We start from the raw sequence: 226,685 nt of genomic DNA on the forward strand, positions 1-226,685 counted from the left end.
GCTCGGCCGCAGGCCCTCGACGCCGCCACCGCCGCAGCCGGTCCCGGCGCACCCTTAGCACTCGCCGGGGCCCGCCGACCGGAAGGCCCGGTCGCAGCCGTCGCAGTTCTGGAGCGGGAGCCTCCGGTACCGGCGCCTGGGCGGGGCCGGAGCCGGTACGCGTACGGGCTCCGGCTACTGCTACGGCCTCGGGCCCCAGCGCTGGTGCGCCTACGGGCGCGGGCACGCGCACAGGTCCGGCCGCCCTCGTCGCCCGCCGGGCCGCCTCCGGGTGGTTGTACGACTCCGTGCGCGCAGTCACCCGTCCGCCCCGCGCCTCCCCTGACGTCTGTCCAGGAAGAGGCGACGCTACGACGGCGCACCGGAGGCAGAATGGTCCTACGTCGCCAGCTCGAACACCTTCTTGAGCTGAGCCAGTTGCGAACTGCTGGGAGAGACATGAGCACCCCCGAGCTGACGTGGTTCAAGAGCAGCTACAGCACCCACGACGGCCCCGAATGCGTCGAGGTCGCCACCGCCACCGCCCCCACCACCATCCGCGTACGCGACTCCAAGCGACTCCCGACCGACGGCCCGCACCTCGGCTTCGCCCCCGCCGCCTGGGCCGGCTTCATCACGTACGCGTCGGAGGTCTGACCGTGCCCATACCGCCGATGGTCCAGGTCAAGGGCTTCGACCACCTCGTCCTCAACGTCGGGGACGTCGAGCGAGCCCTTGAGTTCTACTGCGGGCCGCTGGGCCTGGAGCCGGTCCGGGTGGAGGAGTGGCGGGCGGGGAAGGTCCCGTTCCCCTCGGTCCGGGTCAGCCCGACGACGATCATCGACCTGCTGGACCGCCCGCGCGGCGAGTCGAACGTGGACCACATCTGCCTCGTCGTCGAACCGCTCGATTGGCAGGAGGTCATCGACTCCGGAGTGTTCACGGTGAAGGAGGGGCCCGTCCCCCGCTTCGGGGCCCGGGGGTCGGCGACCTCGGTCTACGTACTCGACCCGGACGGCAACACCGTCGAACTGCGCTGGTACCCGCAGGACGCATGAGAGCGCGGCCGGGCCCGCAGCGGCTCGGCCCGCGCCCGCCTCACCCTCGCCGCCGCCCGCGGCGACGCGCCTCCGGCGGCCCTCACCCGAGCGCCCCCGGGCCCGTTGAAGGCCCACCCTGGGAGCTACCGGCCCCGGGCGAGCGCAGTCTCGACGGCGGCCTGGAGGCCGTCACTCCGGGCATCCGAGCTTCCCGGGCCGAGATTCACCATGACGGTGGCCTGTCTGCCGTCGACCCTCGCGTCGGCGGTCGTCTCGTAGCCGAAGAAGTCACCGGTGTGCCCCCAGTAGCGACCGCCGCGAGGCAGTGGCGTGCTCTCCAGGCCGAGGCCGTACCGCCGGCCGTCCGCACTGCCGGTCGGGACGGTTTTCATCATCTCCTTGAGCTGGCTCGGGTGCAGAAGCTCGCCACCCGCCAGCGCACCCAGGAACCGGTCGACGTCACTGCCGCTGGATATGATCCCGCCGGCCGCGCCTCCGACCGAGGGGTTGACCGCGGTGATGTCCAGGAGGGGCGCCCCATCGGTGAGCACGGTGTTGCCGCGCCGGTCATGCACCTCGAAGAGCGCACCGGGTCCGCTGCCGACGCCCGTGAGCCGGTGCAGGAGCTTCCGCGGCCGGGCGTCGGACGAACCAGCGACTTCCGAGGGTGCGACCACATGGGTGGCGGCACGGACGGTGACGGCTGCGGGTGCGCGCTCTGCGGCGGTCACCGGTAACGCGACTGCCGCGACACCGGCAGCTACAGCCATGGCGAGCGCACCGCGGAACGTCCTCTTGCGTGTGATCATGCTGCCCCCCTTGGTCGGCTGTCTCCTGCCCTGGATCAGGATGCCCGCCGGGCGCGTACAGGAGCGATGGGGCGACCACCCGAACCCGTGCTGGGGCTACCCCCCGCCCTGCCCCCCGGCGGCCCCGGGCGGAGGAGCCCCCGCCACCCACGTGACCGACCCCACCCTCCGCTCCGTTGAAACTCCCGTAACAATGGAGGGTGATCACATCGCCCGCATGGAGCCCCCACCGTCGCACCGAGCACGCGCCGACCCCGTACGTCGACCTGTCGCGCGACGAGTGGAGCGCGCTGCGGGACAAGACGCCGCTGCCGCTGACCGCCGAGGAGGTGGAGCGGCTGCGGGGGCTCGGGGACGTCATCGACCTGGACGAGGTGCGGGACGTCTATCTGCCGCTCTCCCGGCTGCTCAACCTCTACGTCCAGGCCACCTCCGAGCTGCGCGGCGCGCTGAACACCTTCCTCGGGGACGCGGGGAACGGGCACGGGGCGCAGCGCGGCACCCCGTTCGTCATAGGGGTCGCGGGCAGCGTCGCCGTGGGCAAGTCCACCAGCGCCCGCATCCTCCAGGCGCTGCTGGCCCGCTGGCCGGAGCACCCGCGCGTGGAGCTGGTGACCACGGACGGGTTCCTGCTGCCGATGAAGGAGCTCCAGGCGCGCGGGCTGACCTCGCGCAAAGGGTTCCCGGAGTCCTACGACCGGCGCGCCCTGACCCGTTTCGTCGCGGACATCAAGGCGGGCAAGGACGAGGTGACCGCGCCCGTCTACTCGCACCTGATCTACGACATCGTCCCCGGGGAACGGCTCTCCGTGCGCCGCCCCGACATCCTCATCGTCGAGGGCCTCAACGTCCTGCAGCCCGCCCTCCCCGGCAGCGACGGCCGCACCCGGGTCGGACTCGCCGACTACTTCGACTTCAGCGTGTACGTGGACGCGCGCGCCGAGGACATCGAGTCCTGGTACCTGAACCGCTTCCGCAAGCTGCGCGCCACGGCGTTCCAGGACCCGTCCTCGTACTTCCGCAAGTACACCCAGGTCTCCGAGGAGGAGGCGCTGGACTACGCGCGCACCATGTGGCGGACCATCAACAAGCCGAATCTGCTGGAGAACGTGGCGCCGACGCGCGGGCGTGCCACTCTGGTGCTCCGCAAGGGGGCGGACCACAAGGTCCAGAAGCTGTCCCTGCGCAAGCTCTGACCGAGCCGACCCCGGGAGGGCCGACCGCGTGCTGCATCTGCGTCTGATCGTGCCGGCCGACACCACCGACGAGGTCGTCGCCCTGCTGTCCTCCACCGTCGGCACCGCCCATCTCGTGGTCCTGCCCGGCGCCGCCCGCTCCCCCGCCGGAGACGTGGTGATGTGCGACGTGGCGCGCGAGGCGGGCGACGAGCTGATCGGTGCGCTGCGGCGGCTCGGCATCGACCGGTCCGGGTCGATCACCATGGAGAACATGGAGCTGACGCTCTCCGACCACGCCGACAGGGCCGAGCACGAGGCCCCCGGCGACGGCGCCGACGCGGTGCTGTGGGAGGAGCTGACGGAGGCGACGCACGAGGAGTCGACGTTCTCCATCACCTACGTCTCCTTCCTCGCCCTCGCCACCATGCTCGCCGCCTGCGGGGTGATGCTCGACAACGCGGTCCTGATCGTGGGCGCGATGGCGGTGGGCCCCGAGTTCGGCCCGCTGGCCGGGATCTCCACCGCTGTGGTGCAGCGCGCCCCCCGGCTGGTGGCGCGCTCGCTGTGGGCGCTGGTCGGCGGGTTCGCCTTGGCCATGCTCGTGACGGCCGGTTTCGCCTGGCTGATGGACGCCTTCGGCCTGTTCGACCGTTCGATGATCGGCAAGGACCGGCCGAACACCGGGTTCATCTGGCACCCGGACTGGATGTCGTTCGTGGTGGCGTTCCTGGCGGGCATCGCCGGGACGCTCTCGCTCACCTCGGCCAAGTCCGGGGCGCTGATCGGGGTGGCGATCTCGGTGACGACGGTCCCGGCCGCCGCCAACGCGTCCGTCGCGTTCAGCTACGCGGACTACCAGCAGACCGTCGGCTCCGGCCAGCAGCTCCTCGCCAACCTCGGCGGCATCATCCTGGCGGGCACGTTGACCCTGCTGCTCCAGAAGGCCCTGTGGAGGGTCCGGCGCACACGGAAGCCCCCGGCGAGCACGCCGGGGGCTTCGGTGGGCGGCTGAGGCGCGGACGGGTCGCCACGACCCGGCAGGCCCGCACGGCCCGGAGCGGGCCCGCACACGACGCGAGCGGCCCGCACACGGCGCGAGCGGGACGCGACCGGCGCACGGCCCGGAGCGGGCCGGGCGGGCCCGGAGCGGGCCCGCCCGTGCGTCCGGAGGGGCTCAGCCCAGGGCGGACTTCACGACGTCGGCCAGCCGGCCCGCGACGGCCCGCGCCTGCTCGATGTCGGCGGCCTCCACCATGACCCGCACCAGCGGCTCCGTACCCGACTGGCGCAGCAGGACGCGCCCGGTCTCGCCCAGCTCCCGCTCCGCCTCCGTGACGGCCGCGGCCAGCTCGGCGGAGGTGTTCACCCGGGTCTTGTCGACGTCGGGCACGTTGATGAGGACCTGCGGCAGGCGCTGCATGACCCCGGCCAGCTCGGAGAGGCTGCGGCCGGTGGCGGCGACACGGGCCGCCAGCATCAGGCCGGTCAGCGTGCCGTCGCCGGTCGTGGCGTGGTCCAGGACGATGACGTGCCCGGACTGCTCGCCGCCGAGCGCGTAGCCCTCGGCCTTCATCGACTCCAGGACGTACCGGTCGCCGACCGCCGTCTGGACCAGCTGGATGCCCTCGCGCTCCATGGCCAGCTTGAAGCCGAGGTTCGACATCACCGTGCCGACGACGGTCTGCTTGCGCAGCCGGCCGGCGTCCCGCATCGCGAGGGCCAGGACGGCGAGGATCTGGTCGCCGTCGACCTCCTCGCCCGCCGCGTCCACCGCGAGGCAGCGGTCGGCGTCCCCGTCGTGGGCGATGCCGAGGTCGGCCCCGTGCTCGACGACGGCGGCGCGGAGCAGGTCCAGGTGGGTGGAGCCGCAGCCGTCGTTGATGTTCAGGCCGTCCGGGTCCGCCCCGATGGTGACGACCTCGGCCCCGGCCCGCGTGAACGCCTCGGGCGAGACCCGGGCGGCGGCGCCGTGCGCCTCGTCCAGGACGACCTTGAGGCCGTCGAGCCGGTTGGGCAGGACGCCGATGAGGTGGGCGACGTACCGGTCGAAGCCTTCCGTGTAGTCGGTGACCCGGCCGACGCCCGCGCCGGTCGGGCGGTCCCACGGCTCGCCGGTGCGGTGCTGCTCGTAGACCGTCTCGATGCGGTCCTCCAGCTCGTCGGCGAGCTTGTGGCCGCCGCGCGCGAAGAACTTGACGCCGTTGTCGGGCATCGCGTTGTGGCTGGCGGAGAGCATCACGCCGATGTCCGCGCCGAGCGCTCCGGTGAGGTACGCGACGGCGGGCGTCGGCAGCACGCCCACGCGCAGCACGTCCACGCCGGCGCTGGCCAGACCCGCCACGACGGCGGCCTCCAGGAACTCTCCGGATGCGCGCGGATCACGTCCGACCACGGCCGTCGGGCGATGGCCCGCGAAGGTGCCCGCCTCGGCGAGTACGTGCGCCGCCGCGACCGAGAGGCCGAGCGCGAGCTCGGCCGTCAGATCGGCGTTGGCGACACCGCGTACCCCGTCCGTACCGAAGAGTCGTCCCACTGGTGTCCTCCGAAGTGCTCCGAAACCACAAACCACTACTGCACAGCACGCGCGCTGAGCAACCAAACAACGAAATCCGATGAAAACCTGCAAAAAGCCACATCGGGCGGCAGGGCAGGGTCGTCCCCGAGATGCACGACGGCGGCGCCCGCCGGGCCGCGGCCCGTCCGACCCTGCCGGGGTCCGCACGAACCCGTCCGGTCCGATGAACGCCTTATGCCGTTATACGCCCGCGAGCCTCGATAAACGAACGCCCCGGCAGCACGGTGTGTGCCGCCGGGGCGAACGTGACAGTCGAGCAGGCGATATTTAGCGCTTGCTGTACTGCGGGGCCTTACGGGCCTTCTTGAGACCGGCCTTCTTGCGCTCGACCGCACGGTCGTCGCGGGAGAGGAAGCCGGCCTTCTTCAGCGTGGCGCGGTTGTTGTCCACGTCCGCCTCGTTCAGCGCGCGGGCCACGCCGAGGCGCAGGGCGCCGGCCTGACCGGAGACGCCGCCACCCGAGATGCGGGCGATGACGTCGTAGCGGCCGTCGAGCTCGAGCACCTTGAAGGGCTCGTTGACTTCCTGCTGGTGCACCTTGTTGGGGAAGTAGTCCTCAAGGGTGCGACCGTTGATCTTCCACTTGCCGGTGCCCGGGACGATCCGGACGCGGGCGATGGCGTTCTTGCGGCGGCCCAGGCCGGCGGCGGGCTGCGGGTCGCCGAAGCGGCCGGCGAGCGACTCGGAGGTGTACTCACCCTCGACGGGGACCTCCGACTCGAAGGTGGTCACCTCGGCGAAGGTCTCCTCGCCATCGGTGCCGACCGTGTCGTCGGCGGTCGTCTCAACAGTGGTCTCGGCCACGATTCTCCTCAGATCTTTCTGTATGTCTTAGGGGGTGGCCGGAACTACTGCGCGACCTGGGTGATCTCGAACGGCACCGGCTGCTGAGCAGCGTGCGGGTGCTGGTCGCCCGCGTAGACCTTGAGCTTCGAGAGCATCTGACGGCCCAGGGTGTTCTTGGGGATCATGCCCTTGATGGCCTTCTCGACGGCCTTCTCGGGGTTCTTCGCGAGCAGCTCGTCGTAGCGCACCGAACGGAGACCGCCCGGGAAGCCCGAGTGGCGGTACGCCATCTTCTGGGTCTTCTTGTTGCCGGACAGGTGAACCTTGTCGGCGTTGATGATGATGACGAAGTCGCCCATGTCCATGTGGGGGGCGTAGATCGCCTTGTGCTTGCCGCGGAGGAGGTTCGCCGCCGTGGTGGCCAGACGGCCCAGGACGATGTCCTGCGCGTCGATGATGTGCCACTGGCGAGTGACATCGCCGGGCTTGGGGCTGTACGTACGCACTTCGTAGCCTTCGCTTCTTCAGTGGATGAGGTCCAGACACATGGCACCCCTGAAGCGATCATGCAGCTGGGGCTCACAATGCCGGGACACGACGCCCGTATGCGAGCCACTGGTAACTGCTCCAGAGAACCTACGTATGGGCCCTTCGCGCCATGACAGCGCAGCCGATACGCATAACAAACCAGAAGACTACCGGTCGGCCCCCACGGCGGTCAAAACGCCCCCGAGCGCACCGTCGGCCGCCGGCGCCCGCCGAGGTCACCGCGCCCGGTCCACCCGCCGCTCGTCCCACACCGGCTCCGCCGTCTCCCGGACCACCCCGTCCGAGCCGAAGACCAGGTACCGGTCGAAAGACTTCGCGAACCACCGGTCGTGCGTGACCGCCATCACCGTGCCGTCGTACACCTCCAGACCGTCCTGCAGCGCCTCCGCCGACTCCAGGTCCAGGTTGTCCGTCGGCTCGTCCAGCAGCAGCGCCGTCGTACCGGCCAGCTCCAGCAGCAGGATCTGGAACCGGGCCTGCTGCCCGCCGGACAGCTTCTCGAACGGCTGGTCGCCCTGCCGCTCCAGCTCGTACCGGCGCAGCACCGACATCGCCCCGCCCCGGTCCTTGGCGTGCTCGGTCCAGAGGATGTCCACCAGCGTCCTGCCCAGCAGCTCCGGGTGGGCGTGGGTCTGCGCGAAGTGCCCCGGCACGACCCGCGCACCGAGCTTCCACTCCCCCGTGTGCGCCACCGGCTCCCCCGCCAGCAGCCGCAGGAAGTGCGACTTGCCCGACCCGTTGGAGCCGAGGACCGCGACCCGCTCCCCGTAGTAGATCTCCAGGTCGAACGGCTTCATCAGCCCGGTCAGCTCCAGGCCCTCGCAGGTCACCGCCCGCACCCCGGTCCGCCCGCCGCGCAGCCGCATCCTGATGTCCTGCTCGCGCGGCGGCTCCGGCGGCGGGCCCGCCTCCTCGAACTTCTTGAAGCGGGTCTGCATCGCGTGGTAGCGGTTGGCCATGTCGGGGCTGTTCGCCGCCTGCTGCCGCATCCGCAGGACGAGCGCCTTCAGCCGGGCGTGCTCCTCCTGCCAGCGCCGCAGCAGCTCCTCGAACCGCGCGAACCGCTCCTTGCGCGCCTCGTGGTACGTGGCGAAGCCGCCGCCGTGCACCCAGACGTCGCTGCCCGCCGGGCTCGGCTCGACGCTGACGATCTTCTCGGCGGCCCGGGACAGCAGCTCCCGGTCGTGGGAGACGAAGAGGACCGTCTTACGGGTCTCCTTCAGCTTCTCCTCCAGCCACCGCTTGCCCGGCACGTCCAGATAGTTGTCCGGCTCGTCCAGCAGCAGGACCTCGTCGGGCCCGCGCAGCAGCGCCTCCAGCACCAGCCGCTTCTGCTCGCCGCCGCTGAGGGTGCGCACCTCGCGCCACTGCGCCTTCTCGTACGGGACGCCCAGCGCGGCCGTGGTGCACATGTCCCACACGGTCTCGGCCTCGTACCCGCGCGCCTCCGCCCAGTCGCTCAGCGCCTGCGCGTACGCCATCTGCGCGGCCTCGTCGTCGACGGTGAGGATCCTCTCCTCCGCCGCGTCGACCGCCTTCGCCGCCTCCCGGATGCGCGGCTGCGCCACCGACACCAGCAGGTCCCGAACGGTCCGCTCGTCGCGCACCGAGCCCACGAACTGCGGCATCACCCCGAGGCCGCCGCTCACCGACACCGTGCCGCCGTGCGGCTGGAGCTCACCGGCGAGCAGCCGGAGCAGGGTCGTCTTGCCCGCCCCGTTCGCCCCGACGAGCGCGACGACGGCGCCGTCGGCCACCCGGAAGGAGGCGTCGCCGAGCAGCACCCGCCCGTCCGGAAGGTAGTACTCCAGATGGCCTGCTTCAAGATGTCCCATACCGAGCATTGTCACGGTCCGCGAACGCTTGGCCCAACCGGTTTACGCGCCCCTCTAAACTGCGCGCATGAGCTTTGGGCATGGGGGGGCCTCCTGGGGGCCCGGGGGCGGCGGGACTCCGGACTGGGCGGCGCTGGCGGAGCAGTCCGCGGCGCGGGCCCGGCGGAGGAAACTCCTGATGATCGGCGGCGGCGCGCTGGCCACGGTGGCGGTCGGCGCGATCGTGACCGCCGCCGTGGTCACGTCGAACGGCGGCGGCGCGGGCAAGGCCGACAGCGGCGCGAGCCGGCTGCCCTCACCGGCCGAACTCCCGGCGGAGTCCGCCGTGCCCGCGCCGTCCTTCTCCTCGGTCGCCCCGCCGCCCCCGCCGGACCCCAAGGAGTACATATCCAGCGCCGAGAAGGACAAGGCGCCGGTCACCGTCGAGGGGTTCTTCCCCGGCAAGAGGCTCACCATGGGCGACCGCGTCCACCTCAAGGGCGCGACGAGCAGTTCCGCGACGTGCTCGACCGGCACCCAGGGCGCCCTCGGCGCCGTCCTCACGGACAACGGCTGCACCCGGCTCCTCCGCGCCACCTACCGCAAGGACGGGGTGGCCATGACGGTCGGCGTCGCCGTCTTCGCCACGGAGGCCCGCGCCAAGAAGGCCGTCGAGCAGGCTTCGGGCGGACTGGCCTCCCTCAGCGGCGGCGGTATCGGCACCTTCTGCCGCGGCGGTACGGTCTGCCTGCGCACGTCCAACTCCTACGGCCGCTACGCCTACTTCACCATCGGCGGCTTCACCAGCGGCAAACGGGTCACCACCGCCGACAAGGACGTCTACGCCGTCAACAAGGACCTGACGAACTTCACGTTCCGTCAGATCCACCAGCGGGGCCGGCTCCAGGCGTCCCAGGCCGCGGCCGACCCCGGCTGACGGCCCCGGCGGCTCCACGCCCCCGCCGGACTCCCGAGCGGGCACCCGGGAGTCCGGGACCGCCGGTGAGCGGGCGGCCCGCTCAGCAGCAGCCGGCCCCCGGCAGCGTCCGTACGTTCCGGGCCTCTTCGGCCCGCGCCGCCAGCAAGTCGTCCGCCGGGTACGCCACTTCCTCCAGCGTCAGCCCGTGCGGGCGCACCACGTGCACCCCGGGGTCGCGCACCTTCGCCGCCAGCACCTCGGCGGGCCAGGAGGCCGGCCGCCGCCCGTCGCCGACGAACAGCGCCGCCCCGATCAACGCCCGCACCATGTTGTGGCAGAACGCGTCCGCCTGCACGGTCGCGGTGAGCACCCCGGAATCCGGGTCCCGCGCCCAGCTCAGCTTCTGGAGCGTCCGGATGGTCGTCGCGCCCTCACGCTTCTTGCAGTACGCGGCGAAGTCGTGCTCCCCCGCCATCGGCGCCGCCGCCTCGTTCATCGCGTCCACGTCCAACGGCCGGTCGTGCCACAGGACATGGCCGCGCGTCAGCGGATCGACCCCGCCCGGCCGGTCGCCCACCCGGTAGGCGTAGCGCCGCCACAGCGCGGAGAAGCGGGCGTTGAACCCCGCCGGGGCGGGGGCCGCCCGCCAGATCCGTACGTCCTGCGGCAGCCGGCCCGCCAGCCGCCGCAGCAGCTTCTCCTCGTGCTCCGCCCAGAGCGCTTCGGGCAGGTCCACATGGGCGACCTGGCCGCGCGCGTGCACCCCGGCGTCCGTGCGGCCCGCCACCGTCAGGCCGTACGTCACCGCCGAGCGGGTCACGGTCCGCAGCGCGTCCTCGATCTCCCCCTGCACCGTGCGCCGGCCGGTCTGCTTCGCCCAGCCGGAGAAGTCCTTGCCGTCGTACGACAGGTCCAGCCGCACCCGTACGAAACCGGGCTCCGCCTCGTCACTCACCGCGTCTCCCTCTCCTCACCCTGATCAAGCGAAACGGGCCCGCACCGCCCCGAAGGGTGATGCGGGCCCGTCCCGTGGTCCGGCTCAGAACGCTCAGGCGTCCTTGCCCTTTTCGTCAGCCGCTTCCGCGGCGGGCGCGTCGTCGGCCGGCTTGGCGTCCTCGGCGGACTCGGCCGCGGGGGCCTCGTCCTTCTTGAGGGCGTCTTCCTTGACCGCGCGCTTCGTGGCGGCCTCGGCCTCACCGGTGGCCTGCTGGGCCACGGTCAGCGCCTCGACCAGCTCGATCACGGCCATCGGGGCGTTGTCGCCACGACGGTTGCCGATCTTGGTGATACGGGTGTAACCACCGGGGCGGTTCTCGTACCGGGGAGCGATCTCGGTGAAGAGCGTGTGGACGACGCTCTTGTCCGTGATCGTCTGGAGCACCAGGCGACGGTTGTGGATGTCGCCCTTCTTCGCCTTGGTGACGAGGCGCTCGGCGACGGGGCGCAGGCGGCGGGCCTTGGCCTCGGTCGTCGTGATGCGGCCGTGCTCGAACAGCGACTTCGCCAGGTTGGCGAGGAGCAGCTTCTCGTGCGCGGCGCTGCCGCCCAGACGGGCACCCTTGGCGGGACGCGGCATGGTGATTCTCCTTGTGTGCTGCACCGGCCGTATCAGGTACCGGTGTCAGTTCCCGTGCGGCGGACGCCTCACGGAAGTCGTGCGGGTGGTGCTCAGTACTGCTCGGTCTCCACGAAACCGGCGTCCGCGTCGTCGTCCGCGCCGAAGGCGTCGGCGGCGGCGGTCGGGTCGAAGCCGGGAGGCGAGTCCTTGAGCGCGAGGCCCATACCGGCCAGCTTCGCCTTGACCTCGTCGATCGACTTGGCGCCGAAGTTGCGGATGTCGAGCAGGTCCGCCTCGGAGCGGGCCACGAGCTCACCCACGGAGTGGATGCCCTCGCGCTTGAGGCAGTTGTACGAACGGACCGTGAGCTCCAGCTCCTCGATCGGCAGCGCCAGATCGGCGGCGAGCGCGGCGTCCGTCGGGGACGGGCCCATGTCGATGCCCTCGGCGTCGATGTTGAGCTCGCGCGCCAGACCGAACAGCTCGACCAGGGTCTTGCCGGCCGACGCCATGGCGTCACGGGGGCGCATGGCCTGCTTGGTCTCGACGTCGACGATCAGCTTGTCGAAGTCGGTGCGCTGCTCGACACGGGTCGCCTCGACCTTGTACGTGACCTTGAGCACCGGCGAGTAGATGGAGTCGACCGGGATGCGGCCGATCTCCTGGCCGACCTGCTTGTTCTGGACGGCGGAGACGTAGCCGCGACCGCGCTCGACGGTCAGCTCCATCTCCAGCTTGCCCTTGCCGTTGAGCGTGGCGAGAACGAGGTCGGGGTTGTGCACCTCGACACCGGCCGGGGGCGCGATGTCGGCGGCGGTGACCAGACCCGGGCCCTGCTTGCGCAGGTACATCACGACCGGCTCGTCGTGCTCCGAGGAGACGACCAGCTGCTTGATGTTGAGGATGAGGTCGGTGACGTCCTCCTTGACGCCCGGCACGGTGGTGAACTCGTGCAGAACGCCGTCGATCCGGATGCTGGTGACAGCGGCGCCCGGGATCGAGGAGAGGAGGGTGCGGCGGAGGGAGTTGCCGAGGGTGTAGCCGAAGCCCGGCTCCAGCGGCTCGATCACGAACCGGGAGCGGAACTCGTCGACGACCTCTTCGGTCAGCGACGGACGCTGAGCGATAAGCATGCGGTGATCCTTCGATCGTGGGCACCCACTATTTGATGCCCGACAGAGGTAACAAGGGTACGGGCGGTACGCCCCGAATGGGGTGTACCGCCCGGACCCGGCGCTACTGACGCACGGCCGTCACCGGCCGTCGCGGGTCAGACGCGGCGACGCTTCGGCGGACGGCAGCCGTTGTGCGGCGTCGGGGTGACGTCCTGGATCGAGCCGACCTCGAGGCCGGTGGCCTGGAGGGAGCGGATCGCGGTCTCACGGCCGGAGCCGGGTCCCTTGACGAAGACGTCGACCTTGCGCATGCCGTGCTCCTGCGCGCGGCGGGCGGCCGACTCGGCGGCCATCTGCGCGGCGAAGGGGGTGGACTTGCGCGAGCCCTTGAAGCCGACGTGGCCGGCGGAGGCCCAGGAGATCACGTTGCCCGAGGGGTCCGTGATCGAGACGATGGTGTTGTTGAACGTGCTCTTGATGTGCGCGTGGCCGTGAGCGACGTTCTTCTTTTCCTTGCGACGCACCTTCTTGGCTGCGCCCTGACGACCCTTGGGGGGCATGTCTTGACTCCAGATGGAGAGGGGAGGTGATCGGTCCTACAGCGAAGACCGCTGGTTGCTGCGGGGCCCGGAGAACCGGAGGTCCGCAGTGCGTCCGCTGAGGACTACTTCTTGCCCGGCTTCTTCTTACCGGCGATGGCGCGACGCGGGCCCTTGCGGGTACGCGCGTTCGTGCTGGTGCGCTGACCGTGGACCGGCAGACCGCGGCGGTGACGAATGCCCTGGTAGCAGCCGATCTCGATCTTGCGGCGGATGTCGCCCTGGACCTCGCGGCGGAGGTCGCCCTCGGTGCGGAGGTTGGCGTCCACGTACTCGCGGATCTTGACGAGGTCTTCCTCGGCAAGGTCGCGGACGCGGGCGTCCGGGTTCACGCCGGTGCTGGCGAGGATCTCCTTGGACCGGGTGCGCCCGATGCCGAAGACGTAGGTGAGGGCAACCTCCACGCGCTTTTCGCGCGGGATGTCAACACCTGAAACGCGTGCCATTCAATGGCTCCAGTTGTCATATCGGGGGTCTTCCGCAGCACCGCTCCCGACCGCCGACCGCTCACGAGAAGCGGTGGTACGCCCGGGTCCCCGGCCCCCGCCGGAGGTGTCGTCAGCCGTGGCTTGGACGGGTACTGCGTATGTACGTATTACGTGCGTCGCGCGAAGAACTGCGAGATGCAGGCGGTCGTGCGTCAGCCCTGGCGCTGCTTGTGGCGCAGGTTGTCGCAGATGACCATGACCCGACCGTGGCGGCGGATCACCTTGCACTTGTCGCAGATCTTCTTGACGCTCGGCTTGACCTTCATGGGATGTCAGGTTCTCCGGGTCAGTGCCATCATCCGCCGAAACGGGATGGGGGCAAGATCTACTTGTAGCGGTAGACGATCCGGCCGCGCGTGAGGTCGTACGGAGAAAGCTCCACCACAACACGGTCATCGGGGAGGATACGGATGTAGTGCATCCGCATCTTGCCGCTGATGTGCGCCAGGACCTTGTGACCGTTCTGGAGCTCCACCTTGAACATTGCGTTCGGGAGGGACTCGATCACGGTGCCCTCAATCTCGATGGCACCTTGCTTCTTGGCCACGCTTCGCCTTTCGAATCGGCTACCTTGATCGGCTCTCGCGTATCGCGTGTGCAACATGCGGGCACACGGATGCACCAGAGCCGACGAGTCAGTCTACGTCAGCGGACTCCAAAAGACGAATCCGTCAAGTTTGCCCACTGCCGGTGATCCTTAGACCTGTCGGAGGGGTGGTATCGGGGCGCCGGCCGTCCGGCGGTCGGCCGGGCGGGAGCCGGGGTCAGCCCAGCGGGTCCGGCGCCGCCTCGATGCCGTACTCCGCCAGCTTCGCCTTCCCGCAGTCCGGGGCGGTCAGGACCAGGGGCCCCTGCTCGGTCAGCGCGATGGAGTGCTCCCAGTGCGAGGACCAGGTCCCGTCCGTCGTGATGACCGTCCAGTCGTCGGCCAGCGTCTCCGTACGGGCCGTTCCGAGCGAGACCATCGGCTCGATCGCCAGGCAGACGCCCGGGACCAGCTTGATGCCCTTGCCGCGCTTGCGGGAGACGTAGTTCAGCAGGTGCGGGTCCATGTGCATCTCGGTACCGATGCCGTGGCCGCCGAAGTCCTCGATGATCCCGTACTTCCCCGTCGCCGGACGGGGCTGGCGCCGGATGTAGGTCTCGATCGCCCGGGAGACGTCCACGAGGCGGTTGTTCACCTTCATCGCGGCGATCCCGGCCCACATCGACTCCTCGGTCACCCGCGAGAGCTCGACCAGCTCCGGTGCGTGACCGGTGCCCACGAAGGCCGTGTACGCGGCGTCGCCGTGCCAGCCGTCGACGATCGCACCGGCGTCGATGGAGATGATGTCGCCGTCCTTGAGGACCGTCTTCTCGTCCGGGATGCCGTGGACGACGACCTCGTTGACCGAGGTGCAGATGGTCGCGGGGAACCCGCCGTACCCGAGGAAGTTCGACTTCGCGCCGTGGTCGGCGATGACCTTCCGGGCGACCTGGTCCAAGTCGTGCGTGGTGGCCCCGGGCACGGCCGCCTCGCGGGTGGCGGCGTGAATGGCGGCGACCACCAGGCCCGCCTCACGCATCTTCGCGATCTGCTCGGGGGTCTTGATCTGCACCATTGCTCGGCGCCTCTCTGCATCGACGGTGGCGGGTACGGCTCGGCGTGTTCAACGATACGGGCGCAAGCAGTCGGCCGCGGCGCCCAGAGGCGCCGCGGCCGGCTTGCACAGCGGGGTGGTGCGGGGAGGCTCAGCCCTCGTTCGAGGACTTCAGCGCCTCCATGGCGCGGGCGGTCACGTCCGCGACCTCGCCCAGCGCGGAGATGGTCACCACCAGGCCCTGGGCCCGGTAGTAGTCGATGATCGGCTCGGTCTGCGTGTGGTAGACCTCCAGCCGGGTGCGGACCGTCTCCTCGCTGTCGTCGTGGCGCTGGTACAGCTCGCCGCCGCAGGCGTCGCAGACGCCCTCGGTCTTCGGCGGGCTGTACGACAGGTGGAAGACGTGCGAGCTGTCCTTGCGGCAGACGCGACGGCCCGCGATCCGCTTCACGACCTCTTCCTCGGGGACCTCCAGATCGAGGACCGCGTCCAGCTTCACGCCCTCGTCCTTGAGCATCGCGTCAAGGGCTTCGGCCTGGCCCACATTCCGCGGGAAGCCGTCCAGCAGGAAGCCGTTCACGGCGTCCGACTGGGACATGCGGTCCTTGGCCATCCCGATGGTGACCTCGTCCGGCACCAGCTGTCCCGCGTCGATGTAGGCGCGGGCCTGCTTGCCAAGGTCCGTGCCCTGGCTCATGTTGGCGCGGAACAGGTCACCCGTGGAGATGTGCGGAATCGACAGGTTCTTGGCAAGGTACGCAGCCTGCGTTCCCTTGCCGGCACCCGGAGGCCCGACGAGGACGATTCGCATCAGCGGAGGAACCCTTCGTAATTGCGCTGCTGGAGCTGACTCTCGATCTGCTTCACGGTTTCCAGACCCACACCCACGATGATGAGGATGCTCGTCCCGCCGAACGGGAAGTTCTGGTTAGCTCCGCCGAAGCCTGCCAACGCCATCGTCGGCACCAGAGCGATCAGGCCCAGATACAGCGAGCCCGGCCAAGTGATCCTGTTGAGCACGTAGCTCAGGTACTCGGCAGTAGGTCGGCCTGCCCGGATACCCGGGATGAAGCCACCATACTTCTTCATGTTGTCGGCGACTTCGTCGGGGTTGAACGAAATGGCCACGTAGAAGAAGGCGAAGAACACGATCAGCACGAAGTACGTCGCGATGTAGTACGGGTGCGTACCGGTCACGAAGTTGTCCTGGATCCACGTCGCCCAGCCGGCGGTGGACTGGGAGAACTGGACGATCAGCGCCGGGATGTAGAGCAGCGACGAGGCGAAGATGACCGGGATCACGCCCGCCTGGTTCACCTTGAGCGGGATGTACGTCGACGTACCGCCGTAGGAGCGGCGCCCGATCATGCGCTTCGCGTACTGCACCGGGATACGGCGCTGGGCCTGCTCGACGAAGACGACGAGGCCCACCATCACGAAGCCGACCAGAATGACCGTGCCGAACTCGATCCAGCCGTCGGCCAGCTTGCCGCTCTCCTTGATGGCCCACAGGGCGCCCGGGAACGTGGCGGCGATCGAGATGAACATCAGGATCGACATGCCGTTGCCGATGCCGCGGTCGGTGATCAGCTCACCGAGCCACATGACGGCGGCCGTACCGGCGGTCATCGTGATGACCATGATGATCGTGGTGAAGATCGACTTGTCCGGGACGACCTGGTTGGCCACGGAGCAGTTCTGGAAGAGCGCACCGCTGCGGGCGGTGGCGACGAGGCCGGTGCCCTGGAGGACGGCCAGTGCGACCGTCAGATAACGCGTGTACTGCGTGATCTTCGCCGTGCCGGACTGCCCCTCCTTCTTCAGGGCTTCCAGCCGCGGGATCACGACGGTCAGCAGCTGGAGAATGATGCTGGCCGTGATGTACGGCATGATGCCGAGCGCGAAGATGGTGATCTGCAGCAGGGCGCCACCGCTGAACATCTGCATCAGACCGAGCAGGCCACCCGATTCGGCCGGGTCGATGCACTGCTGCACCTTCGAGTAGTCCACACCCGGGGCCGGGATGTGCGCCCCGAGCCGGTACAGCACGATGATGCCGAGCGTGAAGAGCAGCTTCTTGCGCAGGTCGGGCGTCTTGAACGCTCGGGCGAACGCGGTGAACACGGTGCCTCCTGCGACCCCCGCGCTATGCGTCAGAGGCGACGGGTCTGGATGGGTCTGGATGGGTTCGGATACAAGGCAGCCCTACATCGTAAGGAGGCCACAAAAGATGAACGGCGCTACCCTACCCGGCCCGGCACTGGGCGGGAAACACGCACCGCACGCCGGTGCACCGCCCACCTGCCGGACCGCGCCGTGGAAGACCGGTCGCGCCACACGATTTGGGACGGGTATGTCCCCTCCGCTCCTCCACCGCCGTCGCGGTGGACACCCCTTCAACCTTTCCCGAGCCTTTACGGTTCCCGTACAGCGCCCCGAACACGAAAAAACCCGGCCGGCCACCTCCGAAGAGGCGGCCGACCGGGCTCAGTCCTGTCCCGCGGCTCAGACGAGCTCGGTGACCGTACCGCCGGCGGCGGTGATCTTCTCCTTGGCGGAGCCGGAGACGGCGTCAACCGAAACCTGCAGCGCCACGGAGATCTCGCCCTGTCCGAGGACCTTGACGAGGTGGTTGTTGCGCACGGCGCCCTTGGCGACCAGGTCGGCCACCGTGACCTCTCCACCCTCGGGGTAGAGCGTCGCGAGCCTGTCCAGGTTCACGACCTGGTACTCCGTGCGGAACGGGTTCTTGAAGCCCTTGAGCTTCGGGAGACGCATGTGGAGGGGCATCTGGCCACCCTCGAAGCGCTCCGGAACCTGGTAACGAGCCTTCGTACCCTTGGTACCACGGCCTGCGGTCTTACCCTTGGACGCCTCACCACGACCCACACGGGTCTTGGCGGTCTTGGCGCCCGGGGCAGGCCGGAGGTTGTGGGCCTTCAGCGGGCTGTTCTCCGCCATGTCAGTCAACCTCCTCAACCGTCACGAGGTGGCGGACGGTGTGCACCATTCCGCGGAACTCGGGGCGGTCCTCCTTGACAACCGAGTCGTTCAGGCGCTTGAGCCCGAGCGAACGCAGGGTGTCGCGGTGGTTCTGCTTGCTGCCGATGTACGACTTGGTCTGCGTGATCTTGAGACGGGCCATTACGCACCCGCTCCCGCACGCGCACGGAGCAGAGCCGCGGGGGCGACGTCCTCGAGCGGCAGACCGCGGCGGGCCGCGATCTCCTCGGGACGCTGCAGGCCCTTGAGGGCCTCCACGGTCGCGTGCACGATGTTGATCGCGTTGGACGAGCCAAGCGACTTCGACAGGATGTCGTGAACGCCGGCGCACTCGAGCACGGCGCGCACCGGGCCACCGGCGATAACACCGGTACCGGGGGAAGCCGGCTTGAGCAGGACGACGCCCGCAGCCTTCTCGCCCGTGATCGGGTGAGGGATGGTGCCCTGGATGCGCGGGACCTTGAAGAAGTTCTTCTTGGCCTCTTCGACACCCTTGGCGATGGCCGCGGGAACTTCCTTGGCCTTGCCGTATCCGACACCGACGGTGCCGTCACCATCGCCCACCACGACGAGCGCGGTGAAGCTGAAGCGACGACCACCCTTCACAACCTTGGCGACGCGGTTGATCGCGACGACGCGCTCGACGTACGCGGTCTTCTCGGCGGCTGCGCCACCGTCGCGGCCCTTCCGGTCCCGCCGCTCGCCGCCACCGGCACCGCTTCCGCGGCGCTGGGGTCCAGCCATGGGAATTACCTCTCTCTGTTACGTCCGCTGTGCGTAGGAACCGGGGCTTAGAACTTCAGCCCGGCTTCACGGGCGGCGTCAGCCAGAGCGGCAATCCGCCCGGCGTACTGGTTGCCACCGCGGTCAAACACGACGGCCTCGACGCCTGCAGCCTTGGCACGCTCGGCGACCAGGGCGCCGACCTGCTTGGCCTGGGCGCTCTTGTCACCCTCGCCACCACGGATCGAGGTGTCCAGGGTCGACGCCGACGCGAGCGTGTGGCCCGCGATGTCGTCGATGACCTGGGCCACGATGTGGCGGTTGGAACGCGTCACGACCAGACGGGGACGCTCCGGCGAACCCGACAGGTGCTTGCGGACGCGGATGTGGCGGCGCTTGCGGGCAGCGCGCTTGTACGCGTCGCCCTTGGCGATCTTCACACCGTATGCCATGGCTACTTACCAGCCTTTCCGACCTTGCGGCGGATGACCTCGCCCGCGTACTTGACGCCCTTGGCCTTGTACGGGTCGGGCTTCCGCAGCTTGCGGATGTTGGCGGCCACTTCGCCGACCTTCTGCTTGTCGATGCCCTCGACGCTGAGCTTCGTGGGCGACTCGACCTTGAAGGTGATGCCTTCCGGCGCCTCGATGACGATCGGGTGGCTGTAGCCCAGGGCGAACTCCAGGTTGGAGCCCTTCGCCTGGACTCGGTAACCGACACCACTGATCTCGAGCGCCTTGGAGTAACCCGCGGTCACGCCGGTGATCATGTTCGCCACCAGCGTGCGGGACAGGCCGTGGAGGGCCTTGTTCTGACGCTCGTCGTTCGGGCGGGTGACGTTGAGAACGCCGTCCTCGCCCTTGGAGACCTCGATCGGCGCGGCGACGGTGTGCGTGAGGGAACCCTTGGGGCCCTTCACCGCGACCGTACGGCCATCGATGGTGACGTCCACACCGGCGGGAACCTGGATGGGGAGCTTGCCGATTCGCGACATGAGCTTTCCTTCCTTTCCCGACTACCAGACGTAGGCGAGGACTTCCCCACCTACGCCCTTCTTGCCTGCCTGCTGGCCGGTCAGGAGACCGTGGGACGTGGAGATGATCGCCACGCCCAGGCCGCCGAGGACCTTCGGCAGGTTGGTGGACTTTGCGTACACACGCAGACCCGGCTTCGAGATGCGCTTGATGCCGGCGATCGAACGCTCGCGGTTCGGACCGAACTTCAGCTCCAGGACGAGGTTCTTGCCGACCTCGGCGTCCTCGACCTTCCAGCCGGTGATGAAGCCCTCCTGCTGGAGGATCTCCGCGATGTGCGACTTGATCTTGCTGTGCGGCATCACGACGGAGTCGTGGTATGCCGAGTTCGCGTTACGCAGACGCGTGAGCATGTCTGCGATGGGATCAGTCATGGTCATGAATTGGCCTTCGGCCTCTCTCGCCGGGGTTTCCTGTATGCGCCATCCCTCTCCCCACTCACTGGCGGGACGGGTGCGGTGCGGGGACCTACGGCGTAGTAAGTCGGTCTAGGGCGGCAGGCGCCCAACCCTTCAAGCCTACGGCATGAAAGGCGGGGCCCCTGCCGACCAGATGCTTACCGAGAGTCTCCGGGAACTTCCAACGCCCAGGGGGCGAAGGAGAGTTACCAGGAGCTCTTGGTCACGCCCGGCAGCTCGCCACGGTGAGCCATCTCACGGAGGCACACGCGGCACAGGCCGAACTTGCGGTAGACGGAGTGGGGCCGGCCGCAGCGCTGGCAGCGGGTGTACCCGCGGACGCCGAACTTCGGCTTACGGGCGGCCTTAGCGATCAGAGCCTTCTTCGCCACGGTCAGTTCTCCTTGAACGGGAAGCCGAGGTGACGAAGCAGGGCACGACCCTCGTCGTCGTTGGTCGCCGTGGTGACCACGGTGATGTCCATGCCCCGGACCCGGTCGATCTTGTCCTGGTCGATCTCGTGGAACATGACCTGCTCCGTGAGACCGAAGGTGTAGTTGCCACGGCCGTCGAACTGCTTCGGCGACAGGCCACGGAAGTCACGGATACGCGGCAGCGCGAGCGACAGCGTACGGTCCAGGAACTCCCACATCCGGTCACCGCGGAGGGTGACGTGGCAGCCGATCGGCTGGCCCTCGCGCAGCTTGAACTGCGCGATGGACTTGCGGGCCTTCGTGACGGCCGGCTTCTGGCCGGTGATCGTGGTGAGGTCGCGGACGGCCCCGTCGATCAGCTTGGAGTCGCGGGCGGCGTCGCCCACACCCATGTTGACCACGATCTTGACCAGACCGGGAACCTGCATGACGTTCTCGTACGAGAACTCCTCACGCAGCTTGCCGGCGATTTCCTCGCGGTAGCGCGTCTTGAGACGCGGCGCAGTGGTGGCAGTCATCAGATGTCCTCACCGGTCCGCTTGGCAACGCGGATCTTGTTGCCCTCGTCGTCAAAGCGGTAGCCGACGCGGGTGACAACCTTGTTGCCGTCCTTCTCCACGACCAGCTGAACATTGCTGACGTGGATCGGAGCCTCGGTGGTCACGATGCCACCCGTCTGCGAACCGCGAGCCGTCTGACCGGCCTTGGTGTGCTTCTTGACCCGGTTGACACCCTCGACGAGGACGCGGTCCTGAGCGGGGTAGGCCACGATGACCTTGCCCTGCTTGCCCTTGTCCTTACCGGTGATGACCTGGACCAGGTCGCCCTTCTTGATCTTCATGCTTACAGCACCTCCGGCGCGAGCGAGATGATCTTCATGAACTTCTTCTCGCGCAGCTCCCGGCCCACCGGGCCGAAGATGCGGGTGCCGCGGGGGTCGCCGTCGTTCTTCAGAATGACGGCGGCGTTCTCGTCGAAGCGGATGTACGAGCCATCCTGACGACGACGCTCCTTGACGGTGCGAACGATGACGGCCTTGACGACGTCACCCTTCTTCACGTTGCCACCGGGGATCGCGTCCTTGACGGTGGCGACGATGACGTCACCGATACCCGCGTAGCGGCGACCCGAGCCACCGAGAACACGAATGGTGAGAATTTCCTTCGCACCCGTGTTGTCGGCGACGCGCAGTCGCGACTCCTGCTGGATCACGTCTATCTCCTGATCGTCTGCCGGTTCCCGGCGGGGAGCCGCGTAAGTGACTTACGCGGCTCCCTCACCGAGCCTGGCGGAACTGACCTGAGGGAAACCCCTCAGGAATTACTTGGCCTTCTCGAGGATCTCGACGATGCGCCAGCGCTTCGAGGCGGACAGCGGACGCGTCTCCATGATGAGGACGCGGTCGCCGACGCCGGCGGAGTTCTGCTCGTCGTGGGCCTTGAGCTTGTTCGTACGGCGGATGACCTTGCCGTACAGGGCGTGCTTCACGCGGTCCTCGACGGCGACGACGACGGTCTTGTCCATCTTGTCGCTGACGACCAGACCCTCACGGGTCTTGCGGAAACCGCGGTCGGTGTTCGTCTCAGTCACAGTCTTCTCGCTCATCAGGCGCTCTCCACCGTCTCGATGCCCAGCTCGCGCTCACGCATCAGGGTGTAGATCCGGGCGATGTCCTTACGGACGGACTTGAGCCGGCCGTGGTTCTCGAGCTGACCCGTCGCCGCCTGGAAGCGGAGGTTGAACAGCTCTTCCTTGGCTTCGCGGAGCTTGTTGAGGAGCTCCTCGTCGCCCAGCTCGCGCAGCTCGGACGCCTTGGTACCGGCCGACATCACGACTCACCTGCCTCGCGCCGCACGATCCGGCACTTCATCGGAAGCTTGTGAGCAGCGCGGGTAAGCGCCTCACGAGCAATCTTCTCGTTCGGGTAGGACAGCTCGAACATCACCCGACCGGGCTTGACGTTCGCGATCCACCACTCGGGAGAACCCTTACCGGAACCCATGCGGGTCTCGGCCGGCTTCTTCGTCAGGGGACGGTCCGGGTAGATGTTGATCCAGACCTTGCCGCCACGCTTGATGTGACGGGTCATCGCGATACGAGCGGACTCGATCTGACGGTTCGTCACGTACGCCGGGGTCAGCGCCTGGATGCCGTACTCGCCGAACGCAACCTGCGTGCCACCCTTGGACATACCGCTGCGCTTCGGGTGGTGCTGCTTGCGGTGCTTGACCCTACGGGGGATCAGCATTTCGGTCAGGCCTCCGTTCCGGTGCTCTCAGCAGCCGGAGCAGCGGCGGCGTCGGCCTTGGGGGCCTCGGCTGCCGGCGACTGCTGCGGCTTACGGCCGCGACCGCCACGCTCGCCACCACGGCCACCGCGGCCGGCCGGGCGGTCAGCGCCGCCACGAGCCGGACGGTTGCCGGCGCGGGCCGCGGCGTTCTCGGCGCGAACCTCGGCGATGTTCTTGACGTCGCCCTTGTAGATCCAGACCTTCACGCCGATGCGGCCGAAGGTCGTCTTGGCCTCGAAGAAGCCGTAGTCGACGTTCGCGCGGAGCGTGTGCAGGGGCACGCGGCCCTCGCGGTAGAACTCCGAGCGGGACATCTCGGCGCCGCCGAGGCGGCCACCGCACTGGATCTTGATGCCCTTGGCGCCGGCCTTCATCGAGGACTGCATGCTCTTGCGCATGGCCCGACGGAAGGAGACGCGGGAGGAGAGCTGCTCGGCGACGGCCTGGGCCACCAGCTGAGCGTCCACCTCGGGGTTCTTGACCTCGAGGATGTTCAGCTGGACCTGCTTGCCGGTCAGCTTCTCCAGCTCGCCGCGGATGCGATCGGCCTCGGCGCCGCGGCGACCGATGACGATGCCCGGACGGGCGGTGTGGATGTCAACGCGGACGCGGTCGCGGGTGCGCTCGATCTCGACCTTCGAGATGCCGGCCCGCTCCATGCCCTTCGTCATCATGCGACGAATGGCGACGTCTTCCTTGACGTAGTCCTTGTACAGCTTGTCGGCGTACCAGCGGGACTTGAAGTCCGTGGTGATGCCGAGCCGGAACCCGTGCGGGTTTACCTTCTGGCCCATTACCGGGTTCCTTCCTTGCTGCTGACGACCACGGTGATGTGGCTGGTCCGCTTACGGATCCGGTAGGCGCGGCCCTGGGCACGCGGACGGAACCGCTTCAGGGTCGGACCCTCGTCCACGTACGCCTCGCTGATGACCAGCGAAGAGGCGTCGGTGTGGTCGTAGTTGTGTGCGGCGTTGGCGATGGCGCTGTCCAGCACCTTGCCAACCGGCACGCTCGCGGCCTGCGGGGCGAAACGCAGGACCGCCTGAGCCTCCGTGGCGTCCATGCCACGGATGAGGTCCACCACGCGGCGGGCCTTCATGGGCGTGACGCGGATGTACCGCGCCTGGGCCCTGGCTTCCATGGTTGTCCCTTCGGTGTAAGTCATAGTCGTTTCCACCCCGCGCTTAGCGGCGCTTCGACTTCCGGTCGTCCTTGACGTGGCCGCGGAAGGTGCGAGTCGGCGAGAACTCGCCGAGCTTGTGGCCGACCATCGACTCGGTGACGAACACCGGGACGTGGATCTTGCCGTTGTGCACCGCGATGGTGTGACCCAGCATGGCCGGGACGATCATCGAGCGACGGGACCAGGTCTTGATGACGTTCTTGGTGCCTGCCTCGTTCTGTACGTCCACCTTCTTGATGAGGTGTCCGTCGACGAAGGGCCCCTTCTTGAGACTGCGCGGCATCTAAACCCGCTCCTAGCGCTTCTTGTTCGTCTTGCGGCGGCGGACGATGTACTTGTTGCTCGCCTTCTTGGGAGAACGCGTACGACCCTCCTTCTGACCCCACGGCGAGACCGGGTGGCGACCACCGGAGGTCTTGCCTTCACCACCACCGTGCGGGTGGTCAACCGGGTTCATCGCGACACCGCGGACGGTCGGGCGCACGCCCTTCCAGCGCATGCGGCCGGCCTTGCCCCAGTTGATGTTCGACTGCTCGGCGTTGCCGACCTCGCCGATCGTCGCGCGGCAGCGCGCGTCGACCAGGCGGATCTCACCCGACGGCATACGAAGGTGGGCCATGGTGCCCTCCTTCGCCAGCAGCTGCACGGAGGCACCCGCGGAACGGGCGAACTTCGCGCCGCCGCCGGGCCGCAGCTCGATGGCGTGGATGGTCGTACCGACCGGGATGTTGCGCAGCGCCAGGTTGTTGCCGGGCTTGATGTCGGCGGTCGGACCGTTCTCGACACGGTCGCCCTGCGACAGGCCACGGGGAGCGACGATGTAACGCTTCTCGCCGTCCGCGTAGTGCAGCAGCGCGATGCGCGCGGTGCGGTTCGGGTCGTACTCGATGTGCGCGACCTTGGCCGGCACGCCGTCCTTGTCGTGACGACGGAAGTCGATCACGCGGTAGGCGCGCTTGTGGCCACCACCCTGGTGGCGAACGGTCACACGACCGGCGTTGTTACGGCCGCCCTTGTTGTGCAGGGGGCGGACCAGCGACTTCTCCGGCGTGGACCGCGTGATCTCGACAAAGTCGGCGACGCTGGAGCCACGACGGCCCGGGGTCGTCGGCTTGTACTTGCGGATACCCATTTCTCAGTCCTCGTCCGATTCCGGACGACTCGACCTCACTAGGAGGTCGGGCCGCCGAAGATGTCGATACGGTCGCCCTCGGCGAGGGTCACGATGGCGCGCTTCGTGTCGGCGCGCTTGCCGAAACCGGTGCGGGTGCGCTTGCGCTTGCCCTGCCGGTTGATCGTGTTGACCCCGGTGACCTTGACCGAGAAGACCGCCTCGACGGCCTGCTTGATCTGGGTCTTGTTGGAGCCGGGCGCGACGATGAACGTGTACTTGTTCTCGTCGAGCAGCGCGTAGCTCTTCTCGGAGACCACGGGCTTGACGAGAACGTCACGCGGGTCCGAGTACGTCTTGCTGGTAACGGTCGCCTCACTCATCAGGCGGCGCTCCCTTCGGTCTCAGCGGTCTGGGGGCCAGACACGAAGGACTCGAGGGCGGCCTGGGTGAAGACCACGTCGTCAGAGACGATCACGTCGTACGTGTTGAGCTGGCCCGGCTCCAGGATGTGCACCTGGGGCAGGTTGCGCGCGGACAGCCACGCGGCCTCGTCAGAGCGCTCGACGACCAGGAGCACGTTGGGGCGCTCCGAGATCTTGCCGAGCAGCGTCTTGGCGGCCTTGGTGGAGATCTCGCTCTCGACCACGCCGGTGACGACGTGGATGCGGGAGTGACGGGCCCGGTCGGAGAGGGCACCGCGCAGGGCGGCGGCCTTCATCTTCTTCGGGGTCCGCTGCGAGTAGTCACGCGGCTGCGGGCCGTGGACGACGCCACCGCCGGCGAACTGCGGGGCGCGGGTCGAGCCCTGACGGGCGCGGCCGGTGCCCTTCTGGCGGTACGGCTTCTTGCCACCGCCGCGGACTTCGCCGCGGGTCTTGGTCTTGTGCGTGCCCTGACGGGCAGCCGCCAGCTGGGCGACGACGACCTGGTGGATCAGCGGAACGCTGGTCTTCGCGTCGAAGATCTCCGCGGGGAGCTCGACGGTACCGGCCTTGTCGCCTGCCGGCGAAAGGATGTCAATGGTGCTCATTACCTCAAGCCCCCTTGGCCGCGGTACGGACCAGGACGAGGCCGCCGTTCGGACCGGGGACCGCGCCCTTGATGAGGAGCAGACCCTTCTCCGCGTCAACCGCGTGGATGGTCAGGTTCTGGGTGGTGACGCGCTCGTTGCCCATGCGACCCGCCATGCGCATGCCCTTGAAGACACGGCCGGGGGTGGCACAGCCACCGATGGAGCCCGGCATGCGGTGCACACGGTGGGCACCGTGGGACGCCTTGCCGCCCTTGAAGTTGTGACGCTTCATGACACCGGCGAAGCCCTTGCCCTTGCTCTTGCCCGTGACGTCGACCTTGACGCCGGACTCGAACACAGCGGCGGTGACCTCCTGGCCCAGCGTGTACTCGCTGGCGTCAGGGGTGCGGAGCTCGACCAGGTGGCGGCGCGGGGTGACGTCGGCCTTGGCGAAGTGACCCTTGAGGGGCTTGTTCACCTTGCGCGGGTCGATCTCGCCGAAGGCGATCTGGACCGCTTCGTAGCCGTCGCTGTCGTTGGTGCGCACCTGCGTCACGACGCACGGACCGGCCTTGACGACGGTCACCGGGACGACCCGGTTGTTCTCGTCCCAGACCTGGGTCATGCCGAGCTTCTCGCCCAGGACGCCCTTGATGTTCTTGCTCATCTCGGCCCGTCCCCTCAGAGCTTGATCTCGATGTCGACGCCGGCCGGGAGGTCGAGGCGCATCAGCGAGTCAACCGTCTTCGGCGTGGGGTCGAGGATGTCGATGAGGCGCTTGTGCGTGCGCATCTCGAAGTGCTCGCGAGAGTCCTTGTACTTGTGCGGCGACTTGATGACGCAGTACACGTTCTTCTCAGTGGGCAGCGGCACCGGGCCCGCGACCGACGCACCAGTGCGGGTCACCGTCTCGACGATCTTCTTCGCCGAGGAGTCGATGACCTCGTGGTCGTAGGCCTTGAGCCGGATGCGGATCTTCTGTCCCGCCATGGCTACTAGTAGTCCTGTCTCTCTGTTTAACGCTCTGGAACCCGGGGGTTCTCTGGACTCCCCCTCCGACCCACGCGGTCGGGCGTGTCGCATCCCCTCTACGAAAATCTCCCGCCAGGGAGATCCCAACCAAGGGGGTGCGGGCCGAGGACCGCGGAACCGGGGGTGGAACACCCGCCGGGCGCCTGGTCAGCACCCTGCTGTGCTTCCCGGAAGATTCCCGTACGTCCGGCCCTGGGGGCCGACGAGTACTGTGGGACTCGCTTCCGGTCCTCCCGGCGGGAGGCGCGCAGCATTGACACTCAACCGAGCAACCTGGTCAGTGTGCCATACGGGGCGCGGGCCTGGCCAATCGAGCCCGGAATACTACCCCGAGCGAGCGCCGACTCAAACGCAAGCACGCATCCGGCGGCCTCCGAACCCCGCGTCCGGCAGGCTCCGAACCCCTCGTCCGGCAGGCTCCGCACCCCTCGGAACAGCCTGGGGCGCCCGACGGAGTTCGGCCATGGCGGCGATCACACCGTACGCCCGGACGTCCCGTCCACCGCCTCCGCGCACTGCACGCGATCACCGCCGGGGCGGGAGGGCCCCGCCGGCGCGTTCCCGGTGCGCGATCCCATCGCCCGCCCGGGCAACCCGGCCGCTCCGATCTCCGTCTACTCCCCCGCAGGCACGGCCCGACCCGCCGCCGGCCCGCACGGAGAGAGCAGCGGGACGCAGGACGGGCGCTCGTTCGCCCGCTGCGGGGGAAGCGGGAGCGGACGGAGTGCGCGGCGTGGTGGATCGATCTGTCCCGGCCCGGATACGGGTGTCGCGGCGCGCCCTGCTCCTGGCGGCCACCGCGACCGCCGCCACCGCCGGGTGCGCCGTGCCGGTCCCCCGGCGCCGCGGACCGGTGGCCGATCCGGCGCCCGGCCTGGCCATAGCGAGCACCCGGCGGGCGCTGGTCATGCAGCTGCTGGCCCACCCGGACGACGATCTGTACTTCATGAACCCGGACACCCGCGAGGCCCTCGACGCGGGGGTCCCGGTGGTCTGCGTCTACCTCACCGCGGGCGAGGCCGACGGGGTCAACAAGATCCCCGGGGCCCCGCGCCCGGCCGCCGACCGGGCCGGGTACTCCTCCGCGCGCCACCAGGGCCTGCGCCAGGCGTACGCCGAGCTGCTCGGGCTGGACCGCTTCACGCCCTGGCAGAAGTCGGTGATCGCCCTGGACGGCGGCCACCGGGCCGAGCTGAACGTCCTGGCCGACGGGGCGCGGCGGGTCGAGCTGGTCTTCCTCAACACCGCGATGCACACCGGGCGCGGCCGGCTCGGGCTGCCCAGCCTCTGGCGCGACCGGCGGCTGGTGCTGCGTACCGTCGTCGCGGCCGGCTCCCCGCTGGAGAAGGCCGGTTCGTACACGTACGACTCCCTGATCGACGTGCTCGCGGGGTTGCTGGAGCAGTACCGGCCGACCGTCGTGCACACCCTCGACCCGGACCCGGACCTCCAGTTCAGCAGCGAGTACGAGCGCCGCCGGGACAGCGAGCAGCGCGGGTACTCCGACCACGCCGACCACACCGCGGCCGGCGGCTTCGCCTGGGCCGCGCTGGTCCGCTGGGTGGCGCGGACCACGGCGGCCGGGAACCCCGTGCCCGGATTCGCGGTCGCCTCCTTCCGCGGTTACTACAACCGGCACTGGCCCGAGAACCTGCCGCCCGAGGTGCTGGAGCGCAAGGCCGCCCACCTCGTCCCGTACGGCGGCGCGCCCGACTGGGAGTGCGGCAACCCGGCCGGCTGCGGGGACTACAACGTGGGCGGCGACCGGCCGCTGACCAACCGGAAGGGCTGGGTGCGGTCCACCCACCACCGCTACCCGGGGCCCCGCGCGCGGGTCGCCGCCGGCGCGGACGGCCGGCTCACCCTCTACGGGGTCCTGGGGCTGCGCGCCGTCCGGTGGCGCGAGAGCGCGCCCGGCAGCGGGGCCTTCGAGGCCGCGGACGACCTCGGCGGCGGTCCGCTCGCCCCGGTGCTGGGCTCGGCGGCGACGGCGGACGGGCGGCACCTGCTGTTCGGACTGCGGTTCGCCGCGCTCGGCGGGCACGGTTCGGCCGACGAGCGCGAGGTAGTGCTGCTGGAGCAGGGCGCGCCGGACGGCCCCTTCCGCGCCTGGCGGGGACTGGGCAACCCCGCCGTCGGCGCGGACCACGGGCGGCGGATCGGCGTGCCCGTCGCCGTGGCGGCCCCGGACGGCCGCGTCCACCTCTTCGTGCGGAACGCGGAGAAGGGGCTGAGCACCCGGGTGCGCGACGCGGGGACCGGGCGCTGGAGCGGGTGGCGTGACCTGGGCGGGGGCGAGGTGCAGGACGGTCTGACCGCGGTGGTGGACACGGCGGGGCGCGTCCACGTGTACGCGGCCGGGCACCACGCGGTGCACCACTGGACCCAGGACGCCCCGGACGCCGACGTCACCGCCCGCGCCCAGCTCACGGACGCCCCCGTACCGGCGCACGCGCCCGGCGCGCTCCCCGCGCCGGACGGGTCCGTGGAGCTGTACTACCGGCCGGCCGCGCGGCCGGAGCTGGCCGTCGTCCGGTCCGGCGCGGGGCCCGCGCCCCGCTTCGGGGGGTACGGGCCGGTGACCGCCGCCGCTTCGCCGGGCGGCCCCGTCCTGGTGGGCCGGACCCCGGAGGGCCGGATCCGGCTGCGTACCGCCGAGGGTTCCGCCGTACGGTCGCGGGGGCCCATCGCCCTGGACGGCGTCGCGCTCCACGTGGGCGGGGACGGGCGGCCGGTCGTCGTCGGGTTCGGGACGGACGCGGCGCCCTGGGCGTGGCGGCCCCGGGGCAGAGCGCCCGTCTCAACTTCCGCCCCATAAACGCGTGTTATGCCCAAACGTTAGTACCACCGGCTCCTCGCGCTCCGGCACCCTGTTGCCCACCATCCCCCACGGACACGCACACCCCGGCGTGTCGCGCGAAACGAGGAACCATGCGTATATCCAGGTTCGTACCCGCTGCCGCCGCCGCGGCGGCCTGTGTCCTCGCCCTCTTCGCACCGTCCGCGTCGGCCGCCCCGGCGCCCCCGCTCCAGGATGCCCCGCCGCCCACCACCCAGATCATCGGCGGCGGCTACGCGCAGAACGCCCCCTGGGCCGCGCGCCTCTTCTCGAACGGGAGGGAGACCTGTTCGGCGACGATCATCGCGCCGACCTGGATCCTCACCGCCAAGCACTGCGTCACCGGCGGCGGCCTGTCGTTCCGCATCGGCAGCCTCGACCAGCACAGCGGCGGCGTGGTCGCCAACGGCGCCCAGACCTACACCCACAGCTCGGACCTGGCGCTGGTGCGCCTGGACCGCTCCGTGCAGGCGACCTACTCCCGGCTCGGCTCGCCCGGCTCCGTGAGCGTCGGGCAGAGCGTCCAGGTGTGGGGCTGGGGCGCCACCTCGCAGTGCGGCTCCGAGGCCAACTGCCAGTCGCGCTACCTCAAGGTGGCCAACGTGACGGTCACCGGCGGCTGCAGTGACGCGTACGGCGGCTCGGCGATCTGCGCCCGGCGCGGCAACGGGATCACCGCGGGCGGCGACTCCGGCGGTCCGATGACCGCGAACGGCGTCCAGGTCGGCGTCGCCTCCACCAGCGACCGGCAGACCACGACCGCGTACACGAACGTCACGGCGTACCGGTCCTGGATCCAGTCGGTCGCCGGCGTCTGAGCGGCGCCCCCGACCGGGACGGCGGGCACCTGACCGGCCCGCCGTCCCCATGAAACGTAGGGCCCCCGTACCTCACCGCCCTGAGGTACCGGGGCCCTACACCCATGTCCGGCCCCGCACAGCGCCGCGGGCGGCCCCGCAGGGCCTCCGAGGGGGCCTGCCGGGTCGGACGGAGGCCGGCGCCTTCTCTTCCCTGTGCCCGGGCACGGGCGAAGGGCCCGGACACGGCGAAGGGCCCCGCGCCTCTTTCGAGGCGCGGGGCCCTTCTTGCAGCTCAGCGAGCTACCAGGCCGAAGGCCAAGCAGAAACTACTTGACGATCTTGGTGACCTGGCCGGCGCCCACGGTCCGGCCACCCTCACGGATGGCGAACTTCAGGCCCTCCTCCATGGCGACCGGCTGGATCAGCTGGACGCTCATGACGGTGTTGTCGCCCGGCATGACCATCTCGGTGCCCTCGGGGAGGGTCACGACGCCGGTCACGTCCGTGGTACGGAAGTAGAACTGCGGGCGGTAGTTGTTGAAGAAGGGGGTGTGACGGCCACCCTCGTCCTTCGACAGGATGTAGGACTGCGCCTCGAACTCGGTGTGCGGCGTGACCGAACCCGGCTTGATGATGACCTGGCCGCGCTCGACGTCCTCGCGCTTGATGCCACGGAGGAGCAGACCGACGTTCTCACCGGCCTGGCCCTCGTCGAGCAGCTTGCGGAACATCTCGATGCCGGTGACCGTGGTGGTGGTCTTCTCCTGCTTGATACCGACGATGTCGACGGTCTCGTTGACCTTCAGGACACCACGCTCGATACGACCGGTGACGACGGTGCCACGACCGGTGATCGTGAAGACGTCCTCGATCGGCATCAGGAACGGCTTGTCGACGTCACGCTCGGGCTGCGGGATGGCCTCGTCGACGGCCTTCATCAGGTTGAGGACGGACTCGCCCCACTCCTTGTCGCCCTCGAGCGCCTTGAGCGCCGAGACCTTGACGACCGGAACGTCGTCGCCCGGGAACTCGTACTCGGAGAGCAGCTCGCGGACCTCGAGCTCGACGAGCTCCAGGATCTCCTCGTCGTCCACCATGTCGGCCTTGTTCAGGGCGACGACGATGTACGGAACGCCGACCTGGCGGGCCAGGAGCACGTGCTCCTTGGTCTGCGGCATCGGGCCGTCGGTGGCGGCGACCACGAGGATGGCGCCGTCCATCTGCGCGGCACCGGTGATCATGTTCTTGATGTAGTCCGCGTGACCCGGGCAGTCGACGTGCGCGTAGTGACGCGACTCCGTCTGGTACTCGACGTGCGCGATGGAGATGGTGATACCGCGCTGGCGCTCTTCGGGAGCCTTGTCGATCTGGTCGAAGGCCGAGGCCTCGTTCAGGTCCGGGTACGCGTCGTGCAGCACCTTGGTAATGGCGGCCGTGAGGGTCGTCTTACCGTGGTCGATGTGACCGATGGTGCCGATGTTGACGTGGGGCTTAGTCCGCTCGAACTTTGCCTTCGCCACTGGGGTCCTCCTGAGTGGTTCTGTACGCCTTGCTTCATCGGCGCCAGGTGATCTTTGCTGGGGTGCCGGCGCCGGGGGCATACGGCACAGTGCTCGCGCGCTGTGCCGCATGCCCACCAGGCTCCGGTGACAAGCCTAAAGCGTGAGCTCGGGAGAGTTACTCGCCCTTGGCCTTCGCGATGATCTCCTCGGCGACGTTCCGCGGAACCTCGGCGTAGGAGTCGAACTGCATCGAGTAGCTTGCGCGACCCGAGGTCTTGCTGCGGAGGTCTCCGACGTAGCCGAACATCTCCGAGAGGGGCACGAGGCCCTTCACGACGCGAGCGCCGCTGCGCTCCTCCATGGCCTGGATCTGGCCACGGCGGGAGTTGAGGTCGCCGATCACATCGCCCATGTAGTCCTCGGGCGTGGTGACCTCGACGGCCATCATCGGCTCCAGGAGCACGGGAGAGGCCTTGCGGGCACCCTCCTTGAACGCCTGGGAACCGGCGATCTTGAAGGCGAGCTCCGAGGAGTCGACCTCGTGGTAACCACCGTCGAGAAGGGTGACGCGGACGCCGACCATCTCGTAACCGGCCAGGATGCCGAACTGCATGGCTTCCTGGGCGCCCGCGTCCACCGAGGGGATGTACTCACGGGGGATGCGGCCACCGGTGACCTTGTTGACGAACTCGTAAGAGGCGTCGCCACCCTCGATGGGCTCGAGGGCGATCTGCACCTTCGCGAACTGGCCGGTACCACCAGTCTGCTTCTTGTGCGTGTAGTCGATGCGCTCGACGGCCTTGCGGATCGTCTCGCGGTACGCGACCTGGGGCTTGCCGACGTTCGCCTCGACGCGGAACTCGCGCTTCATGCGGTCGACGAGCACCTCGAGGTGAAGCTCGCCCATACCACCGATGATGGTCTGGCCGGTCTCCTCGTCGGAGTGCACCTGGAAGGAGGGGTCCTCCTCCGAGAGGCGCTGGATGGCGACACCCAGCTTCTCCTGGTCACCCTTGGACTTGGGCTCGATGGCGACCTGGATGACCGGCGCCGGGAAGTCCATGGACTCCAGGATGACCGGGTTCTTCTCGTCGCACAGCGTCTCACCGGTGGTGGTCTGCTTGAGGCCCATGACGGCGATGATGTCGCCGGCGCCCACCGACGCGATCTCCTCACGCTTGTTCGCGTGCATGCGGTAGATCTTGCCGATGCGCTCCTTCTTGCCCTTGACGGAGTTCAGCACCGCGGTGCCGGCCTCCAGGCGACCGGAGTAGATCCGGACGAAGGTGAGCTTGCCGAGGTGCGGGTCGCTCGCGATCTTGAACGCCAGGCCGGAGAACGGCTCGTCGTCCGAGGGCTTGCGGGCGATGACCTTCTCCGGGTCCTTGACGTCGTGACCCTCGATGGCCTCGACGTCCAGGGGGGAGGGCAGGTAGCGCACGACCGCGTCGAGCAGGGGCTGGACGCCCTTGTTCTTGAACGCGGTGCCGCAGAACACCGGCGTGACGGTGACGGAGTCGGCACTGCCCTTCGACGCCAGGGTGATGCGACGGATCGCCTCGTGCAGCTGCTCCTGGGTGGGCTCGTTGCCCTCCAGGTACAGCTCCATCATGGCGTCGTCGTTCTCGGCCACGGCCTCAAGGAGTTTCGCGCGCCATTCGTCGGCGGACTCCTTCAGGTTGTCCGGGATGTCGACGATGTTGTACATCTCGCCCTTGGCGGCCTCTTCGGGGTACACGAAGGCCTTCATCGACACGAGGTCGACGACGCCGGTGAAGTCCGCTTCGGCGCCGATGGGGAGCTGCATGACGATCGGGGTGGCGCCGAGGCGGTCCACGATCATGTTGACGCAACGGAAGAAGTCCGCACCGGTGCGGTCGAGCTTGTTGACGAAGCAGATACGCGGCACGCCGTAGCGGTCCGCCTGACGCCAGACGGTCTCGGACTGCGGCTCGACACCCGCGACACCGTCGAACACGGTGACCGCGCCGTCGAGGACGCGGAGCGAACGCTCCACCTCGACGGTGAAGTCGACGTGACCCGGGGTGTCGATGATGTTGATGGTGTGGTCGACGTCGTTGAGCGGCCAGTGGCAGGTCGTCGCGGCGGACGTGATCGTGATGCCGCGCTCCTGCTCCTGCTCCATCCAGTCCATCGTGGCAGCGCCGTCGTGGACTTCACCGATCTTGTAGCTCACACCGGTGTAGAAGAGGATCCGCTCAGTGGTGGTCGTCTTGCCCGCGTCGATGTGGGCCATGATCCCGATGTTGCGGACCTTGGCCAGGTCAAGCGAAGTGGTGGCCATATGGCTCAGTCTTCTCTCGGTCTCGATGTGGGTAGCGACTACCAGCGGTAGTGCGCGAAGGCCTTGTTGGACTCGGCCATCTTGTGGGTGTCCTCACGCTTCTTGACCGAAGCGCCGAGGCCGTTGGAGGCGTCGAGCAGCTCGTTCATGAGGCGCTCGGTCATCGTCTTCTCGCGACGGGCGCGGGAGTAGCCGACGAGCCAGCGCAGGGCGAGGGTGGAGGCGCGACCGGGCTTGACCTCGATCGGCACCTGGTAGGTGGCGCCACCGACACGGCGGGACTTGACCTCGAGCGAGGGCTTGACGTTCTCAAGCGCGCGCTTCAGCGTGATGACCGGGTCGTTGCCGGTCTTCTCGCGGAGGCCTTCCATGGCGCCGTACACGATCCGCTCGGCGGTGGAACGCTTGCCGTCGAGGAGGATCTTGTTGATCAGCGAGGTGACAAGAGGAGAGCTGTAGACCGGGTCGATGATGACCGGGCGCTTCGGGGCGGGGCCCTTACGAGGCATTCTTACTTCTCCTTCTTGGCGCCGTAGCGGCTGCGGGCCTGCTTGCGGTTCTTGACACCCTGGGTGTCGAGCGAGCCGCGGATGATCTTGTAACGAACACCCGGCAGGTCCTTCACACGGCCACCACGCACGAGCACGATGGAGTGCTCCTGCAGGTTGTGTCCCTCACCCGGGATGTAGGCCGTGACCTCGATACCGGAGGTCAGACGCACACGCGCGACCTTCCGGAGGGCCGAGTTCGGCTTCTTCGGGGTGGTCGTGAACACACGCGTGCAGACACCGCGACGCTGGGGCGAACCCTCGAGCGCGGGCGTCTTGTTCTTTTCGACCTTGTCCTGCCGGCCCTTCCGGACCAGCTGCTGGATCGTAGGCACTACTTCTCCGGTTTCTGTGTGCCGTTCGTGAAACTAACCTGGAACACCACCGACCCACGCGGTCGGGTGTGTCGAATACTGCTGACTACCGCCCAAGGGGCGAAAGGGCGCAGATTGCGGTGGCTAATGACGGGCCCGCGGTGCGGTTGATGACACGCACCCGAGCCCAGGCACACCCCAGGCACAAGGCTTGAGCGTACCTACCTCACGGAGCTGGGTCAAAACAAATGCTGTCCATCCCCCCGAGATCGGGAGGCCGAGCGACCGTCGGCGAGGGTTCGCGGCGGAGCGCACCCGTAGGGACCCGCCCTTCCCGAACCTCCCCGCCGCCCGCGCCCGGGCTCCCGGGGGCGTTCCAGGCCGGAGCTATGGCCGAAACAACGCTGTTCCAGGGCGTGGCCGGACACGCGTCAGTACATTGAGCCCCGCGCCGGGAGATCGGGGGATGGCATGTCGGCAGCTGCCTGGTCCGGTGATGGAGGGCTGGACGATCGAGTTCCCTTTCTCGCCCGGCTGGAGAGCGAGGACCGGGCGGCGCTGCTCACCCTGGGCAGGGAGCTGTCGTTCCCCTCCCGCGCCGCCCTCATGCACCAACACGAACCGTCGTCGCACGTCCTGCTCATCCTCCACGGCTGGACGAAGGTCACCGCGTCCGCGGAGAACGGCTACGAGGCTCTGCTGGCCTTGCGCGGTCCCGGCGACATCGTCGGGGAGTCCGCAGCGCTGACCGGACGACCTCGTTCGGCGACAGTGACCGCTCTGGCGCCGGTGCGGGCCGCGGCCATCGAGCACGGTAGCTTCCGGGAGTTCGTCGCCCACTCCCCCGCCGTCTCACTCAAGCTGCTGGGGTTGACGTCCGACCGCACCCGCGCGGCCGACCAGCGTCGGCTGGAGTTCGCGTCGATGAGCGTCCGGGAGAGATTCGCGGTCCTGCTGCTCGACCTTCTCCGCACACATGGACGCCGCAACGAGACGGGCATCGAGATCGACGTGCCGCTCAGCAAGCAGGAGCTGGCCGGTGCAGTCGGCGCATCCCGGGAGATGGTGCAGCGGCTGCTCAAGGACCTGAGAACACGCGGCATCGTGATCACCGGGCGCAGGACGCTGGTAGTCATTCATCCCGGCGCCCTCCGTCGCATCGCAGGCATCGCACAGCCCGTGTCCGTCGCCCTCCCGGTCGGATCCGGTGCGCCCCCAGGGCGACGGAGCACATCCGCGTCCTGACGTCTGTGCACACGGTCACAGTGCGACTGCGTCTTCCGCACTCACCGTCGTCGACCGGTCACGAGCAACCTCTTGTCACCCCCTGACGAGAGGCAAGACATGTCCGATCCCGTGAACAGCACGATCCTTTTGTTCGACATCGAGGAGTACAGCGACCGCGACGATGTGGAGCAGGCGTACCTGCGGCGCATGCTGTTCAGCCTCGCCGACGACGCGCTGCTGGCCGCCGGCATCGAGAAGACCCTGCGTCGGCGCGCCGACCGGGGGGACAGCGTCATGGAACTCATCGACGCCAACGTGTCGTTGCCCGCCCTGTTGCGAACACTGCTCACCGTCGTACCGGCGGAGCTGCGCGCGAGGAACCGACTGGCCTCGGACTCCGCGCGGATGCGGCTGCGCGGGGTGGTCGCGTCCGGCTATGTGGCCGTCGACCCCGAGGGCGGCTGGGTGGGGTCCGACCTCAACCACGCCTGCCGCCTGCTCGACTCGGAGGTACTGCGGGACGCGCTGAGGGAGAGCCCCGGGGACTTCTCACTCTGCGTTTCAGAAGAGGTGTATCGGGGCGTCGTACGGCACAACCACCCGGGTGTGGTGGCGGAGGAGTTCCACGCCATCACGGTGGAGAGCAAGAACGGCACGCTTCCGGCCCGGCTCCACCGCCCGTTCCACCGTGCGGAACCGTCGGGCCCGGCCACGGAAGCGCAGGTTCCCAGTCGGCCCGCCGGCCCGGCACCGTGGAACACACCCGACTTCCCCGGAACCACGGTGAACGGCGGCGTTTTCGGCGGTGCCAACCACGGCATCGGCGGCGGCACCTTCCACGGCGACGTCCACCTGGGCGGCAGCGCCGGAGAACACGCATGAGCAGCGCCCCGAAAGCCCGGCCCGGCGAAGGAGACGGGAGCACGCCGTCCACCGACGCCCCGTCCCCGGACGCCGACGGCACCCGTCAGCCGGAACAGGCTGCGGACGACGGGGCTGGTGACCGTCCTCAGGACGCCTGGGCCGCCCGGCGCGACCTGCGCTACCACACCCCGCGCGCCATGGGCCTCGGCGACAGGGCCCGGATCGGCGGCGGCGTCCTCGGCGGCGTCAACCATGGCATCGGTGGCGGCACCTTCCACGGTGACGTCCACCTGGGCGCGACGACCCACGTCCACTACCGGTTCGGGAGCCGTTCGGCGGCCAAAGCCTCCGGAGAGGTCCCGGTTACCGTTCTGGACGGACTGGCCGAGAGCTTCGCCGAGCCAGGCCCGGCCTTCATCGCTCTCGCCGCGCGGCTCCGCGAGGAGAGGGTTCTCGTCCTGGAGGGGCCGCACTCCGCGGGGCGACGGACCGCCGCCCTCATGTTGCTGCACCGTCTGGGTGCCACCCCGGTACACGTTATCGCCCGCGACACACCGTTAAACCGGCTCGTCCCCGAGCGGGAAGACGAGCAGTCCGGTGGGGCGCGAGGCCACCTGCTGTGCGATCCGGTGACCCAGGCGGACAGACCGCTGCGCGAAGCGGAGTTGCTGGCCCTGCGGGACCGGCTCACCGAGCAGGACGCGTACGCGGTCATCACGATAGGGCTGAAGGCGCACCTGGAGGATGTGGAAGCCCACCTCTGGAAGCCGCCACCGTCGTCGGACGTCCTGCACGCCCACTTGGGGGCGCTCCTCGACCGCCGTGACGTCGCGGAGCTGCTGACCCTGCCCGTGGTCACGGAGTTCCTCTCGCGCGACCACCAGCCGCGGGAGGCCGCGGAGTTCGCAGCCGTCCTCGTGCGGTATCTGTCCGGAGAAGTCGAACACCGGCAGGTCCAGGATTTCTCGCTGTTGAAATTGGAGGCCCAGGTCCGTGAGTGGTTCGAGGAGGACGACTCCGCGCTGCACCTGCGGGAGAAGGCGTTCCTCATCGCCCTCGCAGCCTTCGACGAGGGGCCGTACGCGCTGACGGCGGAGGTGAGCGACGGGCTCTATGCCCACCTCCAACGGACCGCCGACTCTCGTCTGCAAGCCGCCGTACCGGTGTTCGGTACGCATATCGAGAAGCGCGTCCAACGTGCCCGCGCCCATCGCTACGAGGCCGAGGAACCCACCGAGTGGGGACCGGTGCGCCAGGTCAAGGCGGCCTACCGGGATGAACGTGCAGCCTTCGTCCTCCTGCGGGAGGTGTGGACCGGCCACCCGTCCGCACGCCCCGCGTTGGTGCGGTGGCTTCAGGATCTCTCGGGAGACGGCCGGCCCCTGGTCCGAACCCGCGCGGCGTCCACAGCGGCCGTTCTCGCTCATACCGATCTTCCCTCGGCCATGGCTCTGGTCATCGAACCCTGGGCCTCCTCCGTCGCCTTCGGCCCCCGCAGCGTGGCCGTGAACGCTTTGGCGCTCACGCACGGCATCGGCACACCGAACGTCCCGCGCATCCTCGACGCCTGGTGCGACAGCAAAACGCCACATCTGCGCTGGGTAGCGATCCGCACGCACGGACTGATCGGACCCGAACGGCCGGTGGAGACGCTGGCCGCCCTGCGGGCAGCCGCCCGGCACGGGGACCTCGACGCCATGTCGGAGGCGGACGACACGGCGGCGGACGACGCTCAACTGGACCAGGTATTGGCCGAGTCGGTCGAACTGCTGCTGCTTTCACCCGCCCAGGACCAGGTTCTTCCAGAGCTGCGGAGAACGCTGCACAACGATCGCCACGCGTTCGACCTGGCCATCGGGGGGTTCCTCGGAGCCTGTCGTCGGACCGGGGACGACGAACCGGGCGGGCGGCCGCTTCTCCTCGACCGGTACGGGCAGTCCGCTCCGGCCGGTGATGCCGTGGCGGCCCAGATCGCGGGACTCTGGCGCACGGCTCTGAGCGACCGTGCCCACCGGTCCGAAGCCCTCGACGTCCTGCGTCTGTGGGTGCTCTCGGCAGACGGCGACGCACAGGCCGAACGGTCCATGGTCCTGCTGCTACCCGCCCTGGCCGAAGGTGCCCAGGAATGGCGGCGCATCGACCACCTGCTGCGCACGGTGCCCGGCGAGGACACCAAGGCGCCGCCTCCGGTGGCAGGCCGTCTGCGCGCCACTCTGCCACGCCCCTGATATCCCGGCCCGACCCGCCCAGGAGATCCGTAATATGACCCCTTTCCCACGGCCACCCGAATGGATGCAGCCGCCCCACCGCCACTCGGTCCTGAAGGACCCGGTGCTGACCGTGCGGAAGCTCTCCCGCCTGGGCTTCGTTCCCCGCGGGCTCACCCGCATCGATCACGCCCTCGTCTTCTCCACCCCCGCCGGTACGTACATCACCTGCCTGCCGCCCCTGCGGCCCTCGCGCAGGGAAGCCGTCAGACGGCGCTACACCGCGGTGCACGAGGTGGACATGGGTGTTCATCCGCTCCGTCTGAAGTTGGCCCTGCCGAGTGACAACGACGCCCTGCAGTTCGAGGCGGCTGTGGAGCTGACTTGGCAGGTAGGCGACCCGGCGGTGTTCGTCGCCTCCGGCATCCGCGACGTACCACGCCTGCTGGGGAGTGAACTGGAGCAGGCGGCGCGATCGGTGACGCGCGGCTTCCGCGTGACCGACAGCGCGGAGGCCGAGGACGCGGTGCTCCGGGCGGTGCGGGCCCGGCTACGGCTCGGTGCGGCCGCGGGTCTCATCGTGACGTGGACGCTGCGACTGCACCGGGACCGGGACAGTATCGAGCACCAGCGCCGCATGCAGGGCATCGGTCACGCGGCAGACGAGCGAATCCACCGCGAGCAACTCGGCATGACCGAGGACGCCGAGACGGACCGTCGGGTGCGACGACGGGACGAACTGGAGACCGAGCGAGCGCTCGCCTACGGACAGCTCCGGCAGGACGTGCTCCTACGGCAGCAACAGTGGCAGACGGAACTCCGCGAGGGGGAATCGGCGAAGATCGACTTCTACCGGAAGCAGTTGGAGCAGGGCGGTGTCCGCGCCTGGGCCCTGCATCTGGCCGAGCGTCCGGAGGATTTACGCCTGGTCATTCAGAGCCTGCGTGAGGACCAGGTGAACATAATCCGCGCCAAGGCGGACATGGTCGCCAAACTGCTCGGCGGGGACGATGCGGAGAGCTACGAACTCGAGGGCCCCAAGGAGCTCGCGCTGCGGGCCCTGAACGACATCCTCAACCAGCAGCTGCCGGGGGCGACGGCCGGGCAGGGGCCCGGCATGACCCTGCCGCCCGTGTCGGGCGTCCCGGCGGACCTGCCCCAGCAGAGGGCGGAACCCACCGCCGGCTCCCCCAAATCCAGGGTCTGTGATGTCGGCGCTCCGGACGCCACCGCCGGTATGTTCCCCGACTGGCAGCCGCCGCCCGGTTCTCTCACCGGCCCAGCCGAGCCCTCCCGCTCGGCCGAAACCGCTCCGGTGCGGTCGCCCGGCCAGGGCGAGGTGTCCGGAGTGGCACCCGCCGAGGAGAACCTCCCGGAGGAGGACCGACGATGAGCACCTCGCCTTCACCGCTTACCGGGCCCACCCCCGGTGTCGAGACCGCTGCTCGCCTCCTGGCGGATCTTCGAGCCGAGATCGCCCGTGCCGACAGCAAAGCAGCCGTGGTGGTCGCCGCCCTCGGCATGAGTGGGGGCGTCATCAGCGGCGTCCTGGTCGGCCGGGACTGGACGCCGAACGATCTGTCGCGCGTCGGCGCCTGCCTGTGGTGGACGGGTACAGCCGTGCTGACCGCGGCTCTGCTGTGCCTGCTGATGGCAGTGCTGCCTCGCTACCGCGTCAGCGACTGGACGCCGGGCTCACCTTTGACCTACTTCGGCGACATCCAGCGCGCCGTGCGGCAGAACCAGCTCCCGGAAGCCCTCGCGACCACGGAGCGTCTGCCGATGACCTCGCTCCTGGCCGCACTCACGGAGACCAGCCGCATCGCGGCGCGCAAACACCAGTGGATACGGGCAGGGCTCGTCGCCTTCTGCCTCGCCGCACTGCTGCTTCCCACTGCCGTGGCCATCGGCTGACGTCACCACACCCGAGGAGGAACATGCCCGAGCACCCGCCCGAACCGTCGCCCCTCGGCGCACGGCATCCCGAATTCGATGATCTCGACTACCGTCACTCACCGGGCAACCGGGTATACCTCTCCGCCCGGCAGCGCCGAGTGGATGCCACCGCGCTGGGGCGGCTCGCCCTGTACCTGCCGAACTTCCTGCTCAGCTTGGCGTCCGTAGCTCTGGCAGCCTGGCTGTTGGAACTCGCGTGGGGGCTGCCCCTCTGCATCCCTATGTTCGTGTGGCTCGTTTCGGGGGCCCTGGTCTTCCATCGCCCCACGGAGAACCTGTTCGCCCGGCGGGTGCTGAGGCTGCGCTATCCGCTTCCCGGCGAATTCTCCCGCCTCGAACCGATCTGGCGCGAAGTGACCGGACGCGCGGGCGTCGAGGGTCGCCGCTACCGCCTGTGGGTCGAGGACAGCGACGAGCTCAACGCGTACGCAGCCGCAGGCCACATCGTCGGCGTCACCCGGTATGCCGTGGAACAACTGCCGAGCGCCCAGCTCGCCGCCGTGCTTGCCCACGAACTCGGCCACCACACCGGCGGACACAGCTGGTCAGGACTGCTGGGGTACTGGTATGCCCTGCCCGGCCGGGTCGTCTGCCGGGTTGGACGGCGGTTACTCGTGGGCGCGCTCGTCGCCGCTCGACGTCGCTCCTGCATCGTCCCGCTCGTCCTCATCGCCGGTCTTACGATCATGGTGTTCGGCTCCGCCACCGTCCTGCTCGCCCTTCCGTTTCCCCTGCTTGCCCTGCCTTACGCGATGGCTGCCCTCAACCGGCGCGCGGAGTTGCGGGCGGACCGACACGCGGCGTCGCTGGGCTTCGCGCCCATGCTGATGGAAGCTCTCCAGGCTGGGGAGAACTCGGAGAGACCGCTCCCCTGCCCGTCTGCACAGGGCGTATACGGGCGAAGGAGAGGTCGGAGACGGCCGCTGACGCACCTGTTGGACTCTCACCCCGACCTCGCAACCCGCCTGCACCACCTGCGCCGCTATACGGAGCCGCCGCGCTGATCCCGGACAGTCCCGCCCACGCCGGAGGGCGGCCACCCCGTTGTGCACGGGGTGACCGCCCTCCGGTCGGTCAAGCGAAAGCCACTCGCTTACTGGTTGTACGGACCGTAGTCGTAGTCCTCCAGCGGGACGGCCTGGCCGGAGCCGGTGCCGAACGGCGAGTAGTCGATGTCGTCGTAGCCGACGGCCGAGTACATCGCGGCCTTGGCCTCCTCGGTCGGCTCGACCCGGATGTTGCGGTAGCGGGAGAGACCCGTACCGGCCGGGATGAGCTTACCGATGATGACGTTCTCCTTGAGGCCGATCAGGGAGTCCGACTTGGCGTTGATCGCCGCGTCGGTGAGGACCCTGGTCGTCTCCTGGAAGGACGCCGCCGACAGCCACGACTCGGTGGCGAGCGAGGCCTTGGTGATACCCATCAGCTGCGGACGGCCGGAGGCGGGGTGACCGCCCTCGGTGACCACACGACGGTTCTCGGTCTCGAACTTCGACCGCTCGACCAGCTCGCCCGGAAGCAGCTCCGCGTCGCCGGACTCGATGATCGTCACGCGGCGGAGCATCTGCCGGATGATGATCTCGATGTGCTTGTCGTGGATCGACACGCCCTGCGAGTTGTAGACCTTCTGGACTTCGCCGACCAGGTGGACCTGGACCGCACGCTGGCCGAGGATGCGCAGCACGTCGTGCGGGTTGGTGGCGCCGACGGTGAGCTTCTGGCCCACCTCGACCGGGTCGCCCTCGCCCACGAGCAGACGGGCGCGCTTCGAGATCGGGAACGCCGTCTCGTCGCTGCCGTCGTCCGGGGTGACGACGATCTTCTTGGTCTTCTCGGTCTCCTCGATCCGCACGCGGCCCTTGGCCTCGGAGATCGGGGCGACACCCTTCGGCGTACGGGCCTCGAAGAGCTCGACGACACGGGGCAGACCCTGGGTGATGTCGTCACCGGCCACACCACCGGTGTGGAAGGTACGCATCGTCAGCTGGGTGCCGGGCTCACCGATGGACTGGGCGGCGATGATGCCGACCGCCTCACCGATGTCGACCAGCTTGCCGGTGGCGAGCGAGCGCCCGTAGCAGAAGGCACAGGTGCCGACCGCGGACTCGCAGGTCAGGACCGAGCGGGTCTTGACCTCCTCGACGCCGGCGCCCACCAGGGCGTCGATCAGGACGTCACCGAGGTCGACGTTGGCAGGCGCGATGACCTTGCCGTCCACCACGACGTCCTCGGCGAGCATGCGGGCGTAGACCGAGGTCTCGACGTCCTCCGTCTTGCGGAGCACGCCGTCGGCGCCCTTGACCGCGATCTTCAGCTTGAGGCCGCGGTCGGTGCCGCAGTCCTCCTCGCGGATGATCACGTCCTGCGAGACGTCCACCAGACGACGGGTCAGGTAACCCGAGTCGGCGGTACGCAGGGCGGTGTCCGCCAGACCCTTACGGGCGCCGTGCGTGGAGATGAAGTACTCCAGAACGGTGAGGCCCTCGCGGAAGGACGCCTTGATCGGACGCGGGATGGTCTCGTTCTTCGCGTTCGACACCAGACCGCGCATACCGGCGATCTGCCGCATCTGCATCATGTTTCCTCGGGCGCCCGAGTCAACCATCATGAAGATGGGGTTCGTCTTGGGGAAGTTCTCGTTCATCGCCTCGGCGACCTCGTTGGTCGCCTTGGTCCAGATCGCGATGAGCTCCTGCGTGCGCTCGTCCTTGGTGATCAGACCGCGCTCGTACTGCTTCTGGACCTTCTCGTCCTGCTCCTCGTAGCCCTTGACGATGGCCTTCTTGGCCTCGGGCACGACGACGTCGGAGATGGCCACGGTGACGCCCGAACGGGTCGCCCAGTGGAAGCCCGCCGCCTTCAGGTTGTCGAGCGTCGCCGCCACGATGACCTTGGGGTAGCGCTCGGCCAGGTCGTTGACGATCTCGGAGAGCTGCTTCTTGCCCACCGAGTAGTCGACGAACGGGTAGTCCTCGGGCAGCAGCTCGTTGAAGAGCGCGCGGCCCAGGGTGGTCCGCAGCCGGAAGGAGTCGCCGGGCTGGTACTCCGGCTCGCCCTCCTCGGCGACCGGCGGCACCCAGCCACGCGGCGGCATGGTGCCGACCGGGAAGCGGATGTCGACCTTCGCCTGGAGCGACAGCTCGCGGGCGTCGAAGGCCATGGTGGCCTCGGCCGTGGAGCCGAACGCGCGGTCCGTGCCCTTGACGTTGCGGCCCTCGTCGTCCGTGGTGAGGAAGAAGAGGCCCAGCACCATGTCCTGGGTCGGCATGGTGACGGGACGGCCGTCGGCCGGCTTCAGGATGTTGTTCGAGGACAGCATCAGGATGCGGGCCTCGGCCTGCGCCTCCGCGGAGAGCGGCAGGTGCACGGCCATCTGGTCACCGTCGAAGTCCGCGTTGAACGCGGTGCAGACGAGCGGGTGGATCTGGATGGCCTTGCCCTCGACCAGCTGCGGCTCGAAGGCCTGGATGCCGAGGCGGTGCAGGGTGGGCGCGCGGTTCAGCAGCACCGGGTGCTCGGCGATGACCTCTTCGAGGACGTCGTACACGACGGTGCGGCCACGCTCGACCATGCGCTTGGCCGACTTGATGTTCTGCGCGTGGTTCAGGTCCACCAGGCGCTTCATCACGAACGGCTTGAACAGCTCCAGCGCCATCGCCTTCGGCAGACCGCACTGGTGCAGCTTGAGCTGCGGGCCGACCACGATCACGGAACGCGCGGAGTAGTCCACGCGCTTGCCGAGGAGGTTCTGGCGGAAGCGGCCCTGCTTGCCCTTCAGCATGTCGCTGAGGGACTTCAGGGGGCGGTTGCCGGGACCGGTGACCGGGCGACCGCGGCGGCCGTTGTCGAACAGCGCGTCGACGGCCTCCTGGAGCATGCGCTTCTCGTTGTTCACGATGATCTCGGGCGCACCGAGGTCGAGAAGGCGCTTCAGGCGGTTGTTGCGGTTGATCACGCGGCGGTACAGGTCGTTCAGGTCGGAGGTCGCGAAGCGGCCACCGTCCAGCTGCACCATCGGACGCAGGTCCGGCGGGATGACCGGCACGCAGTCGAGCACCATGCCCTTGGGCTTGTTGCTGGTCTGCAGGAACGCGGAGACGACCTTGAGGCGCTTGAGCGCACGGGTCTTCTTCTGGCCCTTGCCGGTGCGGATGATCTCGCGGAGGCGCTCGGCCTCCTCGTCGAGGTCGAAGGACTCCAGGCGCTTCTGCAGCGCCGCGGCGCCCATGCAGCCGTCGAAGTACGTGCCGAAGCGGTCACGCAGCTCGCGGTAGAGCAGCTCGTCGCCCTCCAGGTCCTGGACCTTGAGGTTCTTGAAGCGGCTCCACACCTCGTCGAGGCGGTCGATCTCGCGCTGCGCACGGTCGCGCAGCTGCTTCATCTCACGCTCGGCGCCCTCGCGCACCTTGCGGCGCACGTCGGCCTTGGCGCCCTCGGCCTCCAGCTCGGCCAGGTCGGTCTCGAGCTTCTTGGCGCGGGCTTCCAGGTCGGCGTCGCGGCGGTTCTCCGTCTGCTGACGCTCGACGGAGACGTGGGCCTCCAGCGAGGGCAGGTCGCGGGTACGACGCTCCTCGTCCACGTACGTGATCATGTACGCGGCGAAGTAGATGACCTTCTCCAGGTCCTTCGGCGCGAGGTCCAGCAGGTAGCCCAGGCGCGAGGGAACGCCCTTGAAGTACCAGATGTGGGTGACGGGAGCGGCAAGCTCGATGTGGCCCATCCGCTCACGACGCACCTTGGCGCGAGTGACCTCGACGCCGCAGCGCTCGCAGATGATGCCCTTGAAGCGGACACGCTTGTACTTGCCGCAGTAGCACTCCCAGTCCCGCGTCGGACCGAAGATCTTCTCGCAGAAGAGTCCGTCCTTCTCGGGCTTGAGCGTGCGGTAGTTGATGGTCTCCGGCTTCTTGACTTCGCCGTGCGACCAGGTCCGGATGTCGTCCGCGGTGGCAAGGCCGATCCGCAGCTCGTCGAAGAAGTTGACGTCGAGCACTTGTCGTCAATCCCTCTTTCGGGGTCTCGTCTCAATCAATGGTCTGAACGGGTCCGGGGAGGGCCGGCCGCCTCGGAGCGAGGCGGCCGGCCGGCCCGTCAGACCTCTTCGACGCTGCTCGGCTCGCGCCGGGACAGGTCGATACCGAGCTCCTCCGCCGCACGGAAGACGTCCTCGTCCGTGTCGCGCATCTCGATGGACATGCCGTCCGAGGACAGCACCTCCACGTTGAGGCAGAGCGACTGCATTTCCTTGATGAGCACCTTGAAGGACTCGGGAATGCCGGGCTCGGGGATGTTTTCGCCCTTGACGATGGCCTCGTAGACCTTCACGCGGCCGGTCACGTCGTCGGACTTGATCGTCAGGAGCTCCTGGAGGGCGTATGCGGCGCCGTAAGCCTCAAGGGCCCACACCTCCATCTCACCGAAGCGCTGACCACCGAACTGCGCCTTACCACCCAGCGGCTGCTGGGTGATCATCGAGTACGGGCCGGTCGAGCGCGCGTGGAGCTTGTCGTCGACCAGGTGGTGCAGCTTGAGGATGTACATGTACCCGACCGAGACCGGGTCCGGGAACGGCTCGCCGGAGCGGCCGTCGTAGAGCTGGGCCTTGCCGGAGGGCTGGACCAGCCGGTCGCCGTCGCGGTTGGGGATCGTGGCCTGGAAGAGGCCGGTGATCTCGTCCTCGCGCGCACCGTCGAAGACGGGCGTGGCGACGTTGGTGCCGGGGGCGACCTGGTCGGCGCCGATGGCCTGCAGGCGCTGGGCCCACTCGTCACCGAGGCCGGAGACGTCCCAGCCGCGGCTGGCGAGCCAGCCGAGGTGGATCTCCAGGACCTGTCCCGGGTTCATTCGGGACGGGACGCCCAGCGGGTTGAGGATGATGTCGACCGGGGTGCCGTCCTCCAGGAACGGCATGTCCTCGATCGGCAGGATCTTGGAGATGACGCCCTTGTTGCCGTGACGGCCGGCGAGCTTGTCACCGTCGGTGATCTTGCGCTTCTGCGCGACGTAGACGCGGACCAGCTGGTTCACGCCCGGCGGCAGCTCGTCGCCCTCTTCGCGGTCGAAGACGCGGACGCCGATGACCTTGCCGATCTCACCGTGCGGCACCTTCAGCGAGGTGTCGCGCACCTCGCGCGCCTTCTCACCGAAGATCGCGCGGAGCAGGCGCTCCTCGGGGGTCAGCTCGGTCTCGCCCTTGGGCGTGACCTTGCCGACGAGGATGTCGCCGGCGACGACCTCGGCGCCGATGCGGATGATGCCGCGCTCGTCGAGGTCGGCGAGGACCTCCTCGGAGACGTTCGGGATGTCCCGGGTGATCTCCTCGGGGCCGAGCTTGGTGTCACGGGCGTCGACCTCGTGCTCCTCGATGTGGATCGAGGAGAGGACGTCGTCCTGCACGAGGCGCTGCGACAGGATGATCGCGTCCTCGTAGTTGTGACCCTCCCACGGCATGAACGCCACGAGCAGGTTCTTGCCGAGGGCCATCTCACCGTTCTCGGTGGCCGGTCCGTCGGCGAGCACCTGGTCGGCCACGATCCGGTCGCCCTCGGAGACGACGACCTTCTGGTTGACCGAGGTGCCCTGGTTGGAGCGCATGAACTTGGCGATGCGGTACGTGGTGTACGTGCCGTCGTCGTTCGTGACGGTGATGTAGTCCGCGGAGACCTCCTGGACCACACCGTCCTTCTCCGCCTTGAGCACGTCGCCGGCGTCGGTGGCGCAGCGGTACTCCATGCCGGTGCCGACGAGCGGGGCCTCCGACTTAATCAGCGGCACCGCCTGACGCATCATGTTCGCGCCCATGAGGGCACGGTTGGCGTCGTCGTGCTCCAGGAAGGGGATCATCGCGGTGGCGACGGACACCATCTGGCGCGGCGAGACGTCCATGTAGTCGACGTCCGTGCCGGGCACGTAGTCGACCTCTCCGCCACGACGGCGGACCAGGACGCGCGGCTCGGTGAAGCGCAGCTCGTCGTTGAGGGTCGCGTTCGCCTGGGCGATGACGAAGCGGTCCTCCTCGTCGGCGGTGATGTAGTCGACGTCGTCGGTGACCTGGCCGTCGACGACCTTGCGGTACGGCGTCTCGATGAAGCCGAACGCGTTGACGCGGCCGTACGAGGCGAGCGAACCGATCAGACCGATGTTCGGGCCTTCGGGGGTCTCGATCGGGCACATGCGTCCGTAGTGGGACGGGTGCACGTCTCGGACCTCGAAGCCCGCCCGCTCACGGGAGAGACCACCCGGGCCGAGCGCCGACAGGCGGCGCTTGTGGGTGAGACCCGACAGCGGGTTGTTCTGGTCCATGAACTGCGACAGCTGGCTGGTGCCGAAGAACTCCTTGATGGAGGCGACGACCGGCCGGATGTTGATCAGGGTCTGCGGCGTGATCGCCTCGACGTCCTGGGTGGTCATGCGCTCGCGCACGACGCGCTCCATCCGCGCCAGGCCCGTGCGGACCTGGTTCTGGATGAGCTCGCCGACGTTGCGCAGACGACGGTTGCCGAAGTGGTCGATGTCGTCGGTCTCGACGACGATCTCCCGGCCGGACTCGCCGATCGTCTCGGTCTCGCCGGCGTGCAGCTTGACCAGGTACTTGATGGTCGCGATGACGTCGTCGGTGGTGAGCACCCCGGCGTCCAGCGGCTCGTCGGCGCCGAGCTTCTTGTTCACCTTGTAGCGGCCGACCTTCGCGAGGTCGTAGCGCTTCGGGTTGAAGTAGAGGTTCTCGAGCAGCGTCTGGGCGGCCTCGCGCGTGGGCGGCTCGCCCGGGCGCAGCTTGCGGTAGATGTCGAGCAGCGCGTCGTCTTGGCCCTGGGTGTGGTCCTTCTCCAGGGTGGCGCGCATGGACTCGTACTCGCCGAACTCCTCCAGGATCTGCTCGGTGGTCCAGCCGAGAGCCTTCAGGAGGACGGTGACGGACTGCTTGCGCTTGCGGTCGATGCGGACACCGACCATGTCGCGCTTGTCGATCTCCATCTCCAGCCAGGCGCCCCGGGAGGGGATGATCTTGGCGGAGAAGATGTCCTTGTCGGACGTCTTGTCGATGGAGGAGTCGAAGTAGACACCCGGCGAGCGGACCAGCTGCGACACGACGACACGCTCGGTGCCGTTGATGACGAAGGTGCCCTTGTTGGTCATGAGCGGGAAGTCGCCCATGAAGACCGTCTGGGACTTGATCTCGCCGGTCTCGTTGTTGGTGAACTCGGCTGTGACGAAGAGCGGGGCCGCGTACGTGAAGTCGCGCTCCTTGCACTCGTCGATCGAGTTCTTCGGGGGCTCGAAGCGGTGGTCGCGGAACGTAAGCGACATCGACCCGGAGAAGTCCTCGATCGGAGAGATCTCCTCGAAGATCTCCTCCAGGCCGGACTTGGTGGGGACGTCTTGTCCACTGTCCAGAGCAGCCTCGACGCGAGCCTTCCAGGCGGCGTTGCCGAGGAGCCAGTCAAAGCTCTCGGTCTGCAGCGCGAGGAGGTTCGGAACCTCGAGGGGCTCCTTGATCTTTGCAAAAGAGATGCGCAGCGGGGCGGTGCTGGCACCGTTGTTCGTATTCGCGGTCGAGGCGTTGCGCGAGGCGGCCAAGAGGGGGTCCTTCCGAGGGCTCGGACTCACTACGCGCGTACCGGTCCCACCCTGTACACATAGACAGACCGTTCCGAATCGGTCGCAAACGACCAGGTCGGAGGGGGTCGGTCATCGGTGCTTCAGCGTGGGCATGCCCCTGGTGACGGGCAGGAGGCAGCTAACAGGCAGCGCAAAGGGTCAGTGTAGCCAAGCGGCACACTGATGTCCAGTCGGGGTTCTCAGAGACCCACGTTGCTCTCAACAGCTGTTCTCAACACCTATGTCTAGCCCTCACCCACGCGCGGGGTGCGCGCTTCTTTACTTCCCTCTTCACTCACGATCCATGCCTCGGATGCGGATCGAAGTGAGGACGCGTCCTGAGAATTGCGCGCCGCGTCCGGTTCGTCAAGGCCCGCCGGTCCGATCGGGCACGCCAGGAGTCTTCACCAGCCACCCCCAGGAGGCCCGCGAGGCCCCCGCCAGGCGTCCGCGAGAGGCGCACGGCGAAGATCACCCTACTCGTCGTCGTCGGAAGAGCAAGGCGACCGCCCCGGGCACGCCGAAGGGCGACCACCCGGATGGGTGATCGCCCTCGACGCGGGCCCCGAGGGGCCCGGAGTGGGCGCCCGAGGCGCCCGGGGAGCCCGGAGGACTCCCGAGGTGTTACTTGACCTCGACGGAAGCGCCGGCGGCCTTGAGGGACTCGGCAGCCTTCTCGGCGGCCTCCTTGGCGACCTTCTCGAGGACCGGCTTCGGGGTGCCGTCGACGAGGTCCTTGGCCTCCTTCAGACCCAGCGAGGTCAGCTCACGCACGACCTTGATGACCTGGATCTTCTTCTCGCCGGCGCCGGTGAGGATGACGTCGAACTCGTCCTGCTCGGCCTCGGCCTCGGCCGGGGCGCCGCCCGCGGCGGGGCCGGCGACGGCGACGGCCGCGGCGGCGGTGACGTCGAACTTCTCCTCGAAGGCCTTCACGAACTCGGAGAGCTCGATGAGGGTCATCTCTTCGAACTGCGCGAGCAGGTCGTCCTGGGACAGCTTCGCCATGACAGGCGTCCTTCCACTATTCGGCAGGTGCCGGATGTATATGTCGGCGGGCGTACGTGGAGCCCGCTGGACCGCTGAGCGTGATTACTCGGCGGCCTCGGCGGGAGCCGGAGTACCGGCACCGCCCTGCTCTTCCTTCTTGGCGCGAAGGGCTTCCGCGGTGCGGACGAACTTCGACGGCAGGGCCTGGAAGACCTGCGCCGCCTGCGTCTGCTTGCCCTTGAAAGCACCGGCCAGCTTGGAGAGCAGAACCTCGCGGGACTCGAGGTCCGCGAGCTTCTTGATCTCATCGGCGGACAGCGCCCTGCCATCGAGGACACCGCCCTTGATGATGAGGTTGGGGTTGTCCTTGGCGAAGTCACGAAGACCCTTCGCCGACTCCACCGGGTCACCGGTGACGAAGGCAACCGCCGTCGGACCCGTGAACAGGTCGTCCAGCGCGTCGATCCCGGCCTCGTTGGCCGCAATCTTGGTCAGCGTGTTCTTCACCACGGCGTACTGGGCGTTCTCACCGAGCGAACGGCGCAGCTCCTTGAGCTGTGCCACGGTGAGACCCCGGTACTCGGTCAGCACGGCGGCATTCGAGCTGCGGAACTGGTCCGTCAGCTCGGCTACCGCGGCAGCCTTGTCGGGCCTTGCCATGAGCGTCGGCCTCCTTCCGGGTGATGAGGACCGCTCAGAAGGGGCCGGGAAAGACGAAACGCCCCAGCACAAGTGCCAGGGCGCAGCTCGACCGAACAGAGTCCGGGAGCGTTCCACAGTCACCTGCGCAGGTCGTCCGGTCTAGCGGAACCTTCGGTCACCTTCCTCTGTCGAGGCACGGTGACGACCAGCGGTCTTTGGCTTCCTGGTGAGAGTACGCGACCGGACGGGCGACGGGCAAATCCGTGCCCATTCGTCCCCCTCGGGAGGTGTCAGGAGGCGGCGTGGGGGGTAGCGCCCTGCTTCAGCAGCTCCGTGAACTCCACGGTGTCCGAGGCCGCCGGCTTCTCGACCGACACCTCGGTGCCGTAGTCGCTGTAGAAGAGCGTCGAGTTGAACGCGCCGGTCTTCATCTCGCCGCGCTCGGTCTTCTTCACCAGCAGGTCGTCCTCGTCGACCCAGATGTCGACGGTCTGGGTGGTCACCCCGGCCAGCGCGAGCTGCTCCTTGAACTCGGCGAGCTGCTTCTCGTCCAGCGCGCTGTTCTTCGCGGTCAGCTCGGCCACGTCGACCGTGCCGGAGTAGTGCGTCGCGGAGGCCCCGCGGACGTCCTCCCGGCCGATCCTCTTCACGTCGCCGGAGGCCAGGAGCGCCTTCACGCCCTGCTCGGGCGTGCTGGTGCGGGCCTGGTCCTGCATGACGTCGCCGGAGGCCCCGCCCAGCTCGGCGAGGTCCTTGTAGGAGTACTGGATCCAGCTCTTGCCGCCGGTTTCGGCGGCCATGCCGGGGCCCATGTCGGCGTAGTACGCGTCCTTGAAATAGCGCGCCTGCACGGAGCCGTCGCCGCCGGCCTTCTTGAGGGCCTCGCCCATGACGCCGCCGGTGTAGGTGATGGTCATCTCACCGGAGAGGCCGTCCGCCCACCCGATGACCCCGGACTGCTTCATGGAGACGGTGCTGCCCATCTCGACGGTGCCCTCGACCTTCGCGGACCGGGCGCCGTCGGTCTTCTGCCGCACGTGCTTCAGCGCGGCCACCGGGCTCGCCTTGCCGACGGCGGAGCCCGCCTCGCCCTTGCGGGCCCCCTCGGAGCCCCCCGAGCCGTCGGAGCCGCTGCAGGCGGCCATCGACGTCAGCGCCGCCGCGGCGGCCAGAGCCGTGCCCATCCGTCGTGCCGTGCTCGTCCTCATGCTGTCGATCCACCCCTCGTATCGGCTTTCGTCCCCCGCATCACAGTGTCACAGGGCACTGACAGACAGGGACCGTCCTGCGGAGGTCCGTGGGGACCGTCCTCCGCGTCCTCCGGATACGAGGACGGGCCCCGCACCTCGAAAGGTTGCGGGGCCCGTTCACACAGAGCACGCGTACGACGCGGCTACCGGGTGAGCACGGTGGCTCAGACGGAGGCCGGGTCCTCCTCGACGAGGAGGTTGCGGGTGCGGTTGGCGTCCAGCGGGATGCCGGGGCCCATCGTGGTCGTCAGAGCGGCCTTCTTGATGTAGCGGCCCTTGGCGGCGGACGGCTTCAGACGGAGGACTTCCTCCAGCGCCGCTGCGTAGTTCTCCACCAGCTTGGTCTCGTCGAACGAGACCTTGCCGATGATGAAGTGCAGGTTGGAGTGCTTGTCGACGCGGAACTCGATCTTTCCGCCCTTGATGTCGGTGACGGCCTTGGCGACATCGGGGGTGACGGTGCCGGTCTTCGGGTTCGGCATCAGACCACGCGGACCGAGCACACGGCCGAGGCGGCCGACCTTGCCCATGAGGTCCGGGGTGGCGACGACGGCGTCGAAGTCCAGACGACCCTTGGCCACCTCGTCGATGAGCTCGTCGGAGCCGACGATGTCGGCTCCGGCGGCTTCCGCGGCCGCAGCACGGTCACCGGTCGCGAAGACCAGGACCCGGGCGGTCTTGCCGGTGCCGTGCGGGAGGTTCACGGTGCCGCGGACCATCTGGTCGGCCTTGCGCGGGTCGACGCCCAGGCGGAAGGCGACCTCGACGGTGCCGTCGAACTTCGTGGTGGCGGTGTCCTTGGCGATACGGACGGCCTCGAGCGGGGCGTACAGGCGCTCCCGGTCGATCTTGGCGTCCGCAGCGCGGAGGTTCTTGCTGCGCTTCACTTCTACTCCTGTGGTGTCAGAGTGTGGAGTCGTGGTGCGGACCAGCGCTTGGTCCTACCACTGGGGGCTACGGGGCTGAATCAGCCTTCGACCGTGATGCCCATGGAACGGGCGGTGCCGGCAATGATCTTCGACGCGGCGTCGAGGTCATTGGCGTTCAGGTCGGGGAGCTTCGTCGTGGCGATCTCGCGGACCTGGTCGGCCGTCAGCTTGGCGACCTTGGTCTTGTGCGGCTCGCCGGAGCCCTTGTCCACACCCGCGGCCTTGAGGATCAGCTTGGCGGCCGGCGGAGTCTTCGTGACGAAGGTGAAGGAACGGTCCTCGTAGACCGTGATCTCCACCGGCACGACCATGCCACGCTGCGACTCGGTCGCGGCGTTGTAGGCCTTGCAGAACTCCATGATGTTGACGCCGTGCTGACCGAGCGCGGGGCCGACCGGCGGGGCCGGGTTCGCCGCACCGGCGTTGATCTGGAGCTTGATAAGCCCCGTGACCTTCTTCTTCTTGGGAGGCATTGCTCTCTCCGGGTCCTAGTGAGAGTGTTTCGCCGCCATTCCGGTCATCCGGATGGAGGCATACCGCACAACGATAACGGGTATAGCTGTGCGACCAAAAACCCAGCAGGTCAGAGCGGCTGCGAAGCCGCTCTGACCTGCTGGGTAGGCATGTGTCCAGATACTGGCGGGAAGCGCTAGTTCTTCTGGATCTGGTCGAAGCTGAGCTCGACCGGGGTCTCGCGGCCGAAGATCTCGACGAGGCCCTTGACCTTCTTCGAGTCGGCGTTGATCTCGTTGATCGTGGCCTGCAGGGTGGCGAACGGGCCGTCCGTGACGGTGACCGAGTCGCCGACCTCGAAGTCCAGCACCTGGACCTCGACCTTGCGGGCCGGAGCCGGCTTGCCCTCGGCCTCGGCGGCCTCGCGGGCGGCCTTCTCCTCGGCCTCCGGGGCGAGCATCTTGACGATCTCGTCCAGGGTCAGCGGGTACGGGTCGTAGGCGTTGCCCACGAAGCCGGTGACGCCCGGCGTGTTCCGCACGACGCCCCAGGACTCGTTCGTCAGGTCCATGCGCACCAGCACGTAGCCGGGGAGCTTGTTCTGCCGGACGTTCTTGCGCTCGCCGTTCTTGATCTGGACGATTTCCTCTTCAGGCACCTCGGCCTGATAGATGAACTCCTCCACGTTCAGCGAGACGGCGCGCTGCTCCAGGTTGGCCTTCACGCGCTTCTCGTAACCGGCGTACGTGTGGATGACGTACCACTCGCCGGGAAGGGTGCGCAGCTCCTCGCGCAGGGCGGCGACGGGGTCGACCGGCTCGGCCTCGACGGCCTCGTCCTCGGCGATCTCGTCGTCGGCGTCCTCGGGGGTGTCGGCCTCGGCCTCGTCCTCGGAGGTGACGGCGTCCTCGTCCTCCACGGTGAGCGCGGCCTCCTCGGAGGTGACGGCGTCCTCGTCCTCGACGGTGAGCGCGGCCTCCTCGGCGGCCTCGCCCGCGGCGAGGTCGGCGGCCTCTGCCTGGTCCGGGTCCACGGAGTCAGCAGCCTCAACGATGTCGAGCTCGTCCTTGGCGGACTCGAAGGCGCCAGCCTCGGGCTCGACGGCGTCGTTCAGGTTCGGGTCAGACACGATGGCTGCTTCTTCCTGGATACAAAGGGTGGAACATGCGAAAGGGACGCCGGGTCCGACGCCCTCCGCTTGATCAGCCGAAGACGTACTTGGCGACCCGGGCGAAGCCCGTGTCGAGAACGGTAACAAGACCGATCATGACGACGACGAACACGATCACCACGGTCGTGTACGTCGTGAGCTGGCTGCGCGTCGGCCAGACGACCTTACGGAGTTCTGCGACGATCTGGCGGTAGAACAGCGCGAGTCGGCCCAGAGGGCCCTTCTTTCCGCGCTTGCCGCCCTTCCGAGTCTTCTTCTTCGACTCGGGAGTCTCATCATCGGCATCAGGCATGTCGATGGAGCCCACGGCGTCCGTCACGCTACTCACCTGATTCCGGGTCGTGGCCGTGCCGCGCCCGGTGGAGCCGCACGGCTGTGCAATGAAGTACGTACATGCGCACACATCCTGGCGAAGGAGTGTGTAGCAGGGCCGGAGGGACTTGAACCCCCAACCGCTGGTTTTGGAGACCAGTGCTCTACCAATTGAGCTACGACCCTTTGGTGGTTTCCACCAACCTACCGCATCCTCTCCGGCGGCCGGGAGGGGACGGTGCGGCTGGTGAAGGCCAACGACAGGTGAGTGTACGTGCTCGGAGCCGCCGCGTCGAACAGACAATTACCGACCGGTCCTGTCCGGATGCTGTCCGGGTCCTGTCCGGTCCCTGAAACCCCTGTGCCGACGGCTTCGGCGGTCTGGGAGCATGGGGCCCATGAGCGCTGCAACTTCACCGTCCGAGCGCCGGGTTTCGGCCCGCGTCGGTGCGATCTCCGAGTCCGCGACCCTCGCCGTCGACGCCAAGGCCAAGGCTCTCAAGGCCGCCGGGCGCCCGGTGATCGGCTTCGGGGCCGGCGAGCCCGATTTCCCGACGCCCGACTACATCGTCGACGCCGCGGTCGAGGCGTGCCGCAACCCGAAGTACCACCGCTACACCCCGGCCGGCGGGCTCCCCGAGCTCAAGGCCGCCATCGCCGAGAAGACGCTGCGCGACTCCGGCTACGAGGTCGACGCCAGCCAGATCCTGGTGACCAACGGCGGCAAGCAGGCCATCTACGAGGCGTTCGCCGCGATCCTCGACCCGGGCGACGAGGTCATCGTTCCCGCCCCGTACTGGACCACCTACCCCGAGTCGATCCGGCTCGCCGGCGGTGTCCCGGTGGAGGTCGTCGCCGACGAGACCACCGGCTACCGGGTCTCCGTCGAGCAGCTGGAGGCGGCGCGCACCGAGCGGACCAAGGTCGTCCTGTTCGTCTCGCCCTCCAACCCGACCGGCGCGGTCTACAGCGAGGCCGACGCCGAGGCCATCGGCCGCTGGGCCGTCGAGCACGGCCTGTGGGTGATGACCGACGAGATCTACGAGCACCTCGTCTACGGTGACGCCGCCTTCACCTCGCTCCCGGCGATCGTCCCCGAGCTGCGCGACAAGTGCGTCGTCGTCAACGGCGTCGCCAAGACGTACGCGATGACCGGCTGGCGGGTGGGGTGGATCATCGGCCCCAAGGACGTCGTCAAGGCCGCGACCAACCTCCAGTCGCACGCCACCTCCAACGTCTCCAACGTCGCCCAGGCCGCCGCGCTCGCGGCCGTCTCCGGCTCGCTGGACGCCGTCGCCGAGATGCGTACCGCCTTCGACCGCCGCCGCAAGCTCATCGTGCGGATGCTCAACGAGATCGACGGCGTGTTCTGCCCAGAGCCGGAGGGCGCGTTCTACGCCTACCCGGCGGTGAAGGAGCTGCTCGGCAAGGAGATCCGCGGCAAGCGCCCGGCCACCACGGTCGAGCTGGCCGCCCTGATCCTGGACGAGGCCGAGGTCGCCGTCGTCCCGGGCGAGGCGTTCGGCACCCCGGGTTACCTGCGTCTTTCCTACGCGCTGGGCGACGACGACCTGATCGAGGGCGTCTCGCGGATCCAGAAGCTGCTGGGCGAGGCCAAGGACTGACCGCCCCGCACACCCCGTACGGGAAACGCCCCCGGCCGCCGGAGACCTCCGCCGGCCGGGGGCGCTTTTTTTGTTCGAGCCACCCCCTGGAGGGGAAAGCGGCTACCGCTCCGGGCCGCCCGTGCGGCAGGATCTTCCAATGGAGCGTGATGTACGTCTGTTGCCCAAGGCCCACCTGCACCTGCATTTCACCGGGTCGATGCGGCCCACCACCCTGCTCGAACTCGCCGACAAGTACGGGGTCCACCTCCCCGACGCCCTGACCGGAGGCGAACCGCCGAAACTGCGGGCGACCGACGAGCGCGGCTGGTTCCGGTTCCAGCGCCTCTACGACATCGCCCGGTCCTGCCTCCGGTCCCCCGAGGACATCCAGCGCCTGGTGCGCGAGGCCGCCCAGGAGGACGTGGCGGACGGCTCCGGCTGGCTGGAGATCCAGGTCGACCCCACCTCGTACGCCCCGCTGCTCGGCGGGCTGATCCCGGCCATCGAGATCATCCTCGACGCGGTGGACAGCGCCTCCCGGGACACCGGGTTGGACATGCGCGTGGTGATCGCCGCGAACCGGATGAAGCACCCCCTGGACGCCCGCACCCTGGCCCGGCTCGCCGTGCGGTACGCGGACCGGGGCGTCGTCGGCTTCGGCCTCTCCAACGACGAGCGGCGTGGCATGGCGCGCGACTTCGACCGGGCCTTCGCCATCGCCCGGGAGGGCGGTCTGCTGGCGGCTCCGCACGGCGGGGAGCTGGCGGGCCCCTCCAGCGTGCGCGACTGCCTGGACGATCTGGACGCCTCGCGCATCGGCCACGGCGTCCGGGCCGCCGAGGACCCCCGGCTGCTGCGCAGGCTCGCCGAGTCCGGGGTCACCTGCGAGGTCTGCCCCTCGTCCAATGTGGCGCTCGGCGTCTACGAGAAGCCCGCCGACATCCCGCTGCGCACGCTGTTCGACGCGGGGGTGCCGATGGCGCTGGGGGCGGACGACCCGCTGCTGTTCGGTTCGCGGCTGGCCGCCCAGTACGACCTGGCCCGCCGCCACCACGGCTTCACCGACGAGGAGCTGGCCGAACTGGCCCGCCAGTCGGTGCGCGGGTCGGCGGCCCCGGTGGAGGTGCGGGAGAAGCTGCTGTCGGGGGTCGACGCCTGGCTGGCTAGCTGACCCCGGACGGGCTCGGGCCGATCCCGCCCAGCAGGGTGGCCGCGAGGGAGGCGGCGAAGTCGTCCAGGGACTGCGGGGGCTCGTTCCCGGGGAGCGTGGAATAGGCGAAGGCCCGCTGCGCGCAGGCGCCCAGCAGCAGGGAGGCGGCGGCGTAGGTGTCCACCCCGGCCCGGATGCGGCCCGTCTCCTGTTCGGCGCCCAGATAGGCGTCGAGCCGCTGGATCGGGAGGTGGGGTCCTGCCTCCAGCCCTGCCACGCCCTGCTCGTGGCGGCGCTTGAGCTGGGGTTCGGCGTACAGGGACGCGGTCATGGGGATGGTCTGCTCGTAGAACAGGGCGGCCTGCCGGGCGATGGCGGTGAGGTTGCCCTCGACGGTGCCCTCGCCGGCCGCCAGTTCGTCGAGGAGGCCCCCGAGCCGGGGCAGCCGCTCCGCGAGGACGGTGACGAACAGGTCCTCCTTGCCGGAGAAGTACTTGTAGAGCGCCGCCTCCGAGCAGCCGGCCGCCCGGGCGATCTCCTTGGTGGTGGTCCGGGCGAGGCCGATGGAGAGCATCAGCTCGTATGCCGCGTCGACGATCCGGACGCGGGCGGGCTTCGGGTCCATGCTTGCTCCAACGGGCCGTACCCGGAAATTTGACGACCGGGTGAGAGGTCACCCACTCTAGAGGTGAGTAAACACTCACCCACTAGGGAGCGCACCATGAACATCACTGTGTTCGGTTCGACCGGCGGCGTCGGCCGGGAGATCGTGGGTCAGGCGCTGGCGGCGGGCCACCGGGTGACGGCCGTGGTGCGCGACCCGGACCGCCTCCCGGAGGCGCTGGACCGCGGGGCTCTGCACGACGTCGTCCGGCTGGGCGACACGCCGGCCGTGCGGGCGGCGGTGGCGGGGCGGGACGCGGTGCTCTCGGGGCTGGGTTCGCGCGGCCGGAAGGCGAACGGTGTCGCCGAGCGCCTGACCGAGCGGATCGTGTCGGCGATGGAGGCCGAGGGCTCCCGGCGGCTGCTGGTGGTCAGCGCGATGCCGGTCGGACCGAAGGCGGAGGGCGATCCGCTGTTCGACCGGCTGTCGCGCAGGGCCGTCGCGGCGGTCCTGGCGGACGTGTACGCCGATCTCACCCGGATGGAGGCGGTGCTGGCGGCCAGCGCGACGGACTGGACCGCGGTACGGCCGCCGAGGCTGACGGAGGGTCCTCGTACGGGTGTCTACCGGCAGGTCGTGGACGGGACGCCGCGCAGCAGCCGCACCATCTCGCGGGCCGACGTGGCACACGCGATGCTGGCGATGATCGACGACCCGGCCACGGTGAAGCAGGGCGTGGGCATCGCGTACTGAGCCCGCGCCCGCCGCGCGTACGCGCCCCTCGCGCCGAGGCCCTCGCGGGCCCGCGCCCTACAGGCGGACGCCGACCGTCACCGGCTCGTTGACCAGCGTGACGCCGAAGACCGCGTGCACGCCGGCGACGACCTCGCGGGCCAGCGCGAGCAGGTCCTCGGTGGTGGCCGCGCCCCGGTTGGTGAGCGCCAGGGTGTGCTTGGTGGAGATCCGGGCGGGGCCGTCGCCGTACCCCTTGGGGAATCCGGCCCGGTCGATCAGCCAGGCCGCCGAGGTCTTGGTACGGCCGCCCCCGGCGGGGAACGCCGGGGGCGTCACCTCCGGGCCGAGGTGGTCGCGAACCCGTACGAGGAAGTCCTGGAAGGCGGCCGGTTCGAGGATCGGATTGGTGAAGAAGGAGCCCGCCGACCAGGTGTCGTGGTCCTCGGGGTCCAGCACCATGCCCTTGCCCGCCCGAAGCTTCAGCACGGTTTCCCTGGCCGCCGACGCGGGAACGCGCTCGCCCTGTTCGACCCCCATGGCCCTGGCCGTTTCGGGGTAGGCCAGAGGCGCGGAGAGACCGTTCGCCTCTTCCAGCTCGAATCGGACACGCAGCACCACGAAACGATCGGGTTCGGCCTTGAAGCGGCTGTGACGGTACGAGAACGCGCACTCCGCGTTCGCCATGGTCACGGTCTCCCGGGTGTGCCGGTCGTAGGCGACGACCTCCGTGATGGTGGAGGACACCTCCTGTCCGTACGCGCCGACGTTCTGGATGGGGGTCGCGCCCGCCGATCCGGGGATGCCGGCCAGGCACTCGATGCCCGCGAGGCCCGCCTCGACGGTCCGGGCGACGGCGTCGGTCCACACCTCGCCGGCCGCCAGCTCCAGGGACGTGCCCGAGAGGTGGAAGCCCTGGGTGGCGATGCGCAGCGCGGTGCCGTCGAAGCCCTTGTCCCCGATGACCAGGTTGGAGCCGCCGCCGATCACCAGCAGCGGGGTGCCGCTCGCGTCGGCCTCGCGCACGGCGGCGACCACCTCGGCGTCGGTCGTGGCGGTCAGCAGCCGGGTGGCGGGACCGCCGAGCCGGAAGGTGGTCAGGGGGGCGAGGGGGGCGTCGTGGAGTTCCTGCACGGGGACAAGAGTACGGTCCGCGCCCCCGCCGCCGGTGCGGGGCCACGGACCGTGCGCCGGGCCCCGGGGGCTCAGACGGCCACCGTCCGCGACTCGCGGCCCGGCTCCTCCCCCTCCTTCTCCGCCGCGCTCCGGTCCACCGGGGCGGCACCGCGGCGACCCGGGATCAGCAGCGCGGCCAGAGCCCCCAGCGCGACCGCCCCGGCCCCGATCCAGAGGGCGGGCACGGTGCCGTCCGCGAACAGCCGCGGCGAGCCGTACCCGCCCCGGGCGGCGAAGACCGCGGCGAGGACGGCGACCCCGAGCGCCCCGCCGACCTCCCGCATCGCGCTGTTGGCCCCGGAGGCGATGCCCTGCTCTCCGGGCCGGACGCTGGAGAGCACCAGTCCGGCGGCGGGCGCGAAGTACATCGCCATGCCGACTCCACCGGTGATCAGGGCGGGGAGCAGGGCGGTGTAGCTCACCCCGGGGTCGAGGGTCAGGGCGAAGAGGGAGAGCCCGACGGCCTGGAGCACGAGTCCGGTGACCACCACCGGACGGCCGCCGAACCGGTCGGAGAGGTGCCCGGCGAGGGGCGCCACGAGGATCGGCATCCCGGTCCAGGGCAGCATCCGCAGTCCGGCCTCGGTGGGCGAGTGGCCGAGGCCGTTCTGCAGGAACTGGCTGAGCAGGAAGATCGACCCGAACATCCCGAGGAACATCAGCAGACTCGCCGCGTTGATCCCGAGGAAGGCCCGGCCGCGGAACAGCCGCATCGGCAGTATCGGGTTCTCGGCCCGCAGTCCGTGGCGTACGAACAGCGCGAGCACCGCCGCGCCGGCGATCAGCCCGGTCAGGACGACGGGGCTGGTCCAGCCGTGGCCGGGGGCGTTGACCAGGGCGTAGACGATGCCGAAGAGGCCCGTGCTGACCAGCGCCGTGCCACGGATGTCCAGGGGCGCCTTCGGGGCGTACGACTCGGTGAGCCGGAGGCGGGCCAGCGGCAGCAGCGCCAGACCGATGGGCACGTTCAGCCAGAAGATCCACTGCCAGGAGACGTGTTCGGTGAGCGAGCCGCCGATCAGCGGACCGCCGGCGACCGCGACGCCGGTCACCGCGCCGAAGGCGCCGAGCGCCGCCCCTCGCCGCTCGGCCGGCACGGCCTCGCCGATCAGGGTGAGCGTCAGCGGCATCATGACCGCGGCCCCGGCGCCCTGGACCGCCCGGAAGGCGATCAGCTCCCCGATGCCCGGGGAGAGGGCGGCCGCGGCGGAGGCAGCGGTGAAGACGGCGAGTCCGGCCATGAACAGCCGGCGCCTGCCGAACCGGTCCCCGAGCGCGGCCCCCAGCATCAGCAGCACGGCGAAGGTCAGGGTGTAGGCGTTGACCGTCCACTCCAACTCCTCCAGGCCGCCGCCGAGGTCGCCGCGGATGGACGGGAGCGCCGTGGTGACGACGAGGTTGTCCAGGGCGGCCATGAATCCGGCGACGCTCGTGATGACCAGGACCCAGACCGCTCCCCCGCGGCCTGCTCTTCCGTGCTGTGCCTCCATCGCTCCCCCTAATGGTTAGTCATTGATTACTAACTTCTGCGGACAGAAGGCCGGGCGGTCCCCGGGGGCGCTGTTCACTCGACGGGCCGGGCCGAGTCGTAGAACCCGGTCCAGACGCGGTGGGCGGCCGGGAATCCCAGCGAGGCGAGGGTGTTGACGAGCATCCCGTACGCCAGGAAGGTCGTCGTCCCGTTCTCGTCGGCGCCGAGCGCCAGGTGCACCTCGTCCCGCATCCGCGCCCAGGCCGCCCGCAGGGACTCCCCGAAGGCGTGGTCCCCGGCGGCCTCCGCCGCGGCGACCGCCGCGTACATCTGCATCTGCATCATCAGCTTCTCGCCGTCGTGGACGATCAGCCGCTGGTACGCCCTCGCCATGGCGTGCAGCGCCTCTTCCCCCTCCAGCCCCGCGGACGCCTCCGCGAAGACCCCGCGGGTGTCCTCCAGGCAGCGTTCGGCCGCCGCGAGGAAGATGGCCTGCTTGTTGGGGAAGAGCCGGAAGAGGTACGGCTGCGAGACGCCGACCCGCCGGGCGATCACCTCGGTGGACGTCCCGTGGTAGCCGCCCCGGGCGAACTCGGTGACCGCCGCCCGCACGACGCTCTCGCGCCGCTCCTGGGCACTCATCCTTGCCATGAAAGTAAGTTATTGCTCAATAACCGAGGAGCGCAAGGGCCGGGACCGGACGGACACGCGTGAGGGGCGTCCCTCCGCAGGCTCCTGCGGAGGGACGCCCCTGCGACCGCGACCGCGCGGCGGTACGGATCAGGCGAGCCGCACGACGGCCCGGGACATCCCCAGGACCTTCTTGCCGTCGCACACGGCGACCAGGTCCACCCGGACCAGGTTGTCGTCCAGCTTCGCCGCGACCTTGCCGCTGACCTCGATCGACGTGCCCTCGTCGTCGTTGGGCACGACCACCGGCTTGGTGAAGCGCACCCCGTAGTCGACGACCGCGCCCGGGTCGCCGGCCCAGTCCGTGACCACCCGGATCGCCTCGGCCATCGTGAACATGCCGTGCGCGATCACGTCGGGCAGCCCGACCTCGCGCGCGAACCTCTCGTTCCAGTGGATGGGGTTGAAGTCCCCCGAGGCGCCCGCGTACTGCACGAGCGTGGCCCGCGTCACGGGGAACGACCGCGCCGGCAGCTCCGTGCCGACCTCGACCGAACCGTAAGAGACCTTCGCCGTCATCACGCCTCCTCGGCGGCGCGCGCCACCAGCTTCGTGAGCGCCGTGACCACCAGCTCACCGGCCTCGTCGTACACGTCCCCGCGGATGTCGAGAACGTCGTTGCCCGCGAGGGACTTGATGCCCTCGATCGTGGAGGTCACCGTCAACCGGTCCCCCGCCCGCACCGGACGTACGTAGGAGAACTTCTGGTCCCCGTGGACCACCCGGCTGTAGTCCAGGCCCAGCTGCGGGTCCTGCACCACCTGTCCGGCGGCCCGGTAGGTGATCGAGAAGACAAACGTGGGCGGTGCGATCACATCGGCGTGACCGAGAGCACGGGCGGCCTCCGCGTCCACGTACGCCGGATTGGCGTCGCCCACCGCCTCGGCGAACTCGCGGATCTTCTCCCGGCCGACCTCGTACGCCGGGGTGGGCGGATAGGTCCGCCCCACGAAGGACTGGTCGAGCGCCATGAGCTCGCTACCTCCTGATCAAACCTGGTGAAAGACGAATACGGGCACGCCCCCGCGGGGGCGGCCCCATACAACGACACGAGGCCGCCCCCAGAGGGGACGGCCTCGTGTACGAGCCTGATTCAGCGCGTTTCGCGGTGCGCGGTGTGCGAGTTGCAGCGCGGGCAGTGCTTCTTCATCTCAAGACGGTCCGGGTTGTTACGCCGGTTCTTCTTGGTGATGTAGTTCCGCTCCTTGCACTCCACGCAGGCCAGCGTGATCTTCGGGCGGACGTCGGTGGCAGCCACGTGAGTGCTCCTTGGACGGACGATGGACGGATGAACGCATAAAAGGGTAGCCGATCGAAGGACCGACCCAACCATCGGCTACCGTTAGTAGCGGTGACCGGACTTGAACCGGTGACACAGCGATTATGAGCCGCTTGCTCTACCGACTGAGCTACACCGCTTTGATGAATGAGTCCCCCCGCCGAAGCGGGGTTTCCCGATCACCAGAGCCCCAATGCGGAATCGAACCGCAGACCTTCTCCTTACCATGGAGACGCTCTACCGACTGAGCTATTGGGGCGAGCGAGGAAGACATTACACGGTCCCGGGCCGGTTGCCCAAATCCGTTTCTCCCGCACGTTCCGCCCCCCGTCCCAGGCCGTCCACACCCCCTGATCAGGGCGTGATCCACGTCGAACGCGCCTGCGGAACGACCCCTGCCGAGGGCTCGGGCGGGCGCACCGGTACGACTATTCCGCTCCTCCCGGAAGCCGTCCCCGTACACCTCTAGGGTGTGGTCACTCCGTGTGATCTGTCCCCTCCCCAGGAGCGCGATGCCTGACAGCCAGCCACGGCGGCCCGACGACAACGCGCCCGACAGCGCCGACGCGGCCACCCCCGCCGGGCCCCCCGCCCTCGTCCTCGGCGGCGCGCGGCTCGTCGACGGCCGGGCCGTCGACGTACGCCTCAGCGGCAGCCGGATCGAGGCCGTCGGCACCGCGGGCAGCCTCACCGCCCGCGGCCCCCGCGTGGACCTCCGCGGCTACCTCCTGCTCCCCGCCCCCGCGGAGGCCCACGCCCACAGCGACGTCGCCCTCACCGCGGACAGTGCGGGCCCGGACAGCCCGGGGCCCGCCTCCCACCGCACCGAGGACATCCAGCGCCGCGCCACCGAGGCCGCCCTCCTCCAGCTGGGCCACGGGGCCACCGCCCTGCGCGCCCACGTCCGCGTCGGGGACGTCCGGGGGCTCGCCCCGCTCGAAGCCGTCCTGCAGACCCGGCGGGCGCTGCGCGGCCTCACCGACGTCCTGCCGGTGGCGGTGCCCCGCCTGCTCACCGGCATCGCCGGGGCGGACAGCCTCGCGATGCTCAGGGACGCGGTGAAAATGGGCGCGGCCGTCGTCGGCGGCTGCCCCGACCTCGATCCGGACCCCACGGGTTACACCGAGGCCGTCCTGGAGATCGCCGCCGAACACGGCTGCCCGGTGGACCTGCACACCGACGGCGACGATCCGACCCGGCTGGCCCGGCTCGCCTCGATGGCCGCCGGCCTGCGCCCCGGCGTCGTCCTCGGCCCCTGCGCCGGTCTGGCCCACCTCCCCCTGGACGCCGCGACCCGCGCCGCCGACCGGCTCGCCGCCGCCGAGATCACCGTGGTCTGCCTGCCCCAGGGCGGCTGCGCCGGCTCCGAGCGCCGCACGACCGCCCCCGTACGGCTGCTGCGGTCGGCCGGCGTGCGCGTCGCGGCGGGCGGCGGGGCCCTGCGGGACACGGCCAACCCCGTGGGCCGCGGCGACCCGCTGGAGGCGGCATACCTGCTCGCCTCGCAGGCGGGGCTCCGAGCCGAACAGGCGTACGACCTGGTCTCCACGGCCGCCCGCGGGGCGCTCGGCCTGCCCGACGTGCGCGTCGAGGCGGGCTTTCCCGCCGAACTCCTCGCCGTACGCGGCGAACGGCTCGCCGCGGCGCTCTCCCTCGGCTACAGCCGCGTCGTGGTCCACCGCGGCCGGATCGTCGCCCGCACCAGCGCGGTGCGCGAGTACTGCGACTCCGACACCGACGCCGCCGCGGGGTCCGGCGGGCTGCCGCGCCAGGGCCGACCCGACCCGGGTCCGGGGCCGAGGAACTGAGCACGACCCCGCCGCCGGGCGTACGGTCGGTGGTATGCGCATTGTCATCGCAGGTGGACACGGACAGATCGCACTGCGGCTGGAGCGGCTGCTCGCCGCACGCGGGGATGAAGCCGTAGGGATCATCCGCAACCCCCGACAGAGCCAGGACCTGACCGACGCCGGCGCCCAACCCGCCGTGCTGGACCTCGAATCGGCCACCGTGGAACAGGTGGCGGAAGTGCTGCGGGGGGCGGACGCCGCCGTCTTCGCTGCGGGCGCGGGCCCCGACAGCGGCACCGACCGGAAGGACACCGTCGACCGCGACGCGGCCGTGCTGTTCGCCGACGCGGCCGAGGCGGCGGGCGTCCGCCGCTTCCTCGTCGTCTCCTCCATGGGCGCCGACCCCGACCACGCCGGGAACGAGGTCTTCGACGTGTACCTGCGGGCCAAGGGCGCCGCCGACGCCGCCGTACGCGCCCGTACGGCGCTGGACTGGACGATCCTGCGCCCCGGCATGCTGACGAACGACGCGGGCACCGGCCAGGTCCTCCTGGCGGCCACGACGGGGCGCGGCCCGATCCCCCGCGACGACGTGGCGGCCACCCTGCTGGAACTGCTGGACACCCCGGCGACGGCGGGCCTCACCCTGGAGGCGATCTCCGGAACCAGACCGGTGGCGGTGGCCGTGAAGGACATCGCGGGCAACTGACCGAAGCGGCCCCGGGCCGGGAACCTCGTGGGCGGGCGCCGCGGGCAGGGATCCGCCGCCCGGCCCTCGGCCCCCTCGGCCCCCTCGCCCCCCCCGGACAACGAGGAAGCCCCCGACCGGTTCAACCGGTCGGGGGCTTCGTTCGCGTGGCGGCGCCAGGGTTCGAACCTGGGTAGGCTGAGCCGGCAGATTTACAGTCTGCTCCCTTTGGCCACTCGGGCACACCGCCTCGAACGACGCGTCGGATCTCGTGGTGATCTCCTTGGCGACGACGTAAACAATACCTGATGGCCAGGGGTGCTCCGCCACCTCATTGATCCGCAGCCGCCGGGGGTGGCGGTGGCTAGGCTTGCGCTGTATCCCCGCACATACGACGCAAGGAGCCACACGTCATGGCCGACTCCAGTTTCGACATCGTCTCGAAGGTCGAGCGGCAGGAGGTCGACAACGCCCTCAACCAGGCCGCCAAGGAGATCTCCCAGCGCTACGACTTCAAGGGCACGGGCGCCTCGATCTCGTGGTCGGGCGAGAAGATCCTGATGGAGGCGAACGGGGAGGAGCGCGTCAAGGCCATCCTCGACATCTTCCAGTCCAAGCTGATCAAGCGCGGCATCTCGCTGAAGTCGCTGGACGCCGGCGAGCCGCAGCTCTCCGGCAAGGAGTACAAGATCTTCGCCTCCATCGAGGAGGGGATCTCCCAGGAGAACGCCAAGAAGGTGGCGAAGACGATCCGCGACGAGGGCCCCAAGGGCGTCAAGGCGCAGGTCCAGGGCGACGAGCTGCGGGTCAGCTCGAAGAGCCGGGACGACCTCCAGGCCGTTCAGGCGCTGCTGAAGGGCAAGGACTTCGAGTTCGCGATCCAGTTCGTGAACTACCGCTGAGAAACGCCTTCGGCCTGCTGAAACGTGGCCGGCGGGGTTGACAGGGCACATCGGGGGCACAGCGCCGAGGACCGCCTCGACGGCCGCCCGCGTTGTGCCCTCGCCGCCGGGCCGCACTGTCGGTAGCGCCCTCTACGCTTTCCGCATGGCCGCGAACCGCCCCAAGGTGCCCCGCCCGTTGGTCCGCCAGCTGCTCGTCGAGGCCGGTCACCGGTGTGCGATACCGACGTGCCGCGCGACCCCTCTGGAGATCGCGCACATCGTGCCCTGGCACCGCGTCCGGAGGCACGACCTCCCCAACATGATCGTCCTGTGCCCGAACTGCCACACCCGCTTCGACCGCGGAGACATCGACCGCCAGGCCATGTTCCGCTACAAGGAGCTGCTACGGCTCTCGGACGCCAACCACGTGGCCCCCGAGGACTCCTCCCCGAGAGCCGGCCTCATCCGGGCCTACCGGCTGTTCCAGAACGAGATGATCAGGTGGCACAAGTCCATCACCCAGCTCGTCCTGGCCATCGTTTTCTCCTCCGCCGGTTTTCCGGCCGGCAATGCGGAGAAGTGCCTCCGCGCCGCGTCCATCGCCCGCGCGGCCGCCGACAAGCTGGCGGAGCTGGGTGACGAGGACGTCACCGAGGCGGCGAACCACCTCTTCGACCGGTACCGGACCTGGGCGGACGACGTGTTCGACCTCAAGCCTTCCGTCTTCCACAGGAGCAGCAGGGACGAGTACGAGGACGAGAGGCGGGAGAGGTTCATGGAATTCGTCGCCCTCCATGAGGAGGTCTGCGCGGCGCTGGACCTGGACCCCGCGGAGTTGGACCTCTTCGAGGCCAGGGGGAACGACCGGGAGCTGCCCGCAGTCCCCCTCGGCACCCGCGGCCTCTGGAAGACGGGCGGGTGACCGCGCGAACGCCTCGGTCCCGGGCCTCGGAGCCGTGTCCCGGACCGGCCTCGACGATGTGCCTCTTCGGGTTCCCCGCCGTCTCCACGGGCCGGGTGCGATGTCCGAATACCGCCGGTGAGGTGCGGTGGGCGGGCGCACACTGGCCGTACGGACCGGGGAAGTGAGCAGACGATGACGACGACGGTGTACGCGCGGGTGGAGAGCCCGCTGGGTGAGTTGCTGCTGGTCGGCGAGGTGCCGGGCGGGACGGGGAAGGCCGCGTCGGCGGTGGGCGGATCCCCTGCCGGCGGGTCGGCCGCGGGGGTGCGGGTGGCGGACGGGACGGCCGGGGCCGGCCCGGTCCGGCTGCTCTCGTTGTCGGTGCCCGGCCAGAAGGGCGGTGCGGTCGTCCAGGAAGGCTGGCACCACGCCCCCGAGGCGTTCGCGGAGGTCGTCCGGCAGTTGGAGGCGTACTTCGCGGGGCGCTCCACGCGGTTCGACGTGCCGTTGGCCGAGGGCGCCGGCACGGAGTTCCAGCGGCGCGTCTGGGCGGCGCTGGAGACGATCCCGTACGGGAGCACGGTGTCGTACGGAGAGGTCGCCGCGCGGGTCGGGGCCTCGGGCGCGGGGGTCCGGGCGGTGGGGACGGCGATCGGGCGCAATCCGCTGCTGGTCGTGCGGCCGTGCCACCGGGTGATCGGGGCGGACGGGGCGCTGCGGGGGTACGCGGGCGGCCTGGAGCGCAAGAAGCTGCTGCTGGGGCTCGAAGGCGGGGCGGGCCGACCGTGACGCTCGCGCACCCCCCGCGTGCCGAGAGCTCCCCCTCGGAGGGCACTGCGTCGAGCGGCCCGTCCGTGGGCGGATCGTCCGTGGGCGGACCGTCCTCCGAAGGCCCGCTCCCCGGTGGTCCGCCCCCGGCCGCCCCCTTCCCCGTCGCCCCCTCTCTCGACGGGCTGTTCCGGCGGCCTCGGCAGGTGGTCGCGCCGGGGGCCGTGCACGTGCCCGAGTGGCTGTCGCGGGAGCAGCGCGCGGAGTTGGTGGCGGCGTGCCGTCGGTGGGCGCGGGGGCCGGTCCCGTTGCGGCACACGGTGTTGCCGGGCGGTGGCGCGATGTCGGTGCGGACGGTGTGCCTGGGGTGGCACTGGCAGCCGTACCGGTACGCGCGTACGGCCGACGATGTGAACGGCGCCCGGGTGGCCCCGTTCCCGGAGTGGCTGGGCGAGCTGGGGCGGGCGGCGGTGGCGGAGGCGTACGGGGACGAGGACGCGGCGCGGGCGTACGCGCCGGACACCGCGCTGATCAACTTCTACGACGACGCGGCGCGGATGGGCATGCATCAGGACAAGGAGGAGCGGTCGGACGCTCCTGTGGTGTCGTTGAGCATCGGGGCGGGGTGTGTGTTCCGTTTCGGGAACACGGAGGGGCGCGGACGGCCGTACACCGATGTGGAGTTGGCGTCCGGGGACCTGTTCGTCTTCGGCGGGCCGTCGCGGTTCGCGTTCCACGGGGTGCCGAAGGTGCACACGGGAACGGCCGACCCGGCGGCGGGGCTGCGGGCCGGCCGGTTGAACCTGACGCTGCGGGAGACCGGGATGGCGGGCTGACGCCGGTGTGCGTTCGACGTCCTCGGAGGCCGGCGGCCGGTCCCCCCGGTCTGCGGTGGCCTCCCGGCCTGCGGTGGCCTCCTGGTCAGCGGTGGCCTCCTGGTCAGCGGCGGTCGCGGGAGTGGCCGAACAGCAGCCGGTAGGCGATCAGCAGGACCAGGGAGCCGGCGATGGCGGCGAGCCAGGTCGCGGTGTCGTAGAAGTCGTTGCTGATGGGCCGGTCCAGGAACCGGCTGGAGAGCCAGCCGCCGACGAAGGCCCCGGCGATCCCGATGAGAGTGGTGCCGATGATGCCGCCCGGGTCGCGCCCCGGAAGGAGGATCTTGGCTATGAGCCCGGCGAGCAGGCCGAGAACGATCCAACTGATGATGCCCATGTCGCTGCACCCACCCTTTGCGTGTGTCGTGTCGGCGAAGACGCGGTGAGCAGGTGTTCGGTTGCTCGGGGCCTGGCGGGAGCCGGTGGCCGGGGGCCGCTCGGACGGGCCCTGGTGAGCTCGTCCAGGGTCAGCGGGTGGCGAAGGGCTGGTCGGTGGGGACGATCTCCTTGCCGAAGGGCATGAGGGAGACGGGGATCAGCTTGAAGTTGGCGATGCCCAGGGGGATGCCGATGATCGTGATGCAGAGCGCGATGCCGGTGGTGATGTGGCCGAGGGCGAGCCACCAGCCGGCGAGGACCAGCCAGAGGACGTTGCCCACGCAGGAGGGCGAGCCTGCGTCGCGGCGGTCGACGACGGTGTGGCCGAACGGCCAGAGGGCGTAGACGCCGATCCTGAAGGCGGCGAGCCCGAAGGGTATACCGATGACGGTGATGCAGAGCAGAACGCCCGCGAGCAGGTAGCCGAGGAACATCCAGAATCCGCAGAGGATCAGCCAGATGATGTTCAGGATGGTTTTCATGGGCGGTGACCTGCCATCTGTTCTAGTCGGGCGATGCGCTCCGCCATCGGCGGATGGGTGGAGAACATCTTCGCCATGCCCTGCCCGGGACGGAAAGGGTTCGCGATCATCATGTGGCTCGCGGTCTCGATCTTCGGCTCCGGGGGGAGCGGGAGCTGTTTCGTCCCGGCGTCGAGCTTGCGCAGGGCGTCGGCGAGGGCCAGCGGGTCGCCGGTGAGCTGGGCCCCGGAGGCGTCGGCCTCGTACTCGCGGGAGCGGCTGACGGCGAGCTGGATGATCGAGGCGGCGAGCGGTCCCAGGATCATGATCAGGAGCATGCCGAGGAGGCCGGGCCCCTCGTCGTCGTTGGAGCGGCCCACCGGGATCAGCCAGGCGAAGTTGACCAGGAACATCACCACGGAGGCCAGGGCTCCGGCGACGGACGAGATGAGGATGTCCCGGTTGTAGACGTGGCTCAGCTCGTGGCCGAGGACGCCGCGCAGCTCCCGTTCGTCGAGGATCTGGAGGATGCCCTCGGTGCAGCAGACCGCGGCGTTGCGCGGGTTGCGGCCGGTGGCGAAGGCGTTGGGCGCCTGCGTCGGGGAGATGTAGAGGCGTGGCATGGGCTGGCGGGCCGCCGTGGAGAGCTCGCGGACGATCCGGTAGAGCTGCGGCGCCTCGAACTCGCTGACGGGGCGGGCGCGCATGGCCCGCAGGGCGAGCTTGTCGCTGTTCCAGTAGGCGTACGCGTTGGTGCCGACGGCTACCAGGAGCGCGACGACGAGTCCCGTACGGCCGAAGAAACTGCCGATGACGATGATGAGTGCGGACAGTCCCCCGAGGAGTACGGCGGTCTTCAGCCCGTTGTGCCGGCGGTGCACGGTACGCCCTCCAAGTGGTGCAGCAGGGGAACCCTTTGCGTGGTGGTGCTCCACTCACCAGTGGAGCCTCCTGTACTGGTCAACGCCAGGCGGGAGGAGCTAGTTCCCTTGTGCGGGCGGCCGGAGGGCGGGGGCCGTGCCGTGTGTTCGCGCCGGTCGGGCCCCCGGCCCCGTACGGAGGGGCGCTGGGCCGTACGGGTGGCGGTGCGGGGGCGCCTCGGGAGCGGGGCGTTCCGGGCGGCGGGCGGCGCGAGGGGGGGCGCCGCCGTGCGGTCAGTGCTGCTGGGCGGGGAGCTTGGCGAGGGCGAGCGCCTCGGGGTCGGGCTCGACCTCGCTGGTGCAGTGTCCGCAGCGGGAGGCGACGGCGGGGATCTCGCCGAAGCAGCGCGGGCAGTCGCGGAGGGCGGCCTTGATGTCGGGGGCCTCTTCCTTGGCGAAGCGGTTCTGCACCTTGGCCATGGGGACCACGACGCAGAAGTAGAGGACCGCCGCGGTGATCAGGAAGGCGATGGCGGCGCTGACGAAGAGGCCGAAGGGGAACTTGACGCCGTCGACCGTGAACGTGGCCTTGCTGAAGTCTCCGGTGCCGCGGGTGGCGAGACCGATCAGCGGGGTGATGAAGGCGTTGCTGAACCCCGTGACGACCGCGGTGAAGGCGGCCCCGATGGCGAGACCGATCGCCATCGAGATGACGTTCCCGCGCAGGATGAAGTCCTTGAACCCGTTCAGCACAGCTCTCTCTCCTCTTGTCCCCGACGTGTCCACGTCGGATACGTGACGTATGCAGCCAAGACCATGCCCTGTGGCGAGGGGGCCGGGCAAACCGGTCCTGCGGGGGCGGGAGGGCTCAGAAGAGGCTGACGGCGGCGAAGCGCAGGACCGTCTGCGGGGCGCCGGAGAGCAGGATGCCGGCGGCGCTGGTGAGGACGATCGCGGTGGTGAGAGGGGTGGGGGCGCGGAATCGGCGCGGTCGGGCGGCGGCCGGTTCCCCGGTGTCCGCCACGGCCGTTCCCGGGGCTCCGCCCGGGGTCCGGAAGAGGCTCGCGGTCCACTGAAGGTAGTAATACAGAGCGATCACCACGTTGACGGCCATGATGACGGCGAGCCAGCCGAGGCCCGCGTCGACCGCCGCCGAGAAGACGGTCGCCTTCGCGAAGAGCCCGATGACGCCGGGCGGCAGTCCGGCCAGGCAGAGCAGGAAGAACCCGAGCGCCAGGGCGGCCAGGGGGCGGGTGGCGTACAGGCCCCGGTAGTCGGAGAGCCGGTTGCCGGGGTGGGTGCGGGAGACGAGGGCGGCCACCGCGAACGCGCCCAGGTTCACGACGGCGTACATGAGGGCGTACGCCACGGTGGAGCCGATCTGCTCGTCGCTGGAGTACGCGGCGGCGGCGATCGGGACGAGGAGGTAGCCGGCCTGGGCGACGGAGGACCAGGCGAGGAGGCACACGGCGCTGCGGGCGCGGTCGGCGCCCTGGCGGACGGCCGCGACGTTGCCGACGGTCATGGTCAGCGCGGCGAGGACGGCGAGGGCGGGCCCCCAGACGTCGGCGTAGGAGGGGAACGCGACGACGGTCACCAGGATGAGGCCCGAGAACCCGACGGCCTTCCCGACGACGGAGAGGTAGGCGGCGATCGGGAGGGGCGCGCCGACGTAGGTGTCGGGTACCCAGAAGTGGAAGGGCGCGGCGGCCGTCTTGAAGGCGAAGCCGACGAGGGTGAGGGCCACCCCGGTCTTGGCGAGGGTGTCGAGCACCGGGGCGACGTCGTCGAGGCGGGCGGCGAGCTCGGTGAGGTGCAGGGTTCCGGTGGAGGCGTACACGAAGCTGACGCCGAGCAGCATGACGGCGGTCGCGACGACGGAGGAGAGGAAGAACTTCAGCGCGGCCTCGGAGGAGCGCCGGTCGCCGCGTTTGATGCCGACGAGGGCGAACGCGGGCAGGGAGGCGACTTCCAGGGCGACGACGAGCGTGGCGAGGTCGCGGGCGGCGGGCAGCAGGGCCGCTCCGGAGGCGGAGGCCAGGAGCAGGAACCAGTACTCCCCCGCCGGCAGCTTGCGGGTGTCGTCGAGCGAGAGCAGGACGGTCAGGAACGCGCCGCCGAGGACGAGGGCCTGGATGACGACGGTGAAGTGGTCGACGGTGTAGCTGCACGCCTGGGCGCCGGTGGTGACGCAGAAGGTGGACCGGTCACCGGTGCGCAGGGGGATCAGGAGGGCCAGGGCGGCGGCGAGGGCGGCGAGGGCCCCGTGGCCGAGGAGCCGTTTGCGGGGGGCCGGCAGGAACAGGTCGGCGACGAGGACGGCCAGGGCGGCCAGGGCGACGAGGGCGGGCGGCGCGATGGCGAGCCAGTCGATGGACTGGACGAGGCTGGGGGCGTCGGCCGCGGCGAGGTTTCCGGCGGTGGCGCCGGTGCCGGGCACGGCCGGGAGCTGCGCGGTGAGGGCGCCGGGGGCGCTCGGGATGGGGGGCTGGGCGATGAGGGTGGCGGCGGTGGAGCCGGGGTCCGCGGTCACGACTTGCCTCCCGAGAGGAGCTGCTGTACGGCCGGGTCGGTGAGGCCGAGGAGGACCGCGGGCCAGAGTCCGGCGAGGACGGTGAGCGCCACGAGCGGGGTCCAGGCGGCGGCTTCGTACGGCTGGATGTCGGCGAGCCGGCGGGTGGTGGCAGGAGCCGGCGGGGCTGGTGAAGCGGTGGAGGCCCGGGACGTGTCCGGGGCGGCCGGGGCGGGTGGGGCGCCCGGCGTGGCCGGGGACCGCCCCTCGGGGACCGGCCGGGGCGGGGGCGCGTACTCGCCCATGCAGACGCGACGGACGACGATGAGCATGTACGCGGCAGTGAGCAGGGTGCCGAACGCGCCGATGGCCATGAAGGTGCGGAACGCGGGGCGGCTGAGCCCGTCCGCCGGGGCGTACGCGCCGAACAGGGTGAGCATCTCGCCCCAGAAGCCTGCCAGGCCGGGCAGGCCGAGCGAGGCGATGGCGGCGAAGGCGAGCAGCGCGCCGAGACGGGGTGCGCGGCCGTAGAGGGCGGCTCCGGTCGCTCCGGCGAGCGTGTCGAGGTCGGCGGTGCCGTAGCGGTCCTTGACCGCGCCGACCAGGAAGAACAGCAGGCCGGTGATGAGGCCGTGGGCGATGTTGGCGAAGAGCGCTCCGTTGACTCCGGTGGGGGTCATGGTGGCGATGCCGAGCAGGACGAAGCCCATGTGGCCGACGGACGAGTAGGCGATGAGCCGTTTGAGGTCGCCCCGGGCGCCGGTACGGGCCAGGGCCAGGCAGGCGAGGGAGCCGTAGACGATGCCGACGACGGCGAACGCGGCGAGGTAGGGCGCGAAGGTCCGCATGCCGTCCGGTGCGACGGGGAGAAGGATCCGGACGAACCCGTACGTTCCCATCTTCAGCAGGACGCCGGCCAGGAGCACCGAACCGACCGTGGGAGCGGCGGTGTGGGCGTCGGGCAGCCAGCTGTGCAGCGGCCACATCGGGGTCTTCACGGCGAGGCCGAGACCGATCGCCAGTACGGCGGTGACCTGCACGGACGTGGTGAGGCCACGGCCGTTGTCGGTGGCGAGTGCCACCATGTCGAAGGTGCCGCTCTTCAGTCCGATGAGGAGGAGGCCCAGCAGCATGACGACCGAGCCGAGCAGCGTGTAGAGGATGAACTTCCAGGCGGCCGCCTGCCGCCGGTCGCCGCCCCAGCGGGCGATGAGGAAGTACATCGGGATGAGGACCATCTCGAAGGCGAGGAAGAAGAGCAGCAGGTCGAGGACGGCGAAGGTGGCGAGGGTGCCGGACTCCAGGACGAGGACGAGGGCGACGAACCCCTTCGGGGAGGGGCCCGCGGGCAGCTTGAAGTAGCTGTACAGCGCGCAGAGGAAGGTCAGCAGCGCGGTCAGGACGAGGAGGGGGAGCGAGATGCCGTCGACACCGAGGTGGATGCGGACGTCGAGCGCCGGGATCCAGCTGATGTCGGTGGTCGCCTGCATCGTGGCGGGCCGGTCGTGGTCGAAGCAGGCGGCCAGGACGATCGCTGCGACGAGGACGGCCCCGGTGACGGTCACGCCGTGGCGGAGCACGGCCTGGTCGGGGTTCTTGCCCTTGAGGCCGGGCGGGGCGGGGAGCAGGGCCGCGGCGGCGCCGAGGAGCGGGGCGACCACGATGAACGCCAGAAGGAACTGCATCACGGACGGGCTGATATCGATCACGGTCACGACCCCGCGTTGACGTTGGCGAAGACGACGGCGGCGATCGTCAGGACGAGGGATCCGGCGAGCAGGGCGCTGACGTAGGTCTGCACGTTGCCGGTCTGGGCGCGGCGGACGGCGGCTCCCAGAAGGCGGGTGGCGGCGCCCGTGCCGTTGACGTAGGTGTCGACGACCGCGCGGTCCAGGAAGCGGACGAGTCGGGCGGCCCCCTGGACGGGCCGGACGAACAGCGCGGTGAAGAGCGCGTCGAGGTGGAATCCGGTGGCGGCGTGGCGGTGGAGGGGCCCGAGGAGGAGCCTGCCGGGGTCGGCCGGGTCGGGGGCGGCCCCGATGGTGCCGTAGACCGCGGTGTGGGACGTCATCGCCTCGGCTTCCACCAGGGCGGGTTCCGCGCCGGGGTGGGCGGCCACGGCGCCGAGGGGGGTGCGGGCGGCGAGGGCGGTGGTGTGCCGCCAGGCGCCGTAGGTGACGAGGCCGCCGACGAGCGTGACGCCGGTGGACAGGACGGCGGTGGTGAGGGACGGGGTGAGGCCGTGGCCGTCGAACCAGTCGTCGAGCAGGCCGGCGGTGAGGCCGAATCCGATGGTGGGGACGGCCAGGATCCATAGGACGGAGGTCATGGCGAGGGGTTGCTTGCCGTGGTCGGGGGCGTCGGCCCCGCGGCCTCGGAAGGCGAGGAGCCAGAGGCGTACGGCGTAGGCGGCGGTCAGGGCGGCGGCGAGGAGCCCGGCGACCAGGATCGTCCAGCCCGCGGCGGCCGGGGCGACGGTCCGGTCCCCCAGCGCGGTGTGCTCGGCGGCGACGAGGACGGCTTCCTTGGAGAAGAAGCCGGCGAACGGCGGGATGGCCGCCAGCGCGAGGAGCGCGACGGTCATCGTCCAGTAGGCGTCCGGGATGCGGCGGGCGAGACCGCCCGTCCGCGACAGGGCGGCCAGGGAGTTGGTGCCCGCGGCGTGGATGACGACGCCCGCGGCGAGGAAGAGGACCGCTTTGAACGCACCGTGCGAGATCAGGTGGAAGACGGCCGCGCCCCGGTCGCCGACCGCGAGGGCGCCCGCCATGTAGCCGAGCTGGCCGATGGTCGAGTAGGCGAGGACGCGTTTGATGTCGTCCTGGGCGAGGGCGGCCAGCCCGGACCCGACCATCGTGAGGGCGGCCATCACGGCGAGGACGACGAGGGCCGCCCCGGAGGCCGCGAAGACGGGCAGCAGGCGGGCCGTGAAGTAGATGCCGGCGGCGACCATCGTCGCCGCGTGGATGAGGGCGGAGACGGGGGTGGGGCCGGCCATCGCGTCGGGCAGCCAGATGTGCAGGGGGAACTGGGCCGATTTGCCCGCGACGCCCGCGAGGAGCAGCAGGGCGATGAGGGTGGGGTGGTCGAGTCCGCCGTTGCCGACCGCCGCGAGGATCTTGGTGATGCGGAAGCTGCCGGTGTCGGCGGCGAGGGCGAACAGGCCGATCAGGAAGGGGACGTCGCCGAGCTTGGTGACCAGGAACGCCTTGAGGGAGGCGGCGCGCGCCTCGGGCGTCTCCCAGTAGTGGCCGACGAGGAAGTACGAGCAGATGCCCATGACTTCCCACCCGACCAGGAGCACCATCAGGTCGCCGGAGTAGACGACCAGGAGCATCGCGGCGGTGAAGAGGGAGACGAGGGCCGCGTAGGAGGGGTAGCGGGCGTCGTCGCGGAGGTAGGCCGTGGAGTAGAGCTGGACGCAGGTGGCGACGGCGGTGACGAGGACGGCGACCAGGACGGCGAAGCCGTCGAGGTGCAGTGCCAGGTCGATCGGGACCGATCCGGTGGGCGTGAGCTGGGTCGCGGCGTCCACGGCCCGGCCGCCGCCCTGGCGGACCGCGACGAGCACCGCGAGTACGGCGGCGGTGAGGGTCGGAAGGATCGCCAGCGGGCGGACGAAGCCGGGGGCGGTGCGGCCGAGGGCGAGCCCGGCGAGTGCGCCGAGGAACGGGAGGAGGGGGACGAGGGCGGCGAGGGTCGTGGTGGTCACGCGGTGGCCCCTGCCTTCTTCGTCGTGCCGGTGTTCCCGCCCGCCCGGCCGGAGGGCGTCGCGGGGGTGTCCGTACCGCTGCCGCCGTTCCCGGCGTCGTCGGTCCCGGTGGTCTCGGGGAGCGTTTCGGCCTCGTCGGTCTCGGCGGTGTCGCGGAGCCGGTCGATGTCGGAGGTGCCCCGGTTGCGGTGGACGGCCAGGACGATCGCGAGGCCGATGCCGATCTCGGCGGCGGCGATGGCAATGGTGAAGAGGGTGAGGGCCTGACCGGAGTGGAGGGTGTCGCGCAGCCAGACGTCGAAGGCGACGAGGTTGAGGTTGACGGCGTTGAGCATCAGCTCGACGGACATCAGGACCAGGATCGCGTTGCGGCGGGCGAGCACGCCGTAGAGGCCGACGCAGAAGAGGAGGGCGGCGAGGACGGCGGGATAGGCGAGGTGCATCAGTTCCGCCCCTCCTGACCGGGCGCGCCGGAGGGGCGGGGGGCGCCGGCGCGGGATGCGCCGGGCGCGCGGGGGGCGCGGGGGCGGGCCGGGGAGTCCGTGCCGGCGCCGGCGCCCGTGTCCGTGTCCGTGTCCGTGTCGCGTTTGCGGGACAGGACGATCGCACCGACGAGGGCGGCGAGCAGGAGCACGGAGAGCGCTTCGAAGGGCAGGACCCAGTTGCGGAAGAGGAAGGCGCCGGTGGCCTCGGTGGAGCCCTGGGCCGGCCCGTCGAGCTCGATCCACGTGGTGCGGAAGGCGTCTGCCACGACCCAGACCAGGGCCGCCGCAGCGGCGGCGGCCACTCCGAGGGCGACCCCGCGGTTGCCCGAGTCGGCGTCCGGGGAACGGCCGACGGGGGCCCGGGTGAGCATCAGGCCGAACAGGAGGAGGACGACGATGGAGCCGACGTAGATCAGTACCTGCACCCAGGCGATGAACTCCGCCGTGAGGAGCAGGTACTCGACGGCCAGTCCGCCGAGCGCGACGACGAGCCAGAGCGCCGCGTGCACGAGTTGCCTGGTCGTGACGGTGATGACGGCGGCGCCGAGGGTGACGAGGCCGACGAGGAGGAACGCGATCTCGACGCCGGACGGGGAGAGGAAACCGGGGTGGTCGCCTGCGGCCCCGGTGGCGAGCGCGGCGGCCTCGGCGGTGGCCGCGGCGGTGGCGTGGAGCGCTGTCACGGGGTCCCCCCTCCCTTCTCGTCCCGCTGTTCCCGCTGTTCCGGTTCTGTCCGCTGCTTCTGCTGCTGTTCCCGGGCGAGCTGGTCGGCGAGTTTGTCCGCTGTCTTGCGGGCGGCGGCGATCTCCTTCGGCTCCTCGGCGGCGGGGTCGAGGGCGGGTGGCTCCGGCACGGTCCACATCCACGCGCGGAGCTTGTCGCGCTCGTGGGTGAGTTCGTGGATGTCCGTCTCCGCGTACTCGAACTCGGGCGACCAGAACAGCGCGTCGAAGGGGCACACCTCGATGCAGATGCCGCAGTACATGCAGAGGGAGAAGTCGATGGCGAAGCGATCGAGGACGTTCCGGCTGCGCTCGCGCCCGCCGGGGGCGGCGGGCGGGGTGGTCTCCTTGTGGGAGTCGATGTAGATGCACCAGTCGGGGCACTCACGGGCGCAGAGCATGCAGACCGTGCAGTTCTCCTCGAACAGCCCGATGACACCCCGGGTGCGGGGGGGAAGTTCGGGCTGGGTGTCCGGGTACTGCGCGGTGACGGTCTTCTTCGTCATCGTGCGCAGCGTGACGGCGAGACCTTTGGCCAGGCCGGATCCGGGGAGCGGGGGCATCAGTCGATCGCCACCTTCACGATGCCGGTCAGCGCGATCTGCGCGAGGGCGAGCGGGACGAGAACGGTCCAGGCGAGTTTCTGCAACTGGTCCTCACGCAGACGCGGGTAGCTGACGCGCAGCCAGATGACGACGAAGGCGAGAACGGCGGTCTTGAGCAGCGTCCAGAGCCAGCCGAGTCCGTCGGCGCCGAACGGACCGTGCCAACCGCCCAGGAAGAGAACGGCGGTCAGGGCGCACAGGACGACGATGCCCGCGTACTCGGCGAGGAGGAACAGGGCGAAGCGGAGACCGGTGTACTCGGTGTACGCGCCGAAGATGATCTCGGAGTCGGCCACCGGCATGTCGAACGGGGGGCGCTGGAGTTCGGCGAGGCCGGCCACGAAGAAGACCAGTGCGCCGACGATCTGCCAGGGCAGCCACCACCACGCGAACGCGTCGAGGATGCCGGTGAGCGAGACCGTACCGGCGGCCATGGCCACGGAGGCGGCGGCCAGGAGCATCGGCAGTTCGTAGGAGAGGAGTTGCGCGGCGGTACGGAGGCCGCCGAGGAGGGAGAACTTGTTGGCGGAGGCCCAGCCGCCCATGAGCGACCCGAGGACGCCGATGCCCATGACGGCGAGCACGAAGAAGATGCCCGCGTCGACGACCTGGCCCGCCGTGCCGGGGCCGACCGGGATGACCGCGAGGACGAGGAGGTACGGGAGGAGGGCGACGGCGGGGGCGAGCTGGAAGACACGGCGGTCGGCGGCGGCCGGGACCACGTCCTCCTTCTGCGCGAACTTCACGCCGTCCGCGACGAGCTGGGCCCAGCCGTGGAAGCCGCCCGCGTACATGGGGCCGAGCCGCCCCTGCATGTGGGCCATCACCTTGTGTTCCGTCTGGCCCACGAGGAGAGGGGCGACCAGGAACACGACGAAGACGATGGCCAGACGGAGGGCGACGTCGAGTACGTCGTTCACTCGGGATCGCCTCCGGCGGGGTGGTCCGGGTCGGAACGCTCCGGGGCGCGCTGCTCCGGGTCGGGGTGTTGCGGGTCGGGCGGCCCTGAGGAGGACTGCCGCGGGGCTCCGGATTCCGGTTCGGAGCGTTCCGGTTCGGAGCGTTCCGGTTCACGGTGTTCCGGTTCGGGGCGCCCCGGAGAAGGCTGCCCCGCTCGGCGGTCTTCCGGTTCGGGGCGTTGCGGGGCGGGCTCGTCGAACGCCGGACGGGCGTCGTGCCACGGGGCGTCCGTGCTGCGCACCCGGCGCGGGGGCCGCGGAGCTCTGTCGGGCGCGCCCGAGGCGGGACTCGGCTCTCCACCGGGTGCACCCGGGGCCGGGCCCCCGGTGGGCTGCTGACTGGCCGAGCCGTCCGCGGCGGAACGGGAACGACGGGGCCGGGCCGCCGGAGGCGGTGTCGAGGCGTCCGGGCCCCGGTTCTGGCTGGCTGAACCCTCCGCGGCGGAACGGGAACGACGGGGTCGGGCCGCCGGAGGCGCTTCCGGCGTCGGGGAGGCCGTTTCCTGCGTCTGCGGGGTCGCTTCCGAGATCGCCGGGGTCTCGGCTCCGGTCTCCGTGCGCCTCGTGGCGCCGGTGGCCGCAGGGGCGCCCGCTCCGGGCGCCGTACGCGCATCCGTGTCGGGCTCCGTCCGCGTCTCGGCACCGGTCGTCGCGGGGCGTTGGGCCGCCGATCCCTCGCTCGCGCTGCGGGTGCGGCGCGGCGGGCGGTCGGCCGCGGTGCGGGCGGCGCGGGCCGGGCGGGCCGCCGCCGGGGGGAGCTGTCCCTTCAGGGGGCCCCATTCGTTCGGGTCGGGGACGCCCGGAGGGAGCATCGCGCGGCGCTTGGGCCCGGTGTGTCCGTCCGCCGGCTCTCCCGGTTCCTTCGCTCCCGGCCACGCCTTGGCGACGCGCGCGGCCAGGACGAAGTCCTTGCGCAACGGGTGGCCCTCGAAGCCCTCCGGCAGGAGCAGCGGTACGAGGTGGGGGTGGCCGTCGAAGGCGACGCCGAACATCTCGTGCGTCTCGCGCTCGTGCCACGCGGCGCCCGCGTACACGTCGACGGCGCTGGGCAGGACGGCCGCGTCGTGCGGCACGGTCGTCCGTACCATCAGCCGTCGTACCCTCCCCGCCCCCAGAGCCGCGACATGGACGCAGACGCGGAAGCCGACGCCCGGCTCGTCCACGGCGCTGAGCCAGTCGAAGTAGCTGCAACCGAGTTCGTCGCGGGCGGTCCGCAGCGCGGTGAGCCAGGCCGCGGCGGGGACGTCGACCGTCAGCAGGTCGTACGCCGACTCCGCCGCGGACCCGTCGCCGAACAGGCCGACGACCGCGTCCGGCAACCGGTCGTACGCCTCGGCCGCATCGGAGGCGGATGCCGTGCGGCGGTCGCGGTCGCTCATCGCGCCCCCTCCTCGTCCGAGGTCTCGGCCCGGGTCTCGGCCGGGGTCTCGGCCGGGGCCTCCTGCGGGGTTCCGTCCGCTCTCGGGGCCGCGACGGGCTCGTCCGGCCCCGGCTCCGCGACGGCTGTGCCGGCCGACGGTTTCGGCGCAGTGATCAGACTGCTGCGCAGGGCCGCGGTGGACGGCCCGCCGCCGGGCGTGCCCGGGGCGTACCGCTCGGCGAGCGATTCGCGGGCGATCTTCTCCTGGAGTTTGAGGATGCCCTGGAGCAGCGCCTCGGGCCGGGGCGGGCACCCGGGGACGTAGACGTCGACGGGGATGATCTGGTCGACGCCCTTGGTCACGGAGTACGAGTCCCAGTAAGGGCCGCCGCAGTTGGAGCAGGCGCCGAAGGAGATGACGTACTTCGGCTCGGGCATCTGCTCGTACAGCCGCTTCACGGCCGGGGCCATCTTGTCCGTCACCGTGCCGGACACGATCATGAGGTCGGCCTGGCGGGGGCCGGGGGCGAACGGGATCACGCCGAGGCGGATGAAGTCGTGGCGTGCCATGGACGCGGCGATGAACTCGATGGCGCAGCAGGCGAGTCCGAAGTTGAAGACCCAGAGGCTGTAGCGGCGGCCCCAGTTGAGGACGACCTTCATCGGCTCCGGCGCGAGCCGGGAGAGCACGCCGAGCCGCTTGGGCTCGGGGAGCGGGACCGCCTCGGACGGCGGCGGGGTCACGGGCGGCGACGGAGCCGGCGGCGGGGCCGGGGGCTCCTGCGACGCGGGGGTCGGCCGGCTCGTCAGGCCCATGCGAGGACGCCCTTCTTCCATGCGTAGAGCAGTCCCACGGCGAGGAAGCCGAGGAAGACGAACATTTCGACCAGGGTCGCCGCCCCGTATCCGGGCGCCGCGAACACCGTGGCCCAGGGGAACAGGAAGATGGAGTCGACGGCGAAGATCACGTACAGGAACGCGTAGACGTAGTAGCGGACCTGCGTGTGCGCCCAGCCCTCGCCGACCGGATCGACGCCGCACTCGTAGGTGAGCAGCTTCTCCGGGGTGGGGACGACGGGGCGCAGCAGACGCCCGGCCCCGAAGGCCACGGCGACGAACAGGACGCCCACCACGGCCAGCAGCCCGATGACGGAATAGCTCCGGAAGTACTCCGAGGCGGCGAGTGCGGTGAACCCGTCCCCCACGCCGGTCACGTCCGTAACGTCGGCCACGTCCGCCCCTCGCTCCCTCGTCGTCCGCGTCTGTCCCGCGTACCCGTGCTGTCCCACTCACCTGTTCCGTACGCACGGGAGTCTAGGGCCTGCCAAACGGGGCGTAAGCAGCCGCGTCGGGCACCGGGTGGGGTTATCCCTACTTCGCCCCCACCCACGAGCCCCATGGCGCGCGCGGGGACCGCCCGGCAGGCTGTGAGTATGACCATGAGCCCTCCCCCGCCGGCCTCCGACCGGTTCCCGCCCGCCCGCTTCGCCCTCGACCGGTGGACCTGGCGCGAGGTCGCGCATCTGCTCACCGACCTGCCGGTGGCCGTCGTCGGGTTCGTGTACACGGTCCTCGTGATCGGCGTCGGCGCCGGGCTGTCCGTCACCGTGATCGGCCTGCCGCTGCTGGTCGGCGGCCTCCAGGGCGGCCGGCTGCTGGGCCGTCTGGAGCGATGGCGGGCGAGGCGGATGCTCGGCGTACGGGTGGAGGAGCCGAGTCCGCTAGGGCGCGGCCACCGGGCGGAGGGGGTCTTCGCCCGGCTGTGGGCGGGGCTGAAGGACCCGGTGGGCTGGCGGGCGTTGCTGTACGGGTTCGTCCGACTGCCGTGGGGGGTGCTGACGTTCGCGGTGACGCTGGTGGGCCTCCTCGTCCTGTGGCCGGTGCTGCCGTTCATCGCGCGGGGGCTGACGACGGTGGACCGGGCGATGGTGCGCGGACTGCTGTCGCCCTCGGACGAGTTGGAGCGGCGGATCGCCGAGCTGGAGTCGGACCGGGGCGTGGTCGTGGACACGGCCGCCGCCGATCTGCGCCGTATCGAGCGCGACCTGCACGACGGGGCTCAGGCCCGGCTGGTCGCCCTCGCCATGGGGCTCGGGCTGGCGAAGGAGAAGCTCGCCGACGACCCGGAAGCCGCCGCCCGCATGGTGGAGGAGGCGCACGGCGAGATCAAGGCCACCCTCAAGGAGCTGCGCGACCTGGCCCGGGGCATCCACCCCGCCGTCCTCACCGACCGGGGCCTGGACGCCGCACTCTCCTCGATAGCCTCTCGTTGCACGGTCCCGGTCACCGTCTCGGTGAGGCTGCGGGAGCGTCCGGCGGAGGCGATCGAGGGCATCGCGTACTTCACGGTGTCGGAGCTGCTGCAGAACATCAGCAAGCACAGCGGCGCGCGGTCGGCCTCCGCCGAAGTGTGGCGTTCGGCGGACCGGCTGTTGCTCCAGGTCAGGGACGACGGCTGCGGCGGCGCCCGGCTGAGCGGCGGCACGGGGCTGGCGGGGCTCGCCGAGCGCCTGGACGCGGTCGACGGGGTGCTCGTCCTGGACTCGCCGGTGGGCGGCCCGACCACCGTCACCGCCGAGCTGCCCTGGCGCGTCCGGTCCCCCGAGCGCACGCCCACGGGACCCTCCGGCCTCAGGGCCTCCTGACCACCCGAGCGCGGGGGGGGTGGGGAAAACCCCCGGTCGGATACGGAGAAGGGCCTCATGGTGCGGAAGGCCGCCGACCAGCACCCTTGAGGAGGAACGGTGAGCACAGCCCCCACGCACGGACCACGAAGACAGAGACAGAACGGACGGGACTCATGGCCACGGCATACGGACCGGACACGCGGGACCGGGAGCATCAGGGGCCCGGCACCGGCTTCGGGGTGAAGGCCCCGGCACCGCACTTCCTCCCGGCGCCGCTGCGTGCGCCCTTGGAGGCCCGTGCCTGGCGCGAGCTCCTGTACACGCTGTTGAGCTTTCCGCTCAGCGTGGTGATGTTCTCCTTCTCGATCACCATGGTGTCGATGGGCGCGGGTCTGCTGGTCACCTTCATCGGGATACCGGTCCTCGCGGCCGGGCTCGCCGTCTGCCGCGGCTTCGGAGTGCTGGAGCGGCACCGGGCGCGCGGTCTGCTGGGGGTGGAGGTGGGGGATCCGGAGCGCGTACAGGGCAAGACCGGCGGTCCGATGGCCTGGATGGGCGCGATTCTCAAGAGCGGGGTCTCCTGGCGGCATCTGCTGTACACGCTGCTGCACTTCCCGTGGTCCACGTTCACCTTCGTGGTGGCGATCACGCTCTGGTCGACCGGCCTGACGACGCTGACGTATCCGCTGTGGTTCTGGCTGTTTCCGGTGTTCGGGGGGCAGGGCGGCCTCCAGCTGTACGGGGACGACACCCACCGGGAGTATCTGGACTCGCCCTTCGAGCTGGCGGTGGCCGGAGGGGTCGGGCTGGTGCTGGTGATGGTTACGCCGTGGATCGTGCGCGGGCTGTTGTCGGTGGACCGGCTGATGGTCACCGGCCTGCTGGGCCCGTCCCGGTTGGCCACCCGGGTCACCGAGCTGGAGTCGGACCGGGGCGTGGTCGTGGACACCGCCGCCGCCGACCTGCGCCGTATCGAGCGCGACCTGCACGACGGGGCCCAGGCCCGGCTGGTCGCCCTCGCCATGGATCTGGGGCTGGCGAAGGAGAAGCTCGCCGACGACCCGGAAGCCGCCGCCCGCATGGTCGACGAGGCGCACGGCGAGGTGAAGGTGGCCCTTCAGGAGCTGCGCGATCTGGCCCGGGGCATCCACCCCGCCGTCCTCACCGACCGGGGCCTGGACGCCGCGCTCTCCTCCATAGCCTCCCGCTGCACCGTGCCTGTGCAGGTCGAGGTGGATCTGGACGCGCGGCCGGCGCAGGCGATCGAGGGCATCGCGTACTTCACCGTCTCGGAGCTGCTCCAGAACATCAGCAAGCACGCCCGGGCGACCAGGGCCACGGTCGACGTGTGGAGGGCGGCCGACCGCCTGATGCTCCAGGTCACGGACAACGGCAGGGGCGGGGCGTCACCGGCGGCCGGCGGCGGCCTGGCCGGACTGGCGGAGCGGTTGGACGCCGTGGACGGGGTCCTCGTGGTCGACTCCCCGCCCGGCGGCCCGACGACGGTCACGGCCGAGCTGCCCTGGCGAGGCTGACCCGCGGGCGTACCTCCGCGCCCCGACTCCCCACCCCCTCTCCCTCCCCCCCGCCTTCCTTCCCTCTCCCGCTCGTCTCCCCTCCCCCGCTTCGTCTCCCTTCCCTCTCCCGCTCGCCTCCCTCCCCTCCCCTGTTCCTCTCGGCCCCCGCCCTTCCCCTTCCCCTCCCCCTCGCCTCTCCCGCTCTCTCGGTGTACGTACGCTCCGTCGCACCCGGCCCTCTCTCGGCTCGGGTGCGGCGGGGCGTACGGCTGTCGGCCTGCGGGAGGTAGGGCAGCCGCGCACATCGGGCGGCCCCGGGTTATCCACAGGCTTCTCCAGCAGTCCCTCTGTCCTGGGATGCTTGGGCGGTCGGGGCGTGGTGCGCAGCGGTCGGGCGTGGTGCGTAGGGGGTCGCGGAGAGCGCGGCATATTCGGAGCAGTGGGGACTGGCAGTCGTGGAGAACGTGAAGAACAGAGTGCGTGTGGTCATCGCCGAGGATTCGGTCCTGCTTCGGGAGGGACTCACCCGTCTGCTCACCGATCTCGGGCACGACGTGGTCGCCGGGGTGGCGGACGCGGAGGCGCTGCTCAAGAAGGTGGCGGAGCTCGATGCCCAGCAGGCGCTTCCCGATGTGGTGGTCGCCGATGTACGGATGCCGCCGACGCACACCGACGAGGGGGTGCGCGCGGCGGTGCGGTTGCGGAAGGACTATCCGGACATCGGGGTGCTGGTCCTCTCCCAGTACGTGGAGGAGCAGTACGCGACCGAGTTGCTGGCGGGCAACAGCAACGGGGTGGGCTATCTGCTGAAGGACCGGGTGGCCGAGGTCCGTGAGTTCGTGGACGCCGTCGTCCGGGTGGCGCGGGGCGGGACGGCGCTGGACCCGGAAGTGGTGGCGCAGTTGCTGGGCCGCAGCCGCAAGCAGGACGTGCTGGTCGGGTTGACCCCACGCGAGCGGGAGGTCCTCGGTCTGATGGCCGAGGGGCGGACGAACTCCGCCATCGCCCGGCAGCTCGTGGTGAGCGACGGGGCGGTCGAGAAGCACGTCAGCAACATCTTCCTGAAGCTGGGGCTCTCGCCCAGCGGCGGGGACCACCGACGCGTCCTGGCCGTGCTGACCTATCTGAACACCTAGGGAGCCGGCAGCCTGCCGGGGAGGGGCGAGGCGGGGCGAGGCCGAGGCCGGGCGCCGGACGGCAGCGTCCGGACGCCTCCTGCACGAACCGGACGCACAGGCCCCCGCGCCCACCGGACGGGCAGACTCCCCCCATCGGCCAGACGCACAGGCCCCCCGCGCCGACCGGACGCGCAGGCTCCCCCCATCAGCCGGACCCGCAGGCTCCCCGGATATGTATCGGGCGCACCGTGGGGGTGCGGGGGCGTTTCGGGAGCGCTTCGGGGGCACTGCGAGGGCCCGGGAGTGTCCGCCGTCCGCCCCAGGGGCACTCCTTGATCGAGGAGGCCCGAGAAAAGGGGGCCTTGGGAAGGGGTCGAAGAGGCGGGAGGGGGCGGGTCGGGAAGGACCTAGGGCTAAAGACGCAGGGGGCGAGTCCTTCCATCGTGCGCTTAAGCGGCTGACAAAAGGTGCTGAACCCAACGAAAAGGGTGTCTCAAAACAGCGTCCACCATATGATCGATCCCTGGGAGTCCACTTACGCGGACGTAGGGTGGCCTCGGGGATCGCCGGCTGGCCGGACGGTTCCGAACAGCCGCCCCAAGGGAGGTCCAGTTCAGTGACGAGCCAGGTCAGTAGCGCGGCGGAAAAGGCCGATGGGGCCAACGACGCCGTCCTCGGGGGTCAGCGGGCCCCCCTGTCAGGTACGACGGGCGCCACGGGCGGCGACGGGAAGGAGGTCCGCCGCCTGGACCGGGTGATCATCCGCTTCGCGGGTGACTCGGGTGACGGCATGCAGCTCACGGGTGACCGGTTCACGTCGGAGACGGCGTCGTTCGGCAACGATCTGTCCACCCTGCCGAACTTCCCCGCCGAGATCCGCGCCCCCGCCGGCACCCTGCCGGGCGTCTCCTCCTTCCAGCTCCACTTCGCGGACCACGACATCCTCACGCCGGGCGACGCCCCGAACGTGCTGGTCGCGATGAACCCCGCCGCCCTGAAGGCGAATATCGCGGATGTGCCGCGTGGCGCGGAGGTCATCGTGAACACGGACGAGTTCACGAAGCGGCCGATGGCGAAGGTCGGGTACGCGACCAGTCCGCTGGAGGACGGCTCTCTGGAGGCGTACAACGTCCATCCGGTGCCGTTGACGACGCTGACGCTGGAGGCGCTGAAGGAGTTCGGGCTGCCCCGCAAGGAGGCCGAGCGCTCCAAGAACATGTTCGCGCTGGGTCTGCTGTCGTGGATGTACCACCGCCCGACCGAGGGGACGGAGGCGTTCCTGCGGACCAAGTTCGCGAAGAAGCCGCAGATCGCGGAGGCGAACGTGGCCGCCTTCCGGGCGGGGTGGAACTTCGGCGAGACCACCGAGGACTTCGCGGTCTCCTACGAGGTCGCCCCGGCCTCCCAGGCGTTCCCCACCGGCACGTACCGCAATATCTCGGGGAACCTGGCGCTGTCCTACGGCCTGATCGCCGCCGGACAGTTGGCGGACCTGCCGCTCTACCTGGGGTCGTACCCGATCACTCCGGCCTCGGACATCCTGCACGAGCTGTCCCGGCACAAGAACTTCGGCGTGCGGACCTTCCAGGCGGAGGACGAGATCGCCGGGATCGGTGCGGCGCTCGGCGCCGCGTTCGGCGGGTCGCTGGCGGTGACGACCACGTCCGGGCCGGGGGTGGCGTTGAAGTCGGAGACGATCGGCCTGGCGGTCTCCCTGGAGCTGCCCCTGCTGATCGTCGACATCCAGCGCGGCGGTCCCTCGACCGGGCTGCCGACCAAGACCGAGCAGGCCGATCTGCTCCAGGCGATGTACGGGCGCAACGGCGAGGCCCCGGTCCCGGTGGTGGCGCCGCGCACCCCGGCGGACTGCTTCGACGCGGCGATCGACGCGGCCCGGATCGCCCTGACGTACCGGACGCCGGTCTTCCTGCTCTCCGACGGCTATCTCGCCAACGGCTCCGAGCCCTGGCGCATCCCGGAGACGGACACGTTGCCCGATCTGAAGACCCCGTTCGCCACCGGCCCGAACCACACCGCCGCCGACGGCACCGAGGTCTTCTGGCCCTACAAGCGCGATCCCCGGACCCTGGCCCGCCCCTGGGCCGTGCCCGGGACGGCCGGCCTCGAACACCGCATCGGCGGGATCGAGAAGCAGGACGGCACCGGAAACATCTCCTACGACCCGGCCAACCACGACTTCATGGTCCGCACCCGGCAGGCCAAGATCGACGGCATCGAGGTCCCCGACCTGGAGGTCGACGACCCGGCCGAGGCGCGCACGCTGGTGCTCGGCTGGGGCTCGACGTACGGGCCGATCACCGCCGCCGTACGCCGTCTGCGCGCCGCCGGGGCGCCGATCGCCCAAGCCCACCTGCGCCACCTCAACCCCTTCCCGAAGAACCTCGGCGAGGTGCTGAAGCGGTACGACAAGGTGGTCGTCCCGGAGATGAACCTCGGACAGCTCGCGATGCTGCTGAGGGCGAAGTACCTGGTCGACGCCCACAGCTACAACCAGGTCAACGGAATGCCGTTCAAGGCCGAGCAGCTCGCCACGGCCCTCAAGGAGGCCATCGATGCCTGACACCGACGAACTGCGGCACAACGAACTGCTGCAGCTGGTGCCCAAGGCCGAGGCGAAGCAGTCCATGAAGGACTTCAAGTCCGACCAGGAGGTGCGCTGGTGCCCCGGCTGCGGCGACTACGCGGTGCTCGCCGCCGTCCAGGGCTTCATGCCGGAGCTGGGTCTGGCGAAGGAGAACATCACCTTCGTCTCGGGCATCGGCTGCTCCTCCCGCTTCCCGTACTACATGAACACCTACGGGATGCACTCGATCCACGGCCGCGCCCCGTCCATCGCGACCGGGCTCGCCACCTCCCGCCGCGACCTGTCGGTGTGGGTGGTCACGGGTGACGGCGACGCGCTCTCCATCGGCGGCAACCACCTCATCCACGCCCTGCGGCGGAACGTCAACCTGAAGATCCTGCTGTTCAACAACCGGATCTACGGGCTGACGAAGGGCCAGTACAGCCCCACCTCCGAGCTGGGCAAGATCACCAAGTCGACGCCGATGGGGTCGCTCGACGCGCCTTTCAACCCGGTCTCCCTCGCGCTCGGCGCGGAGGCGACGTTCGTGGCCCGGACCGTCGACTCCGACCGCAAGCACCTCACCGGCGTGCTGCGGGCCGCCGCCGAGCACCCGGGCACGGCGCTGGTGGAGATCTACCAGAACTGCAACATCTTCAACGACGGCGCGTTCGAGGTGCTCAAGGACAAGGAGCAGGCCGCCGAGGCGGTCATCCGCCTCGAACACGGACAGCCGATCCTCTTCGGTTCCGCCGAGCCGAAGGGCGTCGTCCGCGATCCCGCCACCGGCGACCTCAAGGTCGTGGCCGTCACGGAGGAGAACCGTTCCCAGGTGCTCGTCCACGACGCCCACGCGGAATCGCCCACGACAGCGTTCGCGCTGTCCCGGCTCGCCGACGCGGACACCCTGCACCACACCCCGATCGGGGTGCTGCGCAGTGTCGAGCGACCGGTCTACGACACCCTGATGGCGGACCAGCTGGACGCCGCCGTGGAGCAGAACGGCAAGGGTGACCTCGCCTCCCTCCTCGCGGGGGCCGACACCTGGACGGTCGTCGGCTGAGGCCGGACGGCGACCGCCCGCCCGTCCGTCCGAGGCCCGGGCCCGAACCCTCCGAGGGTCCGGGCCCGGGCCTCGTCGTATGCGGACCGAGCGGCCGGCGCCCGGCTCCGGCCGCGCACCGCCCCCACCTCCCGCTGCCCTTGACCGCGCACCGCCCCGACCCCCCGCCCCCCTGCCCACGCCCCCGCTGCCCCCGCCCCCCTTCGCCCCGGCCGCGTGCCGCACGCGCCACGTTCACCCCGACTGTCATGAGCGTTTCCGTGAGACGGCTATGACACGGAGCCCTTCCGGCGCTACCGTCGTCCCGTCGGCGGATCGGCCGACGCGGGCGGGCCGGGAGGGCACACGGTGGAGGGGAAGAACGAACAGCGGGCTGGCCTGCTGTACGGAATCGGCGCGTACGTGATGTGGGGGCTGGTCCCCCTCTTCTGGCCGCTGCTCAACCCGTCCGGGGCGATCGAGATCCTCGCCCACCGGATGGTGTGGTCGCTGGGTTTCGTCGCCGTCGCCCTGCTGGTCGTACGCCGCTGGGCCTGGATCGGCGAACTGGCCCGGGACCGGCGCAAACTCGGCCTGATAGCGGTCGCGGCGGCGACGATCACGGTCAACTGGGGCCTCTACATCTGGGCCGTGATCAACGGGCAGGTCGTCGAGGCGTCGCTCGGCTACTTCATCAACCCGCTGGTCACCATCGCCATGGGCGTCCTGCTGCTGGGCGAACGGCTGCGGCCCGTCCAGTGGGTCGCCGTCGCCACGGGCCTGGCGGCGGTCCTCATCCTGTCGATCGGGTACGGCAGGCCGCCCTGGATCTCCCTGGTGCTGGCGTTCTCCTTCGCGACGTACGGCCTGGTGAAGAAGAAGGTGAACATGGGCGGCCTGGAGTCCCTGGCCGCCGAGACCGCCGTGCTCTTCGTGCCCGCGCTCGGCTTCCTGCTCTGGCTCGCCGCCAGCGGGAAGTCCACGTTCACGACGGGCGGGGCGGGGCACGGGTTCCTGCTCGCCGCGACCGGCATCGTCACGGCGGTGCCGCTGATCTGCTTCGGCGCGGCGGCGGTCCGGGTGCCGCTGTCCACGCTGGGGCTGCTCCAGTACCTGGCCCCGGTCTTCCAGTTCGGGCTGGGCGTCCTCTATTTCAAGGAGTCGATGCCGCCCGAGCGGTGGGCCGGGTTCGCGCTGGTCTGGCTGGCACTGTCGCTGCTGACCTGGGACGCGTTGCGGACCGCCCGGCGCAACCGGGTGCTGGCGGTGAAGCTGCTGGCGACGGCCGCCGCGGCCCCGGCAGCCGCGCCCCCGGCGACGGCCGCGCGACCGGCCCCGACCACCGCCTCGACACCCGCCGGGAGCCCGGCGACAGCTGCGGACTCCACACCGACCGGGACTCCGGCTGCCGCGTCCTCCACGGCCTCCTCCACGGCCGGCCCCACGGCCGGGGCCCCGGATCCCACCCCATAAAAGATTACCTAGTTGCTTTTCTTACTTGGTTAAGTTTTCCTGGTGTCGCACGGGCATGGGGAGCACGACCGAAGGAGAGCCGTGGGGATGACCGACGTACTCATCGTGGGAGCGGGGCCCACCGGACTGGTACTGGCCTGCGATCTGGCCCGGCGGGGCGTCGCCGTACGGATCGTGGACCGGTCCCCCGTTCCCCCGCGCACCTCGCGCGCCAAGGGCCCCAACCCCCGGTCGCTGGAGATCCTGGACGACCTGGGGGTGGCGGAGGAGGTGCTCGCCGCCGGTTCGACCCCGCCGCCGATGCTCAAGTACCGCGACCGCGCCCCCGTCGAGGAGGCCGATCCGTGGGCAGACCTTTCACCGTCCCCGGACGCCCTCTACGACCGGCCGTGGCTGATCGCCCAGTGGCGGCTGGAGGAGATCCTGCGCGGGCGACTGGCCGGGTACGGCGTCCGGGTCGAATTCGGCCGCGAGGTCGTGGGGCTGACGCAGGCGCCGGACGACATGGGCGGCACGGACGGCACGGACGGCACGGACGAGATGAACGACGCGGACGGCGGGGGCCGTGTCGAGGTCACGCTCGCCGGGCGGAGCGAAGGGCAGGGGGCAGGGCAGAGGGCAGGGCAGGGCGTAGGGGCGGGAGAGGGGGCGGGCGCCCGGGCGCGGTACGTCGTCGGCTGCGACGGCGCGCACAGCTCCGTACGGAAGCTGCTCGGGATCGGGTTCGCGGGGACCACCCGGGAGGACCAGGTGATGGTCTGCGGCGATGTCGACCTGGCCGAGGGCGCCCTGGACCGCGGCGTCTGGCACCAGTGGTTCGACGAGGACGGTGCGGTGATGCTCTGCCCCATCCCCGGTACGCGGACGGGCTGGTGGTTCCAGGCCGGTCCCGAGCGGGACGGGCGGGGCCGGCCGCTCGCGCCGACCGCCGACGGGTTCCGGCGGCTGCTCGCCCGCCACACCGGCCTGCCCGGCGGGGCCCTCGTCCGGGCCGAGCTGCTGTCGACGTACCGGGTCAACGTGCGCATGGCGGACCGTTTCCGTGCGGGGCGGGTCTTCCTGGCGGGCGACGCGGCGCACGTGCACCCCGTCGCGGGCGGCCTCGGGATGAACACCGGCATCCAGGACGCGTTCAACCTGGGCTGGAAGCTGGGCCTGGTGCTCGGCGGCCATGCGGACCCCGCCCTGTTGGACACCTATGAGGAAGAACGCCTTCCGGTGGCCGCCCGGACGCTGGACCTCACCTCGGAGCGGCTGCGGGCCACGCTGGAGGCGATCCGCCGACCCGGCGGCGGTCTGGACGCGGCGATCACCGCGGACACCACCGGCCTGGACGTCGGCTACCGCTGGAGCAGCCTGGCCGCCGCCGTTCCGCAGGCAGGTGGGCGGGCCGGGAAAGGCGTCGGGGAGCGGGTCGAAGGGCGGCGCCCGCTGCCCGGCGACCGTGCGCCGGACGCCCCGTGCACGGACGCCGCGACGGGGGCGCGCACCCGCCTGCACCACGTCTTCGCAGGTTCCCGGACCGCGGTCCTCGGCTTCGGTCCCGGGAGCGCGGCGGTGCTGCGCGAGGTGGCGGAGGCGTACGGCGAGGCGGGCGTACGCACCTGCCGGGTGTACGCGGTGCACGAGAACCGGCCGGACGGCCATCGGGGCGGCACGGAAGCCCCAGCGGCGCCGTGCGCGGTGATCGACGACGGGGGCCACGCGGCGGCGGCGTACGGAACGGGAGCCCCCGGAGGCCCGGGCCCGGCACCGGACCCGACCACGGGTGCGGGCACCCCTGACCGTGCAGCCGCCGGTACTGATACGGCTCCCGGTGCGGATGCGGGCGCTGGTACGGAGGCGACCGCCGGTGCGGGCGCGGCTGCCGGTGCGGGGGCGGGTCCGGGCACCGTCGTGGTCGTCCGCCCCGACCACCACGTGGGCCTTCTCGTCCCGGCGGACGACGCCCGATCCGTACGGGAGTACCTGCGCCGGTTGCACGGAACGGGCCGCTCCGCCCAGCGGTTCGCGGACCGGTTCCCGGACACGGTGGACGCCGTGCGGTAAAGGCTGATTGAGTGCCCGGATGGGGACTGTCCTGGGGGCCATGAGGAACGTGCGGTGGCACGAGTTGCAGCACGCGTACGGCTCCGCCTCCCAGGTTCCCGTGGTGCTGTCGCGCATCGCCTGGGGGGACGCGCCGAACGCGGACGAGGCCCTGAGCGATCTGGAGCGCTGGATCGGCGCCCCGCCCGTCTTCGATTCGACGGCGGCGACGGTGCCGTTCCTCTGGGAGTTGGCGGGAACGGACACGGTCCGGGACCGGGCGGGTGTCCTGGACCTGTTGGCCAGGATTCTGGCCGCCGGGAGCACCGACCATCCCGCCTGGACCCGTGCCGCGCACGACGCGGTGGCGGCACGCCGGGAGACGGCGGCGTACCTGGCCGAGGCCCCGGTCCGCCCGGCCTCCGCGCCCGCCGGGGCCGGGGCCCCCGCGCAGGCCGTGCGCGCCGCGGCGGGACGGCTGCTGGCCGCGATCGACCGGCACGCCTGCCCGGCCTGCCCGGCCCTCCTTCCGCGCGAGGCGTAGGACGCGTCCGCGCGGCGCGCCGCGCGGACGCGTCCTGTTCGGCCGCCACCGCCTCACTCGTCGGCGGCGGTGAGCCGGGCGCGGTGGGCCCGGACCTTGTGGCGGTTGCCGCACCGCTCCATCGAGCACCAGCGGCGCTTTCCCGGCCGGGAGGTGTCGACGAACAACAGGCGGCAGTCGTGCGCACCGCAGACGCGGATGCGATGGGCGTGCCCCCCGGTGAACAGGTCCACCGCGTCACGGGCCACGGTGGACAGCAGCCCGGTCCCGGTCCCGCCGGAGGCCCAGGCCCACGTACCGTCCGCCGTCAGCCGGGGCGTCAGGGGCGGGTGCGCCGCCGCGTCGTTGAGGGTGGCGAGGTCGTCCGGGTCGGGCGACGCGTCCCGCACCCGCGCCTCCGCCAGCCGCCACAGCGCATCGCGCAACGCACGTGCGTCCGCCACCTCCGCCGCGCTCACCGTCAGCGCGGCCCCCGAACCGGAACCGCCCACTTCTCCCGAACCGGCCCCGGTCACTTCCTCCGGGCCGGACCCGGCCCCCTCCCCCGCACCGGAAGCGGCGCCGGGCTCCGAACCGAGTCCTCCGGGCAGTCGGCTCTCCTCCGCCCAGCGCACCAGGTCGGCCGGCTCGCGCAGCACCTCGAAGTACGCCAGGGGCCCCGGCCCGCCGGTCGGCAGCAGCTCCAGGCAGAGCGCGCCCGGATCGAACCGGAAGGAGCTTCCGTCCGGATGCCGCAACACCAGTCCGGCAGGCTCGGCCCGCCCCGGCCGGCCCGATGGTTCGGGCCGCTCCGGGCCTCCCCGCCGAGCGCCTGGTCCGGGGGGCCGCCCGGGGGATTCCGGTGTGTCTGTTGCCTTCTCGCTCATGTAACCACTATAAACGGTGTCATGACACAGACACTGTCCTGGAAGCTCGTGATCGACAGCGCCGACCCGCACGCGCAAGCCGGGTTCTGGGCGGAGGCCCTGGGCTATCTCGTCGAGGACAACAGCCCGTTGATCGAGCGGCTGCTCGCGGCCGGCGCGGTGCCCGAGGCCGCCACGACCCACGCCCACGGCCGCAGAGCCTGGCTCGACCTCGCGGCGGCCCGGCACCCGGACGACCCGTACGACGAGGTCAGTGGTACGGGGAAGGGGCGGAGGCTGCTGTTCCAGCGGGTGCCGGAGCCGAAGACGGGGAAGAACCGGCTCCACATCGACGTGCACTCCGCGCCGGGCCGACGCGAGGCCGAGGCGGAGCGGCTGGTGGCGCTGGGCGCGCGGGTGGGGCGGACGTTCGACGAGCAGGGCGGGAGCTGGATCGTCATGACGGACCCCGAGGGCAACGAGTTCTGCCTGTCCTGACTCCGCGAGCCGCCCTGGTCCCCGCGAACTGTCCTGGCTCCGCGAACCGGCTTGGCCCCGTAGCCGTCCTGGCTCCGCGAACCGCCCTGGCCCGGCGAGCTGTCCTGGCTCCGCGAACGCCCTTGGCCCCGCCTCCCGCCCTCGCTCCGCGAGGAACGTTCCGCCTCCGTCCGCGCAGCGGCGTCGCCCCTCGGGTGATCCAGGCCGTCGCGGGGGGCGCGGACGCGCGCCTCTGGCGGGGGGCAGGGCTCCGGGCCACCGCGCCGCACCCGGCCGGAGCAACCTGCCTTACGGTAGGTGCGTCATACAGGAAGACCACGTACAGCCGAGAGAGAGAACGACGCGATGGATGAGCAGCTGGTCAGGGCGTTCAGGTGGGCCGCTCGCGGCGTGGGCAGCGCCCTCGACTACATCGCTCTGCGCACCGGCGTCGGCACGCTGACCAACGGCGTGCGGAACGCGGTCGGCCGCAAGCGCCGCTAGGCAGCGCCCTCACGCCGGACAGCTTCTTCGCACCCGGCAGCGTCTTCGCATGACGGAGGCGGGCCAGGCCTCCCGCCCGGTTCCGCCAGTGGGCGGCGGACGGCACGTTCGAGGGCGCGGCCCGGGCCGCCCGGGTCGCCCGGGCCGGGGCGAATACGGCCGGCGGCATCGACGGGCCGGCATCGGTCGACTCCACCGCCACCCGAACCCACCGCCGCCCGGCCCCGCCGATACGCCGTGACCGGGTCGTAGGGTACGCACTGTTCCAGCGGAGCCGGGGTTTTCAGGGGGCGTATGAGTGGGGCGATGTCAGGCACTTCCGTCGCTGTTGCGGCGATAGGGTTCGTTTGCGTGCCGCTCACCGCACTCGTCCTGCTCTCCCTGCCGACGCAGCTCCGGGACAATAGGCTGAAACGGCGGGGGGTCGAGACGGAAGCCGTGTGCCGCGAGCTCATCAGGCGGAACGGAATTCTCGTCCACTTCATCCGGTGCTCTTATCAGCAGACGGACGGACGGCCCATGGTCACGCGGATCAACAGCCCCCGTCCGGTCCCTCAGGTGGGCGAGTCCTTCACCGTCGTCTTCGATCCGCAGCGGCCGGAGGAAGCGGCCTCCGCCCAGTACCTGGCCTCCCGTCAGACACAGCTCGGCTACGCCTTCCAGGCGGCGCTGGCGGTCCTGGTCACCGTCGCCGTACTCCTGGTCACGGTCTTCGACTGAGGACCGTGCGCCGCTCCCGGCCCGGCGCTGTCGCGGGGCGCGGGAACGACCCCCGTCCTCCGCTCCCGCGCGTCCTGGCAGCCCTCGGACACGACCCGCCGGGCAGGCCCCGGCCGTCGATCCACCCGGGGCGGACGCCACCGGGGCGCACGGGTCGCCGGTGAGCCGGGGCGGGGACGCGTCGCCGGTGGGCGGCACGTCCCCGACGCCCGGCGTCAGTGCTAGGGCGTGTTTCGAAAGTCCCGCCTGCTCGGCGGCGTCCGGGCGGACGGCGCTACTTTCGAAACACGCCCTAGTGGGCGTGGCCGGGGGCGCGCCGGACGCCCACCACGGCCAGGACGGCGCCGGCCACGCAGAGGACTCCGGCGGTCAGGACGGCCGTGTGGACACCGTTCATGAAGGCGTGGTGGCTGCCCTCGACGATGGCCGCCCCGAGCTGCGCGGGCGTGCCGGGGGCTACGGGGGCGACGCCCATGGACACCGCGTCCTTCGCCTCCAGGAGCGCGGTGGCGGCGGGGGCGGGGACGCCTGCCGAGGTGAGTTCGCCGGTGAGGGTGGCGCCGACCCGGCCGGCGATGAGGGAGACCAGGACGGAGGTGCCCAGGGCGCCTCCGACCTGGAGGGCCGTGGCCTGGAGTCCCCCGGCGACACCGGCGTCCCGGACGGGGGCGTTGCCGACGATGGCGTCGGACGAGGAGGCCATCACCATGCCGACGCCGAGGCCGAGCGCGATGAACGGCGGCCACATGAGGCTGTAGGCGCTGTGGGCGTCCCAGGTGAGCATGGCGAAGCAGGCGACGGCCTGGAGGACCATGCCGAGGGGCATGGTGAGGCGCGGCCCGAACCGGTCCGTGAGCGCGGCGCCGAGCGGGGAGGCGACGACGGAGGCGAGGCTGAGGGGAAGGGTGCGGACGCCCGCCTCGACGGGGGTGAAGCCCCGCACGTTCTGCAGGTAGATCATGACGAAGAAGATCACGCCGAGCAGGACGAAGAAGTTCAGGGCGGTGATGATCGTGCCGATGGTCAGGGCCGGGTTGCGGAACAGGCGCATCGGCAGCAGGGGTGAGGCGACCCGTGTCTGCCACCGGCCGAAGACCAGCAGGACCAGGAGTCCGGCCGCGATGGAGCCGAGGGTTCCGCCGGAGGTCCAGCCCCAGGTCTCCCCCTTGACCACGCCGAAGACGAGGGTGAGGAGCCCGACGGCGAGCAGGACGACGCCGAGGACGTCGAACTTCTCCCGGGCGGCGTGCTCGTTCCGGCTCTGCGGCAGGACGGCCGCGCTGAAGGCGAGGGCGACGACGCCGATCGGGGCGTTGATGTAGAAGACGGACTCCCAGCTGACGTGCTGGACGAGGAAGCCGCCGACGATGGGGCCGAGGGCGGTGGAGACCGAGGAGACCATGGCCCAGATGCCGACGGCCATGCCGAACTTCTTCGGCGGGAAGACGGCGCGGAGCAGGCCGAGGGTGTTGGGCATCAGCAGGGCTCCGAAGAGGCCCTGGAGGGCCCGGAAGGCGATGACGCCCTCGATGGAACCGGCCAGGCCGATGGCGACCGAGGCGAGGGTGAAGCCGACGACCCCCACCAGGTAGAAGGTGCGGCGGCCGAAGCGGTCGCCGAGTTTGCCGCCGAGGATGAGGGCTCCGGCGAGGGCGAGCAGGTAGGAGTTGGTGACCCACTGCAGGTCGGAGGTGGAGGCGTCGAGATCGCGGCCGATCTCGGGGTTGGCGATCGAGACGACGGACCCGTCGAGGCCGACCATGAACAGGCCGAAGGCGACGGCGATCAAGGTCAGCCACGGGTTGGAGCGACGCCCCCGCGCCGTGTCGGCGGGCGGGGAGTGGGACGGTTCGGCGAGGGTGCCGGCGGAAGCCATGGAGAGGTGTTCTTTCGTCGTGACGCAACGCCGAGTCGGCGCCCGGCGCCACGGGGGCGGCCGGCTGCGACGGGCGAGCGGGGAGAGGAGAGGAGAGGAGGAGCGCGGCGTGCTGACAGGGCGCACCGCGGCGGCCCCGCAAGCACACCGCGTGCCGGAGGGTTCAGCGCGCGGTGTGCAGGTGCTCGCTGAGCGACTGGAGAGAGCCCAGGGCGGAGCCGAGGGCGTCGAGTTCGCCGTCGGTCATCGTCCGCAGGACCTGCGCGGCACGGTCTCCCATGAGCTGCGTGACCTCGACGAGCCGCTGCCGCGCGGCCGGGGTGAGGTACAGGTGGGCGATCCGCTTGTCGGCGCCGTCCTGACGACGTTCGAGGAACCCCTGCTCGGTGAGCTGGGTGACCAGCGCACTGACGTTGTTCGGCTTCATCCGCACCGCGTCGGCGGCCTCACGGACCGTGGTTCCGCCGTGGGTCTCGACGTACCGCAGCAGCGTGAGCTGGGCGTCGGAGGGCTTGGGGTGCGGGTAGTGCTGGTCGACATGCCGCTCGAAGGCCCTGGTCAGCGCGGGCAGGCACGCCACGAGGCCGAGGGCCAGGCGGTCGATGTCCTGAGGGGACGCGCTGGTGGGGGGCACGCACGGACTTTAGCTATCCAGACATACGTATGTCAAAGGAGCCACCTCACGCGCGTGGAGGCGGTCGAAGTCGACGGCCCCGCAGCGCCCGGGGATCACTCCCCTGGGACGCCCTCTTCGCCGCCCCCGTCGCGCTGACGGCCGTCACGACCACCACCACTCCCGTCACGACCACCACCGCTCCCGCCACGACCGTCACCGTTCCCGCGGTGTTCGCCACCGCTCCCGTCACGGTCGCCCGCTCCCCCGACCCCCTCCCGGTCGTGCCGCACCTCGTCCCGGATGCGCTCGGCCATCAGGTCGGCGAGCGGGTCCTTGACGTCCCAGGAGTGCGCGCCCGGATGCCGGTCGTACAGCACGCACGCCTCGCCCTCCTCGACGGACAGCCGGTGGATGGCGGCCGGGCACGGCAGCAGCTCGGCGAACCGGAACTTCCGGCTCTCCTCGCCGTCGAGCCAGAACATCCACAGGTCCCGGCCCGCCCGCGGCGACGCCGACCAGAGCTGGGCCGCGTGCTCGGTCGCCTCGTCGTGCTCACCGAGTTCGCAGAGCAGGAAGGTGTCCAGGTCCGGCGCCTCCACCTCCTGGCCGGGCAGATCCTCAAGCCCCATCAGCGCGACGCGCGCGCCCATCTCGGGAAGTTCGCTGAAGGCGGTGCACTGCAACATGGCTCTCATCCTTGTCGGTCACGGGTGGGCATGTGCGGGGAACGGACGGCGGGCGACGCACCGACACGCCTGACCGGGCGCCGCGTTCACAGGACCTCGCCCCGGCTGCGGGCGTTGAGGCGGGCGGTCCGGGCCCGCAGTTGCTCTATGAGGAGTGCGGGGCGGACCCGGTGCGGCTCGGCCTCCCACTCGATCCCGCCGCCGACGGGCCGCAGCGCCCAGTAGGGGCCGGCGACCCCGCGGAACTCCCCCACGCGGTCCCCCCGACCGGTGTCCACCACCAGCGCGCCGAGGGAGGGCGGGCCGGGGAGCGCCGACGACGGTGAGGCCGGGGGCGGGGGCGGGGGGCCAGGAGGCGCCGACGACGGTGGGGCCGGGGGGCCGGAAGGTTCCTGCGCGTTCGGACAAACGTTCTCGCCGTACACCTATCGCTCCTCTCCGTAGCCGAACGACTACCGGGGCGATTCAGCGTGACCTACCGTGAGAGGGCATTCAACTTGCCTGTTCGGCACGGAAGATCGGGTTCGGGCCCATGAACATCAAGCAGTTAAATCCGGAGAGTTCCGCGAAGGCCGCCTACGGCGCACGTCTGCGCGGTCTCCGCATCGAGCGGGGCTGGACGCAGGAGGGGCTGGGCATCGAGATCGGCTACTCCAGCACGCACATCTCGTCCGTCGAAACCGGCCGCAAACTTGCTACCTTGCGGTTCTCGCGCAGTACGGACCGCGCGCTCGGGCTCGTCGGGACCGAGGCGTCGTTTGAGCGCGAGCTGAGCCGGATCAAGCACGGCAGCCTGCTGGAGGGTTTCCCCGAGTTCCTCATCTACGAGGCTCGGGCGGCGGAGATCCGGCTGTACGAGGTCGGCGTGATGCCGGGCCTGCTCCAGACCCCGGAGTACGCCAGGGTCCTGGCCGACAGCGCCGTCAAGCGGAAGGCCATCACGCCCGCCCAGGCGGAGGAGCGCGTCGCGCTGGTCGCGGAGCGCCAGGCGGCCCTGGTCCGGGACAAGCCCCCGCTCGTCTTCGCGCTGCTCGACGAGAGCTGCCTGCGCAGGCCGGTGGGCAGCCCGGCGGTCATGCGGGCGCAGATGGACCGGCTGATCGAGTTCGCCGAGCAGCCCAACACGGTGATCCAGGTGGTGCCGTTCACCATGGGCGAGGACCGCCCGTTCGATCTGCCGATCTACATCCTGACCATGCCCGACCGCTCCCTCATGTCGTACGCGGAGTCCGCGCAGCAGGGGTACCTGGAGCGTGAAAGCGGCTCGGTGGTAACGCATCTGACGGCCTACCATCAGTTGCAGGCGGTTGCGCCCTCCCAGGCCGCGTCCGTTGACATGTTCAGGCAGTTGCGAAAGGGCACACCGTGACAACCGAGACCCCCCGCTGGTTCACGTCCTCGTACAGCAACAACGGCGGCGCGTGCGTCGAGGTCGCCACCAACCTCGCCGCCCCGCACGGCATCGTCCCCGTCCGCGACTCCAAGGACGTGGCCGGACCGGTCCTCACCGTGGCCTCCGCCGCGTTCAGCACCTTCGTGGCGGGCGTCCGGACCGGAGACCTCGACACCGTCTGACCCGCCGACCGCCCTCCGTACGACCCACCCCGTACGCCGCACGCGTACACCGGCGAAGCCCCACCGCGCCCGACCCGGGCGGTGGGGCTTCGCCGTGCGGCGCCACGGAGGCGTCCGGGAGGAAGGGCGGCAGGGGTAACAGGGGTACCAGAAGTACCTGAGGTACCAGAGGGGTCCGAGGCGTCCGAGGCGTCCCGGGCGTCAAGTGCGGGCGGCGGCGGCACGGTTGTCGGTACGCGGCGGAAGGGACACGGGGACTCCTCGGTGTGGCCGCGGGACGACGGGTCCGTTCACCTCCCGACGATCGCTGCCGGGCGAACGCGCGGAATCGCGCTGCGGACCGACTCCGCTCACCCGCGCGGCGGAGGACGGGTCCGGCTGGGGGTGAGGGACGTCGCCGGCGTGCGGCTCACCGGGGAGAACGGAAGCCGGGCCTGTGTCGGGTGCCGGTCCGAGGCGCGTGGGGGTCCCCCCGGAGGCACGGACGAGCCAGAGGGCGAGGCCCACGTCGTCTTCGTGCCCGGCTATTCGGGGAAGGGGCCGCGGACCGAGACTCCGCCGTCCAGCACGATCTGCTGGCCCGTGATGTAGCGGGCCTCGTCCGAGGACAGGTAGACGGCCGCAGCGGCCATCTCCTCCGACGTGCCGTAGCGGCCCGCCGGGATCTCCGGAACCCAGGTGTCGGAGGGGCCGGTGTTGACGGCAGTGCTGATCGCCCCGCCCGCGACGACGTTCATCCGGATGCCGTCGGCCGCGTACTCGGCGGCGACGGTCCGGGCCAGGCTGTACAGGCCGGCCTTGGCGGCGCCGTAACCGGCCTGCTTCGGAGCGGCCATGAATCCGGTGACAGAGCCGATGCTGACGATGTTCCCGCCGGTGCCCTGTTCCAGGAACAGCCGCAGCACGCGCCGCACCGCCCGAGCCACGTAGCGCAGATTCACGTCATAGACGGTGTCCCAGTCGTCGTCGGTCATCTCATGCAGCCTGACCGCGGGTACGAACGCGACTTGCCCGCCGACCACCGTGATCAGGGTGTCCAGTCCACCGAGTTGATCGGCCGCGCCGACGATCACGCCGTCGAGCTGCTCGATGGAGCGGACGTCGCCGCTCAGCGCACAGGAGACGTGCCCGGCCGCACGCAGTTCGTCCGCAGCCTCGGTTGCCCGCGCGGGGTCCACGTCGGCCACCGCCACCGCCGCCCCCGCGGCCGCACAGGAGCGGACGACGGCTCGGCCGATCCCGGCCCCGCCGCCCCCGATCACCAGAATCCGTTTGCCGTCGAGCCCGCTCAACCCGGCCATGCACCCTCCACCCTCACTCAAGTCGCCCCAAGCTAGGGCGTGTTTCGAAAGTCCCGCCTGCTCGGCGACGCCCGGCACGCACGCTCGCCGCGTTATCGGGACCACCCCGATACCACCAGTATCGGGGCGGCCCTCCGCCTTGCGATCGCACGCACCGGACGCCGCCGAACCCGCCCTCCGGGCGGACGGCGCTACTTTCGCAACACGCCCTGGTCGCAACGAGGCGGGCGAAGAAACAGGAAAGCGGTGGCGGTCCACGACACCGCCGCACTGGTCGCGCTCAGCGACGGCCGTACGTCCGCACCCCGCCACGCAGGGCACCACGCCACCGAGCCGTGGCCGACGACGACAGCGGATATGCCCCGGGGGGGGGCAGGCGCGGCCCGTCCGGGCATCGACCCGTCACGGTGTCGGCCGGGGTCGCGCACGAGGCCCCGACCCCGCGTCAGTACGGTGTGAAGTCCGGCTTGCGGCGTTCGCGGACGGCAGCCATGGCCTCGGGGAAGTCAGGGCGGGTGAAGGACTCCCGCATGAGCGAGACGGATTCGGCCACGGCGTCGGCCGCGGGCATGCGCAGGCCGTCCAGGATCTGGCGCTTGATGACGGCCATGGACGTCGGGGAGCACGTCTCGGCGAGTTGGCGGGCGTACTCCTGGGCGGCCGACAGCAGGGTTTCGCGCGGTGCGGTGTGCTGCACCAGTCCCATCCGCAGCGCCTCCTGCGCGCCCACGGCACGGGAGGACAGCAGCAGGTCCGTGGCGTTGCCGACGCCCACCAGGCGCGGCAGCAGCCAGGCCGCGCCGTACTCGGCGACCAGGCCGAAGCGGCTGAACACCGCCGAGACCTGGGCCTCGTCCGCCATGAACCGGACGTCGGCGTACAGGGCGTGCACGAGCCCGAGGCCCGCCGCGCTGCCGTTGATCGCCGCGATCAGCGGGGTCCGCATCGTCAGCGGGAGGTGCGCCGGGTGTCCGAGGAACCCGTCCGGGTCCTCCCCCGACGGGTCCTGCGGGGCGGAGAGCCGGGCCAGCAGGTCGGGGGTCGCGCCGGAGCAGAAGCTGCTGCGCGCGCCCGTGACGACGACGGCGCGGACCTCCTCGTCGGCGTCGGCCTCGGCCAGCGCGTCGTAGTAGGCGCCGAACATGGCCAGATCCATGCCGTTGCGGCGCTCGGGCCGGGCGAAGGTGAGGGTCCGCACGGAGCCCTCGGTGTGTATGTCGATGCCCGTCGCGCTCCTGGACATGCCTCCCCCTCCATATAACAGACTACTGACTTTGCTTAGGGACCTGCTTATCATGAAGCCCCTGATGATGAGCGGAGCATTGTTGTGCGACTTCCGAGGCCGCTGGGTCTGTCCGGCCTGAGCACGTGGATACCCGAAGCACGCCAGACCGCCCGCGACGCCGTCGAACTCGGCCTGGTGGAGGCGGACACGGCCGAGGAACTCGGTTACGAGGCGCTGCCGGTGGCGGACCAGGCCCCTCCCGAGATGGCGGTGCTGGCGGCGCGCGCGGCCCTGGAGAGCACCGGGACCCCGCCGGCCGGACTGGGCATGGTGCTGCACGCCTGGATGTACTACCAGGGGCACGACCTCTGGTCGCCCCCGCACTACATCGCCGACCAGCTCGGCGCCCGGCAGGCGGAGCCGCTGGGCATCCAGCAGGTCTGCAACGGCGGAGCGGCGGCCGTCGGGGTGGGCGCGGCCCGGCTGCTGGCCGACCCCGGTCTCGGCCACGTCCTGGTGACGACGGCCGACCGGTTCGCGGCGCCGGGCTTCGACCGCTGGCGCGGGGACTACGGGATCGCCTACGGGGACGGCGCCACCGCGCTGCTGCTGCACCCGCTCGACGTACGCTCCCCGGACCTGCTGCTGCACGCGGTCACCACCGTCGCCGCACCGCAGCTGGAGGGGATGCACCGGGGACGGGACGCGTTCGGCGCGATGCCGCGCTCCGTGAGCGACCGGGTGGACATGCGCCGCACGAAGAAGGCCTTCCTCGAACGCGAGGGCATGGAGGCGTTCACCCGCGCCAGCTCCGAGAGCCTGACGACGGTCGTGGAGCGGTGCCTCGCCGCCGGCGGACTGGCGGCGGACAGTCCGCTGCTGCGCTGTGTCGTACCGCCGCGGCTGGGCGCGAAGACCATCGGCCTCGCCTACGCGCCGGCCCTGCGCAAGCTGCTGCCGGCCGAGCTCCGGACGGTGGGCGGGGACACGGGCCACCTGGGCGCGGGGGACGCGGCGGCGAGCCTGGCCGAGCTGTGGGCGGGCCGCGTCCTGGCGCCGGGCGAGTACGCCCTCGTGGTGAGCGCGGGCGCCGGTTTCACCTGGTCGTGCCTGTTGGTGAGCGCCGCCTGACCGCAGGACGCCGGGACGGCCGGAACCGGGTGGCCCGCAGAGGAGCCACCCGGTTCAGCGCGTCTCGCCCAGCTTCTTGATGGCCCGCTCCAGGAAGTCCTCGAACTGCTCGAACTCCTCCGGGGTGTACTCGGCCCGCAGTCCGTCCTCGACGCGCACGGCCTCCTTGTCCGCCTTCTTCAGCACGGCGCGTCCGGCTCTGGTCAGCTTGTTGACGATGACCTTCTGGTGGAGCGGAGAGGGCTCCCGCTCCATCAGGCCGTGCTTCTCCAGGTTGGCGAGGACCGTCGACATCGTCTGCGGCGTCACCATGCTCTCGCGGGCGAGCTGCGCGGCCGACATCCCGCTCGGGAAGAGCGAGAGCAGCAGCAGTACGGAGTACTGGGGCACGGTCAGGTCGAACTGGCGCATCGCCTGCGTCTTGCGCGCGATCAACGCCTGCTCGGCCCGCTTGATGGTGTTCCCGAGCCGGTCCCCGACCGCCGCCGTCACGACCGCGCTGGGGTCCTGGGCCTGCTTCGTCGTTCTGGTTTCCGCCATATCAGTAGTCTCCCATGAGTGAGCCTACGAATCCCTCGCGGGACGCGCCTGCCGCCGCGGCTGGGGAAGGGCGCAGGTGAGCCGGGCGGTGCAGACTCTGCGCTCCCGCTCGTCGGAGATGACGATCTCGTACGTGGCGACGCCGCGCCCCACGTGCAGGGGGCGGCAGACCCCCGTCACGAGACCGGAGCGCACCGCCTGGTGGTGGGTGCAGGAGAGTTCCTGGCCGACGATGATCCGGTCCGGTCCGGCGTGCACCCAGGCGGCGAGCGAGCCGAGGGTCTCCGCGAGGACCGCGTTGGCGCCGCCGTGCATGATTCCGATCGGCTGCCGGTTGCCGCGCACCGGCATGGTGCCCACGACGAGGTCCGGCTCGCAGCGGAGGATCTCGATCCCCATCCGGGTCACGAGCTGTTCGTCGAGGTAGTTGGGAAGGACCGGCACGGGCCCCAGTGTCGCCGCCGACTGCGTCATTCGACTCTCCATGATCGTACGAGTCCGCATGAGTGTACGTGTTCTGTCTTATGGTAGCCATAGTGATCACGTCTGTGTACTGTGACAACCTGTCGAGAGAGGGAGGCCGCGATGCGCGGTACCGCACTGGGGACGTCCGGCCCGGAAGTCGGCGTCGTGGGTCTGGGCTGCATGGGCATGTCCTGGGCGTACGACGAGCTGGGCAGGGACGACACGGCCTCGGTGGCGGTCGTCCACCGTGCCGTGGAGCTGGGCTGCACGCTGATCGACACCGCGGACATGTACGGCCCGTTCACCAACGAGGAGCTCGTCGGCCGGGCGCTGCGCGGACGGCGTGACGAGGTGGTGCTGGCGACCAAGGGCGGGCTGGTGGTGGACGACCCCGCGACCTACGCCAGCCACCGCGACGGGCGCCCGGAGCACCTGCGCGCCGCTTTCGAGGCCAGCCTCAAGCGCCTGGGCGTCGACCACGTCGACCTCTACCAGCTCCACCGGGTGGACCCGGACGTGCCCGTGGAGGAGAGCTGGGGCGCCATGGCGGAGCTGGTCCAGGAGGGCAAGGCGCGGGCCATCGGCCTCTCGGAGGCGTCGGTCGAGGAGATCCGGCGCGCCCAGACGGTGCACCCCGTGGCCTCCGTGCAGAGCGAGCTGTCCCTGTGGAGCCGGGACACGGTCGAATCGGGTGTCCTCGACCACTGCCGGGAGCAGGGCATCGCCCTCATCGCCTTCTCGCCGCTCGGCCGGGGCTTCCTCTCCGGCCGGATCGGCTCCGCCGACGACCTCCCGGAGGTGGACGGCCGCCGCCGGCTGCCCCGCTTCCAGTCCGAGGCGCTGGCCGCGAACCTCGGCATCGTCGACCGGGTCCGGCAGGTCGCGGACCGGCTGGGGGCCACGCCGGCCCAGGTGGCGCTGGCCTGGGTGCTCGCGCAGGGCGAGAACGTCGTGGTGATCCCCGGCACGAAGAACCTGCGCTACCTGGAGGAGAACGCCGGCGCCGCCCGGGTGGAGCTGGACGACGCCGCGCTGGCGGCGCTCCAGGACGTTCCGGCCGCGGTGGGCACGCGCTACTGACCGCGCCGTCGGCGGGGCACGGCGCCCGCGGCAGGGGGAGAAGAGGGGGAAGGGTGCGCCTGCGACGTCTGGGCAACACGGGAACCGAGGTCGGCGCCATCGGCCTCGGCTGCCTCGGCATGGGCCGGCCGCACCACGAGTCCGCCCGTGACGACGGGTGGCCCCTGCGGATCGTCAACGAGGCCCTGGACCGCGGCGGGAACCTCCTCGACACCGCCGGATTCGACCCCGCCGGCCCGCGCCCCACCGTCCTCCACGGCGCCGGGCACCACGAATCCCTCCTCGGCAAGGCCATCGCCGGACGCCGGAAGGAGGCGATCGTCGCGACGAAGGCCGGGGCGATCCCGGACGGCCCCCGCCCGTGGGGCTCCCACCGGGACGGTTCACCGGCCCGTCTGCACCAGGCCGCGGAGGCCAGCCTGCGACGCCTGGACACCGACGTCATCGACCTCTACTACCTCCACCGCGCCGACCTCGCGGCGCCGTTGGCGGAGACCTGGGGCGCCCTGGCCGACCTCGTCCGGCAGGGCAAGGTGCGGTGGCTGGGACTGTCCGGGGCGACCGTGGCCCAGGCCCGCGAGGCGCATGCGATCCACCCGGTGACGGCGGTGCGGTCCGAACTGTCGCTGTGGACGCGCGACGCACTGGACGGCGGACCGGACGGCCTGGTCGGCTGGTGCGAGAGCGTCGGGGCGAGCTTCGTCCCCGCCGCACCCCTGGGGCGCGGCTTCCTCACCGGGACGTTGCGCGCCGGCGGGCTCCGCAGCGGCGACCACCGGGCCTTCGACCCCCGCTTCCACCGCACCGCGATGGAGGCGAACCTGCCCATCGTCGACGCGATCAGGGAGGTGGCCGACCGCCGGTCGGTCACCCCCGCACAGGTCGCCATCGCCTGGCTCCTCGCCCAGGGCGAACAGGTCGTACCCGTCCCCGGCACGAGCAACCTCCGCTACCTGCGGGAGAATCTGGCCGCTGCCGACGTACGGCTGACCGAACAGGACTTCGCGGACCTCCGTGCGCTGCCCGACCCCGTGGGCGCCGGCGCCGGGCCGTGAGCGCCGACGCCTCCATGCCCGTACGCGGTTTGTGCCGCCCCGCCCGGCGGAAGGTCCCGGACCCCCGGGGTCCGTCCAGCGCGACGGGCCGCCGGACACGGCGCTCCCCGCCCGCCGGCGTGTCAGCCGCCGACGGCCTCGGAGGCCACGAGGGCGTCGACCGGACGCGTGCGCGCGCCGAGCGCGGTCAGCCGGTCCAGCGTCTCGCGGTGCTGCGCGTCGCTCTCGCTGGCGGTGGCGTCGGGGACGACGGTCACCTCGTAGCCGAGGCGCAGCGCCGTCGCCGCCGTGGACGCGACGCCGTGCGCGGTGGCGAGACCGGCCAGCACGACCTTCGTCACCCCCGTCCGCCGCAGGTGGTCGTGGAGGCCGGTGCCCTCGAACGCGTCGAGGCCGTGCTTGGTCACCACGTGCTCCCCGGCACGGGCCGCGCAGGCGGGGACCAGTTGGTTGGGGGCCGCGGCCGGGCCGCCGTCGGCGCCGTCGGCGCGGACGTACCGGACGTGGACGACGGCCGCGGAGTCCGCCGCCGCGAAGTGCTCGCGCAGCCTCCCGCAGGCGTCCGCCACGGTGGCGCCGCTCACCGGCTGCCAGGGCCTGTCGACGATCCACCGCTGCAGATCGATCAGGACGAGTGCCGTGTGGGCGCGGGTCATGAAGTCTTCCCCCGGGAAACGATGAACAGCGTCCACGGCACACTAGCAAGGAGGAACTCGGGCCCGTGGAGAGGGCGATCGCGGCCGACGACGGCCTGCACCTGTGGGCCGAGACGTTCGGCGACCGTCACGATCCGGCTGTGCTGCTGGTCATGGGCGCCACCGCGCCGGGCCTGGTGTGGCCGGACGAACTGTGCCGGCTCCTCGCCGCGGCGGGGTACCACGTGGTGCGCTACGACCACCGCGACACCGGGAGGTCGGGCAAGTCCGCCGCCGCGTACGACCTTTCGACGCTGGCGGCCGACGCCGCCGCGGTGCTCGCCGGGCTCGGCACGGGCCCGGCGCATGTGGTCGGCCAGTCGGCGGGCGGCATGGTCTCCCTGCTGCTCGCCCTCGGCCGTCCCGGACTGGTCCGCTCCCTGGTGCTGCTGTCCAGTTCGCCCGGCGCCGACGCCGGTCCGCCCCGGCCGCGCACCGGCCCTCCGGACCCGTCCGGGCCGCAGGCGGGGCCGCCCGGCACCGCGGCGCGGGAGCGCCGGGCCGCCGGGGCCGAGGCGCGCCGGGCCACGGCGGTCGAGGGCTGGCGGGGGCTGGTGGGGGCCGCCGTGCCGTTCGACCGCGCCTACTGGACGGATCTGGTCGACCGCGCGGCGGAACACAGCCGCGAACCCGACACCTCCTCCCGCCACCTGACGGCGATGGCCCGTACGCCCGCGCTCACCGCCCGGCTCGCGGCGCTGCGGGTACCGACGCTGGTGGTGCACGGTGAGCAGGACCCGGTCTTCCCCGTGGAGCACGGCGAGGCGCTGTGCCGGGCGATCCCGGACGCGCGGCTCCGCCGGATTCCGGGCATGGGCCACATCTTCCCTCCGCACTGGTCGTCGACGATCGGCGCGCTGATCGTCGACCACCTGCGGCGGACATGACGCGGACGGGCGGAGAGGCGGAAGGTGAAGGCCGGAGGGCTCACACGGAGAGCCGGACGGAGGGAAAGGCCTTTCCCGAGATTGCGTACATATTTCAACTGAGCGTCGGGGAGCGGACCTCCGGCCCGTTCTCCATTCGAAGGCGGTGACAAACGTCACGCTCGCGCTCCGCTCCCGTAAACCCTTTGGCCAAAACATGGCGTCCACTAGTGTGGTACCCGCATGAGTGAAGTCCCCTCATGGAACGCGCAATTCCGGCGACGAAGCCGCACCTGTGCGCAGAACCGGGCACGAGCAAGTCAACACAGGTCGACGGGGGAAGGTGAGCTGTGTGGCGGGAACGACCACGGTCGCGGCGGACAATGCCGCGACATCCGGCTACGGAAACAAATTCGGGATTCTCGGACCGCTTTCGGTGACGGTCCAAGGTAAAGAATTGGCATTGGAATCCGCAAAACTTCGTATTCTGCTGGCAGCCCTGCTGGTTCGCAGTGGAACGGTCGTGAGCAACGAGCGTCTCGCCGAATGGCTCTGGGATGAACGGCAGCCGTCCAACCCACGCGGAACGCTGCACACCTACGTACGGCGCCTGCGCATGCAGCTCGGCGACGCGCTCCCGCTGGAGACGGCCGCGGGCGGCTACCGGATCGACGTCCCGGCGGACGAGCTGGACCTCCAGCGCTTCCGTCGGCTGGTCGGGGCCGCGCAGCGGTCCGACGCGCCGGAGGAGCGGGCCCGCCTGCTCGCCTCGGCGCTCGCCACCTGGCGGGGGGCGCCGCTGGAGGACGTTCCGGCGAGCTCTCCGCACCAGGAGGAGTGCCGGGCCATGGAGGACGAGCGGCTGGACGCGCTGGAGGCGTACTTCGAGACCGACCTCCAACTGGGCCGCCACGCCCAGCTGGTGCGGGAGCTGCGCGCCGAGGCCCTGGAGAACCCGCTGCGGGAGAACTTCTGGAGCATGCTGATGCTCGCCCTCTACCGCTCCGGCCGGCAGGCCGAGGCCCTGGACGTCTACCAGCAGGCACGGCGGAACCTGGTCGAGCAGCTCGGCATCGAGCCGGGCGAGCGGCTGCGCGCCCTGCACACCGGAATCCTCGAGTCGGACCCGGCGCTGGCGGCTCCGGACGGGCCGGGCCCCGGCACCGGCGACACCCGCCCGGTGCCCGCCCAACTGCCACCGCTGAGCTCGGGGTTCGTAGGACGTACCGACATGATGGACCGGATCGCGGCCGCGCTCCCGCCCGCCCCCGGGCGCACCAGCGTCCCGGTCGTCGTGCTGTCCGGACCGCCCGGAGTGGGCAAGACGGCGCTCGCGGTGAGCATCGGCAGACGCGTGCGGCCGTCCTTTCCGGACGGCCAGCTGTACGTGGACCTGAGCGGCTACGACCAGGGAGCCGCGCGTGATCCGCTGCCGGCCGAGCACGTGCTCTCGCAGTTCCTGCGCGCGCTCGGGGTACCGGCGAAGCAGATCCCGGTGGACCTCGTGGAACAGGCGAACCTGTACCGGTCGAAGCTGACCGGCAGGAAGGTGCTGGTGGTGCTGGACAACGCGGCCGGCGCCGAACAGGTGGTCCCGCTCATACCCGGCGACGGCGGCTGTTCCGTGCTGATCACCAGCAGACGGCAGCTGCGGTCCCTCGTCGTCACGCACGGGGCCCAGCTGATCCAGGTCGGCACGCTCACGCCACCCGAGTCGGCGGAGCTCGTCACGGGCATGATGCGTCAGGCCGCGGTGGCGATCGATCCGGGGACGGTACGCGAGATCACCGCGCTGTGCTCGTATCTGCCGCTGGCCCTGCGGATCGCCGCGGCCAACCTCATCGGCGCCCCGGGCGGGCAGACCGACGCGTACGTGGAGTGCCTGCGGCGCGGCAACCGCCTCGCCGCACTGTCCGTCGACGGCGACACGACGTCCGCGGTCTCGACCGCCATCGCCCTGTCGTACTACGCGCTCGGACCGGACGAGCGGGCCGTCTTCCGGCTGGCCGGACTCTTCCCGGGCTCCGACTTCTCCCCCGTCGCCGTCTCGGTGCTCGCCGACATCAGCGAGGCGCAGGCGCGGGCGGGTCTCAGCCGCCTGGAGATGGCGAGCCTGCTCCAGCAACCCGCTCCGGGGCGCTACCAGTTCCACGACCTGCTGCGCGACTACGCACGGGACCGCGCCGTCGAGGAACACTCCGAGCGGGAGCGGGCCGAGGCGGTGGAGCGGCTCGGCCGGTGGTACCTCGCGGGCGTCTGCGCCGCGGCCGACGTCCTCCACTCCGAGTTCGTCCGGCTCGCCGAACCGCCGTCGCCGCCAGGAGCGTTCGACGCGCCGAGCCATCACGACGAGAGCCACTCGATGGCCTGGCTGCTGGCCGAACGGCGCAACCTGATGGCGTGCGTGCGCTACTTCGCCGCCCACGGGCCGCACTACCTCTCCTGGCACATCGCCGACGCCCTGCGCGGCTTCTTCTGGACGGGCAAGTACCGGACGGAATGGCGGGAGACGACCCGCACCGCCCTCGCCGCCGCCGAGGCGCACGCCGACGACCGGGGCATCGCGGCGATGCACCGCAGCCTCGCCAACCTCGCCAACACGCTCGGCGACTACGAGTGGGCCCTCGTGCACCAGGAGAAGAGCCTGGCGGTGCACGACCGGCTCGGCATGGCCGAGGAGGCCGCGGCCACGCTCAACAACATGAGCCTGGCCCACCTCAGCCTCGGCCGCGGAGGGCGGGCCCAGGAGGCCGCGCAGCGGGCGCTCGACATCGCGCACACCATCCTCTCCTCGCGCCTGGAGGCCACCGCCAAGGGGGTCCTCGGCTTCATCCACTGGACGCGGGGGGACATCGAGGGCGCGACCGAGTTCCTCACCGCCTCGCTGGCCACCGCCGGCGCCCTCGGCCTGCACCACATCAGCTCGTACAGCCTGCGCAACCTCGGGCTGGTGCACCAGGCGACCGGAGAACTCACGCAGGCACGCACCTACTTCAGCCGGGCGCTGGAGGTCTCCGAGGCCATCGACTCCTCGTACGACCGCAGCGTCTCGCTGTACGGGCTCGCGCTCGTCGATCTGGACACCGGCCACCACGACAGCGCGAGCGAGGCGGCGCAGCGGGCGCTGATCTCCTTCCAGGAGTGCGGCGACCGCACGTACGAGGTCGAGACGCTGTGCCTGTTGTCGGCCATCAGCGGGAGTCTGGGCGCACCGCTGCGGTCGGCGCGGTACGCGTCCGCGGCGCTCGACGGGGCCCGGCAGATCGGCTACGTGGACGGCGAGGCGTACGCGCTGGCACGCCTCGCGGTCGCCGACGGCCTTCTCGGCCGCGACGCCTCCGAACACGCCGAGGCGGCCCGCTCACTGGCCGACTCCAGCACCAACCGGATGGCCCGCAGCAAGATCCTGCTGGAGCTGGCCCAGCTCCACCTGACGCTCAGGGCCCCGGACCGGGCCGAGGAGTGCGCACGGCAGGTGCTGCGGCTGTCGCAGCCGGGAGCGCAGCGGCTGAACATCGCCCGCGCCGAGGAGGTCCTGGGCGTCGTGGCCGCTTCCGGCGGCGACCACGCGCGGGCACGCACGCTCCGCAGCAGGGCGTGGGCGACCTTCACCGAGATCGGCGTCCTCGCGGACGCGGGACCGCCGGCGCGGCTGGACGCGTCCTCGGGCCAGGAGAGGACGGCGTCATGAGCACCACCGCCCCACCGGTCGCCGTACGCCCCGCGAAGGAGCCCGGACGGCCGCGCCAGATCCTGCTCGCCTCCCTCGGCAACGCCGCGGAGTGGTTCGACTGGACCGTTTACGTGACGTTCGCCGCGGTGCTCGGCCCGCAGTTCTTCGCGTCCGGCGACGGCGCGACGAACGTCCTGGAGACCCTGTCCGTGTTCGCCGTCGGCTTCCTGTTCCGGCCGGTCGGCGGACTGCTCATCGGCGCCTACTGCGACCGGCGCGGCCGTGGCGCCGGGCTGCGGCTGTCGCTGCTGCTGATGGCGGGCGGCAGTCTCCTGATCGCGCTCGCCCCGGCCCACCGGACCGTCGGCGTGCTGTCCCCGGCGCTGCTGGTGGCGGCCCGTGCCCTCCAGGGGCTGTCGGCGGGCGGCGAGGGCACGGCGATGAGCACCTACGTGATCGAGACCGCGCCGAGGCGGAGGCGCGGGCTGTACTCCAGCGCCATCTACATCAGCACCACGCTGGGCACGCTCACGGCCACCTTCCTCGCGCTCCTGCTGCGGAACACGCTCACGCCGGACCAGCTGGCCGACTGGGGGTGGCGGATTCCCTTCGCGCTCGGCGCCCTGTTCGCGTCGTACGGCTGGTGGATGCGCCGCGGGGTGCGGGAGACGCCGGCCTTCGGCGCGGTGCGCGAGCGGGCGCGCCGGCCGGCCGGCGAGGTGCTGCGCGCGTATCCGCGCCGGGTCGTCCGGGTGGCCGGCTTCACGCTGGGCGCGACGGTCGTCTACTACACCTTCGCCGCCTACCTGCCGCTGTACGCGCAGGTGCACGACGGGGTGCCGGCGGATTCCGCGCTGTGGGCGTCCGTCGCCGCACAGGTGGTGTTCATGGCCGCGCTGCCCCTGCTGGGGATGGCCGCCGACCGCTTCGGGCCACGGCCCATGCTGCTGGTGTTCGGCGGCGGATTCGTCTGCCTGACACCGGTGCTGTTCGCGGTCATGTCGGGCTCGGCCGTGCGGCTGTTCGCGGTGATGGCCGCGGCGCTGCTGCTGTTCGGCTGCTACGCGACGGCCGCGCCGGCGGCGACGTCGCAGATGTTCCCCACCGCGCTGCGCTCCACCGGCGTGGGGCTGCCGTACGCGCTGACGGTGGCGCTGTTCGGCGGCACGGCGCCCTATCTCAACGAGTACCTCGCCGGACACGGCCACGCCGCCTGGTACCCCTGGTACGTCGTGCTGCTCTCCGCGGCGAGCACGGTCTTCTTCCTCCGGTTCCGGGGGACGGCCGACGCGGACCTCACCGCCGTCGAGGACACCGGCCGCGTCCACGCGGCGGACGGCGCCGCGCGGGGCTGACACCGGAGCGGGCCGCAGCGGGCCCGGCGTCCTGCCGTGCGGCAGGGCGCCGGGCCCGTACCGCGTCCTCACTGCTTGCTGGTCCCGGTCGGGCGGATCACGTACACCACCCGGTGCTCGGCGTCGGCGGGCGGGCCGTCGAACTCGAGGGAGTAGCGGTCGGCGAGCCTGAGGAAGAACGCGCCCTCCGGGTCCGGGTCGATGCGCTCGACGGCGCCGCGGACCTCCAGGTAGCGGTAGGGCTGCTCGGGGTCGTTGACGGACACCGACACGACCGGGTTCCGGGTGACGTTGCGGTACTTGTAGCGGGTCGTGGTGTTGGTGAAGTACAGGAACTCGCCGTCCCAGTCGAACCACATGGGGTTCACCTGCGGCGTGCTGTCCGGCCTGATGGTGGCCAGGTGCGCGAAGAGAGGGCGTTCCAGCAGGTCGCGATGGCTCTCGGGGATGATCGTCATGGTGTCTCTCCGGGGGACGTCAGGCGGCTTCGTAGGGATGCGGGGGCGCTTCGGCGCGGTTCTTGTGGGGGCCGGCGGGTGTGAGCAGCGGTGCGAAGAGCTCTTCGAGCCGTCGCCGTACGCGCCAGGACTCGCGCGCGGGGCAGACCAGGTCGGCGATCCCGTCCGGGCGGACCAGGACGATCCGGTCGGTGTCCGGTCCGCTCCGCGCTGCGGGCCGTCGGTCCGTCCACGGCCGCAGCATTCCGGCGCGGGTCCGCAGCACCTGGACCTCGACCGTCTCGGCGCACCGGTCGGCGGCCCAGGCGGCCAGCCGGGCGGACGGGCCGCCGGGCGCCGGGTCGCCCAGCAGGAGGAGCGTGTGGCGGAGGTCGGAGAGGGCCGAGCGGAGCGGAGTCCGGCGGGAGCTCGTGGCGTCCCAGATCCGTCGCTGCGGGACCAGCCCGCCCTCGGTGAACCCTCCGGAGCCCGGCCAGGGCCGTCCGGCGGGCAGGGCGAGGCGCCGCCGGGAGCCGGGCCGCGCGTAGACGGTGCGCTGGCCGGCCAGCCAGGGCAGGTAGTCGAGGTGGAAGAGGCGCAGCGCGGAGGCGAGGCGGAGCGCGTTGTCCCGCAGGGCCACCTGGTGCGGCTTGTCCAGCAGCCAGATCCTGGTCTGGGCGTCCGCCTGCCGGATGGCGGCCCGTGCGGTCTGGGCACGCTCGTGCTCGAAGCTGTCCAGCAGGGCCGTGCCGCTGCGGCCGTGCCAGCACAGGGCCAGCTTCCACGCCAGGTTGTGCGCGTCCGCCATGCCGATGTTCAGCCCCTGGCCGCCGGCCGGACTGTGGATGTGCGCGGCGTCGCCCAGCAGGAAGACCCGTCCCTCGCGGGTGCGGTCCGCGTGCCGGGAGTGCACCGCGAACACGCTGATCCAGTCCGGGTCGCGCAGTTCGATGCCGCCGGGCCCCCGCTCGTCGACCAGCTTCTGCACGGCCGCCAGGTCCACGTCGTCACGCCGCAGGCCCGGCGGCGCGGAGGTGAAGACCCGGAAGCGGCCGGAGGGCAGCCCACACGTCACGAGGATGCCGCGCGGTGAGCAGAAGTAGTGGGTGACGTCCGGCTCCAGCGGTCCGTCGAGGTCGATGTCGGCCACCACGAAGGAGAGTTCGTGCGTGGCGCCCTCGAAGGCGATGTCCAGGTGTTCCCGGACCCGGCTGCGCGCGCCGTCGGCGCCCACCACCCAGGAGTACTCCTCCGTCCGCTCCGTTCCGTCACGGTCGCGGAGGACCGCCTTGACCGCCGGACCGTCCTGCTGGAAGCCGGTCAGTTCGGCGCCCCAGGCGATCCGGCCGCCGGCCTCGGCCAACGCGTCCCTGAGCATGGCCTCGACGTCCGGCTGCGGCAGGCAGACCGGTTGCACGTCCGGGTCCTCGAAGCGCAGGTCGGCGATGACCCGGCCGCCGGAGTAGTACCGCATGGCCCGCTGCGGCAGGACGCGCCGCCGTATCTCCTCGTCGGCCCCCATCCGGCGCAGCAGTTCCAGGGTGCGGGGCCAGACGCCGAGGGCCTTCGTCGAGGTGCTCGGGCCCTCGGCGCGGTCCACGCAGTGGACCGGGACGCCGCGCCGGGTCAGTTCCACCGCGGCGGTGAGGCCGGACGGGCCGGCGCCCACCACCAGGACGGGGCGCTGGTCTCGGGTCGTCATACGCGGCTGTCTTCCCGGGCGGTGGCGTCCTCGGCGTTCGCGGCCTTCCCGGCGGCCGGGGCGGCGGCGGGCGCCTTGGGCTCGCGCAGCATCAGGTAGACGACGACGGTGGCGACGGCGCAGATCGCGGCCAGCAGCCAGAGCACGGAATGCATGGCGCCGGTGTAGCTGTCCGCGAGGAAGCCGCCGAAGTTCTCGCGCAGGCCCGGTTCGACGCTCTGTCCGGCGCGTTCCAGGTCACCGCTGGCGACGCGGTTGGCCACGCCGGCCGCGTCGGAGGCGGGGAGCCCGTAGTCGCGCAGGCCGTCGGCCACCCGGTTCTGCAGAAGGGAGACGAGGACGGTGCTCATCACCGTGATGGCGACCGCTTCGCCGGCGAGCCGCATGGTGTTGAACATGCCCGCGGCCATGCCGGCGCGCTCCGGGGCGACCGAGGTGATGGCCACGCCGTCGATCAGCCCGGCGGAGAGTCCCATGCCGACGCCGATCAGCAGCAGCGGACCGGCCAGCTCCAGCGTGGGGATGCCCGGACGCAGCACGGTGAGCCAGGCTCCGCCGAGCGCCACCAGCAGCAGGCTGAGGCTGAGGACGACACGGTTCGACACGCCGAGCTTCACCAGGCGGCTGACGCCGAGCGGCACCACCAGCACCGGCAGGGTGAGCAGCATCATGGTCGCCCCGGCGGCGTCCGCCGAGGCCCCGTTGGCCGCGCTGAACCACGAGGGCAGCAGCACCAGCAGGCAGACGAAGCCGAAGGCGATGGCCACGGGCAGCAGGCAGACGGCCAGGAAGCGGGACTGCCGGAAGAGCGCCAGGTCGAACATGGGGTGCTTCTGACGGCTCTCGGCGACGAGGAACAGGGCGATCAGCAGCACCGCGCCGGCGAACATGCCGATCACCCCGGGACTGGCCCAGCCGGTCTGCGGCCCCTGGACCACGGCCAGCATCAGCAGGAAGAGGCTGCTGGTGAAGGTGACGGTGCCCCACCAGTCGATCCTGGCGCCCTCGCTGTTGCGGGACTCGCGGATCGAGGGCAGCGCCAGCAGGGCCAGGGCGGCGACGAGGGCGTGCGTGAAGAACACCCACCGCCAGCCCAGCGTGCCGACGAGGAAGCCGGACACGGAGGGGCCGAGGGCCAGGCCGGCGCCCGCGGAGGAGCCGAGGATCGCGAACGCCCGTCCGAGCGCGGCCCCTTGGAAGGTGGTGGCCAGGATCGCGCTGCCGCTGGTCATCACGGCGGCGGCGCCGAGCCCGGCCAGACCGCGCATCACGTCGAGCAGCAGCACGTTGCCGGCCAGGCCGCTGGCCACCGAGGCGAGGACGAACACGGCCGTTCCGGCGGCGAACAGGCGCCGGCGGCCGACGATGTCGGCCAGGGAACCGCAGGCGAGCATGAAGGAGGCGAACGCGAGGTTGTAGGCGTTGACCACCCACTGCAGCGGAACGATGTCGGCGTGCAGGTTGGAGGCGATGTCGGGCAGGGCCACCGAGCTGCCGGTCAGCGAGGCGGGCAGGATCAGGACGGCCACGCACACCGCGGCGAGGACGATCGTGGGCCGCGCCGTGGCGCGGTCCGAGGTCACAGTGCTCATGTGAGCTGCAATCCCTCCGTGGATGGCTTGGAGAAAGGTCCCTTGAGGCAGGACTCAAATTTATATCAGTACTCTGTCACTCGCGCGAGCTTTACCTTGAGTGAATAGGCTGTGTTGCTGCGCACGGGCGGCCGGGGGGCGCTTCCGGACGGCCGCCAGAGGCGCCGGCCGGCCCGGAACGGACTGGACGGTCAGACGGGGATGCGTTCGGCGCCGGGCACGAGCGCGTTGGACAGCACGCGCCAGCCGTGCTCGGCCGCCATCCCGGCGAGCACCGGGTGGTCGCCGACGACGGTGGGCCGGCCCACCAGCCGGAGCATGTCGAGATCGCTCGGGTCGTCGGCGTAGGCGAAGCACTCCCCCGCCGCCGCGCCCCGCTCCGCGAGGACCTCGCGCACGGCGGCCCCCTTCGCCGGGCCGAACATCGCCCGGGCGATCCGTCCCGTCAGCAGCCCGGCCCCGTCCACCTCAGGCTCGGTGCACAGCACCACGTCGATGCCCAGGTCCTCGGCCATCGGCCGCAGGCTCGCGGCCCACGCTCCGGAGACGGCCACGGTGAGGTGGCCCTGGCTCTGGTGGCGCCGCAGCTCGCGCAGGGTGGCCTCGACGAACGGGACGCCCCCGCCGCGCAACCCCGCGTACCAGTCGCGGCCCTGGTGCAGCAGCTCGTCCCACGCGACGCCGGCGACGGAGCGGTAGAACATCGCGCTCACCTCCGCGGGGGTGCCGCCCTCGGCCGCGAACCTGCGGAGGGGGTCGGCCAGGGCCCGGTACGCCGAACCGTCCAGGTCGCCCTGTTCACGCAGCCGGTGGCGCAGCATCGCGAACGGGCTCTTCATCGCGACCAGCGTCTCGTCGACGTCGAAGAAGGCCACCACCGGAGCGGACGAGGAGGTCATGCCGCCCACTGCAACCCCCCGTTGACCTCCAGGACGTGCCCGTTCACGTAGGAGCTGTCCGAGGCGGCGAGGAACACCGCGGCCGCCCCCACCTCCTCCGGCCGTCCCAGCCGCCCCGAGAGCAGCCGCTTGCGGTAGCTCTCCCAGATGCGGTCGTCGGCGGCGACCTGCTTGCCCATCCCCTCGTCGATGTAGCCGGGCGACAGGCAGTTGACCGTGATGCCCTTGTGCGCCAGTTCGAGAGCCGACGCGCGGGTGAACATCTCCACGGCGGCCTTGCTGGCGCTGTAGGCGGCCGCGCCGGCCACGGCACGGCTGGCCACGCAGGACGAGAGGTTGATGATCCGGCCGCCGCCCTGCGACTGCATCGGGCGGATGGCCGCACGGGTGCACAGGAAGACCCCGTTGAGGTTGGTGGCGACGGTGGTGTTCCAGTCCGCCGTCGAGAGCCGGCTGATGGTGCCGTCGCGGCTGACCCCGGCGTTGTTGACCAGCACGTCGATCCGGCCGAAGGCGGCCACCGCCGCCTCCATGAGCTCCGCCACGGAGTCCTCGTCCGTGACGTCGGTGCGCTGGTAGTGGACCCGGCCGGGATGCCGGTCGAGGAGTTCCTTCACGTCGTACGGGTTGCGGGCGGCGCAGACGACGCTCGCGCCCTCGGCGAGGAAGCTCTCCGCGATGGTGCGGCCGAGGCCGCGCGTGCCGCCCGTGATGATGGCGGATGTTCCGTCGAGTCTCATGGGGTGCCCTTCCGTCCTCAGTACCAGGTCATGAGCGCGGCGGCGGCGGTCATGCCACCGCCGATGGAGGCCAGCAGGACGCGCTCGCCGCGCTCCAGGGGCCGGTCGTGGTGGGTGTGGTGGAGCGTCAGCGGTACGGAGGCGGCGGCGGTGTTGCCCAGGGTCGGCGCCGTGAGGGCGACCTTGGCCGGGTCGATGCCGGCCTCGGCCGCGAAGGACTCCAGCAGCCGGGTGTTGGCCTGGTGGAAGACGAAGCGGTCCACGTCCTCGATCCGGGCGCCGCACTCCGCGAGGGTCTGACCGACCACCTTGTGCAGCGTGGTCATCGCGTACTCCCGCACGGCCCGGCCGTCCATCCGGAAGAGGTGCTCGCCCGCCGCGCGGGCCCGCTCGTCCAGCGGGGTGCGGGTGCCGCCGGCCTCGACCTTCACGTAGTCGTGCAGTTCACCGTCGGCCAGCAGGGTGCTGCCGTGGATTCCGTACCCCTCCGGCACCGGGCCGAGTACGACCGCGCCCGCGCCGTCGCCGAAGAGGCTGACGGTCTTGCGGTCGCCGCGGTCCATGAGCGTGGAGAACAGGTCCGCCCCGACCACCAGGGCGTACTGACCCGGCTGCCCGTCGAGCAGCCCCTTGGCGACGGTGAGCGCGTAGAGGAAACCGCTGCACACCGCGTTGACGTCGAAGGCGGGCAGGGCCGGCAGGCCGAGGCCCGCCTGCACGATCGCCGCCGTCGACGGCTGCGGGTGGTCGGGGGTGCAGGTGGCGACGATCAGGGCGGCGAGCCGTTCCCCGGCCTCCGGCCCGGCCTCGTCGAGGGCCTCGCGGGCGGCGGGCAGCGCCAGGTCGGACGTCGCCTCGCCGGCCGCGGCGTAACGCCGCTGAAGGATGCCGGTCCGCTCGGCGACCCACTCCTCGGTGACGTCCGCCCAGGCGGCGATCTCCCGGTTGTCCACGATGCGTTCGGGAAGGTGGGCGCCGACCGATATCACGCCGATTGCCATGGTTTCAGCCTCTTCTTCCTACTGTCTGGCGGGTGGTCATATGCCCATGCCGAGTCCGCCGCCCACCGGCAGCACCGCGCCGGTCACGTAGCCGGCCTCGGCACTCGCCAGGAAGCGGACGGCGACGGCCACTTCCTCGGCCCTGCCGGGCCGGCCCAGCGGTGTCCGGCTCAGGAACTGCTCGCGCCGGGCGTCGCTGAGGCCTCGTGTCATGTCGGTGTCGATCAGTCCGGGCGCCACCACGTTGACGGTGATGCCGCGCGGCCCCAGCTCCCAGGCCAGCGAGCGGGCCATGCCGACCAGTCCGGCCTTGGCGGCCGCGTAGTTCGTCTGGCCCGGCGAGCCCGTGAAGGCGGCCGAGGAGGAGACCAGCACGAGCCGCCCCCAGCGCTCGGCGAGCATGCCGCGGGACGCGTGCTTGACCAGCCGGATCACCGCCCGGAGGTTGGTGTCGAGCACCTCGTCCACGGCATGGTCGGCCATCGACAGCAGGAGCGCGTCGCGGGTGATGCCGGCGTTGGCCACCAGCACCTCCACCGGACCCTGTTCGGCGGCCACCTCCTCGAACAGCCGCGCCACCGCCTCGGGATCGGTGATGTCGCACGCCACCCCGTACAGGCCGGGCGGGGCGCCGGTGCTGTGGTGGGTGACCGCCACCCGGTCGCCCTGCGCGGCCAGGTCGCGGGCGACGGCGAGGCCGATGCCGCGGTTCCCCCCGGTCACCAGGACGGAGCGGCCGGTGCGCGTCATGCCGCCGTCACCACCACGGCGGCGTTCTGCCCGCCGAACCCGAAGGAGTTCGACATCGCCGCGCCGATCGTGGCGCTGCGCGGCGCCCCGGCGACGACGTCGATCTCCACCCGCGGGTCGACGCGCTCCAGGTTCGCGGTCGGCGGTACGGAGCCCTGCTCCACCGCCAGCACCGTGTACGCGGCCTCGACGGCTCCGGCGGCGCCGATCAGGTGGCCGATCGCCCCCTTGGTCGAGGTGACCAGGGGGTGGTCGCCGATGACCCGCCGGATGACGGCCGCCTCGGTGACGTCGTTCTTCGGCGTCGAGGTGCCGTGCGCGTTGACGTGCGCCACCTCCGCCGGGACGAGGCCGGCGTCGGCCAGCGCCGCGCGCATCGCCCGCTCCGCCCCGTCGCCCGTCGGATGCGGGGCGGAGGCGTGGAAGCCGTCGGCCGACGCGCCGAAACCGCTGATCCTGGCGCGAACCCTGGCCCCTCTGGCGCGTGCGTCGGCCACCCGTTCGAGCACCAGGACGCCGGCGCCCTCCCCGGCGACGAAGCCGTCCCGGTCCGCGTCGAACGGGCGGGACGCGCCCGCCGGGTCCTCGGCCCGCCGGGAGAGCGCGCCCATCTTGTGCAGGCTCGCCATGCCGGTACGGGTGAGCGCCGCCTCCGAACCGCCGGCCAGCACCACGTCGCAGAGTCCGGCCTCCAGCAGCATCCGGCCGACGCCGATGGCGGTGGTACCGGAGGCGCACGCGGTCGACACCACCTGGTTGGGCCCCAACGCCTGGCAGTCCATGGCGATGTGACCGGCCGTCATGTTGACCGGCGCCGTCACCATGAGCTGCGGCGAGACCACCGTCGGACCACTGCTCAGGTAGGTCTCGTGCTCGCGCTCGAAGCTGGCGGAGCCGCCGAACGAGGTGCCGATCACCACGGCGACCCTGGCCCCGTCCCAGTCCTGCGGGTCGAGGCCGGCGTCCGACACGGCCAGCCGCGCGGCGGTGACGCCGAGCTGGCTGACCCGGTCCATCCGCAGCGCCGTACGCCGGCCGAGCTCCGCCGCCGGGTCGAAGTCCTCGACCCGGCAGGAGAAGTCGACCGCCATGCCCTCCAGTCCGGGACTCCTGGTCGCGGTGGACCGTCCTTCCCAGATCCGGGCCACATTGGCCTTCACCCCGGTACCGGCCGGTGTGATGAGCCCCAGTCCGGTGACGGCCACATCGAAGCGGCCACGGCGCCCGGCGGTCACGAAGCCGCCTTGAGCTGGTCGTCGAGGGTGCCGAGGACCTCTCCCACGGTGCGCTCGGGCGCGAGCTGGAGCTCGTCGAGCACCACGCCGAACTCCTTCTCCACGGCGACGCTGACCTCGACGAGCAGGAGCGAGTCGAGGTCGAGGGATTCGAGGGTGGTGTCCTCGGCGAGCGACTCGGTCTCCACGCCGATCTTCGCGCTGAGCAGGGAGTAGAAGCGGTCCTGGACGTCGTTCATGTCGGTTCTCCTGTCGATGGATCGGTGGTCCGGACGGCTCTCCGCCCGGAGGTCTCTTCGGTCGCGGCCGGGTTCTCTGTGGTCCCGGCCCGGCTCTCCCCGGCCCGCCCGGTTCGGGCGGCGGGCCCGGGGCGGCTGACCACGGCCGCGGTGAAGGTGAACCCACCGCCGCCGTTCAGCACGAGGGCGTACTGCCCCGGCTCCAGCCGGTCGCCGCTCGCGAGGTCGGCGAGCGAGGCGTTCAGGTCGCCGGCCCCCAGGTGGCCGGTGGCCCGCCCGAGGTCCAGCAGCGGCGCGGCGACGGACTCCGCCAGGGGCGGTGCGTACGCCTCCGCCATCGCCTTGGAGCCCAGCCGCGGCAGCACGGCGTGACGCAGCCGTGGATCGTCCGGGGCCAGGCCGCAGGCGGCGAGCGCCTCGGAGACGGCTCCCCGGACGCGGTCGTGCGCGAGCTTGGTGAAGTGGTCGACGCCGACGTACCGGACGAAGTGCCGCTTGGGGCGCCGGACGTCGATCATCGGGCCGTGTCCGAGCGGGTCCGCGTTCAGCTCGTCCTCGCCCCGGTGCATGACCTCCAGCTCGGACGCCACGGTGGTCGCCAGGGCGTGCAGGGTGAGGTCCGAGGGCAGTTCGTCGCCGCGGTGCACCAGCACCGCCGTGCCCGCGTCGCCCGCGGCCATGCCGTAGTCGGTGCGCCAGCGGTGCCAGCTCGGCATGAGGAACCGGTCGCCGGTGGTCACCAGGGCGGGCCCGGCCTGCGGGTCGCCCTGGAGCCGGGTGACGGCCAGCTCGATGCCGATGGCTCCGCCGTTGCACTGCTGGAGCAGTCCGATGGGCACCGCGTGGTGCGCGCTCAGCCGGTCGGCGATGTAGTGCGGAGCCGACCACGCGTCGTGCCCCTGATGGTGCACGCTCGCGTGCAGCACCATCGACAGCGTCCGCGCCGGGCAGTCGCCCCGCTCCAGCACGCGCCGCCCGGCGGCCACGGCCATGTCCGGCGGCGCGGTGTCCGCGCTGACCGGCAGCGCCGTGTACCCCAGGTCGGCGGCGGTGCGCCGGTCCACGTCCCCGGCGGCCAGGGCCTCCTCGACGGTCTGCCTCTCCGACGGGTACCAGGCCGCGCACACGAGCCCGTACGTTCCGCTCAGCCGCATCAACGGCCACCGGAGGCAGGGGCGGCGGCCGTGGGCACGGGGGCCGCAGCCGGTGGGCGGACCGTGACCTCGCACGCGCAGGCGGTCGCTCCGTCCTGTTCGAACAGCACGCGCACCGAGCGGCTGTCGCCGGTCTGCTCCACGCGCGCCGACACCTCGGTCGGGCCGTCCAGTTCGACGAAGCGTCCGAACCGGGCGCTCAGCGCGCTCACCCGCCACGGCGCGGCCGTCCCGGCGGACTCCTCCGCCGTCTCCGGCACGATCGCCGCCAGGGCGGCCTGACGGGCCGCTTCGAACAGCGCGGTCGCCGGTACGTGGTCGAGCGGGTGGTCGTAGAACACGGGGTGCGCGACCGGTACGTCGAGCTCCGCGACGGTTCCTCCGTCGGTGCGGCGCACGGACGCCAGGACGACGTTCTCCTCCCGCGTCCGCCCCACCCGGCGGCCGTCCGCCGGCGTGCCGCCCCCGCGCGGCGGCATGGCGTGGGACAGCGGTGCCGGCGAGCTGCGCTGCCGGGTCCGGAAGCTCCGGTAGCCGGCACGTGACGGATACCCGGCGACCACCGTGCTGCTCGCCACACGACGCCCGGCGAGGTACAGCTCGGTCATCAGCGTCGCCCCGAGCAGGGCCTCTCCGCGCTGCTTCGCGTCCTGGACCTCGATGACCATCGTCAGCTCGCCGGAGCCGGGCCCGGACTCCGGGCGCGCCGTTTCGCCGTCGAGCGCGATGGACCACTCCGCGATGAGGAACGCCGTGTCCGTCGGCACCCCGAGATGGCGGTGGGCCACCACGGTTCCGGCCTGCCGCGAGCACTCCAGGAGCAGCATCGGATCGACGGGGGCCGAAGGCCCCGGATCGTCGTTGAAGTAGCGGTGGGCGGACGGCAGCCGCGCCGCGACGGCGAAGCGGCCGTCGTCCAGCGCGACGTGATCGGTGACGAAGACCTCGTCGTCCGCGTGCCGGTGCACCAGCGACCGCTCCAACGGCCGGTCGAACCGCAGCCGCCGCTCACCCTCGGCCTGAGTCATCGACCTGCTCCCTTCTCGCTGTCTCGTCGTGGTGTGCCGCGTGCCTCGAACTCCGCGGCCGACAGGGCGAGAAGCTAGTCCGGCCGTCTTTCGCGCTGCTGTCGGAGCGTGTAAGCGACGGCTGCGAAAGACCGATCGACGCTGGTCAGGCGCGTGTGGGGGTGGGGTCCCGCCCTGGCCGGTCGGGCGCGCGCCGGTCGACGACGGCCGCGTGACCACGGCGGCGTGCCGACAGGCCATAGCCGATCCCGCCCTTCCGGGCAAGCGGCCGTCCGGGGCCTTCTAGGGTGGGGTCCATGCCCACGCCCCCCGCATATGCCCTCGTCGCCACGGACCTGGACGGCACTCTGCTGCGCCCCGACGACACCGTCAGCGCCCGGTCCCGTACCGCGCTCGGACGCGCCGCCGCCGCCGGCGCCCGGCATCTGATCGTGACCGGGCGGCCCGTCCCCGGCGTACGGGCGCTGCTCGCGGACCTGGCGTACACCGGGCTCGTCGTCTGCGGCCAGGGCGCCCAGCTCTACGACGCCGACGCGGGCCGGCTGCTGCGCTCCGCCACCCTGGACCGCGAGGCCGCCGACACCGCGCTCGGCAAGATCGAGGCGGAGGCCGGGGCCGTGTTCGCCGCCGTGGACCAGGACGGCGTGGACGGGCTGACCCTGATCGAGGCCGGCTACCGCATGCCGAATCCCACGCTTCCCGCCCAACGCGTGGACTCCCGCGACGCGTTGTGGGCGCGGCCCGTGATCAAGGTCCTGGTGCGCCACCCGGAGCTGGGCGACGACGCGCTGGCCGCCGTCGCGCGCGGGGCCGTGGGCGATCTGGCGACGGTGACGATGGCGGGGCCCGGCACGGTGGAACTGGCCCCCTACGGGGTGGACAAGGGCACGGGGCTGGCGGCGGCCCACGCGCTGCTGGGCGTCGGGGGCGAGCGGACGGTGGCGTTCGGCGACATGCCCAACGACCTGCCGATGTTCGCCGGTTCGGGCCTCCGGGTCGCCATGGGCAACGGCCATCCGGAGCTGCGCGCGGCGGCCGACGAGGTGACCCTGTCGAACGCGGAGGACGGGGTGGCGGTGGTCCTGGAGCGGCTGTTCGGCTGAGCCGCCCCCGCTCCCCCGCTCCGACTTCCCTGGCGCACCCTAGCTTGGTCTAGACCAAGCGGGGTACGCTCCCCTTGCCGCCCGGGGCAGCCCCACCGCCCCGCACGGCACTGCTTGTCATGCACATGCTTTCCCGTTCCGTACGGGCAAGTACCGACCCCCACAAAGGAGTTGCCATGAAAAGCAAAAAGATGCTCGCCGTCGCCATCGGAGCGGGAATCGCCCCGCTCCTGGCCGTCAGCCTGCCGGCCGGCAGCGCGAGCGCGCACGGCTACATCTCCTCGCCGCCCAGCCGCCAGGCCCAGTGCGCCGCCGGCACCGTCTCGTGCGGCTCCATCAAGTACGAGCCGCAGAGCGTCGAGGGCCCCAAGGGCCTGAGCAGCTGCAGCGGCGGCAACGCCGCGTTCGCCGAGCTCAACAACGACGCCAAGGGCTGGAAGGTGACCCCGGTCAGCCGTACGACCAGCTTCAACTGGCGGCTGACCGCCCGTCACGCCACCAGCACCTGGCAGTACTACGCCGGTGGCCGGAAGATCGCGGAGTTCAACGACGGCGGCGCGCGGCCCGGTGAGACCGTCACGCACCAGGTGAACTTCGGCAGCCTCTCCGGCAAGCAGAAGGTCCTGGCCGTGTGGAACATCGCCGACACGCCCAACGCCTTCTACGCCTGCGTGGACGTCAACGTGAGCTGACCCACCACAGCAGCACAGCACCACAGCACGATCGCACCACCCGGTTCCGCCGGCGCCCGGAGCGGGCAGAGCACCGTCCGCTCCGGGCGCCCCCGGCCCCCACCGAGACGAGGACCCATGTACCGCCACCGAGTCACCGCCCCTGCGGCCGTCGCGGCCCTGCTCGCCACCGGCCTCGCCGCCTCCCCGGCCGTCGCGGCTCCCGCCGCCGGAGGCGGGGCCCGCGTCGGCGCCGACTGGGCGAAGCAGTCCATCACCTTCACCGCCGCCCCGGGGCAGGTCAACGACCTCCACGTGGTCCCGATGGACCGGGGCGACGGGGTCCGGCGCATCGGCTTCCGCGACGCGGTTCCGCTCCGGCCGGGCGACCACTGCACGTATCTGGAGCCGGGCGTCGAGACGTACGTCGTCTGCGAACTGCCCACCGACAGCGCCCGCCCGGACCGCATCCACGTCCTCCTCGGCGACGGCGACGACGAGATCGCCACCAGCGACCCCGGTGTCGCCATCGTCGACGGCGGGCCCGGCGACGACACCCTGCACGCCCACACCGCGCACACGGTCCGGGGCGGCGACGGCGACGACATGGTCATGGGACGCGTCGTCCTGGACGGCGGCGCGGGCATGGACCACCTGATGGGCGACGACGGCGACCAGCGGATGTACGGCGGCCGGGGCGGCGACATGATCGAGGGCTACGGCGGCAGGGACCTCGTGCACGCGGGCTCCGGCGACGACCACGTCATGGGCGGCGACGGCGACGACATCCTGCTCGGCGGCCCCGGCGACGACATGGTGCACGGCGAGGCGGGCGACGACCTGATCGGCGGCGGCCCCGGCAAGGACACGGTCGACGGGGGGCCGGGCCGGAACATCGTCCTGCCGTAGACCGCCCCCGGCCCGGTCACACCGGCCGGGGCGGGCCCGGGCCCGGGGGCCTACGAGTCCGGGGCCCCGTCCGGGTCCGGGGAGAGGCCCGAGAGGTCCCAGCGGTCCAAGGAGTCCGAGGAGTCCGAGGGCGGCGGGGGCTCCGACTCGCCGCCGGGCAGGTCCTGTTCGGTCCAGAGCACCTTGCCGTCCGGACCGTGGCGGGCTCCCCAGTGGGACGCCAGGGTGGAGACGATGAACAGCCCCCGGCCCCCCTCGTCCACGGTCCGGGCGTGCCGCAGGTGCGGGGAGGCGGTGGAGCCGTCGTGGACCTCGCAGGTGAGCGTGGAGTCCAGCAGGAGGCGCAGCCGCAGCGGCGGGTCGCCGTAGCGGACGGCGTTGGTGACCAGTTCGCTGACGATCAGCTCCGACGCCTCGACGGTGTCCTCGTCCAGGCCCCAGCCCTGGAGCCGGTCGCGCACGAGCGTCCGGGCGGTGGCGGGGGCCCGGCGTTCCTGGGACAGGTCCCAGGTGGCGACCTTGTGGTCGGAGACCGTACCCGTACGGGCCAGGAGCAGGGCCGCGCCCGCGGAGCGGGTGTCGTCGGGCAGGGCGTACACGATGTCGTCGCCGAGTTGGCGGAGGCTGCGGCCCGGCCGGGCGAGAGCCTCCGCCACGCGGTCGGCGGCCCGGTCGCCGGAGAGCAGGTCGGCGGTGCAGAACGCGAGGAGGCTGCCCACGTCCAAGGTGGCGACGGCGGGAGCGAAGAGGGCTCCGTCCTCGGAGAAGAGGCCGGGCCCCTCCGGCACGTCGAAGGGGACCGCCCGCCCGTCGGGGCCGACGATCAGCGGGGCGGGGTGCCCCGCGCGGGCGACGGTGCAGGTCCGGGTGAACGGGTCGTACACCCCGTACAGGCAGCCCGCCCTCAGCGGCTCGTGCTGGAGGGTGTCGGCCGGGGGCAGGGCGTCGCGCTCGTGGGCGAGGCGGTCGGCGGTGTCCTTGAGCCGGGCGAGCACCTCCTCCGGCTCCAGGTCGAGATCGGCCAGCGCCTGGATGACCGTACGCAACTGGCCCATGACGATGGCCGATTGCAGTCCCTCGCCCTCGACGCTGCCCACCACGAGCGCCGTCCGCGCGCCGGACAGGGCGATGGTGTCGAACCAGCAGCCGCTGTCCCGGCCGGGCAGCAGCACGTGCGCGGTCTCGACGGCGGCCTGCTGCCGCGCGGTCTGCGGGAGCAGCCGCCGCTGGACGGTGGAGGCGATGACGTGTTCGCGTTCGAAACGGCGGGCGTTGTCGATGGCGAGGGCGGCGCGGGTGGCCGCCGTCCCGGCAAGGGCGACGTCGTCCTCGTCGAAGGGCTCGGCCGCCCCGCAGCGGTAGAGGCTGACCAGGCCGAGGACCGCGCCGCGCAGGGTGAGGGGTACGACGATCAGGGAGTGAGCGCCCTTCTCCGCGACGGCGTACGCGCCGTGCTCGTCGGCCTCCAACCACGGGGTTCCGGGGCTCAGCGGGACGAGTCGGGGCCTCAGGTCGGCGACGGCGAGTGCGAACGGCGTCCGGAGGGGGAGGTGGCGGGTGACCCCCGCCGGACGCGGTCGGCCCGCTCCGCCCCCGGCCTCCGCCGAACGCGGCGGGCTGCTTCCGCCCCCGTCCCCGGCCTCCGCCGTGGCGCCGGGGGTGTCGCACCGGCCGCTCGCGGCGCGGCACAGCGGGGTGTCGGGCGGCAGCGGGCCCACCGGCGGGTCGACGCCGCGCAGGACGTCGTCCACCACCTCGACGACGGCGAAGTCGGCGAAGCCGGGCACCAGGGCGTCGGCCAGGGCACGGCAGGTGGCGGCGGTGTCGAGGGAGCCGCCCACCGTGTCCCGCACGGCGGAGAGCGCGGCCTCCCGGGCGCGGGCCCGCTCGCGCTCGGTGACGTCGACGACGGTGGCCACCAGCCCGAGGGCGGGGGCGCCGGGGCCGCCGCCGGGGGTGTCGAGGCGGTAGGCGGAGACCTGGAACCGCCGGTCGCCGGGGAGCGTGCGCAGCCGGCCGCTCACGAGGTGGTCGCGGACGGGGCCCTCCCCGGCGAGCACCTGCTTCAGCAGTTCCTCGGCCTCCTCCGGGTCGTCGAGCCGGAAGGCGTCGGTGAACCGGCGGCCGATGTGCTCCCGGGTCTCCTCGCCCTCCAGGCGCGCGTTGACGCGGACCAGCCGGAACTGCGGGTCGAGCACGACCAGGCCGACGGCCGACTGGTCGAACAGCGTCGCCAGGAGGGCCTCGTCCAACGGGTCGGGTCCGTCCACCCGCCCCGCCGGCCTCCCGGGCACGCCCGGCCTTTCCGTTCCGCCCGTGCCTCCCGTACCGCCCGTCCGCCCCGGCCCGCCCGTCCGTCCCGTCCCGGGCGCCCGCCCGGGGCCGCCCGCCCGCCCGGTTCCGGCCGCCCGGCCGGGCCCGGCCGGGGTCTCGGCGTTCGACACGGCTCCACCCGCCCTCCGGCTCCGGCGCACCGCTGCCCGGATCCGGTACGCGCCGGACCAGCATCGCCCGCCCGGTCGGGCCCCGCCACCGGGGCGCGGCAAAGGCGTGAACGCGCGGGAGGGCACCGCGTCGGCCCGCGCCGGGACGGCGCATCGGGGGCCGGAGCGACGGGGCGCTGCGTCATACTGAGCCGCCGGAGCACAGGGGGGCGTTCAGCGCATGGAGTACGGGGCGAACGGCAGCGGCCTGCCGGAACGTATCGGCGGGTACGCCGTCGAGCGGGTGCTGGGCGTGGGCGGTATGGGCACCGTCTACCTGGCCCGCTCCCGGGGAGGCCGGGCGGTGGCCGTCAAGGCGGCCCGCCCGGAGCTGGCGGGCGACCCGCGTTTCCGGGAGCGGTTCCGCGCCGAAGTCGCCGCCGCCCGCAGTGTGGGCGGCTTCCACACGGCGCCCGTGGTGGACGCGGACCCGGACGCGCCCGCGCCCTGGCTGGCCACCGCGTACATCCCCGGGCCCACGCTCTCCGCGCTCCTGGAGGCCGAGGGTCCGATGGACGAGACGCGGCTGCGGGGCCTGGGCGCGGCGCTGGCCGAGGCGCTGGCGGCGATCCACGGCTGCGGGCTGGTTCACCGCGATCTGAAGCCCGGCAACATCATCATGGCGTCGGACGGCCCCCGGGTCCTGGACTTCGGCATCGCGCGGGCCCTGGAGTCGACCCGGCTGACGGCGACCGGCACGGCCTTCGGCACCCCGGGGTTCCTCGCACCGGAGCAGGCGCAGGGGCAGGAGGTCGACGGGGCCGCCGACGTGTTCGCGCTGGGGGCGGTCCTCGTCGCGGCGGCGGGCGGCAGCGCGTTCGGGGCGGGCACGCCGATGGGCATGATGTACCGGTCGGTGTACGAGCCGCCGGACCTGGCCGCCGTACCGGAGGGGCTGCGACCGGTCGTCGCGGCGTGTCTGGCCAAGGCCCCGGAGGAGCGGCCCGCCCCGGCGTCACTGCTGGACCTGTTCGTACCGGACGCCGCGCCGCCCTCCCCCGGCCCGGCGCACGCCCCCACGGTGGCGGCGCCTCCGCCGCCCGCGTACACCCCCTCGGCGTACGCCCCGCCCCGGGGCCCGGCCGGGGGCTTCCCGCCGTACCCCACCCCGGCCGCCCCCTTCCCGCCGTACCAACAGGGCCCGGCCACCCCCGCCCCGCCGTACCAGCACGCCGCGCCCGGCCTCTTCTCGCCGTACCAGCACGCCGCGCCCGGCGCCTTCCCGCCGTACCAGCACGCCGTGCACATCGGCTTCCCGCCGCACCAGGCCCCGACGCGGCCCGTCGCGGCGGGCGGGCCGGGGGACGCGGACCCGGGCCCGTCGTTCGTGGCGGTCGGGCCGGGGAGCTCCCTCCTGATCGACGCGACGGGCGTGGCGCTGGGCCCGGAGGGCGCGGAGGTCCATTACCCCTGGGCGGAGATCCGCACTGTGGCGTACGCGGCCGAAGGCCCCAAGCACCTCGGGGTCGTCGTCCACCTCCACCACGGCACGGCCCACCCCTGCCTCATCACGGCCCGCCGCCGGGGCCGCCTCCAGGAGTGGTTGCGGGACCTGCCGCTGATCCTGGACTGCTTCCGGTAGCGGCCGGACCTGGGCGCTTGCCGGGGCGGTCCCGCCCGCCGGGCTCAGTACCCCGGCGCGCGCAGGGAGCGCAGCACGTGGTCCACCAGGGTGGCGACCGTCTCCTCGTCCTGGACGGGCTTGCGCAGCACATGGCGGTAGTAGACGGGGCCGTACAGCATCTCCACCGCCAGCGGGAGGTCCGCGCCGGGCGGGATCTGGCCCCGGTCCTGGGCGCTGCGCAGTCGGCCGACCGCCTCCTCCACGCGGGGGTCGACCAGTTGCTCCCGCAGCTGCCGGGCCAGGCGGTCGTCGTGGTGCAGCTCGGAGAGGATGCCCGCGTAGGCGGGGCCGAACGGCGGCACCGAGAGCAGCTTCACCGCTCCGGCGACATGCGTGCGCAGGTCCGCGCCGATGTCGCCCGTGTCCACGAACGGGGTGGCGTCGACCAGCGCGTCCGTGAACGCCTCCAGCAGCACCGCGCCCTTCGACGGCCACCACCGGTAGATCGTCTTCTTGCTGACGCCGGCGGCGGCGGCGATGGCCTCGATCGTGACGTGCCCGTACCCCCGCTCCGTGCAGAGGTCGAGAGCGGCCCGCAGGATCGCGCGGCGTGACCGTTCGCTGCGGCGCACACTGCTCGGCGATGTGGTCATTCGGTGAGCATAGGGGGGTTCCAGCCAATCTCTTATTGACATCTCGTCGCCAAAGACCGAACAATACCCAGGCGGAAACGGAACGTGCCGTGTCGTGTCGTTCCCGTTATCCGCACCGTTCGTGCCGTTCGTGCCGCGACGAGCCGATCGGGGGACGGCTCGCCCGGCCGACGGCGCGTGCGGACCCCGCCGATCCGTTCCAGCCAGCCGCCCCGCCGGTCCCCTCGGTCGGCCGGACCCGGACCCACGGCCCGCCCCGACCCGCCGCCCCGACCCGTCGGCCTGCCCGGTGCGACGGTCCGCCGGAGACGACAGGCCCTGCGGGCACCGCTCCCGGAGCCCCGACTCTCCGATCCCCTCTTACTCACCCGTACGCGGGTCCGCCCCGCCACGCGGATGCGTGACGGGGCGGCGGGTCCCAAGGGCGGTCCTCCCGGCGGGGGAGGGTCCTACCGGGCCGCGGCGTCGGCGGCGCGCACCAGCGCGTCCTTCGTCACCGCTCCGACGTACACCGAGCCGTCGTCCGTCAGCAGGGCGTTGACCAGGCGCGTCGTGAAGACCGTGCCCGAACCGAACTTCCCGGTGACCTTGTCGCCGAGCGCGTCCAGGAAGCCCTGCGCCTCGGCCGGGACGTCGCCCGATCCGGCCGTGGGCAGGCCCTCGCCGCCGGGAACCCTGATCTCGGCGATCGAGGTCCAGCCCTCCCCGATGACGTTGAAGTCCCCCTCGCCCGCCAGGTCCTCCAGCTCGGCGAGCTGACCGGGGAGCGCCTTCCGCACCGCGCCCCCCTCGTCCTCGCCGGAGGCGGCGCCGTCGAGCTCGTCGGCCTCCGTCACCTCGGCGCCCCGGGGCGGGGTGTAGTCGAAGGTGGAGGCTGCGGGGCGGGAGAAGTCGACCTTGGTGAACCCGGCGTCGACCACGGCCTTGCCGCCGCTCGCCGCGGACAGGGTGAACTTCAGCGGCACGCCGTTCTCGGCGTCCACGGCGATCCGGACGGAGCCGACCGTCGAACCGGACTGCTTCGGCTCGATCACGAGCTGGTACGCGTCCCGCCCGGCGACCCGCGCCGTGCCGTCCACGGTGACCGAGGTGGTGTCGCCGACCGCCGCGAGCGCCTGCTCCGCGAAGTCCTTCGGGGTCGCCGGGGCGCCCTCGGACGTCTTCGGGGCCTTCTCCGGGCGCTTCCCGGCGTCAGGGCCGTCGGCGCCCTCGGGGGCCTCGGCGTGGTAGACCTCGTCGGACGCGCTGTCGTACGCCCAGACCTCGCCCCGGTTGTGGATGACGCTGTACTCGGACGACGCGCCGAGGATGGAGAGCTTCTGGCGCTCCGGGCCGTCGGCGGCCACCCGCAGGGTGTGCGTGCCGGACGTCAGCTCCATGAGCTTGTCCTGCGGGGCCGCCGCGCCCTCGCCCCCGCGCTCGCCGCCGCCCACGAGCGAGCCCGCGAGGCCGTCGAGGGGCAGGCCCAGGTCGGTGCTGATCTTGAAGGTGCCGGAGAGCCGCTCCTGGTCGGAGGCGGCGATCTTCTCGATGAGCTCCTGGGCGCCGATCTTCGGCAGGTCCGGGTCGCCGGAGCTCGCGAGCGCCGGGACGAGACCGATGGTGGCGGCCGCCACCCCCGCGACCGCGACGGGGACGATGTAGCGCGCCGCCTTCCGGCGGCCCACGACAGTGCTCGTCGCCCCGCCGGTGTTCTCTGCGCTGTCGTTGGGTGCCATGGTGTGCCCTACCTCCGTGGTCGGCGGCTTCCGTTGGTACCCATCTGACCAAATCGGGCGGCGCGAAGCGTCAGCCCGGGGAATCAACTCCGCCTACTGCTCCGGTATGACAACCGGAGAGGGCATGTGCGCCGTCCAGTAGGGGGCCGCCCCCATCCGGCTGATCCGCCGTCACGTCCCCGGCACACCTTCCGGCCCCGGTCCGCACGCCGTCCGGCCCCGGCCCGCACGCCGGCCGGCCTCAACCGGCGCGGTGCACCACCGCGTCGCACAGCTCCTCCAGCGCGGACTTCGCGTACCCCTCGGGCAGGGGCCCCAGCGTGGCGCGCGCCTCCTGGGCGTAGCGCACGGTGTCCTGGCGGGCCTGCTCCAGCGCCGGGTGGGCACGCAGCCGGCGCAGCACCTCGGCGAGCGCGTCGTCGCCGCTCAGGTCGGAGTCGAGCAGCCCGACGAGCTCCAGGTCGTCCGGCTTGCCCTCGGCCGCCGCCTGGGCGCGCAGCCGCAGCACCGGGAGGGTGGGGATGCCCTCGCGCAGGTCGGTCCCCGGGGTCTTGCCGGACTCGTGGGAGTCGGAGGCGATGTCCAGTACGTCGTCGGCGAGCTGGAAGGCGATGCCGAGCCGTTCCCCGTACTGGGTGAGGACGTCCACGGTCCGCTCGTCGGCCCCGGACATCAGCGCGCCGAACCGGCCCGAGACGGCGACCAGCGAGCCGGTCTTGCCGCTGAGCACGTCCAGGTAGTGGTCGACCGGGTCACGGCCGTCGCGGGGGCCCGCCGTCTCCAGGATCTGGCCGGTGACCAGGCGCTCGAACGCCTCCGCCTGGATGCGGACGGCCTCGGGGCCGAGGTCGGCCAGGATGTGGGAGGCGCGGGCGAAGAGGAAGTCGCCGGTGAGGACGGCCACCGAGTTGCCCCAGCGGGTGTTGGCGCTGGGCACCCCGCGCCGTACGTCGGCCTCGTCCATCACGTCGTCGTGGTAGAGGGTGGCGAGATGGGTCAGCTCGACGACGACGGCGGCGGGGACGATGCCGGGCGCGCCCGGATCGCCGAACTGTGACGCGAGCATGACCAGCAAGGGGCGGAATCGTTTGCCCCCGGCCCGCACCAGGTGCTGGGCGGCCTCCGTGATGAACGGGACATCGCTCTTGGTGGCTTCGAGCAGCCCTGCCTCGACAGCGGCCAGGCCCGACTGGACATCGGCCTCAAGAGCCTGGTCCCGCACGTGCAGTCCGAACGGCCCGACGACGGTCACGGGGACATCTCCTGTCTGCTGACGATCACACGCAATGTCGATGTGTCGCTGTCTCTCTCTGCAACTTCAGCGTATCCGGTCCGCTGTGGATCACCGTGGGCGGCTTCCCATGACCGCCGGTATGTTCGGGATCAGCTCATACGACCAGGAGTCACCGCTTTGTCCCACAGCCCCGCCGGAACCGCGACGGCCCCGCCGGCCTCCGGGCGCCGCGTACCGGCCGCACCCGGGCGACGCCCTTCGAACACCCCGTCCCCCACCGAGGTGGCCCCATGAACACCACGACCGCGTTCCCGTACGAGACCACCCGCGAGGACGTGTACATCCCGCTGCCCGACGGCACGGGGCTCTACGCCCGGATCTGGCGGCCGCTGACCGAGGAACCGGTCCCCGCCCTGCTGGAGTACCTGCCCCACCGGCTCAGCGACCGGACCGCCCCCCGCGACCGGCAGCGCCACCCCTGGTACGCCGGGCACGGCTACGCCTCCGTACGGGTGGACGTGCGGGGCCACGGCAACAGCGAGGGGCTCCCGGGCGACGCGTACGACGAGCGGGAGCTCCAGGACGGGGTCGCCGTCATCCACTGGCTGGCCCAGCGGGAATGGTGCTCGGGGCGGGTCGGGATGTTCGGGATCTCGTGGGGCGGCGTCAACTCGCTCCAGATCGCCGCGCTCGCCCCGGAGCCGCTGAAGGCGGTCGTCACCGTCTGCTCGACCGACGACCGCTACGGCAACGGTGGGCACTACCTGGGCGGCTCGGTCCTCGCCGCGGGCATGCACGCGCGGGCGGCCGCCATGCTCGCCTCCGCCTGCCGGCCACCGGACCCGACGTACGTGGGCGACGGCTGGAAGGAGATGTGGCGGGAGCGGCTGGAGGCCGTGGAGCCCCTCGTCCACACCTGGCTGGCCCACCAGAGCCGCGACGCCTACTGGAAGCACGGCAGCGTCTGCGAGGACTACGGCGCGATCAAGGCGGACGTGCTCGCGGTCGGCGGCTGGCACGACCCGTACCGGGACACCGTCCTGCGGCTGGTGGAGCACCTGGACCCGGGGCGGGTGCGCGGGATCATCGGGCCCTGGTCGCACCGGTACCCGGACCGGGGGACGGCGCCGGGGCCCGCGATCGGCTTCCTCCAGGAGACGCTGCGCTGGTGGGACCAGCACCTCAAGGGCAAGGAGACGGGCGTGATGCGGGAACCGCTGCTGCGGTCCTGGATCAGCGGCCCGCACCCGCCCGCCACGGCGTACGGGACGCTGCCCGGCCGCTGGGTCGGGGACACCTCCTGGCCCTCGGAGAACGTGACCCCGGTGGCGTACGCCCTCCAGGGCGGCGAGCGGATCGTCGCGTCGCCGCAGCAGACCGGGCTCGACGCGGGCCGCTTCCTCCCCTTCGGCAACGCCGCGGACCTGCCGCCGGACCAGCGGGACGAGGACGCCAAGTCCGTGGCGTTCGAGTTCCCCGTCACGGACGCGCCGATCGAGATCCTCGGCCGCCCCCGGGTGAAGCTCCGCATCCGGATGGACGTGCCGCACGGCCAGGCCGTCGCCCGGCTCTGCGACGTGGCGCCCGACGGCTCCTCCACGCTGATCACCCGGGGCGCCCTCAACTTCGCCGCCCGGCACGGCCGCGACCGCGCCGACGCCTGGCTCCCGGGCGAGCGGGAGGACGTGGTCCTCGACCTCGACGGCATCGGGCACGCCTTCGCACCCGGCCACCGCATCCGGATCGCGATCTCCTCCGCGTACTGGCCGTGGATCTGGCCCCGGGCGGGGTCGGCGGGCTTCACCCTCGACGCGGACGGCAGCTTCGTCGAACTGCCGGTGCGCCGTCACACCGAGGACCCGGCGATCGCCTTCGCCGAACCGGAGCAGTCCGAACCGCTCGGCACGGCCCGCCCCGCCCCCCTGGAGGAGCCGCGCCCCGAACGCCTCGTCGTCCGCGACGTCGCCGAGGGCGAATGGCGCCTGGAGGCCGACCCCCGCTACGGCGGTACGCACGTCCACCCCGACGGCCTCGCCTACACCGAGGACGTCCTGGAGACGTGCACGATCCAGCAGGACGACCCGCTCTCCGCCCGCACCCGCTCCGACTGGCGCGTCCGGCTGCACCGGCCGGAGGCCGCGTGGGACGTGGAGATCAGGACCCGTTCCGAGATCGCCGCCGACGAAGACGACTTCATCACGTCGAACGAGGTGGTCTGCAAGGACGGTGAGGAGGTCGTCTTCCACCGCACCTGGGAGAAGCGCATCCCGCGCACGACGGGCTGAACGGCGCGGACGCACCCCCTCACGGGCCCCCGGCGCTCCGGGGACCTGACGAACTTTCCGGGCATTAGGCGCAGTTGGGGACGGTCAGGGCACTGACGCCGGGTAGGAGCCCCGACGTAACGTGTCCCCCAACACGACCTGGAAAGCGAGGCAGCACCACATGCCCGAGCAGAGCAGCCCGCTCGATCTGGCCGAGGGCGACCCCTTCGGCCCGCACAACCTTCCGTACGGTGTGTTCTCCGCCCCCGACCACCCCGGCGTCCGGCGGGTCGGCGTCCGCATCGGCAACCACGTCCTGGACGCCGGGGCCGCCGCCCACGCCCTGGGCTCCCCCTACGCGCAGCTGCTCGCGCAGCCGAGCCTGACGCCGCTGCTCGCGGCGGGCCGCACCGCCTGGAGCGACGTGCGCCGCGCGCTCACCGCCTGGCTGACCGTCCCCGCCCACCGCGCGGACATCGAGCCGCTGCTGCACCCGGTGGACGCGGTGACCCTGCACCTGCCGTACGAGGTGGCGGACTACGTCGACTTCTACGCCAGCGAGCACCACGCCACCAACGTCGGAAAGATCTTCCGGCCGGACGGCGACGCGCTCACCCCCAACTGGAAGCACCTGCCGATCGGTTACCACGGCCGCTCCGGCACCGTCGTGGTCTCCGGCGCCGACGTGGTGCGCCCCCGCGGCCAGCGCAAGGCCCCCACCGACCCGGCGCCCGTCTTTGGGCCCTCGGTGAAACTCGACATCGAGGCCGAGGTCGGCTTCGTCGTCGGCGTCCCCTCCGCGCAGGGCGTCCCGGTGCCGCTGGCCGACTTCCGCGAGCACGTCTTCGGCCTCTTCCTCCTCAACGACTGGTCGGCACGCGACCTCCAGGCGTGGGAGTACGTGCCGCTCGGTCCGTTCCTCGGCAAGTCCTTCGCCACCTCCGTCTCCGCCTGGGTCACCCCGCTGGAGGCCCTGGACGCGGCGCGCATCGCACCGCCCGCCCGGGACGTCCCGCTCCTGCCCTACCTCGACGACGCCGGGGAGGAGGAGCCGGGCGGCTTCGACATCCGGATCACCGTGGAGATCAACGGCCAGGCCGTCGCCGAGCCGCCGTTCGCCTCGATGTACTGGACGGCCGCCCAGCAGCTCGCCCACATGACGGTCAACGGCGCGTCGCTGCGCACCGGCGACCTGTACGGCTCCGGCACCGTCAGCGGCCCCGAGCCCGGCCAGCGCGGCTCCCTCCTGGAGCTGACCTGGAACGGCAGCGAGCCGCTCGAACTGGCCGAGGGCAAGCGGACGTTCCTGGAGGACGGCGACACGGTCACGCTGACCGCGTGGGCCCCCGGCCCGCACGGCACCCGCGTGGGCCTCGGCGACGTGACCGGAAGGATCGTCACCGCGCCATGACGGACGACGCCTCCGCACTGACGCTGCCCGAGGAACTGCTCCTGCTCGCGCTGGACACCGAGCGCGGCAAGCCGCTCTGCAGCCGGGCGTACCTGCGGTACGGCGTGGCGGGCGCGGTCCTCGCCGAGCTGGAGCTCCAGGGCCGCATCCGCGAGGAGCGCGGCCGGGTCCGGGTGGTCAACCCCCTGGGCCCGGCCCACCCCCTGCTCGCCCCGCTGCTGGGGACGCTCGGCGCACCGGCCAAGAAGAACCGCTTCCTCTCCAACACCAGCCCCCGGGTCTGGATACGGCAGTACGGCCGGAACACCGAGGAAAGCCACCTGGCCCACCTGGTCGAGCGGGGCCTCCTGCGCCGCGAGTCCCGCCGCTTCCTCGGTGTCTTCCCCTACCAGCGGCACTTCCCCGGCGACCCCGACCTGGCCGGCGCCGCCCGGTGGCGCTTCGGCCAGGCCGAGGCACGGGGCTTCCCGGACCGGCGCAGCCGCGTCCTCGCCGGCCTCGTCTCGGCGACCGGCCTCGCCGGCACCCTCACCGCCAAGGGGCGCGAAGGCCGCTCGGCGATGAGGACCGTGCGCCGCACCCACTGGATCGCCGCGGCCGTCCACCACAACGTCCGCCGGAACCAGTCGAGCAGCGGCGGGGGCGACGGCGGCGGCTGGAGCGACGGCGGGAGCGGAGGGTGCGGCGGGGGCGGCGACTAGGGTCTGTCGTCACCCTGCCCTCGTCACCCTGCCGTCGTCGCCCGGCAGGGGTCGCCCGGCAGGGGTCGCGGGACAGCCCTCAGGAGCGCCCGGGCCACGTGGGGCCCTCGTCGGTCCAGACGACGCCCTTGTTGCGGCATAGGCAGAAGGGGTGGCCGATGGGGTCGGTGTAGACACGCCAGCCGTAGCCCTCGGGGCCGACGGAGTCCTGTCGCAGGGTCGCGCCGAGGGCCAGGACGCGGCGCTGCTCGGCCTCGATGTCGTCGACTTCGAAGTCGAGGTGGAACTGCTTGGGGTGCTCGCTGCCGGGCCACTGCGGCGCGCGGTAGTCCTCCACCCGGATGAAGGCCAGTTCGACCTCGCCGAACTGGATACCGGCCCAGTCCTCGTCACTGCTCTTCTTGATCGGACGCCCCGTCACCTCGGAGTAGAAGGCCGCCAGAGCCATCGTGTCGGGGCAGTCGATGATGAAGTCGGTGAGTCGCAGCATCCGGCGATCCTGCCACAGGGCCCGTCGGAGCGGCCACGGACCGCTTCCACGAGAGGGGGCGGGGGCCAGGCGCCCGTCACTCCGGCTCGCCCGAGGAACTGAAGGCCCTGATCGCCCTGGCCCCGCACCTCCCGAACCCCACGTACCGGAACCAGTTGATCGACCACGCGTGCGCGGGCCCGAAGCTGCCCCGCCTGCTCGCGGCCAGGGCCCGCCGCCTCCGGACGAAGTGAGAGCGCGTAGGTCAGCCACGCGGGGCCCGTTCGCACGTTCGGGTCATCCGGATCCGGTTCCCGGCGGATACGCTGGTCGGGCCCGCGAGACTCCTCCCCATGGGAGCAATGATGAGCATCGAACCCGAGGCGTCCGAGCCGCGGTGGGCGGTTCCGCCCGAGGGCGGCTGGACCGCCGATGACCTGGACACACTCCCGAATCTGCCTCCGCATACGGAGCTGATCGACGGGAGCCTCGTCTTCGTGAGTCCGCAGACCCTTTTCCATTCGCGAGCGGTCAGTTTCTTCGAATGGCAGCTGCAGTCCTTGGTGCCGCCCGGGCTGGAGGTCGTGCGCGAGTTCACCATCGACATCGACCGCTACAACCGGCCCGAGCCCGATGTGATCGTCATCGACGGTGACGTCATCCAGGACGCGGACCAGACCCGGTTCCCCGCCGAGGCGGTGCGCCTGGCCATCGAGGTCGTCTCACCGGAGTCCCGGTCCCGCGACCGGGAGACCAAGCCCGTGAAGTACGCCCGCGCGGCCATCCCCCACTACTGGCGGGTGGAGAACCACGACGGGCGGGCCGTGGTGTACGTCTTCGAGCGGGAGCCGGCCACCGGCGCCTACACCTCGACCGGGATCTTCCACGACCGGATGAAGGTGCCGGTGCCCTTCGCCGTGGACCTGGACCTGACGGCGATCACGCCCCGCCGCCGGGCGGTGGACCCGCGGTAGACCCCGCCACCCCTCGGCCTCACCGCCCCTCGGCCCCGCCGCCCGGCACGCCTCACTCGTACTCGGGCGGTTCCTCGTCCCAGGCGAACTCGGGGTCGCCGTACTGCTGCGCCGGAACGGCCGGGGCCTGCGGACGAGCCGGGGCCGGGCGCGACGCGGGAGCCGGGGCCGGAGGCGTCCGGGGGGCCGGAGCCGCCGGTGCTTCGGCGGGCGCCGGGGCCGGTGCTTCCAAGGGCGGGGCGGCGTCCTCGCCGCCCGCCGTCCGGGCCAGGACCTCCAGCACGCCCTCCCCGTAGGTCGCGAGCTTCTTCTCGCCCAGGCCGCTGACGCCTCCCAGCTCCCCGATCGTCGTCGGGTGGACGGTGGCGATCTCCCGCAGCGTCGCGTCGTGGAAGATGACGTACGCCGGGACGCCCTGCTCCTTCGCCGTCGCCCCGCGCCAGGCGCGCAGCGCCTCGAAGACCGGGACGGCGGAGGCGGGGAGGTCGGCGACGGCCGCCTTGCCCTTGCCGCCCCTGGAGCCGCCCGCCGAGGACGACGAGCGGGACGTGGGCTTCTTCGGCTCCTTGCGGAGCAGCACTTCCCGCTCCCGGCCCAGCACCGTCGCGCTCTCGTCGGTCAGCACCAGCGTGCCGTACTCCCCCTCGACGGCGAGCAGCCCCTGCGCCAGCAGCTGGCGGACCACCCCGCGCCACTCCGCCTCGGCCAGCTCCTCGCCGATGCCGAAGACGGAGAGCTGGTCGTGGTCGAACTGGATGACCTTGGCGGTCTTGCGGCCCAGCAGGATGTCGATGATCTGGCCCGCCCCGAACTTCTGGTTCCGCTCGCGCTTGAGCCGCACCACCGTGGAGAGCAGCTTCTGCGAGACGACCGTGCCGTCCCAGGTCTCCGGCGGGGCGAGGCAGGTGTCGCAGTTGCCGCAAGCGGGGGCCGCGGGCTCCTGGCCGAAGTAGGTCAGCAGCTGGGCCCGGCGGCACTGGACCGTCTCGCACAGGGCGAGCATGGAGTCCAGGTGGGAGGCGGCCCGGCGGCGGAACGCCTCGTCGCCCTCGCCGCCCTGGATGAGCTTGCGCTGCTGGACGACGTCCTGGAGCCCGTACGCCATCCACGCCGTGGACGGCTCGCCGTCACGGCCGGCGCGGCCGGTTTCCTGGTAGTAGCCCTCGACGGACTTGGGCAGGTCCACATGGGCGACGAAGCGGACGTCCGGCTTGTCGATGCCCATGCCGAACGCGATCGTCGCGACGACGACGAGCCCCTCCTCACGGAGGAACCGCGCCTGGTGGGCGGCGCGCGTCCGGGCGTCCAGACCCGCGTGGTACGGAACGGCCTCCACGCCGTTGCGGCTGAGGTATTCCGCGATCTTCTCGGTGGAGTTGCGCGAGAGGCAGTAGACGATGCCCGCGTCCCCGGCGTGCTCCTCCTGGAGGAAGGAGAGGAGCTGCTTCTTCGGGTCGGACTTCGGCACGATCCGGTACTGGATGTTCGGCCGGTCGAAGCTCGCGACGAAGTGCTTCGCGTCCGGCATGGAGAGGCGGCGGGTGATCTCCTCGTGCGTGGCGTGGGTCGCGGTCGCCGTCAGGGCGATGCGCGGCACGTCCGGCCAGCGCTCGCCGAGCACGGACAGGGCCAGGTAGTCCGGGCGGAAGTCGTGGCCCCACTGGGCGACGCAGTGCGCCTCGTCGATCGCGAAGACCGAGACCTCGCCCCGGGCCAGCAGGGAGAGCGTGGAGTCCAGGCGCAGCCGCTCGGGCGCCAGGTAGAGGATGTCCAGCTCGCCCGCGAGGAACTGCGCCTCCATCGAACGGCGCTCGTCGAAGTCCTGCGTGGAGTTCATGAAGCCGGCCCGGACGCCGAGCGCGCGCAGGGCGTCGACCTGGTCCTGCATGAGGGCGATCAGCGGGGAGACGACGACGCCGGTGCCCCGGCGGACCAGGGACGGGATCTGGTAGCAGAGGGACTTTCCACCGCCGGTGGGCATGAGGACGACCGCGTCGCCGCCCGCCACCACGTGCTCGATGATCGCGCCCTGCTCGCCGCGGAACGACTCGTACCCGAAGACGCGGTGCAGCGTCCGCCGGGCCTCGCTCTCCTCGCCCGTGCCGACGTCGGCGCCGCTCACCGTCGCGGTCTCATCCATGCTCACGCCTCATGCTCTGTCCCCCGGGGGCCCGCTCGCCCGGCCCGGTCCGTCCTGCTCTCGTCCCCGTCCACGATAGGCGGAGGGAACGACAACGCCGGACGGTCTGTGGATATCCGACCGTCCGGCGCTGCCGGCACGCATACCGCGGGCGACCCGCGCGGGCTACCGCACGAAGACCCCCGCCTGGCTCGCCAGGTCCAGGAAGTACTGCGGGGCCAGCCCCAGCACCAGGGTGACGGCGACGCCGACCGCGATCGTCGTCATGGTCAGCGGGGACGGGACGGCGACCGTGGGGCCGTCCGCCTTCGGCTCGCTGAAGAACATGAGGACGATCACGCGGATGTAGAAGAACGCCGCGACGGCCGAGGAGATCACACCGACGACGACCAGCGCCCCGGCCCCGCCCTCGGCGGCCGCCTTGAACACCGCGAACTTGCCCGAGAACCCGGAGGTCAGCGGGATGCCCGCGAAGGCCAGCAGGAACACCGCGAAGACCGCCGCGACCAGCGGCGAGCGGCGGCCGAGCCCGGCCCACTTCGAGAGGTGGGTGGCCTCCCCGCCGGCGTCCCGCACCAGCGTGACGACGGCGAACGCGCCGACCGTCACGAAGGAGTAGGCCAGCAGGTAGAAGAGGACCGAGGAGATGCCCTCCGGGTTGGCCGCGATGACGCCCGCGAGGATGAAGCCCGCGTGCGCGATCGAGGAGTAGGCCAGCAGCCGCTTGATGTCGGTCTGGGTGATCGCGACGATCGCACCGGCCAGCATGGTGACGATGGCCACCGCCCACATGACCGGCCGCAGGTCCCAGGTGAGGCCCGGCAGCGCCACGTACAGCAGGCGCAGCAGCGCGCCGAACGCGGCGACCTTCGTCGCGGCGGCCATGAAGCCGGTGACCGGGGTCGGGGCGCCCTGGTACACGTCCGGGGTCCACATGTGGAACGGAACCGCGCCGACCTTGAAGAGCAGACCGGTCAGGATCATCGCGCCGCCGATGAGCAGCAGCGCGTCGTTGCCCATGGTGTCGGCGAGGGCCGGGTCGATCTCCAGGACCGAGCCGTCGACGACGTTGGCGATCTCGGCGTACGACAGGGAGCCCGCGTAACCGTAGAGGAGGGCGATCCCGAAGAGCAGGAACGCCGAGGAGAACGCGCCGAGGAGGAAGTACTTCACGGCCGCCTCCTGCGACATCAGCCGCTTGCGGCGGGCGACGGCGCACAGGAGGTAGAGCGGGAGCGAGAAGACTTCCAGCGCGATGAAGAGGGTCAGCAGGTCGTTGGCGGCCGGGAAGACCAGCAGCCCCGCCACCGAGAACAGCAGGAGCGGGAAGACCTCGGTGGTGGTGAATCCGGCCCGCACCGCGGCCTTCTCGCCCTCGCCGCCGGGTACGGCCCCGGGCTGGGCGGCGAACGAGTCGACGCGGTTGCCGTCGCTGCCGGGGTCGAGCCGGCGTTCGGCGAAGGTGAACACCGCCACCATGGCGACCAGGAGGATGGTGCCCTGGAGGAACAGGGTGGGGCCGTCGATCGCGATGGCGCCCATGGCCGCGATCTGCGCCTTCGTGGTGCCGTACCCTCCGGCGGCGAGGCCGACGATCGCGGCGAACGAGGCGGCGACCGCCACCACGCTCAGGAAGAGCTGGGAGTGGTAGCGGGCCCGGCGCGGCACGAATGCCTCCACCAGGATGCCCAGGACGGCCGCGATCACGATGATCAGGACCGGCATGAGCTGGGTGTACTCGATCTCCGGCATGGTGAACGAGTTGCCCGGCGCCGCCGATGTCACCCCGCTCGCCGTCGTCCACAGATCGTGGACAGCTGTTGCGCTCACTTGGCGGCCTCCACCTCGGGCTGGGGGTCCTTCTTCTGTACGTCGGACATGGTGTGCTCCACCGCCGGGTTCACGACCTCGGTGAGCGGCTTCGGGAAGACGCCGAGGAAGATCAGCACGACGATCAGCGGCACCGCGACCGCCAGCTCCCGGGCCTTGAGGTCCGGCATGGACCGGACCGACTCCTGGACCGGACCGGTCATCGTGCGCTGGTAGAGGACCAGGACGTAGAGCGCGGCGAGCACGATGCCGGAGGTGGCGACGACGCCGGCCACCGGGTACGCGCTGAACGTGCCGACCAGGACCAGGAACTCGCTGACGAACGGGGCGAGTCCGGGCAGCGACAGGGTGGCGAGCCCGCCGATGAGGAACGTCCCGGCCAGCACGGGGGCCACCTTCTGCACCCCGCCGTAGTCCGCGATGAGCCGCGAGCCGCGCCGGGTGATGAGGAAGCCGGCGACCAGCAGCAGCGCGGCCGTCGAGATGCCGTGGTTGACCATGTAGAGCGTGGCGCCCGACTGCCCCTGGCTGGTCATCGCGAAGATGCCCAGGATGATGAAGCCGAAGTGCGAGATCGAGGCGTAGGCGATGAGCCGCTTGATGTCGCGCTGGCCGACCGCCAGGAGCGCTCCGTACACGATGGAGATCAGCGCCAGGGTGATGACCACCGGCGTCGCCCACTTGCTGGCCTCCGGGAAGAGCCCGAGGCAGAAGCGGAGCATCGCGAACGTGCCGACCTTGTCGACGATCGCGGTGATCAGCACGGCGACCGGGGCGGTCGCCTCGCCCATCGCGTTGGGGAGCCAGGTGTGCAGCGGCCACAGCGGGGCCTTCACCGCGAACGCGAAGAAGAACCCGAGGAACAGCCACCGCTCGGTGCTGGTCGCCATCTCCAGGGAGCCGTCGGCGCGGGCCTGCGCGATCTCGGAGAGCGAGAAGCTGCCCGCGACCACGTAGAGGCCGATGACGGCGGCCAGCATGATCAGGCCGCCGGCCAGGTTGTAGAGGAGGAACTTGACCGCCGCGTACGAGCGCTGGGTGGCGGCGCTCTCGTCGGTGCCCGCGTGGGCCCGGTCGCCGAAGCCGCCGATGAGGAAGTACATCGGGATGAGCATGGCTTCGAAGAGGATGTAGAAGAGGAAGACGTCGGTGGCGACGAACGACAGGATCACCATGGCCTCGACCATGAGGATCAGGGCGAAGAAGCCCTGCGTCGGACGCCATCGATACGGCTTCGTCTCGTTGGGGTATCCCCTGCTCGAACGGGGCTGAGAGCTTGGGGACGGGTCGGCGTCGTGCCAGGCGGCCACGATGACGAACGGGATCAGCAGCGCGGTGAGGCCGAGGAGCGCCACCCCAATGCCGTCCACGCCCAGTTCGTAGCGGACGCCGAAGTCCGCGATCCAGGCGCGGGACTCGGTGAGCTGGTAGCGGTCGCCGCCCGGTTCGAAGCGGAGGAAGACGACGGCCGCCAGGACGAGCGTGCCGAGCGAGAAGATCAGCGCGAGCCATTTGGCCGCGGTGCTCCGCGCGGCGGGGACGGCGGCGGTGGCGATCGCGCCGATCGCCGGGAGCGCCGCCGTCGCGGTCAGGAGGGGAAAGGACATGGGATCAGACCGCCCTCATCAGCAGGGTCGCGGCGATGACGACCGCCGTACCGCCGAACATCGAGACCGCGTAGGTGCGGGCGTAGCCGTTCTGGAGCTTGCGCATCCGTCCGGAGAGCCCGCCGACCGAAGCGGCCGTGCCGTTGACGACGCCGTCGACCAGGGAGTGGTCCACGTAGACCAGCGAGCGGGTGAGGTGCTCGCCGCCGCGGACCAGGACCACGTGGTTGAAGTCGTCCTGGAGGAGATCGCGGCGGGCGGCCCGGGTGAGGACCGAGCCGCGCGGGGCGACCGCCGGGACCGGCTTGCGGCCGTACATCGCCCAGGCGATCCCGACGCCGACGACCAGGGCCACGACGGTGGCGCCGGTGACGGTGGCCGCGCTCAGCGGGGAGTGCCCGTGGTCGTAGCCGGTGACCGGCTTCAGCCAGGTGATGAACCGGTCGCCGATCGCGAAGAACCCGCCCGCGAAGACCGAGCCGAAGGCCAGCACGATCATGGGGATCGTCATCGACTTCGGGGACTCGTGCGGGTGCGGCTCGCGGCCCTCGGCGTCCGGCTGCCAGCGCTTCTCGCCGAAGAACGTCATCAGCATCACGCGCGTCATGTAGAACGCGGTGATCGCGGCGCCCAGCAGGGCGACGGAGCCGAGGATCCAGCCCTCGGCGCCGCCCTTGGCGAAGGCCGCCTCGATGATCTTGTCCTTGGAGAAGAAGCCGGACAGGCCGGGGAAGCCGATGATGGCCAGGTAGCCGAGGCCGAAGGTGACGAAGGTGACCGGCATGTACGTCCGGAGGCCGCCGTACCTGCGCATGTCGACCTCGTCGTTCATGCCGTGCATGACGGAGCCCGCGCCGAGGAAGAGCCCGGCCTTGAAGAAGCCGTGCGTCACCAGGTGCATGATCGCGAAGATGTAGCCGACGGGGCCGAGGCCCGCGGCCAGGATCATGTAGCCGATCTGCGACATCGTCGAGCCGGCGAGGGCCTTCTTGATGTCGTCCTTCGCGCAACCGACGATCGCACCGAAGATCAGCGTGACCGCGCCGACGATGACGACGACCAGCTGGGCGTCCGGGGCGGCGTTGAAGATCGCGCCGGAGCGGACGATGAGGTAGACGCCGGCGGTGACCATGGTCGCGGCGTGGATGAGGGCGGAGACCGGGGTCGGGCCCTCCATCGCGTCGCCGAGCCAGGACTGCAGCGGCACCTGGGCCGACTTGCCGCAGGCGGCCAGCAGCAGCATCAGCCCGATGGCCGTCAGCTTGCCCTGGCTCGTCTCGCCCGCCGACTCCAGCACCGGCCCGAAGGCGAAGGTGCCGAAGGTGGTGAACATCAGCATGATGGCGATCGACAGGCCGACGTCGCCGACCCGGTTGACCAGGAACGCCTTCTTCGCGGCGGTGGCCGCGGTGGGCTTGTGCTGCCAGAAGCCGATGAGCAGGAACGACGCCAGACCGACGCCCTCCCACCCGACGTACAGCAGCAGGTAGTTGTCGGCGATGACCAGGATGAGCATCGCCGCGAGGAACAGGTTCAGGTAGCCGAAGAAGCGGCGCCTGCGCTCGTCGTGCTCCATGTAGCCGATGGAGTAGATGTGGATGAGCGTGCCCACACCGGTGATGAGCAGGACGAACGTCATCGACAACTGGTCGAGCTGGAAGGCGATGTCGGCCTGGAAGCCCTCCACCGGGATCCAGCTGAACAGGTGCTGGTGCAGGGCCCGGTCCTCGGCGCCCTTCCCCAGCATGTCGGTGAAGAGGATCAGTCCGACGACGAACGAGGCGGCGGCGAGGGCGGTGCCGAGCCAGTGGCCCGTCCGGTCCAGCCGGCGGCCGCCGCAGAGCAGGACCGCCGCTCCGAGCAGGGGCGCCGCGACGAGCAGCGCAATCAGGTTCTCCACGTTTCCGACCCCTTACAGCTTCATCAGGCTGGCGTCGTCGACCGAGGCCGAGTGGCGGGAGCGGAACAGCGACACGATGATCGCGAGTCCGACGACGACTTCCGCGGCGGCGACGACCATCGTGAAGAACGCGACGATCTGCCCGTCGAGGTTGCCGTGCATCCGGGAGAACGTGACGAGCGCCAGATTGCAGGCGTTGAGCATCAGCTCGACGCACATGAACACCACGATCGCGTTCCGCCGGATCAGCACCCCGGAGGCGCCGATCGCGAACAGCAGGGCCGCGAGGTAGAGGTAGTTGACCGGGTTCACTGGGCGGCCTCCGAATTCTCCGCCGCGGAGGCGGGGCCGGCCCCGCGCGCCACGGCGTCCGCGTCCTCGCGTCCGAGCCGTTCCCCGGAGCGCTGCTCCAGCGCCTTGAGGTCGGCGAGGGCTTCGCGCGAGACGTCGCGGACCTGGCCGCGCTCCCGCAGCGTCTGCATGACGGTCAGCTCGGACGGGGTGCCGTCGGGGAGCAGACCGGGGATGTCCACCGCGTTGTGCCGGGCGTAGACGCCGGGGGCGGGGAGCGGCGGAAGGTGCTTGCCCTCGCGGACCCGCTGCTCGGCCATCTCCCGCTGGGTCCTGGCCCGCTCGGTGCGCTCGCGGTGCGTGAGCACCATCGCGCCGACGGTGGCGGTGATCAGCAGGGCGCCGGTGATCTCGAAGGCGAAGACGTACTTGGTGAAGATGAGGTTGGCCAGGCCCTCGACGTTGCCCCCGTGCCGGGCGTTGGCGGCGCCCAGGCCGTTGAAGGTGGAGAGGGAGGCGTGGCCGATGCCGGCGATCAGCAGGACGCCGAAGCCGAGGGCGCACCCGAGGGCCATCCAGCGCTGCCCCTTCAGGGTCTCCTTGAGGGAATCCGCCGCGGTGACGCCGACGAGCATGACGACGAAGAGGAACAGCATCATGATCGCGCCGGTGTAGACGACGATCTGGACGACGCCCAGGAAGTACGCCCCGTTGGCGAGGTAGAACACCGCGAGGACGATCATGGTGCCGGCGAGGGAGAGCGCGCTGTGCACGGCCCTCTTCAGCAGGACCGTGGAGAGCGCGCCGATCACGGCGACGGTGCCCAGGATCCAGAACTGGACGGCCTCCCCGGTGGAGGTGGCGGTGGCTGCGGCCAGCGCGTTCACGCCTCCACCCCCTTGCCGGGGCGGGTGGCGTCGGCGGCCCGGGTGGACTCCACGGGGTCCTCGTCGAGCTTGTCCGGCTCGCCCCGGGAGACGGCCGGCTGGGGGACCGTGCCGGGGGCGGCCTCGGTGACCAGGCCCCGGTAGTAGTCCTGTTCGTCCATGCCGGGGTAGATCGCGTGCGGGCTGTCGACCATGCCTTCCTCCAGGCCCGCGAGCAGCTCGTCCTTGGTGTAGATGAGGCTCTCGCGGGTGGTGTTGGCCAGCTCGAACTCGTTCGTCATCGTCAGCGCGCGGGTGGGGCACGCCTCGATGCACAGCCCGCACAGGATGCAGCGCGCGTAGTTGATCTGGTAGACGCGGCCGTAGCGCTCGCCCGGGGAGTAGCGCTCCTCCTCGGTGTTGTCCGCGCCCTCCACGTAGATCGCGTCGGCGGGACAGGCCCAGGCGCACAGCTCGCAGCCGACGCACTTCTCCAGGCCGTCCGGGTGGCGGTTGAGCTGGTGGCGGCCGTGGAAGCGGGGCGCCGTCACCTTCGGCGTCTCCGGATACTGCTCGGTGAGCCGCTTCTTGAACATGGCCTTGAAGGTCACGCCGAAGCCGGCCACGGGGTTCTGGAACTTCTCCCCCGATCCCTCCGCCCGGCCCGAGGACCCAGCGGCTCCCGATGAGCCCGTGAGCTCTGGTTTCTCAGACACCGCCGGCCTCCTTTCCGTCACTCGCGTTTCCGTCACTCTGAGTATCCGGCCCACCACTGACAACGAGCTCCCGCTCGCGTCGCGGAGTGCGCCTGGGCACCGGCGGCAGGGTCTGGCCGGGCAGCGGCGGCACCGGGAACCCGCCCGCCATCGGGTCGAAGGCGGGCTCCGGTCCGGCCGCCTCGGCCTCGGTCCGGTTCTTCCGGTCGCGGAACATGTCGACGACGAAGGAGACCAGCAGGACCGCGATCACGGCCGCCCCGACGTACAGCACGATCCGGGAGAAGTCGTAGCCCTCGTTGCGCAGCGCGCGGACGGTGGCGACGAGCATCAGCCAGACCACGGAGACCGGGATGAGGACCTTCCAGCCGAGCTTCATCAGCTGGTCGTAGCGGACGCGCGGCAGGGTGCCGCGCAGCCAGATGAAGAAGAACAGCAGCAGCTGGACCTTGAGGACGAACCAGAGCATCGGCCACCAGCCCTGGTTCGCGCCCTCCCAGAAGGTGCTGACCGGGTAGGGGGCGCGCCAGCCGCCGAGGAAGAGGGTCACGGAGACCGCGGAGACGGTGACCATGTTGACGTACTCGGCGAGCATGAACATCGCGAACTTGATCGAGGAGTACTCGGTGTTGAACCCGCCGACGAGGTCGCCCTCGGACTCCGGCATGTCGAACGGCGCGCGGTTCGTCTCCCCGACCATCGTGATGATGTAGATGATGAAGGAGACCGGCAGCAGGACGACGAACCAGCGGTCCGCCTGCGCCTCCACGATCGCCGAGGTCGACATCGACCCGGAGTAGAGGAAGACGGAGGCGAACGCGGCGCCCATCGCGATCTCGTAGCTGATCATCTGGGCGCAGGAGCGCAGACCGCCCAGGAGCGGGTACGTCGATCCGGAGGACCAGCCCGCCAGGACGAGTCCGTAGATGCCGACCGAGGCGACCGCGAGGATGTACAGCATCGCGATCGGCAGGTCGGTGAGCTGCATCGCCGTACGGTGGCCGAAGATCGACACCTGGTTGTCGGCGGGGCCGAACGGGATGACCGCGATCGCCATGAACGCCGGGATCGCCGCGACGACCGGCGCCAGGACGTAGACGACCTTGTCGGCCCGCTTGACGATGAGGTCTTCCTTCAGCATCAGTTTGACGCCGTCGGCGAGCGACTGGAGCATCCCCCAGGGGCCGTTGCGGTTGGGGCCGATGCGCAGCTGCATCCAGGCGACGACCTTGCGCTCCCACACGATGGAGAACAGCACGGTCACCATCAGGAACGCGAAGCAGAAGACCGCCTTGACGACCACCAGCCACCAGGGGTCGGTGCCGAACATCGAGAGATCCTCGGCGGCGAGGACGACGCCCTCGGGCGCCGTCGTGAGTGCGGCGAGGCCAGTCACGCTCGTACCTCCGATGGTTCGACGGGAGCGCCGGGTGCGGCGGCCGGGCCGATCCGCACCAGGCCGCCCGGGTTCACGCCGGTGTCGGCGGGGATGCCGCGTCCCACCGAGTTCAGCGGCACCCAGACCACCCGGTCCGGCATGTCGGTGACGGCGAGGGGAAGTTCGACGGTCCCGGCCGGGCCGGTGACGGCGAGCGGGTCGCCGTCCTCGACGCCGGTCTCGGCGGCGGTGGCCGGCGACAGCCGGGCGACGGCCGCGTGCCGGGTCCCGGCGAGGGCGGTGTCGCCCTCCTGGAGCCGGCCGAGGTCGAGCAGCATGCGGTGGCCCGCGAGGACGGCCTCGCCGTCGCCGGGGCGGGGCAGCGGCCGGGCGCCCTCCCGCGGGTCGTCCGCGCGCCCGCCCTCCCAGCCGCCGAGCCGGTCCAGCTCGCGGCGGGCGGAGGCCAGGTCCGGCAGGGCGAAGTGCACGTCCATGGCGTCGGCCAGCATGTGCAGCACCCGCAGGTCGGTCGGGGCGAGCGTCCGGGTCATCTGCTCGGGCTTGAGCGCCGCCTCGAACATCCGGACCCGGCCTTCCCAGTTGAGGAAGGTGCCGGACTTCTCCGCGACGGCGGCGACCGGGAAGACCACGTCGGCGCGGGCGGTGACCGCGCTCGGCCGCAGCTCCAGGGAGACCAGGAAGCCGACCTCGTCCAGCGCCCGCAGGGCCCGGTCCGGGTCGGGCAGGTCCTCGACGCCGACCCCGGCGACGAGCAGCGCGCCCAGTTCGCCGGTGGCCGCGGCCTCGACGATCTGGCCGGTGTCGCGGCCGTGGCGGGAGGGCAGTTCGGCCAGCCGCCACAGCGCCGCGATCTCGTCGCGGGCGCGCGGGTCGGTGGCCGGACGGCCGCCGGGCAGCAGCGTGGGCAGGGCGCCCGCCTCGATCGCGCCCCGGTCGCCCGCCCGGCGCGGGATCCACACCAGGCGTGCGCCGGTGGCGGCGGCGGTGCGGATCGCGGCGGACAGGGCGCCGGGCACCCCGGCCAGCCGCTCGCCGACGATGATCAGGGAGTGCTCGGCACGCAGCGCCTCGGCCGCCGCGGCCCCTTCGGCCTCCAGGCCGACGCCGCCCGCGAGCGCGTCGAGCCATTCGGTCTCGGTGCCGGGTGCGGCCGGCAGCAGGGTGCCGCCCGCCTTCACCAGGCCCCGGGTGGCGTGCGAGGCGAGCGCGAAGGTCTTCTGGCCGCCCTTGCGGTGGGCCTTGCGCAGCCGGAGGAAGACGCCGGGGGCCTCCTCCTCGGACTCGAACCCGACGAGGAGGACCGCCGGGGCCTTCTCCAGCGCGGTGTACGTGACGCCCTCGCCGTCCAGGTCCAGACCGCGTCCGGCGACCCGGGCGGCCAGGAAGTCGGCCTCCTCCGCGCTGTGGACGCGGGAGCGGAAGTCGATGTCGTTGGTGCCGAGGGCGACGCGGGCGAACTTGCTGTACGCGTAGGCGTCCTCGACGGTGAGCCGGCCGCCGGTCAGGACGCCGGTACGGCCGCGGGCGGCGAGGAGCCCGGCCGCGGCGGCTTCCAGCGCCTCGGGCCAGCTCGCCGGTTCCAGTACGCCCTCGGCGTTGCGGACGAGCGGGGTGGTGAGGCGGTCGCGCTGCTGGGCGTAGCGGAAGCCGAACCTCCCCTTGTCGCAGATCCACTCCTCGTTGACCTCGGGCTCGTTGGCCGCGAGGCGGCGGACGACCTTGCCGCGCCGGTGGTCGGTGCGGGTGGCGCAGCCGCCCGAGCACTGTTCGCACACCGAGGGGGTGGACACCAGGTCGAAGGGGCGGGAGCGGAACCGGTACGCCGCCGAGGTGAGCGCGCCGACCGGGCAGATCTGGATGGTGTTGCCGGAGAAGTACGACTGGAAGGGGTCGCCCTCGCCGGTGCCGACCTGCTGGAGCGCGCCGCGCTCGATCAGCTCGATCATCGGGTCGCCCGCCACCTGGTTGGAGAACCGGGTGCAGCGGGCGCAGAGCACGCACCGCTCGCGGTCCAGGAGCACCTGGGTGGAGATCGGGACGGGCTTCTGGAAGGTCCGCTTCTTCCCCTCGAACCGGGAGTCGGCGTCGCCGTGCGACATCGCCTGGTTCTGGAGCGGGCACTCGCCGCCCTTGTCGCAGACGGGGCAGTCCAGCGGGTGGTTGATCAGCAGCAGCTCCATCACCCCCTTCTGCGCCTTCTCGGCGACGGGAGAGGTGATCTGCGACTTGACGACCATGCCGTCGGTGCAGGTGATGGTGCAGGAGGCCATCGGCTTGCGCTGGCCCTCGACCTCGACGATGCACTGGCGGCAGGCGCCGGCGGGGTCGAGGAGCGGGTGGTCGCAGAAGCGCGGGATCTCGATGCCGAGGAGTTCGGCGGCGCGGATGACCAGGGTCCCCTTGGGGACGCTGATCTCGATGCCGTCGATGGTCAGCGTGACGAGGTCCTCGGGCGGGATGGCCGCCTCGCCGCCCCCGGAGGGCGCACTCGTGGTGACTGTCATGCGTTCACCCCCCGGTGAGCGTTCTTGCCGTCGGTGTTCTTGTCGTCGGCCCAGGCCGTGGACCGGGCGGGGTCGAAGGGGCAGCCCTTGCCGGTGATGTGCTGCTCGTACTCCTCGCGGAAGTACTTCAGCGAGGAGAAGATCGGCGAGGCCGCGCCGTCGCCGAGCGCGCAGAACGACTTGCCGTTGATGTTGTCGGCGATGTCGTTGAGCTTGTCGAGGTCGGCCGTCTCGCCCTTGCCGGCCTCGATGTCGCGGAGCAGCTGGACGAGCCAGTAGGTGCCTTCGCGGCAGGGTGTGCACTTGCCGCAGGACTCGTGGGCGTAGAACTCGGTCCAGCGGGTGACGGCCCGCACGACGCAGGTCGTCTCGTCGAAGCACTGGAGCGCCTTGGTGCCGAGCATGGAACCGGCGGCTCCGACGCCCTCGTAGTCGAGGGGGACGTCGAGGTGCTCCTCGGTGAACATCGGGGTGGAGGAGCCGCCCGGGGTCCAGAACTTGAGCCGGTGGCCGGCCCGCATGCCGCCGCTCATGTCGAGGAGCTGGCGGAGCGTGATGCCGAGCGGGGCCTCGTACTGGCCGGGACTGGTGACGTGGCCGCTGAGCGAGTAGAGCGTGAAGCCCGGGGACTTCTCGCTGCCCATCGACTTGAACCAGTCCTTGCCCCGGTTGAGGATCGCGGGAACCGAGGCGATGGACTCGACGTTGTTCACCACGGTGGGGCAGGCGTACAGACCGGCGACCGCGGGGAAGGGGGGCCGCAGCCGGGGCTGGCCGCGCCGTCCTTCGAGGGAGTCGAGCAGCGCGGTTTCCTCACCGCAGATGTACGCACCGGCGCCGGCGTGCACCGTGAGTTCCAGATCGAGTCCCGAACCGAGGATGTCCTTCCCCAGGTAGCCCGCCTCGTACGCCTCCCGGACCGCCTCGTGCAGCCGTCGCAGCACGGGGACGACCTCACCGCGGAGGTAGATGAACGCGTGCGACGAGCGGATCGCGTAGCAGGCGATCACGATGCCCTCGATGAGGCTGTGCGGGTTGGCGAAGAGGAGCGGGATGTCCTTGCAGGTGCCCGGCTCCGACTCGTCGGCGTTGACGACGAGGTAGTGCGGCTTGCCGTCGCCCTGGGGGATGAACTGCCACTTCATCCCGGTGGGGAAGCCGGCGCCGCCTCGTCCGCGCAGACCGGAGTCCTTGACGTACGCGATGAGTTCGTCGGGGTCCATGGCGAGCGCCTTGCGCAGGCCCTCGTACCCCTCGTGGCGGCGGTAGGTCTCCAGGGTCCAGGACTCGGGCTGGTCCCAGAAGGCGGAGAGGACGGGGGCGAGCAGTTTCTCGGGGCTCGTCCCGTTGTGGATCTCGGCGGCCAAGGTCATCACTCCCCCTCCTCGGCTGCGGGCCCGGCCGGGTGCTCCGGGTCGGAGGCCGAGGTCTGCTGCGGTGCGTCGTGCGAGCTGAGGTGCTCGGACGGCGAAGGGTCGTGCGGCGGGGCGCTCTGGGGCTGCCCGGCGCGCGGGGAGACGACGCGCGCCTTCGGCAGCGCCTCGCCCTTGGCGAGTTTGAGCCCGACGAGGGAGGCGGGTCCCGCGCCGCCGGTCGCCTCGACGGCGCCGGGGCGTTCGTCGGGGAAGCCGGCCAGGATGCGGGCGGTCTCCTTGTAGGAGCAGATCGGCGCGCCCCGGGTGGGTTCGACGGTGCGTCCGGCGATCAGGTCGTCGACGAGCCGCGTGGCGCTCTCGGGCGTCTGGTTGTCGAAGAACTCCCAGTTGACCATCACGACGGGCGCGAAGTCGCAGGCGGCGTTGCACTCGATGTGTTCGAGGGTGACCTTGCCGTCCTCGGTGGTCTCGTTGTTGCCGACCCCGAGGTGCTCCTTGAGCGTGTCGAAGATGGCGTCGCCGCCCATGACCGCGCAGAGCGTGTTGGTGCAGACGCCGACCTGGTAGTCGCCGCTCGGCCTGCGCCGGTACATGGAGTAGAAGGTGGCGACGGCGGTGACCTCGGCGGTGGTGAGGTCGAGCGTCTCGGCGCAGAAGGCGATGCCCGTGCGGGAGACGTACCCCTCCTCGGACTGCACGAGGTGCAGCAGCGGCAGGAGGGCGGAGCGGCTGCCGGGGTAGCGGGCCAGCACCTCCTTCGCGTCCGCGTCGAGCCGGGCGCGCACCTCGGCCGGGTAGGGGGCGGCGGGGAGCTGCGGCATCCCCAGACTGACGTCTTGGCGTGAGGTGGTCACCGGTCGACGCCTCCCATCACGGGGTCGATGGACGCGACGGCGACGATGACGTCGGCGACCTGGCCGCCTTCGCACATCGCCGCCATGGCCTGCAGGTTGGTGAACGACGGGTCGCGGAAGTGGACCCGGTAGGGGCGGGTGCCGCCGTCGGAGACGACGTGCACGCCGAGTTCGCCCTTGGGGGACTCGACGGCGGTGTAGGTCTGGCCGGGCGGGACCCGGAAGCCCTCGGTCACCAGCTTGAAGTGGTGGATCAGGGCCTCCATGGAGGTGCCCATGATCTTCCGGATGTGGTCGAGCGAGTTGCCGAGTCCGTCCGGGCCGAGGGCGAGCTGGGCGGGCCAGGCGATCTTCTTGTCGGCGACCATGACCGGCCCCGGCTCCAGGCGCTCGATGCACTGCTCGATGATCCGCAGCGACTGGCGCATCTCCTCCAGGCGGATGAGGAAGCGCCCGTAGGAGTCGCAGGTGTCGGCGGTCGGGACGTCGAAGTCGTACGTCTCGTAGCCGCAGTACGGGTCGGTCTTGCGCAGGTCGTGCGGGAGTCCGGCGGAGCGCAGCACGGGGCCGGTGGCGCCGAGCGCCATGCAGCCGGCGAGGTCGAGGTAGCCGACGTCCTGCATGCGGGCCTTGAAGATGGGGTTGCCGGTGGCGAGCTTGTCGTACTCCGGCAGGTTCTTCTTCATGGTCTTCACGAACTCGCGCAGCTGGTCGACCGCGCCCGGGGGCAGGTCCTGGGCGAGGCCGCCGGGGCGGACGAACGCGTGGTTCATGCGCAGTCCGGTGATCAGCTCGAAGAGGTCGAGAACCAGTTCACGATCGCGGAAGCCGTAGATCATGATCGTGGTCGCGCCCAGCTCCATGCCGCCGGTGGCGATGCAGACCAGGTGCGAGGAGAGCCGGTTGAGCTCCATCAGCAGGACGCGCAGGACGGTGGCCCGGTCGGGGATCTGGTCCTCGATGCCGAGGAGCTTCTCGACGCCCAGGCAGTACGCCGTCTCGTTGAAGAACGGCGTCAGGTAGTCCATGCGCGTGACGAAGGTGGTGCCCTGCGTCCAGCTGCGGAATTCGAGGTTCTTCTCGATGCCGGTGTGGAGGTAGCCGATGCCGCAGCGGGCCTCGGTGACGGTCTCGCCGTCGATCTCCAGGATGAGGCGGAGCACGCCGTGCGTGGACGGGTGCTGGGGGCCCATGTTGACGATGATGCGTTCGTCGTCGGACTTCACCGCGGACTCGACGACCTCGTCCCAGTCGCCGCCGGTGACCGTGTAGACGGTCCCTTCGGTCGTGGCACGGGGTGTTGCATGGGGAGTGGTCATCAGGAGTACGACCTCCGCTGGTCCGGAGCCGGGATCTGGGCGCCCTTGTACTCGACGGCGATGCCGCCGAGCGGGTAGTCCTTGCGCTGCGGGAAGCCCTGCCAGTCGTCCGGCATCATGATCCGGGTGAGGGCCGGGTGCCCGTCGAAGACGAGCCCGAAGAAGTCGTACGCCTCGCGCTCGTGCCAGTCGTTGGTCGGGTAGACCGCGACGAGCGACGGGATGTGCGGGTCGCTGTCCGGGGCGGAGACCTCCAGCCGGATGATCCGGCCGTGGGTGAGCGAGCGCAGGTGGTAGACGGCGTGCAGCTCGCGGCCCTTGTCGCCGGGGAAGTGGACGCCGCTGACGCCCGTGCAGAGTTCGAAGCGCAGGGCGGGGTCGTCGCGCAGGGTGCGGGCGACCTGGACCAGGTGCTCGCGCGCGATGTGGAAGGTCAGCTCGTCGCGGTCGACGACGGTCTTCTCGATGGCGTTCTCGGGGAGGAGGTCCTGTTCCTCCAGGGCTCCTTCGAGTTCGTCGGCCACCTCGTCGAACCAGCCGCCGTACGGCCGCGAGGCGGCTCTCGGCAGGGTGATGGTGCGGATGAGACCGCCGTAGCCGGAGGTGTCGCCGCCGTTGTTCGCGCCGAACATGCCCTTGCGGACGCGGATGACCTCGCCGCCGGTGTCGCGCGGGGCGGGTACGGCGTTGTTCTCGCCGTTGGCGTCGGTGTTCTCGGTCACCGGAGCAGCCCCTTCATCTCGATCAGGGGCAGTGCCTTGAGGGCCGCTTCCTCCGCCTCGCGGGCGGCCTCCTCCGCGTTGACCCCGAGCTTGGTGCCCTGGATCTTCTGGTGGAGCTTGAGGATGGCGTCCATCAGCATCTCGGGACGTGGCGGACAACCCGGCAAATAGATATCGACCGGAACAATGTGATCAACACCCTGCACAATGGCGTAATTGTTGAACATACCGCCCGATGACGCGCAAACCCCCATGGAGATGACCCACTTGGGATTCGGCATCTGGTCGTAGACCTGCCGGAGGACGGGCGCCATCTTCTGGCTCACCCGCCCCGCGACGATCATCAGGTCGGCCTGGCGCGGCGATCCGCGGAAGACCTCCATCCCGAACCGGGCGAGGTCGTAGCGGCCGGCGCCGGTCGTCATCATCTCGATGGCGCAGCAGGCCAGTCCGAACGTGGCCGGGAAGACGGAGGACTTCCGCACCCAGCCCGCGGCCTGCTCGACCGTGGTCAGAACGAAGCCGCTCGGCAGTTTCTCTTCGAGTCCCATGGTGTGCCCCTCAGCCCCTCAGTCCCATTCCAGGCCGCCGCGACGCCATACGTACGCGTAGGCGACGAAGACGGTGAGCACGAAGAGCAGCATCTCCACGAGCCCGAAGATCCCCAGGGCGTCGAACGAGACCGCCCAGGGATAGAGGAAGACGATCTCGATGTCGAAGACGATGAAAAGCATCGCCGTCAGGTAGTACTTGATCGGAAAGCGGCCGCCTCCGGCGGGAGTCGGGGTGGGTTCGATGCCGCACTCGTACGCTTCGAGCTTTGCCCGGTTGTACCGCTTGGGGCCGATAAGCGTGGCCATGACCACGGAGAAGATCGCAAACCCTGCCCCGAGGGCGCCGAGCACGAGGATGGGCGCGTAGGCATTCACGCTCCTCGCTCCTTCCAGTCGTCCTTGACCTGTGGACCGCATCGGGCGACCGGCTCGCCGCCTCACCAAGATCGTGCACATGTGAGGCAGTTCACAAGCCCGACTGCCCCGCATCCTATGCCTGGCCGCCTGTGATCTGCGACACGGGGTGAGGTAACGACTTTGTGATCTCCACCACCTGACGAAGGATCATGAAGTCGTATGAGCGGTGATCTTCGTACGCGAAGCGGCCGAGTGATCACGAGAGGTGACATTCGACGGTGTTACCGCTGGTCAAAGACGTGGTGCGCTATCAATGGACGGCCCCTACAAGCAAATTGGCGATGGATACCCTCGGGGTGATAAGGGGACCGCTCACCCCTCGCGCGCACGCGAGCGAGGGGCGTCGGGGGCCGATGGGGACATGTGCCCGCATTCACGAAGTTCCGGGGCGGTGCCTCGCGGGGCCCGGGCGGGCGCTTCGAAGAAGTACGGGCCAGTACGTCACGAACACCGGGATGCTCGGCTCACGGACGGTTCGGTCGCGCGGTTCACAGGCGGCCCGGTCGCGCGGTGCACGGCCGGCCCGGTCGCGCTTCACCGGTCATCCGGTCGCGCGCTTCACGGGCGGTCAGGCGGCGCTCCTCACGGACGGTTGGGCCGGCGCCGACCACCCCTCCACCGTCGGCCGCCCCCGCCGACGGACGGGCCGGGGTCGCGACGCGGGCCGCACCGGCGCGGGTTGCCCGCACCCACCGACCTGTGCTGTGACCTGCACCACTCGTCATCGCCCTGCGGGAAAGCGGGCTTGGCCATCGGTCTGAACGAGTGGTAGGCGAGGGGCAATTCGGGCGTATTGCCGAAAGGCGGTGATCACCGCCCTGATCGAGCTTGCCCGATTTGCCCGTTACGGCGTCAATAAAGCCGTACGGAAAGCGGATTCGAGGATTCCGAACGTAACTGTGTCGCAACACACGTTTCTTGATGGGACCCCTACAGCCCTGATAGCGCTAGTACTCATGTCCCACACCGCTCACATACCCAGCCACCGGAAGCCCCGTCAGCGTGCCTCCACGTCGGCCCTGCGCGCCGGAGTCGCCGGTGGCGTCCTCAGCACCATCGCGGTCGCGGGTGCCGCCGGTCCGGCCCAGGCCGAGCCGGTGACCCAGACGATCGAGATGCCCACCATCGCGTCCGGCTTCTCCGCCGCCGCTGCCGCCTCCGCCCAGGCCACGCAGCAGCTCGCGCTCGACATGGAGAAGCAGGCGGACCAGGACGCCGCGGCCGAGAAGGCCGCGAAGGCGGCCAAGAAGGCCCACGCCGAGGCCGTCCGCAAGGACGAGGCCGAGAAGAAGGCCGAAGCCGCCGCGAAGGCCAAGGCGGAGGCGGAGGCCAAGGAGCGCGCCGAGCGTGCTTCCCGGACCGCCGAGCGCACCACGCTCAGCGCCTCCACCGGCGCCTCGGACTCCTCCCCGTCGGGCAGCTCCTCCGCCTCCGCCTCCGCCCCGTCGTCCTCCTCGAACGTGAGCGGTTCCGCCGCCTCCATCGTGGCGTTCGCCAAGGCCCAGGTCGGCGACGCGTACGTCTCCGGCGGCACCGGCCCGAACGCGTGGGACTGCTCGGGCCTGGTCCAGGCCGCCTACCGCACGGCGGGCATCGACCTGCCGCGCGTCTCCCAGGCGCAGTCGACTTACGGCACGCAGGTCTCCCTGGACAACCTCCAGCCCGGCGACATCCTGTACTGGGGCGGCGCGGGCAGCGCCTACCACGTCGCGATCTACGTCGGCGGCGGCCAGTTCGTCGGCGCGCAGAACTCCAGCACCGGCACGGTGCAGCGCTCCATGGACTACGACCGGCCGACCGGCGCGGTCCGCGTTCTCTGATTCACAAGCGCCCACGGGCGCTCCGGTGCACGGCGAAGGCCGCCGCTCCCCCGCTCGGGGGCGGCGGCCTTCGCCGTGCCCGGTACCCGGCCGGTGCACCGGGGCGAGGACTGCGGGTTCACTCTGATGCTGCGCAAAGGGCGGCCCATCGAGTGGCACGTGCGGCCCCTCACGTAACGGAGCCTCAGCGCCCCGCCTCCACCTCCGTACGGCCCCGCGCACGCCCACCCGTACGGCGGCCCCGCGCACTCCCCCGCGCCCGGTGCAGCAGCCACCGCGCTCCGGCGGTGAGCAGCGCCAGGGCCATGAGCAGGGTGCTCACCCACACCGGGCCGCGGTAGCCGAACCCGGCGTCCAGCGTCAGGCCGCCCGCCCACGGGCCCACCGTCGCGCCGAGGTTGAACGCCGTCGTCGAGAAGGCCCCGGCCAGCGTCGGCGCTCCGGGAGCCAGCCCCAGGACCCGGGTGATCAGCGCGGTGCCCGTACCGAAGGCGAGCATGCCCAGCAGCGGGATCAGCGCCAGCGCGAGCGCCGGGCGGCCCGCCGCCAGGGCGAGCGCCGCCCAGCCGAGGACGAGCGCGGTCATGCCCGTGGCGACGACCGCGACGGGGTGGGCGTCCGTGACCCGGCCCGCCACCGTGACCCCGGCGAACGCCCCCGCCCCGAAGAGGGCCAGGGCCACCGGCACCCAGCCCGCCCCCAGCCCCGTCTCGCGGGTCAGCAGCGGCTCCAGGTAGGAGAACGCGCAGAAGGTCGCCCCCTGCACCAGGGCCATCGTGAGCAGCACGGGCCGCAGCCGGGGGCCGGTCAGGACGCGCAGTTCGTCCCGTACGGGCACGGGCGCGGAGCCCTTCTCCGTACTCCGCCCGCCCGGGAGGGAGCGCAGCACCGCGACGACGGCGGGCAGGGAGACGAGTGCGACGGCCCAGAAGGCGGACCGCCACCCCCAGTGCTCCCCCAGCACCGCACCGGCCGGGACGCCCACCACGCAGGCGACCGTCACCCCGCCGACCACCACGGCCGTGGCCCGGCCCTTCAACCGGTCGGGGACCAGGGCGACGGCGGTGGACAGGGCCACCGCCCAGAAGCCCGCGTTGGCGAGGGCTCCGACGAAGCGGGTCGCGAGGAGGACGCCGTAGCTCGGGGTGAGGGCCCCGACGACGTGGACGGCGATGAACACCGCGAGGAAGAACAGCAGGGCGCGGCGGCGCGGCCAGGTGCGGCCGGCCAGCGCCATGAGCGGCGCGCCGACGACCATCCCGACGGCGAAGGCGGAGGTGAGGAGACCTGCGGCGGAGAGGGAGACGCCGAGGTCGGCGGCGATGCCCGAGACCAGCCCGGACAGCATGAACTCGGAGGTGCCCTGGGCGAAGACCGCGAGGCCCAGGACGTATACGGCGAATGGCATGGGTGGGTACCCCTTGGACGGAACCGTCGCGTGGACAGACAGACCGGAGTGCGGGATACGGGCCGCGCGGACGCCCGCCGCCGGAGCCGGAGGGGCCTGGCGGGGCTGCTTCCGGGGCGCCGACGAGGGCCGGGCCGGAAGGGGCGGCGCGGAGAAGTGCCCGGCGGTGACCGGGCGGCGATGTGCCGGTGGTCGGCCGGTGGCACGAACCCGGCGTACGGCGGTGGATCAGCGCGTACGCGGAAGGGGAACGGCCCGCACCCGCGGTGGGCCGGGGGGGCGTGGAACCGTGGCGAAGGGGGCCGGGGACCCGGAGGGTCAGCCGGCGGCGCTCAGCGGGAACACGGCCACCGGCGCACCGGTGGCCGGAGTCTGTCGGACTCGGGGCTGTTCATGGGACGGGAGCCTACCGGCAGTGCGCTGCGACCTCCAGCGGCTTTCGCCCCGGCGCGGGACGCCCCGGAACAGAACCGTCCGGAGGCGCGCGGAAGGGACGGCCCGCGACAGGCGACACGGGCCGCGCCGGGGTCACCAGGGGGCGGCGCAGCCGTGACGAACCTGCGGGGCGCGAAGCCGCGCCGCGCGCCCGCTCCCCGCGGCTCGCAGTCGTCCGGGTCAGCCGCGACCAGGGCTTGTCGCGCGGGCCGGTGGCGACCAGGGCTTGTCGTCCGGGTCAGCGGCGGCGGGGGCGGGAGTGGGCCCGCTGCGGCTCTCTGGCCGAGGTGGTGGGGGCGGGCGGAGCCTCGTACGCGGCGTCGAAGTCTTCGTCCTCGTCCGTCGCGGTCGGGTCCACGGCGAAGCGGGGCTCCAGGAAGAGGTCCTGGTGCTGGGGCAGGGAGGCGGTCGTCATGGCTGTCTGTCCTCGGGGTCGCAGCGCTTTACCGGCTCTCTGTACCCCGCCGGCCTGCGTTCGATGTGGTCGTGCATCAAGAAAAAAGTGGTGCGCTCCGCGTGCCGTCTCTGAGGGCGGGGCGGGGGCGGACGCCGGCCGGTCGGTCCGCACTGTCGGCAACCGGGGGCGCGCAAATCATCGCACACGATCACCCGGGGTGCCGGAGATTAACCCGGGGCAGGAGATGGAACGGCGGGTTCGGGCGGATGAATGACCCCCACCCTCGTCACCTAACGTTCATTTCGCGTTACTCGTTAGGACTTTAGGCTGGAGAGTACACGCGTTCACCAAGGCGGCGAGGGGAGCTACCGATGGCACAGCGGCCCGTGATGGAACTGGTGAGCACCATCCGTCACGACGGTGACGGCGGTGTCCTCGACGAGTTGGACACGGTCGAGGCGGCGGGCCAGTGGCTGCGCCGCCGGGCCGGGGGCGTCGGCGGCATCGGAGAACTCGCCGTGGACGGGGAGTTGAGGGAGGCCGTCCTCCTGGTGCGCCGGGCGGTGAGGTCCCTGTTCGCCCGAGCGGTCGGCCCGGCCCCGCCCAGCCCGGTCGACGCCCACCGCCTGATGCCCGTGGACGAGGCGCTGGCCGCCCTGAACGCCGCCTCCGCCCGGGAGGCGGTGGTGCCGCAGCTCCACTGGCCCTCCGGAGGGGAGCCCACGGCCGCTCTGGCGTCGGCCGAGGCCGACCCGCGCGTACGGCTGATCGCCCTGCTGGCGCGCGACGCGGTGGACTTCCTGACCGGCCCGCAGCGCGAACACCTGCGGGCCTGCCACGCGCCGCGCTGCGCCCGGTACTTCGTCCGCAGTCACGGACGGCAGGAGTGGTGCACCCCCGCCTGCGGAAACCGCGCGCGGGTGGCCCGCCACTACGGGCGGGCACGGGAAGCGGCCGCCAACGCGGCAGCGGAACGCGCCACCTGACGACCCATCACCCATCAAGCGAAAATGGCCCAGCCATTCCGTCGTCAAGTGGCCCACGGTCAGGGCCACTCGCTCCCCTAGGTTCGAATTCCGAGCAGGTGGCCGCCCATGCCACACGACGGAACGGGGTCGGTACGGTCATGCACGCACGATGGATTCCCGCCGCCGGTCCGGCGCGCGGTCTGGCGGTCGCCCAGCTGGTCAACTCGCTGGGGGACGGAGCCTATTACGTCTGCTCCGCGCTGTACTTCTCGCAGGTGGTCGGTCTCCCGGCCGCACGCATCGGGCTCGGACTGACGATCGCGTGGGGCGTCGGAGCGGTCGCGGGGGTGCCGCTCGGGCAGCTCGCCGACCGGGTCGGCCCCCGCCGGACGGCCGTCGCCCTGGCCGTCGCCACATCGCTCAGCGTCGCCGCCTTCCTCCTCGTACGGTCGTTCCCGTCGTTCCTCCTGGTGGCCTGCGCCTACGCGACCGCGCAGTGCGGGCTCGCCGCCGCCCGGCAGTCGCTGCTGGCCGGACTGGTCGACCGGGACGGCCGGACCGGTGTGCTCGCCCATCTCCAGTCGGCGCTCAACGCGGGCCTGGCGCTGGGGGCGGCCGTCGGCGGGGTGGCCCTGCACATCGGGACGGCCGGTGCGTACCTCACCGCGCTGGCGCTGGACGCCGCCGCGTTCGCGGGGTGCGCCCTGCTGCTGGCCCGGCTGCCGGAGCCGGCCCGGAGCCCGGCGGCCGTACCCCGGCGGGGCGCGGACCCGACCGTGCTGCGGGACCGGCCGTACGCGCTGGTCACTCTGCTCAACATGGTCATGCTGCTGCGGATGCCGCTGATCAGCCTGGCCGTTCCGCTCTGGATCGCCGAGCGGACCGCCGCTCCGGGCTGGGCCGTCTCGGCGCTCCTGGTGCTCAACACGGGGGCCGTGATGCTCTTCCAGGTCCGTACGGCCTCCGTCGTACGCGATCTGCCGAGCGCCGTCCGGACCGTACGCAGCGGCGGGGTCCTGATGCTGGCCTCCTGCGCGGCCTTCGCCGTCACCGCGCTCGACGCGCCCCTGTGGGTGCTGTTCGCGGTGCTGCTGGTGGCCGCCGGGCTCCAGGTGTGGGGCGAGATGCGGCAGTCGGCGGGGGCGTGGCAGATCAGCTTCGACCTGGCCCCCGCGGGGCGGCAGGGGCAGTACCAGGGCCTGTTCGGGGCGGGGGTTCCGGTGGCGCGCATGCTCGGGCCGCTGCTGCTGACCGCGCTGATCGTGTCCTGGGGCGTCCCCGGCTGGCTGCTGCTCGGAGCGCTGTTCCTCGGGGCGGGGCTGGCGATGGGGCCGGCGGTGCGGTGGGCGGAGCGGAGCCGGAGCCGGGCACCACCACGCCGGAGCCGGTGCGCACAGGCGCCACGGGCCCGGAGCCGGCCCCGGCGGGACCGGCTCCGGCCGGGGTCACGCCTTCGGGGCGACCTTCGACAGTCCGTTGATGATGCGGTCCATCGCGTCGCCGCCCTGCGGGTCGGTCAGGTTGGCCAGCATCTTGAGGGTGAACTTCATCAGCAGCGGATGGGTCAGGCCGCGCTGGGTGGCGACCTTCATGACCTTCGGGTTGCCGATCAGCTTCACGAAGGCGCGGCCCATCGTGTAGTAGCCGCCGTAGGTCTCCTTGAGCACCTTCGGGTAGTTGTTCAGGGCCAGTTCGCGCTGGGCGGGGGTGGCGCGGGCGTGGGCCTGGACGATGACGTCGGCCGCGATCTGGCCCGACTCCATGGCGTACGCGATGCCCTCGCCGTTGAACGGGTTGACCATGCCGCCCGCGTCACCGACGAGCAGCAGGCCCTTGGTGTAGTGCGGCTGGCGGTTGAAGGCCATCGGGAGCGCCGCGCCCCGGATCGGCATCGTCATGTTCTCCGGGGTGTAGCCCCAGTCCTCCGGCATCGAGGCGCACCACGCCTTGAGGACCTCGCGCCAGTCCAGCTCCTTGAAGGCGGAGGAGGAGTTGAGGATGCCGAGGCCCACGTTGGAGGTGCCGTCGCCCATGCCGAAGATCCAGCCGTAGCCGGGCAGCAGCCGGTCCTCGGCGCCGCGCCGGTCCCACAGCTCCAGCCAGGACTCCAGGTAGTCGTCGTCGTGGCGGGGCGAGGTGAAGTACGTCCGCACGGCGACGCCCATCGGGCGGTCCTCGCGGCGGTGCAGGCCCATCGCGAGGGAGAGCCGGGTGGAGTTGCCGTCGGCGGCGACGACGAGCGGGGCGTGGAAGGTGACCGGGGTCTTCTCCTCGCCGATCTTCGCCTCCACACCGGTGATGCGGCCGGTGCGCTCGTCGCGGACGGGCGCGCCCACGTTGCAGCGCTCGTACAGCCGGGCGCCCGCCTTCTGCGCCTGCCGGGCGAGCTGTTCGTCGAAGTCGTCGCGCTTGCGGACCAGCCCGTAGTCCGGGTAGGAGGCGAGTTCCGGCCAGTCGAGCTGGAGCCGGACGCCGCCGCCGATGATGCGCAGGCCCTTGTTGCGCAGCCAGCCCGCCTCCTCGGAGATGTCGATCCCCATCGAGACGAGCTGCTTCGTGGCACGGGGCGTGAGCCCGTCGCCGCAGACCTTCTCGCGGGGGAAGGCGGTCTTCTCCAGGAGCAGGACGTCGAGCCCGGCCTTGGCGAGGTAGTAGGCGGTCGTGGAGCCGGCTGGGCCCGCTCCGACGACGATCACGTCCGCGCTGTTCTCGGAGAGGGGCTCGGTCACGGTCGGATCTCCCGAAGACTCGAATTCGCGTGCCGCGCGGCACATGTCCCGTGCAGTCTATGGGGGCCTGCAGACCAACCCTCCGAAGGGCTCCCCCATGTCGATCGCGCCTGCCACGCCCCACTCCCCGGCCCCCGCCGTACGCCTCCGGGTTCCGACCGACGAAGACGCCCTGACCTGGTACCGGGTGTTCGACGACCCCGAGGTGATGGAGTTCTTCGGGGGCCGCCGGGCCGACCTCTGCGTGTACGAGGAGCTGACCGCGCGCCAGCGGCGGCACGACGCGGAGCTGGGCTACTGCCTGTGGACGGTCACGGACGAGGAGGACGCGGTCCTCGGCTTCACCGGGGCGCAGCCGTGGCCTCACACGCACTACGGGCCGGTCGGCGCGACCGAGATCGGCTGGCGGCTGGGGCGTGCGGCCTGGGGGCGCGGGTACGCCTCCGCCGCCGCCCGCACCACGCTGGAGCGGGTACGGGCGGCGGGGGTGGGCGAGGTGGTCGCGATGATCCACGCGGAGAACGCCCGGTCGATGGCGGTCGCGGAGCGGCTCGGGATGCGGCGCGCCGAGTCGTACGACACCCCGCGCGGCCAGGTGGCCGTCTGCTTCCGCCTGGAGCTGTGAGGCCGGGGGCGTAGGCCCCCCTGCCGGGACCTGACGGGACCTGACGGGACCGAGCGGGACCGGGCGGCGCCGGCCGTTACCGGGTCAGGCGCGGGTGGCCCGGTGCAGGGCCACCACGCCGCCGGTCAGGTTGCGCCAGGCGACGTTCGACCAGCCCGCCTTCTGGAGCAGTGCGGCGAGGGCGGGCTGGTCGGGCCAGTCGCGGATGGACTCGGCGAGGTAGACGTACGCGTCCGGGTTGGAGGAGACCGCGCGGGCGGCCGGCGGGATCGCCCGCATCAGGTACTCCGTGTAGACCGTGCGGAACGGCGCCCAGGTCGGCTGGGAGAACTCGCAGATCACGACCCGGCCGCCCGGCTTCGTCACCCGGTACAGCTCGCGCAGCGCGACCTCGGTGTCCTGGATGTTGCGCAGCCCGAAGGAGATCGTGACGGTGTCGAACACCTCGTCCCTGAACGGCAGCTTCATGCCGTCGCCCGCCGTGAACGGCATCCAGGGGTGGCGCTCCTTGCCGACCTTGAGCATCCCGAGCGAGAAGTCGCACGGCACGACGTAGGCGCCCGCCCGCACGAAGGGCTGCGAGGAGGTCGCCGTCCCGGCCGCCAGGTCCAGGACCTTCTGCGCGGGGCGGGCGTCGACCGCGCGGGCCACCGCCTTGCGCCACAGCCGGGCCTGGCCGAGCGAGATCACGTCGTTGGTCAGGTCGTAGTTGGCCGCCACACCGTCGAACATCGAGGCGACTTCGTGCGGCTGCTTTTCCAGGGAGGCTCGGGTCACCCTTCCATTCAAGCAGCCGGGCCGCCGGGACCGGCGAGGGCGGTCGCCCGCGGCGGCGGCGGGCTCCGCGACCCGGTGGCCCGGGGCGGTCCGCCGACGGGCCCGGCCGGCGCCCCGCGCACCGGCCTCCCCTCTTCTCCCCCTCCTTCTCCACCTCTTCGGCGCGCGGGCGCCCGGCGGCGGGTGAAAGTCCGAGGGCAGGGAAGCAGCGCGAGGAGGCCCGGAAACGGAACCCGCGGCACCCGCATCACCGTCTTTCTCCGTGCCCGCCCCCCACGCCCCGTCCCCCGACGTACGGAGCCACGCCCCACCATGCCGAGACCCCTGCCTCCCGTGCCGCCGTACGCCGCTGCCGTGGCGCCCCTCCCCTCCGGACCGCCGCCTCACCGGGAGCCGATCGCGTACACCGACGCGAACCCGGCGCCGTGGAGCGGGGCCGCCGCGTGACGCCTCGCCGCACGACCGGCACCCTCCCGCCCGCGTACGGAGCGCCCGCCCGCGACGAGGAAACGTTCCGCCTCCGGGTGCCGCCGCCCCGGCCCCCGGGCGGCGCCGGGACCGGCTCCCCGCCCGCGTCCCGCTCCCGGTCGGCCGCGCGGTCGCGGGTGCGGGTGCGGCGGCAGCGGAACCGGCGGCGGGTGGTCTCGCTCGCCGTGCTGGCGCTCGTGGTGGCGGCGGGCGCGGCCCTGCTCGTCGGCCGGCCCTGGCAGGACGGGGGCGGCCCGGCGGACGCTGCTCCGGGCGCCGCGGCCCCGGCGGGCGGCCCGGACAACGCGTCCGAGCCGCTGGAGGACGCCCCCGCGCCCCCTCCCCCGCCGGCCCCGGCCCCGACCTCCTCCTCCGATGGCGACCCGGGCGCCGAGGACATCCCCGCCTCGGGGCCCGGCACGTTCACCGTGGCCCGGGCGGGCGTCGCCCCGAAGGGCCGGGGCAGCGCGTACCGGGTCGAGGTGGAGGACGGCATCGGCGTCGATCCCGACCGGGCCGCCGAGGAGATCGCCGCCGTCCTCGCCGATCCGCGCGGCTGGGGCCACGACGGTGAGCACACGTTCCGCCAGGTCGCCGACGGGTCGGCCGGGCTGGTGATCCGGATCGCCACTCCGGCGACCACCGACCGGATGTGCGGTGCGTACGGCCTCAGGACGCGCGGCGAGGTCAACTGCCGGGGCGGCGAGAAGGTGATGGTCAACCTGAAGCGCTGGCAGCTCGGTTCGCCGCAGTTCGACGGGCCCGTCGCGGAGTACCGGGCGCTGATCGTCAACCACGAGGTCGGCCACTGGCTGGGGCGCGGCCACGAGACGTGCCCGGGGAAGGGGCGTCCCGCGCCCGCGATGATGCAGCAGATCGACGGTTTGAAGGGGTGCGTCGCCAACGCCTGGCCGTACGACGCGAAGGGGCGCTACCTGGGCGGCCCGAAGGTGCCGTGACCTGACCTGACCTCCCGTACCGAACCGGCTCCGGCCGGCAGGGCCTCAGCGGGCGCGGTGCACGAGCCGCCCCGCGAGGACCGTCGCCACGCAGCGGTCCGCGCCCGCCGCGTACAGCGCGCTCTCGTCGGGCACGTCGAAGACCGCGAGGTCCGCCCGGCCGCCCACGGTCAGCGGGGCGCCCGCCGTACGGGCCAGGCCGCCGCCCGCCGCGAAGGGGTCCAGGTCCGGCGGGCCCTCGCGTACGGGCGGCGGCGGGACCACGACCAGCCCCGACCGGGCGACGGCCGCGCGCAGCGCCGGGTCGTCCGTGCCCAGCGGGCCGGCCAGGTGCGTGGTGCCGTGGCGCAGCATCCGCTGGAGGCCGCGCCGGACGCTGCCGGCCCGCCGGGTCGCGTCCATGGTCGCCGCGAGCCGGTCGAACGCCTCGCCCCACAGCGGGAGTTCTCCCAGCTCGTCGGCCTCGCGGGGGTCCGGGTGGTAGCAGCGGGTGAGCAGGTCGGCGGCCCGGTCCTGGCGCAGGCCGGGGGTGAGGACGCCGGGCCAGCGGCGGATGCGGGCGGCCGGGTGCGCGGCGGCGACCTCCGCGTACGGGCCGAGGGCGGCGATCCGGTCCCCGTCCACCGCGACCGCCCCGTCCACGACGGCCGCCGCGCCCACCGGCAGGACCAGGGGCGCGGCGTGGAGCGTCAGCACGGGGACGTCAGTTGGCGTTGAGGAGCTTGAGCTCCGGGTGGGCCGTGCCGCCCTCGATCGCGACGGACGAGATGTGCGAGACGACGCGCTCGTCGACCGGGTCCTTCGCCGGGTCGTCGTGCACGACCAGGTGCTCGTACGTCGTGGCGCGCTGGGCGGGAACCCGGTCCGCCTTGCGGATCAGGTCGATGATCTCCAGCCGGTTGGAGCGGTGCTTGGCCCCGGCCGAGGAGACGACGTTCTCCTCCAGCATGATCGAGCCGAGGTCGTCCGCGCCGTAGTGCAGCGACAGCTGGCCGACCTCCTTGCCGGTGGTCAGCCAGGAGCCCTGGATGTGGGCGACGTTGTCGAGGAAGAGCCGGGCGATGGCGATCATCCGCAGGTACTCGAAGAGGGTCGCCTGCGTCTGTCCCTTCAGCTTGTTGTTCTCCGGCTGGTAGGTGTACGGGATGAAGGCGCGGAAGCCGCCCGTGCGGTCCTGCACGTCCCGGATCATCCGCAGGTGCTCGATGCGCTCGGCGTTGGTCTCGCCGGTGCCCATCAGCATGGTGGAGGTCGACTCGACGCCGAGGCCGTGGGCGATCTCCATGATCTCCAGCCAGCGCTCGCCGGACTCCTTGAGCGGGGCGATGGCGGTGCGCGGCCGGGCGGGCAGCAGCTCGGCGCCCGCGCCCGCGAAGGAGTCGAGCCCGGCGGCGTGGATGCGGCGGATGGCCTCCTCGGCGGAGACCTTCGAGATCCGGGCCATGTGCTCGATCTCCGAGGCGCCCAGCGAGTGGATGACCAGCTGCGGGAACGCCTTCTTGATCGCGGAGAAGTGCTCCTCGTAGTACTCCACGCCGAAGTCCGGGTGGTGGCCGCCCTGGAACATGATCTGGGTGCCGCCCAGCTCCACGGTCTCCGCGCAGCGGCGCAGGATGTCGTCGAGGTCGCGGGTCCAGCCCTTGGCGGTGTCCTTGGGCGGGGCGTAGAAGGCGCAGAACTTGCAGGCCGTCACGCACACGTTGGTGTAGTTGATGTTGCGCTCGATGATGTACGTCGCGATGTGCTCCGTACCGGCGTAGCGGCGGCGGCGTACGGCGTCGGCGGCGGCGCCCAGGGCGTGCAGCGGCGCGGACCGGTAGAGGTCGAGCGCCTCCTCGGGGGTGATCCGACCGCCTTCGGCGGCTCGGTCGAGGACGGGCTGAAGGTCGGCCTTCTCGGTCACCGGGCTGTCACCTTTCGGCGGTTTCTTCGACGATCCACGGACCGATCCAGCGTACGCCAGCCCCTTGCGCGATCAGTCGCCGGACCGGGTGAGCCTGCCGTACGGGAGACCGGCGGCGCGTTCCTTCGAGCGGTAGTCCAGGGCGCCGTCCCCGGTGAGGCGGAAGACCAGGTCGGCCTCGGCGTCGGTGCACAGGCCGGGGGTGCTGGGGCGGTCCGGGTCGGTGGTCTCGCGGATGTTCAGCTCCTTCGCGGTGCCGGAGACGAGCGTGCCGACGCTGTTGCAGGTGACGGTGACCCCGAGCTGGGAGATCGTCGTGCTCATCCGGACGACCCGCGCGCCGCGTCTCCCCTCGGTGAAGACGGCGGTGAGCGTGCCGTGGGGCTGTCCGGTCGTCTTCTCGGTGACCGAACCCTTCCAGGTGCCGACGTACGCCTTCGGCAGCGCGCGGACCGGGGGCCCGCCCGCGTCGCCGGTGCCGGTGGGCGACGGCTTCTCCCCGGCCGGCGGGTGCTCGGAAGCGGAGGCGGAGGGCTTCCCCGCCGCGTCCGTGCCCCGGTCGGCGTCGCCCTCCGGGAAGAAGCCGTCGAGCAGGCCGGTGCCGAGGGTGACGACGGCGAGCGCGCCCGCCACGGCCAGGGCGACGGTGCAGCTGACCCGGCGGCTGCGGCGCTCCCCGGCGCCCGGCCCGTCCTCGGCACTGACGGTGACGGAGAAGCGGGGGTCGGCGGTGCGCTGCCCCGGCAGGCCGCCCGGGCCGGGCCCCCGGCCGCCGTCGCTCTGCCGGTAGGTCCCGGCGTGCGTGGGGGGCGGGGGCGAGGTGGAGGCGGGCCGCGCGCGCGGGGGCGCCGACGGCGGGGGCGGGGGCGGGGGCGGCGTCCCGTACGCGTCGTCCTGCGGATGCGGTGCGCCGTACAGGTCGTCCTGCGGATGCGGCGCCCTGAACGGTACGTCCCGCGGCGCTTCCTGCGGGCGGGGCTCCCCGTACGCCTCGTCCCGCGGAGCTTCCTGCGGGCGCGGTGTCCCGTACGCCTCCTCCTGCGGGCGCGGTGGTCCGTAGGGCGCGTCCCGGGCCGGGCGCTGCGGCCTGTACGCCGCGTCCTGCGGGGGCGGGGGGACGGGAGGTCCGAACGGCCCGCCGCCCCGGCCCGGCGCGGCCGTTCCCGGCCCGGCTCCCAGCGAGGCGCTGCTGAACGGTACGGGCCCCGACTGCACCGGCCCGTCCTGCGGCTCCAGGTCCAGCAGCGCCACCGCCGACCGGCTGACCTCGCTCACCAGCCGGGCCGGCAGCCAGCCGCCCGCCACCATCGCCGCCGCCCCCTCCGGGGCGAGCGCCCGTGCCAGGTCGGCCGGGGCGGGGCGGGCCGCCGGGTCCTTGGCCAGGCAGCCCTCGACCACCGCGCGCAGCTCGCCCTCCAGCTCGCCCAGCTCGGGTTCCTCGTGGACCACCTTGTAGAGGAGGACGGCGGAGGAGTCGCCGGGGAAGGGGGCCTCGCCCGTCGCCGCGTACGCCAGGACCGCGCCCAGCGAGAAGACGTCGGCCGCGCCCGAGACGTCCACACCCCGGATCTGCTCGGGCGCCATGTAACCGGGCGAGCCGACCGAGACCCCGGTGGAGGTGAGCGAGACGGTCGCGCCGAGCGCCCGCGCGATACCGAAGTCGATGAGGCGGGGCCCGTCGAGGGCGAGCAGCACGTTGGACGGCTTCACATCGCGGTGGACGATGCCCTGGCCGTGGACGGCGGCCAGCGCCTCGGCCAGCCCCGCGCCCAGGGTCCGTACCGCGTGCTCGGGCAGCGGGCCGTGCTCGGTGATCGCCTGGGAGAGCGGCGGCCCGGCCACGTACCCGGTCGCCACCCACGGCACCGGCGCGTCCGGGTCCGCGTCCAGGACGGGCGCGGTCCACTGGGCTCCGACGCGCCGGGCCGCCTCCACCTCGCGCCGGAACCGGGCGCGGAACTGCTCGTCGAGCGCGAAATGGGGGTGGACGACCTTGACCGCGACGGTGCGCCCGCCCGCGCTGCGCCCCAGATAGACCCGGCCCATGCCGCCCGCGCCGAGCCTGCCGAGCAGGCGGTAGGCGCCGATGGTGTGCGGTTCGCCCGCTTCCAGCGGCTGCATCGTTGGACTCCCCCTGTGAACCCTGCGGACGGTGGAACCGTGGACGGCGGAGCCTGTGGACGGTCCGGGTCCGGACCGAAGCCTAGGGGGCGCCACCGGCCCGGTCACCGGGAAACGGCCGGACCATTCCCCCTTCTCCGGTCAGGAGGGGATCATTTCCCCCGGGGAAAGGCGCGAATGCGCTGTTCCACCGCCTCCCATTCCCTATCCGGAACGGTATCCGGAGCGGGTATCGCACACGGTTTCGCCGGGCGCGGTATCGGGACACCTGCGCGAGGCCCTCTTCGCGGACGCCCGTCCGGCGCCCTTCTCCCGGAGCCCCCGCGCCCTCTTCCGGGGGAAAAGCGAATTCCCCCCCGGGGAACGGCTCAGCCGCCGAGCAGCTCCACCCGGACGTCGGCCGGATAGCCGGTGTCCCGTCCCGTCCGGCGGGCGAATTCGCGGACGCCGGCGAGCTGGTCCGGTCCGAAGCGGAAGTCGAGCGTCGTGAAGTACTCCTCCAGCACCGCCGCGTCGAACGACTCCCAGCGGGCGGCCTGCTCCGCGACCTTGGCGACCTCCTCCAGGGAGAGGTCCCGGGAGGCCAGGAACGCCTCGTGGACCCGGGCCGCCTGCTCGGGGTGGGCGGCGAGGTAGTCCTTGCGGGCCGCCCAGACGGCGAAGACGAACGGCAGCCCCGTCCACTCCTTCCACATCTGGCCCAGGTCGTGGACCTGGAGCCCGAGCCGGGGGGCGTCGTGCAGGTTGGCGCGGAGCGCGGCGTCGCCGATGAGCACCGCGGCGTCCGCCTCGCGCATCATCAGCCCCAGGTCGGGCGGGCAGGTGTAGTAGTCGGGCCGGACCCCGTACCGCTCGGCGAGCAGGAGCTGCGCCAGCCGCACGGAGGTGCGGGAGGTCGATCCGAGTGCCACGCGGGCCCGGTCCAGCTGCTCCAGCGGGAGCTGGGAGACGATCACGCAGGACATGACGGGGCCGTCGCAGCCGACCGCGATGTCGGGGAAGGCCACCAGGTCGTCGGCGTTGCGCAGGTACTCCACGAGGGTGACCGGACCGATGTCCAGGTCGCCCCTGACCAGCTGCTCGCTGAGCCGCTCCGGGGTGTCCTTGGAGAGCTCCAGGTCGAGCAGGGTCCCCGTACGCGCCAGGCCCCAGTAGAGCGGGAGGCAGTTCAGGAACTGGATGTGGCCGACGCGGGGCCGGCTGCGACGGTTCTCGTCGCCTTCATGGGGGGAGACGGTTGAATTGTCCACATCGCGAGGCTAGACCCGCGTCCGGCCGGGGGCGCCACCGGGGCCGTGCGCCCCCTCCCGCGCCGGGTCCGCACACCGGTCCGCGCCGCCCCGCGGGGCCCCCTCCGGAAGGGGCTCCCGGACGGCTCTCCCCGAACGTCCCGCGGGGCTGTTCAAACATACGGGTGAAGTGATCTTTCCCTCTACCGCTCTCCGGAGACCCCATGCTAGGCTCGCCGCCAAGTTGCAGTTTGGTTTCCCTTGCAGTACAGAGCCTGCGGAGCATGTAACCCGCAGGCTTTTGTAGTTTTCAGACTTGTTTGCAGGTTCTGGAGCAGGGCAACCCTTTGGCCCAAGGAGGGCTTATGGCTACCGGAACCGTCAAGTGGTTCAACGCTGAAAAGGGCTTCGGCTTCATCGCCCAGGACGGCGGCGGCCCGGATGTCTTCGTTCACTACTCCGCGATCAACGCGTCCGGGTTCCGCTCCCTCGAGGAGAACCAGGTCGTGAACTTCGACGTCACTCAGGGGCCCAAGGGTCCGCAGGCTGAGAACGTCACCCCGGCCTAGTTGCCCGGGTCGGCCGATCGCGGTCGCACCAGCAGTACCCAAGGAGCCCTGCTCCCCCGCCGCGGCGGGGGAGCAGGGCTCCTGCCTGTTCCCGGCCCGGGGGCCGGGCCGCCCGTCAGACCGCGGCGGCCCGGGCGGCGACCGCGTCGGCCGGGTTCCAGCCCGCGCGCGGCACCGAGGCGAGCAGCAGCCGGGTGTACGGGTCGCGGGGCGCGGCCAGCACGTCGGCGGTCGGGCCCTGTTCGACGGCCGTCCCGCGCCGCATCACGACGACCTCGTCGGTGACGTGCTGCACCACCGCCAGGTCGTGGCTGACGAAGACCAGGGCGACCTCGGTGTCCCGGCGGATCTCGTCGAGCAGGTGCAGGATCTGGGCCTGGATCGACACGTCGAGCGCCGCCACCGCCTCGTCCAGCACCAGCACCTTCGGGTCGACGGCGAGCGCGCGGGCGATGGCCAGGCGCTGCCGCTGCCCGCCGGAGAGCCCGTACGGCAGGGCCTCCGCCTCGCGCGACCCGAGGCCGACCCGGTCCAGCAGCCCGTCCGCGAGACCGGCCGGACGGCCGTGCAGCCGCAGCGCGGTGGTCAGGCAGCGACGGGCGGTGAGCCGGGGGTCGAGCGAGAGGTAGGGGTCCTGGAACACCATCTGGATCTCCCGCGCACGGGCCAGCCGCGCCGCCTTCCCGCGCGGGGCGGTGAGCCCCCGGACCCGCCCCTGGACCCGGACCGTCCCGGCGTCCGGGCGGACCAGGCCCACCAGCATCCGGGCCACGGTCGTCTTGCCGGAGCCGGACTCCCCCACGATGCCGAGCGAGCCGCCCGCCGGAACGGTGAAGCCGATGCCGTCGGCGGCGGTGAGGCGGCCCTTTCCGGGCAGCGGGTACGTCTTGCGCAGGCCCTCGACCGCCAGCAGCGGCGCGGGGTCCTGCTTCGTGGGGAGCGTCATCGGCTGCCGCCCTTCTGCGCGGTCGCGGCTTCGGTCCGCCGGGGCGGCGGCTGCAGGGGGACCGGCCGGGACAGCCGGCGGCAGGCGGCGGAGCCCGTACCGCCGTCCCCGTCGCCGTCCAGGGGCGCCGGCTCGGGCCGCCAGGTCGCGCACTCCGGTTCGGCGTCCGGGCAGCGCTCGACGAAGGGGCAGCCCGCGAAGGCGTCGGCCAGCGACGGCGGCTTCCCCGGGATCGGCCGGATCTCGCGGCGTCCCTCCCCCAGCGTCGGGGAACAGGCCAGCAGCCCCCGGGTGTAGGGGTGGCGGGGCCGCTCGAACAGGTCTCCGGCGGTCCGTTCCTCGACGACCCGGCCCGCGTACATCACGTACACCCGGTCGCAGTAGGCGGCGGCCAGGTGCAGATCGTGGGTGATGAACAGCAGGCCGAGGCCGCGTTCGGCGCGCAGGGTGCGCAGGAGGGCGAGGATCTCCGCCTGGGTGGTGACGTCCAGGGCGCTGGTGGCCTCGTCGGCCAGCAGCAGCCGCGGTTCGGCGGCCAGCGCACCGGCGATGACGACGCGTTGGAGCATGCCGCCGGAGAGTTCGTGCGGGCGCTGGCGGACCCGGCGCTCCGGGTCGTCGAGTCCGACCGCGTCGAGGAGTTCGACCGCGCGCTCCCGGGCGGCCCGGCCGGCCGCCCCGGTCCCGGCGGCGGCGAGCCGCTCGACGAGGAAGTCCCCGATACGGCGGACCGGGTTGAGGGCGGCGCGCGGGTCCTGGTGGACCAGGGCCACGGTCCGGGCCCGGTGGGCGCGCAGCTCCTCGCCCCGCAGGGCGAGGACGTCGCGGCCCTCCACCCGGACGGAGCCGTCGAGGGCCGTCCCCGCCGGGAGCGTGCGCAGGGCGGCCTTGGCGGTCGTGGACTTGCCGGAACCGGACTCGCCGACCAGGCCGACGACTTCGCCGCTCGCGACCCGCAGGGAGACCTGGTCCAGGACGGGGCGGGCGGTGCCGGGGAGGCGGAGGGTGAGGCGGTCGATGTCGAGGAGCACGGTGTCACTTCCCGGTGCGGCGGATCGCGCCGCGTCGTGTCGCGCGGGGGCGTCGGGCATGGCGGTTACCTCCCGTGGGCGAGTCGGTCGGCGGCCCGGACCCCGACGACGTTGAAGGAGACGACCACCAGGGCGATGGCGACGCCGGGCACCAGCGAGGGCAGCAGCGCCCCCTGGACGACGGCCGCCTGCCCCTCCTGCACCATCAGCCCCCAGTCGGAGCTGGGCGGCTGGGCGCCGAATCCGAGGTAGGAGAGCGTGGCCAGGGACATCAGGGCCTCGCCGAAGAGGACCACCAGGTAGCCGATGACGGAGCGGCCGAGGTTGGGGACGAGGTGGAAGGCGCAGATCCGCAGGCCGCCCATGCCCTGGACGCGGTAGGCGTCGATGTAGGGCTTGCGGCGCTCGGAGAGGGCCACGGACCGGGTGTACTTGGCGACGGTCGGCGTGTACGCGAGGCCCAGGGCCAGCACGGAGGTGGTCATCCCGGCGCCGAAGACCGCGATGATCAGCACGGTGAACAGCAGCCCCGGGAAGGCGTACATGACGTCGGTGAGCCGGGAGATCGCCGTGTCGGCCCAGCCGCCGCGCCAGGCCGCCAGGGTGCCGAGCGCGATGCCGAGCACGGCGGCGACGGCGAGCAGGAGCGCCGGGGCGACGAGGCTGGTGCGGGCCCCGTACAGCACCCGCGACAGCAGGTCCTGCCCGGAGGAGTCGGTGCCGAGGAGGTGGTCGCCGGTGGTCCCGGCCAGCGAGGCGGAGAGGTCGATGGCGTCGGGGGCGTACGGGGCGATCAGCGGGGCGAGGAGGGCGGCGAGCACCACCAGGCCGAGGACCGCGCCCGCGAGGAACGTCCCGTAGGGGCGGCGGGCGGCCCGGATCTCCACCGGGGCCGGGGCGAGGGCCGGGGCGGTCATACGGCGGCCTCCTTCACGCGCGGGTCGAGCAGCGGGTGGACGAGGTCGACGAGGGTGGTGACCACGATGTAGCCGGTGACCATGAGCAGCAGGACCGCCTGGGCGACGGGGAAGTCGTGGGTGTTGATCGCCCCGACGAGCAGCGAACCGATGCCGCTGATCCCGAAAGCGGTCTCCACGACGACCGTGCCGGCCAGCATCCCGGCCGTCACCAGGCCGCACATGGTGACGATCGGGCCCAGCGCGTTGCGCAGGATGTGGCGGCGGACGATCTCGCGCTCCGGGATGCCGGAGGAGCGGGCGGCCTCCACGTGGTCGGCGGCCCCGGCGTCGGCCATCGCCTGCCGGGTGACCCGGCTGATGACGGCGAGCGCGCCGAGCGCCAGGGCCAGCGCGGGCAGGGTCAGGTGGTGCAGGGTGCCGGTGAACCCCTCGCCTCCCCCGGTGACGGGGAACCAGCCGAGCTGGACGCCGAAGACGGCGGCGAGCGCGATGGCGGAGACGAACGAGGGGACCGAGGCGGCGAGCGTCGTGCCGCCGACCACGGCCGAGTCGACCCAGGTGCCGCGCCGGACGGCGGCGAGGACGCCCGCGCCGACGCCGAGGACGACGAAGAGGACGGTCGCGTACGCCACGAGGGCCAGGGTGGTCGGGAAGCGGGCGGCGATCAGGTCGGCCACCTGGTCGCTGTACTTGAAGGAGCGGCCGAGGTCGAAGTGGAGGCAGTCGCCGAGCCAGCGGCCGTACTGCACGACGAGGGGTTCGTCGAGGTGGTACTGCGCCCGGACCAGCTCCAGCTTCTGCGGGGTGAGTTCGTCGCGGCCTCCGGCCAGGAAGACGGCGGGGTCGCCGGGGGCCGCGTACACGGCGGCGAAGATGACGAAGGAGGCGGCGAGGAGGGTGGCCAGCAGTCCGGCCAGCCGCCGGGAGATCCGGGCGAGCATCGTGGTCAGCCCTTCTTCGCGCCGAGGTCGGCGGCCCAGGGGTAGTAGAGGTACGCCATGGAGGCGGGCGGTCCGGTCAGTTCGTCGTCGAGGACGAGGACGGAGGGGACCTGGGCGACGGAGATCCAGACGGCGGCGTCGGTGAACTTCTTCTGGATCCCGGCGGCGAGCTTCGCGCGCTCGGCGTCGTCGAGGGTGGCGAGCGCCTTCTTGACCGTGGCGTCGTAGGCGGGGTCCGTGAAGCCGACCCAGTTGTTGGAGGAGCCGGTGAGCGCGTTGTCGTAGAAGCCCACCGGGTCGGCCTTGGAGATGTACCAGTCGCCGACCAGGACGTCGATCTCGTTCCGGGCCTCGGGGTCGCTGTAGAACTGCTCGAACTGGGCGGGGGGCACGGTCTTGATCCGCCCGGTGAGCCCGATCCGCTGGAGGGCGGCGCGGACGGCGTTGGCGACGACGGTGCGGCCCTGGCTCGCGTCGGCGCCGATGACGATCGGGGCGCCCGCGTCCACGCCGGAGTCCTTCACCAGCTTCTTGGCGGCGGCGATGTCGTCGGCGTCGGGGCTGGCGGGGGCGACCGCGTCGGCGGCGCGGGCGGCGGCCTCGAAGACCGGTTTCCCGTAGCCCCAGGCGCCGGAGCCGACCGGGGTGGACCAGGGCTGGACCATCCCGCCGTAGCCGGAGGCGGCGATGCCCTTGCGGTCGAGCGCGAGGGAGAGCGCGCGGCGCACGGCCGGGTCCTTCAGTCCGCCGCGTGCGGTCGGGATGAGGACGAGGGAGGAGGTGGAGGGGCCGTAGTACTGGGCGATGCCCTTCTTGCCGGCGAGGGCGGCGGCGGTGTTGGGCGATTCGGCGTACGCGCCGTCGGCGGCCCCGGTGGTCAGCGCGTTGACCAGGGCGCTGTCGGTGGCCCAGCGGAAGGTGACGCGCTCGGTCAGCGGTTCGTCGCCCCAGTAGCCGTCGTGGCGCTCGATGGTGATGGAGTCGCCGGACTTCCAGTTCGCGAGCCGGTAGGGGCCGGAGCAGGCGTCGGGCTGCCCGGGGGTGCCGAAGTCGCGGCCCGCCTTCTCGACCTGCTTCCGGTTCCAGACGATGCCCGCGTCACCGGCGAGCGCCTTGAGGAAGAGGGCGTCGGGCGCCTTGAAGGAGATGGTGATCTCCTTCTCGCCGGTCTTCTTCATGGAGGCGACGTTCTCGAACTCGTCGCCCTGCTCCATGTCCGGGTCGGCGTGCCGCTGAAGGCTCCAGAGCACGTCGTCGGCGGTCATCGGGGCGCCGTCGTGGAAGGTGACGCCGGAGCGGATCGTCAGGACGAGGGTGCGGTCGTCGGGGGTCTCGGCGCGCTCGGCGAGGAACGGCTTCGTGGTCATGTCCGGCTGGAGCTGGTAGAGCCGCTCGCAGACGTTGGTGAGGACGACGCGGCCGGCGCTGGAGCCCTGGGTGTCCAGGTCGAGGGAGTCCGGTTCGTCCTCCAGGAGCCAGCGGGCCTCGGCCAGTTCGCCCGTGGCGGCGGGGGTGGTAGGGGTGAGGGTGAGTTTCGAGGCGTCCGCTGCCGGGCCGCTGCCCGCGGGCTTGGCGGCTCCGCTGCATCCGGCGGCGGCGAGCAGGGCGGCGACGACGGCTCCGGCGACGGGGGCGGTACGGCGCCAGGTCCGGCGGGGTGCGGTGGCGGGGGAACGGAAGGAGGGCGTGCTGGGGGTCATGGTCGGGTTCCTGTCGCTTCCGGGCCGCCGTGCGGTCCGTCGTAGAGGTTCCAGGGGAGGTGCTGGTACGTGCGGTCGCAGGGGGTTCCGGCGGTCACGAGGTACTCGCCGGTGGTGAGGTCGGCGAGCGAGGAGACGAGGGTGGTCCAGTGCTCGACGGCCGGTCGGCGCGGGTCGGGGTGGGTGCACAGGGACTCGGGGTGGCCGAGGTGGTCGGACATCGCCCGGCGGATCAGCTCCCGGGACTCCGCGGGCCCGGTGGAGTGGCGCAGGGCGGCCAGGCCCTGTTCGGCGCGGGGGACGCGGACCAGGGAGTCGGGGGACATCGGGCGGTACCCGGCGGCGGCCAGCGGGGCGGGGACGCCGGCCTGGTAGTGGTTGCCGTGCACCAGCAGGCCGTCGGTCGGATACATCCAGCCGTGCCCGGCGGGGGTGGTCTCCAGGTCGATGGCGAACCCCTCGCGGCAGGTGAGGAGGGCGTTGCTGGCGATGTGGGCCCGGGTGCGGCACAGCACGTCGAGCGCGTCCGCGATGTTGCCCTGGTCGAGGACCGTGCGCCGGACGACGGTCTGGGGCAGGCCGATCCGGTCGTCGAACCGGCCGCCGAGGCCGTTGGCGTTGAAGGCGATGCCGGCCGAGTTCGCACCCTGGCGGCCCACCTGCCCGGCCTCCACCTGCATGATCAGGGTGGGGCGGGGCGGCTGGACGATCCGGATCATGACGACGGTGTCCGCGACCCCCGCCCGCCAGTCCCAGTTCTGTCCGGCGTAGACGTGGCCGTCGCCGCTGGCGGGGCCGTACGCGGCGAACGAGGTGCAGCCCTCGGCGGGTTCCTCCTCCGGCGGCCGGCCGTCCCGGTCGGCGGTGATGTCGGCGAAGGACTTGTCGTAGAGGACCTCGCCCCGGGCGTTCAGCGCGAGGACGTCCAGCAGGCCGGCGCCCGCGCCGTCCGCGATGCCCCGCATCTCCTCGACGAGGTGGGGGGCGTAGGCGGTGACGGGCTCCAGCCAGCGGGCGGCGCGGGCGGTGACCTTCTCCCAGGTGAGTCCGGCGGAGCGGCCGAACGCCTCCTCGTAGTAGGCGAGGGCGGTGTGCAGGAGGGGGCGGACGGCCTCGCCGTACTGGCGGCCGCGCTCCAGCGGAGTGCCGGAGATCTCGACGACGGGGAGGGTCCGGGCGGCCGGTTCCCCGGGCGGGGGCGCGGAACCGGAGGGGACGGGGGCGGATGCCGTGGGCAGGGGTGCCATTGTTCTCCTCGCGACGGAACGCTTCGGCGACCGGCGGACGGGGACCGGAACAGTCCTGTAACGTCGATTTCAGAAAGCGTTCCCCTTGGAACGTTCTGTCCAGGACAGTAACGCCGGTCACACGGAAGTCAATGCTTGTAATGGAAATTCCAGAGAACGAGACCGGAGTGACGCGCCTCCGCGCCGCCATTCGTGACCAATGGAACGATCTGTCCGCATCCGAGCGGGCGGTGGCCCAGTACCTGGTGAGCGCCCCGGTCGAGCAGCTGCTCTTCGCCAGCGCCCAGCAGCTCGGCACGGCCAGCTCCACCAGCAACGCGACCGTCGTCCGGGCCCTGCAGCGCCTCGGCTACGCCGGCCTCCCCGCGCTGAAACGGGAGCTGGCCAACGACTTCACCTCGGCCGTCGCCCCCGAGGTACGGCTCAAGCGGCGCATCGCCCACGTGGGCCAGGACCTGGACTCCATCTGGTCCGACGTCTTCGACGAGGCCCAGGAACGCATCGACCAGGCCCGCCGGCTGACCGGCCCGGACTCCCTCAAGCGGGCGGTGGCCGTCCTCGCCGAGGCCCGCGAGGTCTTCGCGTACGGGGTCGCCGCCTCCGAACCGGGCGCGCGGCACCTGGCGCTGGCGCTCGGCCGGATCGGCCGCCGTGCCCGCGCGGTCTCGGAGACCGGCTTCGCCCTGGCGGACCAGCTGCTGGCCCTCGGGCAGGGCGACGCCGTGGTCGTCTTCCAGCCGGGGCGGCGGTTGATGGAGCTGTCGGTCCTGATGGAGCGGGCCCGCTCGGTCGGGGCCAAGGTGGTCCTGGTGACGGACGAGCTGGGCGAGGCGTACGCGGACCGGGTCGAGGCGGTGCTCACCGCGCCGCACACCCCCACGGGGATCACGGCGGAGTCGCTGACCGGCCTGCTGGTGGCCGACGCGCTGCTCCTGGCGCTGGCCACCCTGGACGAGGACCGGGCGGTCGGCTCGTCGCACCAGCTGACGGCCCTGCGCGAACAGTTGCTGGACCCGAAACGGCACGGCTAGGGCGTGGCGTCAACCCGCCGTCGTCGCCCGGCAGGCGGCGGGGGGGCGGCAGGCCCTGGCGCCGGGCCCGCCCGGCCGCGCTTGACCTTGACCCCGTGTGAAGGGGTGCAGTGGAGCCATCATGTTCACCATCGGAGACTTCGCCCGGTACGGGCGGGTGTCGCCCCGCATGCTGCGCCATTACGACGCCGTCGGGCTGCTGCACCCGGACCGCACCGACCCCGCCACCGGCTACCGCCTGTACGGCGCGGCCCAACTCGCCCGGCTCAACCGGATCATCGCGCTCAAGGACCTCGGCTTCACGCTCCAGCAGGTGGCGGCCCTCCTGGACGAGCAGGTGGGACCGGAGGAGCTGCGCGGCATGCTGCGGCTGCGCCGGGCCGAACTGGAGGAGGCGATGGCCGCCGCGGCGACGCGGCTGGCCGGGGTCGAGGCGAGGCTCCGGTCGATCGAGAGGGAGGGGCGTATGCCCGCCGACGACGTAGTGGTCAAGACCGTTCCCGCGGTCCGGGTGGCCGAGCTGACCGGGACGGCGGCCGGTGACGAACCGCACCGCATCGGGCCGGTGATCGGACCGCTGTACGAACGGCTCTTCCCGCTCCTGGAGGGCGCGGGCATCCGGCCCGCCGGTCCGGGGATCGCCCGGTACGAGAACGCCCCCGAGGGCGGCGGCGCGATCACCGTGCACGCCGGGGTGGCCGTATCGGCCCCGGTGGGCCCGGTCGGGGACACCGGGGTGAGCGTGGTGGAGCTGCCCGCGTTCGAGGCGGCGACGATCGTGCACCGGGGCGCGATGGACGACGTGCTGCCGGCGGCCCAGACCCTGGCCCGCTGGCTGGAGGCGCACGGCTACCGCTCCACGGGGTACGCCCGCGAGGTCACCCTGGAGTGCCCGCCGGACCGGAGCGCCTGGGTGACGGAACTCCAGGAGCCGGTGGCGAGGGCCTGAGGCGGCGCCCGTACGGGAGGGGAGCCCGCGGGCTCCCCTCCCGTACGGGCACGTTCCGTCGGCCCCGGTGCGCGCGGCGGCGGGGCACGGCGCTCCGTTCCCGGATCGTTGTCGAAGCCTTGTGCAGAGCGTCACCCATTGCTGACGAGTCAGGCCGGGACAAGGCAGACTGTTGAGCGCGATACCGGCGCTACCGCGCCGTCCGTATGCGTCGACGCCCGACCCGCAGGGGCGGGCGGGCGGACCGCGGGCACCACCGGCAGGGTCCGCGGACGAGCGGGACCGGCAGGCGAGCAGGACAGGGGGCATCAATGGACCGTGTCGACGGGCCACGCGTGCGCGTACCGGAGCAGCGCGCCCCGGAGCGACCGGGTACGGCGGACACCCTCCGGTTCACCGTGCTCGGCCCCGTACGGGTGTGGCGGGGGTCCGAACTGCTTCCCCCCGGCTCCCCCCAGCAACGCGCCCTGCTGGCCGCCCTGTTGCTGCGCGAGGGCCGGACGGCCACGGCGCACGAGCTGATCGACGCGTTCTGGGGTGAGGACCCGCCCTCGCAGGCCCTGGCCACGATCCGTACGTACGCCTCCCGGCTGCGCAAGTCGCTGGGCCAGGACACCCTGGTGAGCGAGTCCGGCGGCTACGCGATCCGCATCGACCGGGGCGCGCTCGACCTGACGCTGGCCCAGGACCTGGTGGCCGAGGCGGAGAAGGCCCGCGCCTCCGGCGACCGCCGCCAGGCGCGCACCCTGATCACCAAGGTGCTGGGGCTGTGGGACGGCGAGGCACTGGCCTCGGTGCCGGGGCCGTACGCGGACAACCAGCGGACCCGGCTGGAGGAGTGGCGGCTCCAGCTCACCGAGACCCGGCTGGATCTGGACCTGGAGGTGGGCTGCCACGCGGAGGCCGTCTCCGAGCTGACCGCGCTCACCGCCGCGCACCCGTTGCGGGAGCGGCTGCGGGAGCTGCTGATGGTGGCGCTGTACCGCAGCGGCCGGCAGGCCGAGGCCCTCGCGGTGTACGCGGACACCCGCCGGCTCCTCGCCAAGGAGCTGGGCGTCGATCCGCGCCCCGAACTGGCCCGGCTCCAGCAGCGCATCCTGCGCGCCGACGAGGAACTGGCCCGCCCGGCCGACCGGCCGGCGCCCGCCCCCGCGCCGTTGCGGCCCGCGCAACTCCCGGCGACGGTGCCCGACTTCACCGGGCGCAGCGCGTTCGTGTCGGAGCTGGGCGGCCGACTGGCCACCGCCGAGGGCTCGGTGATGGCCGTCTCCGCGGTGGCCGGGATCGGCGGCGTGGGCAAGACGACGCTGGCGGTCCACGTCGCCCACCAGGCCCGCCCGCACTTCCCGGACGGGCAGCTCTACGTGGACCTCCAGGGGGCGGGGGCGCGCGCGGCGGAACCGGAGACCGTGCTCGGCTCGTTCCTGCGGGCGCTCGGGACGGCGGACTCGGCGATCCCGGACACGCTGGACGAGCGGGCCGCGCTGTACCGCTCGGCGCTGGACGGGCGACGCGTCCTGGTCCTCCTGGACAACGCGCACGACGCCGCCCAGATCCGCCCGCTGCTGCCCGGCACGCCGGGGTGCGCGGCGCTGGTGACGAGCCGGGTGCGGATGGTGGACCTGGCCGGGGCGCACCTGGTGGACCTGGACGTGATGTCGCCGGAGGAGGCGCTCCAGCTCTTCACCCGGATCGTCGGCACGGAGCGGGTCGGCGCGGAGCGCGAAGCGGCCCTGGACGTGGTGGCCGCGTGCGGCTTCCTGCCGCTGGCCATCCGTATCGCCGCCTCCCGGCTGGCGGCCCGCCGCACCTGGACGGTGTCGGTCCTCGCCGCCAAGCTGGCCGACGAGCGCCGCCGCCTGGACGAGCTGCAGGCGGGCGACCTGGCGGTGAAGGCCACGTTCGAACTCGGCTACGGCCAGCTGGAACCGGCCCAGGCCCGCGCCTTCCGCCTGCTGGGCCTGGCGGACGGCCCGGACATCTCCCTCGCCGCAGCCGCCGCCCTGCTGGACCGGGATCCGCACACGGCGGAGGACCTGCTGGAGGCGCTGGTCGACACGAGCCTGGTGGAGTCGGCCGCCCCGGGCCGCTACCGCTACCACGACCTGGTCCGCCTCTACGCGCGTGCGTGCGCGGAGCGGGACGAGGAGCCGGGGGCGCGGGAGTCGGCGCTGTCGCGGCTGCTGGACTTCTACCTGGCGACGGCGGCGGGGGTGTACGCGCTGGAGCGGCCGGGGGACCGGCTGGTGGACCACCTGGAGCCGACGGAGCACGCGGGCCTCTCCTTCGGCGACCGGCACGCGGCCCTGGACTGGCTGTACACGGAGGCGACCAACCTGCTGGCCTGCGTACGCCAGGTGGCGCGCCCGGCCACCCTGCGCCGCGCGGTGGACCTGCTCTACGCGGCCCTGGACCTGGGCGAGTCGGGGGCGAACGCGAAGCAGTACGAAGCGGCGGCCGTGACGGTGCGCGAAGCCGCCCGGATGTGCGGCGACCCCCGGGCGGAGAGCCGCGCCGTCATGTCGCTGGCCAACGCCCACCAGTTGGCGGGCCGGTTCGACCAGGCGGACCGGGAGGCCCAGGAGGCGATGCAGCTGGCCGAGACCGCCCAGGACCTCCTGGCGGTCAGCTGGGCCGCCAACGCCCGGGGCATCATCGCGCTCTACCACAACCGCCACCAGGACGGCGAGGCCTTCCTGAACCAGGCGATCGACGCGTTCCGCAGCGACGGCAACCGGCCGGGCGAGGCGAGCGCCCTGTGCAACCTCTCCCGCATCCACCTCGCCACGGGGCGCACCCGCAGCGCGATCTCCCTGGCCCGTTCCGGCATCGAGATCTACGACCTGCTGGGCCACGCGCTGCGGGGGGCGAACGGCCGCTACGCCCTGGGCATGGCGCTGACCCAGAGCGGGGAGTTCCCGGCGGCCACCGGGAAGCTGACCGAGGCGCTGGAGATATTCCGCGACAGCCGCCAGCGGCTGTGGGAGGGCATGTCCCTGTTCCGGCTGGCCGAGGTGGAGATCGCGTCCGGCCGGCCCACGCAAGCCGCCCAGTACGCGGAGTCGGCGCTGGCCGTCCTGCGCGGCATCGGCGGCGACTGGCGGCGGGGGAACGTCCTGACGGTGCTGGGACGCGCGCTGGCCGGCATAGGCCAGACCGGCCGCGCCCAGGTCTGCTGGAACGAGGCGCTGGGCATCTACGACGAGCTCGGCTCGCCGGAGGCGGGCGGCGTGCGGTCCCTGCTGACGGGCATCTCCACGCGCTGACGGCGGGCGCGTTCATCGTTCGTTTATCGCCCCCCGCCATGCTCAGTCCTGTCGATCCGTCGCATCGGGGGGCAGACGGGGACGACATCGGGCGCGCCACTAAGGTGAGCGGCCCTGAGAGGCTCGTCCGGCAGTCCACGGGGGAACAGCTGGACGGGCCTCTCCAACCCACTGCGCACCGTACGAAGAGAAGGAGTTGACCACCATGGCCGACGCCACGAAGAAGGACCCGGTCTTCAAGCCCGCCGACCAGCACGCCACCGGCGAGGCGACGACCCAGGACCAGCACGCGACCGGTGAGCCGGTGACGACGCAGGACCAGCACGCCACGTCCGAGCCGTTCAAGCCGAAGCAGTAGACCTTCCCGACGGGGAGACGGGGGGACGCGGCCGAGGCGACGCCGAGGGGGAGTCGTCGCGGTCGCGGCAGGGGGGAATGTGTGAGGGGCCCGGGACGGGGGAAACGTCCGGGCCCCTCCCGCATGTCCGGGGCCGGGCCGCCGTCACCCCGCCCGGCGGAGCCGCAGGGGCCTCTCCCCCGGCCCCCAGGCCGGCGCCGAGCCTGCGCAGCGTGAGCGCCTCCGGTCCTCCGCCCCCTCCGCCCTCTTCGCTTCACTCCTCTCGCGGCTCGCGGCTCGCGGCTCGCTCAGAGCGCCACCGCGGTCACTTCGCAGCGCTTGACCCGGGAGACCTTGCCGGGGCTCTCCATCCGCACGGTGAGGGTGCGCACCTCTCCGCCGTCGAGGTTCGCGGTGGTCTCGGCGGTGTCCACGGTCCGGCCCATCGCGTCGATGAACCGCACGTCGATCTCGTACGCCTGCGAACCCGGCTCGTTCGCCCGCAGCTCGACCAGCGACGAGGGGACCGCCCTGCGCTTGCCCTTGCGGGGGACGGCGCAGCGGATCACGCGCACGACGGGGGCGTCGGAGGCGGTGGGCGTCGGGGTTCCGTAGGAGGAGCCGGAGGACGAGGAGCCGGAGGACGAGGAGTCGTCGTAGTCGTCGTAGTCCGTGTCGCGGTAGCCGTTGTTGCTCTTCTTGGAGCTGGAGCAGCCGCCGCCCGAACTGCCGCTCTTGCCGCTCCTGCTCTTGCCGGCGGAGGTCGAGAACCCGGTGAGCGCGAGCACCACCACGACCAGAACCGCCGCGAGCTTCATCTGTCGCCGCATCATGAATGCAGCCCCCCTTGTCGGACGTCGTTGGCACGGGCCGCGCCGCCGGGGCGCGTCGCCCCCCTCAGCATGCCGTGCGCGGCCCCCTGTCTAGGTCATGACCCTGTCACGATCCCGTCCTGGTCCGCGTGGCGGGGGTGATCGTCCGGGCGTAGCGTCGGCCGCGGAGGCCCGTGCACACGCCGGACGACGCCCTGGAGGCCGACGATGATCCGCAACGTCCTCGGCTCCGCCGTCGCCCTGGCCGGAGCCGCCTCCGCCGTGCTGAGCCCGTTCCGCGCCTGGTACGGCGGCCGGGCCGGGCGCGACTACCGGGTGCGGGACCTCTTCGAAGGGATCACCCCCGCGGGGTCGGGCGTGCTGGTCTCGATCCTGCTGCCGTTCCTGGCGGCCGCGGCGCTGGTGGTCCTGGGGGTGGTGCTCCGCTCGCGGGCCGTGGTCGCGTTCGCCGGTCTCGTGGTGCTGGGCTTCACCGTGCTGTGGATGGTCCGTCAGGGACAGGCGTCGGGGTCGCTGGTGGTGGCCGGGGACGGGTCGGGGCTCCGGACGGGGGTGGCGAACGCGCTGGCGGGCGGGGCGCTGATGCTGATCGGGGCGTTGCTGACGAGGGGCCGGCGGAGCGGACGGGGGCGGAGGCCGGCGCGGGAGCGGGAGCCGGCGGAGCCGTTCGCCGCGCCGCCTCCGGACCGGGTGGACACCTGGCCGCCGACGCGGGAGCCGGGGATGTCCGTGCAGACGTCGCCGTGGCCGGAGCCGGAGGTGGACCCCTACACGGGGCCCGATCCGCACGACCCCCGTACGCGGCCGTGTCCGCGGGCGCCGCACCCGGAGGACGACCCCCGGGATCCGGTGCACCCGCCCCACCCGCCGCCGCCCCCGCGGGGCTGACGTCCGCCCGCCTCGTCGGGCCTCCGGCCGCGGTCGGCGGACGGAGTCACCCGGGCCCGTCCGGCGACAGGGGGCGGCTCAGGTCCGCGCCCTGTTCCCGGTGCCCGTACCCTTCAGCGCGTCGAGCGCGTACACGCAGCGGTCCTTGCTGCACGCGTACACGACGCCCGCCTGGGCCACCGGCGACCCCGTGATCTCCCCGCCCGTCGCGAGCTTCCAGCGGAGCTGGCCGCCCGCCGCGTCCAGGGTGTACAGCACGTGGTCCGCCGAGCCGAAGTGGACCCGGCCGTCCGCCACCACCGGCGCGCCCACCACGTCGCCGCCGGCGGCGAAGCGCCACTTGGGGGTGCCGGTGACCGCGTCCAGGGTGTACAGCGCGCTGCCGCTGCCCACGTGCACGTTGCCCACCGCCACCAGCACCGGTTCGATGGAGGAACGGGCCTCCGTGGCAATCCGCCAGCGGTCCTTGCCGGTCGTCGCGTCCAGCGCGTACACCGTGCCGAGGTAGTCCGCGAGGTACACCCCGCCGCCGGTCACCGCCGGGCCCGGCGCGAACGCGGGCGGCGACAGGAAGACCGCCGGGGCCTCGAAGTGCCAGCGCACCCGCCCGGAGCCGGTCTCCACCGCCAGCACCCGGGTGCCCGCGGCGATGTAGACGTAGCCGTCGGGGGCGGGGGTGACCCGGACCGGGACGCCGCCGCAGGAGGCCGCGTCCCCGATGGGGTACGACCAGCGCTCGATGCCCGTACGGGCGTCCAGCGCGCGCAGCCGGGCGTCCTGCCAGACGTACACCGTGCCGTCGTGGATGACCGGCCCGGCCTCCGCCGTCTCGAAGTCGCTCTGCGCCCCGGTGACTTCCCACAGCTTGTCGCCGTTGGACGCCTCCCAGCCCTGGACGCCGCCGCCCCGGGTCGCGGTCAGGACGGTGCCCCGGTCGGCCTTGAGCGCGTACACCCAGGCGTCGGTCGGCAGACGCCACTGCTCGGCGCCGCTCGCCGCGTCCAGCGCGTACAGCGAGGGGCCGTCCGAGGCGTGGATGCGACCGCCCTCGACGGCCATCGCCCAGGCCACGTCCCGGGTCTTGAACTGGCGCCGCCCGTTGCCCACGTCCAGCGCGTGGACCTCGAAGGACGTCACGTAGAGCAGATCGCCGGAGACGACGGGCGTGCCCCACACGTCGTTGGACATACGGAACCGCCAGGGCCGCCAGCGGTCCGGGACCGGGGCCGCGCCGTCCGGGGCGGTCCCGGGGGCCGGGACCGGGGCGGTGGCGGCGGCGGCGGCGGTGGGGCCGGTGGCGGGCGAGGAACCGTTCACTCCGGCGGGGGCGCGGACCCAGCCGGTCGCGGCGGCCGGGTGCGCGGCGGCGGCCCCGCGCACATCGCCCGCGCGCGGCCCGGGGCCGATCGGCACCTTCGCCCCGGCCAGCCGGACGGGCCCGCCGTCGGACACGGCGGAGGGGGCCGCGGCGGAGGCCGGGCCGGGTGCGGCGGCCAGGGGCGAGGGCGAGGCCAGCGGGGAGGTCGAGCGCAGGTCGGCCCCACTGCGCCAGTCGGTCTCCCGCCCCGGGGCCCCGGGCGGCCGCCTCGGGGGCGGCGGGGGCGAGGCCGGGGCGGGCGGCGCGGTCCGCCCGCCGCCCCGGCGCGTCTCGATCATCGCGGTGGCCCGGGACGGCAGCCAGGCCGAGGCCGTCCCGCTGTCGTCCCCGCCGGAGGCGAAGAGGTGCGGGGCGAGCTGGGCCTGGAGGTCGGCGGGGCTCGGCCGGCGGGTGGCGTCCATCTGCATGCAGGACTCGATCAGCGGCCGCAGGTCGTCGGGCAGCCCCTCCAGGTCGGGGCCCTCGCGCAGCAGCATGAACACCGTCTCGACCGGGTTGGCCCCGTGGAAGGGGGCGTGTCCGGTGGCGGCGAAGACGAGCGTGGAGCCCAGCGAGAAGACGTCGCTGGCGCCGGTGACGCTGCGGGAGTCCCGGGCCTGCTCGGGCGACATGTACGCGGGGGTGCCCACGGCGACGTTCGTCATGGTCAGCCGGGTGTTGGAGACGCCGGACGCGATGCCGAAGTCGATCACCCGGGGCCCGTCCTCGACGACGAGGACGTTGGACGGCTTCAGGTCCCGGTGGACGAGGCCCGCCGCGTGGATGGACTGGAGGGCCTCCGCGATGCCGGCGGCCAGCCAGCGCACGGCCTGGGTCGGCATGGGCCCGCACTCGTTCACTATCTCCTCGAGCGAGGGCGCCGGCACATAGGCGGTGGCGAGCCAGGGGACGGCGGCGCGCGGGTCGGCGTCGACCACGGCGGCGGTGTAGAAGCCGCTGATCGCGCGGGCGGCCTCGACCTCGCGGGTGAAGCGGACCCGGAAGAGCTGGTCCTCGGCGAGTTCGGTCCGCACCGTCTTGATCGCCACGCGCCGGCCGGACGCCGAGCGCGCGAGATAGACCAGCCCCATGCCGCCGGCCCCGAGCCGTCCCAGCACCTCGAACGGGCCGATCCGTCTCGGGTCGTGCTGCGTCAGCTGCTCCACCACTTGCCTGCCACCTCCCCGTAACGGACCTCGGCGACGAAGTCCGCGAATTACCGCCGGTCGAATCCCGCCCTGTTCAGCGCGCCCCCGTGCAGGGTCTCACCACTGGGCATCGCCTGGCGGTACGCACCCCGATTCTTCCTGGCCCGGCCCCCGGTTGCGAACCCGGGGGCGGAACGGGGTGTCCCAGGTCACTCCCTCCCGTATCCCCGCACACCGGGCCCCTCACGGTCGGTCACCGGTGCGGTCCGTCGCCCACCGGGCCCCTCACGGTCGGTCACCGGTGCGGTCCGTCGCCCACCGGGCCCCTCACGGGGGGCCGCCGGGCTCCTCACGGCCGCGCACCGGGCCCTTCACGCCGGTCGCCGCGCTCCTCGCGGCCGGGTCACGGGTGCGGTCCGTCGCTCAGGGGAGCAGTTCCCGGGGCCGCAGGACGGCGAAGACGGCGCCCTGGTCGTCGTGGAGGACGGCCGTCCGGCCGTAGGGGGTGTCGCCGGGCGGCTGGGCGATCCGGCCGCCCAGCCGTACGGCGAGTTCGGCGGCGGCGTCGCAGTCGGCGACGGCGAAGTGGACGAGGAAGTGGCTGGGCAGCTCGGCGGGGACCGCGTCCGTGATGACGCCGCGTCCGCCGACCGCGGTGTCCGGGCCCGGTTCGGCGCCCCGGGGGGACCACATCCGGAAGTCGGCCGGCGCCTCCGCCTCGTCGGAGACGTCGTGGCCCGCCTCGTCCAGGTCGGTGCCGCGGAAGCCGAAGACCTCCTCGTAGAAGGGGTCCACCCGGTCCGGCTGCCGGGTGTGGACCTCGGTCCAGCAGAAGGAGCCGGGTTCGTTCCGCTTCTCGAAGCCCTCGCGCTCCTCCGGCTGCCAGAGGCCGAAGACCGCGCCACCGGGGTCGGCGGCCTGGGCCGTGACACCGGCGCGCCCCGCCCGTACCGGGTCGGTGATGATCCGGCCGCCGTGCTCGCGGATCGCGGCGACGGTGGCCCGGATGTCGTCGGTGGTGAAGTGGACGCCCCAGGCCGTGGGCATCCGGCCGTCCTTCTTGGCGGCGAGCCCGGCGACCAGGCGGCCGTCGCTCAGCGCGTCCGCGAAGGGCATGCCGTCGTCCGCCCGGAAGGTCCAGCCGAACAGCCCCCCGTAGAAGCGCTTGCCCGCTTCGAGGTCGGGGAGCTGCACGTCCGCCCAGCACGGCGCGGAATGCGCGAATGCGGCCATGGGACCGGATCCTTCCGTAGCGGAGGCGCGGTGACGCCCGTCACCGTCAACGTAGCGTCACCCCCGGTCACGCGCGCCCCGAACGCACCCATAGGGAACATGTGCCCGGTCGGTGAGGGGCGCGTCCACTCCGTGGACGGAAGTTGTCCACCGATGTTATCCACAGGCTGTTGATAACATTTACCTACAGCGACACTCCGCTCCTCCGGGCGGCGCCGCCCCGCTCCGGAGAGGCCCCGCGGCCCCCGTCGAGTCCCGTTCCCGGCCCCGTCGAGGCCCGTTCCCAACCCCTCGCCCGCGTGGCCGAAAATCGCCGCTTCTCGCCCCGCGCACCCGGCAGACCCCGCTGATCCTGCGGCGTTCCCCATTTGCAGTCGGCCGAATCGCGCTCCCGACACCCGTCGGTAAGCTGACGGCATGACAGGACAAGTACGCACCGTCGACGGCCGTGTGGCCGGCCGACGCGGTCAGGCGACGCGGCAGAAGTTGCTCGACTGCCTCAGCGAGATGCTCAGCTCCTCGCCGTACCGGGACGTCAAAGTCATCGACGTCGCCCGGAAGGCCGGGACTTCACCCGCGACTTTCTACCAGTACTTCCCCGATGTGGAGGGCGCCGTCCTCGAAATCGCCGAAGAGGTCGCCAAGGAGGGGGCCGGGCTGACCGAACTGGTCGCCGGACGCTCGTGGGTCGGCAAGGCCGGCTGGGCGACCTCCGAGCAACTCGTCGAGGGATTCCTCGACTTCTGGCGGAACAACGACGCGATCCTCCGCGTGATCGACCTCGGCGCGGCCGAGGGGGACAAGCGGTTCTACAAGATCCGCATGAAGATCCTGAACTCGGTCACCAACTCCCTCACGGATTCCGTGAAGGAGCTCCAGAGCAAGGGCAAGGTCGACAAGGACGTCAGTCCGGCGGCGATGGCGGGCTCCCTGGTGGCGATGCTGGCCGCGGTCGCCTCGCACCAGAAGGGTTTCACCACCTGGGGCGTGAAGCAGGCCGAACTGCGCCCGAACCTGGCGCTCTTGGTCCACCTCGGCATCACCGGCAAGAAGCCGACGAAGTAGGCGCGCCGGGGCGCGGGGCCCCTCGGTCCCGTACGCCCCGGCTGCCGGGCGGGCGCCCGCCCACCCGGACGGCCACGCCGCCGCTCCGTCCACGTCCTGTCTCTCCGACGGCGGGCCGCCCGCGCTTCCCGGCGGGCGGCCCGCCGTCGGCGTACCCGGACGATGTTCCGCCGGAGGGCCGTCCGCGCCCCCGCCCCACGGTCCGACCACGGCGACCGCGCCGCGCCGTGTCCCGCCGCGCCACGCATCGGGGCACGGGGCCGCGTACGGTCCAATGGCCCCATGAGCGACCACGCCGAACACCCCTCCCCCGCCGCGGCCTTCCCGGACCTGCTGCACGCCCAGCGCGTGTGGGACACGGAACTGCCGGACTTCGATCCGGCGACCGCGCCGCCCGCTCCGCTGCCGCTCTTCCACTCCTGGTTCGCCGGGGCCGTGGCGGCGGGGCAGACGGAGCCGCACGCGATGTCCCTGGCGACGGCGGACGCCGAGGGCCTGCCCGACGTCCGCACGCTGCTCCTGCACGACGCGGACGAGCGGGGCTTCCACTTCGCCACCCACGCCACCAGCGCCAAGGGCCGCCAGCTCGCCGCCCGCCCGTACGCCGCCCTCGGCTTCTACTGGCCCGCCCAGGGCCGTCAGGTGCGGGTCCGGGGCCCGGTCGTGCGCTGCACCCCCGCCGAGAGCCACGCCGATCTGCACGCCCGGTCCACCGGGGCGCTCGCCGCGGCGCTGACCGGGGCGCAGAGCGAGGTGGCCGGCTCGGTGGCGGAGCTGCACCGGGCGGCGGACGCGGCCTGGGAGCGGGCGGCGGCGGAGCCGGACACGGAGGCCCCGACCTGGACCCGGTACGTGGTCGAGCCGGCCCGGGTCGAGTTCTTCCAGGGCGACGCCCGCCGCCGCCACATCCGGCTGCGGTACCGCCGTGCCGAGGGCGGGGCGGGGGCCGGAGGCTGGACCCGCGAACTGCTCTGGCCCTGACCGGTACGGAGAGCGCGTCCGCCCGGCCCCCGCCGCCCCCGCGGACCGCCGCTCGCACGTCCCCGGCCGCCGCCCCGCACCACCTCGTGATCAATTCGCAATCGATTTCCCTCTTGACCGAGACCCATCAACAGAGCGGACGATTACGCTCCGAACCATGCCCAACAGCCCCTCCTCCGCAGGCAGTCGTGCCGTCGCCGTCACCGACCGCACGGACGACCGCCCCGTCTACGTCGTCGGCGGCGGCCCCGGGGGCCTCGCCGCCGCCGCCACGCTGCGCGCCCGGGGCGTACGGGCGGTGGTGCTGGAGAAGACGGACCGGGTCGGCGCGTCCTGGCGCGGCCACTACGACCGGCTGCGCCTGCACACCACCCGCCGCTGGTCGTCGCTGCCGGGGCTGAAGATGCCGCGCGGGTTCGGGCGCTGGGTGGGCCGGGACGACGTGGTGCGGTACCTGGAGAAGTACACCGAGCACCACGAGCTGGAAGTGGTGACCGGCGTCGAGGTGACCCGCATCGACCCGGCGCCCGACGGTTCCGGCGACTGGCGGCTCACCGCGACGGGCGGCCGGGTCCTGCTCGGCCGCGCGGTCGTCGTCGCCACCGGGTTCAACCACACCCCGCGCGTCCCCGACTGGCCGGGCCGCGACGCGTACACGGGCGAGCTGCTGCACGCGGCGCACTACCGCGGCCCCGCCCCGTACGCGGACCGGGACGTCCTCGTCGTCGGCGTCGGCAACACGGGCGCGGAGATCGCGGCCGACCTGGCGGAGGGCGGGGCCGCGCGGGTACGGATCGCGGTGCGCACCGCCCCGCACATCGTGCGCCGTTCCACCGCGGGCTGGCCGGCCCAGGCCACCGGCATCCTGGTCCGCCGCCTGCCGGTACGGCTCGTGGACCGCGCGGCGGCCGTGGTGTCCCGGATCTCCGTGCCCGACCTGTCCGCCCACGGCCTCCCGCGCCCCGACGGCGGCCTGGCCTCCCGCGCCCGCCAGGGGGCGATCCCGGTCCAGGACGTGGGGCTGATCGACGCGGTGCGGTCCGGCCGGGTGGTCCCGGTGGCGGCGGTCGCCTCGTTCGACGGGGACACGGTGGTCCTGGCGGACGGGGCCCGGCTCACCCCGGACGCCGTCATCGCCGCCACCGGCTACGACCGGGCGCTGGAGCCGCTGCTCGGCCACCTCGGCGTCCTGGACGGGCGGGGCCGCCCGGTCGCCCGCGGGGGCCGGTCGCCGAAGTCGGCCCCCGGCCTGTACTTCACCGGGTTCACCAATCCGATCAGCGGGATGCTCCGCGAAATGGCCCGGGACGCCGGGAAGATCGCCCGGCGGATCGCCAGGAAGGAGGCACGGGCGGCGCGTTGACCCCGCGCCCCGCCGCCGTGCGCCCGATGCTGGAGACCTGTACCGCGACCACCGCACAGGAGTCGACGATGACCGTTCGCCGTGTCGTGCCCAACCTCCGGACGGAGGCGGTCGAGGAGAACCGGGACTTCTACGGCCTGCTCGGCTTCGAGGAGGTCATGAACCTCGGCTGGATCACCACGCTCGCCCCGCCGTCGAGCCCCCGGGACCAGGTCAGCCTCATGACCCGCGACCTGACCGGCCCGGTCGTCCCCGACCTGAGCGTCGAGGTGGACGACGTGGACGCGGTGTACGCGGTCGTACGGGAGAGCGGCGCGGAGATCGTCCACCCGCTCCAGGACGAGGAGTGGGGGGTACGGCGGTTCTTCGTGCGGGATCCGGACGGCCGGGTGGTCAACGTGCTGAGCCACCGCTGAAGGAGCCCCCCGCCCGGATGTGACGCCCGTCACCTCCCGGGATGTCACATCGCGGGGGCCTGTCCCGTCCTGTGTGTGGAGCCACTGACGACACCACGGAGGAGCCCGCCATGGACGCCCGAATCAACGCCTTCACCAGCCCCCTCACGGGGAAGCTCGTCAAGCACCTGGTCGCCGCCGGAAAGGTGGTCGAGGGCACGGGACTGCCCGCCGCGACCCAGGAGCTGGTGAAGATCCGCGCGAGCCAGATCAACGGCTGCGGCGGTTGCCTGGACATGCACACCAAGGAGGCCGCGGCGGCCGGGGAGACCCCGCTGCGCCTCAACCTGATCGCCGCCTGGCGCGAGGCCACCGTCTTCACCGACGCCGAACGCGCGGCGCTGGAGCTGACGGAGGAGGGCACCCGCATCGCGGACGCGGCGGGCGGGGTGCCGGACGAGGTCTGGGCGAACGCGGCCGAGCACTACGACGAGGAACAACTCCTCGCCCTGGTCTCGCTGATCGCCCTGATCAACGCCTTCAACCGGCTGAACGTCGTCCTCCGGCAGCCGGCGGGCGGCTACCAGGTGGGTCAGCTCGCGCACCTGCCGTAACGCCGTCGGTCCGGTCCGCGCGGCGTCGGGACGGCCGGTGCTCTGCCTAGGCTGGGCACCATGGACGTGTTCGACGAGTTGTTGCGGGGCGTGCGGGGCCGGGGCGCGGTGTTCGGGCGGTCGGTGCTGACCCCGCCCTGGTCACTGCGGTTCACGGACGGGGCGTACCTGACCCTGTGCCTGCCGCTGCGCGGTGCGGGGTGGATCGTCCCGGAGGGCGGCGAGCCGCTGCGGGTGGAGGTCGGCGACGGAGCGATCGTGCGGGGCCCGGCCCCGTTCGTCTTCACCGACGACCCGGCGGACGGTACGGGGACGGGCCGGGCCGATGGCGTCCGGGAGGTGCACCGGGGACACCTCCAGGACGCCACCGGCGCCGGCCCCGTCGCCGTGGCGCCGGACGGCGGCCCCGAACTCGACTCCCCCACCGTGCTGCTGGCCGCCTCCTACGACGTTCAGGCGCACGTGCCGCAGCGGCTCCTGCGGGCGCTCCCGCCGGCGCTCGTGGTCCCCGACGAGGAGGACTGCGCGCCGCTGCGCGGCTACCTGGAGGCCCAGATCGGCCGGGGCCGGCCGGGCGACCAGATCGTGCTCGACCGGCTGCTCGACTGGATGCTGGTGTGCACGCTGCGGGACTGGTTCGGCCGGCCCGAGGCGAATCCGCCCGGCTGGTACGGGGCCCTCGGCGACGAGGTCGCCGGACCGGCTCTGCGGGCGATGCACGAGGACCCGGCGCACCCCTGGACGACGGCGGAGCTGGCGAGCCGGGCGGGTGTGTCCCGGACGACCCTGGCGAAGCGGTTCACCGAACTGGTCGGGGACGGGCCGGTGGCCTACCTGACCGAGTGGCGGATGACGCTGGCGGCCGACCTGCTGACCCGCCCGGAGCTGACGGTCGCGGCCGTGGCCCGCCGGGTGGGGTACGCGGACGCGTTCGGCTTCAGCGCGGCGTTCAAGCGGCTGCGCGGCGAGAGCCCGAGCGCGTACCGGCGGGAGGCCGCGTCGGCGGCGGGGACGATGGAGACGGCCGTCCCGACGGGGTGAACCGCCGGGGCGGGCCGTCCCCGGCTCGCCCCGGCCCCACCCCGCCCCGCCCCGCGGAGTGGATCGCTCCTCCCCCGGCCCTGCCGTTCCTCAGCCCCAGGCGCCTTCCGCCGCCGCGTCCCGGACGAACTCCGTGAAGTCGCGCGGCTCCCGGCCGAGCGCCCGGCGCACCCCGTCCAGTACGGGCGCCTCCCGGCTCGTCGTGATCGGGATGAGCGCGTCGGTCCACAGACCGGCCTCCTCGTCCGTGAAGCCCTGGTCCGCGACGAGCGCGGCCCGGAAGTCGGACGCCTCGACGGGGACGTACGCGGCGCGCTTCCCGGTCGCCTTCGCGATCTCGTCCAGGACGTCCTCCATGCCGAGCGCGCGGGGGCCCGAGAGCCCGTACTCCCGGCCCGCGTGGCCGTCCTCGGTCAGCGCGGCCACCGCGACGTCCGCGATGTCGTCGGCGTCGACGAACGCGGCCTTCCCGTCCCCGGTGGGCAGGGCCAGTTCACCGGTGCGTACGCCGTCGAGGAAGACGCCCTCGCTGAAGTTCTGGGCGAACCAGCCCGGGCGCAGGATCGTCCACTCCGCCCCGGAGGCGCGCACGGCCCGCTCGCCCTCGCCGTGCGGGCCGCCGACGTCGTGGCCGGGGCCGAAGTAGCCGGGCACGTCCACGCCCCGGGCCGAGAGGAGCACGAGGCGCCGGACCCCGCTCGCGACGGCCTGCTCGACGAAGGCGGGGGTCGGGGAGGGCGAGGTGTCGAGCGGGACGATGTAGACGGCGGCGGCCCCGTCCAGGGCGGGGCCCCAGGTGGCGGGCTCGGCCCAGTCGAACCGGCTCTCCCCCGACCGGGAGGCCGCGCGGGTCTCCACCCCCAGCCCGCGGAGCCGGTCCACCACCCGGCGGCCGGTCTTGCCGGTGCCCCCGATCACGAGGACGGGGCCCCGCTTCGAGGTCGTATCGGTACGCGTATCCGTGGAAGTCATGGCACCAGCCTCGCGCGGCGGGCGGTCCCCGCCCATGGCCCAGCGTCCGGGAGGGATGTCCGAGCGTCCGGCACGGGCGGGGGCCGGGCACACGAAGAGGGCGGGGCACACGAAGAGGGCGGGGCACACGAAGAGGCCCGGATCCTCGGGATCCGGGCCTCTTGGTGATCATCAGTAGCGGGGACAGGATTTGAACCTGCGACCTCTGGGTTATGAGCCCAGCGAGCTACCGAGCTGCTCCACCCCGCGTCGGTGAACCCCACCCTACGCCACCGAACGCCCCCTCCGTGACCGCGAGCGGCCCGGCTCAGCCGCCGCCCCCGGCGCGCGGCACTCGCGCCCGGCGGATCACCAGCGCCATCAGGGCCGCCACCGCGCACAGCGCCCCCGACGCGTACCAGACCACGTCGTAGTCGCCGAACACGTCCCGCGCGACCCCGCCGAGGAACGCGACCGCCGCCGCGCCCACCTGGTGCGAGGCCAGGACCCAGCCGAAGACGATCGCGCTGTCCTCGCCGTACTGCTCGCGGCAGAGCGCCAGGGTCGGCGGGACCGTGGCGACCCAGTCGAGGCCGTAGAAGACGATGAAGAAGATCATCGGCGGCCGTACGTCGGGGGCCATCAGCACCGGCAGGAAGAGCAGCGAGATCCCGCGCAGCGCGTAGTAGACGGCGAGCAGTCTGCGCGCGTCGAAGCGGTCGGTGAGCCAGCCGGAGAAGACCGTGCCGATGACGTCGAAGACGCCGATGACCGCGAGCAGCGAGGCCGCCGCCGTGATGGGCATGCCGTGGTCGTGGGCGGAGGGCACGAAGTGGGTGCGGATCAGGCCGTTGGTGGAGGCGCCGCAGATCGCGAAGGAGCCCGCCAGCAGCCAGAACGGCCCGGTGCGGACCGCGTCGAGCAGCACCCGCACCGTCCGCCGGGCGGCTCCCCGCGCGGGCGGGGGCTTCGCCGCGTAGGCGCCGCCGTACGGGGCGAGCCCCACGTCGGCCGGATGGTCGCGCATCAGGAGCCAGACGAGCGGGACGACGACGAGCGCGGCGAGGGCGGTGGTGACCGAGGCGGGCCGCCAGCCGTGCTCGTCGATGATCCAGGCGCACAACGGGAGGAAGACGAGCTGCCCGGAGGCCCCGGCGGCGGTGAGCACCCCGGTGACCAGGCCCCGGCGGGCCGTGAACCAGCGGTGGGTGACGGTCGCGGCGAACGCCATCGCCATGGACCCGGCGCCCAGGCCGGCCAGCAGCCCCCAGTAGAGCATCAGTTGCCAGGTCGCCGTCATCCAGGCACTGGCCAGCGCCCCGGTCGCCACCAGTGTGAGCGCACTCGCCACCACCCGCCGGATGCCGAAGCGGTCCATGAGCGCCGCCGCGAACGGCGCGGTCAGCCCGTACAGCGCCATGTTGAGGGAGACCGCGAGCCCGATCTCGCCCCGGGACCAGCCGAACTCGGTGTGCAGGGGGTCGATCAGCAGTCCGGGCAGGGAGGTGAACGCCGCCCCGCCGATGATCGTCACGAAGGTGACGCCCGCGACGATCCACGCCCGGTGGACCCGGGGCGGGCGACGTCCGTCGCGGTGCGGCGGCCGGTCGTCGCGGGTGGCGCTCTCGATGGTCTCGGTCACGCGGACCAGCTTCCCGGCCCGCGGCGGGCGCCACGAGTGGCCGGAAGGACACGGTTCGCAGGGATCGGGCCACCACCGGCTCACGGCGGGCCGGAGCCCCGCGCGCGGCACCGCCGCCGGCCGGTCAGCGAAGCCGCCGGGCCCCCGCGTGGACGGACCAGGCCGCCGCCGCGCCCACCGCGTACCCGAGGAGGTCGGGCGCGTTGAACGTCGAGCCGAGGACCAGGCGGGCCGCCGTGCTGTGCGCCGACAGCTCCGCCGGTACGCCGGTGAGCTGGGCGAACTCCACCGCCCAGCTCAGGACCAGCGCCGCGGAGGCCGCCACGAGGGGCCGCGTGCGGGGTGCGCAGAGCACGACGAGGGCGCAGAGCAGCACCGTGTAGAGCGCGCTCCCCGCGTACTTGGCGAAGACCCCGTCCGTCCCGGCGCGCACGGCGAGGCCGGCGGCGACGGTGGCGACGGCCGCCGCGGCGGCGACCGCGCGGACCCGGAAAGCGCGGACCGGGGAGGCGCGGACCGGGGAGGCGCGGACCGGGGAGGCGCGGACCGGCGTGGCGCGCTCCCTCACGCGAGTCCCGCCCTCTTCAGCCGCCGGATCGGCCGGGCCGCCAGCAGCACCGCCACCACCCCCATGTTGACCACGGCCGCCGCCACCAGCAGCTCCGGTGCGCCCACCGCCTCCGCCACCGGGCCGGCCAGCGCGCGGCCCGCCGCGACCATCAGGAGCGAGCCCGCCACGTCGTAGGCGTGCAGCCGGTTCAGGGCCTCCGGCGGGACGTGGGTCTGGACCGTCGTGGACCACATCACCAGCCAGAACGCCGCGGCCCCGCCCGCCAGGAGCTGCCCCGCCGCCAGCACCGGCAGCGGCATCCCGAGCGCCAGCACCACCAGGCTCACCGCCACCAGCGGCAGCGCGACCGCCCCCGCGGCCAAGGGGTGGGCCGGGCGCAGCCGCAGGGCGAGGAGGCCGCCGACGACGCTGCCCGCCCCGTTCACCGCCATGAGCATGCCGTACGCCCCCGAGCCGTGCCCCTCGGTGACCAGGACGGCGGTCAGCGGGAGCATCGGGCCGAGGACCGCGAAGCCGTACACCGTCCAGACCGCGATCACGCCCCACAGCCAGGAGCGGGCCCGGAACTCCCGCCAGCCGTCGGCCAGTTCGGCGACGAACGTGCCGCGCACCGCATGGTCGTGCGGGGCCGGGGCCAGCCGCATCAGGAAGAGGCAGGCCCCGGAGACCGCGAAGGTGGCCGCGTTGGCCGCGTAGACCGCCCCGGCGCTGGCGATCCCCACGAGCGCCCCCGCGAACGCCGGGCCGGCCATCGTCATCAGCGCCTCGGAGACCCGCAGGACGGCGTTGGCGCGCTGGACGTCGGTGGAGACGCGCGGCACGGTCGAGGCGACGCCGGGCTGGAAGAGCGCCGCGCCGACGCCGGCCACCGAACTGAGCGCGTAGACCGCCCACAGCGGCGGGTTGCCGGTCGCGAAAGCCACGGCCAGCACGGAGGCCCCGCCGAGCCGCAGCGCGTCGGCGACGATCATCATGCGGCGCGGGGTGAACCGGTCCGCGAGCACCCCGCCGAACAGCACGAACACCGCGAGCGGGCCCATCCAGGCGGCGAGCGCGAAGCCGACCGAGGAGGCGGGCCGCCCCGCGCCCAGCAGCCCGGCGGTGAGCGCCACCGGGATCATGCCGTCGCCGAAGAGCGCGACCGTACGGGCCACGAAGAAGTAGCGGAAGTTGCGGTTCCAGAGCCCCGCGCCCCGGGACTCTGCCGGACCGAGCGGCGGCAGGGCCGCGAGCGGGTCCACCGGCGCGGGCGGCGCCGGGGGCGCGGACAGGGCCCGGGGCCCTGGAGGGGGCGGCACCGAGGAGGGGGGCGGGGTCGGGGGCGCAGGGGTGGCGGGGGCGGCGTCGGGAAGGAACGCGGGCCCTGTCGGCTTCTCCATCACGTCGCTAACCTGTATCAGCTCGTGGTCTATACCACTACGGGATATCTCTGTGATCTTCGAGGAGGCCGTCATGGCGCACCGCGTCGTCGTCCTGGCCCTTGACGGGCTGCTCCCCTTCGAACTGGGCATCCCTCAGCGGATCTTCGGCCGTTCCGTCGGCGCCGCGCCGGGCCGTCCGGCGGGGAAGCTGTACGAGGTGGTGACCTGCTCGGTCCGCCCGCCGGGGCCGGTCCGGACCGACGCGGACTTCTCCGTCCTCGTGGAGCACGGGCCCGAGGCGCTCGCCACCGCCGACACGGTGGTCGTCCCCGCCTCCTACGAGCTGGGTCCGGTCTTCGAGGAGGGCAGGCTGACCGAGGAGCTGGCCGCCGCACTCGCCCTGGTCCGGCCCGGCACCCGCATGGTCTCCATCTGCACCGGCAGTTACGTCCTCGCGGCGGCCGGGTACCTCGACGGCCGCCCCGCCACCACGCACTGGTCCTCCGCCGACCACTTCCAGCGGACCTTCCCGCAGGTCCGGGTGGACCCGGACGTCCTGTTCATCGACGACGGCGACGTGCTGACCTCGGCCGGGGTCGCCGCGGGGATCGACCTCTGCCTGCACCTGGTGCGGCGCGACCACGGGACGGCCGTCGCGAACGAGATCGCCCGCCGGACCGTCGTCCCCCCGCACCGGGACGGCGGGCAGGCCCAGTACATCCACCGGCCGCTCCCCGAACCGCAGTTCGCGACCACGACCGCCGCCCGGGTCTGGGCGCTGGCCCGGCTGGAGCGGCCGATCCTGCTGCGGGACATGGCGGAGCAGGGGGCGATGAGCGTACGGACGTTCACGCGCCGCTTCCGCGAGGAGGTCGGGATCAGCCCCGGCCAGTGGCTCGCCCAGCAGCGGGTGGAGCGGGCACGGCACCTGCTGGAGTCGACGGACCTGCCCATCGACCAGGTGGCCCGGGACGCGGGCTTCGGCACGGCGACCTCCCTGCGCCAGCACCTGCAGGCGGCCCTGGGCGTGCCGCCGACGGCCTACCGGCGCACGTTCCGGACCTCGGCGGACACCGCGCCCTGAGCCGCGGGGCGGGCCTGGCCACCGCGGCCCCGGCGCGGGCACGGAGGGGCAGGGCGGCGGGCGGCCGGGCGGCGCGGCTCAGGACAGGTCAGGTCAGGTTGTCGGTGAACAGGCACGCGGGCGGTTCGCGGACCTCGCCCACCCGAGCGCCCAGGCCGACGACCGGGGCCGGGATGCGCACCGGCCCGCCGCGGTCCACCTCGCACCAGATCTGCTTCCCGCGGCCCTCCGGCAGCCAGCCCCAGCGGTCCGCGAGGCCGTCCACCAGTTCCAGGCCCCGGCCGTTGGTGTCGTCGCCCTCCGCGTGCCGCTGGAGCGGCGGGCGGTCGCTGGCGTCCGCGACCTCGACCCGGACCGTCCCGGCCCCGCCGCTCGCCCCGGCGGAGCCGAAGAGCATGCGCAGCACGGCGGGGCAGCCCGTGTGGACGACGGCGTTGGTGACCAGCTCCGAGATCAGGAGGATGAGCGTCTCGGCGAGCGGCTCGTCCTCCCCTATCCCGGAACCGGCCAGACGCGACCGCGCCCATCTGCGGGCCCGCCCCACCTCCGCGGGATCCGGACCGACCTCCATCTGAACCTGAAGCACCTGCACCGCTCACACCATCCGAACCGGCGGACACATCGCCTCGCGCCTCCTCAGGGTCACGGAACGTGATTCCCTTGCGCGACAGCATGGTTGACGTACAGTCACCGCAACAAGCGCTTCGGGCATATTCCAGCGCGAAGGAGTACCCGTGGTGCATACTGTGCGACGCACGTTGCGGGGAGTCGAACAGGAGCGCGCAGAGACCGCGAGAAACGCTCTTCGGGCAGGCCCGGCACATCTCCGGCGAGAGCCCTCGCCCGGGGCCGGAGCCGCCGCACAGGCCGCCCCCGGATCACCCGGTTCCAGAACCACTCGCATGCCACGGAGGGTACCCGAGCCGCGCCCCGACTCCGCCCGGTGACGAGTCGCGTACGGGCCGCACACCCGGATCGGCACGGGGCCGATGCGCTGCGTCACGCTCAGCCCTCCGGTCCGCGGTCTCCCGGGCGGTACGCCGCCGAGCTGCCGGAACCCGGCCTCGCGGCCCCCGGACCGGCCGCCGGCGCCTCCTCCGCCCCGGCCCTCGCGCCCTCCTCGGCGGCCCGGAGCCGGGCGCGTTCGAGGCGGAGGTGAACATCTGCCTCCCAGGTGAAGCCCCTCCCCCCGGGGAGTCGGAGGCAGTCGCGCGCGACGCGGACGGCGGCCCCCTCGGCGAGCGGCGCGGCCCCCCGATCTCCGCCGGGTCGCCGGTCACGGCGGCCCCGGGGCGCGGACCGGTCCGGCGCGGGCGGGCCCGTCGACGCAGAGATGTTCGACCCTCCGGAACGGCCCCATGGGCGATCCGAACTGCTCGCGCTCCCGGGCGTGTTGAACGACCGTCCCGGCGGGCCGGGCGGGACCGCGCGGCGGTGCGGGGGTGCGGCGACCGGGGGGGGAGCACACCCTCGCAGCGGAGCCGCCCCGCGTACGGGGGCGAGCCCCGGAACCGCCGGAGACGTGCTCCGCGCGGGTCCGGGAGACGGAGGAGCGGCTCGCCCACGGGTACGGCACGACCGAGGCCGCGACGACCACCCCGGGCCCTCGGACGACGGCGCCCCCGGAAGGGACGGCGCACCGCCTCGGGGGAACGGCCCCGGAGGGGCGCCGGCGGGCGGCGCCCCGCCGACGCCCCTCCGGTCGCTACGCGTCGGGCTCGATCACCGTGAAGTACACGGCGAACGCCGACACCACATCGCTCTCCGCGATCTTGCCGTCCCGGTCCGTGTCCAGGCTCTGGGCGGCCACGCCCGCGACCTCGGGGCCGGCGCCGAGGACCCGGAGCGCCCGCTCCACGTCCGCCACCGCCGCCCTGCCGTCGTTCCCCTCCCCGGCGAGCGCGATGACCGCCCGCAGGAAGGGGCGGGCGATCTCGGCGAACCGCTCGGGGTTGTCCCGGAGCCGCTTCACCGCCCCGCCCGCGAACTCCTCCCGGGTGACCCGCTGGTCCCCGTCCACGTCGGCGATCCCCGCCATGCCCTGCCAGAAGGCCTCGGCGCCGGTGTAGAGGGCCTGTCCCTTGTCGCAGCGGGCCGTCGTACCGAACTCGGTGAGCAGGCGGGCGGCCGCTGCGTTGAAATCGGCGCGATCGATGTAGCCGTTGCCGTCCTGGTCGAAGGCGGCGAAACGGTGCGCGATCTTGCGCTCGTACTCTGCGCTGTCCATGCGGGGAGCGTACGTCGCCGGGGACGCCCACGTGTCACCGTGCGGCGCTTCCTGTGTGACAACCCCGCATCACCGGGCCGCCTCACGCGCTCAGCGGCCTGCACTCCTCGTCGGTGGCGGACCGGGCGTCGGGGTAGACGTCGAAGAGGCGGCGCACGCCGAGGGCGCCGAGCACCTTGTTGACGTGCGACCCGTCCTCCGCGCCCCGGGCGGGGAGGATCAGCCGCAGCCGCCCCCCGCAGGACTTCATCAGGCGACGCGAGGCGATCAGCACGCCGACGCCGCTGGAGTCGCAGAAGAACACCTCGGACAGATCGAGCACCACGTCGTGCTGCCCCTCGGCCACCGCGTCGTGGACGGACTGCCGTACGACGGGTGAGGACACCAGATCCAGTTCGCCGCTCATGCGCAGCACGGTCCACGCCCCCTGCTCCGCCTCGTCCACAGTGAGCGTCACGCGACTGGACCTCTCGTTCCGGGGCTCCCGGCGATGATCCGGAAGTTTCCGTTCCTCCTCGCGGCTGCCCCACCGCACCTCCATGAAACACCGAGACGCCCGCGAAGGCCCAGGAGGTTTCCGATGAAAGGCGTGCTTCGGCCCGTTTTCGCTGATCAGATCGGCCGAGGAGGCGTCCCGGCCGAAAATCGACTACCGTCGTCGGCCACGTGCGCAGCGGGACGGATACGGCAAAGGGGCGTGCGCCGTTCATCCGGCGGACTACATTCGGTCCGCACGGGCACGGGCAGGATGGATCACGGAGCTGGGCGACAGGCCGGGGGCTGGGGGGTTCATGGCGAAGGACACGGCACCCCGCTGGGACCGCAGGATGCAGCAGAGGCTGGCCCGCGGGGAGGCGGCGGCGCTCGGTGAGCTGTACGACCGGTTCGCCTCCCTGGTCCACAGCCAGGCGCACCGGATGCTCGACGACGAGGGCGCCGCCGACCTGGTGACCCGGGAGGTCTTCGCCCAGATCTGGGAGGACCCCGAGGAGTACGACCCGCAGCAGGGGTCGATGCGCGCCTGGGTGGCCCACCTCACCCACCACCGGTCCGTCCAGCGCCTGCGCCGCGCCGCCGCCTCCTCGTACGCGGCCGAGCACGGCGAGGGCTCCGCGCCCGACCCCGAGGAGCTGGAGCAGCGCGTGCGCAGCGCCACGGCCGCCGCCCGCGCCGACTACATCGTCTCCTCCATGCCCGCGCCGCTGCGGCAGGCGCTGAAGCTGGCCTACGTCGACCGCCGGGACTACCGGCGGGCCGCCGTCGATCTCGGGGTCACCGAGGACGAGGCGCGCCGCAGGCTCCGGCTCGGCCTGCAACTGCTCTCCACGGCGAACGACGGCCCGCGCGAAGGGACCGCGCCGCCCGGTTACGGACGGGTCCGGTGAGCGGCGGCGGACGCGCGAGCGAAGGGGACGAGGAGGGCGTCCGCGGGGCCCGCCGGATACCGGGGCCGCGCGGGGCGGCGGACGACCTCGACCTGGCCTCCGTACCGCTTCCTCCCCTGCCGCCGCCGGGCGGCGGGACCCCCGGCGAGGCCGTACCGGGGCAGTCCGCTCCGGACGCGGCGGACGGGCCCCATGCGGGCGGGCCCGCGCCCTCCGGGCCGTACGGAGCCGAGGAACCCGAGGAACCCCAGGAGCCCGACGAACCCGGTCCGGACGTTCCGGACGAGACCGGGCCCTCCGCTCCGGACGAGCCCGGACCGGTCGCGGGGGCGGCTGCTCCCGCCAGTGCCCCGGAGCCGTTCATGAGCGCCGGGCCGGTCCTTCCCCACCGCGTCCTCCAGTCCCTCCTCGGAGCCTGGGCGCTGTCCGTGTGCTCGGCCGAGGAGGCCGCCGCGGTGGAGGACCACCTCACCGGGTGCGGCCCGTGCGCGGGCGAGGCGGCGCGGCTCCGGGAGGCGGTGGGGCTCCTGCACTCCGACGGCTCCCTGGACATCGACCCGACCCTGCGGTCGCGGGTGGTGGACGGTTGCCTGAGCCGCCGGCCGGCCCGGATCCCGATACCGGAGTGGGCCGCCCCGTACGACGCGGAGACCGCCCGGCTCGACGCGCTGCTCCGCGACATCGGGGACGCCGACTGGCACGCGCCGGTGCGGCTGCGATGGTACGAACGGGAGCGCGAGGCCGACCGCAGGACCACGGTCGCCGGGGTGATCGGCCATCTGGCGGCGGTCGACGGGCTGCTGTCCGCGGCGCTCGGCCTCGACGACCCGCTCGGCGGCGAGGCCCCGCTGGATCCCACCGAGCGCACCGAGGCGTACTGGTCGCGGGCGGGGCGGCCGCTCACCCGGGCCGTCCGCGAGCCCTGGCGGGCCCAGAGCCACGAGCTGATCCGCACGGCCTCCTTCGACGGACGGGCCGCCGCCGGGACCCCCGTCCCCTACGGGGCCTTCACCCTGCCGCTCCAGGACGCCGTCGTGGAGCGGGCCTTCGAGTGCTGGGTGCACGGCGGGGACATCGCCGACGCCGTCGACTACCCGTACCCGGCCCCCTCGGCGGCCCATCTGCACCTGATGATCGGCCTGGCGGTCCGGATGCTCCCGGCCGCCCTCGCGGCCCGCCGCGCCGGACCCGCGAGGGGCCCCGTCGCCGCCGGGAAGCCGGGCCGCTCGCTCCACCTGGAGATCGAGGGCCACGGCGGAGGCGACTGGTACATCGCGCTGGACTCGACGGACGTCACCGGTTCACCCGAGCACGCGGTGGCGCAGGTGGCCCTGGACGGCGTCGAGTTCTGCCGGCTCGTCGCGGGCCGCATCTCCCCGGTGGAAGCGGCGGCGGGCCAGGAGGGCGACCGCGAGGCCATCCGCGACGTGCTGTTCGCGACGGCCTCGCTCAGCCGGCTCTAGGTTGCGGCCACGCTCCGCCGCCCGCCTCGGGGCCCGGTCAGGCGAAGACCACCGTACGGCGGCCGTTGAGCAGGATGCGCCGCTCCGCGTGCCACTTCACCGCACGCGCCAGCGCCTGGCACTCCACGTCGCGGCCGATGGCGACCAGCTGGTCCGGGATCACGTCGTGGCCGACGCGCTCGACCTCCTGCTCGATGATCGGGCCCTCGTCGAGGTCGGCGGTGACGTAGTGGGCGGTCGCGCCGATCAGCTTCACACCGCGCGCGTGCGCCTGGTGGTAGGGCTTGGCGCCCTTGAAGCTCGGCAGGAACGAGTGGTGGATGTTGATGATCCGGCCGCTGAGCCGCTTGCACAGGTCGTCGGAGAGGACCTGCATGTAGCGGGCCAGGACGACCAGCTCGACGTCCTCCGCGCGGACCAGCTCCAGCAGCGCGGCCTCGGCCTCCGGCTTGTTCTCCTTGGTCACCGGCAGGTGGCGGAAGGGAATGCCGTACGAGGCCACCAGCTCGGCGAAGTCCGTGTGGTTGGAGACGACGGCCGCGATCTCGACCGGCAGCGCCCCGGTACGGGAGCGGAACAGCAGGTCGTTGAGGCAGTGGCCGAACTTGCTGACCATGAGCACGATCCGCATGCGCTCGGCCGACCGGTGGATCTGCCACTCCATGCCGAAGGCGTCCCCGATCGCGGCGAAGCTGGCGCGCAGCTTGTCCACCGTGACCCCGGCGTCCGCCGAGAAGTGGACGCGCATGAAGAACAGGCCCGTGTCGTGGTCCCCGAACTGCTGGCTGTCCTCGATGTTGCAGCCGGTCATGAAGAGATAGCTCGACACGGCGTGCACGATGCCCTGTTTGTCCGGGCAGGAGAGCGTGAGGACGTACTGCTCGGTCGCGGCTGCGGCGGCCGAGGGGGCGGCTGAGGGGGCGGGCTGCGGCGCGGTCATCCTCGTAGGGTGCCACACCGGCCGGAGGCTAGGCGGCCCTGGTCATGATGCGGATGACGTCCAGCGAGTGCGGCGGTATGTCCGGATCCTCCGCGTCGTTGGTGGCGAGCATCACATGGGCCTCGCGCGCCGCGTGGACGGCCTCGGCCCATCCGGGGTGCTCCAGATAGGCGGAGACGGGGGCGTCCGCGCCGACCTGGTGCATGATCCGCAGCACCTGCAAGGCCGCGGCGTCCACCGCGGCGGCCTCGGCGGAGTCCCGGAATATGGTGCCCACGTACTTCTCGGCGGACCAGTTGTCGAGCCAGGTGTCCTCGACCAGGCGGTACACGGCGTCGGTGACGTCCCCGTACCCTTCCCGGCCGGCCAGCCAGCACGCGTGGTGGAAGGCGGGGTCGGAGAGCATGTGCAGCGCCGAGCGCACGTTGGTGCGCCAGCGCCACCACGGCATGTCAGTGAGCGGCATGCCGCCCATGTTGGAGGAGCGACGGCCGCGACGGGAAGAGTTCTCCGAACCTTGCTGCACGGTCGTCGATCGTACGTTCCTTCACGCCTCCTCCGTACGGGCCCCCGCAATTCACCTCGACGTCACCGAGCGTTGAGGGTCGCACACCGCGCCGTTACCCGGAGGGCGGAAGGGTCGTGGCCCATGACCGGACGGCGACGCCCCCTCTCCTCCCGCCCCTTGCCGGGCCTCATCGGCGCGACGGCGGCGGGGGCGGTGCTGCTGTCCGGCTGTGGCGTGCTCCCTGGGACCTCGGGGGGATCCAGGGAGCCCGTCACGGTGATGACCTGGGCTCCCGACCGCGCGGAGGACGTCAACGGGGTGAAGGAGGCCGGTGTCCCCGCGATGGCGCAGACGTACGCCCGCTGGGTCAACGACACCGGCGGCATCGACGGCCGCGAGCTGCGGGTGGTGGTCTGCGACGAGGGCGACACCACGCTCGGCGCGGAGCGGTGCGCCCGGGAGGCCGTGGAGAAGAGGGTGGCCGCCGTCGTCGGCTCGTACAGCCGCCACGGCCAGAGCTTCATGCCCGCCCTGGAAGCGGGCGGCGTCCCGTACATCGGCGGCTACGGGGCCTCCCCCGAGGAGTTCAGCAGCTACCTCTCGTACCCCGTCAACGGCGGCCAGCCGGCCCTGCTGGCCGGTCACGGGCGGCAGCTGGGACGCAGCTGCGAGCGGGTTTCGCTGGTGCGCCCCGACTCGATCGGCGGCGACGGGATGCCGCCGCTCCTGAACAACGGGCTGCTCGCCGCCGACCGGCCCGCCTCCACCGACATCGTGGCCCCGCTGGACGCCACCTCCTACGACGAGCAGGCCGCCCAGGCGCTGCGGGGGTCCGGGGGCGGCTGTGTGACGGCGGTGCTCGGCGCCGGTACGGAGACCTTCTTCGACTCCTTCCGGCGGCTGGAGCCGGACGGCGGGCGGGTCAGGATCTCCTCCGTGCTCGGCAGCGTCAGCCAGCCGCTCATCAACCGCACGGGCGGCCGGAACAGCCCCTTCGAGGGCGCCTACGTCACCGGCTGGTACCCGGACGCGAAGAACCCGCGCTGGAAGCAGATGCGCGAGGTGGTCGCCACCTACGCCTTCGGGGACAACCGCATCGACCCGGACGACACCGCGGTGCAGACGACGTGGATCGCGTACACGGCGCTGCGGGCGGCCGTCCGGGCGGTCGGCGACGAGGACGTCACCCCGGGGCGGATCACCGCCGCCCTCAACCGGGGCGTCGAGGTGGACACCGGCGGCCTCACCCCGAAGCTCCGGTGGCGCTTCGGGGATCTGGTCGGCACGGCGGGCTACCCGCGCATCGTCAATACGAAGGTGACGTTCCAGGTGGTCCGGGACGGCCGCCTCACCGCTCAGAAGAAGGGCTTCGTGGACGTCCAGGAAGCCCTGACGGACGCCCCGCTCGGCCAGGGCGGGTCCGGCGGGTCCTGACCCCGCCCCCGGCGGCGTCGGCGCCCCGGCATCGGCACGGCATCGGCACGGCATCGGCACGGCGCCCGCGGGACGCCGTGCCCGCCCCCGGCTACAGCTCGGTGTACGCGTGCTCGGTGAGGCCGTACTTGCCCGCGATCACGTTCCAGAGCCGGGACGCCTCGCGCTTGGCCTGGGTGGCCACCCCGCTCTGCTGGTTGCCCTTGGCCGTCTCGTTCGTCGACCGGGCGTGGCCGCCCTTGCAGACGGACTTGTTCTTCTTGGCCTGCCGCGCCCAGGTGGCGTAGTGCTCGTCGGCTGCCGCCGACGCCTTCCAGGCCCGGTTCAGCGCGGCGACCAGCTCCGCCTGCCGCGGAAGCTTGTCCACGGTCAGCCCGTCGAGCCGGGTCACCAGGTCACGGCGCTGCTGGGCGGCGCCCCGGAGATCGGCGTTCGCCCGGTCCAGGTCCTTGCAGGACTTGATCTTCTCCACCGCGCTGATCACCGCCGCCCGGCTGTCGTTGCTGTCGGCCAGCAGCTTGTCCAGCGCCTCGGCCTGCGGCTTGGCCGGGTCGGGCGGCGCGGCCTCGGTGCTGGGACCGGTGGGCCGCGAACTCTGCGAGGCGACCGGCTGCTTGTCGTCGTCCGGGCCGTCGCCGCCGCTCATCAGCGCGCCCGCGCCGAGACCGATGACCGCGCAGCCGACGACGACGGCGGCGATCAGCGGAACGTGGGCGGACCGCCGACGCGGGGGGGCGCCGTCGTGCTGGGCCGTCCCGGCCTGCTCCGGGCGGCTCTGGAAGCCCCGGGCCCCGGAGTCGTGACCGCCGCCGGGCGCCTGCGGGGGGCCGCCCTGGGGCCGGGGGGCCTGCCGCTGGTACGGGGACGGGGCCGGGGGGCCCGCGTCGAACTGGGGCAACTGCTGGGTGGCGCCCGCCGGTTCCTCCGAACGGAACAGGTTGTCGAACTCCGCGGGCGGCTGCCGGTCCTCCGGAGCGCCCGGCCTGATCCCGTACGGGGCGCCGCCGGGCACCGGGGGTATGTACTGGGTCGCGTCGGCGTCCCCGCCGCCCGGCCGGGGCGCCACAGGGCCGGGGCCGCCGGGGACGGGCGCGATGTACTGCGTCGCGTCCGCGTCCCCGCCGGGAGCCCCCTGACCGCCCTGACCGCCCGGGCCGCCCGGGCCGCCGTAGCTTCCTGGGCTCCCCGGAGCGCCCCGCCCGGCCTCCGGTGGCAGCGGCTGTGCGTACGGCAGCGGCTGGGACGGGTCGTGCCCCTGGTACTGCGGGGCGTACGGCGAAGGGGGTTGCGGGGCGTGCTGCTGCGCCGGCGGGTACGCGCCGTGCTGCTGCGCCTGCGGGTACGCCCCGGGCTGCTGGTACCCCTCCGCGGGCCCCGGCTGCTGCACGGGCGGCAGGGGCTGCGCCGGCGGGTAGCCGTAGCCCCCCTGCGGCTGGTGGTCCGACTGCTGGGGCTGCTGGGGCGCGGTGGACTGCGGGCCCCAGGGCTGCCCCCACGGCTGCCCCCCGGCGGGCGTCGCCTGTTCGCCCCGGCCTTCCTGCCCGGCCGCTCCCGGGGTCCAGGGGGGTCCGCCGTCGGCGGGCAGCACGACACCCTCGTGCGCGGGTCGTGCGGCGGGGAGCTGCTGCTCGCCGTCCTGTCCGCTCTGCGTCACCGGGACTCCTACGTGTGAACCTACGGAATCGTCGGCTCACGCTATCGGGTGGCCGCCCGCCTCCGCCAAGCGCGTGGTGCCCCTCACCGCCCCTTCACAGGGCGGGTAACATCCCTCGGCCCCACGGCGCTGTTCATGTCCGGACCGCCGCGAACACGGTCCGGACAGCGCCGGGGACCACCTCTTCCTCACGCCGCCTGGAGCTCCAGGCGCTCGCCGAACTCCCGTACCGCGGGATCCTCGCCGAAGGGGGCCAGCCGCTGCTGGAGGTCGTCGAGGTATTCGGCGCCCCGGCTGGAGCGCACCGTCGCCAGCAGCTCCATCGCCCGCGTCCCCGTGTGGCAGGCCCGCTCCACCTCGCGCTGCTGGACCTGCGCCGACGCCAGCAGCACCAGCGCGATGCCCCGGCGCCGGGCGCGGGTCTCCGGCAGCGCGGCCAGCGCCTCCTTGGCCCGCCGGGCCGCCTCGTGCGACTGCCCCAGGTCCCGGTGGCAGTGGGCCAGTTCGTCCGCGAGGTACCCCGCGTCGAAGTGCCGGATCCAGACCGGGTCGTCGCCGGTGTCCGGGTCGGCCTGCTCCAGCGCGGCGGTCGCGCGCCCCGCCACCGCGTGACAGGTCCGGGCGTCCCCGAGCAGCGCGTGGCCCCGGGCCTCCGCCGCGTAGAACATCGCCTGCGCGCGGGGGGTGACCTGGCCCCGGGCCCCTTCCTGGGCGGCGCGGGCCAGTTGGGCGATCTCGCGGGGGTTGCCGAGCTGGGCGGCGAGGTGGCTCATCGACGCGGCGAGCACGTAGCCGCCGTACGCGCGGTCGCCCGCCGCCTGCGCGAGCCGCAGCGCCTGGATGTAGTAGCGCTGGGCGAGCCCCGGTTGGCCGGTGTCGACCGCCATGTAGCCGCCCAGCTCGGTGAGCCGGGCCACCGCGGCGAACAGCCGCCGCCCCACCTGTTCGCGGTACGACCCCGAAAGCAGCCCGGAGACCACGCTGTTGAGGTAGTGCACGAGCACCGGCCGCACATGGCCGCTGCCGAAGCGGTGGTCGAGGTCGGTCAGGGACGCGGTCATCGCGCGCACCGCCTCGACGTCGGCCATTCCGACCCGGGCCCCCGCCGTCCGCTCGACCTGCGCGTCCGGGCCCGAGATCAGCCAGTCCCGGCTGGGCTCGACCAGCGCGGAGGCGGCGACCGCCGACCCGGTGAGCAGGTCGCGGCGGCCCACGTCGCTGCGCCACAGCTCGCAGACCTGCTCGACGGCCCCGGCGACGGTCGGCGCGTACTGGAGGCCGACGCCGGACGCCAGGTTCTTGCCGTTGGCCATGCCGATCTCGTCGATCGTGACCGACCGGCCGAGCTTGCGGCCCAGCGCCTCGGCGATGACCCCCGGGGCCCGGCCGCGGGGCTGCTGCCCGCGCAGCCAGCGGGCCACGGAGGTCTTGTCGTAGCGCAGGTCGAGTCCGCGCTCGGCCCCGACCATGTTCACGCGGCGGGCGAGGCCGGCGTTGGAACAGGCGGCCTCCTGGATGAGCGTCTGGAGCCGTTCGTTGGGCTGGCGGGCTACGAGAGGCCTTGCAGCCATATGTCCCCCTGAAATATCGGTTATGCACAGTGATCGGTGGAAGGGATCACTGCCCGGCACATACACAAGAAATGCGCATATTCCTTCGTCATTCGGCAGGGCCGTGGCGCGTCGCGCCACGGCGCCGGGGTCGGGGCGGGCCCGGCTCCGGTCCTGGGGGTGGTTACCCGGACTTCGGCGCCACGCCTCATGCGCGCCCCCGCCCGTGCTCCGATGCGCCCCGCGCGTGGGGGCGGTGCGCCGGTCCCCGGTTCAGGGCAGGCCGTAACCCCTGGTGACGACGGGAGTTGTGCTGGACGTGGAAGAGCCCATCGGAGTCACGGAAGCCGCGCAGGTCCCCCAGCAGCGGAGCGAGCCGCTGCTCGACGCCGCGGTGCGGTATGCGGAAGAGCGTCACTGGGACGTGTTCCCCGGCGCCTGGCTGGAGGTGGTGGGCGGTGCGGAGCGGTGTTCCTGCGGCGATACCGGCTGCGCCCTGCCCGGGGCCCACGCGGACCGGCCGGACTGGGCGGGCCGGGCGACCGGCAGCGGGGCGGCGGCCCGGCGGATGTGGACGCGGCAGCCCCGCTCCTCGGTGCTGCTGCCGACCGGGCGCGCGTTCGACGCGCTGGAGGTCCCGGAGTCCGCGGGCTTCCTGGCACTGGCCCGGATGGAGCGGATGGACCTGACGCTCGGCCCGGTCACCCGCACCCCCGACCGCCGGATGCTGTTCTTCGTGCTGCCGGGGGCCGCCCCCAAGGTCGCCGACCTGGTGCGCGCGCTCGGCTGGAACGCGGAGGCGATCGACCTGACCGGCCGCGGCGAGGGCCACTACGTCGCCGCCCCGCCCACCCGGGTCGGCGGCCGGGGGGCCGTGCAGTGGGCCCGCCGGCCCAACCACGCCAACCGGTGGCTGCCCGAGGCGGGCGAGTTGATCAGCCCGCTGGCGTACGCCTGCGCCCGCGAGGCCGCCGACGCCCGCGCCAGGACCGCGTAGCGACCGGACCGTCCAGGCCGCTCGAACCGCTCGGGCCGCTCAGGACGTTCGACCCGCTCTAGCCGTTCGGCCCGCTCGGCCCGTTCGGCGCCGGAGCCCGTCGCCCCTCCCCGGCGGCCGGGCCTCGCCGGGCGTCCGGGGCCTTTCGTAGGGTGTCCTCACCACGTGGGGATATCGAAAGGCTGTGCCATGTCGGACCGGGCGGATGCGCGTACGGAGACAGACGACGCGGGGGCGGGCGGTGCCCGGAAGGCGCCGCCCGCCGTGCGCGTCCAGGGGCTGTGGAAGCGGTTCGGGGAGCAGGTCGCCGTCTCGGGGATCGATCTGGAGCTGCCCGCGGGGAAGTTCGTCGGCCTGGTGGGGCCCAACGGGGCGGGCAAGACGACGACGCTCTCGATGGTCACCGGGCTGCTGCGGCCCGACATGGGGAAGATCGAGGTCGCGGGTCACGACGTGTGGGCCGACCCGGTCGAGGTGAAGTCCCGGATCGGCGTCCTGCCCGAGGGGCTGCGCCTGTTCGAGCGGCTTTCGGGGCGTGAACTCCTCGCCTACAACGGCCGGTTGCGCGGCCTGCCCGGCGACGAGGTCGACAAGCGGGCCACACAGCTGCTGGACGTCCTCGACCTCGCGGGCTCGCAGCACAAGCTGGTCGTGGACTACTCGACCGGCATGCGGAAGAAGATCGGGCTCGCTGCCGCCCTGCTCCACAACCCCGAAGTGCTGTTCCTGGACGAACCGTTCGAGGGCGTCGACCCCGTCTCGGCGCAGACCATCCGGGGCGTGCTGGAGCGCTACACCCGGTCCGGGGCGACGGTGGTCTTCTCCAGCCACGTGATGGAGCTGGTCGAGTCGTTGTGCGACTGGGTCGCGGTGATGGCGGCGGGCCGGATCAAGGCCCGGGGCACGCTGGAGGAGGTCCGGGGCGACGCCCCCACCCTCCAGAACGCCTTCCTCGAACTGGTCGGCGCGGGCGGCCGGGACACCGGCGACTCCCTCGACTGGCTGGGCGGCGCCCGATGAGCGTGCTGGACGCCCCGGTCTCCGCGGCGGCCCCGGCCGCCCCGACGACGGGCCTGACCCCGGTCTTCGTACGCCTCAAGCTGACGCTGCTGCGCAACGGGCTGCGGCAGTCCTCCGGGCGCAGGGCGGCCTTCGTCGTCTCCCTCGTCCTCACCCTCCTGCTCGCGGCGGGCCAGGTCCTCGGCCTGGTCCTGCTGCGCGGCAACGAGCACGCCGGCACCGTCGTGGTGCTGCTCACCGGCCTCGTGGCGCTCGGCTGGGCGGTGCTGCCGCTGTTCTTCCCCAGCGGGGACGACACCCTCGACCCGACCCGGCTGGTGATGCTGCCGCTGCGGCCCGAGCCGCTGATCCGGGCCCTGCTGGTCTCCTCGATGATCGGCATAGGCCCGCTGTTCACCCTGTGCCTGGTGGTCGGTTCGGTCCTCGCGCTGGCGCACGGGGCGGGGGGCGCGCTGTTCGCGGTGGTCGCCGTCCCGCTGGCGATGCTGCTGTGCGTGGCGCTGTCCCGGGCGGTGGCCACGGCCAACGTACGGCTGCTGAACTCCCGCAAGGGCCGCGACCTCGCCGTGCTCAGCGGGCTGGTGATCGCGGTGGGCATCCAATTCGTCAACTTCGGCGCGCAGCGGCTCGGCCAGGCGGGCGGGCTCTCCACGCTGGACCCGGTGGCGGACGTGGTGCGCTGGCTGCCCGGGGCCTCCGCCGTGGCGTCGGTGGACGCGGCCTCGGACGGCTCGTACGGGACCGCGGTCGCGCAGCTCCTGATCACCGCGGCGGCCCTGGCGGCGCTGATGCGGCTCTGGCAGCGGAGCCTGGTGAAGCTGATGACCGCGCCGGACGGTTCGACCCTGGCGGCGGCGGAACCGGAGCGCACGGGGTCCGGTCGGCGCGGGCTCTCGGCGCTGCTGCCGGAGGGGCGTACGGCGACGGTGATGCAGCGGAGCCTGCGGTATGTGGCGCGGGATCCGAAGACGAAGGCCGCCTGGGTGACGGCGCTGGCGGTCGGGGCGATCGTGCCGCTGCTCAACGCGGTCCAGGGCACCGGCTCGGTCTACTTCGCGTGCTTCGCCGCCGGGATGCTCGGCATGCAGATGTACAACCAGTTCGGCCAGGACACCTCGGCCTTCTGGATGGTGGCGCTGACGATCTCCTCGACCCGGGACGCGTACGTCGAACTGCGGGCGCGGGCGTTCGTCCTGCTGCTGCTCACCCTGCCGTTCACGCTGGTCGTCTGCGTGGCGACGGCGGCGCTGATCGGTGACTGGCGGTCGCTGCCGGGGGCGCTGGGCCTGTCCTTCGCGCTGCTGAGCGCGATGCTGGCGACGGGAGCGGTGGCGTCGGCGCTGTTCCCGTACTCGATTCCGCAGGAGGGCGCGTTCAAGAACGTGGTGCCGGGCCAGGGCGGTCTGGCCTGGATCTCGATCCTCGGCGGGATGGTGGCGGCCGGGCTGCTGGCGTCGCCGGTGATCGCGGCGACGGTCTGGATGCACCTCTCGGACCACCACGACGCGTTGTGGTTCATGGTGCCGGGCGGGCTGGCGTACGGGGTGCTCGTCGGCTGGGCGGGGCTGAGGATCGCCGCCCCGCGCACGGCGAACCGGCTGCCGGAGATCCTGGCGGCGGTCAGCAGGGGCTGAGCCGCCGGGGCGCCCCCGGCCCTACGGGGCGACCGGCTCCCGGTCGTCCCGGTCCCCCAGGTCGTCCCGGTCGTCGCGGTCCCCCCGGTCGTCGCGGTCGGCCTCGGCCAGCTGGTCCAGGAAGGGTTCCACCGCGGCCCGCCAGCCCTCCGGCTGGTCGTAGTGGAGGAGGTGCCCCGCGTCCGGCACCTCCGCGTACTGGCCGCGCGGCAGGACCCGGACCATCTCTTGGGCCTCGGCCCGGCCCAGCTCCCCGTCGAGGCCGCGCAGCACCAGGGTGGGGCACCGGACCTGGGTCAGCTCCTCCCAGTGGGCGTCGTAGACCCAGGTGGCGCGGGTGTGGAGCATCTGGCGGCGGGAGAAGACGGGCCGCCAGCCGTCCTCCCGCTCGGCCATCACCTCGGCGTAGAACGCGCCGCGCGAGGGGTTGGGCCGCTCCACCCAGGGATCGTCCTCGCCGAACCACTTCCGTACGTCGGCGAGGGTGGCGAACGGCAGCGGCCAGGCGTCGAACCAGTCGCTCCACTCGCGCTGGGAGGCGGCCCCGAGGGCGGAGGCCCGCATGTCGCAGACGACGAGGGCGCGGACGAGGTCGGGGCGCTTGGCGGCGAGCTGCCAGCCGGTGAGCGCTCCCATGGCGTGGCCGATGACGATGACCGGGCCGAGCCCGAGCTGTTCGATCGCGGCCTCGGCGTCGGCGACGTAGGCGTCGCGGGTGTACGGGCCGCCGGCGGGCTTGTCGCTGCGGCCGTGGCCCCGCTGGTCGAGGCCGACCGCCCGGTACCGCTCGGAGAGCCAGCGGGCGGTGGGGGCCCAGTGCGAGGCCCGGCCCATCAGTCCGTGCAGCAGTAAGACCCCGGGCGGCCGGTCCGCCTCGGTGCGCCCCTTGGGCGGCTCGGCGAACTCCCATGCCGCCAGGCGTACGCCGTCGGTACCGGTCACGTCGGTGCGCCGCACCATCGTCCTGGCACCCCCTTCTGGTCCTCGTTCTGGCCGCGATCACCGTATAGTCGCGCCGCCAGGCTATCGAACTTGTATTCGAAAACGGGGTTTCGTCATCCAAGACCCCACGTTCGGGTGACACCGGTCAAGGATTGGCGCCGATCGAGGTGGGGAGATCTTCAGCGGGAGGCGGGCCGCTCGGGGACAGGGGCCTGCGGGAACTGACCTTGAGAGCTCGGGGCTCCAGGTCAGCACAGGGGAGGAACGGCCCCGGCGCCCTCGGACGCCGGGGCCGCCCCCTGTTCGGGGACGGTTCCCGGCACGACGGCTTCCGGCGGCTTCGACAACGATGGCAGACGGCTCCGCCGCGCCCCCCGCACGGGCCGGAACGGCCCCGTCCCCCACGCGGTGGGGGAGGGCTCCCGCGCTGGCCGGGACGGGGGTCCGCGTACGGCTGGGGGAGGACTGCCGTGCACCGGCCGGGATCAGGGCGTTCGGCAGCGCGCCGGTCACCGCGCGGTTCGCGTGACGGTACGACGGGCGCATTCCCCGCTCCCTCCCCGACCGTGCCGACCGGAGCCGGCCGACACCCTCAGGCCCTCTGTCCGGCCTCAGCCTGGCACGGGATCCGCCCGTCCCGCTGCCCATTCGACCGGGAAATCGGCGTCCGCACATCACGGTTGTGTTGCCACCGGGGCACGGACCGGATCGCCGCCGTGCGACGCACGGAGGGCCGCCCCGCGGCGGAACACGTCACCCGGTGGCGGGAGAAGGCCGGCACCGCCCGACGAGGCGTCAACATCGGGCGGGGAGGGCAGCACCCGGCGGCGGATCCTCGCCACCGGGCGCCGGCGGCCGGCCGCGTCCCCGGCCCCGGCGTCCGGTGGCGGCGCGTCAGCGCTTGGCGACGAAGACGTGCGAGGCGACGTCGGCGCCCAGCTCGGCGGCCTCACCGCTGGAGCCGACCAGCACCCCGCCGGGCGACTCGGTCACGCTGACCACGGCCCCCGGCTGCACCCCGGCCCTGCGCAGGGTGTACATCAGCTGGGCGTCGGTCTGGATCGGCTCCCCGATCCGCCGCACCACCACGGTCTTGCCCTCGGCGCCCGGGTCCAGCTCGGCCAGGCTCACCATGGAGGCGTCCAGGAACGGGTCGGCCTCGGCCTGCTCGCCCAGCTCCTCCAGGCCCGGGATGGGGTTCCCGTACGGCGACTCCGTGGGGTGGCGCAGCAGCTCCAGCACCCGCCGCTCCACCGCCTCGCTCATCACGTGCTCCCAACGGCACGCCTCGGCGTGGACCTGCTCCCACTCCAGGCCGATCACGTCCACGAGCAGACACTCGGCGAGCCGGTGCTTGCGCATGACGCGGGTGGCGAGCCGGCGGCCCTCCTCGGTCAGCTCCAGGTGGCGGTCGCCCGCGACCTGGACCAGCCCGTCGCGCTCCATGCGGGCCACCGTCTGACTGACGGTCGGACCGCTCTGGTCCAGCCGTTCGGCGATGCGGGCGCGCATGGGGACCACGCCTTCCTCTTCCAGTTCGAGGATGGTGCGGAGATACATCTCCGTGGTGTCGATCAGTCCGGACATTCGTGCCCCTCGATGCTGTGACTAGAAAACGTCGTGCGATGGCCCTGTGCCAATTCTGACGCATGGGGCCGACAACCGTGCCGCCCGCGTGGAAGACCACCGGAAGAGGGCGCGGGCCCGGCTGCCGGGCGGTATTGACAGCCCACTGGTCCAGACCGCAACGTGATCGGCGGCACCGGCATTCCCGACCCGCCGGACACGCCCCGTCCCGCCCCGCACAGCCATGCCCCACCCCGTCCCCACCCCCGTCGAGAGGGCTCTCCCCGATGAGCGACAGCAAGCTGGCCGGTCAGTTCTTCGATGCGGCGATCGGCCTGCTGACGCGGGTACGGGACGAGGAGGCGGAGAGCATCGGCGCGGCGGGCGCCGCGATCGCGGACACCGTGGAGGCGGGCGGCCGGCTCTTCGCCTTCGGCGCGGGCCACTCCTCGCTGCCCGCCCAGGACGTCGTCTACCGCGCGGGCGGCCTCGCCCTGATGAACCTGCTCGCCGTGCCCGGCACGGTCGGCGTGGACGTCATGCCCGCCACGCTCGGCTCGGCGCTGGAGCGGGTGGACGGCCTCGCCTCGGCCGTCCTGGACTCCAGCCCGGCCACCGCCGGGGACCTCCTGGTGATCGTCTCGCTCTCCGGGCGCAACGCCCTGCCGGTCGAGATGGCGCAGAACGCCCGCGCGCTCGGGCTGAAGGTCATCGGCCTGACCTCGGTCGCCTACGCGGAGAACACCCGGTCCCGGCACGCCTCGGGCGGCTTCCTGCGGGACCACTGCGACATCGTGCTGGACAGCAAGATCGCGATCGGCGACGCGGAGCTGACGGCCCCCGGCGTCGACGCCCCCTTCGCCCCCGCCTCGACCGTGGTGACCAGCGCGATCATGCAGGCGATGCTGGCCGCCGCCGTGGAGCGGCTGGTGGCCCGGGGCGTCGAGCCGCCCATGCTGCGATCGGGCAACGTCGACGGCGGCCACGAGTGGAACGGCCGGATCATGACGGAGTACCGGGACCGGATCTTCTACCGCCACTGAGGCGGCTCCCGCCGCGGAACGGGGCGCGGGGCGCGCGCCGGGGAGGCGTCCGCCGGGTCCGGCGCGTGACCGCTTGCCGGGCTGCCGGACGACCGGGCGACCGGGCTGCCGGGACGACCGGCTCACCGGACCGTCCCGCCCGCCCGCCCCGCGTGCCGCCTACCCCTCCGCCGTCGCCTGCGCCAGGTCCACCGCTCCCGCGACCCGGGCCGCGACCGTCTCCGCGTACGCCGTGTCGGTGCGTTCGAACGCGGCCCGGTTCACCGCGCGGAGGAACGTCAGCACGCCCAGCGTCCGCCCCCGGCTGCGGAGCACCGCGCAGAGCGCGTGCGCCGCGTCCCGGGGCCACCGGCGCTCCAGCGCCCAGGCGGCCGGGTCGGCGGCCCCGGCGGCCCCGCTCGTGCGGACGGTGCCGGTGCGCTCGACCGCCTGGAGCGCGGGGTGGCCGGGGGCGTACCGGGCGGGGATCGCGCCGCCGGAGACCGGCAGGCAGGGGCCCGGGGCGTCGAAGGGCGTGGCGGCCGTACGGACCAGGCGCTCGCCCGCCACCAGGTCGACCAGGACGTGGTCGGCGAACCCGGCGAGCGCGAAGTCCAGCAGGGAGGTCGCCGCCTCCATCGGGTCCTCGCACTCGGAGGCAGTACGGGCGGCCCGGTGCAGCTGGCCCGCCCGGAACCGCAGCCGGTCGGCCTCCTGTTCCGCGGACTTGGCGGCGGTGACGTCCCGGAACAGCCACCCCACCCCCAGCGGAACCGGTTCTTCCGCCAGCGGCGACGCCAGCCGCAGGAACCCGCTGCGCCAGCACCGGCGGCGCTCGCCCTCGGCCGTCCGCAGGGTCACCCACAGCTCGGCCGGAGCGCTCGGGGCGCCTTCGGCGAGGACGTGGTGCAGGGCCGCCTCCAGCTCCTCGACGCCCTGGACCACCAGCTCGCCGAGCGGACGGCCGAGCAGGCGGGCGCGGCTCCCGCCGAGCGCGCGGGCGGCGTACGCGTTGACGACCGTGGGGCGCAGGTCCACGTCGACGAGGACCACGCCCCAGGACGCGTCCTCCAGCAGCGCCTCGCTCAGCGCGATGGCCCGTTCCAGGTCGATCTGGGCGTGCACCTCGCTGAACGCGCAGTAGACCCCGGCCGGTCTCCCGTCCGCGCCGCGCACCCCGGCGGACTGGGTCCGCACCAGCACCC

At 72.1% G+C, this 226,685-nt stretch carries 214 protein-coding genes, 5 tRNA genes and 3 pseudogenes (1 of these 222 running past the window's edge); 75 read left to right on the top strand and 147 right to left on the bottom strand.

Annotation, left to right across the window (positions count from 1 at the left end):
• Positions 1–204 precede the first annotated feature (204 nt).
• From AMK24_RS34525 to AMK24_RS03545, 3 genes and pseudogenes are all read left to right on the top strand, one after another.
• Positions 205–411: pseudogene (locus AMK24_RS34525) on the top strand (Scr1 family TA system antitoxin-like transcriptional regulator); the annotation flags it as partial.
• 27 nt (positions 412–438) lie between these two features.
• Entirely contained in the window at positions 439–636 is a 198-nt protein-coding gene (locus AMK24_RS03540) for a DUF397 domain-containing protein (RefSeq protein WP_073764853.1), read from the top strand.
• Positions 637–653: 17 nt separating this feature from the next.
• A complete protein-coding gene (locus AMK24_RS03545) occupies positions 654–1,037 on the top strand; it encodes a VOC family protein (RefSeq protein ID WP_073764855.1) in 384 nt (127 codons plus the stop codon).
• A gap of 125 nt (positions 1,038–1,162) precedes the next feature.
• Here the strand turns inward: AMK24_RS03545 and AMK24_RS03550 are convergent, their stop codons facing one another.
• The gene (locus AMK24_RS03550; protein ID WP_079190406.1) at positions 1,163–1,828 is read right to left on the bottom strand and encodes a serine hydrolase; all 666 of its coding nucleotides are present in this window, start codon (positions 1,826–1,828) and stop codon (positions 1,163–1,165) included.
• A 200-nt stretch (positions 1,829–2,028) separates the two neighbouring features.
• On the opposite strand from AMK24_RS03550, the gene coaA reads away from it, so the two are divergent.
• Positions 2,029–3,024 (top strand): type I pantothenate kinase, encoded by a 996-nt coding sequence (gene coaA / locus AMK24_RS03555; RefSeq protein ID WP_073764859.1) that lies wholly within the window; start codon positions 2,029–2,031, stop codon positions 3,022–3,024.
• A 28-nt stretch (positions 3,025–3,052) separates the two neighbouring features.
• Positions 3,053–4,018 (top strand): DUF389 domain-containing protein, encoded by a 966-nt coding sequence (locus tag AMK24_RS03560; protein ID WP_073764861.1) that lies wholly within the window; start codon positions 3,053–3,055, stop codon positions 4,016–4,018.
• Between the two features lie 162 nt (positions 4,019–4,180).
• Here AMK24_RS03560 and glmM read toward each other — a convergent pair whose 3' ends face one another.
• From glmM to AMK24_RS03580, 4 genes are all read right to left on the bottom strand, one after another.
• On the bottom strand, positions 4,181–5,539 hold the full coding sequence (gene glmM, locus AMK24_RS03565; protein WP_073764864.1) for a phosphoglucosamine mutase: 1,359 nt from the start codon (positions 5,537–5,539) through the stop codon (positions 4,181–4,183).
• 309 nt (positions 5,540–5,848) lie between these two features.
• Complete coding sequence (gene rpsI / locus AMK24_RS03570; RefSeq protein ID WP_073764866.1) at positions 5,849–6,385, bottom strand: 30S ribosomal protein S9; 537 nt, start codon at positions 6,383–6,385, stop codon at positions 5,849–5,851.
• Between the two features lie 44 nt (positions 6,386–6,429).
• Positions 6,430–6,873, bottom strand: a complete 444-nt coding sequence (gene rplM / locus AMK24_RS03575; protein WP_003966932.1) for a 50S ribosomal protein L13 — start codon at positions 6,871–6,873, stop codon at positions 6,430–6,432.
• 258 nt (positions 6,874–7,131) lie between these two features.
• Entirely contained in the window at positions 7,132–8,751 is a 1,620-nt protein-coding gene (locus tag AMK24_RS03580; protein ID WP_073765653.1) for an ABC-F family ATP-binding cassette domain-containing protein, read from the bottom strand.
• 67 nt (positions 8,752–8,818) lie between these two features.
• Between AMK24_RS03580 and AMK24_RS03585 the strand changes: the two genes are divergently transcribed.
• Complete coding sequence (locus tag AMK24_RS03585) at positions 8,819–9,667, top strand: hypothetical protein (protein WP_073764868.1); 849 nt, start codon at positions 8,819–8,821, stop codon at positions 9,665–9,667.
• Positions 9,668–9,749: 82 nt separating this feature from the next.
• Here the strand turns inward: AMK24_RS03585 and truA are convergent, their stop codons facing one another.
• From truA to rpsJ, 31 genes are all read right to left on the bottom strand, one after another.
• Positions 9,750–10,604: a tRNA pseudouridine(38-40) synthase TruA gene (truA, locus tag AMK24_RS03590; RefSeq protein ID WP_073764870.1), complete on the bottom strand. Its 855-nt coding sequence runs from the start codon at positions 10,602–10,604 to the stop codon at positions 9,750–9,752.
• A 93-nt stretch (positions 10,605–10,697) separates the two neighbouring features.
• Positions 10,698–11,225 carry a 50S ribosomal protein L17 gene (gene rplQ / locus AMK24_RS03595; RefSeq protein ID WP_073764872.1) on the bottom strand — a complete coding sequence of 176 codons (528 nt, stop codon included), beginning with the start codon at positions 11,223–11,225 and terminating at the stop codon, positions 10,698–10,700.
• Positions 11,226–11,317: 92 nt separating this feature from the next.
• Positions 11,318–12,340 carry a DNA-directed RNA polymerase subunit alpha gene (locus tag AMK24_RS03600; protein ID WP_003966937.1) on the bottom strand — a complete coding sequence of 341 codons (1,023 nt, stop codon included), beginning with the start codon at positions 12,338–12,340 and terminating at the stop codon, positions 11,318–11,320.
• A gap of 137 nt (positions 12,341–12,477) precedes the next feature.
• Positions 12,478–12,882 carry a 30S ribosomal protein S11 gene (rpsK, locus tag AMK24_RS03605; protein WP_003956432.1) on the bottom strand — a complete coding sequence of 135 codons (405 nt, stop codon included), beginning with the start codon at positions 12,880–12,882 and terminating at the stop codon, positions 12,478–12,480.
• A gap of 104 nt (positions 12,883–12,986) precedes the next feature.
• Positions 12,987–13,367 (bottom strand): 30S ribosomal protein S13, encoded by a 381-nt coding sequence (gene rpsM / locus AMK24_RS03610; protein WP_007446719.1) that lies wholly within the window; start codon positions 13,365–13,367, stop codon positions 12,987–12,989.
• Positions 13,368–13,561: 194 nt separating this feature from the next.
• Positions 13,562–13,675: a 50S ribosomal protein L36 gene (rpmJ, locus tag AMK24_RS03615; RefSeq protein ID WP_003956441.1), complete on the bottom strand. Its 114-nt coding sequence runs from the start codon at positions 13,673–13,675 to the stop codon at positions 13,562–13,564.
• 59 nt (positions 13,676–13,734) lie between these two features.
• Positions 13,735–13,956, bottom strand: coding sequence for a translation initiation factor IF-1 (infA, locus tag AMK24_RS03620; protein WP_003956442.1), 222 nt, complete (start codon positions 13,954–13,956; stop codon positions 13,735–13,737).
• A gap of 217 nt (positions 13,957–14,173) precedes the next feature.
• The gene (gene map, locus AMK24_RS03625) at positions 14,174–15,010 is read right to left on the bottom strand and encodes a type I methionyl aminopeptidase (protein ID WP_030709160.1); all 837 of its coding nucleotides are present in this window, start codon (positions 15,008–15,010) and stop codon (positions 14,174–14,176) included.
• A gap of 130 nt (positions 15,011–15,140) precedes the next feature.
• Complete coding sequence (locus tag AMK24_RS03630; RefSeq protein WP_073764874.1) at positions 15,141–15,800, bottom strand: adenylate kinase; 660 nt, start codon at positions 15,798–15,800, stop codon at positions 15,141–15,143.
• Entirely contained in the window at positions 15,800–17,113 is a 1,314-nt protein-coding gene (gene secY, locus AMK24_RS03635; protein WP_073764876.1) for a preprotein translocase subunit SecY, read from the bottom strand. The genes AMK24_RS03630 and secY overlap by 1 nt, the downstream gene beginning before the upstream one ends.
• Positions 17,114–17,494: 381 nt before the next feature.
• The gene (gene rplO, locus AMK24_RS03640) at positions 17,495–17,950 is read right to left on the bottom strand and encodes a 50S ribosomal protein L15 (protein ID WP_073764878.1); all 456 of its coding nucleotides are present in this window, start codon (positions 17,948–17,950) and stop codon (positions 17,495–17,497) included.
• A gap of 1 nt (position 17,951) precedes the next feature.
• Positions 17,952–18,134, bottom strand: coding sequence for a 50S ribosomal protein L30 (rpmD, locus tag AMK24_RS03645; RefSeq protein WP_003966943.1), 183 nt, complete (start codon positions 18,132–18,134; stop codon positions 17,952–17,954).
• Positions 18,134–18,736 (bottom strand): 30S ribosomal protein S5, encoded by a 603-nt coding sequence (rpsE, locus tag AMK24_RS03650; RefSeq protein ID WP_006126891.1) that lies wholly within the window; start codon positions 18,734–18,736, stop codon positions 18,134–18,136. The genes rpmD and rpsE overlap by 1 nt, the downstream gene beginning before the upstream one ends.
• A 47-nt stretch (positions 18,737–18,783) precedes the next feature.
• Complete coding sequence (rplR, locus tag AMK24_RS03655) at positions 18,784–19,167, bottom strand: 50S ribosomal protein L18 (RefSeq protein ID WP_018490822.1); 384 nt, start codon at positions 19,165–19,167, stop codon at positions 18,784–18,786.
• Between the two features lie 2 nt (positions 19,168–19,169).
• Positions 19,170–19,709, bottom strand: a complete 540-nt coding sequence (gene rplF, locus AMK24_RS03660; protein WP_073764880.1) for a 50S ribosomal protein L6 — start codon at positions 19,707–19,709, stop codon at positions 19,170–19,172.
• A gap of 21 nt (positions 19,710–19,730) precedes the next feature.
• A complete protein-coding gene (gene rpsH / locus AMK24_RS03665) occupies positions 19,731–20,129 on the bottom strand; it encodes a 30S ribosomal protein S8 (protein WP_003966947.1) in 399 nt (132 codons plus the stop codon).
• 224 nt (positions 20,130–20,353) lie between these two features.
• Positions 20,354–20,539, bottom strand: a complete 186-nt coding sequence (locus AMK24_RS03675) for a type Z 30S ribosomal protein S14 (RefSeq protein ID WP_003948630.1) — start codon at positions 20,537–20,539, stop codon at positions 20,354–20,356.
• A gap of 2 nt (positions 20,540–20,541) precedes the next feature.
• Positions 20,542–21,099 carry a 50S ribosomal protein L5 gene (gene rplE, locus AMK24_RS03680; protein ID WP_006126888.1) on the bottom strand — a complete coding sequence of 186 codons (558 nt, stop codon included), beginning with the start codon at positions 21,097–21,099 and terminating at the stop codon, positions 20,542–20,544.
• The gene (gene rplX, locus AMK24_RS03685) at positions 21,099–21,422 is read right to left on the bottom strand and encodes a 50S ribosomal protein L24 (protein ID WP_003966949.1); all 324 of its coding nucleotides are present in this window, start codon (positions 21,420–21,422) and stop codon (positions 21,099–21,101) included. The genes rplE and rplX overlap by 1 nt, the downstream gene beginning before the upstream one ends.
• A gap of 2 nt (positions 21,423–21,424) precedes the next feature.
• Positions 21,425–21,793 (bottom strand): 50S ribosomal protein L14, encoded by a 369-nt coding sequence (gene rplN, locus AMK24_RS03690; RefSeq protein WP_003966950.1) that lies wholly within the window; start codon positions 21,791–21,793, stop codon positions 21,425–21,427.
• A 108-nt stretch (positions 21,794–21,901) separates the two neighbouring features.
• A complete protein-coding gene (gene rpsQ, locus AMK24_RS03695) occupies positions 21,902–22,186 on the bottom strand; it encodes a 30S ribosomal protein S17 (protein WP_003966951.1) in 285 nt (94 codons plus the stop codon).
• Positions 22,186–22,410, bottom strand: coding sequence for a 50S ribosomal protein L29 (rpmC, locus tag AMK24_RS03700; RefSeq protein ID WP_003966952.1), 225 nt, complete (start codon positions 22,408–22,410; stop codon positions 22,186–22,188). Before rpmC ends, rpsQ begins: the two co-directional genes overlap by 1 nt.
• A complete protein-coding gene (gene rplP, locus AMK24_RS03705) occupies positions 22,410–22,829 on the bottom strand; it encodes a 50S ribosomal protein L16 (protein ID WP_003966953.1) in 420 nt (139 codons plus the stop codon). The genes rpmC and rplP overlap by 1 nt, the downstream gene beginning before the upstream one ends.
• 5 nt (positions 22,830–22,834) lie before the next feature.
• Entirely contained in the window at positions 22,835–23,665 is an 831-nt protein-coding gene (rpsC, locus tag AMK24_RS03710; RefSeq protein WP_003966954.1) for a 30S ribosomal protein S3, read from the bottom strand.
• On the bottom strand, positions 23,665–24,012 hold the full coding sequence (gene rplV / locus AMK24_RS03715; protein ID WP_004571827.1) for a 50S ribosomal protein L22: 348 nt from the start codon (positions 24,010–24,012) through the stop codon (positions 23,665–23,667). Before rplV ends, rpsC begins: the two co-directional genes overlap by 1 nt.
• 43 nt (positions 24,013–24,055) lie before the next feature.
• Positions 24,056–24,337 carry a 30S ribosomal protein S19 gene (rpsS, locus tag AMK24_RS03720; protein WP_003966956.1) on the bottom strand — a complete coding sequence of 94 codons (282 nt, stop codon included), beginning with the start codon at positions 24,335–24,337 and terminating at the stop codon, positions 24,056–24,058.
• 12 nt (positions 24,338–24,349) lie between these two features.
• The gene (gene rplB / locus AMK24_RS03725) at positions 24,350–25,186 is read right to left on the bottom strand and encodes a 50S ribosomal protein L2 (protein WP_030112812.1); all 837 of its coding nucleotides are present in this window, start codon (positions 25,184–25,186) and stop codon (positions 24,350–24,352) included.
• Positions 25,187–25,224: 38 nt separating this feature from the next.
• Positions 25,225–25,548, bottom strand: coding sequence for a 50S ribosomal protein L23 (rplW, locus tag AMK24_RS03730; RefSeq protein ID WP_003966958.1), 324 nt, complete (start codon positions 25,546–25,548; stop codon positions 25,225–25,227).
• A complete protein-coding gene (rplD, locus tag AMK24_RS03735; RefSeq protein WP_073764884.1) occupies positions 25,548–26,198 on the bottom strand; it encodes a 50S ribosomal protein L4 in 651 nt (216 codons plus the stop codon). Before rplD ends, rplW begins: the two co-directional genes overlap by 1 nt.
• A 4-nt stretch (positions 26,199–26,202) precedes the next feature.
• Positions 26,203–26,847: a 50S ribosomal protein L3 gene (gene rplC, locus AMK24_RS03740; RefSeq protein WP_030112814.1), complete on the bottom strand. Its 645-nt coding sequence runs from the start codon at positions 26,845–26,847 to the stop codon at positions 26,203–26,205.
• 14 nt (positions 26,848–26,861) lie between these two features.
• Positions 26,862–27,170 (bottom strand): 30S ribosomal protein S10, encoded by a 309-nt coding sequence (gene rpsJ / locus AMK24_RS03745; RefSeq protein ID WP_003948644.1) that lies wholly within the window; start codon positions 27,168–27,170, stop codon positions 26,862–26,864.
• Positions 27,171–27,978: 808 nt separating this feature from the next.
• Here rpsJ and AMK24_RS03750 point away from each other — a divergent pair.
• Both AMK24_RS03750 and AMK24_RS03755 read left to right on the top strand, forming a co-directional pair.
• The gene (locus AMK24_RS03750) at positions 27,979–30,030 is read left to right on the top strand and encodes a PIG-L family deacetylase (RefSeq protein WP_073764886.1); all 2,052 of its coding nucleotides are present in this window, start codon (positions 27,979–27,981) and stop codon (positions 30,028–30,030) included.
• Positions 30,031–30,143: 113 nt separating this feature from the next.
• Positions 30,144–30,869 (top strand): S1 family peptidase, encoded by a 726-nt coding sequence (locus AMK24_RS03755; protein ID WP_073764888.1) that lies wholly within the window; start codon positions 30,144–30,146, stop codon positions 30,867–30,869.
• A 308-nt stretch (positions 30,870–31,177) separates the two neighbouring features.
• Here AMK24_RS03755 and tuf read toward each other — a convergent pair whose 3' ends face one another.
• The 4 genes from tuf to rpsL all read right to left on the bottom strand — a co-directional run bounded on the left by tuf (position 31,178) and on the right by rpsL (position 35,541).
• Positions 31,178–32,371, bottom strand: coding sequence for an elongation factor Tu (gene tuf, locus AMK24_RS03760; RefSeq protein ID WP_030112819.1), 1,194 nt, complete (start codon positions 32,369–32,371; stop codon positions 31,178–31,180).
• A gap of 157 nt (positions 32,372–32,528) precedes the next feature.
• Positions 32,529–34,658, bottom strand: a complete 2,130-nt coding sequence (gene fusA, locus AMK24_RS03765) for an elongation factor G (RefSeq protein ID WP_073764890.1) — start codon at positions 34,656–34,658, stop codon at positions 32,529–32,531.
• 38 nt (positions 34,659–34,696) lie between these two features.
• Positions 34,697–35,167, bottom strand: a complete 471-nt coding sequence (gene rpsG, locus AMK24_RS03770; RefSeq protein WP_003966970.1) for a 30S ribosomal protein S7 — start codon at positions 35,165–35,167, stop codon at positions 34,697–34,699.
• A 2-nt stretch (positions 35,168–35,169) separates the two neighbouring features.
• Positions 35,170–35,541, bottom strand: coding sequence for a 30S ribosomal protein S12 (rpsL, locus tag AMK24_RS03775; RefSeq protein ID WP_003948652.1), 372 nt, complete (start codon positions 35,539–35,541; stop codon positions 35,170–35,172).
• Positions 35,542–35,991: 450 nt separating this feature from the next.
• Between rpsL and AMK24_RS03780 the strand changes: the two genes are divergently transcribed.
• The 6 genes from AMK24_RS03780 to AMK24_RS03805 all read left to right on the top strand — a co-directional run bounded on the left by AMK24_RS03780 (position 35,992) and on the right by AMK24_RS03805 (position 42,778).
• A complete protein-coding gene (locus AMK24_RS03780) occupies positions 35,992–36,765 on the top strand; it encodes a Crp/Fnr family transcriptional regulator (protein WP_073764892.1) in 774 nt (257 codons plus the stop codon).
• Between the two features lie 99 nt (positions 36,766–36,864).
• The gene (locus AMK24_RS03785) at positions 36,865–37,629 is read left to right on the top strand and encodes a hypothetical protein (protein WP_073764894.1); all 765 of its coding nucleotides are present in this window, start codon (positions 36,865–36,867) and stop codon (positions 37,627–37,629) included.
• Complete coding sequence (locus AMK24_RS03790; RefSeq protein ID WP_073764896.1) at positions 37,626–39,839, top strand: hypothetical protein; 2,214 nt, start codon at positions 37,626–37,628, stop codon at positions 39,837–39,839. Before AMK24_RS03785 ends, AMK24_RS03790 begins: the two co-directional genes overlap by 4 nt.
• Before the next feature lie 34 nt (positions 39,840–39,873).
• Complete coding sequence (locus AMK24_RS03795; RefSeq protein WP_143203686.1) at positions 39,874–41,211, top strand: hypothetical protein; 1,338 nt, start codon at positions 39,874–39,876, stop codon at positions 41,209–41,211.
• Entirely contained in the window at positions 41,208–41,732 is a 525-nt protein-coding gene (locus tag AMK24_RS03800; protein ID WP_073764900.1) for a Pycsar system effector family protein, read from the top strand. The genes AMK24_RS03795 and AMK24_RS03800 overlap by 4 nt, the downstream gene beginning before the upstream one ends.
• Before the next feature lie 23 nt (positions 41,733–41,755).
• Positions 41,756–42,778: a M48 family metalloprotease gene (locus AMK24_RS03805; protein ID WP_073764902.1), complete on the top strand. Its 1,023-nt coding sequence runs from the start codon at positions 41,756–41,758 to the stop codon at positions 42,776–42,778.
• Between the two features lie 89 nt (positions 42,779–42,867).
• Here AMK24_RS03805 and AMK24_RS03810 read toward each other — a convergent pair whose 3' ends face one another.
• The 10 genes from AMK24_RS03810 to AMK24_RS03860 all read right to left on the bottom strand — a co-directional run bounded on the left by AMK24_RS03810 (position 42,868) and on the right by AMK24_RS03860 (position 56,305).
• Positions 42,868–46,767, bottom strand: a complete 3,900-nt coding sequence (locus AMK24_RS03810; RefSeq protein ID WP_073764904.1) for a DNA-directed RNA polymerase subunit beta' — start codon at positions 46,765–46,767, stop codon at positions 42,868–42,870.
• A gap of 98 nt (positions 46,768–46,865) precedes the next feature.
• On the bottom strand, positions 46,866–50,351 hold the full coding sequence (gene rpoB / locus AMK24_RS03815) for a DNA-directed RNA polymerase subunit beta (protein ID WP_073764906.1): 3,486 nt from the start codon (positions 50,349–50,351) through the stop codon (positions 46,866–46,868).
• A gap of 645 nt (positions 50,352–50,996) precedes the next feature.
• Entirely contained in the window at positions 50,997–51,380 is a 384-nt protein-coding gene (gene rplL / locus AMK24_RS03825; protein ID WP_003966996.1) for a 50S ribosomal protein L7/L12, read from the bottom strand.
• 84 nt (positions 51,381–51,464) lie between these two features.
• Complete coding sequence (gene rplJ / locus AMK24_RS03830; RefSeq protein WP_073764908.1) at positions 51,465–52,022, bottom strand: 50S ribosomal protein L10; 558 nt, start codon at positions 52,020–52,022, stop codon at positions 51,465–51,467.
• Between the two features lie 272 nt (positions 52,023–52,294).
• Positions 52,295–53,212, bottom strand: a complete 918-nt coding sequence (locus AMK24_RS03835; protein ID WP_073764910.1) for a hypothetical protein — start codon at positions 53,210–53,212, stop codon at positions 52,295–52,297.
• 206 nt (positions 53,213–53,418) lie between these two features.
• Positions 53,419–54,141: a 50S ribosomal protein L1 gene (rplA, locus tag AMK24_RS03840; protein WP_073764912.1), complete on the bottom strand. Its 723-nt coding sequence runs from the start codon at positions 54,139–54,141 to the stop codon at positions 53,419–53,421.
• A gap of 80 nt (positions 54,142–54,221) precedes the next feature.
• A complete protein-coding gene (gene rplK / locus AMK24_RS03845) occupies positions 54,222–54,656 on the bottom strand; it encodes a 50S ribosomal protein L11 (RefSeq protein WP_014154605.1) in 435 nt (144 codons plus the stop codon).
• A 176-nt stretch (positions 54,657–54,832) separates the two neighbouring features.
• On the bottom strand, positions 54,833–55,765 hold the full coding sequence (gene nusG / locus AMK24_RS03850) for a transcription termination/antitermination protein NusG (protein WP_073764914.1): 933 nt from the start codon (positions 55,763–55,765) through the stop codon (positions 54,833–54,835).
• A gap of 73 nt (positions 55,766–55,838) precedes the next feature.
• Positions 55,839–56,126, bottom strand: coding sequence for a preprotein translocase subunit SecE (gene secE / locus AMK24_RS03855; RefSeq protein WP_073764916.1), 288 nt, complete (start codon positions 56,124–56,126; stop codon positions 55,839–55,841).
• Positions 56,127–56,232: 106 nt separating this feature from the next.
• Positions 56,233–56,305 (bottom strand) — tRNA-Trp (locus AMK24_RS03860).
• A 212-nt stretch (positions 56,306–56,517) separates the two neighbouring features.
• Here AMK24_RS03860 and AMK24_RS03865 point away from each other — a divergent pair.
• On the top strand, positions 56,518–57,744 hold the full coding sequence (locus AMK24_RS03865; RefSeq protein WP_073764918.1) for a pyridoxal phosphate-dependent aminotransferase: 1,227 nt from the start codon (positions 56,518–56,520) through the stop codon (positions 57,742–57,744).
• Positions 57,745–57,883: 139 nt separating this feature from the next.
• Complete coding sequence (locus tag AMK24_RS03870; protein ID WP_073764920.1) at positions 57,884–58,897, top strand: adenosine deaminase; 1,014 nt, start codon at positions 57,884–57,886, stop codon at positions 58,895–58,897.
• Here AMK24_RS03870 and AMK24_RS03875 read toward each other — a convergent pair.
• Complete coding sequence (locus tag AMK24_RS03875; protein ID WP_073764922.1) at positions 58,890–59,501, bottom strand: TetR/AcrR family transcriptional regulator; 612 nt, start codon at positions 59,499–59,501, stop codon at positions 58,890–58,892. The two genes, AMK24_RS03870 and AMK24_RS03875, sit on opposite strands and share 8 nt — an antisense overlap.
• A gap of 96 nt (positions 59,502–59,597) precedes the next feature.
• On the opposite strand from AMK24_RS03875, the gene AMK24_RS03880 reads away from it, so the two are divergent.
• On the top strand, positions 59,598–60,233 hold the full coding sequence (locus tag AMK24_RS03880; protein WP_073764924.1) for an NAD(P)-dependent oxidoreductase: 636 nt from the start codon (positions 59,598–59,600) through the stop codon (positions 60,231–60,233).
• 57 nt (positions 60,234–60,290) lie between these two features.
• Here AMK24_RS03880 and AMK24_RS03885 read toward each other — a convergent pair whose 3' ends face one another.
• From AMK24_RS03885 to AMK24_RS03920, 8 genes are all read right to left on the bottom strand, one after another.
• Positions 60,291–61,346 carry a UDP-N-acetylmuramate dehydrogenase gene (locus AMK24_RS03885; RefSeq protein ID WP_073764926.1) on the bottom strand — a complete coding sequence of 352 codons (1,056 nt, stop codon included), beginning with the start codon at positions 61,344–61,346 and terminating at the stop codon, positions 60,291–60,293.
• 71 nt (positions 61,347–61,417) lie between these two features.
• Positions 61,418–62,878, bottom strand: coding sequence for a DHA2 family efflux MFS transporter permease subunit (locus AMK24_RS03890; RefSeq protein ID WP_073764928.1), 1,461 nt, complete (start codon positions 62,876–62,878; stop codon positions 61,418–61,420).
• Positions 62,879–62,952: 74 nt separating this feature from the next.
• Entirely contained in the window at positions 62,953–63,501 is a 549-nt protein-coding gene (locus AMK24_RS03895) for a TetR/AcrR family transcriptional regulator (protein ID WP_073764930.1), read from the bottom strand.
• 138 nt (positions 63,502–63,639) lie between these two features.
• Positions 63,640–64,068: a MaoC family dehydratase gene (locus AMK24_RS03900; protein WP_073764932.1), complete on the bottom strand. Its 429-nt coding sequence runs from the start codon at positions 64,066–64,068 to the stop codon at positions 63,640–63,642.
• The gene (locus AMK24_RS03905; RefSeq protein ID WP_073764934.1) at positions 64,068–64,520 is read right to left on the bottom strand and encodes a MaoC family dehydratase N-terminal domain-containing protein; all 453 of its coding nucleotides are present in this window, start codon (positions 64,518–64,520) and stop codon (positions 64,068–64,070) included. Before AMK24_RS03905 ends, AMK24_RS03900 begins: the two co-directional genes overlap by 1 nt.
• Before the next feature lie 122 nt (positions 64,521–64,642).
• Positions 64,643–64,807 carry a 50S ribosomal protein L33 gene (gene rpmG / locus AMK24_RS03910; protein ID WP_003956487.1) on the bottom strand — a complete coding sequence of 55 codons (165 nt, stop codon included), beginning with the start codon at positions 64,805–64,807 and terminating at the stop codon, positions 64,643–64,645.
• An 88-nt stretch (positions 64,808–64,895) separates the two neighbouring features.
• Positions 64,896–64,968, bottom strand: a tRNA-Met gene (locus tag AMK24_RS03915).
• A 46-nt stretch (positions 64,969–65,014) separates the two neighbouring features.
• Positions 65,015–65,087: transfer RNA gene (locus AMK24_RS03920), tRNA-Thr, on the bottom strand.
• A gap of 253 nt (positions 65,088–65,340) precedes the next feature.
• Between AMK24_RS03920 and AMK24_RS03925 the strand changes: the two genes are divergently transcribed.
• On the top strand, positions 65,341–66,636 hold the full coding sequence (locus AMK24_RS03925; RefSeq protein ID WP_073764936.1) for an amidohydrolase family protein: 1,296 nt from the start codon (positions 65,341–65,343) through the stop codon (positions 66,634–66,636).
• A gap of 34 nt (positions 66,637–66,670) precedes the next feature.
• The gene (locus AMK24_RS03930; RefSeq protein ID WP_073764938.1) at positions 66,671–67,327 is read left to right on the top strand and encodes an SDR family oxidoreductase; all 657 of its coding nucleotides are present in this window, start codon (positions 66,671–66,673) and stop codon (positions 67,325–67,327) included.
• Positions 67,328–67,474: 147 nt separating this feature from the next.
• Here AMK24_RS03930 and AMK24_RS03935 read toward each other — a convergent pair.
• Positions 67,475–67,556 (bottom strand) — tRNA-Tyr (locus AMK24_RS03935).
• A gap of 163 nt (positions 67,557–67,719) precedes the next feature.
• Between AMK24_RS03935 and AMK24_RS03940 the strand changes: the two genes are divergently transcribed.
• The 4 genes from AMK24_RS03940 to AMK24_RS03955 all read left to right on the top strand — a co-directional run bounded on the left by AMK24_RS03940 (position 67,720) and on the right by AMK24_RS03955 (position 70,698).
• Entirely contained in the window at positions 67,720–68,208 is a 489-nt protein-coding gene (locus AMK24_RS03940; RefSeq protein ID WP_030112856.1) for a YajQ family cyclic di-GMP-binding protein, read from the top strand.
• A 145-nt stretch (positions 68,209–68,353) separates the two neighbouring features.
• A complete protein-coding gene (locus tag AMK24_RS03945; RefSeq protein ID WP_079190407.1) occupies positions 68,354–69,112 on the top strand; it encodes an HNH endonuclease in 759 nt (252 codons plus the stop codon).
• A 174-nt stretch (positions 69,113–69,286) separates the two neighbouring features.
• Positions 69,287–69,883 (top strand): methylated-DNA--[protein]-cysteine S-methyltransferase, encoded by a 597-nt coding sequence (locus tag AMK24_RS03950; RefSeq protein ID WP_073764942.1) that lies wholly within the window; start codon positions 69,287–69,289, stop codon positions 69,881–69,883.
• A gap of 185 nt (positions 69,884–70,068) precedes the next feature.
• Positions 70,069–70,698 (top strand): alpha-ketoglutarate-dependent dioxygenase AlkB family protein, encoded by a 630-nt coding sequence (locus AMK24_RS03955; RefSeq protein WP_242434944.1) that lies wholly within the window; start codon positions 70,069–70,071, stop codon positions 70,696–70,698.
• A gap of 103 nt (positions 70,699–70,801) precedes the next feature.
• On the opposite strand, the gene AMK24_RS03960 is transcribed toward AMK24_RS03955, so the two are convergent.
• From AMK24_RS03960 to AMK24_RS04025, 14 genes are all read right to left on the bottom strand, one after another.
• Entirely contained in the window at positions 70,802–71,074 is a 273-nt protein-coding gene (locus AMK24_RS03960) for a GlsB/YeaQ/YmgE family stress response membrane protein (protein ID WP_073764944.1), read from the bottom strand.
• Between the two features lie 130 nt (positions 71,075–71,204).
• Entirely contained in the window at positions 71,205–71,597 is a 393-nt protein-coding gene (locus tag AMK24_RS03965) for a YccF domain-containing protein (RefSeq protein WP_073764946.1), read from the bottom strand.
• Entirely contained in the window at positions 71,594–72,457 is an 864-nt protein-coding gene (htpX, locus tag AMK24_RS03970; RefSeq protein ID WP_073764949.1) for a zinc metalloprotease HtpX, read from the bottom strand. The genes AMK24_RS03965 and htpX overlap by 4 nt, the downstream gene beginning before the upstream one ends.
• 273 nt (positions 72,458–72,730) lie before the next feature.
• Positions 72,731–73,189, bottom strand: coding sequence for a large conductance mechanosensitive channel protein MscL (gene mscL, locus AMK24_RS03975; RefSeq protein ID WP_073764951.1), 459 nt, complete (start codon positions 73,187–73,189; stop codon positions 72,731–72,733).
• A gap of 115 nt (positions 73,190–73,304) precedes the next feature.
• Positions 73,305–74,876 (bottom strand): NADH-quinone oxidoreductase subunit N, encoded by a 1,572-nt coding sequence (locus AMK24_RS03980; protein ID WP_073765659.1) that lies wholly within the window; start codon positions 74,874–74,876, stop codon positions 73,305–73,307.
• Positions 74,877–74,965: 89 nt separating this feature from the next.
• Positions 74,966–76,663, bottom strand: coding sequence for an NADH-quinone oxidoreductase subunit M (locus AMK24_RS03985; RefSeq protein ID WP_199876355.1), 1,698 nt, complete (start codon positions 76,661–76,663; stop codon positions 74,966–74,968).
• Complete coding sequence (locus tag AMK24_RS03990) at positions 76,660–78,660, bottom strand: NADH-quinone oxidoreductase subunit 5 family protein (RefSeq protein ID WP_073764953.1); 2,001 nt, start codon at positions 78,658–78,660, stop codon at positions 76,660–76,662. The genes AMK24_RS03985 and AMK24_RS03990 overlap by 4 nt, the downstream gene beginning before the upstream one ends.
• Positions 78,657–79,103 carry an NADH-quinone oxidoreductase subunit NuoK gene (gene nuoK, locus AMK24_RS03995; protein WP_073764955.1) on the bottom strand — a complete coding sequence of 149 codons (447 nt, stop codon included), beginning with the start codon at positions 79,101–79,103 and terminating at the stop codon, positions 78,657–78,659. The genes AMK24_RS03990 and nuoK (AMK24_RS03995) overlap by 4 nt, the downstream gene beginning before the upstream one ends.
• Positions 79,103–79,828: an NADH-quinone oxidoreductase subunit J family protein gene (locus AMK24_RS04000; protein WP_073764957.1), complete on the bottom strand. Its 726-nt coding sequence runs from the start codon at positions 79,826–79,828 to the stop codon at positions 79,103–79,105. The genes nuoK (AMK24_RS03995) and AMK24_RS04000 overlap by 1 nt, the downstream gene beginning before the upstream one ends.
• Entirely contained in the window at positions 79,825–80,430 is a 606-nt protein-coding gene (locus AMK24_RS04005; RefSeq protein ID WP_073764959.1) for a NuoI/complex I 23 kDa subunit family protein, read from the bottom strand. The genes AMK24_RS04000 and AMK24_RS04005 overlap by 4 nt, the downstream gene beginning before the upstream one ends.
• Positions 80,430–81,392: a complex I subunit 1/NuoH family protein gene (locus AMK24_RS04010; RefSeq protein WP_073764961.1), complete on the bottom strand. Its 963-nt coding sequence runs from the start codon at positions 81,390–81,392 to the stop codon at positions 80,430–80,432. Before AMK24_RS04010 ends, AMK24_RS04005 begins: the two co-directional genes overlap by 1 nt.
• The gene (locus AMK24_RS04015; RefSeq protein ID WP_073764963.1) at positions 81,389–82,810 is read right to left on the bottom strand and encodes an NADH-quinone oxidoreductase subunit C; all 1,422 of its coding nucleotides are present in this window, start codon (positions 82,808–82,810) and stop codon (positions 81,389–81,391) included. The genes AMK24_RS04010 and AMK24_RS04015 overlap by 4 nt, the downstream gene beginning before the upstream one ends.
• Positions 82,807–83,607 carry an NADH-quinone oxidoreductase subunit B gene (locus AMK24_RS04020; RefSeq protein WP_242434899.1) on the bottom strand — a complete coding sequence of 267 codons (801 nt, stop codon included), beginning with the start codon at positions 83,605–83,607 and terminating at the stop codon, positions 82,807–82,809. The genes AMK24_RS04015 and AMK24_RS04020 overlap by 4 nt, the downstream gene beginning before the upstream one ends.
• Positions 83,598–84,023 carry an NADH-quinone oxidoreductase subunit A gene (locus AMK24_RS04025; RefSeq protein WP_073764965.1) on the bottom strand — a complete coding sequence of 142 codons (426 nt, stop codon included), beginning with the start codon at positions 84,021–84,023 and terminating at the stop codon, positions 83,598–83,600. The genes AMK24_RS04020 and AMK24_RS04025 overlap by 10 nt, the downstream gene beginning before the upstream one ends.
• Before the next feature lie 201 nt (positions 84,024–84,224).
• On the opposite strand from AMK24_RS04025, the gene AMK24_RS04030 reads away from it, so the two are divergent.
• From AMK24_RS04030 to AMK24_RS04065, 8 genes are all read left to right on the top strand, one after another.
• Positions 84,225–85,436, top strand: coding sequence for a sensor histidine kinase (locus tag AMK24_RS04030; protein ID WP_073765661.1), 1,212 nt, complete (start codon positions 84,225–84,227; stop codon positions 85,434–85,436).
• Positions 85,437–85,591: 155 nt separating this feature from the next.
• Entirely contained in the window at positions 85,592–86,953 is a 1,362-nt protein-coding gene (locus AMK24_RS04035) for a sensor histidine kinase (protein WP_073764967.1), read from the top strand.
• Between the two features lie 458 nt (positions 86,954–87,411).
• Positions 87,412–88,071, top strand: coding sequence for a response regulator transcription factor (locus AMK24_RS04040; protein WP_073765663.1), 660 nt, complete (start codon positions 87,412–87,414; stop codon positions 88,069–88,071).
• 598 nt (positions 88,072–88,669) lie between these two features.
• On the top strand, positions 88,670–90,634 hold the full coding sequence (locus AMK24_RS04045) for a 2-oxoacid:acceptor oxidoreductase subunit alpha (protein ID WP_073764970.1): 1,965 nt from the start codon (positions 88,670–88,672) through the stop codon (positions 90,632–90,634).
• Complete coding sequence (locus AMK24_RS04050; RefSeq protein WP_073764972.1) at positions 90,627–91,700, top strand: 2-oxoacid:ferredoxin oxidoreductase subunit beta; 1,074 nt, start codon at positions 90,627–90,629, stop codon at positions 91,698–91,700. The genes AMK24_RS04045 and AMK24_RS04050 overlap by 8 nt, the downstream gene beginning before the upstream one ends.
• Positions 91,701–92,048: 348 nt before the next feature.
• Positions 92,049–93,152 (top strand): EamA family transporter RarD, encoded by a 1,104-nt coding sequence (rarD, locus tag AMK24_RS04055; protein WP_073764975.1) that lies wholly within the window; start codon positions 92,049–92,051, stop codon positions 93,150–93,152.
• Between the two features lie 87 nt (positions 93,153–93,239).
• Complete coding sequence (locus AMK24_RS04060; RefSeq protein WP_079190409.1) at positions 93,240–95,201, top strand: FAD-dependent monooxygenase; 1,962 nt, start codon at positions 93,240–93,242, stop codon at positions 95,199–95,201.
• A 19-nt stretch (positions 95,202–95,220) separates the two neighbouring features.
• Positions 95,221–95,724, top strand: a complete 504-nt coding sequence (locus AMK24_RS04065; protein WP_073764980.1) for a hypothetical protein — start codon at positions 95,221–95,223, stop codon at positions 95,722–95,724.
• Positions 95,725–95,777: 53 nt separating this feature from the next.
• Here the strand turns inward: AMK24_RS04065 and AMK24_RS04070 are convergent, their stop codons facing one another.
• On the bottom strand, positions 95,778–96,464 hold the full coding sequence (locus AMK24_RS04070; RefSeq protein ID WP_073764982.1) for a CGNR zinc finger domain-containing protein: 687 nt from the start codon (positions 96,462–96,464) through the stop codon (positions 95,778–95,780).
• A 147-nt stretch (positions 96,465–96,611) separates the two neighbouring features.
• On the opposite strand from AMK24_RS04070, the gene AMK24_RS04075 reads away from it, so the two are divergent.
• The 3 genes from AMK24_RS04075 (at position 96,612) to AMK24_RS35380 (ending at position 98,270) form a co-directional block, all read left to right on the top strand.
• Positions 96,612–97,067 (top strand): VOC family protein, encoded by a 456-nt coding sequence (locus AMK24_RS04075; protein WP_073764984.1) that lies wholly within the window; start codon positions 96,612–96,614, stop codon positions 97,065–97,067.
• A 345-nt stretch (positions 97,068–97,412) separates the two neighbouring features.
• Positions 97,413–97,550 (top strand): hypothetical protein, encoded by a 138-nt coding sequence (locus AMK24_RS34135; RefSeq protein ID WP_199876356.1) that lies wholly within the window; start codon positions 97,413–97,415, stop codon positions 97,548–97,550.
• Between the two features lie 519 nt (positions 97,551–98,069).
• Positions 98,070–98,270 (top strand): hypothetical protein, encoded by a 201-nt coding sequence (locus AMK24_RS35380; protein ID WP_073764986.1) that lies wholly within the window; start codon positions 98,070–98,072, stop codon positions 98,268–98,270.
• A 292-nt stretch (positions 98,271–98,562) separates the two neighbouring features.
• Here the strand turns inward: AMK24_RS35380 and AMK24_RS04085 are convergent, their stop codons facing one another.
• From AMK24_RS04085 to AMK24_RS04100, 4 genes and pseudogenes are all read right to left on the bottom strand, one after another.
• Positions 98,563–100,146: a DHA2 family efflux MFS transporter permease subunit gene (locus tag AMK24_RS04085; protein WP_073764988.1), complete on the bottom strand. Its 1,584-nt coding sequence runs from the start codon at positions 100,144–100,146 to the stop codon at positions 98,563–98,565.
• Positions 100,147–100,309: 163 nt separating this feature from the next.
• Positions 100,310–100,780, bottom strand: a complete 471-nt coding sequence (locus AMK24_RS04090) for a MarR family winged helix-turn-helix transcriptional regulator (protein WP_073764990.1) — start codon at positions 100,778–100,780, stop codon at positions 100,310–100,312.
• 236 nt (positions 100,781–101,016) lie between these two features.
• A pseudogene (locus tag AMK24_RS04095) lies at positions 101,017–101,448 on the bottom strand (hypothetical protein); the annotation flags it as partial.
• 86 nt (positions 101,449–101,534) lie between these two features.
• Positions 101,535–101,873: a hypothetical protein gene (locus AMK24_RS04100; RefSeq protein ID WP_073764992.1), complete on the bottom strand. Its 339-nt coding sequence runs from the start codon at positions 101,871–101,873 to the stop codon at positions 101,535–101,537.
• Positions 101,874–101,980: 107 nt separating this feature from the next.
• On the opposite strand from AMK24_RS04100, the gene AMK24_RS04105 reads away from it, so the two are divergent.
• Positions 101,981–102,817 carry a helix-turn-helix domain-containing protein gene (locus AMK24_RS04105; RefSeq protein ID WP_073764994.1) on the top strand — a complete coding sequence of 279 codons (837 nt, stop codon included), beginning with the start codon at positions 101,981–101,983 and terminating at the stop codon, positions 102,815–102,817.
• Positions 102,814–103,023, top strand: a complete 210-nt coding sequence (locus AMK24_RS04110) for a DUF397 domain-containing protein (protein ID WP_073764996.1) — start codon at positions 102,814–102,816, stop codon at positions 103,021–103,023. Before AMK24_RS04105 ends, AMK24_RS04110 begins: the two co-directional genes overlap by 4 nt.
• Positions 103,024–103,547: 524 nt before the next feature.
• Here the strand turns inward: AMK24_RS04110 and AMK24_RS04115 are convergent.
• Positions 103,548–104,324 (bottom strand): SDR family NAD(P)-dependent oxidoreductase, encoded by a 777-nt coding sequence (locus AMK24_RS04115; protein WP_073764998.1) that lies wholly within the window; start codon positions 104,322–104,324, stop codon positions 103,548–103,550.
• A 445-nt stretch (positions 104,325–104,769) separates the two neighbouring features.
• Positions 104,770–105,567 (bottom strand): enoyl-CoA hydratase-related protein, encoded by a 798-nt coding sequence (locus AMK24_RS04120; RefSeq protein WP_073765000.1) that lies wholly within the window; start codon positions 105,565–105,567, stop codon positions 104,770–104,772.
• A gap of 84 nt (positions 105,568–105,651) precedes the next feature.
• Between AMK24_RS04120 and AMK24_RS35120 the strand changes: the two genes are divergently transcribed.
• Complete coding sequence (locus AMK24_RS35120; RefSeq protein WP_107427336.1) at positions 105,652–106,680, top strand: ketoacyl-ACP synthase III family protein; 1,029 nt, start codon at positions 105,652–105,654, stop codon at positions 106,678–106,680.
• Between the two features lie 54 nt (positions 106,681–106,734).
• On the opposite strand, the gene AMK24_RS04130 is transcribed toward AMK24_RS35120, so the two are convergent.
• Both AMK24_RS04130 and AMK24_RS04135 read right to left on the bottom strand, forming a co-directional pair.
• A complete protein-coding gene (locus AMK24_RS04130; RefSeq protein ID WP_073765002.1) occupies positions 106,735–107,220 on the bottom strand; it encodes a MarR family winged helix-turn-helix transcriptional regulator in 486 nt (161 codons plus the stop codon).
• A gap of 24 nt (positions 107,221–107,244) precedes the next feature.
• Positions 107,245–107,694, bottom strand: coding sequence for a hotdog fold thioesterase (locus AMK24_RS04135; RefSeq protein WP_107427337.1), 450 nt, complete (start codon positions 107,692–107,694; stop codon positions 107,245–107,247).
• A gap of 111 nt (positions 107,695–107,805) precedes the next feature.
• Between AMK24_RS04135 and AMK24_RS04140 the strand changes: the two genes are divergently transcribed.
• A complete protein-coding gene (locus AMK24_RS04140; RefSeq protein WP_073765006.1) occupies positions 107,806–108,765 on the top strand; it encodes an aldo/keto reductase in 960 nt (319 codons plus the stop codon).
• 53 nt (positions 108,766–108,818) lie between these two features.
• On the top strand, positions 108,819–109,820 hold the full coding sequence (locus tag AMK24_RS04145) for an aldo/keto reductase (protein WP_107427338.1): 1,002 nt from the start codon (positions 108,819–108,821) through the stop codon (positions 109,818–109,820).
• 122 nt (positions 109,821–109,942) lie between these two features.
• Here the strand turns inward: AMK24_RS04145 and AMK24_RS04150 are convergent, their stop codons facing one another.
• Positions 109,943–110,476, bottom strand: coding sequence for a cysteine hydrolase family protein (locus AMK24_RS04150; protein WP_073765008.1), 534 nt, complete (start codon positions 110,474–110,476; stop codon positions 109,943–109,945).
• Between the two features lie 65 nt (positions 110,477–110,541).
• On the opposite strand from AMK24_RS04150, the gene AMK24_RS04155 reads away from it, so the two are divergent.
• The 3 genes from AMK24_RS04155 to AMK24_RS04165 all read left to right on the top strand — a co-directional run bounded on the left by AMK24_RS04155 (position 110,542) and on the right by AMK24_RS04165 (position 116,409).
• Complete coding sequence (locus tag AMK24_RS04155; protein ID WP_073765010.1) at positions 110,542–111,402, top strand: alpha/beta fold hydrolase; 861 nt, start codon at positions 110,542–110,544, stop codon at positions 111,400–111,402.
• A gap of 415 nt (positions 111,403–111,817) precedes the next feature.
• Positions 111,818–115,072, top strand: coding sequence for an AfsR/SARP family transcriptional regulator (locus AMK24_RS04160; protein WP_274535063.1), 3,255 nt, complete (start codon positions 111,818–111,820; stop codon positions 115,070–115,072).
• Complete coding sequence (locus AMK24_RS04165) at positions 115,069–116,409, top strand: MFS transporter (RefSeq protein WP_073765014.1); 1,341 nt, start codon at positions 115,069–115,071, stop codon at positions 116,407–116,409. Before AMK24_RS04160 ends, AMK24_RS04165 begins: the two co-directional genes overlap by 4 nt.
• A gap of 68 nt (positions 116,410–116,477) precedes the next feature.
• On the opposite strand, the gene AMK24_RS04170 is transcribed toward AMK24_RS04165, so the two are convergent.
• From AMK24_RS04170 to AMK24_RS04220, 11 genes are all read right to left on the bottom strand, one after another.
• Positions 116,478–116,867, bottom strand: a complete 390-nt coding sequence (locus AMK24_RS04170) for a PPOX class F420-dependent oxidoreductase (protein ID WP_073765016.1) — start codon at positions 116,865–116,867, stop codon at positions 116,478–116,480.
• A 19-nt stretch (positions 116,868–116,886) separates the two neighbouring features.
• A complete protein-coding gene (locus AMK24_RS04175) occupies positions 116,887–118,548 on the bottom strand; it encodes an FAD-dependent monooxygenase (RefSeq protein ID WP_073765018.1) in 1,662 nt (553 codons plus the stop codon).
• Positions 118,545–120,140: an MFS transporter gene (locus AMK24_RS04180; RefSeq protein ID WP_079190412.1), complete on the bottom strand. Its 1,596-nt coding sequence runs from the start codon at positions 120,138–120,140 to the stop codon at positions 118,545–118,547. The genes AMK24_RS04175 and AMK24_RS04180 overlap by 4 nt, the downstream gene beginning before the upstream one ends.
• A gap of 191 nt (positions 120,141–120,331) precedes the next feature.
• Entirely contained in the window at positions 120,332–121,039 is a 708-nt protein-coding gene (locus tag AMK24_RS04185; protein WP_073765669.1) for an HAD family hydrolase, read from the bottom strand.
• Positions 121,036–121,779, bottom strand: a complete 744-nt coding sequence (locus AMK24_RS04190) for an SDR family NAD(P)-dependent oxidoreductase (protein ID WP_073765022.1) — start codon at positions 121,777–121,779, stop codon at positions 121,036–121,038. Before AMK24_RS04190 ends, AMK24_RS04185 begins: the two co-directional genes overlap by 4 nt.
• A gap of 17 nt (positions 121,780–121,796) precedes the next feature.
• Positions 121,797–122,780 carry a 3-oxoacyl-ACP synthase III family protein gene (locus tag AMK24_RS04195; protein ID WP_073765024.1) on the bottom strand — a complete coding sequence of 328 codons (984 nt, stop codon included), beginning with the start codon at positions 122,778–122,780 and terminating at the stop codon, positions 121,797–121,799.
• A gap of 36 nt (positions 122,781–122,816) precedes the next feature.
• Positions 122,817–123,530 (bottom strand): 3-oxoacyl-ACP reductase FabG, encoded by a 714-nt coding sequence (fabG, locus tag AMK24_RS04200; protein WP_073765026.1) that lies wholly within the window; start codon positions 123,528–123,530, stop codon positions 122,817–122,819.
• Complete coding sequence (locus tag AMK24_RS04205; protein WP_242434902.1) at positions 123,527–124,765, bottom strand: beta-ketoacyl-[acyl-carrier-protein] synthase family protein; 1,239 nt, start codon at positions 124,763–124,765, stop codon at positions 123,527–123,529. The genes fabG and AMK24_RS04205 overlap by 4 nt, the downstream gene beginning before the upstream one ends.
• On the bottom strand, positions 124,762–125,004 hold the full coding sequence (locus AMK24_RS04210; protein ID WP_073765028.1) for a phosphopantetheine-binding protein: 243 nt from the start codon (positions 125,002–125,004) through the stop codon (positions 124,762–124,764). The genes AMK24_RS04205 and AMK24_RS04210 overlap by 4 nt, the downstream gene beginning before the upstream one ends.
• Positions 125,001–126,158 carry a hypothetical protein gene (locus AMK24_RS04215; protein ID WP_073765030.1) on the bottom strand — a complete coding sequence of 386 codons (1,158 nt, stop codon included), beginning with the start codon at positions 126,156–126,158 and terminating at the stop codon, positions 125,001–125,003. Before AMK24_RS04215 ends, AMK24_RS04210 begins: the two co-directional genes overlap by 4 nt.
• Positions 126,158–127,186, bottom strand: coding sequence for a ScbA/BarX family gamma-butyrolactone biosynthesis protein (locus tag AMK24_RS04220; protein ID WP_073765032.1), 1,029 nt, complete (start codon positions 127,184–127,186; stop codon positions 126,158–126,160). The genes AMK24_RS04215 and AMK24_RS04220 overlap by 1 nt, the downstream gene beginning before the upstream one ends.
• A 296-nt stretch (positions 127,187–127,482) precedes the next feature.
• Between AMK24_RS04220 and AMK24_RS04225 the strand changes: the two genes are divergently transcribed.
• The 3 genes from AMK24_RS04225 (at position 127,483) to AMK24_RS04235 (ending at position 129,869) form a co-directional block, all read left to right on the top strand.
• Entirely contained in the window at positions 127,483–128,289 is an 807-nt protein-coding gene (locus AMK24_RS04225) for an HAD family hydrolase (RefSeq protein WP_073765034.1), read from the top strand.
• 176 nt (positions 128,290–128,465) lie between these two features.
• Positions 128,466–128,981 carry a lytic polysaccharide monooxygenase auxiliary activity family 9 protein gene (locus tag AMK24_RS04230; RefSeq protein WP_073765036.1) on the top strand — a complete coding sequence of 172 codons (516 nt, stop codon included), beginning with the start codon at positions 128,466–128,468 and terminating at the stop codon, positions 128,979–128,981.
• 117 nt (positions 128,982–129,098) lie between these two features.
• Positions 129,099–129,869: a calcium-binding protein gene (locus AMK24_RS04235; RefSeq protein WP_073765038.1), complete on the top strand. Its 771-nt coding sequence runs from the start codon at positions 129,099–129,101 to the stop codon at positions 129,867–129,869.
• Between the two features lie 50 nt (positions 129,870–129,919).
• On the opposite strand, the gene AMK24_RS04240 is transcribed toward AMK24_RS04235, so the two are convergent.
• A complete protein-coding gene (locus AMK24_RS04240) occupies positions 129,920–132,163 on the bottom strand; it encodes a SpoIIE family protein phosphatase (RefSeq protein ID WP_079190415.1) in 2,244 nt (747 codons plus the stop codon).
• A 370-nt stretch (positions 132,164–132,533) separates the two neighbouring features.
• On the opposite strand from AMK24_RS04240, the gene AMK24_RS04245 reads away from it, so the two are divergent.
• Complete coding sequence (locus tag AMK24_RS04245) at positions 132,534–133,934, top strand: serine/threonine-protein kinase (protein ID WP_073765040.1); 1,401 nt, start codon at positions 132,534–132,536, stop codon at positions 133,932–133,934.
• A 44-nt stretch (positions 133,935–133,978) separates the two neighbouring features.
• On the opposite strand, the gene AMK24_RS04250 is transcribed toward AMK24_RS04245, so the two are convergent.
• From AMK24_RS04250 to AMK24_RS04260, 3 genes are all read right to left on the bottom strand, one after another.
• Positions 133,979–134,569, bottom strand: a complete 591-nt coding sequence (locus AMK24_RS04250) for a TetR/AcrR family transcriptional regulator (RefSeq protein ID WP_073765042.1) — start codon at positions 134,567–134,569, stop codon at positions 133,979–133,981.
• Positions 134,570–135,018: 449 nt separating this feature from the next.
• Positions 135,019–136,287: a LolA family protein gene (locus tag AMK24_RS04255; protein ID WP_073765044.1), complete on the bottom strand. Its 1,269-nt coding sequence runs from the start codon at positions 136,285–136,287 to the stop codon at positions 135,019–135,021.
• Between the two features lie 241 nt (positions 136,288–136,528).
• Positions 136,529–137,539: a polyprenyl synthetase family protein gene (locus AMK24_RS04260; protein ID WP_073765046.1), complete on the bottom strand. Its 1,011-nt coding sequence runs from the start codon at positions 137,537–137,539 to the stop codon at positions 136,529–136,531.
• 272 nt (positions 137,540–137,811) lie between these two features.
• Between AMK24_RS04260 and AMK24_RS04265 the strand changes: the two genes are divergently transcribed.
• The 3 genes from AMK24_RS04265 (at position 137,812) to AMK24_RS04275 (ending at position 141,897) form a co-directional block, all read left to right on the top strand.
• Positions 137,812–139,806, top strand: a complete 1,995-nt coding sequence (locus tag AMK24_RS04265) for a CocE/NonD family hydrolase (RefSeq protein ID WP_073765048.1) — start codon at positions 137,812–137,814, stop codon at positions 139,804–139,806.
• A 160-nt stretch (positions 139,807–139,966) separates the two neighbouring features.
• Positions 139,967–141,196, top strand: a complete 1,230-nt coding sequence (gene fahA, locus AMK24_RS04270; protein WP_073765050.1) for a fumarylacetoacetase — start codon at positions 139,967–139,969, stop codon at positions 141,194–141,196.
• On the top strand, positions 141,193–141,897 hold the full coding sequence (locus tag AMK24_RS04275; RefSeq protein WP_073765051.1) for a GOLPH3/VPS74 family protein: 705 nt from the start codon (positions 141,193–141,195) through the stop codon (positions 141,895–141,897). Before fahA ends, AMK24_RS04275 begins: the two co-directional genes overlap by 4 nt.
• Positions 141,898–141,976: 79 nt before the next feature.
• Here the strand turns inward: AMK24_RS04275 and AMK24_RS04280 are convergent, their stop codons facing one another.
• Positions 141,977–142,387 (bottom strand): VOC family protein, encoded by a 411-nt coding sequence (locus tag AMK24_RS04280; RefSeq protein ID WP_073765053.1) that lies wholly within the window; start codon positions 142,385–142,387, stop codon positions 141,977–141,979.
• 344 nt (positions 142,388–142,731) lie between these two features.
• On the opposite strand from AMK24_RS04280, the gene AMK24_RS04285 reads away from it, so the two are divergent.
• A complete protein-coding gene (locus AMK24_RS04285; protein ID WP_073765673.1) occupies positions 142,732–143,340 on the top strand; it encodes a Uma2 family endonuclease in 609 nt (202 codons plus the stop codon).
• A 52-nt stretch (positions 143,341–143,392) separates the two neighbouring features.
• Here the strand turns inward: AMK24_RS04285 and recQ are convergent, their stop codons facing one another.
• From recQ to AMK24_RS04360, 15 genes are all read right to left on the bottom strand, one after another.
• Positions 143,393–145,480: a DNA helicase RecQ gene (gene recQ, locus AMK24_RS04290; RefSeq protein WP_073765055.1), complete on the bottom strand. Its 2,088-nt coding sequence runs from the start codon at positions 145,478–145,480 to the stop codon at positions 143,393–143,395.
• A gap of 165 nt (positions 145,481–145,645) precedes the next feature.
• A complete protein-coding gene (gene nuoN, locus AMK24_RS04295; RefSeq protein ID WP_199876358.1) occupies positions 145,646–147,310 on the bottom strand; it encodes an NADH-quinone oxidoreductase subunit NuoN in 1,665 nt (554 codons plus the stop codon).
• Positions 147,307–148,917: an NADH-quinone oxidoreductase subunit M gene (locus AMK24_RS04300; protein ID WP_073765059.1), complete on the bottom strand. Its 1,611-nt coding sequence runs from the start codon at positions 148,915–148,917 to the stop codon at positions 147,307–147,309. Before AMK24_RS04300 ends, nuoN begins: the two co-directional genes overlap by 4 nt.
• 4 nt (positions 148,918–148,921) lie before the next feature.
• The gene (gene nuoL, locus AMK24_RS04305) at positions 148,922–150,817 is read right to left on the bottom strand and encodes an NADH-quinone oxidoreductase subunit L (RefSeq protein ID WP_073765061.1); all 1,896 of its coding nucleotides are present in this window, start codon (positions 150,815–150,817) and stop codon (positions 148,922–148,924) included.
• A 12-nt stretch (positions 150,818–150,829) separates the two neighbouring features.
• Positions 150,830–151,129: an NADH-quinone oxidoreductase subunit NuoK gene (gene nuoK, locus AMK24_RS04310; RefSeq protein ID WP_007451729.1), complete on the bottom strand. Its 300-nt coding sequence runs from the start codon at positions 151,127–151,129 to the stop codon at positions 150,830–150,832.
• On the bottom strand, positions 151,126–151,995 hold the full coding sequence (locus AMK24_RS04315; RefSeq protein WP_073765063.1) for an NADH-quinone oxidoreductase subunit J: 870 nt from the start codon (positions 151,993–151,995) through the stop codon (positions 151,126–151,128). The genes nuoK (AMK24_RS04310) and AMK24_RS04315 overlap by 4 nt, the downstream gene beginning before the upstream one ends.
• Positions 151,992–152,690, bottom strand: coding sequence for an NADH-quinone oxidoreductase subunit NuoI (nuoI, locus tag AMK24_RS04320; protein WP_073765065.1), 699 nt, complete (start codon positions 152,688–152,690; stop codon positions 151,992–151,994). Before nuoI ends, AMK24_RS04315 begins: the two co-directional genes overlap by 4 nt.
• Positions 152,683–154,086 (bottom strand): NADH-quinone oxidoreductase subunit NuoH, encoded by a 1,404-nt coding sequence (gene nuoH, locus AMK24_RS04325; protein ID WP_073765067.1) that lies wholly within the window; start codon positions 154,084–154,086, stop codon positions 152,683–152,685. Before nuoH ends, nuoI begins: the two co-directional genes overlap by 8 nt.
• Positions 154,083–156,593 carry an NADH-quinone oxidoreductase subunit G gene (locus AMK24_RS04330; RefSeq protein WP_073765069.1) on the bottom strand — a complete coding sequence of 837 codons (2,511 nt, stop codon included), beginning with the start codon at positions 156,591–156,593 and terminating at the stop codon, positions 154,083–154,085. Before AMK24_RS04330 ends, nuoH begins: the two co-directional genes overlap by 4 nt.
• On the bottom strand, positions 156,590–157,966 hold the full coding sequence (gene nuoF, locus AMK24_RS04335; RefSeq protein ID WP_073765071.1) for an NADH-quinone oxidoreductase subunit NuoF: 1,377 nt from the start codon (positions 157,964–157,966) through the stop codon (positions 156,590–156,592). Before nuoF ends, AMK24_RS04330 begins: the two co-directional genes overlap by 4 nt.
• A complete protein-coding gene (gene nuoE, locus AMK24_RS04340) occupies positions 157,966–158,790 on the bottom strand; it encodes an NADH-quinone oxidoreductase subunit NuoE (protein WP_073765073.1) in 825 nt (274 codons plus the stop codon). The genes nuoF and nuoE overlap by 1 nt, the downstream gene beginning before the upstream one ends.
• 29 nt (positions 158,791–158,819) lie before the next feature.
• Positions 158,820–160,142 carry an NADH-quinone oxidoreductase subunit D gene (locus AMK24_RS04345; RefSeq protein WP_073765075.1) on the bottom strand — a complete coding sequence of 441 codons (1,323 nt, stop codon included), beginning with the start codon at positions 160,140–160,142 and terminating at the stop codon, positions 158,820–158,822.
• Positions 160,142–160,864 (bottom strand): NADH-quinone oxidoreductase subunit C, encoded by a 723-nt coding sequence (locus AMK24_RS04350; RefSeq protein ID WP_073765077.1) that lies wholly within the window; start codon positions 160,862–160,864, stop codon positions 160,142–160,144. Before AMK24_RS04350 ends, AMK24_RS04345 begins: the two co-directional genes overlap by 1 nt.
• Entirely contained in the window at positions 160,861–161,415 is a 555-nt protein-coding gene (locus AMK24_RS04355; protein ID WP_030112935.1) for a NuoB/complex I 20 kDa subunit family protein, read from the bottom strand. Before AMK24_RS04355 ends, AMK24_RS04350 begins: the two co-directional genes overlap by 4 nt.
• A gap of 18 nt (positions 161,416–161,433) precedes the next feature.
• Positions 161,434–161,793, bottom strand: a complete 360-nt coding sequence (locus AMK24_RS04360) for an NADH-quinone oxidoreductase subunit A (protein WP_003967084.1) — start codon at positions 161,791–161,793, stop codon at positions 161,434–161,436.
• Positions 161,794–162,791: 998 nt separating this feature from the next.
• Here AMK24_RS04360 and AMK24_RS04365 point away from each other — a divergent pair.
• Complete coding sequence (locus tag AMK24_RS04365) at positions 162,792–163,655, top strand: C40 family peptidase (protein ID WP_073765079.1); 864 nt, start codon at positions 162,792–162,794, stop codon at positions 163,653–163,655.
• A gap of 184 nt (positions 163,656–163,839) precedes the next feature.
• Here AMK24_RS04365 and AMK24_RS04370 read toward each other — a convergent pair whose 3' ends face one another.
• Both AMK24_RS04370 and AMK24_RS34140 read right to left on the bottom strand, forming a co-directional pair.
• A complete protein-coding gene (locus tag AMK24_RS04370; RefSeq protein WP_073765081.1) occupies positions 163,840–165,063 on the bottom strand; it encodes a Cmx/CmrA family chloramphenicol efflux MFS transporter in 1,224 nt (407 codons plus the stop codon).
• Positions 165,064–165,736: 673 nt separating this feature from the next.
• Entirely contained in the window at positions 165,737–165,913 is a 177-nt protein-coding gene (locus AMK24_RS34140; RefSeq protein ID WP_199876359.1) for a hypothetical protein, read from the bottom strand.
• 353 nt (positions 165,914–166,266) lie between these two features.
• Between AMK24_RS34140 and AMK24_RS04375 the strand changes: the two genes are divergently transcribed.
• Positions 166,267–166,881, top strand: a complete 615-nt coding sequence (locus AMK24_RS04375) for a CGNR zinc finger domain-containing protein (protein ID WP_073765083.1) — start codon at positions 166,267–166,269, stop codon at positions 166,879–166,881.
• A 140-nt stretch (positions 166,882–167,021) separates the two neighbouring features.
• Positions 167,022–167,909, top strand: a pseudogene (locus AMK24_RS04380) (MFS transporter); the annotation flags it as partial.
• Positions 167,910–168,308: 399 nt separating this feature from the next.
• Here AMK24_RS04380 and AMK24_RS04385 read toward each other — a convergent pair.
• Positions 168,309–169,592 (bottom strand): geranylgeranyl reductase family protein, encoded by a 1,284-nt coding sequence (locus AMK24_RS04385; protein ID WP_073765085.1) that lies wholly within the window; start codon positions 169,590–169,592, stop codon positions 168,309–168,311.
• A gap of 97 nt (positions 169,593–169,689) precedes the next feature.
• Between AMK24_RS04385 and AMK24_RS04390 the strand changes: the two genes are divergently transcribed.
• Positions 169,690–170,217, top strand: a complete 528-nt coding sequence (locus AMK24_RS04390) for a GNAT family N-acetyltransferase (protein ID WP_073765087.1) — start codon at positions 169,690–169,692, stop codon at positions 170,215–170,217.
• 84 nt (positions 170,218–170,301) lie between these two features.
• Here AMK24_RS04390 and AMK24_RS04395 read toward each other — a convergent pair whose 3' ends face one another.
• Positions 170,302–170,994: a demethylmenaquinone methyltransferase gene (locus AMK24_RS04395; protein ID WP_073765089.1), complete on the bottom strand. Its 693-nt coding sequence runs from the start codon at positions 170,992–170,994 to the stop codon at positions 170,302–170,304.
• Between the two features lie 443 nt (positions 170,995–171,437).
• On the opposite strand from AMK24_RS04395, the gene AMK24_RS04400 reads away from it, so the two are divergent.
• Positions 171,438–172,421, top strand: coding sequence for a DUF3152 domain-containing protein (locus tag AMK24_RS04400; RefSeq protein ID WP_073765091.1), 984 nt, complete (start codon positions 171,438–171,440; stop codon positions 172,419–172,421).
• A 45-nt stretch (positions 172,422–172,466) separates the two neighbouring features.
• Here AMK24_RS04400 and AMK24_RS04405 read toward each other — a convergent pair whose 3' ends face one another.
• From AMK24_RS04405 to AMK24_RS04420, 4 genes are all read right to left on the bottom strand, one after another.
• Positions 172,467–173,117 carry an imidazolonepropionase-like domain-containing protein gene (locus AMK24_RS04405; RefSeq protein ID WP_073765093.1) on the bottom strand — a complete coding sequence of 217 codons (651 nt, stop codon included), beginning with the start codon at positions 173,115–173,117 and terminating at the stop codon, positions 172,467–172,469.
• Positions 173,118–173,124: 7 nt separating this feature from the next.
• Positions 173,125–174,324 (bottom strand): cyclic dehypoxanthinyl futalosine synthase, encoded by a 1,200-nt coding sequence (gene mqnC, locus AMK24_RS04410; protein WP_073765095.1) that lies wholly within the window; start codon positions 174,322–174,324, stop codon positions 173,125–173,127.
• 72 nt (positions 174,325–174,396) lie between these two features.
• Complete coding sequence (locus tag AMK24_RS04415) at positions 174,397–176,445, bottom strand: serine/threonine-protein kinase (protein ID WP_073765097.1); 2,049 nt, start codon at positions 176,443–176,445, stop codon at positions 174,397–174,399.
• 368 nt (positions 176,446–176,813) lie between these two features.
• Positions 176,814–177,695: a menaquinone biosynthetic enzyme MqnA/MqnD family protein gene (locus tag AMK24_RS04420; protein ID WP_073765099.1), complete on the bottom strand. Its 882-nt coding sequence runs from the start codon at positions 177,693–177,695 to the stop codon at positions 176,814–176,816.
• A gap of 344 nt (positions 177,696–178,039) precedes the next feature.
• Here AMK24_RS04420 and AMK24_RS04425 point away from each other — a divergent pair, with 344 nt between their 5' ends.
• Positions 178,040–178,243, top strand: coding sequence for a cold-shock protein (locus tag AMK24_RS04425; protein WP_003967102.1), 204 nt, complete (start codon positions 178,040–178,042; stop codon positions 178,241–178,243).
• Positions 178,244–178,358: 115 nt separating this feature from the next.
• Here AMK24_RS04425 and AMK24_RS04430 read toward each other — a convergent pair whose 3' ends face one another.
• Genes AMK24_RS04430 through AMK24_RS04455 form a run of 6 tightly spaced genes read right to left on the bottom strand, consistent with a single transcriptional unit; the run spans position 178,359 to position 185,028 of the window.
• Positions 178,359–179,189: an ABC transporter ATP-binding protein gene (locus AMK24_RS04430; RefSeq protein WP_073765101.1), complete on the bottom strand. Its 831-nt coding sequence runs from the start codon at positions 179,187–179,189 to the stop codon at positions 178,359–178,361.
• Positions 179,186–180,280 (bottom strand): ABC transporter ATP-binding protein, encoded by a 1,095-nt coding sequence (locus tag AMK24_RS04435; RefSeq protein WP_242434903.1) that lies wholly within the window; start codon positions 180,278–180,280, stop codon positions 179,186–179,188. Before AMK24_RS04435 ends, AMK24_RS04430 begins: the two co-directional genes overlap by 4 nt.
• A gap of 5 nt (positions 180,281–180,285) precedes the next feature.
• Positions 180,286–181,137 carry an ABC transporter permease gene (locus AMK24_RS04440; RefSeq protein ID WP_073765102.1) on the bottom strand — a complete coding sequence of 284 codons (852 nt, stop codon included), beginning with the start codon at positions 181,135–181,137 and terminating at the stop codon, positions 180,286–180,288.
• Positions 181,134–182,081: an ABC transporter permease gene (locus AMK24_RS04445; protein ID WP_073765104.1), complete on the bottom strand. Its 948-nt coding sequence runs from the start codon at positions 182,079–182,081 to the stop codon at positions 181,134–181,136. Before AMK24_RS04445 ends, AMK24_RS04440 begins: the two co-directional genes overlap by 4 nt.
• A gap of 5 nt (positions 182,082–182,086) precedes the next feature.
• Positions 182,087–183,781 carry an ABC transporter substrate-binding protein gene (locus AMK24_RS04450; RefSeq protein ID WP_073765106.1) on the bottom strand — a complete coding sequence of 565 codons (1,695 nt, stop codon included), beginning with the start codon at positions 183,779–183,781 and terminating at the stop codon, positions 182,087–182,089.
• A complete protein-coding gene (locus AMK24_RS04455; protein WP_073765109.1) occupies positions 183,778–185,028 on the bottom strand; it encodes a C45 family autoproteolytic acyltransferase/hydolase in 1,251 nt (416 codons plus the stop codon). The genes AMK24_RS04450 and AMK24_RS04455 overlap by 4 nt, the downstream gene beginning before the upstream one ends.
• A gap of 131 nt (positions 185,029–185,159) precedes the next feature.
• Here AMK24_RS04455 and AMK24_RS04460 point away from each other — a divergent pair, with 131 nt between their 5' ends.
• From AMK24_RS04460 to AMK24_RS34145, 4 genes are all read left to right on the top strand, one after another.
• The gene (locus tag AMK24_RS04460; protein WP_384579996.1) at positions 185,160–186,059 is read left to right on the top strand and encodes a MurR/RpiR family transcriptional regulator; all 900 of its coding nucleotides are present in this window, start codon (positions 185,160–185,162) and stop codon (positions 186,057–186,059) included.
• A 121-nt stretch (positions 186,060–186,180) separates the two neighbouring features.
• Complete coding sequence (locus AMK24_RS04465) at positions 186,181–187,008, top strand: MerR family transcriptional regulator (protein WP_073765113.1); 828 nt, start codon at positions 186,181–186,183, stop codon at positions 187,006–187,008.
• 311 nt (positions 187,009–187,319) lie between these two features.
• On the top strand, positions 187,320–190,274 hold the full coding sequence (locus AMK24_RS04470; protein WP_073765115.1) for an AfsR/SARP family transcriptional regulator: 2,955 nt from the start codon (positions 187,320–187,322) through the stop codon (positions 190,272–190,274).
• A gap of 205 nt (positions 190,275–190,479) precedes the next feature.
• Entirely contained in the window at positions 190,480–190,632 is a 153-nt protein-coding gene (locus AMK24_RS34145; RefSeq protein WP_199876360.1) for a hypothetical protein, read from the top strand.
• Positions 190,633–190,919: 287 nt separating this feature from the next.
• Here the strand turns inward: AMK24_RS34145 and AMK24_RS04475 are convergent, their stop codons facing one another.
• A complete protein-coding gene (locus AMK24_RS04475) occupies positions 190,920–191,444 on the bottom strand; it encodes a hypothetical protein (RefSeq protein WP_073765117.1) in 525 nt (174 codons plus the stop codon).
• Between the two features lie 207 nt (positions 191,445–191,651).
• Here AMK24_RS04475 and AMK24_RS04480 point away from each other — a divergent pair, with 207 nt between their 5' ends.
• Entirely contained in the window at positions 191,652–192,332 is a 681-nt protein-coding gene (locus AMK24_RS04480) for a hypothetical protein (protein ID WP_073765119.1), read from the top strand.
• Positions 192,333–192,410: 78 nt separating this feature from the next.
• On the opposite strand, the gene AMK24_RS04485 is transcribed toward AMK24_RS04480, so the two are convergent.
• Together AMK24_RS04485 and AMK24_RS04490 are read right to left on the bottom strand one after the other, a co-directional pair.
• Positions 192,411–194,858 carry an outer membrane protein assembly factor BamB family protein gene (locus AMK24_RS04485; protein ID WP_199876361.1) on the bottom strand — a complete coding sequence of 816 codons (2,448 nt, stop codon included), beginning with the start codon at positions 194,856–194,858 and terminating at the stop codon, positions 192,411–192,413.
• Between the two features lie 402 nt (positions 194,859–195,260).
• On the bottom strand, positions 195,261–196,070 hold the full coding sequence (locus AMK24_RS04490) for a VOC family protein (RefSeq protein WP_073765121.1): 810 nt from the start codon (positions 196,068–196,070) through the stop codon (positions 195,261–195,263).
• A gap of 417 nt (positions 196,071–196,487) precedes the next feature.
• Between AMK24_RS04490 and AMK24_RS04495 the strand changes: the two genes are divergently transcribed.
• From AMK24_RS04495 to AMK24_RS04520, 6 genes are all read left to right on the top strand, one after another.
• A complete protein-coding gene (locus AMK24_RS04495; RefSeq protein WP_073765123.1) occupies positions 196,488–197,135 on the top strand; it encodes a TetR family transcriptional regulator in 648 nt (215 codons plus the stop codon).
• A gap of 282 nt (positions 197,136–197,417) precedes the next feature.
• Entirely contained in the window at positions 197,418–198,116 is a 699-nt protein-coding gene (locus AMK24_RS04500) for a pyridoxine/pyridoxamine 5'-phosphate oxidase (protein ID WP_073765125.1), read from the top strand.
• Positions 198,117–198,273: 157 nt separating this feature from the next.
• Positions 198,274–199,479, top strand: coding sequence for a flavin-containing monooxygenase (locus AMK24_RS04505; protein ID WP_073765127.1), 1,206 nt, complete (start codon positions 198,274–198,276; stop codon positions 199,477–199,479).
• A 68-nt stretch (positions 199,480–199,547) separates the two neighbouring features.
• Positions 199,548–199,895, top strand: a complete 348-nt coding sequence (locus AMK24_RS04510) for a VOC family protein (RefSeq protein WP_073765679.1) — start codon at positions 199,548–199,550, stop codon at positions 199,893–199,895.
• A gap of 110 nt (positions 199,896–200,005) precedes the next feature.
• On the top strand, positions 200,006–200,488 hold the full coding sequence (locus tag AMK24_RS04515) for a carboxymuconolactone decarboxylase family protein (protein WP_073765129.1): 483 nt from the start codon (positions 200,006–200,008) through the stop codon (positions 200,486–200,488).
• A gap of 60 nt (positions 200,489–200,548) precedes the next feature.
• A complete protein-coding gene (locus AMK24_RS04520) occupies positions 200,549–201,529 on the top strand; it encodes an AraC family transcriptional regulator (protein WP_073765131.1) in 981 nt (326 codons plus the stop codon).
• Between the two features lie 90 nt (positions 201,530–201,619).
• Here the strand turns inward: AMK24_RS04520 and AMK24_RS04525 are convergent, their stop codons facing one another.
• The 5 genes from AMK24_RS04525 to AMK24_RS04545 all read right to left on the bottom strand — a co-directional run bounded on the left by AMK24_RS04525 (position 201,620) and on the right by AMK24_RS04545 (position 206,072).
• Complete coding sequence (locus tag AMK24_RS04525) at positions 201,620–202,501, bottom strand: NAD(P)H-binding protein (protein WP_073765681.1); 882 nt, start codon at positions 202,499–202,501, stop codon at positions 201,620–201,622.
• 175 nt (positions 202,502–202,676) lie between these two features.
• A tRNA-Met gene (locus AMK24_RS04530) sits at positions 202,677–202,750 on the bottom strand.
• Positions 202,751–202,808: 58 nt separating this feature from the next.
• A complete protein-coding gene (locus AMK24_RS04535; protein ID WP_199876362.1) occupies positions 202,809–204,122 on the bottom strand; it encodes an MFS transporter in 1,314 nt (437 codons plus the stop codon).
• 124 nt (positions 204,123–204,246) lie between these two features.
• Positions 204,247–204,690: a ribosomal maturation YjgA family protein gene (locus tag AMK24_RS04540; RefSeq protein ID WP_073765133.1), complete on the bottom strand. Its 444-nt coding sequence runs from the start codon at positions 204,688–204,690 to the stop codon at positions 204,247–204,249.
• The gene (locus AMK24_RS04545; protein ID WP_199876363.1) at positions 204,687–206,072 is read right to left on the bottom strand and encodes an MFS transporter; all 1,386 of its coding nucleotides are present in this window, start codon (positions 206,070–206,072) and stop codon (positions 204,687–204,689) included. Before AMK24_RS04545 ends, AMK24_RS04540 begins: the two co-directional genes overlap by 4 nt.
• Positions 206,073–206,145: 73 nt before the next feature.
• Between AMK24_RS04545 and AMK24_RS04550 the strand changes: the two genes are divergently transcribed.
• Positions 206,146–207,138, top strand: a complete 993-nt coding sequence (locus AMK24_RS04550) for a GlxA family transcriptional regulator (protein ID WP_073765687.1) — start codon at positions 206,146–206,148, stop codon at positions 207,136–207,138.
• Positions 207,139–207,226: 88 nt separating this feature from the next.
• Here AMK24_RS04550 and AMK24_RS04555 read toward each other — a convergent pair whose 3' ends face one another.
• The 3 genes from AMK24_RS04555 to AMK24_RS04565 all read right to left on the bottom strand — a co-directional run bounded on the left by AMK24_RS04555 (position 207,227) and on the right by AMK24_RS04565 (position 209,822).
• Positions 207,227–207,730, bottom strand: coding sequence for an ATP-binding protein (locus AMK24_RS04555; protein WP_073765135.1), 504 nt, complete (start codon positions 207,728–207,730; stop codon positions 207,227–207,229).
• Between the two features lie 1,113 nt (positions 207,731–208,843).
• Positions 208,844–209,365, bottom strand: coding sequence for an EF-hand domain-containing protein (locus AMK24_RS04560; RefSeq protein ID WP_073765137.1), 522 nt, complete (start codon positions 209,363–209,365; stop codon positions 208,844–208,846).
• Between the two features lie 82 nt (positions 209,366–209,447).
• Positions 209,448–209,822: an STAS domain-containing protein gene (locus AMK24_RS04565; RefSeq protein WP_073765139.1), complete on the bottom strand. Its 375-nt coding sequence runs from the start codon at positions 209,820–209,822 to the stop codon at positions 209,448–209,450.
• Positions 209,823–210,156: 334 nt separating this feature from the next.
• On the opposite strand from AMK24_RS04565, the gene AMK24_RS04570 reads away from it, so the two are divergent.
• Both AMK24_RS04570 and AMK24_RS04575 read left to right on the top strand, forming a co-directional pair.
• Positions 210,157–210,750, top strand: a complete 594-nt coding sequence (locus tag AMK24_RS04570) for a sigma-70 family RNA polymerase sigma factor (protein ID WP_073765141.1) — start codon at positions 210,157–210,159, stop codon at positions 210,748–210,750.
• Complete coding sequence (locus AMK24_RS04575) at positions 210,747–212,213, top strand: maleylpyruvate isomerase family mycothiol-dependent enzyme (RefSeq protein ID WP_073765143.1); 1,467 nt, start codon at positions 210,747–210,749, stop codon at positions 212,211–212,213. The genes AMK24_RS04570 and AMK24_RS04575 overlap by 4 nt, the downstream gene beginning before the upstream one ends.
• Positions 212,214–212,250: 37 nt before the next feature.
• Here AMK24_RS04575 and purU read toward each other — a convergent pair whose 3' ends face one another.
• Both purU and AMK24_RS04585 read right to left on the bottom strand, forming a co-directional pair.
• Positions 212,251–213,153, bottom strand: a complete 903-nt coding sequence (gene purU / locus AMK24_RS04580; RefSeq protein ID WP_073765145.1) for a formyltetrahydrofolate deformylase — start codon at positions 213,151–213,153, stop codon at positions 212,251–212,253.
• Positions 213,154–213,181: 28 nt separating this feature from the next.
• Positions 213,182–213,628 (bottom strand): SCO4402 family protein, encoded by a 447-nt coding sequence (locus AMK24_RS04585; RefSeq protein ID WP_073765147.1) that lies wholly within the window; start codon positions 213,626–213,628, stop codon positions 213,182–213,184.
• A 174-nt stretch (positions 213,629–213,802) separates the two neighbouring features.
• Between AMK24_RS04585 and AMK24_RS04590 the strand changes: the two genes are divergently transcribed.
• Complete coding sequence (locus tag AMK24_RS04590; RefSeq protein WP_073765149.1) at positions 213,803–215,095, top strand: ABC transporter substrate-binding protein; 1,293 nt, start codon at positions 213,803–213,805, stop codon at positions 215,093–215,095.
• A 91-nt stretch (positions 215,096–215,186) separates the two neighbouring features.
• On the opposite strand, the gene AMK24_RS04595 is transcribed toward AMK24_RS04590, so the two are convergent.
• Entirely contained in the window at positions 215,187–216,749 is a 1,563-nt protein-coding gene (locus tag AMK24_RS04595) for a hypothetical protein (protein WP_199876364.1), read from the bottom strand.
• Positions 216,750–216,937: 188 nt separating this feature from the next.
• Complete coding sequence (locus tag AMK24_RS04600; protein ID WP_073765151.1) at positions 216,938–218,320, bottom strand: transcriptional regulator; 1,383 nt, start codon at positions 218,318–218,320, stop codon at positions 216,938–216,940.
• Positions 218,321–218,609: 289 nt separating this feature from the next.
• Here AMK24_RS04600 and AMK24_RS04605 point away from each other — a divergent pair, with 289 nt between their 5' ends.
• The 3 genes from AMK24_RS04605 to AMK24_RS04615 all read left to right on the top strand — a co-directional run bounded on the left by AMK24_RS04605 (position 218,610) and on the right by AMK24_RS04615 (position 221,950).
• Entirely contained in the window at positions 218,610–219,296 is a 687-nt protein-coding gene (locus AMK24_RS04605) for a bifunctional DNA primase/polymerase (protein ID WP_073765153.1), read from the top strand.
• Between the two features lie 189 nt (positions 219,297–219,485).
• Positions 219,486–220,316 (top strand): ABC transporter ATP-binding protein, encoded by an 831-nt coding sequence (locus AMK24_RS04610; RefSeq protein ID WP_073765155.1) that lies wholly within the window; start codon positions 219,486–219,488, stop codon positions 220,314–220,316.
• Complete coding sequence (locus tag AMK24_RS04615) at positions 220,313–221,950, top strand: transporter (RefSeq protein WP_073765157.1); 1,638 nt, start codon at positions 220,313–220,315, stop codon at positions 221,948–221,950. The genes AMK24_RS04610 and AMK24_RS04615 overlap by 4 nt, the downstream gene beginning before the upstream one ends.
• A gap of 21 nt (positions 221,951–221,971) precedes the next feature.
• Here AMK24_RS04615 and AMK24_RS04620 read toward each other — a convergent pair whose 3' ends face one another.
• Positions 221,972–222,910, bottom strand: a complete 939-nt coding sequence (locus AMK24_RS04620; RefSeq protein ID WP_073765159.1) for an alpha/beta fold hydrolase — start codon at positions 222,908–222,910, stop codon at positions 221,972–221,974.
• Between the two features lie 876 nt (positions 222,911–223,786).
• Complete coding sequence (locus AMK24_RS04625; protein ID WP_073765161.1) at positions 223,787–224,479, bottom strand: metal-dependent transcriptional regulator; 693 nt, start codon at positions 224,477–224,479, stop codon at positions 223,787–223,789.
• Between the two features lie 266 nt (positions 224,480–224,745).
• Between AMK24_RS04625 and AMK24_RS04630 the strand changes: the two genes are divergently transcribed.
• Positions 224,746–225,501, top strand: coding sequence for an SIS domain-containing protein (locus AMK24_RS04630; protein ID WP_073765163.1), 756 nt, complete (start codon positions 224,746–224,748; stop codon positions 225,499–225,501).
• Between the two features lie 159 nt (positions 225,502–225,660).
• On the opposite strand, the gene AMK24_RS04635 is transcribed toward AMK24_RS04630, so the two are convergent.
• On the bottom strand, positions 225,661–226,685 hold the 3' portion of the coding sequence (locus tag AMK24_RS04635; RefSeq protein ID WP_073765165.1) for a PAS domain S-box protein. Its footprint extends 397 nt past the window's final position; the window shows 1,025 of its 1,422 coding nt (coding positions 398–1,422); its start codon lies beyond the right edge, outside the window — the gene reads right to left on this strand; it ends in the stop codon at positions 225,661–225,663.

It is taken from the genome of Streptomyces sp. CB02366 (assembly GCF_001905905.1).
Lineage (GTDB): Bacteria > Actinomycetota > Actinomycetes > Streptomycetales > Streptomycetaceae > Streptomyces.

Coding starts and splice junctions, on each gene's coding strand:
- AMK24_RS03540 (WP_073764853.1), top strand. CDS start 439: ATGAGCACCCCCGAGCTGACGTGGTTCAAGAGCAGCTACAGCACCCAC.
- AMK24_RS03545 (WP_073764855.1), top strand. CDS start 654: ATGGTCCAGGTCAAGGGCTTCGACCACCTCGTCCTCAACGTCGGGGAC.
- AMK24_RS03550 (WP_079190406.1), bottom strand. CDS start 1,828: ATGATCACACGCAAGAGGACGTTCCGCGGTGCGCTCGCCATGGCTGTA.
- AMK24_RS03580 (WP_073765653.1), bottom strand. CDS start 8,751: ATGGGACATCTTGAAGCAGGCCATCTGGAGTACTACCTTCCGGACGGG.
- AMK24_RS03585 (WP_073764868.1), top strand. CDS start 8,819: ATGAGCTTTGGGCATGGGGGGGCCTCCTGGGGGCCCGGGGGCGGCGGG.
- rplQ (WP_073764872.1), bottom strand. CDS start 11,225: ATGCCGCGTCCCGCCAAGGGTGCCCGTCTGGGCGGCAGCGCCGCGCAC.
- AMK24_RS03600 (WP_003966937.1), bottom strand. CDS start 12,340: ATGCTTATCGCTCAGCGTCCGTCGCTGACCGAAGAGGTCGTCGACGAG.
- rpsK (WP_003956432.1), bottom strand. CDS start 12,882: ATGCCCCCCAAGGGTCGTCAGGGCGCAGCCAAGAAGGTGCGTCGCAAG.
- rpsM (WP_007446719.1), bottom strand. CDS start 13,367: ATGGCACGCGTTTCAGGTGTTGACATCCCGCGCGAAAAGCGCGTGGAG.
- rpmJ (WP_003956441.1), bottom strand. CDS start 13,675: ATGAAGGTCAAGCCGAGCGTCAAGAAGATCTGCGACAAGTGCAAGGTG.
- map (WP_030709160.1), bottom strand. CDS start 15,010: ATGGTGCAGATCAAGACCCCCGAGCAGATCGCGAAGATGCGTGAGGCG.
- AMK24_RS03630 (WP_073764874.1), bottom strand. CDS start 15,800: ATGCGAATCGTCCTCGTCGGGCCTCCGGGTGCCGGCAAGGGAACGCAG.
- rplO (WP_073764878.1), bottom strand. CDS start 17,950: ATGGCGGAGAACAGCCCGCTGAAGGCCCACAACCTCCGGCCTGCCCCG.
- rpmD (WP_003966943.1), bottom strand. CDS start 18,134: ATGGCCCGTCTCAAGATCACGCAGACCAAGTCGTACATCGGCAGCAAG.
- rpsE (WP_006126891.1), bottom strand. CDS start 18,736: ATGGCTGGACCCCAGCGCCGCGGAAGCGGTGCCGGTGGCGGCGAGCGG.
- rplR (WP_018490822.1), bottom strand. CDS start 19,167: ATGGCATACGGTGTGAAGATCGCCAAGGGCGACGCGTACAAGCGCGCT.
- rplF (WP_073764880.1), bottom strand. CDS start 19,709: ATGTCGCGAATCGGCAAGCTCCCCATCCAGGTTCCCGCCGGTGTGGAC.
- rpsH (WP_003966947.1), bottom strand. CDS start 20,129: ATGACCATGACTGATCCCATCGCAGACATGCTCACGCGTCTGCGTAAC.
- rplE (WP_006126888.1), bottom strand. CDS start 21,099: ATGACTGCCACCACTGCGCCGCGTCTCAAGACGCGCTACCGCGAGGAA.
- rplX (WP_003966949.1), bottom strand. CDS start 21,422: ATGAAGATCAAGAAGGGCGACCTGGTCCAGGTCATCACCGGTAAGGAC.
- rpsQ (WP_003966951.1), bottom strand. CDS start 22,186: ATGAGCGAGAAGACTGTGACTGAGACGAACACCGACCGCGGTTTCCGC.
- rpmC (WP_003966952.1), bottom strand. CDS start 22,410: ATGTCGGCCGGTACCAAGGCGTCCGAGCTGCGCGAGCTGGGCGACGAG.
- rplP (WP_003966953.1), bottom strand. CDS start 22,829: ATGCTGATCCCCCGTAGGGTCAAGCACCGCAAGCAGCACCACCCGAAG.
- rpsC (WP_003966954.1), bottom strand. CDS start 23,665: ATGGGCCAGAAGGTAAACCCGCACGGGTTCCGGCTCGGCATCACCACG.
- rplV (WP_004571827.1), bottom strand. CDS start 24,012: ATGGAAGCCAGGGCCCAGGCGCGGTACATCCGCGTCACGCCCATGAAG.
- rpsS (WP_003966956.1), bottom strand. CDS start 24,337: ATGCCGCGCAGTCTCAAGAAGGGGCCCTTCGTCGACGGACACCTCATC.
- rplB (WP_030112812.1), bottom strand. CDS start 25,186: ATGGGTATCCGCAAGTACAAGCCGACGACCCCGGGCCGTCGTGGCTCC.
- rplW (WP_003966958.1), bottom strand. CDS start 25,548: ATGAGTGAGGCGACCGTTACCAGCAAGACGTACTCGGACCCGCGTGAC.
- rplD (WP_073764884.1), bottom strand. CDS start 26,198: ATGAGCACCATTGACATCCTTTCGCCGGCAGGCGACAAGGCCGGTACC.
- rplC (WP_030112814.1), bottom strand. CDS start 26,847: ATGAGCAAGAACATCAAGGGCGTCCTGGGCGAGAAGCTCGGCATGACC.
- rpsJ (WP_003948644.1), bottom strand. CDS start 27,170: ATGGCGGGACAGAAGATCCGCATCCGGCTCAAGGCCTACGACCACGAG.
- AMK24_RS03755 (WP_073764888.1), top strand. CDS start 30,144: ATGCGTATATCCAGGTTCGTACCCGCTGCCGCCGCCGCGGCGGCCTGT.
- fusA (WP_073764890.1), bottom strand. CDS start 34,658: ATGGCCACCACTTCGCTTGACCTGGCCAAGGTCCGCAACATCGGGATC.
- rpsG (WP_003966970.1), bottom strand. CDS start 35,167: ATGCCTCGTAAGGGCCCCGCCCCGAAGCGCCCGGTCATCATCGACCCG.
- AMK24_RS03780 (WP_073764892.1), top strand. CDS start 35,992: ATGTCGGCAGCTGCCTGGTCCGGTGATGGAGGGCTGGACGATCGAGTT.
- AMK24_RS03785 (WP_073764894.1), top strand. CDS start 36,865: ATGTCCGATCCCGTGAACAGCACGATCCTTTTGTTCGACATCGAGGAG.
- AMK24_RS03790 (WP_073764896.1), top strand. CDS start 37,626: ATGAGCAGCGCCCCGAAAGCCCGGCCCGGCGAAGGAGACGGGAGCACG.
- AMK24_RS03795 (WP_143203686.1), top strand. CDS start 39,874: ATGACCCCTTTCCCACGGCCACCCGAATGGATGCAGCCGCCCCACCGC.
- AMK24_RS03800 (WP_073764900.1), top strand. CDS start 41,208: ATGAGCACCTCGCCTTCACCGCTTACCGGGCCCACCCCCGGTGTCGAG.
- AMK24_RS03805 (WP_073764902.1), top strand. CDS start 41,756: ATGCCCGAGCACCCGCCCGAACCGTCGCCCCTCGGCGCACGGCATCCC.
- rplL (WP_003966996.1), bottom strand. CDS start 51,380: ATGGCGAAGCTGTCCCAGGACGACCTGCTCGCGCAGTTCGAAGAGATG.
- rplJ (WP_073764908.1), bottom strand. CDS start 52,022: ATGGCAAGGCCCGACAAGGCTGCCGCGGTAGCCGAGCTGACGGACCAG.
- AMK24_RS03835 (WP_073764910.1), bottom strand. CDS start 53,212: ATGAGGACGAGCACGGCACGACGGATGGGCACGGCTCTGGCCGCCGCG.
- rplK (WP_014154605.1), bottom strand. CDS start 54,656: ATGCCTCCCAAGAAGAAGAAGGTCACGGGGCTTATCAAGCTCCAGATC.
- AMK24_RS03865 (WP_073764918.1), top strand. CDS start 56,518: ATGAGCGCTGCAACTTCACCGTCCGAGCGCCGGGTTTCGGCCCGCGTC.
- AMK24_RS03870 (WP_073764920.1), top strand. CDS start 57,884: ATGGAGCGTGATGTACGTCTGTTGCCCAAGGCCCACCTGCACCTGCAT.
- AMK24_RS03875 (WP_073764922.1), bottom strand. CDS start 59,501: ATGGACCCGAAGCCCGCCCGCGTCCGGATCGTCGACGCGGCATACGAG.
- AMK24_RS03880 (WP_073764924.1), top strand. CDS start 59,598: ATGAACATCACTGTGTTCGGTTCGACCGGCGGCGTCGGCCGGGAGATC.
- AMK24_RS03890 (WP_073764928.1), bottom strand. CDS start 62,878: ATGGAGGCACAGCACGGAAGAGCAGGCCGCGGGGGAGCGGTCTGGGTC.
- AMK24_RS03895 (WP_073764930.1), bottom strand. CDS start 63,501: ATGAGTGCCCAGGAGCGGCGCGAGAGCGTCGTGCGGGCGGCGGTCACC.
- AMK24_RS03900 (WP_073764932.1), bottom strand. CDS start 64,068: ATGACGGCGAAGGTCTCTTACGGTTCGGTCGAGGTCGGCACGGAGCTG.
- AMK24_RS03905 (WP_073764934.1), bottom strand. CDS start 64,520: ATGGCGCTCGACCAGTCCTTCGTGGGGCGGACCTATCCGCCCACCCCG.
- AMK24_RS03925 (WP_073764936.1), top strand. CDS start 65,341: ATGCCTGACAGCCAGCCACGGCGGCCCGACGACAACGCGCCCGACAGC.
- AMK24_RS03930 (WP_073764938.1), top strand. CDS start 66,671: ATGCGCATTGTCATCGCAGGTGGACACGGACAGATCGCACTGCGGCTG.
- AMK24_RS03940 (WP_030112856.1), top strand. CDS start 67,720: ATGGCCGACTCCAGTTTCGACATCGTCTCGAAGGTCGAGCGGCAGGAG.
- AMK24_RS03945 (WP_079190407.1), top strand. CDS start 68,354: ATGGCCGCGAACCGCCCCAAGGTGCCCCGCCCGTTGGTCCGCCAGCTG.
- AMK24_RS03950 (WP_073764942.1), top strand. CDS start 69,287: ATGACGACGACGGTGTACGCGCGGGTGGAGAGCCCGCTGGGTGAGTTG.
- AMK24_RS03960 (WP_073764944.1), bottom strand. CDS start 71,074: ATGGGCATCATCAGTTGGATCGTTCTCGGCCTGCTCGCCGGGCTCATA.
- AMK24_RS03965 (WP_073764946.1), bottom strand. CDS start 71,597: ATGAAAACCATCCTGAACATCATCTGGCTGATCCTCTGCGGATTCTGG.
- nuoK (WP_073764955.1), bottom strand. CDS start 79,103: ATGCACCTCGCCTATCCCGCCGTCCTCGCCGCCCTCCTCTTCTGCGTC.
- AMK24_RS04005 (WP_073764959.1), bottom strand. CDS start 80,430: ATGCCCCCGCTCCCCGGATCCGGCCTGGCCAAAGGTCTCGCCGTCACG.
- AMK24_RS04015 (WP_073764963.1), bottom strand. CDS start 82,810: ATGAGCGACCGCGACCGCCGCACGGCATCCGCCTCCGATGCGGCCGAG.
- AMK24_RS04020 (WP_242434899.1), bottom strand. CDS start 83,607: ATGGGCCTGACGAGCCGGCCGACCCCCGCGTCGCAGGAGCCCCCGGCC.
- AMK24_RS04030 (WP_073765661.1), top strand. CDS start 84,225: ATGACCATGAGCCCTCCCCCGCCGGCCTCCGACCGGTTCCCGCCCGCC.
- AMK24_RS04035 (WP_073764967.1), top strand. CDS start 85,592: ATGGCCACGGCATACGGACCGGACACGCGGGACCGGGAGCATCAGGGG.
- AMK24_RS04050 (WP_073764972.1), top strand. CDS start 90,627: ATGCCTGACACCGACGAACTGCGGCACAACGAACTGCTGCAGCTGGTG.
- AMK24_RS04060 (WP_079190409.1), top strand. CDS start 93,240: ATGACCGACGTACTCATCGTGGGAGCGGGGCCCACCGGACTGGTACTG.
- AMK24_RS04065 (WP_073764980.1), top strand. CDS start 95,221: ATGGGGACTGTCCTGGGGGCCATGAGGAACGTGCGGTGGCACGAGTTG.
- AMK24_RS04075 (WP_073764984.1), top strand. CDS start 96,612: ATGACACAGACACTGTCCTGGAAGCTCGTGATCGACAGCGCCGACCCG.
- AMK24_RS34135 (WP_199876356.1), top strand. CDS start 97,413: ATGGATGAGCAGCTGGTCAGGGCGTTCAGGTGGGCCGCTCGCGGCGTG.
- AMK24_RS35380 (WP_073764986.1), top strand. CDS start 98,070: ATGGTCACGCGGATCAACAGCCCCCGTCCGGTCCCTCAGGTGGGCGAG.
- AMK24_RS04085 (WP_073764988.1), bottom strand. CDS start 100,146: ATGGCTTCCGCCGGCACCCTCGCCGAACCGTCCCACTCCCCGCCCGCC.
- AMK24_RS04105 (WP_073764994.1), top strand. CDS start 101,981: ATGAACATCAAGCAGTTAAATCCGGAGAGTTCCGCGAAGGCCGCCTAC.
- AMK24_RS04115 (WP_073764998.1), bottom strand. CDS start 104,324: ATGGCCGGGTTGAGCGGGCTCGACGGCAAACGGATTCTGGTGATCGGG.
- AMK24_RS04120 (WP_073765000.1), bottom strand. CDS start 105,567: ATGTCCAGGAGCGCGACGGGCATCGACATACACACCGAGGGCTCCGTG.
- AMK24_RS04130 (WP_073765002.1), bottom strand. CDS start 107,220: ATGGCGGAAACCAGAACGACGAAGCAGGCCCAGGACCCCAGCGCGGTC.
- AMK24_RS04135 (WP_107427337.1), bottom strand. CDS start 107,694: ATGACGCAGTCGGCGGCGACACTGGGGCCCGTGCCGGTCCTTCCCAAC.
- AMK24_RS04140 (WP_073765006.1), top strand. CDS start 107,806: ATGCGCGGTACCGCACTGGGGACGTCCGGCCCGGAAGTCGGCGTCGTG.
- AMK24_RS04150 (WP_073765008.1), bottom strand. CDS start 110,476: ATGACCCGCGCCCACACGGCACTCGTCCTGATCGATCTGCAGCGGTGG.
- AMK24_RS04165 (WP_073765014.1), top strand. CDS start 115,069: ATGAGCACCACCGCCCCACCGGTCGCCGTACGCCCCGCGAAGGAGCCC.
- AMK24_RS04170 (WP_073765016.1), bottom strand. CDS start 116,867: ATGACGATCATCCCCGAGAGCCATCGCGACCTGCTGGAACGCCCTCTC.
- AMK24_RS04175 (WP_073765018.1), bottom strand. CDS start 118,548: ATGACGACCCGAGACCAGCGCCCCGTCCTGGTGGTGGGCGCCGGCCCG.
- AMK24_RS04180 (WP_079190412.1), bottom strand. CDS start 120,140: ATGAGCACTGTGACCTCGGACCGCGCCACGGCGCGGCCCACGATCGTC.
- AMK24_RS04185 (WP_073765669.1), bottom strand. CDS start 121,039: ATGACCTCCTCGTCCGCTCCGGTGGTGGCCTTCTTCGACGTCGACGAG.
- AMK24_RS04190 (WP_073765022.1), bottom strand. CDS start 121,779: ATGAGACTCGACGGAACATCCGCCATCATCACGGGCGGCACGCGCGGC.
- AMK24_RS04195 (WP_073765024.1), bottom strand. CDS start 122,780: ATGGCAATCGGCGTGATATCGGTCGGCGCCCACCTTCCCGAACGCATC.
- fabG (WP_073765026.1), bottom strand. CDS start 123,530: ATGACGCGCACCGGCCGCTCCGTCCTGGTGACCGGGGGGAACCGCGGC.
- AMK24_RS04210 (WP_073765028.1), bottom strand. CDS start 125,004: ATGAACGACGTCCAGGACCGCTTCTACTCCCTGCTCAGCGCGAAGATC.
- AMK24_RS04215 (WP_073765030.1), bottom strand. CDS start 126,158: ATGCGGCTGAGCGGAACGTACGGGCTCGTGTGCGCGGCCTGGTACCCG.
- AMK24_RS04220 (WP_073765032.1), bottom strand. CDS start 127,186: ATGACTCAGGCCGAGGGTGAGCGGCGGCTGCGGTTCGACCGGCCGTTG.
- AMK24_RS04225 (WP_073765034.1), top strand. CDS start 127,483: ATGCCCACGCCCCCCGCATATGCCCTCGTCGCCACGGACCTGGACGGC.
- AMK24_RS04230 (WP_073765036.1), top strand. CDS start 128,466: ATGAAAAGCAAAAAGATGCTCGCCGTCGCCATCGGAGCGGGAATCGCC.
- AMK24_RS04235 (WP_073765038.1), top strand. CDS start 129,099: ATGTACCGCCACCGAGTCACCGCCCCTGCGGCCGTCGCGGCCCTGCTC.
- AMK24_RS04245 (WP_073765040.1), top strand. CDS start 132,534: ATGGAGTACGGGGCGAACGGCAGCGGCCTGCCGGAACGTATCGGCGGG.
- AMK24_RS04250 (WP_073765042.1), bottom strand. CDS start 134,569: ATGACCACATCGCCGAGCAGTGTGCGCCGCAGCGAACGGTCACGCCGC.
- AMK24_RS04255 (WP_073765044.1), bottom strand. CDS start 136,287: ATGGCACCCAACGACAGCGCAGAGAACACCGGCGGGGCGACGAGCACT.
- AMK24_RS04265 (WP_073765048.1), top strand. CDS start 137,812: ATGAACACCACGACCGCGTTCCCGTACGAGACCACCCGCGAGGACGTG.
- fahA (WP_073765050.1), top strand. CDS start 139,967: ATGCCCGAGCAGAGCAGCCCGCTCGATCTGGCCGAGGGCGACCCCTTC.
- AMK24_RS04275 (WP_073765051.1), top strand. CDS start 141,193: ATGACGGACGACGCCTCCGCACTGACGCTGCCCGAGGAACTGCTCCTG.
- AMK24_RS04280 (WP_073765053.1), bottom strand. CDS start 142,387: ATGCTGCGACTCACCGACTTCATCATCGACTGCCCCGACACGATGGCT.
- AMK24_RS04285 (WP_073765673.1), top strand. CDS start 142,732: ATGAGCATCGAACCCGAGGCGTCCGAGCCGCGGTGGGCGGTTCCGCCC.
- recQ (WP_073765055.1), bottom strand. CDS start 145,480: ATGGATGAGACCGCGACGGTGAGCGGCGCCGACGTCGGCACGGGCGAG.
- AMK24_RS04300 (WP_073765059.1), bottom strand. CDS start 148,917: ATGTCCTTTCCCCTCCTGACCGCGACGGCGGCGCTCCCGGCGATCGGC.
- AMK24_RS04330 (WP_073765069.1), bottom strand. CDS start 156,593: ATGACAGTCACCACGAGTGCGCCCTCCGGGGGCGGCGAGGCGGCCATC.
- nuoF (WP_073765071.1), bottom strand. CDS start 157,966: ATGACCTTGGCCGCCGAGATCCACAACGGGACGAGCCCCGAGAAACTG.
- nuoE (WP_073765073.1), bottom strand. CDS start 158,790: ATGCCGCAGCTCCCCGCCGCCCCCTACCCGGCCGAGGTGCGCGCCCGG.
- AMK24_RS04345 (WP_073765075.1), bottom strand. CDS start 160,142: ATGACCACTCCCCATGCAACACCCCGTGCCACGACCGAAGGGACCGTC.
- AMK24_RS04355 (WP_030112935.1), bottom strand. CDS start 161,415: ATGGGACTCGAAGAGAAACTGCCGAGCGGCTTCGTTCTGACCACGGTC.
- AMK24_RS04365 (WP_073765079.1), top strand. CDS start 162,792: ATGTCCCACACCGCTCACATACCCAGCCACCGGAAGCCCCGTCAGCGT.
- AMK24_RS04370 (WP_073765081.1), bottom strand. CDS start 165,063: ATGCCATTCGCCGTATACGTCCTGGGCCTCGCGGTCTTCGCCCAGGGC.
- AMK24_RS34140 (WP_199876359.1), bottom strand. CDS start 165,913: ATGACGACCGCCTCCCTGCCCCAGCACCAGGACCTCTTCCTGGAGCCC.
- AMK24_RS04375 (WP_073765083.1), top strand. CDS start 166,267: ATGGCACAGCGGCCCGTGATGGAACTGGTGAGCACCATCCGTCACGAC.
- AMK24_RS04390 (WP_073765087.1), top strand. CDS start 169,690: ATGTCGATCGCGCCTGCCACGCCCCACTCCCCGGCCCCCGCCGTACGC.
- AMK24_RS04415 (WP_073765097.1), bottom strand. CDS start 176,445: ATGCAGCCGCTGGAAGCGGGCGAACCGCACACCATCGGCGCCTACCGC.
- AMK24_RS04425 (WP_003967102.1), top strand. CDS start 178,040: ATGGCTACCGGAACCGTCAAGTGGTTCAACGCTGAAAAGGGCTTCGGC.
- AMK24_RS04430 (WP_073765101.1), bottom strand. CDS start 179,189: ATGACGCTCCCCACGAAGCAGGACCCCGCGCCGCTGCTGGCGGTCGAG.
- AMK24_RS04435 (WP_242434903.1), bottom strand. CDS start 180,280: ATGCCCGACGCCCCCGCGCGACACGACGCGGCGCGATCCGCCGCACCG.
- AMK24_RS04440 (WP_073765102.1), bottom strand. CDS start 181,137: ATGACCGCCCCGGCCCTCGCCCCGGCCCCGGTGGAGATCCGGGCCGCC.
- AMK24_RS04445 (WP_073765104.1), bottom strand. CDS start 182,081: ATGCTCGCCCGGATCTCCCGGCGGCTGGCCGGACTGCTGGCCACCCTC.
- AMK24_RS04450 (WP_073765106.1), bottom strand. CDS start 183,781: ATGACCCCCAGCACGCCCTCCTTCCGTTCCCCCGCCACCGCACCCCGC.
- AMK24_RS04455 (WP_073765109.1), bottom strand. CDS start 185,028: ATGGCACCCCTGCCCACGGCATCCGCCCCCGTCCCCTCCGGTTCCGCG.
- AMK24_RS04460 (WP_384579996.1), top strand. CDS start 185,160: ATGCTTGTAATGGAAATTCCAGAGAACGAGACCGGAGTGACGCGCCTC.
- AMK24_RS04465 (WP_073765113.1), top strand. CDS start 186,181: ATGTTCACCATCGGAGACTTCGCCCGGTACGGGCGGGTGTCGCCCCGC.
- AMK24_RS04470 (WP_073765115.1), top strand. CDS start 187,320: ATGGACCGTGTCGACGGGCCACGCGTGCGCGTACCGGAGCAGCGCGCC.
- AMK24_RS34145 (WP_199876360.1), top strand. CDS start 190,480: ATGGCCGACGCCACGAAGAAGGACCCGGTCTTCAAGCCCGCCGACCAG.
- AMK24_RS04475 (WP_073765117.1), bottom strand. CDS start 191,444: ATGATGCGGCGACAGATGAAGCTCGCGGCGGTTCTGGTCGTGGTGGTG.
- AMK24_RS04480 (WP_073765119.1), top strand. CDS start 191,652: ATGATCCGCAACGTCCTCGGCTCCGCCGTCGCCCTGGCCGGAGCCGCC.
- AMK24_RS04490 (WP_073765121.1), bottom strand. CDS start 196,070: ATGGCCGCATTCGCGCATTCCGCGCCGTGCTGGGCGGACGTGCAGCTC.
- AMK24_RS04495 (WP_073765123.1), top strand. CDS start 196,488: ATGACAGGACAAGTACGCACCGTCGACGGCCGTGTGGCCGGCCGACGC.
- AMK24_RS04500 (WP_073765125.1), top strand. CDS start 197,418: ATGAGCGACCACGCCGAACACCCCTCCCCCGCCGCGGCCTTCCCGGAC.
- AMK24_RS04505 (WP_073765127.1), top strand. CDS start 198,274: ATGCCCAACAGCCCCTCCTCCGCAGGCAGTCGTGCCGTCGCCGTCACC.
- AMK24_RS04510 (WP_073765679.1), top strand. CDS start 199,548: ATGACCGTTCGCCGTGTCGTGCCCAACCTCCGGACGGAGGCGGTCGAG.
- AMK24_RS04515 (WP_073765129.1), top strand. CDS start 200,006: ATGGACGCCCGAATCAACGCCTTCACCAGCCCCCTCACGGGGAAGCTC.
- AMK24_RS04520 (WP_073765131.1), top strand. CDS start 200,549: ATGGACGTGTTCGACGAGTTGTTGCGGGGCGTGCGGGGCCGGGGCGCG.
- AMK24_RS04525 (WP_073765681.1), bottom strand. CDS start 202,501: ATGACTTCCACGGATACGCGTACCGATACGACCTCGAAGCGGGGCCCC.
- AMK24_RS04545 (WP_199876363.1), bottom strand. CDS start 206,072: ATGGAGAAGCCGACAGGGCCCGCGTTCCTTCCCGACGCCGCCCCCGCC.
- AMK24_RS04550 (WP_073765687.1), top strand. CDS start 206,146: ATGGCGCACCGCGTCGTCGTCCTGGCCCTTGACGGGCTGCTCCCCTTC.
- AMK24_RS04560 (WP_073765137.1), bottom strand. CDS start 209,365: ATGGACAGCGCAGAGTACGAGCGCAAGATCGCGCACCGTTTCGCCGCC.
- AMK24_RS04570 (WP_073765141.1), top strand. CDS start 210,157: ATGGCGAAGGACACGGCACCCCGCTGGGACCGCAGGATGCAGCAGAGG.
- purU (WP_073765145.1), bottom strand. CDS start 213,153: ATGACCGCGCCGCAGCCCGCCCCCTCAGCCGCCCCCTCGGCCGCCGCA.
- AMK24_RS04585 (WP_073765147.1), bottom strand. CDS start 213,628: ATGGGCGGCATGCCGCTCACTGACATGCCGTGGTGGCGCTGGCGCACC.
- AMK24_RS04590 (WP_073765149.1), top strand. CDS start 213,803: ATGACCGGACGGCGACGCCCCCTCTCCTCCCGCCCCTTGCCGGGCCTC.
- AMK24_RS04600 (WP_073765151.1), bottom strand. CDS start 218,320: ATGGCTGCAAGGCCTCTCGTAGCCCGCCAGCCCAACGAACGGCTCCAG.
- AMK24_RS04610 (WP_073765155.1), top strand. CDS start 219,486: ATGTCGGACCGGGCGGATGCGCGTACGGAGACAGACGACGCGGGGGCG.
- AMK24_RS04615 (WP_073765157.1), top strand. CDS start 220,313: ATGAGCGTGCTGGACGCCCCGGTCTCCGCGGCGGCCCCGGCCGCCCCG.
- AMK24_RS04620 (WP_073765159.1), bottom strand. CDS start 222,910: ATGGTGCGGCGCACCGACGTGACCGGTACCGACGGCGTACGCCTGGCG.
- AMK24_RS04625 (WP_073765161.1), bottom strand. CDS start 224,479: ATGTCCGGACTGATCGACACCACGGAGATGTATCTCCGCACCATCCTC.
- AMK24_RS04630 (WP_073765163.1), top strand. CDS start 224,746: ATGAGCGACAGCAAGCTGGCCGGTCAGTTCTTCGATGCGGCGATCGGC.